The organism is Sorangium sp. So ce363, assembly GCF_051520435.1.
GTDB classification, from domain to species: domain Bacteria; phylum Myxococcota_A; class Polyangia; order Polyangiales; family Polyangiaceae; genus Sorangium; species Sorangium cellulosum_B.
Genome location: NZ_CP150333.1, coordinates 2,017,924 through 2,248,609, shown reverse-complemented (window position 1 = coordinate 2,248,609; position 230,686 = coordinate 2,017,924). Strand labels below are relative to the sequence as shown.

184 protein-coding genes and 4 pseudogenes (2 of these 188 running past the window's edge) are annotated in these 230,686 nt (G+C 71.6%); 66 read left to right on the top strand and 122 right to left on the bottom strand.

Annotation, left to right across the window (positions count from 1 at the left end):
* Nucleotides 1-811 carry the 3' portion of a PrsW family intramembrane metalloprotease gene (locus tag WMF12_RS08725; RefSeq protein ID WP_437869952.1) on the top strand. Its footprint begins 356 nt before the window's first position, so the window shows 811 of its 1,167 coding nt (coding positions 357-1,167); its start codon lies beyond the left edge, outside the window; its stop codon occupies nucleotides 809-811.
* A 156-nt stretch (nucleotides 812-967) separates the two neighbouring features.
* Here WMF12_RS08725 and dnaJ read toward each other — a convergent pair whose 3' ends face one another.
* The 24 genes from dnaJ to WMF12_RS08605 all read right to left on the bottom strand — a co-directional run bounded on the left by dnaJ (nucleotide 968) and on the right by WMF12_RS08605 (nucleotide 29,977).
* Nucleotides 968-2,053: a molecular chaperone DnaJ gene (gene dnaJ, locus WMF12_RS08720; protein ID WP_437869951.1), complete on the bottom strand. Its 1,086-nt coding sequence runs from the start codon at nucleotides 2,051-2,053 to the stop codon at nucleotides 968-970.
* Between the two features lie 151 nt (nucleotides 2,054-2,204).
* Nucleotides 2,205-3,473, bottom strand: coding sequence for a cell division protein FtsZ (ftsZ, locus tag WMF12_RS08715; protein WP_437745137.1), 1,269 nt, complete (start codon nucleotides 3,471-3,473; stop codon nucleotides 2,205-2,207).
* Nucleotides 3,474-3,718: 245 nt separating this feature from the next.
* Nucleotides 3,719-5,041: a cell division protein FtsA gene (gene ftsA, locus WMF12_RS08710; protein ID WP_437745136.1), complete on the bottom strand. Its 1,323-nt coding sequence runs from the start codon at nucleotides 5,039-5,041 to the stop codon at nucleotides 3,719-3,721.
* Nucleotides 5,042-5,170: 129 nt separating this feature from the next.
* Entirely contained in the window at nucleotides 5,171-6,202 is a 1,032-nt protein-coding gene (locus WMF12_RS08705) for an FtsQ-type POTRA domain-containing protein (RefSeq protein WP_437869946.1), read from the bottom strand.
* Complete coding sequence (gene murC, locus WMF12_RS08700) at nucleotides 6,199-7,608, bottom strand: UDP-N-acetylmuramate--L-alanine ligase (RefSeq protein WP_437716583.1); 1,410 nt, start codon at nucleotides 7,606-7,608, stop codon at nucleotides 6,199-6,201. Before murC ends, WMF12_RS08705 begins: the two co-directional genes overlap by 4 nt.
* Nucleotides 7,608-8,819 carry an undecaprenyldiphospho-muramoylpentapeptide beta-N-acetylglucosaminyltransferase gene (gene murG, locus WMF12_RS08695; protein WP_437869945.1) on the bottom strand — a complete coding sequence of 404 codons (1,212 nt, stop codon included), beginning with the start codon at nucleotides 8,817-8,819 and terminating at the stop codon, nucleotides 7,608-7,610. Before murG ends, murC begins: the two co-directional genes overlap by 1 nt.
* The gene (ftsW, locus tag WMF12_RS08690) at nucleotides 8,813-10,138 is read right to left on the bottom strand and encodes a putative lipid II flippase FtsW (RefSeq protein ID WP_437869944.1); all 1,326 of its coding nucleotides are present in this window, start codon (nucleotides 10,136-10,138) and stop codon (nucleotides 8,813-8,815) included. The genes murG and ftsW overlap by 7 nt, the downstream gene beginning before the upstream one ends.
* Complete coding sequence (gene murD / locus WMF12_RS08685) at nucleotides 10,135-11,505, bottom strand: UDP-N-acetylmuramoyl-L-alanine--D-glutamate ligase (protein WP_437869943.1); 1,371 nt, start codon at nucleotides 11,503-11,505, stop codon at nucleotides 10,135-10,137. Before murD ends, ftsW begins: the two co-directional genes overlap by 4 nt.
* 4 nt (nucleotides 11,506-11,509) lie before the next feature.
* Nucleotides 11,510-12,640, bottom strand: a complete 1,131-nt coding sequence (gene mraY / locus WMF12_RS08680; RefSeq protein ID WP_437745131.1) for a phospho-N-acetylmuramoyl-pentapeptide-transferase — start codon at nucleotides 12,638-12,640, stop codon at nucleotides 11,510-11,512.
* A complete protein-coding gene (locus WMF12_RS08675; RefSeq protein ID WP_437869942.1) occupies nucleotides 12,637-14,241 on the bottom strand; it encodes a UDP-N-acetylmuramoyl-L-alanyl-D-glutamate--2,6-diaminopimelate ligase in 1,605 nt (534 codons plus the stop codon). Before WMF12_RS08675 ends, mraY begins: the two co-directional genes overlap by 4 nt.
* The gene (locus tag WMF12_RS08670; protein WP_437869941.1) at nucleotides 14,238-16,325 is read right to left on the bottom strand and encodes a penicillin-binding protein; all 2,088 of its coding nucleotides are present in this window, start codon (nucleotides 16,323-16,325) and stop codon (nucleotides 14,238-14,240) included. Before WMF12_RS08670 ends, WMF12_RS08675 begins: the two co-directional genes overlap by 4 nt.
* A complete protein-coding gene (locus WMF12_RS08665) occupies nucleotides 16,322-16,675 on the bottom strand; it encodes a hypothetical protein (RefSeq protein ID WP_437745128.1) in 354 nt (117 codons plus the stop codon). Before WMF12_RS08665 ends, WMF12_RS08670 begins: the two co-directional genes overlap by 4 nt.
* Nucleotides 16,672-17,619 carry a 16S rRNA (cytosine(1402)-N(4))-methyltransferase RsmH gene (gene rsmH, locus WMF12_RS08660; protein ID WP_437869940.1) on the bottom strand — a complete coding sequence of 316 codons (948 nt, stop codon included), beginning with the start codon at nucleotides 17,617-17,619 and terminating at the stop codon, nucleotides 16,672-16,674. Before rsmH ends, WMF12_RS08665 begins: the two co-directional genes overlap by 4 nt.
* Nucleotides 17,616-18,074 carry a division/cell wall cluster transcriptional repressor MraZ gene (gene mraZ / locus WMF12_RS08655; RefSeq protein ID WP_012234291.1) on the bottom strand — a complete coding sequence of 153 codons (459 nt, stop codon included), beginning with the start codon at nucleotides 18,072-18,074 and terminating at the stop codon, nucleotides 17,616-17,618. The genes rsmH and mraZ overlap by 4 nt, the downstream gene beginning before the upstream one ends.
* A 509-nt stretch (nucleotides 18,075-18,583) precedes the next feature.
* Nucleotides 18,584-18,988 carry a cobalamin B12-binding domain-containing protein gene (locus WMF12_RS08650; RefSeq protein WP_012234290.1) on the bottom strand — a complete coding sequence of 135 codons (405 nt, stop codon included), beginning with the start codon at nucleotides 18,986-18,988 and terminating at the stop codon, nucleotides 18,584-18,586.
* A gap of 98 nt (nucleotides 18,989-19,086) precedes the next feature.
* A complete protein-coding gene (locus WMF12_RS08645) occupies nucleotides 19,087-21,228 on the bottom strand; it encodes a GYF domain-containing protein (protein ID WP_437869939.1) in 2,142 nt (713 codons plus the stop codon).
* Nucleotides 21,229-21,299: 71 nt separating this feature from the next.
* On the bottom strand, nucleotides 21,300-22,979 hold the full coding sequence (locus WMF12_RS08640) for a response regulator (protein WP_437869938.1): 1,680 nt from the start codon (nucleotides 22,977-22,979) through the stop codon (nucleotides 21,300-21,302).
* Between the two features lie 354 nt (nucleotides 22,980-23,333).
* On the bottom strand, nucleotides 23,334-24,491 hold the full coding sequence (tgt, locus tag WMF12_RS08635; RefSeq protein ID WP_437869937.1) for a tRNA guanosine(34) transglycosylase Tgt: 1,158 nt from the start codon (nucleotides 24,489-24,491) through the stop codon (nucleotides 23,334-23,336).
* On the bottom strand, nucleotides 24,488-25,612 hold the full coding sequence (gene queA, locus WMF12_RS08630; protein ID WP_437869936.1) for a tRNA preQ1(34) S-adenosylmethionine ribosyltransferase-isomerase QueA: 1,125 nt from the start codon (nucleotides 25,610-25,612) through the stop codon (nucleotides 24,488-24,490). Before queA ends, tgt begins: the two co-directional genes overlap by 4 nt.
* Before the next feature lie 9 nt (nucleotides 25,613-25,621).
* Nucleotides 25,622-26,029 (bottom strand): response regulator, encoded by a 408-nt coding sequence (locus WMF12_RS08625; protein WP_437745121.1) that lies wholly within the window; start codon nucleotides 26,027-26,029, stop codon nucleotides 25,622-25,624.
* Nucleotides 26,030-26,424: 395 nt separating this feature from the next.
* Nucleotides 26,425-27,780: a sigma-54-dependent transcriptional regulator gene (locus WMF12_RS08620; RefSeq protein ID WP_437869935.1), complete on the bottom strand. Its 1,356-nt coding sequence runs from the start codon at nucleotides 27,778-27,780 to the stop codon at nucleotides 26,425-26,427.
* A 210-nt stretch (nucleotides 27,781-27,990) separates the two neighbouring features.
* Nucleotides 27,991-28,461 (bottom strand): bacterioferritin, encoded by a 471-nt coding sequence (gene bfr, locus WMF12_RS08615; RefSeq protein WP_012234283.1) that lies wholly within the window; start codon nucleotides 28,459-28,461, stop codon nucleotides 27,991-27,993.
* A 199-nt stretch (nucleotides 28,462-28,660) separates the two neighbouring features.
* The gene (locus tag WMF12_RS08610) at nucleotides 28,661-28,873 is read right to left on the bottom strand and encodes a (2Fe-2S)-binding protein (protein ID WP_012234282.1); all 213 of its coding nucleotides are present in this window, start codon (nucleotides 28,871-28,873) and stop codon (nucleotides 28,661-28,663) included.
* A gap of 339 nt (nucleotides 28,874-29,212) precedes the next feature.
* Nucleotides 29,213-29,977: an SDR family oxidoreductase gene (locus WMF12_RS08605; RefSeq protein ID WP_437869934.1), complete on the bottom strand. Its 765-nt coding sequence runs from the start codon at nucleotides 29,975-29,977 to the stop codon at nucleotides 29,213-29,215.
* Between the two features lie 204 nt (nucleotides 29,978-30,181).
* On the opposite strand from WMF12_RS08605, the gene WMF12_RS08600 reads away from it, so the two are divergent.
* Nucleotides 30,182-30,601, top strand: a complete 420-nt coding sequence (locus WMF12_RS08600; RefSeq protein ID WP_437745119.1) for a hypothetical protein — start codon at nucleotides 30,182-30,184, stop codon at nucleotides 30,599-30,601.
* A gap of 36 nt (nucleotides 30,602-30,637) precedes the next feature.
* Here the strand turns inward: WMF12_RS08600 and WMF12_RS08595 are convergent, their stop codons facing one another.
* The 3 genes from WMF12_RS08595 to WMF12_RS08585 form a co-directional block, all read right to left on the bottom strand.
* A complete protein-coding gene (locus tag WMF12_RS08595) occupies nucleotides 30,638-31,306 on the bottom strand; it encodes a sigma-70 family RNA polymerase sigma factor (protein WP_437869933.1) in 669 nt (222 codons plus the stop codon).
* Between the two features lie 2 nt (nucleotides 31,307-31,308).
* Nucleotides 31,309-31,551: a hypothetical protein gene (locus tag WMF12_RS08590; protein WP_012234278.1), complete on the bottom strand. Its 243-nt coding sequence runs from the start codon at nucleotides 31,549-31,551 to the stop codon at nucleotides 31,309-31,311.
* A 65-nt stretch (nucleotides 31,552-31,616) separates the two neighbouring features.
* A complete protein-coding gene (locus WMF12_RS08585; protein ID WP_437869932.1) occupies nucleotides 31,617-32,111 on the bottom strand; it encodes a hypothetical protein in 495 nt (164 codons plus the stop codon).
* A gap of 232 nt (nucleotides 32,112-32,343) precedes the next feature.
* Here WMF12_RS08585 and ftsH point away from each other — a divergent pair, with 232 nt between their 5' ends.
* Entirely contained in the window at nucleotides 32,344-34,167 is a 1,824-nt protein-coding gene (gene ftsH, locus WMF12_RS08580; RefSeq protein ID WP_437869931.1) for an ATP-dependent zinc metalloprotease FtsH, read from the top strand.
* 9 nt (nucleotides 34,168-34,176) lie between these two features.
* Here ftsH and lepB read toward each other — a convergent pair whose 3' ends face one another.
* A complete protein-coding gene (gene lepB, locus WMF12_RS08575) occupies nucleotides 34,177-34,911 on the bottom strand; it encodes a signal peptidase I (protein ID WP_437869930.1) in 735 nt (244 codons plus the stop codon).
* Nucleotides 34,912-34,958: 47 nt separating this feature from the next.
* On the opposite strand from lepB, the gene WMF12_RS08570 reads away from it, so the two are divergent.
* The 3 genes from WMF12_RS08570 to WMF12_RS08560 all read left to right on the top strand — a co-directional run bounded on the left by WMF12_RS08570 (nucleotide 34,959) and on the right by WMF12_RS08560 (nucleotide 39,268).
* Nucleotides 34,959-35,804 (top strand): shikimate dehydrogenase, encoded by an 846-nt coding sequence (locus WMF12_RS08570; RefSeq protein ID WP_437869929.1) that lies wholly within the window; start codon nucleotides 34,959-34,961, stop codon nucleotides 35,802-35,804.
* Nucleotides 35,805-35,991: 187 nt separating this feature from the next.
* Nucleotides 35,992-37,035: an arginine N-succinyltransferase gene (locus tag WMF12_RS08565; RefSeq protein WP_437745113.1), complete on the top strand. Its 1,044-nt coding sequence runs from the start codon at nucleotides 35,992-35,994 to the stop codon at nucleotides 37,033-37,035.
* Between the two features lie 151 nt (nucleotides 37,036-37,186).
* Nucleotides 37,187-39,268, top strand: a complete 2,082-nt coding sequence (locus tag WMF12_RS08560) for an FAD-dependent oxidoreductase (RefSeq protein ID WP_437869928.1) — start codon at nucleotides 37,187-37,189, stop codon at nucleotides 39,266-39,268.
* On the opposite strand, the gene WMF12_RS08555 is transcribed toward WMF12_RS08560, so the two are convergent.
* From WMF12_RS08555 to WMF12_RS08525, 7 genes are all read right to left on the bottom strand, one after another.
* On the bottom strand, nucleotides 39,257-39,991 hold the full coding sequence (locus WMF12_RS08555) for an ABC transporter ATP-binding protein (protein ID WP_272101325.1): 735 nt from the start codon (nucleotides 39,989-39,991) through the stop codon (nucleotides 39,257-39,259). The two genes, WMF12_RS08560 and WMF12_RS08555, sit on opposite strands and share 12 nt — an antisense overlap.
* A gap of 7 nt (nucleotides 39,992-39,998) precedes the next feature.
* Complete coding sequence (locus tag WMF12_RS08550; protein ID WP_437869927.1) at nucleotides 39,999-42,161, bottom strand: FtsX-like permease family protein; 2,163 nt, start codon at nucleotides 42,159-42,161, stop codon at nucleotides 39,999-40,001.
* Entirely contained in the window at nucleotides 42,158-43,879 is a 1,722-nt protein-coding gene (gene lysS, locus WMF12_RS08545; protein ID WP_437869926.1) for a lysine--tRNA ligase, read from the bottom strand. Before lysS ends, WMF12_RS08550 begins: the two co-directional genes overlap by 4 nt.
* Nucleotides 43,876-45,019, bottom strand: a protein-coding gene (gene prfB, locus WMF12_RS08540) for a peptide chain release factor 2 (protein WP_437534213.1) whose coding sequence is annotated in 2 segments (ribosomal slippage) — nucleotides 43,876-44,949 and nucleotides 44,951-45,019 — 1,143 coding nt in all. Because the reading frame shifts where the segments join, the coding sequence is not laid out codon by codon here. The genes lysS and prfB overlap by 4 nt, the downstream gene beginning before the upstream one ends.
* Before the next feature lie 274 nt (nucleotides 45,020-45,293).
* Nucleotides 45,294-45,767, bottom strand: coding sequence for a hypothetical protein (locus WMF12_RS08535; RefSeq protein WP_437869925.1), 474 nt, complete (start codon nucleotides 45,765-45,767; stop codon nucleotides 45,294-45,296).
* A 260-nt stretch (nucleotides 45,768-46,027) separates the two neighbouring features.
* On the bottom strand, nucleotides 46,028-46,555 hold the full coding sequence (locus tag WMF12_RS08530) for a hypothetical protein (protein ID WP_437869924.1): 528 nt from the start codon (nucleotides 46,553-46,555) through the stop codon (nucleotides 46,028-46,030).
* Nucleotides 46,556-46,655: 100 nt separating this feature from the next.
* The gene (locus WMF12_RS08525; RefSeq protein ID WP_437869923.1) at nucleotides 46,656-48,368 is read right to left on the bottom strand and encodes a DUF885 domain-containing protein; all 1,713 of its coding nucleotides are present in this window, start codon (nucleotides 48,366-48,368) and stop codon (nucleotides 46,656-46,658) included.
* A gap of 115 nt (nucleotides 48,369-48,483) precedes the next feature.
* Between WMF12_RS08525 and WMF12_RS08520 the strand changes: the two genes are divergently transcribed.
* Nucleotides 48,484-49,638 carry a S1C family serine protease gene (locus tag WMF12_RS08520; RefSeq protein ID WP_437745106.1) on the top strand — a complete coding sequence of 385 codons (1,155 nt, stop codon included), beginning with the start codon at nucleotides 48,484-48,486 and terminating at the stop codon, nucleotides 49,636-49,638.
* Between the two features lie 73 nt (nucleotides 49,639-49,711).
* On the opposite strand, the gene WMF12_RS08515 is transcribed toward WMF12_RS08520, so the two are convergent.
* From WMF12_RS08515 to WMF12_RS08450, 14 genes are all read right to left on the bottom strand, one after another.
* The gene (locus tag WMF12_RS08515) at nucleotides 49,712-52,939 is read right to left on the bottom strand and encodes an efflux RND transporter permease subunit (protein WP_437869922.1); all 3,228 of its coding nucleotides are present in this window, start codon (nucleotides 52,937-52,939) and stop codon (nucleotides 49,712-49,714) included.
* Between the two features lie 44 nt (nucleotides 52,940-52,983).
* On the bottom strand, nucleotides 52,984-54,165 hold the full coding sequence (locus WMF12_RS08510) for an efflux RND transporter periplasmic adaptor subunit (protein ID WP_437869921.1): 1,182 nt from the start codon (nucleotides 54,163-54,165) through the stop codon (nucleotides 52,984-52,986).
* Nucleotides 54,166-54,719: 554 nt separating this feature from the next.
* Nucleotides 54,720-56,318 carry a glycoside hydrolase family 57 protein gene (locus WMF12_RS08505; RefSeq protein ID WP_437869920.1) on the bottom strand — a complete coding sequence of 533 codons (1,599 nt, stop codon included), beginning with the start codon at nucleotides 56,316-56,318 and terminating at the stop codon, nucleotides 54,720-54,722.
* A 263-nt stretch (nucleotides 56,319-56,581) separates the two neighbouring features.
* Complete coding sequence (gene hemC / locus WMF12_RS08500) at nucleotides 56,582-57,487, bottom strand: hydroxymethylbilane synthase (RefSeq protein ID WP_437869919.1); 906 nt, start codon at nucleotides 57,485-57,487, stop codon at nucleotides 56,582-56,584.
* Nucleotides 57,484-59,073, bottom strand: a complete 1,590-nt coding sequence (gene hemA / locus WMF12_RS08495; protein ID WP_437869918.1) for a glutamyl-tRNA reductase — start codon at nucleotides 59,071-59,073, stop codon at nucleotides 57,484-57,486. Before hemA ends, hemC begins: the two co-directional genes overlap by 4 nt.
* 5 nt (nucleotides 59,074-59,078) lie before the next feature.
* Nucleotides 59,079-59,990, bottom strand: coding sequence for a cytochrome C assembly family protein (locus WMF12_RS08490; protein WP_437869917.1), 912 nt, complete (start codon nucleotides 59,988-59,990; stop codon nucleotides 59,079-59,081).
* A gap of 211 nt (nucleotides 59,991-60,201) precedes the next feature.
* Nucleotides 60,202-60,603, bottom strand: coding sequence for a hypothetical protein (locus WMF12_RS08485; protein ID WP_012234257.1), 402 nt, complete (start codon nucleotides 60,601-60,603; stop codon nucleotides 60,202-60,204).
* Between the two features lie 161 nt (nucleotides 60,604-60,764).
* Nucleotides 60,765-61,583, bottom strand: coding sequence for a CDP-diacylglycerol--serine O-phosphatidyltransferase (gene pssA / locus WMF12_RS08480; protein WP_437869916.1), 819 nt, complete (start codon nucleotides 61,581-61,583; stop codon nucleotides 60,765-60,767).
* A 166-nt stretch (nucleotides 61,584-61,749) separates the two neighbouring features.
* A complete protein-coding gene (locus WMF12_RS08475) occupies nucleotides 61,750-65,286 on the bottom strand; it encodes a hypothetical protein (protein ID WP_437869915.1) in 3,537 nt (1,178 codons plus the stop codon).
* Nucleotides 65,283-66,455, bottom strand: coding sequence for a TolB family protein (locus WMF12_RS08470; protein WP_437869914.1), 1,173 nt, complete (start codon nucleotides 66,453-66,455; stop codon nucleotides 65,283-65,285). Before WMF12_RS08470 ends, WMF12_RS08475 begins: the two co-directional genes overlap by 4 nt.
* A gap of 221 nt (nucleotides 66,456-66,676) precedes the next feature.
* Nucleotides 66,677-67,318 (bottom strand): hypothetical protein, encoded by a 642-nt coding sequence (locus tag WMF12_RS08465; protein ID WP_437869913.1) that lies wholly within the window; start codon nucleotides 67,316-67,318, stop codon nucleotides 66,677-66,679.
* Between the two features lie 346 nt (nucleotides 67,319-67,664).
* Nucleotides 67,665-71,675, bottom strand: coding sequence for a protein kinase domain-containing protein (locus tag WMF12_RS08460; RefSeq protein ID WP_437869912.1), 4,011 nt, complete (start codon nucleotides 71,673-71,675; stop codon nucleotides 67,665-67,667).
* Nucleotides 71,676-71,867: 192 nt separating this feature from the next.
* A complete protein-coding gene (locus tag WMF12_RS08455; protein WP_437869911.1) occupies nucleotides 71,868-72,167 on the bottom strand; it encodes a hypothetical protein in 300 nt (99 codons plus the stop codon).
* 513 nt (nucleotides 72,168-72,680) lie between these two features.
* Nucleotides 72,681-73,301 (bottom strand): AAA family ATPase, encoded by a 621-nt coding sequence (locus tag WMF12_RS08450; RefSeq protein WP_437869910.1) that lies wholly within the window; start codon nucleotides 73,299-73,301, stop codon nucleotides 72,681-72,683.
* On the opposite strand from WMF12_RS08450, the gene WMF12_RS08445 reads away from it, so the two are divergent.
* The 9 genes from WMF12_RS08445 (at nucleotide 73,290) to WMF12_RS08405 (ending at nucleotide 88,080) form a co-directional block, all read left to right on the top strand.
* The gene (locus tag WMF12_RS08445) at nucleotides 73,290-77,561 is read left to right on the top strand and encodes a HEAT repeat domain-containing protein (RefSeq protein WP_437869909.1); all 4,272 of its coding nucleotides are present in this window, start codon (nucleotides 73,290-73,292) and stop codon (nucleotides 77,559-77,561) included. The genes WMF12_RS08450 and WMF12_RS08445 overlap by 12 nt on opposite strands.
* Nucleotides 77,558-78,148: a hypothetical protein gene (locus WMF12_RS08440; RefSeq protein ID WP_437869908.1), complete on the top strand. Its 591-nt coding sequence runs from the start codon at nucleotides 77,558-77,560 to the stop codon at nucleotides 78,146-78,148. Before WMF12_RS08445 ends, WMF12_RS08440 begins: the two co-directional genes overlap by 4 nt.
* Complete coding sequence (tsaD, locus tag WMF12_RS08435) at nucleotides 78,136-79,206, top strand: tRNA (adenosine(37)-N6)-threonylcarbamoyltransferase complex transferase subunit TsaD (RefSeq protein ID WP_437745091.1); 1,071 nt, start codon at nucleotides 78,136-78,138, stop codon at nucleotides 79,204-79,206. The genes WMF12_RS08440 and tsaD overlap by 13 nt, the downstream gene beginning before the upstream one ends.
* 285 nt (nucleotides 79,207-79,491) lie before the next feature.
* Entirely contained in the window at nucleotides 79,492-80,514 is a 1,023-nt protein-coding gene (locus tag WMF12_RS08430) for a hypothetical protein (RefSeq protein WP_437745090.1), read from the top strand.
* Entirely contained in the window at nucleotides 80,504-82,300 is a 1,797-nt protein-coding gene (locus tag WMF12_RS08425; RefSeq protein ID WP_437869907.1) for a hypothetical protein, read from the top strand. Before WMF12_RS08430 ends, WMF12_RS08425 begins: the two co-directional genes overlap by 11 nt.
* A gap of 11 nt (nucleotides 82,301-82,311) precedes the next feature.
* Nucleotides 82,312-83,352 (top strand): PEGA domain-containing protein, encoded by a 1,041-nt coding sequence (locus WMF12_RS08420; RefSeq protein WP_437869906.1) that lies wholly within the window; start codon nucleotides 82,312-82,314, stop codon nucleotides 83,350-83,352.
* Between the two features lie 31 nt (nucleotides 83,353-83,383).
* Nucleotides 83,384-85,018 carry a hypothetical protein gene (locus WMF12_RS08415; protein ID WP_437869905.1) on the top strand — a complete coding sequence of 545 codons (1,635 nt, stop codon included), beginning with the start codon at nucleotides 83,384-83,386 and terminating at the stop codon, nucleotides 85,016-85,018.
* 317 nt (nucleotides 85,019-85,335) lie between these two features.
* Nucleotides 85,336-86,367, top strand: a complete 1,032-nt coding sequence (locus WMF12_RS08410) for a PEGA domain-containing protein (RefSeq protein WP_437869904.1) — start codon at nucleotides 85,336-85,338, stop codon at nucleotides 86,365-86,367.
* A gap of 351 nt (nucleotides 86,368-86,718) precedes the next feature.
* Nucleotides 86,719-88,080, top strand: coding sequence for a hypothetical protein (locus tag WMF12_RS08405; RefSeq protein WP_437869903.1), 1,362 nt, complete (start codon nucleotides 86,719-86,721; stop codon nucleotides 88,078-88,080).
* A 437-nt stretch (nucleotides 88,081-88,517) separates the two neighbouring features.
* Here the strand turns inward: WMF12_RS08405 and WMF12_RS08400 are convergent, their stop codons facing one another.
* The 4 genes from WMF12_RS08400 to WMF12_RS08385 form a co-directional block, all read right to left on the bottom strand.
* A complete protein-coding gene (locus WMF12_RS08400; protein WP_437869902.1) occupies nucleotides 88,518-88,754 on the bottom strand; it encodes a hypothetical protein in 237 nt (78 codons plus the stop codon).
* 94 nt (nucleotides 88,755-88,848) lie between these two features.
* Nucleotides 88,849-90,771: a protein kinase domain-containing protein gene (locus WMF12_RS08395; RefSeq protein ID WP_437869901.1), complete on the bottom strand. Its 1,923-nt coding sequence runs from the start codon at nucleotides 90,769-90,771 to the stop codon at nucleotides 88,849-88,851.
* Nucleotides 90,772-90,776: 5 nt separating this feature from the next.
* The gene (locus tag WMF12_RS08390; RefSeq protein WP_437869900.1) at nucleotides 90,777-92,402 is read right to left on the bottom strand and encodes a protein kinase domain-containing protein; all 1,626 of its coding nucleotides are present in this window, start codon (nucleotides 92,400-92,402) and stop codon (nucleotides 90,777-90,779) included.
* A gap of 251 nt (nucleotides 92,403-92,653) precedes the next feature.
* Nucleotides 92,654-95,185 (bottom strand): protein kinase domain-containing protein, encoded by a 2,532-nt coding sequence (locus WMF12_RS08385; protein WP_437869899.1) that lies wholly within the window; start codon nucleotides 95,183-95,185, stop codon nucleotides 92,654-92,656.
* Nucleotides 95,186-95,542: 357 nt separating this feature from the next.
* Here WMF12_RS08385 and WMF12_RS08380 point away from each other — a divergent pair, with 357 nt between their 5' ends.
* Entirely contained in the window at nucleotides 95,543-95,908 is a 366-nt protein-coding gene (locus WMF12_RS08380; RefSeq protein ID WP_437869898.1) for a cupin domain-containing protein, read from the top strand.
* A 50-nt stretch (nucleotides 95,909-95,958) separates the two neighbouring features.
* Here the strand turns inward: WMF12_RS08380 and WMF12_RS08375 are convergent, their stop codons facing one another.
* The 8 genes from WMF12_RS08375 to WMF12_RS08340 all read right to left on the bottom strand — a co-directional run bounded on the left by WMF12_RS08375 (nucleotide 95,959) and on the right by WMF12_RS08340 (nucleotide 106,809).
* Nucleotides 95,959-98,610, bottom strand: a complete 2,652-nt coding sequence (locus WMF12_RS08375; protein ID WP_437869897.1) for a transglycosylase SLT domain-containing protein — start codon at nucleotides 98,608-98,610, stop codon at nucleotides 95,959-95,961.
* A 116-nt stretch (nucleotides 98,611-98,726) separates the two neighbouring features.
* On the bottom strand, nucleotides 98,727-99,809 hold the full coding sequence (gene cheB, locus WMF12_RS08370; protein ID WP_272101288.1) for a chemotaxis-specific protein-glutamate methyltransferase CheB: 1,083 nt from the start codon (nucleotides 99,807-99,809) through the stop codon (nucleotides 98,727-98,729).
* Between the two features lie 93 nt (nucleotides 99,810-99,902).
* The gene (locus tag WMF12_RS08365) at nucleotides 99,903-100,829 is read right to left on the bottom strand and encodes a CheR family methyltransferase (protein WP_437745075.1); all 927 of its coding nucleotides are present in this window, start codon (nucleotides 100,827-100,829) and stop codon (nucleotides 99,903-99,905) included.
* Nucleotides 100,826-102,943 carry a HEAT repeat domain-containing protein gene (locus WMF12_RS08360; RefSeq protein WP_437869896.1) on the bottom strand — a complete coding sequence of 706 codons (2,118 nt, stop codon included), beginning with the start codon at nucleotides 102,941-102,943 and terminating at the stop codon, nucleotides 100,826-100,828. Before WMF12_RS08360 ends, WMF12_RS08365 begins: the two co-directional genes overlap by 4 nt.
* Complete coding sequence (locus WMF12_RS08355) at nucleotides 102,940-103,431, bottom strand: chemotaxis protein CheW (protein WP_012234231.1); 492 nt, start codon at nucleotides 103,429-103,431, stop codon at nucleotides 102,940-102,942. The genes WMF12_RS08360 and WMF12_RS08355 overlap by 4 nt, the downstream gene beginning before the upstream one ends.
* Nucleotides 103,432-103,488: 57 nt before the next feature.
* A complete protein-coding gene (locus tag WMF12_RS08350; RefSeq protein WP_012234230.1) occupies nucleotides 103,489-104,025 on the bottom strand; it encodes a chemotaxis protein CheW in 537 nt (178 codons plus the stop codon).
* A complete protein-coding gene (locus tag WMF12_RS08345) occupies nucleotides 104,018-106,282 on the bottom strand; it encodes a chemotaxis protein CheA (protein ID WP_437869895.1) in 2,265 nt (754 codons plus the stop codon). The genes WMF12_RS08350 and WMF12_RS08345 overlap by 8 nt, the downstream gene beginning before the upstream one ends.
* Nucleotides 106,282-106,809 carry a response regulator gene (locus WMF12_RS08340; RefSeq protein ID WP_437745072.1) on the bottom strand — a complete coding sequence of 176 codons (528 nt, stop codon included), beginning with the start codon at nucleotides 106,807-106,809 and terminating at the stop codon, nucleotides 106,282-106,284. Before WMF12_RS08340 ends, WMF12_RS08345 begins: the two co-directional genes overlap by 1 nt.
* Nucleotides 106,810-107,122: 313 nt before the next feature.
* Between WMF12_RS08340 and WMF12_RS08335 the strand changes: the two genes are divergently transcribed.
* A complete protein-coding gene (locus WMF12_RS08335; protein WP_437869894.1) occupies nucleotides 107,123-108,229 on the top strand; it encodes a VWA domain-containing protein in 1,107 nt (368 codons plus the stop codon).
* A 164-nt stretch (nucleotides 108,230-108,393) separates the two neighbouring features.
* Here the strand turns inward: WMF12_RS08335 and WMF12_RS08330 are convergent, their stop codons facing one another.
* Nucleotides 108,394-109,248 carry a DMT family transporter gene (locus WMF12_RS08330; protein ID WP_437869893.1) on the bottom strand — a complete coding sequence of 285 codons (855 nt, stop codon included), beginning with the start codon at nucleotides 109,246-109,248 and terminating at the stop codon, nucleotides 108,394-108,396.
* A 70-nt stretch (nucleotides 109,249-109,318) separates the two neighbouring features.
* Between WMF12_RS08330 and WMF12_RS08325 the strand changes: the two genes are divergently transcribed.
* Both WMF12_RS08325 and WMF12_RS08320 read left to right on the top strand, forming a co-directional pair.
* On the top strand, nucleotides 109,319-112,147 hold the full coding sequence (locus WMF12_RS08325) for a CHAT domain-containing protein (RefSeq protein WP_437869892.1): 2,829 nt from the start codon (nucleotides 109,319-109,321) through the stop codon (nucleotides 112,145-112,147).
* Between the two features lie 45 nt (nucleotides 112,148-112,192).
* Complete coding sequence (locus WMF12_RS08320) at nucleotides 112,193-112,438, top strand: hypothetical protein (RefSeq protein WP_437869891.1); 246 nt, start codon at nucleotides 112,193-112,195, stop codon at nucleotides 112,436-112,438.
* Between the two features lie 5 nt (nucleotides 112,439-112,443).
* Here WMF12_RS08320 and WMF12_RS08315 read toward each other — a convergent pair whose 3' ends face one another.
* The gene (locus WMF12_RS08315; protein WP_437869890.1) at nucleotides 112,444-112,617 is read right to left on the bottom strand and encodes a hypothetical protein; all 174 of its coding nucleotides are present in this window, start codon (nucleotides 112,615-112,617) and stop codon (nucleotides 112,444-112,446) included.
* A gap of 247 nt (nucleotides 112,618-112,864) precedes the next feature.
* Here WMF12_RS08315 and WMF12_RS08310 point away from each other — a divergent pair, with 247 nt between their 5' ends.
* On the top strand, nucleotides 112,865-113,305 hold the full coding sequence (locus WMF12_RS08310) for a hypothetical protein (protein ID WP_437869889.1): 441 nt from the start codon (nucleotides 112,865-112,867) through the stop codon (nucleotides 113,303-113,305).
* 169 nt (nucleotides 113,306-113,474) lie between these two features.
* Here WMF12_RS08310 and WMF12_RS08305 read toward each other — a convergent pair whose 3' ends face one another.
* Both WMF12_RS08305 and WMF12_RS08300 read right to left on the bottom strand, forming a co-directional pair.
* A complete protein-coding gene (locus tag WMF12_RS08305) occupies nucleotides 113,475-114,116 on the bottom strand; it encodes a DNA alkylation repair protein (RefSeq protein ID WP_437869888.1) in 642 nt (213 codons plus the stop codon).
* A 38-nt stretch (nucleotides 114,117-114,154) separates the two neighbouring features.
* A complete protein-coding gene (locus WMF12_RS08300; protein ID WP_437869887.1) occupies nucleotides 114,155-114,316 on the bottom strand; it encodes a hypothetical protein in 162 nt (53 codons plus the stop codon).
* Nucleotides 114,317-115,544: 1,228 nt separating this feature from the next.
* Here WMF12_RS08300 and WMF12_RS08295 point away from each other — a divergent pair.
* A complete protein-coding gene (locus WMF12_RS08295; RefSeq protein WP_437869886.1) occupies nucleotides 115,545-116,483 on the top strand; it encodes a hypothetical protein in 939 nt (312 codons plus the stop codon).
* Nucleotides 116,484-116,603: 120 nt separating this feature from the next.
* On the opposite strand, the gene WMF12_RS08290 is transcribed toward WMF12_RS08295, so the two are convergent.
* The 9 genes from WMF12_RS08290 to WMF12_RS08250 all read right to left on the bottom strand — a co-directional run bounded on the left by WMF12_RS08290 (nucleotide 116,604) and on the right by WMF12_RS08250 (nucleotide 125,334).
* Nucleotides 116,604-116,897: a type II toxin-antitoxin system RelE/ParE family toxin gene (locus WMF12_RS08290; protein ID WP_437591766.1), complete on the bottom strand. Its 294-nt coding sequence runs from the start codon at nucleotides 116,895-116,897 to the stop codon at nucleotides 116,604-116,606.
* Nucleotides 116,894-117,109, bottom strand: a complete 216-nt coding sequence (locus tag WMF12_RS08285; RefSeq protein ID WP_437869885.1) for an addiction module protein — start codon at nucleotides 117,107-117,109, stop codon at nucleotides 116,894-116,896. The genes WMF12_RS08290 and WMF12_RS08285 overlap by 4 nt, the downstream gene beginning before the upstream one ends.
* Nucleotides 117,110-117,228: 119 nt before the next feature.
* Nucleotides 117,229-117,819 carry a Uma2 family endonuclease gene (locus WMF12_RS08280; protein WP_437869884.1) on the bottom strand — a complete coding sequence of 197 codons (591 nt, stop codon included), beginning with the start codon at nucleotides 117,817-117,819 and terminating at the stop codon, nucleotides 117,229-117,231.
* A 57-nt stretch (nucleotides 117,820-117,876) separates the two neighbouring features.
* On the bottom strand, nucleotides 117,877-118,497 hold the full coding sequence (locus tag WMF12_RS08275; RefSeq protein ID WP_437869883.1) for an RNA polymerase sigma factor: 621 nt from the start codon (nucleotides 118,495-118,497) through the stop codon (nucleotides 117,877-117,879).
* Nucleotides 118,479-119,111, bottom strand: coding sequence for a hypothetical protein (locus WMF12_RS08270; RefSeq protein ID WP_437869882.1), 633 nt, complete (start codon nucleotides 119,109-119,111; stop codon nucleotides 118,479-118,481). The genes WMF12_RS08275 and WMF12_RS08270 overlap by 19 nt, the downstream gene beginning before the upstream one ends.
* A 134-nt stretch (nucleotides 119,112-119,245) precedes the next feature.
* Nucleotides 119,246-119,377: a hypothetical protein gene (locus WMF12_RS08265; RefSeq protein WP_437869881.1), complete on the bottom strand. Its 132-nt coding sequence runs from the start codon at nucleotides 119,375-119,377 to the stop codon at nucleotides 119,246-119,248.
* Nucleotides 119,378-119,778: 401 nt separating this feature from the next.
* Complete coding sequence (locus WMF12_RS08260) at nucleotides 119,779-123,426, bottom strand: serine/threonine-protein kinase (protein ID WP_437869880.1); 3,648 nt, start codon at nucleotides 123,424-123,426, stop codon at nucleotides 119,779-119,781.
* Between the two features lie 96 nt (nucleotides 123,427-123,522).
* Complete coding sequence (locus WMF12_RS08255; protein WP_437869879.1) at nucleotides 123,523-124,620, bottom strand: hypothetical protein; 1,098 nt, start codon at nucleotides 124,618-124,620, stop codon at nucleotides 123,523-123,525.
* Between the two features lie 546 nt (nucleotides 124,621-125,166).
* On the bottom strand, nucleotides 125,167-125,334 hold the full coding sequence (locus WMF12_RS08250; protein WP_437869878.1) for a hypothetical protein: 168 nt from the start codon (nucleotides 125,332-125,334) through the stop codon (nucleotides 125,167-125,169).
* 476 nt (nucleotides 125,335-125,810) lie between these two features.
* Here WMF12_RS08250 and WMF12_RS08245 point away from each other — a divergent pair, with 476 nt between their 5' ends.
* Complete coding sequence (locus tag WMF12_RS08245; RefSeq protein WP_437869877.1) at nucleotides 125,811-126,086, top strand: hypothetical protein; 276 nt, start codon at nucleotides 125,811-125,813, stop codon at nucleotides 126,084-126,086.
* Between the two features lie 157 nt (nucleotides 126,087-126,243).
* On the opposite strand, the gene WMF12_RS08240 is transcribed toward WMF12_RS08245, so the two are convergent.
* Complete coding sequence (locus tag WMF12_RS08240) at nucleotides 126,244-129,705, bottom strand: nitric oxide synthase oxygenase (protein ID WP_437869876.1); 3,462 nt, start codon at nucleotides 129,703-129,705, stop codon at nucleotides 126,244-126,246.
* 677 nt (nucleotides 129,706-130,382) lie between these two features.
* Here WMF12_RS08240 and WMF12_RS08235 point away from each other — a divergent pair.
* A complete protein-coding gene (locus tag WMF12_RS08235) occupies nucleotides 130,383-131,168 on the top strand; it encodes a DUF5995 family protein (protein WP_437869875.1) in 786 nt (261 codons plus the stop codon).
* On the opposite strand, the gene rlmN is transcribed toward WMF12_RS08235, so the two are convergent.
* Both rlmN and WMF12_RS08225 read right to left on the bottom strand, forming a co-directional pair.
* Nucleotides 131,146-132,348, bottom strand: coding sequence for a 23S rRNA (adenine(2503)-C(2))-methyltransferase RlmN (rlmN, locus tag WMF12_RS08230; protein ID WP_437745051.1), 1,203 nt, complete (start codon nucleotides 132,346-132,348; stop codon nucleotides 131,146-131,148). The genes WMF12_RS08235 and rlmN overlap by 23 nt on opposite strands.
* A 9-nt stretch (nucleotides 132,349-132,357) precedes the next feature.
* Nucleotides 132,358-132,555, bottom strand: coding sequence for a hypothetical protein (locus WMF12_RS08225; RefSeq protein WP_437869874.1), 198 nt, complete (start codon nucleotides 132,553-132,555; stop codon nucleotides 132,358-132,360).
* Nucleotides 132,556-133,071: 516 nt separating this feature from the next.
* On the opposite strand from WMF12_RS08225, the gene WMF12_RS08220 reads away from it, so the two are divergent.
* A complete protein-coding gene (locus WMF12_RS08220) occupies nucleotides 133,072-134,766 on the top strand; it encodes a hypothetical protein (RefSeq protein ID WP_437869873.1) in 1,695 nt (564 codons plus the stop codon).
* Between the two features lie 48 nt (nucleotides 134,767-134,814).
* Complete coding sequence (locus WMF12_RS08215) at nucleotides 134,815-135,753, top strand: hypothetical protein (RefSeq protein WP_437869872.1); 939 nt, start codon at nucleotides 134,815-134,817, stop codon at nucleotides 135,751-135,753.
* A 51-nt stretch (nucleotides 135,754-135,804) separates the two neighbouring features.
* Here the strand turns inward: WMF12_RS08215 and WMF12_RS08210 are convergent, their stop codons facing one another.
* The gene (locus WMF12_RS08210; protein WP_437869871.1) at nucleotides 135,805-136,635 is read right to left on the bottom strand and encodes an alpha/beta hydrolase; all 831 of its coding nucleotides are present in this window, start codon (nucleotides 136,633-136,635) and stop codon (nucleotides 135,805-135,807) included.
* A 172-nt stretch (nucleotides 136,636-136,807) separates the two neighbouring features.
* Nucleotides 136,808-137,932, bottom strand: coding sequence for a CAP domain-containing protein (locus WMF12_RS08205; protein ID WP_437869870.1), 1,125 nt, complete (start codon nucleotides 137,930-137,932; stop codon nucleotides 136,808-136,810).
* Between the two features lie 853 nt (nucleotides 137,933-138,785).
* Here WMF12_RS08205 and WMF12_RS08200 point away from each other — a divergent pair.
* The 9 genes from WMF12_RS08200 to WMF12_RS08160 all read left to right on the top strand — a co-directional run bounded on the left by WMF12_RS08200 (nucleotide 138,786) and on the right by WMF12_RS08160 (nucleotide 147,343).
* Nucleotides 138,786-139,628, top strand: coding sequence for an SDR family oxidoreductase (locus WMF12_RS08200; RefSeq protein WP_437869869.1), 843 nt, complete (start codon nucleotides 138,786-138,788; stop codon nucleotides 139,626-139,628).
* A 10-nt stretch (nucleotides 139,629-139,638) separates the two neighbouring features.
* Nucleotides 139,639-139,971, top strand: coding sequence for a hypothetical protein (locus tag WMF12_RS08195; protein WP_437869868.1), 333 nt, complete (start codon nucleotides 139,639-139,641; stop codon nucleotides 139,969-139,971).
* The gene (gene mtnA / locus WMF12_RS08190) at nucleotides 139,972-141,117 is read left to right on the top strand and encodes an S-methyl-5-thioribose-1-phosphate isomerase (protein ID WP_437745041.1); all 1,146 of its coding nucleotides are present in this window, start codon (nucleotides 139,972-139,974) and stop codon (nucleotides 141,115-141,117) included.
* Nucleotides 141,118-141,166: 49 nt separating this feature from the next.
* Nucleotides 141,167-142,309 carry a lipoyl synthase gene (lipA, locus tag WMF12_RS08185; RefSeq protein ID WP_437869863.1) on the top strand — a complete coding sequence of 381 codons (1,143 nt, stop codon included), beginning with the start codon at nucleotides 141,167-141,169 and terminating at the stop codon, nucleotides 142,307-142,309.
* A gap of 266 nt (nucleotides 142,310-142,575) precedes the next feature.
* Nucleotides 142,576-143,145 carry a tellurite resistance TerB family protein gene (locus tag WMF12_RS08180; RefSeq protein WP_437869860.1) on the top strand — a complete coding sequence of 190 codons (570 nt, stop codon included), beginning with the start codon at nucleotides 142,576-142,578 and terminating at the stop codon, nucleotides 143,143-143,145.
* 203 nt (nucleotides 143,146-143,348) lie between these two features.
* Entirely contained in the window at nucleotides 143,349-144,539 is a 1,191-nt protein-coding gene (locus WMF12_RS08175) for a thiamine pyrophosphate-dependent dehydrogenase E1 component subunit alpha (protein ID WP_437745038.1), read from the top strand.
* Between the two features lie 153 nt (nucleotides 144,540-144,692).
* On the top strand, nucleotides 144,693-145,667 hold the full coding sequence (locus tag WMF12_RS08170) for an alpha-ketoacid dehydrogenase subunit beta (protein ID WP_437869858.1): 975 nt from the start codon (nucleotides 144,693-144,695) through the stop codon (nucleotides 145,665-145,667).
* Between the two features lie 3 nt (nucleotides 145,668-145,670).
* On the top strand, nucleotides 145,671-147,155 hold the full coding sequence (locus tag WMF12_RS08165; protein WP_437869856.1) for a dihydrolipoamide acetyltransferase family protein: 1,485 nt from the start codon (nucleotides 145,671-145,673) through the stop codon (nucleotides 147,153-147,155).
* Nucleotides 147,156-147,193: 38 nt separating this feature from the next.
* On the top strand, nucleotides 147,194-147,343 hold the full coding sequence (locus WMF12_RS08160; RefSeq protein WP_437869854.1) for a hypothetical protein: 150 nt from the start codon (nucleotides 147,194-147,196) through the stop codon (nucleotides 147,341-147,343).
* A gap of 363 nt (nucleotides 147,344-147,706) precedes the next feature.
* Here the strand turns inward: WMF12_RS08160 and WMF12_RS08155 are convergent, their stop codons facing one another.
* From WMF12_RS08155 to WMF12_RS08125, 7 genes and pseudogenes are all read right to left on the bottom strand, one after another.
* Nucleotides 147,707-148,447 (bottom strand): tetratricopeptide repeat protein, encoded by a 741-nt coding sequence (locus WMF12_RS08155; protein ID WP_437869853.1) that lies wholly within the window; start codon nucleotides 148,445-148,447, stop codon nucleotides 147,707-147,709.
* The gene (locus tag WMF12_RS08150; protein WP_437869852.1) at nucleotides 148,444-150,780 is read right to left on the bottom strand and encodes a 5'-nucleotidase C-terminal domain-containing protein; all 2,337 of its coding nucleotides are present in this window, start codon (nucleotides 150,778-150,780) and stop codon (nucleotides 148,444-148,446) included. The genes WMF12_RS08155 and WMF12_RS08150 overlap by 4 nt, the downstream gene beginning before the upstream one ends.
* Before the next feature lie 322 nt (nucleotides 150,781-151,102).
* Nucleotides 151,103-152,137, bottom strand: a complete 1,035-nt coding sequence (locus WMF12_RS08145) for a DUF2278 family protein (RefSeq protein WP_437869850.1) — start codon at nucleotides 152,135-152,137, stop codon at nucleotides 151,103-151,105.
* A gap of 527 nt (nucleotides 152,138-152,664) precedes the next feature.
* Nucleotides 152,665-153,048: pseudogene (locus WMF12_RS08140) on the bottom strand (amidohydrolase family protein); the annotation flags it as partial.
* A 57-nt stretch (nucleotides 153,049-153,105) separates the two neighbouring features.
* Entirely contained in the window at nucleotides 153,106-153,477 is a 372-nt protein-coding gene (locus WMF12_RS08135) for a VOC family protein (RefSeq protein WP_437869849.1), read from the bottom strand.
* Nucleotides 153,478-153,780: 303 nt separating this feature from the next.
* Nucleotides 153,781-154,368: an RICIN domain-containing protein gene (locus WMF12_RS08130; RefSeq protein ID WP_437869847.1), complete on the bottom strand. Its 588-nt coding sequence runs from the start codon at nucleotides 154,366-154,368 to the stop codon at nucleotides 153,781-153,783.
* Nucleotides 154,369-154,481: 113 nt separating this feature from the next.
* Nucleotides 154,482-155,420 (bottom strand): LysR substrate-binding domain-containing protein, encoded by a 939-nt coding sequence (locus WMF12_RS08125; RefSeq protein ID WP_437869846.1) that lies wholly within the window; start codon nucleotides 155,418-155,420, stop codon nucleotides 154,482-154,484.
* Nucleotides 155,421-155,593: 173 nt separating this feature from the next.
* Here WMF12_RS08125 and WMF12_RS08120 point away from each other — a divergent pair, with 173 nt between their 5' ends.
* The 3 genes from WMF12_RS08120 (at nucleotide 155,594) to WMF12_RS08110 (ending at nucleotide 160,147) form a co-directional block, all read left to right on the top strand.
* On the top strand, nucleotides 155,594-156,454 hold the full coding sequence (locus tag WMF12_RS08120; RefSeq protein ID WP_437869845.1) for an NAD(P)H-binding protein: 861 nt from the start codon (nucleotides 155,594-155,596) through the stop codon (nucleotides 156,452-156,454).
* Nucleotides 156,455-156,914: 460 nt separating this feature from the next.
* Nucleotides 156,915-158,297: a hypothetical protein gene (locus WMF12_RS08115; protein ID WP_437869843.1), complete on the top strand. Its 1,383-nt coding sequence runs from the start codon at nucleotides 156,915-156,917 to the stop codon at nucleotides 158,295-158,297.
* Nucleotides 158,294-160,147: a prolipoprotein diacylglyceryl transferase gene (locus WMF12_RS08110; protein ID WP_437869842.1), complete on the top strand. Its 1,854-nt coding sequence runs from the start codon at nucleotides 158,294-158,296 to the stop codon at nucleotides 160,145-160,147. The genes WMF12_RS08115 and WMF12_RS08110 overlap by 4 nt, the downstream gene beginning before the upstream one ends.
* 180 nt (nucleotides 160,148-160,327) lie before the next feature.
* Here WMF12_RS08110 and WMF12_RS08105 read toward each other — a convergent pair whose 3' ends face one another.
* The 6 genes from WMF12_RS08105 to WMF12_RS08080 all read right to left on the bottom strand — a co-directional run bounded on the left by WMF12_RS08105 (nucleotide 160,328) and on the right by WMF12_RS08080 (nucleotide 168,221).
* Nucleotides 160,328-160,912, bottom strand: coding sequence for an O-methyltransferase (locus tag WMF12_RS08105; protein WP_437869840.1), 585 nt, complete (start codon nucleotides 160,910-160,912; stop codon nucleotides 160,328-160,330).
* A 285-nt stretch (nucleotides 160,913-161,197) separates the two neighbouring features.
* Complete coding sequence (locus WMF12_RS08100; protein ID WP_437869839.1) at nucleotides 161,198-165,100, bottom strand: protein kinase domain-containing protein; 3,903 nt, start codon at nucleotides 165,098-165,100, stop codon at nucleotides 161,198-161,200.
* Nucleotides 165,101-165,163: 63 nt separating this feature from the next.
* Nucleotides 165,164-165,862, bottom strand: a complete 699-nt coding sequence (gene mtnC, locus WMF12_RS08095; RefSeq protein WP_437745020.1) for an acireductone synthase — start codon at nucleotides 165,860-165,862, stop codon at nucleotides 165,164-165,166.
* 2 nt (nucleotides 165,863-165,864) lie between these two features.
* Nucleotides 165,865-166,407, bottom strand: coding sequence for a 1,2-dihydroxy-3-keto-5-methylthiopentene dioxygenase (locus WMF12_RS08090; protein WP_437298604.1), 543 nt, complete (start codon nucleotides 166,405-166,407; stop codon nucleotides 165,865-165,867).
* Nucleotides 166,404-167,042: a methylthioribulose 1-phosphate dehydratase gene (locus WMF12_RS08085; protein WP_437869835.1), complete on the bottom strand. Its 639-nt coding sequence runs from the start codon at nucleotides 167,040-167,042 to the stop codon at nucleotides 166,404-166,406. The genes WMF12_RS08090 and WMF12_RS08085 overlap by 4 nt, the downstream gene beginning before the upstream one ends.
* A 102-nt stretch (nucleotides 167,043-167,144) precedes the next feature.
* The gene (locus tag WMF12_RS08080) at nucleotides 167,145-168,221 is read right to left on the bottom strand and encodes a glycosyltransferase family 2 protein (protein ID WP_437869833.1); all 1,077 of its coding nucleotides are present in this window, start codon (nucleotides 168,219-168,221) and stop codon (nucleotides 167,145-167,147) included.
* Nucleotides 168,222-168,625: 404 nt separating this feature from the next.
* Here WMF12_RS08080 and WMF12_RS08075 point away from each other — a divergent pair, with 404 nt between their 5' ends.
* Entirely contained in the window at nucleotides 168,626-170,254 is a 1,629-nt protein-coding gene (locus tag WMF12_RS08075; RefSeq protein ID WP_437869831.1) for an N-acyl-D-amino-acid deacylase family protein, read from the top strand.
* A 443-nt stretch (nucleotides 170,255-170,697) separates the two neighbouring features.
* Here WMF12_RS08075 and WMF12_RS08070 read toward each other — a convergent pair whose 3' ends face one another.
* Complete coding sequence (locus WMF12_RS08070; RefSeq protein WP_437586157.1) at nucleotides 170,698-171,141, bottom strand: hypothetical protein; 444 nt, start codon at nucleotides 171,139-171,141, stop codon at nucleotides 170,698-170,700.
* Nucleotides 171,142-171,452: 311 nt separating this feature from the next.
* Between WMF12_RS08070 and WMF12_RS08065 the strand changes: the two genes are divergently transcribed.
* Nucleotides 171,453-172,115 carry an IS66 family transposase gene (locus WMF12_RS08065; RefSeq protein WP_437869829.1) on the top strand — a complete coding sequence of 221 codons (663 nt, stop codon included), beginning with the start codon at nucleotides 171,453-171,455 and terminating at the stop codon, nucleotides 172,113-172,115.
* 86 nt (nucleotides 172,116-172,201) lie between these two features.
* Here WMF12_RS08065 and WMF12_RS08060 read toward each other — a convergent pair whose 3' ends face one another.
* Nucleotides 172,202-172,648 (bottom strand): YciI family protein, encoded by a 447-nt coding sequence (locus WMF12_RS08060; RefSeq protein WP_437745010.1) that lies wholly within the window; start codon nucleotides 172,646-172,648, stop codon nucleotides 172,202-172,204.
* A gap of 444 nt (nucleotides 172,649-173,092) precedes the next feature.
* Between WMF12_RS08060 and WMF12_RS08055 the strand changes: the two are divergent.
* Nucleotides 173,093-173,310, top strand: a pseudogene (locus WMF12_RS08055) (transposase); the annotation flags it as partial.
* A gap of 125 nt (nucleotides 173,311-173,435) precedes the next feature.
* Here the strand turns inward: WMF12_RS08055 and WMF12_RS08050 are convergent.
* A complete protein-coding gene (locus tag WMF12_RS08050; protein ID WP_437745009.1) occupies nucleotides 173,436-173,585 on the bottom strand; it encodes a hypothetical protein in 150 nt (49 codons plus the stop codon).
* Between the two features lie 756 nt (nucleotides 173,586-174,341).
* Between WMF12_RS08050 and WMF12_RS08045 the strand changes: the two genes are divergently transcribed.
* Nucleotides 174,342-174,722: a hypothetical protein gene (locus tag WMF12_RS08045; RefSeq protein ID WP_437869827.1), complete on the top strand. Its 381-nt coding sequence runs from the start codon at nucleotides 174,342-174,344 to the stop codon at nucleotides 174,720-174,722.
* Between the two features lie 568 nt (nucleotides 174,723-175,290).
* On the opposite strand, the gene WMF12_RS08040 is transcribed toward WMF12_RS08045, so the two are convergent.
* The 10 genes from WMF12_RS08040 to WMF12_RS07995 form a co-directional block, all read right to left on the bottom strand.
* Nucleotides 175,291-176,148 (bottom strand): class I SAM-dependent methyltransferase, encoded by an 858-nt coding sequence (locus WMF12_RS08040; protein ID WP_437869826.1) that lies wholly within the window; start codon nucleotides 176,146-176,148, stop codon nucleotides 175,291-175,293.
* Nucleotides 176,145-177,728, bottom strand: coding sequence for an aldehyde dehydrogenase family protein (locus WMF12_RS08035; protein WP_437869825.1), 1,584 nt, complete (start codon nucleotides 177,726-177,728; stop codon nucleotides 176,145-176,147). Before WMF12_RS08035 ends, WMF12_RS08040 begins: the two co-directional genes overlap by 4 nt.
* A 4-nt stretch (nucleotides 177,729-177,732) precedes the next feature.
* Entirely contained in the window at nucleotides 177,733-178,488 is a 756-nt protein-coding gene (locus WMF12_RS08030) for a hypothetical protein (RefSeq protein ID WP_437869824.1), read from the bottom strand.
* Nucleotides 178,489-178,618: 130 nt separating this feature from the next.
* Nucleotides 178,619-178,750 (bottom strand): hypothetical protein, encoded by a 132-nt coding sequence (locus WMF12_RS08025; protein WP_437869823.1) that lies wholly within the window; start codon nucleotides 178,748-178,750, stop codon nucleotides 178,619-178,621.
* An 84-nt stretch (nucleotides 178,751-178,834) separates the two neighbouring features.
* Nucleotides 178,835-179,602 (bottom strand): AraC family transcriptional regulator, encoded by a 768-nt coding sequence (locus tag WMF12_RS08020; protein WP_437869822.1) that lies wholly within the window; start codon nucleotides 179,600-179,602, stop codon nucleotides 178,835-178,837.
* Between the two features lie 114 nt (nucleotides 179,603-179,716).
* Nucleotides 179,717-180,556, bottom strand: a complete 840-nt coding sequence (locus WMF12_RS08015; RefSeq protein WP_437869821.1) for an RNA polymerase sigma factor — start codon at nucleotides 180,554-180,556, stop codon at nucleotides 179,717-179,719.
* Complete coding sequence (locus WMF12_RS08010; RefSeq protein WP_437869820.1) at nucleotides 180,553-181,455, bottom strand: haloalkane dehalogenase; 903 nt, start codon at nucleotides 181,453-181,455, stop codon at nucleotides 180,553-180,555. Before WMF12_RS08010 ends, WMF12_RS08015 begins: the two co-directional genes overlap by 4 nt.
* 723 nt (nucleotides 181,456-182,178) lie before the next feature.
* Nucleotides 182,179-182,544, bottom strand: coding sequence for a hypothetical protein (locus WMF12_RS08005; protein ID WP_437869819.1), 366 nt, complete (start codon nucleotides 182,542-182,544; stop codon nucleotides 182,179-182,181).
* 322 nt (nucleotides 182,545-182,866) lie between these two features.
* Complete coding sequence (locus tag WMF12_RS08000) at nucleotides 182,867-183,688, bottom strand: ATP-binding protein (RefSeq protein WP_437869817.1); 822 nt, start codon at nucleotides 183,686-183,688, stop codon at nucleotides 182,867-182,869.
* On the bottom strand, nucleotides 183,688-184,194 hold the full coding sequence (locus WMF12_RS07995; RefSeq protein ID WP_437869815.1) for a hypothetical protein: 507 nt from the start codon (nucleotides 184,192-184,194) through the stop codon (nucleotides 183,688-183,690). The genes WMF12_RS08000 and WMF12_RS07995 overlap by 1 nt, the downstream gene beginning before the upstream one ends.
* An 80-nt stretch (nucleotides 184,195-184,274) precedes the next feature.
* On the opposite strand from WMF12_RS07995, the gene WMF12_RS07990 reads away from it, so the two are divergent.
* Nucleotides 184,275-184,871, top strand: a complete 597-nt coding sequence (locus WMF12_RS07990; protein WP_437869814.1) for a glycosyltransferase — start codon at nucleotides 184,275-184,277, stop codon at nucleotides 184,869-184,871.
* A 168-nt stretch (nucleotides 184,872-185,039) separates the two neighbouring features.
* Here the strand turns inward: WMF12_RS07990 and WMF12_RS07985 are convergent, their stop codons facing one another.
* On the bottom strand, nucleotides 185,040-185,222 hold the full coding sequence (locus tag WMF12_RS07985; protein ID WP_437869813.1) for a hypothetical protein: 183 nt from the start codon (nucleotides 185,220-185,222) through the stop codon (nucleotides 185,040-185,042).
* On the opposite strand from WMF12_RS07985, the pseudogene WMF12_RS07980 reads away from it, so the two are divergent.
* Together WMF12_RS07980 and WMF12_RS07975 are read left to right on the top strand one after the other, a co-directional pair.
* A pseudogene (locus WMF12_RS07980) lies at nucleotides 185,221-185,457 on the top strand (transposase); the annotation flags it as partial. The gene WMF12_RS07985 and the pseudogene WMF12_RS07980 overlap by 2 nt on opposite strands.
* 186 nt (nucleotides 185,458-185,643) lie before the next feature.
* Complete coding sequence (locus WMF12_RS07975; RefSeq protein WP_437869812.1) at nucleotides 185,644-185,940, top strand: hypothetical protein; 297 nt, start codon at nucleotides 185,644-185,646, stop codon at nucleotides 185,938-185,940.
* Between the two features lie 290 nt (nucleotides 185,941-186,230).
* On the opposite strand, the pseudogene WMF12_RS07970 reads toward WMF12_RS07975, so the two are convergent.
* Together WMF12_RS07970 and WMF12_RS07965 are read right to left on the bottom strand one after the other, a co-directional pair.
* Nucleotides 186,231-186,545, bottom strand: a pseudogene (locus WMF12_RS07970) (carboxyl transferase domain-containing protein); the annotation flags it as partial.
* 28 nt (nucleotides 186,546-186,573) lie between these two features.
* Nucleotides 186,574-187,551: an NAD-dependent epimerase/dehydratase family protein gene (locus tag WMF12_RS07965; RefSeq protein WP_437869811.1), complete on the bottom strand. Its 978-nt coding sequence runs from the start codon at nucleotides 187,549-187,551 to the stop codon at nucleotides 186,574-186,576.
* 145 nt (nucleotides 187,552-187,696) lie between these two features.
* On the opposite strand from WMF12_RS07965, the gene WMF12_RS07960 reads away from it, so the two are divergent.
* Together WMF12_RS07960 and WMF12_RS07955 are read left to right on the top strand one after the other, a co-directional pair.
* Nucleotides 187,697-188,881: a transposase gene (locus WMF12_RS07960; RefSeq protein WP_437869810.1), complete on the top strand. Its 1,185-nt coding sequence runs from the start codon at nucleotides 187,697-187,699 to the stop codon at nucleotides 188,879-188,881.
* Between the two features lie 169 nt (nucleotides 188,882-189,050).
* Nucleotides 189,051-190,472 (top strand): AAA family ATPase, encoded by a 1,422-nt coding sequence (locus WMF12_RS07955; RefSeq protein ID WP_437869808.1) that lies wholly within the window; start codon nucleotides 189,051-189,053, stop codon nucleotides 190,470-190,472.
* 16 nt (nucleotides 190,473-190,488) lie between these two features.
* On the opposite strand, the gene WMF12_RS07950 is transcribed toward WMF12_RS07955, so the two are convergent.
* From WMF12_RS07950 to WMF12_RS07940, 3 genes are all read right to left on the bottom strand, one after another.
* On the bottom strand, nucleotides 190,489-190,755 hold the full coding sequence (locus WMF12_RS07950; protein ID WP_437869807.1) for a DUF6999 family protein: 267 nt from the start codon (nucleotides 190,753-190,755) through the stop codon (nucleotides 190,489-190,491).
* A gap of 466 nt (nucleotides 190,756-191,221) precedes the next feature.
* The gene (locus WMF12_RS07945) at nucleotides 191,222-192,457 is read right to left on the bottom strand and encodes an RCC1 domain-containing protein (protein WP_437869806.1); all 1,236 of its coding nucleotides are present in this window, start codon (nucleotides 192,455-192,457) and stop codon (nucleotides 191,222-191,224) included.
* A gap of 272 nt (nucleotides 192,458-192,729) precedes the next feature.
* Nucleotides 192,730-193,860, bottom strand: coding sequence for a hypothetical protein (locus tag WMF12_RS07940; protein WP_437869805.1), 1,131 nt, complete (start codon nucleotides 193,858-193,860; stop codon nucleotides 192,730-192,732).
* A gap of 294 nt (nucleotides 193,861-194,154) precedes the next feature.
* Here WMF12_RS07940 and WMF12_RS07935 point away from each other — a divergent pair, with 294 nt between their 5' ends.
* Complete coding sequence (locus tag WMF12_RS07935; RefSeq protein WP_437869804.1) at nucleotides 194,155-194,517, top strand: hypothetical protein; 363 nt, start codon at nucleotides 194,155-194,157, stop codon at nucleotides 194,515-194,517.
* Between the two features lie 14 nt (nucleotides 194,518-194,531).
* Nucleotides 194,532-194,909: a cupin domain-containing protein gene (locus WMF12_RS07930; RefSeq protein ID WP_437869803.1), complete on the top strand. Its 378-nt coding sequence runs from the start codon at nucleotides 194,532-194,534 to the stop codon at nucleotides 194,907-194,909.
* Nucleotides 194,910-195,075: 166 nt separating this feature from the next.
* Here WMF12_RS07930 and WMF12_RS07925 read toward each other — a convergent pair whose 3' ends face one another.
* The 4 genes from WMF12_RS07925 to WMF12_RS07910 form a co-directional block, all read right to left on the bottom strand.
* A complete protein-coding gene (locus WMF12_RS07925; protein WP_437869802.1) occupies nucleotides 195,076-195,417 on the bottom strand; it encodes an SCP2 sterol-binding domain-containing protein in 342 nt (113 codons plus the stop codon).
* Between the two features lie 102 nt (nucleotides 195,418-195,519).
* Nucleotides 195,520-196,113 (bottom strand): HdeD family acid-resistance protein, encoded by a 594-nt coding sequence (locus WMF12_RS07920; RefSeq protein ID WP_437869801.1) that lies wholly within the window; start codon nucleotides 196,111-196,113, stop codon nucleotides 195,520-195,522.
* Between the two features lie 180 nt (nucleotides 196,114-196,293).
* Nucleotides 196,294-197,031 (bottom strand): hypothetical protein, encoded by a 738-nt coding sequence (locus WMF12_RS07915; protein WP_437869800.1) that lies wholly within the window; start codon nucleotides 197,029-197,031, stop codon nucleotides 196,294-196,296.
* A gap of 326 nt (nucleotides 197,032-197,357) precedes the next feature.
* Entirely contained in the window at nucleotides 197,358-198,161 is an 804-nt protein-coding gene (locus WMF12_RS07910) for a helix-turn-helix transcriptional regulator (RefSeq protein ID WP_437869799.1), read from the bottom strand.
* Between the two features lie 54 nt (nucleotides 198,162-198,215).
* Here WMF12_RS07910 and WMF12_RS07905 point away from each other — a divergent pair, with 54 nt between their 5' ends.
* A complete protein-coding gene (locus tag WMF12_RS07905; protein ID WP_437869798.1) occupies nucleotides 198,216-199,118 on the top strand; it encodes an SDR family oxidoreductase in 903 nt (300 codons plus the stop codon).
* A gap of 184 nt (nucleotides 199,119-199,302) precedes the next feature.
* On the opposite strand, the gene WMF12_RS07900 is transcribed toward WMF12_RS07905, so the two are convergent.
* Entirely contained in the window at nucleotides 199,303-200,808 is a 1,506-nt protein-coding gene (locus WMF12_RS07900) for a trypsin-like peptidase domain-containing protein (RefSeq protein ID WP_437869796.1), read from the bottom strand.
* A 368-nt stretch (nucleotides 200,809-201,176) separates the two neighbouring features.
* Between WMF12_RS07900 and WMF12_RS07895 the strand changes: the two genes are divergently transcribed.
* The 3 genes from WMF12_RS07895 to WMF12_RS07885 all read left to right on the top strand — a co-directional run bounded on the left by WMF12_RS07895 (nucleotide 201,177) and on the right by WMF12_RS07885 (nucleotide 204,763).
* The gene (locus WMF12_RS07895) at nucleotides 201,177-201,758 is read left to right on the top strand and encodes an NADPH-dependent FMN reductase (protein ID WP_437744999.1); all 582 of its coding nucleotides are present in this window, start codon (nucleotides 201,177-201,179) and stop codon (nucleotides 201,756-201,758) included.
* 344 nt (nucleotides 201,759-202,102) lie between these two features.
* Nucleotides 202,103-202,687, top strand: a complete 585-nt coding sequence (locus WMF12_RS07890; protein WP_437869793.1) for a hypothetical protein — start codon at nucleotides 202,103-202,105, stop codon at nucleotides 202,685-202,687.
* A 939-nt stretch (nucleotides 202,688-203,626) separates the two neighbouring features.
* Nucleotides 203,627-204,763 carry an alpha/beta hydrolase family protein gene (locus WMF12_RS07885; protein WP_437869792.1) on the top strand — a complete coding sequence of 379 codons (1,137 nt, stop codon included), beginning with the start codon at nucleotides 203,627-203,629 and terminating at the stop codon, nucleotides 204,761-204,763.
* 161 nt (nucleotides 204,764-204,924) lie between these two features.
* Here the strand turns inward: WMF12_RS07885 and WMF12_RS07880 are convergent, their stop codons facing one another.
* Nucleotides 204,925-205,632, bottom strand: coding sequence for a spermidine synthase (locus tag WMF12_RS07880; protein ID WP_437869791.1), 708 nt, complete (start codon nucleotides 205,630-205,632; stop codon nucleotides 204,925-204,927).
* A gap of 156 nt (nucleotides 205,633-205,788) precedes the next feature.
* Here WMF12_RS07880 and WMF12_RS07875 point away from each other — a divergent pair, with 156 nt between their 5' ends.
* The 4 genes from WMF12_RS07875 (at nucleotide 205,789) to WMF12_RS07860 (ending at nucleotide 208,502) form a co-directional block, all read left to right on the top strand.
* Entirely contained in the window at nucleotides 205,789-206,451 is a 663-nt protein-coding gene (locus WMF12_RS07875; protein WP_437869790.1) for a glutathione S-transferase family protein, read from the top strand.
* A complete protein-coding gene (locus WMF12_RS07870; RefSeq protein ID WP_437744995.1) occupies nucleotides 206,441-207,430 on the top strand; it encodes an RNA polymerase subunit sigma-70 in 990 nt (329 codons plus the stop codon). The genes WMF12_RS07875 and WMF12_RS07870 overlap by 11 nt, the downstream gene beginning before the upstream one ends.
* Nucleotides 207,427-207,714 carry a hypothetical protein gene (locus WMF12_RS07865; RefSeq protein ID WP_437744994.1) on the top strand — a complete coding sequence of 96 codons (288 nt, stop codon included), beginning with the start codon at nucleotides 207,427-207,429 and terminating at the stop codon, nucleotides 207,712-207,714. The genes WMF12_RS07870 and WMF12_RS07865 overlap by 4 nt, the downstream gene beginning before the upstream one ends.
* Nucleotides 207,715-207,851: 137 nt before the next feature.
* Entirely contained in the window at nucleotides 207,852-208,502 is a 651-nt protein-coding gene (locus WMF12_RS07860; RefSeq protein WP_437869789.1) for a glutathione S-transferase family protein, read from the top strand.
* 153 nt (nucleotides 208,503-208,655) lie between these two features.
* On the opposite strand, the gene WMF12_RS07855 is transcribed toward WMF12_RS07860, so the two are convergent.
* Entirely contained in the window at nucleotides 208,656-209,399 is a 744-nt protein-coding gene (locus WMF12_RS07855; RefSeq protein ID WP_437869787.1) for a hypothetical protein, read from the bottom strand.
* 442 nt (nucleotides 209,400-209,841) lie between these two features.
* Between WMF12_RS07855 and WMF12_RS07850 the strand changes: the two genes are divergently transcribed.
* Together WMF12_RS07850 and WMF12_RS07845 are read left to right on the top strand one after the other, a co-directional pair.
* Complete coding sequence (locus tag WMF12_RS07850; RefSeq protein WP_437744991.1) at nucleotides 209,842-210,066, top strand: hypothetical protein; 225 nt, start codon at nucleotides 209,842-209,844, stop codon at nucleotides 210,064-210,066.
* 320 nt (nucleotides 210,067-210,386) lie between these two features.
* Nucleotides 210,387-212,192: a carbohydrate binding domain-containing protein gene (locus WMF12_RS07845; RefSeq protein WP_437744990.1), complete on the top strand. Its 1,806-nt coding sequence runs from the start codon at nucleotides 210,387-210,389 to the stop codon at nucleotides 212,190-212,192.
* Nucleotides 212,193-212,227: 35 nt separating this feature from the next.
* Here the strand turns inward: WMF12_RS07845 and WMF12_RS07840 are convergent, their stop codons facing one another.
* Nucleotides 212,228-213,739, bottom strand: a complete 1,512-nt coding sequence (locus WMF12_RS07840) for a serine/threonine-protein kinase (RefSeq protein WP_437869786.1) — start codon at nucleotides 213,737-213,739, stop codon at nucleotides 212,228-212,230.
* Entirely contained in the window at nucleotides 213,736-216,198 is a 2,463-nt protein-coding gene (locus WMF12_RS07835; RefSeq protein WP_437869785.1) for a FecR domain-containing protein, read from the bottom strand. The genes WMF12_RS07840 and WMF12_RS07835 overlap by 4 nt, the downstream gene beginning before the upstream one ends.
* A gap of 68 nt (nucleotides 216,199-216,266) precedes the next feature.
* Here WMF12_RS07835 and WMF12_RS07830 point away from each other — a divergent pair, with 68 nt between their 5' ends.
* The 5 genes from WMF12_RS07830 to WMF12_RS07810 all read left to right on the top strand — a co-directional run bounded on the left by WMF12_RS07830 (nucleotide 216,267) and on the right by WMF12_RS07810 (nucleotide 225,632).
* On the top strand, nucleotides 216,267-218,108 hold the full coding sequence (locus WMF12_RS07830) for an OmpA family protein (RefSeq protein ID WP_437869784.1): 1,842 nt from the start codon (nucleotides 216,267-216,269) through the stop codon (nucleotides 218,106-218,108).
* A gap of 24 nt (nucleotides 218,109-218,132) precedes the next feature.
* The gene (locus WMF12_RS07825) at nucleotides 218,133-219,920 is read left to right on the top strand and encodes an adenylate/guanylate cyclase domain-containing protein (RefSeq protein WP_437869783.1); all 1,788 of its coding nucleotides are present in this window, start codon (nucleotides 218,133-218,135) and stop codon (nucleotides 219,918-219,920) included.
* 1,007 nt (nucleotides 219,921-220,927) lie between these two features.
* Complete coding sequence (locus WMF12_RS07820) at nucleotides 220,928-222,418, top strand: DUF1592 domain-containing protein (protein WP_437869782.1); 1,491 nt, start codon at nucleotides 220,928-220,930, stop codon at nucleotides 222,416-222,418.
* A 15-nt stretch (nucleotides 222,419-222,433) separates the two neighbouring features.
* A complete protein-coding gene (locus WMF12_RS07815; RefSeq protein WP_437869781.1) occupies nucleotides 222,434-223,810 on the top strand; it encodes a DUF1552 domain-containing protein in 1,377 nt (458 codons plus the stop codon).
* A gap of 52 nt (nucleotides 223,811-223,862) precedes the next feature.
* Complete coding sequence (locus WMF12_RS07810) at nucleotides 223,863-225,632, top strand: glycoside hydrolase family 44 protein (protein ID WP_437869780.1); 1,770 nt, start codon at nucleotides 223,863-223,865, stop codon at nucleotides 225,630-225,632.
* Between the two features lie 128 nt (nucleotides 225,633-225,760).
* Here the strand turns inward: WMF12_RS07810 and WMF12_RS07805 are convergent, their stop codons facing one another.
* Entirely contained in the window at nucleotides 225,761-226,057 is a 297-nt protein-coding gene (locus tag WMF12_RS07805; RefSeq protein WP_437869779.1) for an amidase family protein, read from the bottom strand.
* 45 nt (nucleotides 226,058-226,102) lie between these two features.
* Between WMF12_RS07805 and WMF12_RS07800 the strand changes: the two genes are divergently transcribed.
* Nucleotides 226,103-227,020: a cation:proton antiporter domain-containing protein gene (locus WMF12_RS07800; RefSeq protein WP_437869778.1), complete on the top strand. Its 918-nt coding sequence runs from the start codon at nucleotides 226,103-226,105 to the stop codon at nucleotides 227,018-227,020.
* Nucleotides 227,021-227,088: 68 nt separating this feature from the next.
* Here the strand turns inward: WMF12_RS07800 and WMF12_RS07795 are convergent, their stop codons facing one another.
* Nucleotides 227,089-228,366 carry a serine hydrolase domain-containing protein gene (locus tag WMF12_RS07795; RefSeq protein ID WP_437869777.1) on the bottom strand — a complete coding sequence of 426 codons (1,278 nt, stop codon included), beginning with the start codon at nucleotides 228,364-228,366 and terminating at the stop codon, nucleotides 227,089-227,091.
* Between the two features lie 668 nt (nucleotides 228,367-229,034).
* On the opposite strand from WMF12_RS07795, the gene WMF12_RS07790 reads away from it, so the two are divergent.
* Nucleotides 229,035-230,686 carry the 5' end (the start) of a PAS domain-containing protein gene (locus WMF12_RS07790; protein ID WP_437869776.1) on the top strand. The gene runs 4,285 nt beyond the window's last position, so only the first 1,652 of its 5,937 coding nucleotides appear in the window; the start codon lies at nucleotides 229,035-229,037; its stop codon lies beyond the right edge, outside the window.

Here is a 230,686-nt window from a genome sequence, read left to right as displayed (position 1 = left end):
CGGGTTCGTGTCGGCCCACAACGCCGTGTACCTGTGGGGCCGGCCGCTGGAGCCGCTCGACATCGCGCGGGCCCTCCTCGCCGTGCCGGCGCACCTCTTCTTCGCCTCGCTCTGGGGCTACGCGCTGGGCCGCGAGCGCACGCGGCCGCTGGGCGGCCGTCGCTTCAACGCCGCGTGGCTCGGCGCGATGGTGCTCAACGGCGCCTACGACTACATCGTCTTTGCGTGCCGCCCGGTCGCGCTCGTCATCGCGGCGCCGGTGCTCCTCGGCACCGGCCTCGTGACCTTCCTCGCCGCCCGCGACCTGCTCCGCCGAGGCGCGTCGCCGCACAGCTCGCAGCGCAGGGAGCGCCGCTTCCTCCCCCGCATCGCTCCGCCGTCGCTCGGAACGTTGCGTGAGGCGCTCAGGCGCACCGAACGACCGGTGACGCTCACGTGGATCGCCTTCGGCGCGCTCGTCACGGTCGGGGTGATGACGACCGCGCTCGCGATCGCGATCGCGCTCGGCCATCGCTTCGGCGTCGACTTCGCGGCGGTGGACAGGGGCGACGCCTCGACCGCCGCGGCGGCGCCGCTCCTCTTGCTCGTCGCAGCGGCGATCGCCGCCTTCCCCTTGGCTGGTTATCTCGTCGCCCGGGCCTCGTCGACGGGCAGCGTCCTTGAGCCGGCCGCCTCGGCGGCGCTCGCCATCCTGGGCTCTCTGGTGCTGCTCGGCCTCGCGGCCCCCGTCGCCGTCGTGTTCGCGGCCGCGCTCGCCCCCATCGCCTTCAGCCTCGCATGCGCGGGCGCCTGGATCGGCACGACGCGCTGAGCACGGCGCACGCTCGCGCCTGGCGCTAGAAATCCTGCCAGTTCGGTGGGCGTCGGCTCTGCGATGAGCCCGCGCGACCCCGACCTCGTCGCCACGCAGCGCCGCCCCGCGCCGCTGCCGCCGCAGCGCTGGCCGGAGCTCGAGCGACCAGCAGACCTACGCGGTCGCCGCCTTCGCCGCCGGCTGGTGCTTGGCTACCTCGTCCTGGAACCTGCGGAGCAGCTCCTGCGCTGCGGGCGACAGGTTCCGCGGCACCTCGACCTGGATGACCACCTGGAGCGCTCCGCGGCCGCGACCATCGATCCGGGGCGCGCCCTTGCCCTTGACCGAGATCACCTCGCCGGGCTGCACGCCCGCCGGGACCTCGACGTCGACGACCGTGTCGTCCGGCAGGTCGATCTTGACCATGCTGCCGAGAGCCGCGTCGGCGAAGGAGATGGGCGCCCGCGTGATGAGGTCGAGCCCGTCGCGCTCGAAGCGCTCGTCCGCGGCGAGATCGACGTCGACGTACAGATCGCCGGGCGGCGCGCCCTGGGCGCCCGGCATGCCCTGGCCCGGCACCCTGAGCCGCTGGCCGCCGTCGATGCCGGCTGGGAAATTGACGACGACCTTCCGCGTCTTCTCGACCGCCCCGAACCCCTTGCAGGTGGCGCACGGCGTCTTGATGACCGAGCCCTCGCCCGAGCATTCAGGGCACGTCTGGGTGAACATCACGAACCCGCGCGAGGTCGAGACCTGCCCGGCGCCGCCGCACGTACCGCACGGCTTGCGTTTCGTCCCTGGCTTCGCCCCCGAGCCGGAGCAGTCGTCGCACGCCACCGGCGTCCGCAGGACGACCTCCCGCTTGCAGCCGAGCAAGGCGTCCCGCAGCGAGAGCCGCTGCTGAACCCGGATGTCCTGGCCGCGCGCGGGCCCGCGCCGCCGGCGCTGCCCGCCGCCGAAGCCGCCGAAGAACTCCGAGAAGATGTCCTGGAAGTGGGAGAAGATGTCGCCGTCGGCCGCGCCGCCGATCCCCTCGAGGCCGGCGTGCCCGAACTGGTCGTACCGCCTGCGCTTCTCCTCGTCGGAGAGGACCTGGTACGCCTCGGTGGCCTCTTTGAAGCGGGCCTCCGCCGACGCATCGCCGGGGTTCCGGTCCGGATGGTTCTTCAACGCAGCCTGACGATAGGCCTTGCGAATGTCGTCAGGCGTCGCGTCTCGCGCGAGGCCAAGAACTTCGTAGAAGTCGCGCTTTTCACTCATGAATCGTGGACCGCCGCGTCGATCCTGCCCGACAGCGGGCACAGGTGCCGGCAGACCATAAGTCGTCGTGCGCGCCTGTCAACGCGTAATACAGCGTGAACGCCCGCGGTGGCTGCGCGCCGGGACGTCTTCCGTGCAGGCTGCGGCGCTTCTACTGGCCCCGGCGCTGGAACGCGGGCGTGTCCCAGTCGGCGTCGAGCGGAGGGACGAAGCTCGCGCGGTCGCGCGGGCTGCCGCCTGCCGCCTGGACCTGCGGCGCGGGCCGACGGGTGGTCGGATACGCGACCTCCTCGTGCCGGTGCGGCTGGCGCTGCGTCATGGGCATGGGAGGAGCGCTCGGGGCGGAGCGGCCCGACATCGGCCCGGCCGCCGCGGCCAGCGACGCTCCGATGGAGTGCGCGGTGGCGCGCGGCTGCGCGGCGCTCGCGAGCTGCTGCGGGACCTCGGCGACGAGGTGGTCGAAGCCGGTCGCGATGACCGTCACCTTGATCATCTCGCCCATGTTCTCGTCGATCGTCGCGCCGAAGATGATGTTCGCGTCCTCGTGCGCCTGCTCCTGCACGAGCGTCGCGGCCTCCTCGATCTCGCGCATCCGCATGTCGGGGCCGCCGACGATGTTGATGAGCACGCCGGTCGCGCCCTCGACCGAGATGTCGTCGAGCAGCGGCGAGCTGACGGCCATCTCGGCGGCGAGGCGAGCGCGGCCCTGCCCCTTCGCGCAGCCGGTGCCCATGAGCGCGCGGCCCATGTTCGACATCACCGTCTTCACGTCCGCGAAGTCGACGTTCACGATCCCGTTCTGCGTGATGAGATCGCTGATGCCCTTGATCGCCTGATAGAGCACCTCGTCCGCCTTGCGGAACGCCTCGACGAACGAGAGGTCCTCGTCGCCCAGCGAGAGGAGCTTCTGGTTCGGGATCGTGATGAGCGTGTCGACGTGCTCCGCGAGCATCGCTAGGCCGAGCTCGGCGCGGCGCGAGCGCTGCTTGCCCTCGAAGAAGAACGGCTTCGTCACGACGCCGACGGTGAGGCAGCCCTCCTCGCGCGCGAGCTGCGCGATGACCGGCGCGGCGCCCGTGCCCGTGCCGCCGCCCATCCCCGCGGTGACGAACACCATGTCCGCGCCCTGGAGGCACTCCTTCACCCGCGTCACGTCCTCGAGCGCCGCCTTGCGGCCCTTCTCGGGATCGGCGCCCGCGCCGAGACCGCGCGTGACGCTCGCTCCGATGTGGAGCTTGGTCGGGGCGAGGCTCGATCCGAGCGCCTGGGCGTCGGTGTTGACGACGATGAACTCCACGCCCTCGAGGCCGAAGTTGATCATCGTGTTGACTGCATTGCCGCCAGAACCGCCACAACCGATGACCTTGATCCGGGCGTCGTACCCGGTGTGCTCGTCGGCAAACTCGATGGAGAAACTCATGAACTCCTCCCGGGGAAGTACAGCTAGCCGCTCGGCCCGGCGCCGACCCCTACGGAGGTCGAGCGGCGCGGAACCCTCAGTGCGCGAGGACGTCCTCGCTCCGGACGGCATTCGGAGGGGCGCCTCTTCCCCTTCGAACACCGCGCTTCAAACCCTCTTGACTTCGCGTTCAAGAGGGATCGCCAGTGCGCTATCGGATCCTCTCAAACCCAATTCTCTAACAACTTTCTCTTGCCACGTCATGCCTAGAATGCTGCTCGAAGCCAGTTCCAGAACCTCCCGCTCGACCTCTTTTCAATCGCCATTTCTTCGACGACATCTCGACGCGACTCGCGCTCGCGGAGCTTCTCGCGACGGATCTCCGCGCGCCCGGCGTGGCCGGCGTCGAGCGTCACCGGCGTGAGCGCGCGCGCCTGCGCGAGTGCGTTGGCGCCGTACTGAACGAGGCCCACGCCCGTCGCGTACTGCGGGCCGGCCACGAGCTGCGTGATGCCTCGCACGCCGACCGGCACGCCGAGGCGCACGGGCATCCCGAGGATCTCCTCGGCGAACTCTGTCATCCCTTCCATGAGGACGCCGCCGCCGGTGACCACCGCGCCGGCCGAGAGCTGCTCGAGCATCCCGGTGTCCTCGATCCGCTTGCGGATGACCGCGAAGATCTCCTCGACGCGCGGCTCGATGATGTCCGACAGGACGCGGCGCGCCGCCTTGCGCGGCATGTGCCCGCCGACGCCGGGGACCTCGATCTCCTCCTCGTCGCCCACCATTCGGCCCAGGGCGCAGCCGGCGTTGCGCTTGAGGCGCTCGGCCTCGCCCATCGGCGTGCGCAACCCGGCGGCGATGTCGGCCGTCACGTTGTTGCCGCCCGCCGGGATCACGCTGGCGTGCGCGATTCCGCCGTCCACGTAGAGGAGCAGGTCCGTCGTACCGCCGCCGATGTCGATGATGGCGACGCCGATCTCCTTCTCGTCCTCGGAGAGCACCGCCTCGGCGCTGGCGAGCGGCTCCAGTACCACGTCGGCCACGGTGAGGCCGCAGCGCTCCGCGCAGCGGACGACGTTCTGCACGCACGAGGTCGCGGCCGTGATCAGGTTCACCTTCACGCCGAGCCGGACGCCGCTCATCCCGACCGGGTCGCGGATGCCGTCCTGGTTGTCGACCGTGAACTCGCGCGGCAGGACGTGCAGGATCTGACGATCGGCGTCGACAGGGATGGCCCGCGCGCCCTCGAGGACGCGCTCGACGTCCAGACGCGTGACCTCGCCGCCGGAGACCGCGGCGACGCCGTCGGACTGCTGGCAGCGGATGTGGCTGCCCGCGACGCCGGCATACACGGTGCGGATCTCGACGCCCGCCATCGTCTGGGCGGCCTCGATCGCCTCGGCGATCGAGCGCACCGTCCAGTCGATGTTGCTCACCACGCCCTTCCGCAGGCCGCGGCACGGGACGTTGCCCACCCCGAGGATGGTGATCCCATCAGCGTCGATCTCGCCAACGACCGCCGAGACCTTGGTCGTCCCGATGTCGAGTCCGACGACGATCTCAGTAGTCTCCATCCGGCTCTTCATTGCGTGCACCACCTCATGCGGGGACGAGCCCCATGCGCGTGTAAGGCGGGCACGACGCTGCCATGAGCCAGCAGCACCGGCCAAGTTTTGCTCGGCGATCGCCGGCGCGGAGAGCGGGCCCGACGGCGCTCATCTCATCCTCACCACGACGCGCTCGGGGTGCGCGTCGTTGTCGAGGAAGATCACCGACGCGTTCGCCTTTCGCTGGGCGAGCTCGGTGAGCACCCGCGACGCCTGGGCGACCTTGTCCCGGTAGGGCGGCTGCCCGAGGTGGAGCGAGATCGCCTCCTTTCCGATGGTGACGACGATCGACCCGTCCCGCTCGACGTGGAGCTCCTGGGTCGGATAGCGGCGCGCGACGCCGGCGCGCTCCAGGTCCTCGACCACGTCGAGCAGGCGCCGGACCGCGATGACGACGCCGGGGCGATCCCGCGCCACCTGTTCGCCGGTGATCCCCGTGACGATCGGGAGGTCGACGGGGTCGTCGCCAGCGAGCTCCTTGAAGAGCTCGCCGTCGCGCGTCGCGAGGTAGAGATCGCCGCCGATCGCGACCAGGGCCTGCGCCTCCCGCTCGACGACGTCGACGTGGATCGTCGAGGGGAGCCTGCGCGTGACCGTCGCCTTCTCGATCCAGGGGTCGGTGGCGATCGAGGCGCCGGCGAGCTCGAGATCGAGCGTGAAGATGTTCTTGCCCACCTCGATGCCGCCGGAGCTGGCCACCTGCTCAGCGGTCCGGCGCTGGACGCCGTCGACGAGCACCGTGCGCACGGCGAAGCGAGGGCTCGACACGATGTAGCGGCGCGCGCCCCACGCGACGGCGGTCGAGGCGACGAGCACGACGGCGGCGCCCGCGAGCAGCTGCAGGGCGCGGAGGTGGCGCGCGATCGGCCGCGGGGAGCGCGCCGCCGAGGGCGCGCCCTCGGCGGCGCGCTCTCCGCGGTCGATCGCGCGCGGCGGGCGCACGGAAACGCTCGTCGCGGGCGGGGCCGGCGACTCGTGCGACGACGGGGTCGACGCGCGCACGCGCTCGTTCTTCGGCGGCACCGCCGCCACGGGCTCGGGCTTCGAGCCGCGCGAGGCCGCCCGGACCGGCGGCGCCGCGGGCACCGACGGCAGCGAGCGGCGGCGGTTCGGCGGGGGCGCGCTGGGACGCTCGGTCATGAGCTGCCCTCCTGCGGCGGCGACTTCGCCTCGAGCCGCGCCTTGAGCCCTCGCACGCACGCGTTCACGTCGCCCGCCCCGAGCGCGATGACGACGTCGCCGGGCCGGGCGATCTTCTCGAGGGCCTCCGGGAGGTCGGCCTTGTCGGCGATGAAGCGCGCGTCGTGGTGGCCATGCTCCCGGATCGACTGGACGAGGCGCTCCGCGGTGACGCCGGGGATCGGCGGCTCGCCCGCGGCGTAGATGTCCGTGACGAGCAGGACGTCGGCCTGGTTGAAGGCGCGCGTGAACTCGTCGAAGAGATCGCGCGTGCGGGTGTGCCGGTGCGGCTGGAAGGCCACGACGACGCGGTGATCCTCGCCGGGGAACGCCCGGCGGGCCGCGTCGATGGTGGCGCGGATCTCGGCCGGGTGGTGGCCGTAGTCGTCGATCATCGTGACGCCCCCGATCGACCCGACGACGGTGAAGCGGCGAGCGACGCCGCCGAACGTGGCCAGCGCCTGCTTGGTGACGTCGAGCGGCACCTCGAGCTCGTCCGCGACCGCGATGGTGGCGAGGCAGTTGAGGACGTTGTGCGCGCCCGGCATCTTCACCGTGAACCCGCCGAGCGGCTCCCCTCGGCGGTACGCGTTGAAGCTCGTCTCGAGGCCGCGGAACTGGATGCCGCGCGCCGAGTAGTCCGACTGCGGCGAGACGCCGTACGTGACGTGGCGGCGCGGGATGCGCGGGAGCAGATCCTGGACGTGCGGGTGGTCGAGGCAGAGCACGGCGAGCCCGTAGAACGGGACGCGCGCGGCGAACTCGACGAAGGCGTCCTTGATGCGCTCGTGCGTGCCGTAGTGATCGAGGTGCTCGGGGTCGATGTTGGTGACGACCGCGATCGTCGGGGTGAGCCGCAGGAACGATCCGTCGCTCTCGTCGGCCTCGGCGACGAGCAGGTCACCGGCGCCGAGCCGCGCGTTCGTGCCGAGCGCCGCCATCTTGCCGCCGACGACGACGGTGGGATCGAGGCCGGCGGCGCGCAGGACCGTGGCGACCAGGGAGGTCGTGGTGGTCTTGCCGTGCGAGCCCGCGATCGCGACGCCGTACTTCACGCGCATCAGCTCGGCGAGCATCTCCGCGCGCCCGATCACCGGGGTGCCGAGCGCGCGCGCCTCGGTGAGCTCGGGGTTCTCGGGGCGGATGGCGCTCGAGTACACGACGACATCGACGCCGCGGACGTTCTCCGCGCGGTGGCCGATGTCGATCCGGACGCCGAGCGACGTGAGCCGCCGCGTCGTCGAGCTCTCCTTGAGATCCGAGCCGGAGACCTCGAACTCGAGCGAGCGCAGGATCTCGGCGAGGCCGCTCATCCCGACGCCCCCGATGCCGACGAAATGGACGTGGCGAACGCGACCGCGGAACATCAGCCTGCCTCCTCCCAGCCGAGGCCAGCGCGGAGCGGCGCGGCCTGGTTCGTCACGGCGCCGCGCTGCGCCTCGCCAGCGCGCGCCGCGCGCCCTCCGAGGGTGGGGAAGCGCAGCGCGCGGTGGCGCGGAGCCCGCGCGAGCTCGAGCAGATCGGCGGCGACGCGCGCCGCGGCATCCCGCGTGGCGAGGGCCGCCGCCGCGTCCGCCATGCGGGCCCGGAGCGCCGGCGCGGCCGCGAGCCGGGCGATCTCGTCGGCGAGGCGCATCTCGGTGGCGTCGCCCTGGGCGATCGCGACCGCGGCGGAGGCCCGCTCGAGGGATTGCGCGTTCCTCAGCTGGTGGTTGTCGGCCGCGAAGGGGTACGGAATCAGGATTGATGGGCGCCCGACAGCGCAGAGCTCGGCGAGCGTCGACGCGCCCGCGCGGGCGATCACGACGTCGGCCGCGGCGAGCGCCTCCGCCACGTCGTCGATGAACGGGACGACGCGCGCGCGCCCTGCCAGGCCGAGCTCGGCGTAGAGCGAACGGACCGCGGCCTCGCGATCCCTGCCCGTCTGGTGCACCACCTCGAGGTCGACGCCGCGCTCGCGGCCTCGCGCGATCGCGCGAGGGACGACGTCGTTCAGCGCCAGCGCGCCCTGGCTGCCGCCGAGAACCAGCAGGCGGAGCGCGCCTTCGCGCGGCGCGTACGGGGCGCGGGCGAAGGCGCGCCGGAGGGGGACGCCGAAGAGGCGCACGGTGCTCGGGCGCAGCGCGCGCGCCGTCTCCGGGAAGGCGACGTACGCGCGATCGACGATGGGCGCGAGCAGCCGGTTCGACAGTCCGAGGACGCTGTTCGGCTCCAGGATCGCGACCGGAACGCCGAGCGAGCGGGCAGCGAGCGAGACCGGTCCGCCGGCGTACCCGCCGAGCGAGAGCGCCACGCGGGCGTCGAGCCGCTCGACGAGCCGCCTCGCCTCCGGGAGGACGCTGCCCGCGCGGGCAGCGCCGCGCACGAAGCCGGAGAGGCCGCCCCCGCGGAGCGGCAGGACGTGGAGCAGCTCGAGGTTGTCGCCGCGCTCGCCCATCACGCGCACCTCGATGCCGCGCGCGGTGCCGACGTAGACGACGCGCGCGTCGGGCGCCGCAGCGCGGACGGCGTCGCCCACGGCGATCATCGGGAAGACGTGGCCGCCGGTGCCGCCTCCGGCGATGAGCACGGTCACCATGCGCCGCCCTCCTCGGCCGACGCGGCGACCACGGCCGACGCGCTCGGCGCGTGCGGGACGGGCGAAGCGCCCGCCTCGCCGCGCTTCTCGGGGGCCACGACGGTCCGCGATCGGCTGATGCTGAGCAGGATGCCCGCGGCCGCGGCGTTCACGAGCAACGAGGAGCCGCCATAGCTGAGGAACGGCAACGTGAGCCCCTTCGTGGGGAGGATCGCCATCGCGACGGCGAGGTTCGTCATCGCCTGCACCCCGAAGAGCGTCGCGATGCCGAACGCCATGAAGCTGCCGTAGTCGTCGGCCGCCTCGAGGGCGATCTTCACGCCCCGCGAGACGATGACGAGGTATGCCGCGCACAGACCGACGATGCCGACGAAGCCGAGCTCTTCGCCGACGATCGCGGACACGAAATCGGTGTGCGCCTCCGGCAGGTAGAGCACCTGCAGCCCTCGCCCGAGGCCGAGGCCGAAGAGCCCGCCCGAGCCGAAGCTCATGACCGACTGGAACGGCTGGTAGGCGAGGTCCGCGCGGTTGTTGTCCATGTCGATCCACGCGAGGTAGCGCGCGTAGCGGTACCCGCTGAAGCGAACGAGCGCGGCGCCGGCGAACGCCAGCAGCATGGAGAACGCGGCGATGTACGGGACGCGCGCGCCCGCCACGAACAGCAGCGTGAAGGTCAGGAAGAGCAGCACGACCGCGCTTCCGAAGTCGGGCTGCTTGAGGCAGAGGAGCATCAAGAGCCCGACGACGAGGAGGTGCGGGAGGAAGCCGACCGAGAACGACTTGATGCGCTCGGCCTTCTTCGACAGCGAGTAGGCGAGCCAGAGCACGATCGCGAGCTTCGCCACCTCGGCCGGCTGCACGTGGACAGGGCCGAGCGAGATCCAGCGGTAGGCGTTGCCGGCCTTGTGGCCGAGCCCCGCCACGCAGGCGACGAGCATCCCGGTGACGGTGATGAGCACCGGGTACGTGAGGACCTTGAGGCGGCGGTGATCGATGCGGCTCGTGATCCACATCGTGGCGATCGAAAGGACCGCGTAGACCGCCTGACGCTTGAGGAAGAACTGCGCGTCCTTGTAGCGGACCGTCGCCTCGACGGCGCTGGCGCTGTAGACCATCACCACGCCGAAGCCGATGAGCGCCGTGACGACCGCCGCGAGGAGGGCGTCGACCGGGCCCGACGGGCTCGATCGCACCTTCCAGAAGGCCTCGGCGGCCGCCGCGATCCCGCCCGGCGCCGCCTTCTCCTGGTCGGGGGGACCGACGTGCCGGTTCTTGGGTGCGTCGGCGCGCGCGCCGAACGCGCTGCTCCACGACGTCACGACGCCACCTCCCCGGCGGCCCCGCCGCCAACTCCCTGGAGCTCGCGGACCGCGCGGACGAAGGCGTCGCCGCGGTCCTTGTAGTCGCGGAACATATCGAAGCTGGAGCACGCGGGGCTGAGCAGCACCGCGTCGCCCGGCCGGGCAAGGGAGCGCGCGGCGAGGACCGCCTCCGCCATCGAGCCCGCCCGCGCGATCGGCAGGACGCCGGCGGCCGCTGCGGCGATGCGGTCCGCGGCCTCGCCGAGGACGACGAGGGCGCGCCCCCGCTCGCGCAGCGCGGACACGAGCGGGGCGTAGTCGCCGAGCTTGTCGCGCCCGCCCGCGATCAGGACGGCCTTCGCCTCGATCAGGCCGGAGAGCGCGGCGACGGAGGCGCCGACGTTGGTCCCCTTCGAGTCGTCGTAATAGCGGACCCCGTCGACGTCCGCGACGAGCGCGGTCCGGTGCGCGAGCCCCTCGAAGCCCGAGAGCGCGTCGCCGATCGCCGCCGCGGGGGCGCCGAGCGCGGCGGCGAGCGCGACGGAGGCGCAGGCGTTCGCGAGGTTGTGCGCGCCCGCGAGCCGCACGCGATCCAGCGGGTAGCGGGCGCCGGCGACGCGATCGACGATCGCGCCCCCCGCGGCGCTCACGTCCGCGCGGGCGTCGCGCGCGCTGAACGTCACGACGCGGGCGCGCCCGCGCGCCGCCTGTCGGGCGACGAGCTCGTCGCCGAAGGGGACGACCGCCACGTCGTCGGGCGTCATGCGCTCGAACGGGTTGCCCTTCGCGTCGGCGTACGCCGCGAAGCTCGCGTAGCGATCGAGGTGATCGTCCGTGATGTTCAGCAGCGCGTGGGCGCGCGCGTGCAGCGTCGGCACGCGCTCCGCCTGGAAGCTCGAGATCTCGAGGACGAGCACGTCCCACGTCTGGTCGACGACCTCGGCGAGGGGGGTCCCGAAATTGCCGCCGACGAACGTGCGGAGGCCGGCCCGCTCGAGCATCGCGCCCGTGAGCGCCGTCGTCGTGCTCTTGCCGTTGGTCCCGCCGACGAGCACGACGGGCGCCGACACGAAGCGCGACGCGAGCTCGAGCTCGCCGATGACCTCGCGCCCGGAGCGAGCGACGGCGTCGAGCGCAGGGAACGACGGCACGCCCGGCGAGACGACCACGAGGTCGGCGCCGTCGAACAGCGCCGGATCGTGCCCTCCCGGCGCGAGGACGACGCCCTCGCCCTCGAGGGCCACGGCCGCGGCGGAGAGCCGCTCGCGCGGCGCGCCGTCGTTCGCGATCACGCGCGCGCCGCGCGCGTTCAGGAGGCGCGCGGCCGCGACGCCGCTCCGGCCGAGACCCACGACGATCACTGTTCGCCCGCGGACGTCCATCATGCCCTCACCGCAGCTTCATCGACGCCAGGGACACCAGCGCCAGGAGGATGGAGATGATCCAGAAGCGGACGATGATCTTGGGCTCCGCCCACCCCTTCTTCTCGTAGTGGTGGTGGATCGGCGCCATCAAGAAGACGCGCTTGCCGGTGAGCTTGAACGAGAGGACCTGCGTGATGACGCTGACCGTCTCGATGAAGAAGATCCCCCCGAGGATGATCGACAGGAGCTCGTTCTTGGTGAAGACGGCGAGCATCCCGAGCCCGCCTCCGAGGGCGAGCGACCCGACGTCCCCCATGAAGACCTGGGCGGGGTACGTGTTGTACCAGAGGAACCCGATCCCCGCGCCGATGACCGAGCCGCAGTACACCGACAGCTCGCCGGCCGACGCGATCGCCGGGATGTCGAGGTAGGCCGCGAGCGAGAAGCTCGCGATGGAGGCGCCGACGATGTACGCGAGGATGAGGTAGGTCCCCGCGTTGATGATCACCGGGCCGATCGCGAGGCCGTCGAGGCCGTCGGTGAGGTTCACGGCGTTCGACGTGGCAACCACGACGAAGACGGCGAACGGGATGTAGACGTAGAGCGGCAGCTCGATCGGGTACTTCGAGAACGCGACGAACGGGATCGCGAGCCGCGTCCTGATCTCCGCCCAGTCCGGCGGGAGCTTGGACGCGAGCAGGAACGTGTAGGCCACGGCCGCGCCGCCGATCAGCACCTGGCCGATGAGCTTGTAGCGCCCGGGCAGGCCCCCGCTGCTCCGCCGCTTGATCTTGAGGAAGTCGTCCAGGTAGCCGATGACGCCGTAGCCCGCGGTGACGGCCGTCGTCGCGAGGACGAAGGGGTTCCTGAGGTCGGCCCACAGCACGGTGGGGAGCAGCAGGGAGAGCAGGATGAGCGCGCCGCCCATCGTCGGCGTGCCCGCCTTGATCTTGTGCGTCTCCGGCCCCTCGGCGCGGACCACCTGCCCGATCTGCTTCCGCCGGAGCTCGCGGATGAACCACGGCGCGAGCACGAACGTCAGCACCATGGCGGTGATCGTCGCCATGATCGTGCGGAACGGGATGTAGCGGAGGACGTTGAGCCAGCTCAGCCAGCCGTAGTGGAACTTGAGCGGATAGAAGAGCTCGTAGATCACCCCGCACCTCCGTGCGACGGCCGCTCGTCAAGGGAGCGCGCGCGGCGCGCGGCGAGCGCGCGCCGCGCCTCGTCGCGATCGTCGAACGGCAGCGTGACGCCGCCGATGATCTGGTACGGCTCGTGGCCCTTGCCGGCGATGAGGACCACGTCCCCCGGCTCGGCGTCGAGCACCGCGCGCTCGATCGCGCGCGCTCGATCGAGCTCGACGACGACGCGCGCGCGCCCGGCGGCGAGCCCCGGCAGGATGGCGTCGGCGATCGCGCGCGGGTCCTCGCTCCGCGGGTTGTCGTTGGTGACGATGGCGACGTCGGCGGCGCGGCCGACCGCCTCGCCCATCTGCGGCCGCTTCAGCGGATCGCGGTCGCCGCCGCACCCGAAGACGCAGAGGACGCGCCCGCCGCCGAGGGCACGCACGCTCGCGAGCACGCGGGCGAGCGCGTCCGGCGTGTGCGCGTAGTCGACGAGCACGATCACATCGTCGGCGCCGGGGGTATCGCAGCGCTCCAGGCGGCCCGCGACCTGGATCGGAGACGAGAGCGCCGCGGCGGCGTCACCGACGTCGAACCCGAGCAGGTAGGCCACGGCGAGGGCGGCGAGCAGGTTCGACGCGTTGTGGGCGCCGAGCAGGTGGGAGCGGATGGTGACCTCGCCGACGGGCGTGCGGGCGCGGATGAACGTGCCGCTCGCGCTGTGCGCGAGCTCGACGGGGGCGATCTCCGCGGCGTCCGGGCCCACGCCCACCTCCGCCGAGTAGCGCGCGAGCGTCGCCGCCGTCGGGCGCGAGAGCCCGCCGGGGGCGAGCATCTCGACGAGCTGCCGCCCGAAGGGATCGTCGACGTTGATGACCGCGGCGCCGGGGCCGAGATCCACGAACAGGCGCGCCTTCGCCGCCGCGTACGCCTCCATCGTGCCGTGGTAGTCGAGGTGATCCTGCGTGAGGTTCGTGAAGACGGCGATCCGGAACCGGACCGCATCGACGCGCTTCGCCGCGAGCGCGATCGATGACACCTCCATCACGAGGTGCGTCGCGCCGCGGGCGACCATCGCGGCGGCGACGCGGGCGAGCTCGTCCGCCTCGGGGCTCGTGTGCGAGGCGTGGACATCGAGATCGCCGAAGCGGTAGCCGAGCGTCCCGACGATCCCGGCCTGACCGCCGCACCGATCGATGCAGGCCTGGACGAGGTGGGCCGTCGTCGTCTTGCCGTTCGTACCGGTGATGCCGACGACCTCGAGCGTGAAGGTCGGGTGTCCGTAGACCACGGCGGCGGCCTGAGCGAGCGCGAGCGGCACGTCGGGGACCTCGACGCGCGCGGCGCCGAGCGTGTCGGCCGCGCTCCCGCGGGCGACGATCACCGCCCGCGCGCCGCGCGCCACGGCCTCGGGGATGAAGCGCTCGCCGTGGTCGCGCGCGCCCGCGCGCGCGACGAAGATGTCCCCCTGCCTCACCTTGCGCGAGTCGAGGTGCACGCCCGTCACGACCATGTCCGCGGCGCCCGCCGGAGAGAGCGCGGCGCCCGGGATCTCGAGCAGCACGTCGCCGAGGCGGAGCGCGAGCTCGACCTCGGCCAGGCTGGCTTCCTTGTGATCGTGCTCCGTCATGTGGGGGGCTCGAAGATGAGCTTCAGGGGCGCTCCCTTGGGCAGCACGGTCCCGGGCGGAGGCTCCTGGCGCGCGAGCCGCCCCGTGCCCTCGACGCTCGGATCGAGCCCGAGCGCAGCGGCGCTCTTCACGGCCTCGCGCTGCGGCAGCCCCGTCAGATCGGGGACGCGCAGCTCCCCCGCCTTGAGCGGCGCGGACGGCGTGACCACCCCCGTCGAGATCGGCGCGGCCGCGGCGCGCGCCTCGCTCAGCACCTGATAGGTGCTCGCCGCGAGGTCCTCTCCGGACTGCTCGCTGATCTCCGACAGCTTCATCGGCACGCTCCCGCGCGGGGTAACGCCCAGGTAGCGCAGCGCCATCTCACCGATCCGACGGAAGACGGGCGCCGCGACCGAGCCGCCGGCGTACGTGCCGCCCATCGGCTCATCGAGCACCACCGCGATGGCGATCCGAGGCCGCTCGGCCGGGACGAACCCGACGAACGACGCCACGTAGTGGGTGTCGGTGTACTTGCCCGTCGCGGGATCGATCTTCTGCGCGGTGGCCGTCTTCCCCGCGACGCGGAACCCCGGGATCGCGGCCTCGACGCCGGTCCCGTCCCCCTCCGTCACCGCGACGAGCATCTCCGACATCATCCGCGCGATCGGCGCCGGCACCGCGTCGCGGCGCACGCGCGGCGACGGCTCCGACAGCGTGACGCCCGTGCCGTCGGTGACCCGCTTGATCAGGATCGGCTCGAGCAGCCGCCCGTGGTTGGCGACCGCCGCCGTGGCCATCGCCAGCTGGAGCGTGGTCACGCTGATCCCCTGCCCGAACGAGGCCGCCGCCGTCTCGACCTGGACCCACGGGCGGCCGCGCGGCCGCAGCACGCCCACGGACTCGCCCGGCAGCGGCACGCCGGTCAGGTCCCCGAAGCCGAACCGCCGGAAGCCCTCGTAGAGCCGCTGCTCGCCGAGCCCGAGCGCGATCTTCGCCGTGCCGATGTTGGACGACTGGGCGAGGATCTGCGGCACCGTCAGCCACTTGTGAATGTGCGTGTCGTGGATCACGACGTTGTCGATCGCCATGTTCCCCTCCTCGCAGTAGATGGTCGCGCTGGGGGAGACGCTCTTCGCCGCGATCGCGCTCGCGATGGCGAACACCTTCATCGTGGAGCCGGGCTCGAAGCGATCGACGACGCAGCGGTTGCGCCGGGACCCTGGATCGCTCTGCGAGTAGTCGTTCGGGTTGAAGCCCGGAGCGCTCGCCATGGCGAGGATCTCGCCGCTCTCCGGATCGACGACCACGATCGATCCGCCGAGCGCCTCGTAGGTCTTCATCGCCGCCTCGAGCTCGCGCTCGGCGGTGAACTGGATGCCCTTGTCGATCGTCAGGTGGACGTTGTGCCCGGCGAGCGCCTGCTCATCCTCGATCCCCTCCGAGAAGATGAGCCGGCCCGAGCGATCGCGGAGCCCGCGCACCTCGGACGCGTTGCCGCGGAGCTCGTGCTCCAGGCTGAGCTCGATCCCCTCCTTGCCCTCGCCGTCGGTGGCGACGAAGCCGAGCAGCGGGCCGGCGAGCTCGCGGTTCGGGTAGAAGCGGCGCCCCTCGCCCTCGATCACGAGCCCGCGCACCGGGTAGCGCTGCGTCCTGTCCCCGAGCGCGCGGACGTTCTCGACCTCCTGCTCGGAGATGCGGCGCTTGAGCCAGGCGAAGCGGCGCCGCCGGCCGAGCTTCTCCACGACCTCCTCGAGCGGCAGCGAGAGCGCCTGCGCGATGCGCTCCGCGTACTGCTGGATCCGCATCGGGACGTACTTCTCCTCGATGCCGCGGAGCATCTCGACCGCGTCCACGGAGACGCTGGGCACCTCCACGCTCTCCGCGAGCGGCGCGCCGTTCCGGTCGTAGATGGTGCCGCGCTTCGGCGTGATGTGGAGCCGCCGCTGGCGCTGCCGCTCGGCGAGGTCGTACCACGCGTCCCCGTCCTCGACCTCGATGCGGTAGGCGCCGGACACGACGCCGCCCAGGCCGAGCGCCATGAGGCCGCAGAGCAGCCCCATGCGGATGCGAATCCACCGCGCGCGCCGGGGATCGAGGTTCTTCACGGCTGCCCTCCGCTCGGCGGCGCGCGGCCGGGCTCCTCGCCTTCGGGCTCGCGCTCGCCGGGCGGCGCGGAGTAGCCCCGCACCGGGATCACGCGCTCGGGCGGGGGCGGCGTCATGCCGAGCAGCGAGCGGGCGACCATCTCCACGCGCTGCGGCGTCTCGTAGCTGGCCGCCTCGAGCGAGAGCACCCGCTTCACCTCGCGCAGCCGCGCCTGCTCGGCGCGCGCTCGCCCGAGCTTGTATCCCAGGTCGACCGTGCGCCCTCGCAGCGCGAGGTGCACGATGAACGCCGCCACCGTCGCGGCCACCGCGAGCGTCCACAAGATGAGGAACGGACGCTGCTGCGTCACGCGAGCGCCTCCGCCCCGCTTACGCGCCTCGCGGCGCGGAGCTTTGCGCTGCGGGCCCTCGGGTTGTCGGCGACCTCGTCGTCGCCCGCGGTCACCGGCTTCTTCGTCAGCGGCTCCCAGACCTCCGGCTCGCGCAGCGCGCGCTTGACGATGCGGTCCTCCAGCGAGTGGAACGAGATCACGGCGAGCACGCCGCCCGGCGCGATGATCCTGGGCGCCGCCTCGAGCAGCGCCTCGAGCTGGTCGAGCTCACCGTTCACCGCGATGCGCAGCGCCTGGAACGTGCGCGTCGCCGGATCGACGCCGCCGATGCGCGCCGGCCCGACGGCGCGCACCACGGCGCGCCGCAGGTCGAGCGTCGTCACGAGCTCGCCGCTGTCGGCCGCCTGCTTGATGCAGCGCGCGACCCGCCGGCTGCGGCGCTCCTCGCCGTAGCGGTAGATGAGGTCCGCGAGCTCCTCGTCGCTGAGCCGCTCGATGAGCTCGAGCGCCGTCTCGCCGCGGCTCGGGTCCATCCGCATGTCGAGCGGCCCCTCCGCGCGGAAGCTCATGCCGCGGGCCGGGTCGTCGAGCTGCATGGAGCTCACGCCGATGTCGGCGACGAGGCCGTCCACCTGCGGCACGCCGAGGGCCGCGAGGTGCCGCTCGATCTCGGAGAACTCGCCGTGAACGTAGGTCACCCGATCCCCCGCGCGGGCGAGCCGGGCGCGCGCGATGGCGAGGGCGCGCTCGTCGCGATCGATGCCGATGACCCGGGCGCCCGGCGTCTCGAGGATCGTCGCGGTGTGGCCGCCGGCGCCGAGGGTGGCGTCGACGTAGACGCCCTCGCTGCTCGGCGAGAGCGCGGCGAGCACCTCGCGGCCGAGGACGGAGACGTGCTGCTCGGCGCGCGGGCGCGGCGGCGGAGGAGGCAGGTGCATGGGGACTACATTGACGACGTTCATAGGCGGAACTGCTCCGCGATTGCGTTCTTGAAGCTCTGAAGCTCGACCTCGCTCATCTGCTGAGCGGCCTTCCACCGCTCCTGCGACCAGAGCTCGATCGTCTGGCCCATGCCCGCCCACAGCACGTCCTTCGTGAGGTCCGCGTGCTCGCGGAGAGACGGCGGGATGAGGATCCGGCCCTGCTTGTCAAGGTCACACTCGACGGCCGCGGACAGGTAACGGCGCCGGAAGGCGACCACGTTCGAATCGAATTGCGGAAGTGCTGCAATTTTCGCCTCCAGCTCTTCCCAGGCCTTCATCGGATACGCGTGCAGGCAGGGGTCGAAGAGGGCCGGGGTGATGACCATCCGCAGGTCGTTCGCGGCCGCGAGCACGTCGCGAAAGCGCGAAGGGAGGCTCGTGCGCCCCTTCGCGTCGATCGCGTGCTCGAAGTGACCGCGAAACATCGTGCTCATCGACCCCAGCTCCGGCTGGTCCGTCCCGCCGAGGGGTTGGCGACGCGTTGCTCCACCGGGCGCACGCCGCGTCGTGACATTCTCTGCCACTTCTTCCCACGAAGCTCCGCCACGCTACGGAGTGAGGTGCCGAGTGTCAACAGTTTGGGAGATTTCTGGACCTCATCCGCCACCTATGTAGGACATAAACCCTCAAGGTCATACCCCATAAAACAGCGCGATTTATCGACAAATGGCTCGCGGGAAGTGCCGTGGGAGGAAGTGGGGAGCCGCTCGGAGGTGGGCTGGAACGCGTCGGGCAGACGCTGGCAAGACGGAAAGCAAGCAAGACGGATCGCCGCCCTGAGCACGTCGATTCGCGGTCGGGCGAACGGGTGCGTAGCCGGGTTACCGGACGGGTTCAGCGAGCGTGTGGCTCTGGGGGAAACCGGGCGAGGGAGGCGCGCGGTGGGGAGAGTGGGGAGGCGCGCCGCGGTGGGGGAGAGTGGGGAGGCGCGCCGCGGCGGCGGTCAGCTGTGGGGGGTCACGTTGGTCTGGACCCACTCCACGATGCTCTTCAGGGTGGTCCCGGGGGTGAAGACGCCCTTCACGCCGGCGTTCTGGAGCCGCGCGATGTCCTCGTCCGGGATGATGCCCCCACCGAACACCACGATGTCCTCGGCCCCGCGGCTCCGGAGCGCTTCGATAACCGCGGGGAAGAGGGTGTTGTGCGCTCCGGACATGATCGACAGCCCCACCGCGTCGACGTCCTCCTGCACCGCGGCGGAGGCGATCATGTCGGGGGTCTGGTGCAGGCCCGTGTAGACCACCTCGAAGCCCGCATCGCGGAGTGCCCTGGCGACCACCTTGGCGCCGCGGTCGTGGCCGTCCAGGCCGGGCTTCGCCACGAGGATTCGGACTTTGCGCTCTGCCATGAGCGCGTCGATTACCGCCTGCCTGGGCAGACGTAAAGCGAAGCGCCCGATCGAGCGGCCTTCGCTCCGCGGGGGTGCATCCTTGCTGAGCAGCGGGCTTACTGCGCGGCGAAGACGAACGGAATCGTTACGGGGGTGGAACCCGAGGAAGGAGGGAACCGCCAGGACTTGATCCGGGAGGCGATGCAGCTCGACAGGCCGGGGTAATCCTTCTCCGATCCGCCGGCCGAGACGGACTGGACGGCGCCCGACGCGGCGATGACCACCGAAGCGGAGACCCTGGCGGTGCTGGCCGCGTTGCTGGCGCGCGCGTCGAGGGCGGGCTGCCAGCAGTGGCGGCGGACGCTGGGGCGGTTCGACTCGACGACGCCGGAGATCTCCCCTTGGGAAAGCGGGGTCAAACCGGCGCCGGCCCCCTGGCTGCCCGGCCCTGACGAGGGGCCGGGGACCCCAGCGCCGAACCCGGACCGGTCGAGCTGAGCAGAGGCCGATGGAGCGACCGGCTTGTCCGGCGGAGGGCGCTGGCTCGCGACGCCGCCCGCCTTGCCCGTCGAAGCGACATCTGGCCGGGCGGAAGCCGTCTCGGCCGGTGCAGGTGCGTCCGGCTCGACGGTCGGCGGCGGCGGCGGGGCCGCCGTGGGCAAATCGGCCGGCTGGCTCTGCGGCGGGGGGGCGGTCACGATCTGCACGGGCTGCGGCTTCGGGGAGAGCAGGACGAAAGCGGAGACGCCACCGAACGCCGCGGCCATGGCGATGAAGGCGTATGCGAGCGGGCTCATGCCCGATCTCCGCCTTGGCGCGACCGTCTCCACCAGGCTGCCAGGCGTGGCCACCAGAGGTGCGGGCTCCGCGGCGGAGAGGGCCCCTGCCGGCGCGGCGGACGAGCCCCCCGCGGTCAGCCTTCCGCCTGCTGGCGCCGTCGCAGAGCGCGCACCCCCAGCGGCCAGGCCACCCGTGGGCGCCGCCGCAGAGGGCGACCCGCCCGCGGCCAGGCCGCCGGCCCCGCGAGCGAGCTCGGTCGAGGCGGACGCGGCCAGCTCGGGTCCGGGCGCGAACGCGACGGGGGCCGTCCGATCGGCCGCGAAGGGATCGGCGAGCACCTCCACCGGCGCAGCGCCCGCGGCGTGGGTCCGCCCGGCGCCTGCCGGCGCTCCTGGCCATGCGGCCGGCGCGCTCGCTGCTGGCGCAACCGGGGTGACGCGCGTAACGGACGCAACGGACGTAGCCGACGCGACCGGCGCGGGCAGCGGGGCCGACACAGCGGGCGTCCCCGCCGCGGTGAAGGCGGCGACCGCCGGGGCCTGCTCGTTCAGGCCAGGAGGCTCCGGCTCGCGCGTTGCCGTGCGCGCGGGCGCGGCCCCCCCGAGCGCAGGGACCCTCGACGAGGAGGGCGCCTTCGCCGACGACGCCTGCAGCTGACCGACAGAGGAGCCCGTGGTGCTGATGCGGCGCGCGGGCGGGGACAGGCGGGTGGACTGAGCCTGCGTGACGATCTCGAGCAGCTCCGGGAAGTTCTTGAGGGGCTGCCACTCATCGAAGCCCTCGCGCCAGACGAGCGACTCGCCGTCCACCGCGCCGGCAAGCGCCTTGTCGCGAATGACCGAGAGCCGCACCGGGCCGAGCGGGACGCCGCCGACCCCGACGTACCAGTCCTCGCTCGCCGTGGCGCGCACGGCCGGCGCCTTCCCGAGCGGGCGGTCATTGGACATCGCGCGCGTGAACGCGCCGGCGGCCCCCGCCGGCGGCGTGGGCTCCGCCGCCCTGGCGGCAGGCGCAGGGGAACGAGCCGGCGCCGCGGGCGCCGGCTGGACAGCACGGGCTGCCGGGGAGGCCTGCGGTGCGGTCGCCGGACGCGGGCTCGACGCCGGTCCGGGGACGGCACGCGGCGCGACCGGAGGTCGAGGAGCGCCCGCCGGGCGCGGCAGGGCCTGGGATGCCGGCCGGGGCGGCGCAGGCGCGGCGCCGTGGCCCAGGGACGAAGCCAGCGGCGGCTTCAACGGGCTCGCCGCGCCCCCGTCCGCCGCCGGCGCCTCGTCGCTCGGAGGGGCGACGTGCGCATCGTCGCCCGCCTCGCGCGGCGGCTCGACCGGGAGAGCACGCGCCACGGAGCTCTCGGTGACGCTCGCGCTGACCTGGATGAGGTGCCCGCATCGCCGGCACTGCATCCGCACCATCTTGCCGGCGACCTTCTCGTCACCGATCTGGTACTTGGCCTTGCAGTTATCGCAGATGAATTTCATCCAAGGACGCGCCTGCCGGTGGAATGGCGCAGTCTACGACAGCTTGGCCCCAGACGACATGGGGTAGGCGGTCAGAGCAGCCCGAGCAAGTGCTCCTTGATCGATTGCCGCGTCGGGTCATCGGGGGCGACGCCCAGCGCACGCTCCCAGGTCTCGATGGCTTTGTTGCGGAACCCGGCCTTCTGATAGAGCACGGCGAGGTTCTTCAGCGCGGGGAAGTGCTTGCCGTTGATGTGCAGCGCCGTCTCCAGCTCCTGGATGGCGTCGTAGAGCTGCCCCTGCTTGCCGTAGAGCAGGCCGAGGTGGAAGTGCAGCCGGTACGCGAGCGGGTCGATCGCCGTGCCCTCGCGCAGGTGCCGCACGGCCTTGTCGAAATCGCCCGCGCGATACGCCGCGATCCCCGCGGCGAGGAGGCGCTCCGCCTCCGCCGAGATCCGGTCCTGATCGCCGCGGATCGAGCGCGCCTGGAGCGCGTTCTCCACGGCGGCGACGACGTCGGCGACGCGGAAGGGCTTCTCGATGTAGGCCTCCACGCCGTAGCTCGACTTCAGGTCCTCAGCGAACCGCCACCCGCGGTAGACGGCCGAGATCATGATGATCGGGATGTGGCCGTAGCGCTGGGTGCCCTTCATGCGGCGGGCGATGTCGAAGCCGTGCACCTCCGGCAGCATGGCGTCGAGGATCATCACGTCGGGCGGATTCTCCTTGACCATGCGCAGCGCGAGGAGCCCGCGATCGGCCTCCTCCACGCGGTACCCACGCTCCTCGAAGATGCGACGGAGCAGCTTCCGGATCTCCGGCTCGTCGTCGACGACCAGGATCGTCGTCTGATCGCCCTGCGGCGCCTTGCCTGCGCCCGGGAGCGACTCGACGACGGAGAGATCGCGGTCTGCGGTGCCGAAATCCGTGTCCGTGAGCTCGTCGGCCGCCGCCGCCCTCCGCATGGCGTCGTCGACGACGAGCGGCGGCCCCGCCGAGGAGAGGCGGGCCGGCGACGGGGCAGCAGGCGGGCTCGGATCGTCGGTGAGATCGGCGAAAGAGATCTCCGCGTCGTCGCGCGGGCGCTCCGGCGCGGGCCGCGGCGGCGGGGCGGCGCTGGGAGCAGGCGCCGCAGGGGCCTGGGCCACCGGGGCCTGGGCCACCGTCGCCGGGGGCACGGCGGACGCGGGCCGGCGCGGCGCGGGCTGCGCAGGGGCTGGCGGGGGCGCGGGCGGCGCCTCGGAGGCGGACGACGCCGTGGAGCCGAGCCCGGCCCGCTTCAGCACCTCGGGCGGGCACTTGGCGCCCACGTAGAACGGCTCGCCCTGCTCCTTCATGTCGTAGGCGGCCGCGATGGTCCGCACGAGGGGGCCCGCGAGCGCGATGTACGGGAAGACGCGCTTGCCGGTCACGAACTCGAGCTCGTCGATCACCTTCTTGTCGGCGGGCGCGGCCATGGCCACGAGGATGCGATCCTCGCGCACGAGCACGGGAAGGAGCTTGTGCTTGGCGGCGATCTCGCGGGGGAGGATGGAGAGGTCGCTCAGCTTGATGCAGACCTGGTTGAGATCGATGCCAGGAACCCCGCTCTGCTCGGAGAGGGCCTTCAGCGCAGCGACCTCGGAGACGGTGCCGCTCTCGATGAGGTTCGTGGCGAGGGGCACCCCCTTCGCGCGCGCGTCGAGGAGCGCCTGTTCGAGCTGGGGCTGGGTGACCGCCCGTTGCTGCAGGAGGATGCGTCCGAGCGGCTTCTTGTTGGCGTCTTGCGTCATTCCGCGGGCCGAGTTCGAAGGCTAATGGACGAGGAATGCGCGGGCAAGCACGCGACCCGCGCGCGAAGGCGGCCATCCGACCGACACGACCGGCTCGGGCTCGTGCGCCGGCGGCTCGGGCATACGGCCGGGTCGAGCGCGGCCAGGACGCCGCCCGATGCGCGCGGATCCGAGCGCGCGTCCCGACGCCAGAGGCGAGAGCTCACCATCCGCCCATGTTACTCCGGAACCCTCCGGGCAGCGCAGGCGATGCGCCGGCGGCGCGACGGCGCCCGCTGCGCCCGCTCCGCGAACGCATCGAAGAGGCCATGGCGACGATGTAGGGTCACTCCATTTACTCGGTCTTACTCGGGCTTACTCGGTCGCGCCCACCGTCTCGTTCGCGTCGTTTGCATTACCGGCGTCGCTCGCGCCGAGCCACTCGCGAGCGAACGCCGCGTACCTCCCCTCGGCGATCGCCGCGCGCGCTTCTCGCATCAGGCGGCCATAGAGGTGGAGGTTGTGCTCCGTCAGCAGGCGCAGCACCAGGATCTCGCCGGCCATGTAGAGGTGCCTCAGGTACGCGCGGCTGTATCCACCGGCGCAGGTCGGGCAAGCGCAGGTCGGATCGAGCGGCGAACGATCTTCTTTGTAGCGGGCCTGCTTGATGACGATCTTGCCGTGCTGCGTGAGCGCCTGCCCGTTCCGCGCGTTCCGGGTGGGGAGCACGCAGTCGAACATGTCGACCCCGGCGCCGATGGCGTGCACGAGGTCGAGCGGCGTCCCCACGCCCATGAGGTAGCGCGGGCGCGTCGGGTCGAGGTGCGGCCCGATCTGGGCGACGACCTCGTGCATCATCGCGATCGGCTCGCCCACGGAGAAGCCGCCCAGGGCGAGCCCGTCGAACGGCAAGGCGCCGAGCTCATCGGCGTGCGCCATGCGCAGCGCGACCGAGGTGCCGCCCTGCACGATGCCGAAGAGCGCCTGGCTCGGGCGCTTCGCGGCGAGGCAGCGCTTCCCCCAGCGCGTCGTCAGGCGACACGCCTCCTCGACCTCTGGGCGCGGCGCGCCCCCTGGCGGGCACACGTCGAGCTGCATCGCGATGTCGGCCCCGAGCAGCCCCTGCACCTCCATCGCGACCTCGGGCGTGAGCGCCTTGCGAGCGCCGTCGAGGTGCGATCGGAACACGAAGCCGTCCTCGACGAGGGTGCGCCGCTCGGCGAGCGAGAAGGCCTGGAAGCCCCCGGAGTCCGTGAGCATCGCGTGCGGCCAGCGGGTGAACGCGTGCAGACCGCCGAGCTGCGCGACGAGCTCGGGGCCAGGGCGGAGCCACAGGTGGTACGTGTTGCCGAGGACGATCCTCGCGCCGGTCGCGGCCACCTCGGCGGGGGTCAACGTCTTCACGCTGCCCTGGGTGCCGACGGGCATGAACGTCGGGGTCAGCACGTCGCCGTGCGGCGTGGAGAGCACGCCCGTCCGGGCATGCCCGTCCCTCGCGAGCTCGGAGAAGGAGAAACCAGGCGTCCGGCTCATGGCGCGTCCACCCCCCGGATCAGCATGGCGTCACCATACGAGTAGAAGCGGTAGCCGGCGTCGATCGCCGCGCGGTACGCGAGGAGCGTGCGCTCGCGGCCGGCGAAGGCGAACACCAGCGCGAGCAGCGTCGAGCGCGGCAGGTGGAAGTTGGTCAGCAGGGCGTCGACGACGCGGAACCGATAGCCCGGCTGGATGAGGAGGCGCGTCTCCCCGGACTGCGCCCGCACGAGGCCTGCGCGGGCCGGATCGGCGGCCGACTCCAGCGCGCGAACCACGGTGGTGCCGATCGCAATCACCGGCGCGCCGCGCTCGCGCGCCCCCGCGATCGCGCCCGCGGTCGCGTCCGGGATCGAGTAGACCTCCGCGTGCATCGGGTGCAGGTCGAGATCGTCGACCGTGACCGGCTGGAACGTGCCGAGGCCGACGTGCAGCGTGACGCTCGCGATCTCGACCCCGTTCGCGCGGAGCCGCTCGACGAGGCCGGGCGAGAGGTGGAGGCCCGCCGTGGGCGCGGCGACCGCTCCTGGGACCCGGGCGAAGATGGTCTGGTACCGCTCGCGATCGGACGCGTCGTCGCCGCGGCCGAGGTAGGGCGGGAGCGGGACGTGCCCGTACGCGTCGATCGCAGCGGCGACGGACAGCCCCGCGGGCGAGGAGAGCTGCACCGTGAGCACTCCGTCCTCGGCGCGCTCCAGCACCTCCGCGACCAGCGCGCCGTCGCGCTCGATATCGAGCACCGATCCCGGGCGTATCGGCTTGGAGGCGCGCCCCATCGCCCGCCAGCGCTCGGACCGCGGCGCGCTCTCCTGCGGCCCTCCGCCGAGATCCTCCGCGCCGGCCGGCGCCCCGTCCAGCCGGTGCAGCAGGAAGAGCTCGACCTGCCCGCCTGTGCCGCGCTTCCTCCCGAACAGACGAGCGGGGACGACCTTCGTGTCGTTGACGATGACGAGCGCGCCGCGCTCGATATACCGGTCGAGCTCGCGGATCGCCGCGTGCTCCACCTCGCCCGCTCTGCGGCCGCGATCGACCAGGAGGAGCCTCGCTCCGTCGCGCTCTTCGGGGGGCCGCGAAGCGATCAGCGCTTCAGGGAGTTCGTAGTCGAGCAGCTCGCAGCGCACGCCGCGCTACTAGCACGACGCGGGCGTGAGCACGTTCGTCTTGGCGCGGAGGAAGCGACAGATCTCGCCAACCTGGTAAGGCTTGGGGACGAAGGCCACCGCGCCGCAGTCGGCGCGCTCGACCTGGCGCGCGGAGAGGTGATACGCGCTGGAGAGCACGACCCGCACCCTCGGGAACGCATGCCGGATGTGCCGCGCGAGCTCGAGGCCGTTCAGGTCCGGCATCATCAGATCGATCATCGCCACATCGATCGGGGACGAGCCGAGGGTGAGCAGCGCATCCTGGAACGAGGCGGCGAACACGACCTCGAACCCCTCGACGCTTAGCCCTGCCGAAAGAGCGCGACGCTGGGAATTCTCACCGTCCACGATCAGCATGCGGGCCATTAAGCGTCCTCCTGCGGCGATCGCCGCCATCCAATACGCCTACCTGTCTAGCAATCACCGGGCCAAGTTCCCGAATCGACGCGTTGCGGTTGCCGACGCTAAAGTGAAACAGATGAGCACAGTCTACATCAGGCGCCTCATTGCACTAAGGCAAATCCCGACGCTGCATCATTGCAAAGATGCAATCTCGCGTGGGCTACCTCCCTCGATTTGCTGCTGAGTCAGGTGGTTTGCTCGGATCGAGCGGCCGCATCCATACGGCCCGAACGGAGGAATGCAGGCTGAGCTCGATGGGCAGCATGTCGCGGTGCCTAGGGAGCACGGCCCATCGAGCACGGTCCGCCTGAGGTCGCTGTGTCGCGTGGAAGCGAGCTGCTGAGCCCGGCCGGTGGGCGAAGGAAGGCGCTCGACAGACCGGCGCCGTTTCAGCCCGGGGGATACGTGATCGTCAGGCGGGTCATCTTGCGCCACAGCGTGGTCGCGCTGATCCCGAGCACCTCGGCGGCGCGCTCCCGGCTGCCGTCGCACTCCCGTAGCGCGGCCTCGATCGCCTGGCGCTCGGCGCAGTCGACGACGTCGGCGAGCAGCCTGCCGCCGGCTTCGGGCGCGCGCTTCGGCTGCATCGCGGCGGGCAGTACGTCGTCGACGCTGATGACGCCGCCGCCCGAGAGGGCCACCGCCTGCTCGACCATGTTCTCGAGCTCGCGGATGTTGCCGGGGAAATCGTACTGCGTCAGCGCCTCGATGACGCCGTCGGCGGCGCGGGCGCGACAGGTCATCTTGCGGTTGTACTTCTCCAGGAAGAACTCCCAGAGGATCGGGATGTCCTCACGACGTGAGCGGAGCGGCGGGAGCACGAAGCGCGCGACGTTCAGCCGGTAGTAGAGGTCCTGGCGGAACCGCTTCTCCGACACCGCGGTCAGGAGCTCCTGGTTCGTCGCGGCGATGATGCGCACGTCGACGTTGATGGGTTTGTTCTCGCCTACCCTGCGGATCTCGTTCTCCTGGATCGCGCGGAGCAGCTTCGCCTGGAAGGTGAGCGGGGTCTCGGCGATCTCGTCGAAGAAGAACGTGCCCCCGTCGGCCTCCTCGAACAGCCCTTTCCTCGCCGAGATCGCGCCCGTGAACGAGCCTCGCGCGTGGCCGAACAGCTCGCTCTCGAGGAGCGTCTCGCTGATGGCGGCGCAGTTGACCGGCACGAACGGGCGGTCGGCGCGCTTGCTGTTGGCGTGGATGGCCTTGGCGACGAGCTCCTTGCCGGTGCCGCTCTCGCCGGTGATGAGCACCGTCGCGTCGGTCGGCGCGACCTTGACGATCCGGCCGAGCACCTCGCGGACGGCCTGCGAGCGGCCGACGATGTTCTCGAACCGGTAGCGCTCCTTGAACTCGCTGGCGAGCAGCTGCACCTCGCCGGTGAGCTTCCGGTTCTGGATCGCGCGCTCGACCTTCACGAGGAGCTCCTGCTCCGAGAACGGCTTCTGGATGTAGTCGAACGCGCCGAGCCGCATCGCCTCCACCGCGCTCTCGATGGTGCCGTACGCGGTCATCACGATGACCTCCGTGTTCGCGTTCGACTCCTTCACCGCGCGCAGGACGCCGATCCCGTCGAAGCCGCCCATCCGGAGGTCGGTGAGCACGACGTCGTACGCCCCCTTGGCGCCCAGATCGGCGCCCTGGCTGCCGTCCGCGGCTTCATCGACCTCGTACCCGGCGCCACGCAGCATCATCGCGAGCGTGGTCCGCATGTTCCGCTGGTCATCGACGACAAGAATCTTCGACATGGATTTCCCCCGCCGCGCGCATCCTCCTCCGGGAAACGAGCGCGGCGCGACGATCACGACCGACGTGCCGCGCTGGCGCGTAAGCGCGCGAGCACGGTCGTCCGCGGCGCCTTGGACATGCGTCCAGAGCATCGTACGTCAAGCACGACCTCCGCCGCCAGAAGGTGCACGGGGGACGCTCCCTGCGCGAGGGACGACCCCCACCCTACCCTACTCGCGGATCTGCTGGGCGAGGTAGGCGGTCTCGCCGAGCTTCTCGATCAGCCCGATTTGTGTCTCGAGCCAGTCGATGTGCTCCTCCTCGGACTCGAGGATCTTGGCCAGGAGATCCTCGCTGGTGCGATCCCCCTTGTCGCGGCAGAGGGCGATCGCCGAGTTGAGCCGCTTGACCGCGTGGTACTCGAGATCGAGATCGCTCTTGAGCTGCTCCGGCACGCTCTGCCCGATGTGCAGGGTGTCCAGGCGCTGCAGGTTGGGCAGCCCATCGAGGAAGAGGATGCGCTCGATGATCGCATCGGCGTGCTTCATCTCGTCGATCGACTCGGCGCGCCCGTGCGCAGCGAGCGTGACGAAGCCCCAGTGCGAACACATCTTCGCGTGCAGAAAATACTGGTTGATCGCAACGAGCTCTCCGGCAAGCACCTCGTTCAACGCATCAACGACGTCTTTTGCACCCTTCATCGGACCCCTCTCGCGCTCATGCCTGTCGTGCGGACCCCGCCCCTGTTGGGCGGGGGGACGCTGGCTGGAACGCCAGCGCCCCGCACAAATGCGCGAGGTCCGTGGAGGTGCGCAAGAAGTTTCTAAGGAAATAGGTGCCACCGCCGTCGCTTCCGACGGAAACCAGGGCATCGAGGCTGTTGCCGGTCAATCCGGAGGATCAAGCTGCGCTGGAGACCGGCGCCATCACCAGGCGACGCGGCGTCGAGGCGCCATCGCGCTCGCCGACAAGCTCGGCGATCGTCGGCCGACAGGAGCCACACCGCGTACCGGCGCCCGTGCACTCCATGACCTGCGAAACAGAGCAGGCGCCCTCGCTCATCGCTTCACGAATCTCTCGATCACAGACGCCCATGCAGAGGCAGACGTACATGCAGACCCCCGGCTACGTAACGGGTGGGATTGATATTGAACATAGCTTTCAATATCGGAGCGTCAAGGGGAATGTCGCCTGGGCGGATCGCCGAGTTGGCTCGTGGTTCGAGATCCCCTTGGATCGAGCCAGCAGCGCTCGATCGAACGCGCCGAGCAGCGCTCGATCGAACGCGCCGAGCAGCGCTCGGTCGGTCGAGCGCCACAGGAGCGTCGGAGGAAGAGGGATCGGGCAGGGATGCAGCCGGTCAGAGCGGCGGAAGATGACGCCGCGCGAGCGCGGCCGGGAGGCGAGGCGCGAACGCACGCCCAGCGCGGAGCGGTCGGCCGCGTGACGGCGTCACATCGTGAGGCCGCCGTCGACGTCGATGCAGCGACCGTTGAAGTACTCGCACTCGATCACGAAGCGCACGGCCTGCCAGATGTCCTCGGGCACGCCGATGCGGCCCACAGGGATCATGGCGACCAAGGCGTCGCGCGCCTTCTGGTGCATGCCCTGCGTCATGGGCGTCTCGATCATGCCGGGCGCAACGGCGCCGACGCGGATGCCGAACGGCGCGAACTCGAGCGCCCAGGTCTTCGTGTTCGCCGCGAGCGCGCTCTTCGCAGCGGTGTAGCTCGACTGGCCCCGGTTGCCGTGGCGCGCGATGGAGCTGATGTTGACGATGACGCCCTTCTGCTCGGTCTCGATCATCTTCGCGACGACCTCGCGGACCATGAGCGTGGCCCCCGTCAGGTTGACGTCGATGACGGCCTGCCACTGCGCCGCGCTCAGCTTGACGACCGCGCCCGTCTGGCGGTCCTTCTTGACGAGCAGGCCGTCCCGCAGGATGCCCGCGTTGTTCACGAGGCCGTTCAGGCCGCCCATCGCCTCGTGCGCGAAGCGGACGAACGCCTCCACCTCGGCCTCCACCGCCACGTTGACCGTCCGCGCATGGACCTTGCCGGCGAGCCCCTTGCTCGCCTCGACGAGCGACGCGAGCCCCTCCTCGTTCATGTCGCCGGCGGCGACCTGGCCCCCGAGCTCCGCGAGCCGCAGCGCATAGTGGCGACCCAGCCCCTGGGCAGCACCTGTGACGACGAACTTCGTGTCCTCGAGTCGCATGATCGCACTCCTCCAGGGATCGCTCCCGATCACCGTGTCGAGCGCGCCGTCTACCACGACACCGCCTCGAGGCGGCGGACGACGTCGCAGCGCGCCACCAACGCCCGCAACCCCCGACTGGCCTGCAGGCCCGCGTAACAGCGCAACCCGGGCAACAGCGCGGTCGCCGCTTGCGCCGGGTGGCATCGATGTTATTCAGCGCCCATGAGGTCGATCGCGCTCGCCGCCGTGTGCGCCGGCATCCTGACGCTCGCGCCTGCATGTGACCGCGCCCCCCCGGTGCCCGAGACCTCCGATCCGACGGGCAAGGATCTGGTGATCGGCGCCGTGGTCGCAGCCGCCGAGCAGAGCGGAGGGATCCGCATCTACAAGATCGTCGAGGTGGAAGAGCTGCCCGCGCCGTTCGGGTCCGATCTGCACATGATCGCCTACGATCCGAAGGCGCAGAGCTTCGAGGAGGCCGCGGAGCTCCGTCGCAAGGGGAAGCTGACCGTCGCGAAGGACCACATGACGGTCCGGCTCGTGTATTTCCTGCCGCGCGACCACCGGGTGATCAGCAACGAGCCGGTCAGCGACGACGAGCGGGCCCCGTATCTCCGCTCGTTCCAGAGCCGGCAGCGCTGACCGGCATCCGCCGGCGGGCGGCGAGGCGCCCGCGCCTCAGCGCGCTGTGCGGAGCAGCTCACCCAGCCGCTCGATCGCCTGGCTGTGCAGCCGGCTCGCCCAGCTCTTGCTGATCCCGAGATCCTGCGCGATCTGATCGAAGCGTTCGTCGTCGAAGTAGTGGCGCTCCACGAGGGTGCGCTCGCGCTCCGGGAGCTCGCGCACGGCGTGACGCACGGCCTGCGCGAGCTCGGCGCGAGAGGCGCGCTCCTCCGGGTCGTCCGCGGCGTCGGGGACGGCGGCGACGTCCCCGTGACTCGAGAGCAGGCCGAGCGCCATCGCGGCCGCATGCCCGGCGAGCAGATCGCCGAGCCGCGCGGCGTAGGCCTCCTGCGTGGCAGGCGCGTCGGCGTCGTCGTCCGCCCCGCGTCCCTCGGCGAAGCGCGCCGACGCAGCGAGCGCGCTGGCCCGCGCGGCCGCGGAACGCCAGCGCGTCTCCCTCCGGACGCCGTCGAAGATGGCCCACCGGAGCTTCCGCTTGGCGTAGGCCTCGAAGGTGGATCGGCTCGGATCGTGCGTCCGCACGATCTCGAGCAGCGCCGGGTGCCCCAGCGCGACGAGGTCCTCCACCGGGATCCGGCGGCCCAGACGGCGCGCGATGCGCTTCGCGACCAGCTGAAGCAGGTCGAGCCCCTCGGCGAGGAGCCGGTCTTCCGGAGTGCGCACCGCTATCCCGCCTTGGCGCGCCCCGCTGCGCCGAGCACCCCGAACGCCCGCTCGCCGCTCTCGTCGACCTCGCGCGGATGCGCGCGCCGCAGGAGGCGGCTCGCCTCCTCGTCGTGCAGCAAGACCTCCACGAGCTGCTCGCGCATCCACGCGATCTCGTGCGCGGGCAGGCGCCCCACGTAAGGCGCCACGGCGGCGTCGACCTGAGCGGCGATCCAGGGGTCATCGAGGAGCGAAGCGTCCATGGGAGACGCCCATTATATCTCCGCCGAGCGCGCCGTCATCCGCCGCTCGCCGCGTCGCCGAGGCGTCATTGGGCCGGCGGGGGCGCGTTGAGGCAGGCCTCGAACGCCCTGACGGTCCGCGCGTCGAACGCGCACTTGAGCGACCTCGGATCCACGCTCTTGCCGACGTTCTGCTCGCACGACTGCGCGTACTGCTCCCCCAGCGTGGCCGCGACGGCGTCGATCTTCTTCTCGGTCTCGCCCCGCTGCTCCGCCGTGAGCTTGGCGCTGAGCGCCGCGACCTGCTCCGAGCGCGTGAGCACTGTGAGCCGCTTGCCCAGATCCACGCAGTCGCCATGCATGAGCGCGTAGTCGTCGGGCACCGAGTCGTCGCGACGCGGCGGCGCCGGCGCCGCGGCGCCGGGCTCCGCGTCTGCCTCCCGCACCTCGGCGCCCTGGGCGGCATCGCTCGCGGGCTCGGCCGCCGGCGCCCGCTCCTCCGGCCGCGCTGGCTCGGGCTGCTCGATCGTAGGCGGCGAGGCCCCTCCGCACCCGAGCAGCAACGTCGACAACGGACCCATGACCATGATCAAGAAAAGAGCTCTCCCCATGCAGCGAGGGTTGATCGGCTCGCGCCGGGCGTCCATGGCGCGCCGGGCGCGCTCGGCGCTGCGCGGCGGATCGAGCGACGCCTCGGCTTGTCGCGCTTGCCGCGAGGGTGCACGGGCCGCCTTGGCAGGCTCCGTGCAGGGCGCACCGTGACGACAGGTCGGCCTCGCCGGCCATGTCGCCTGTCCGTGCGGAGGCGGGAGCATGCGGTCGCTCTGGATTGTTCTCGTCCTGGTGCTCGGCTCGGCGTTGCTGCTTCAGGTGATGGCGGCGTCCGACGGCCGGATCCCCTACGCGCGCTTCCGCTCGCTCGCGGAGAGCGGAGAGCTCGCCGAGATCGAGATCCGGGATGACATGTACATCGGACGCGCGGTGCCCGGCCTGAGCGCGCGTGCGCCGCAGAGTTACCGCACGGGGCGCATCGAGCAGACCGAGAAGGATCTGCTCGCCGCTCTCGACCGGCGAGGGATCCCGTACACGCGCGTCGCGGACGAGCTGGGGCTGCCGCCGTACCTCTGGCTGCTGCTGCCGCTCGCCGGTCTGGCGGCGATGGGCCACCTCGTGTCGCGCCGTGCGGCGACGGCAGGGACGATCTCGGGCGCCGCGACCGCCTTCGGCAAGCACAAGGCGCGGCTCTACGAGGAGCGGGGCGCGATCGCGACGTTCCGCGATGTCGCCGGCAACGCCGAGGCGAAGACGGAGCTCGGCGAGATCGTCGACTTCCTCAAAGCGCCCGAGCGCTACGAGAAGCTCGGCGGGCGGATGCCCAGAGGGGTGCTCCTCGTGGGGCCGCCCGGCACGGGCAAGACGTTGCTCGCTCGGGCGATCGCGGGAGAGGCGAGCGTACCCTTCTTCAGCGCAAGCGGGTCGGAGTTCGTGGAGATGTTCGTCGGCGTCGGCGCCGCGCGCGTGCGCGACCTCTTCTCCCAGGCGCGCGAGAAGGGGCCCTGCCTCGTGTTCATCGACGAGCTCGATGCGGTCGGCAAGGTGCGCGGCCTCGGCGGGTCCGTCGGCGGCCACGACGAGCGGGAGCAGACGCTCAACCAGCTCCTGACCGAGATGGATGGGTTCGACGCGCACACGGCCATGGTCGTGATCGCCGCGACGAACCGCGCCGAGATCCTCGATCCGGCGCTGCTCAGGCCAGGGCGGTTCGACCGCCGGGTGCACATCGATCGGCCCGACCTCGCCGAACGGAAGGAGATCCTCGCGGTGCACGCGAGGAAGGTGGCGCTCGATCCCGGCGCGGATCTCGACGCCGTGGCCGCGCAGACCGCGGGGCTCGTCGGCGCCGACCTCGCGAACATCGTCAACGAGGCGGCGCTGCTCGCGGCGCGGCGCGGCGCGGAGGCGGTGGGACAGAGCGACCTGGAGGCGGCGATCGAGCGCGGGCTCGCCGGGCTCGAGCGCCGTGGCAGGCGGCTCGGAGCGCGCGAGAAGCTCGTCGTCGCCTACCACGAGGTGGGGCATGCGCTGACCGCCTCGCTGCTGCCGACGCAGGATCCGGTGCGCAAGGTGTCCATCGTGCCGCGGGGGCCGGGCGCGCTCGGGTACACGATCCAGCAGCCGCGCGAGGATCGTTACCTGTGGAGCCGGCAGGAGATCCTCGATCGGCTGGTCGTGCTGCTGGGCGGGCGCGTCGCCGAGGAGGAGGCCGTCGGAGACCTCTCGACCGGCGCGCAGGACGATCTGCTCAACGCGACCGAGCTCGCGCGTCGCATGGTCCGCGAGCTCGGGATGGGCCAGGGGGTCGGGCTCTCGGCGCTCGAGCCGCGCCGGCCGCTGTCGTTCCTCGGCGAAGCGCAGGGCGCGATGCCGTCCGGCGCAGGGCCGCGGGAGTGCAGCGACGCGACCGCGCGCGCGATCGACGCGGAGGTCGCGCGGATCCTCGCGGACGCGGAAGCGCGGGCGCGCGCTTTGATCCAGGGGCACCGGCCGACGCTCGAGCGCGTCGCCGCCCGGCTCTACGAGGTCGAGACCCTGAGCGGCGATGAGCTCAGGGAGATGGTGGCAAGCGGGGAAGCCTAGAGCAGCCGGTCAGTCGACGCTCCGCAGCGCGCGGGACAGATCGAAGCCCGCGGCGTCATGGTGATAGACGACGCGGAGCACGCGGCCGCGCAGCAGCTCCCTCGGCACCGCCCCCATCGCCCGGCTGTCGAGCGAGGCGGCGCGGTTGTCGCCCATCACGAAGAGGTGGTCCGGCGGGACGACGACCGGACCGAACGCGTCGAAGTCGGGCTCGCCGGCCGCGTGTGTGACCTCGCCGAGGTGCTCCACCCTCGTGCCGTCCCCGAGCTGCTCGAGGGCTTGCGCCGCACCGTCGACGTACAGCACGCCTTGCCGGAGCATCACCGTCTGGCCCGGGAGCGCGATCACCCGCTTGACGAGGAGGGTGGACCCGCCGCGCGGATCCGCGAAGAGCACCACGTCGCCGGCGCTCGGCCCGCTGCGCTCGAACAGGTAGTGTTCCGTGAGCGGGACGCGGAGCCCGTAGGCGACCTTGTCGACGAGGATGCGATCGCCCGGGGCGATCGTCGGCCACATCGAGCCGGTGGGCACGTGGTACTGGTCCGCGAGGGTCGAGCGACCCAGCGTGAGGATCGCGAGCGCCGCGAGGATCTTGAGGAGGCTCCGCCCGAGCGGCGCGACCGTCTGGTAGGCGCGCCGCGCGAGCGCGCGATCGGATCGAAGCATGAAAAGTCCGGCCTTGTCGGGCTGGAGGCACACCGCCGCGGCCTCCACCGCCGGCCGGGGAACGCTGGGCTCGCTCATCTCTGGCGGGGCTAGCATCCGCGCTCGAGACAAGCCAGCTTCGCTGCATGCACGGCTGCACTTCATCGACTGCACCACTCTCCCAAGCTCTGGGCCGCCTCACACTCTGCGGATCAATGTCGCGTCATCCGGTAACGACAGGGGCCGCCATGCACCTCGCCGGCTACCGCGCGCTGGGACTCGATTTTACCTATATCCCTTTTGCGGTGACCGATGTTGAAGGCGCGACGCGCGGGATGCGCGCGCTCGGGATCCGCGGCCTCGGCGTGTCGATGCCCTACAAGCAGGCGGTAATTCCATTGCTCGACGAGCTCGATCCCGTCGCCGAGCGGATCGGCGCGGTCAACACCATCGTGAACAACGACGGGCGCCTCAGGGGCTACAATACCGACTGGATCGGCGCGGTGCGGGCGCTCGAGGAGGTGACGCAGCTCGGGGGCGCGCGGGTGCTGCTCCTCGGCGCCGGCGGCGCGGCGCGCGCGGTCGCGTTCGGGCTCGCGGAGCGCGGCGCCAGCGTCACGGTGGCGAACCGCGATCTCGAGAAGGCGCGGCAGCTCGCGGCGGCGGTCGGCGGGGCGGCCGTGCCGCTCGACGCAGCGGCGCTCTCGCCCGACCACGGCGTCCTCGTGAACGCCACGTCGCTCGGCATGGCCGAGGTCGATCCGCGAAGCCCTGTCCCGGAAGAGGTATTGCGGGACGGTCTCCTGGTGATGGATATCGTGTACAAACCGATGATCACGGAGCTCGTGGCGTCGGCGCGTCGGCGCGGAGCGACCGCCGTTCACGGCGGGAGGATGCTCCTCCACCAGGCTGCAGAGCAGTTCCGGCTGTACACCGGGCGGGAGCCGCCGCTCGATGCCATGGACGAAGCGCTGCGCGCTCAGCTCGGCTGACGCGCGGAGCCGCCGCGCGACGCCACGGACGAAGCGTCGCGCGCTGAGCTCGGCTGACGCGCGCGACGTCCCGCGCCAGGCTCGCGCTGTCCGGCCGGCCAGGGCGAGCGGCGATCGCCGCTCTGCGCCGTGCGCACGGCCTCCGGAGCAATGGCCAAGGACGGGCGCCACGCGTAGGCTTCCGGCGATGGTCTCGTTCGAGATACGCGCAGCCGTGACCGGCGACGAGGAACAGCTCCTCTATGTCGCGCGCCACCTGAACTCGGTCAACCTGCCGAACAACCGTGACGCAATCCACGAGATCGTCGCCGAGAGCCACAAGAGCTTCAACGGGGCGATCCAGGATCCCCGCCTCCGCCAATACGTCTTCGTGCTCGTCGACCTGACGAAGGGCGACAAGGGCATGATCGTCGGGACGTCGATGATCATCGCGCAGCTCGGCCGGCGCGGCATCCCCTACATCTTCTTCGACGTGCTCGACGAGGAGAAGTACTCGGCCACGATCGACAAGCACTTCCATCATACCGTGCTGCGCATCGGCTACTCGTACAACGGCCCCACGGAGATCGGCGGGCTCGTGCTCATGCCGGAGTACCGGCAAGGGCCCGAGCGGCTCGGCACGATGATCTCCTATGTTCGCTTCCTCTACATGGCCGCGCGATCCGCGCTGTTCCAGGACGAGATCCTCGCGGAGCTGATGCCCCCCCTCGAGCCGGACGGGACAAGCCACCTCTGGGAAGCGCTCGGGCGCAAGTTCACCGACATGAGCTATGCCGACGCGGATCTCCTCTCCAAGAAGAACAAGGAGTTCATCAAGGGGCTCTTCCCGGAGGGGACCATCTACGCCTCGCTGCTGCCCGAGGACGCGCAGCGCGTGATCGGGAAGGTAGGGGCGCAGACCCGGGGGGTGGAGAAGCTGCTCCGCCGCGTCGGCTTCCGCTATGCCCACAGGGTCGATCCGTTCGACGGAGGGCCGCACTTCACCGCCCGCATGGACGAAATCTCGCTCGTGCGCGATACGCGCCGGGCGAAGGCGGGCCGCCCGTTCACCCCGAGCCCGTCGGATCCGAAGGGCATCCTCGCGATCGAGCGCCCAGACGCCCCTTACTTTCGCGCGGTCGCCGCGAGCCTCCGCGATGAGGGAGAGCTCGGCATGGCGATCGCCGAGGACGCCTGGAAGCACCTCGAGCTCCAGCCTCGCTCGCCGATCTGGGTCCTGCCGATGCCGTGACAGGGCGCCTGCGCTCCACGTCCAGCGCGCGCAAGAGCAACGGATCAGCCCGCCTGCGCGCCACGTCCACCAGCGGATCAGGTCGCCTTGCATCGCGACGATTCTGTTGCTACAGAATTAACAGAAGTTTTCACGAGCGGTTCGGAGGACCATGACCCTTGGATTGGACCTCGATTTCGGGCGCTTGCCCGCGCTGGAGCGGAGAGAACGCTGGCCCGGGACACCGGGGGAGGATGCCGGCGCGGAGAGGGCCCCCGAGGCAAACGGCGGCGCGGAGCCCAGGCTCTCTGGGCGGGAGATGCGTATCGCCGCCGCGCTCGCCGAGGCGGCGATGCCGCCCGGCCGCTTCCTCGACGGCGCGGGCGCCGCGACCGCCAGCCGACTCGCGGCCTGGCTCGGCTCGATCCCGCCGCACCTGGCGCAGGGGGTGCGCGCGGCGCTGTGGGCGATAGAGCTCGCTCCCCTTCCGTTCCGGCTCAGGCCGCTGTCGGCGCTGCCGCTCGAGGAGCGGATGGCGGTGCTCCGCGGCTTCGAGCAGAGCCGGGCGCGGACGCTGCGTTCGCTGCTCCGCGCCGCGCTCACGCCGCTCAGGTTCGTCCACTACGACCGGCCCGAGATGTTCAAGCACGTCGGCTGCCGCTACGAGCTGCCCACGGTGCGCGACGAGGCGCCGCGCTGGCTCGCGCAGGTGACCGACGGGCGCGAGGTCGAGGAGGACCTGGAGCTCGAGTGCGAGGTCCTCGTGATCGGCACCGGCGCCGGCGGAGCGGCCGCGGCCTACGAGCTCGCGTCGCGCGGACACGCGGTGCTCATGCTCGAGGAGGGCGACTTCCACCGCCGCTCGAGCTTCACCGGACGGCCTGCGCGCGCCTACCGGGAGATGTACCGCGACCACGGGCTCGACATGACGCTCGGCAACGTGAATATCCCGGTGTTCGCGGGGCGCGCCGTCGGAGGGAGCACCGTGATCAACTCCGGTACTTGCTACCGGGCTCCGGAGAGCACCTTCGCGTCGTGGCGAGACGGCATGGGGCTCCCTGCGGAGTTCTCGTCCGGCGGGCTCTCTCCTTATTACGAGCGCGTCGAGCGCATGCTCCAGGTCGCCCCCGCCGACCCGCTGCACCTCGGGGCGATCGGGCCGATCGTCCGGCGCGGGGCGGAGCGGCTCGGGCTGCGGCACGGGCCGCTCCAGCGCAACGCGCCGGACTGCGATGGGCAGGGGATCTGCTGCTTCGGCTGCCCAACGGGGGCCAAGCGCTCGACCGACGTGAGCTATGTGCCCGAGGCGCTGAAGCGGGGCGCGCAGCTCATCACGGCGGCGCGGGTCAGGACGATCGATATCGTGGCGGGCCGCGCGCGGGGGGCGACTGCCGTGCTCGGGGGGGACACGAGGGCCGGAGGCCACGGCGGCCGCGCGGCGAGCGGCGCAGGGCGGGGGCCGCGGCTCGTGGTCAGGGCGGAGGCCGTCGTCGTGGCCGGCGGCGCGCTGATGACGCCGCTGCTCCTGCGCCGGAGCGGAGCGTGCCTGTCGAGCGGCGCGCTGGGAAAGAACCTTTCGATCCACCCGGCGTCGAAGGTGATGGCCCTCTTCGATGAGCGGATCGATCAGTGGCAAGGCATCCCGCAGGGCTACCAGATCGACCACTTCGCCGATGAAGGGCTGATGTTCGAGGGAGGCTCGCTCCCGTTCGACGTCGCCGCGCTGGCCGTGCCCTGGACGGGACATCGCTACACGGAGCTGATGGAGCGGTATCCGCACCTCGCGACGTTCGGGTTCATGATCAAGGACACGAGCCGCGGCGAGGTGAGGCCCGGGATCGGCGGCACGCCGCTCGTGCTCTACACGATGAACCGGGAGGACGTCGCCAAGATGCAGCGCGGGGTCGAGCTGCTCTGCGAGGTGTTCCTGGCCGCGGGGGCGCGGCGCGTCCTGCCGCTCGTCGCCGGCTGCGACGAGGTGAACGGCCCCGCGGACCTGGAGCGGCTGAAGGCGCGGCAGATCAAGGCCGGGGACCTCGACGTGGCCGCGTTCCACCCGCTCGGGACGTGCCGTATCGGGGTGGATCCGCGGTCATCGTGCCTCGGGCCGGACCACCAGGCGCACGACGTCGCCGGGCTCTACGTGTGTGATGGAAGCGCGATCCCCTCGTCGCTCGGCGTGAACCCGCAGATGACCATCATGGCCATGTCGCTGCGCGCGGCCGAGCTCCTGAGCGAGCGGCTATCCGGCTGAGCCGTCGCGGTACCCGAGGGCCGCGGCGCGCTCGCTGCCGATGCGATCGCTCTCGATCGTCCCGTCGCGCATGGTCACCACGCGCGGCATCGACTCGGCGAAGCTGAGGTTGTGCGTCACCACCACGATCGTGGTGCCGTGCTTGCGGTTCATCTCGAAGAACAGCTGGTGGATCGAGTCGCTCGTCGCGGTGTCGAGGTTCCCGGTCGGCTCGTCGGCGAGGAGGAGCTTCGGCGACAGGACGAGCGCCCGCGCCAGGGCCACGCGCTGCTGCTCGCCGCCCGACAGCTCTCCCGGCCGGTGCGTCGCGCGCGCCGCGAGCCCGACCTCGGCGAGCAGCGAGCGCGCGAGCGGCTCCATCTCGCGGCGCGTCTTCCCCTGGATGAGGCCCGGCATCATCACGTTCTCGACCGCGTTGAACTCGGGGAGCAGGTGGTGGAACTGGAAGACGAAGCCGATCGTCCGGTTCCGGATCGCCGCGAGCCGCGAGCCCGGGAGGCCGGTGAGCTCGTCGTTGCCGAGGCGGATACGGCCGCTCGTCGGGAGGTCCAGCGTGCCGATGCAGTGGAGGAACGTGCTCTTGCCGGCGCCCGAGGGGCCCACGAACGCCACGACCTCGCCCTGGTTGATGACGATGTCGATGCCGCAGAGCACGTGGAGCTCGCGGCCCATGTGAACGAACGTCTTGCGGAGGTCTTCGACGACGACGAGCGGAGTGGACATGGAGTGATTACTCGTAGCGGAGCCCGTCGACCGGAGAGAGCCTCGAGGCAGCGCGGGCCGGGTAGATGGTGGCGATGGTGCAGATGAGCATCGACGCGACCGCGACCATCGCGTAGTCGGAGAGGTTCACGTTCACGGGCAACCGGTCGATGTAATAGACGTCCGGATCGAGCCGGACACCGAACCAGTACAGGCCCGTGCAGACCGCGAGCGCGGTGCCGACACCGTAGATCGTGCCGATGGCGCCGATGATCACGCCCTCGAGCATGAACACGCGCATCACCGCGTTGTCCGAGGCGCCCAGCGCCTTCAGGACGGCGATCTCCTTGCCCTTCTCGGTCACCATGAGGAGCAGCGTGCAGACGATGCAGAAGCTCGCGACCGCGATGGCGATGGACAGGATGATGAACGTCGCGATCTTCTCCAGCTTGAGCGCGCTGAAGAGGTTTTTGTTCATCTCCATCCAGTCGCGGACGCGGAGCTGCGGCGGCGGCTTGCCTCCCTCCGGCGCCTCGTCGAGCGCGGCGCTCGCGGCGACGGCCGCCTCCACGGCCGGGCGGACCTCCTGCACCCGCTCGGGATCCGGGACCCGGATGTCGATGTGGGTGATCTTGTCGTCGAGGCTGAAGAACTTCTGCGCCTCTTCCATCAAGACGTACGCGTGCGTGACGTCGTACTCGTACATGCCGCTATAGAAAATCGCCGCGACGCGGAACTTGCGGGAGCGCGGCATCACGCCGGTGGGGCCGAGCTCGCCCATCGGCGACAGGAGGGTCACCTCGTCCCCGACGAGCACGTGGAGCGATTTCGCGAGCTCGCGGCCGATGATGACGCCCGGGTACACGCGCGTCTGCTGCTTCAGGTAGTCACGCACCGACGGGTCGACGTCCGTGGGCTGGCGGAAGTCCGGCCCCTTGAAGTACGGCTCCCCGCCCGGACCTCGACCGATGATCTCCTCGGGAGGCAGGCCCGTCAGCTTCTCGGGCTCGCGCAGGTAGTCGAAGCTGCCGACCTCGATGTTCTTGGCGAGGTCGATGACCTGCCCGATGGTGTCCGGATCGATGCCGCGGACGAGCGCGCCCGCGGTGTTCGAGGCGCTGGAGCCCATCGCCTCGCCGGCCGCGACCGGGGTCGCGGCGCCTCCGTAGGGCGCGAGCGCGACGCGCACCTGGGTGAGCTTGTCGTCCCAGTTGCCGAAGCCGCCAGGGCGGGAGGCGTCGACGACCATGTGCGCGTTGTTGCCGAGGATCTTGCGCTTCAGGTCGGCGCCGAAGCCGCCCATGATGCTCGTCACCGAGCACAGGGCGCACGAGCTGACCGCGACACCGGCCATCGACAGGACCGAGATGACCGTGAGAAAGCCGCTCTTCGAGGCGCGCACGTGGCGCGCGGCCACGTGGGGCACGAAGCTCCGGCGCTCGAGCGCGTCGAGGGCGATCGGCAGGAGCGCCGACAGCACGAAGAACAGGAAGACGACGCTCGAGACGAGCGCGGTGAAACGGATGATCTGATCCGTGGGATTGAACGACGCGCCCTTCCCGACGGGCATCCTGGCCGTGAGCGTCGCGGTGACGCCGAACGCCACGCCCACGAGCGCGCCCCACCACCAGCCGAGCGCGCGATAGAGCCCCTTGCGGACAGGGCGGCTCCCGGCGACCAGATAGCCCGCGCCCGCGCCGAACAGGATGCCTCCAAGGATCCACCTGAAGGTCGGCTGGATGGGCAGGACCGCGACCCAGAGGACGACGATCGCGAGCGCGGCGAGCAGGGACATCGCGCCGAGCACGCGGAGCCCCACGCGGGCCTTGGACCCCCACCTGCCGGAGAGCCACCGGGCGTTGTCCGCACCCGTCCTGGCCCGAAACAGCCGAAGGGCCCCGGCCACGACCAGCGCGGCGACGAGCGGGGCGATCCTCTCCGTATTGCTCGCGAAGAAGGCGCCGATGAGCGCGAGGCCCTTCGCGCGCCCGCTGGACGCGACGAGCGTGAGCGCGAGCAGGCTGGCGCCCGTGAGAGCGACCACGACCCCGACGCGCACGACGCCGGGACGCCGCGGCTCCAGCTCGCCCTTCTTGTCGAAGCGGGTGTAGCCCCGCCAGGCGAGCAGGACGATGCCCAGAGCGACGGCGGCGAGGAGCGCGGCCTGCAACGACCTGGAGAGCTCGATCACGCGTCGGTCTCGGGACGGAGGAGCGGGAACAGGATGACGTCGCGGATGGAGGTCGCGCCGGTGAGGAGCATCGTCAGGCGATCGACACCCATGCCGAAGCCCGCCGTCGGCGGGAGGCCGTGCTCCAAGGCGCGGACGTAGTCGGCGTCGTAATCCATCGTCTCCTCCTCGCCCCGCGACTTCTTCTCGACCTGCGCGCGGAAGCGCGCGTCCTGGTCCTCGGGGTCGTTGAGCTCGCTGAAGGCGTTGCAGAGCTCGCGGCCGTCGATGAAGAGCTCGAAGCGGTCGACCAGCGAAGGATCGCTGTCCTTCTTGCGCGCGAGCGGGGAGACCTCGAAGGGATAGTCGATGATGAAGACAGGGACGCTCTTGTCGCCCGCCTCCGTGCGGTAGTCCCTCGTGAGGAACGGCTCGACCACGTACTCGTAGGCGCAGAAGACGAGCTCGCCAGGCGACTCGCACTTCTTCGCGCCCGCGCGGAAGTTCGTCCAGTCGATCTCGCGCCCGCTCGCCTTCGCCGCCTTCGCCCACTCCTTGATCGGGGCGTCGTCCGCGGCGACGCGCTGCGGGACGTCGGCCGGCAGGCCCGACTTCGACAGGGCGCGGGCGATCCCCTCGGCCATGGGGACGCGCTCGAAGCGCTCGAGCGAGTACGTGCGCTGCGCGGCCCAGGCCGCGTGCTCGGCCGGGAGCCGCTCGGCGAGGCGGGCGTCGACGTGGCGGAGCATCGCCTCGGTGGCGTCCATCAGCGTCTCGTACGTCGCGTACGCCTGGTAGTACTCGAGCATCGTGAACTCGGGGTTGTGCCGCGTCGACAGCCCCTCGTTCCGGTAGCAGCGCGCGATCTCGTAGACGCGCTCGAAGCCGCCGACAACGAGCCGCTTCAGGAAGAGCTCCGGCGCGATGCGCATGAAGAGCCCGAGGTCGAGCGCGTTGTGGTGGGTCTTGAACGGCTTCGCGGCCGCGCCGCCGACGAGCGTGTGCATCGTCGGGGTCTCGACCTCGAGGAAGCCGCGGGTGTCGAGGAACTCGCGCAGCGCGGCGACGATCGCGGTGCGGGCGCGGAAGACCCCCGCGACGTGCGGGTTGGCCACGAGATCGACGTACCGCATGCGGTAGCGCGACTCGACGTCCTTGAAGCTCGTCTTGGTCGGCAGCGGGCGGTAGGCCTTCGTGAGCAGCCGGAGACGCTCGGCGCGGATCGAGAGCTCGCCCTTCTGCGTCGCCATCGCGACGCCGCGGGCCTCGACGAAATCGCCGAGGTCGACGTCCTCCAGCCGCTCGAAATCGGCGAGGCTCCCCTGCTCGCAGTAGAGCTGGAGCTCGCCGGTTCGGTCGCGCAGCCGGACGAAGGTGACGCCGCCGAACGAGCGCACGAAGAGGACCCGGCCCGCGACGCGGAACGGGACCGGCTCGACGCGCGCCGGATCGTAGCGATCCGCCGCGGAGGAGGCGGATCGCTCGGGCGCCGCGCCCTCGGGCCTCGGCTCGGCCGCGGCCCGCGCCCCGTCGAAGCGGGCGCGGACGGCCGCGAGCTCGACGAGCGGCTCGCCCTCCGTGACGTCGTTGGCGAACGGGTTGTCGCCGCGGGCGCGGAGGCGGGCCGCCTTCGCCTTGCGGGTGGCGATCAGCGTCTCCTCGGCGCGCGCGGCCTCGGCGGCCTCCTTCACGAGCCGCTCGGTCTTCTTGTCATTCGGTCTGTCTTTTTGCTGGCTCACGGAGCGTCGTCCTCCGCGACGGAGCCGCCCTTCCTGAGCGAACCGCCGGCCGCGGCGAGCAAGTAGGCCTCGATGAAGCCCTCGAGATCGCCGTCGAGGACGGCGTCCACGTCGGTGGCCTCGGTGGAGGTGCGCACGTCCTTGACGAGCCGGTAGGGCGCGAGGACGTAGTTCCTGATCTGGCTGCCGAAGTTGATAGCGCTCTTTGCGGCGTTGTAGGCCTGGACCTCGGCATCCCGCTTCTGGAGCTCCATCTCGTACAGCTTCGCCTTGAGGACCTTCATCGCCATCGCGCGGTTCTGGTGCTGGCTGCGCTCGGCGCGGCACACGATGTTGAGGCCGGTCGGGAGGTGCCGCAGGCGAACGGCGGTCTCGACCTTGTTCACGTTCTGCCCGCCCTTGCCGCCGGCGCGCATCGTCGTGATCTCGATGTCCTTCTCGTTGACCTGGATGTTGATCTCGTCGTCGCTGTCCGGGGTGACCTCGACGGCGGCGAACGCGGTCTGGCGCGTGTGATCGGCGTTGAACGGGCTCATCCGCACGAGGCGGTGGACCCCGGCCTCGGAGCGCAGATAGCCGTAGGCGGCGTCGCCGCTCACCGTGAGGGTGACGGCGTCGATGCCGGCCTCGTCGCCGTCCTGGTAATCGATGATCTCCGTCTTGTACCCGCGGCGCTCGCAGAAGCGCAGGTACATGCGGAGGAGCATGGACGCCCAGTCCTTCGCGTCGGTGCCGCCGGCGCCCGGGTGGATGCTGACGATGGCGTTGCCGCGGTCGGCGGGGCCGGACAGCATGCGATCGAGCTCGACCTTGCGCAGGCGCCCGGCGATGGCGTCGGCCTGCGCGTCGGCGTCGGCGATGACGCCCTCGTCGCCCTCGGCAGCGCCGAGCTCGAGGTACTCCGCGAGATCCTCGATCTCGCGGCCGAGCCGCTGCGCCACCTCGAGCTTCGACTCGACCTGGGCGCGCTTGCGGAGGACGGCTTGGGCCTTTTCCTGATCGTTCCAGAACCCCGACGACAGCGTCGTCTGGGTCAGATCCTGGAGCATCCGTTCGAGCTTGGGGACGTCAAAGATGCCCCCTTAGCGCCTCAAAGCGCCGTTTGATGTCGAGGACTTTCTCGCGGGTCTCGGAGAGCATGGCCGGGGATCTATTCGATCTGGGCGGCGATCGCCAGGAGAGACGCCAGGCGAGACCACCGCGCGCGGGCGGACCGAGGCGGCTCCACGCCGGCCCCACGTCGGCTCCGCGTCGGGCGCGCCGGCGACGCGCTCGTCAACGCGGCGCGCAGGCGGGAGAGGGTGCGGCGGATGACCCGGCGCCGCGGATTCCTTGGCCGTGGACCGCGTCACGACCGCCGGGCGCCCCGAGGCCGCGCGAGCTCCGAGCTTCCCGTCCAGCGGGACAAGGCGCCTCAACCAGGAGTCGGCGCAGGGACGGATTCCCGGACGGCGCGGCGGATCCTGAACCACAACCGCTGAGCGCTCCGCGCTCGCCTTGGGTTCCGCAGGGCATCCCTGATGGCCCTGATGGAGACCGCGGGAGGCGGCGCCTCGCTGCTCAGCGCGGCGTCGAGGTAGCGGCCCAGGAACTCCGTCAAGGCGACGGCGGTGACCGCATTGGAGAAGAGACCGGCGACCGGGACGAGGCCGAGCGTGAAGTTGGCGAAGAGCCTTACGGCCGCTCCACCCCAGATGATCTTGCTCACCTGCAGCCACGGAGCCCTGCGGAGCGGCGCGCCCCGGCGCCGGGTCAGCGACACGGAGAAGGAGTAATGAATGGGAACCACGATCAACTCATCTGCGCCGGGAATGGGCTGAGTGACGAAGCTGATCACTGCAGTGATGGCAGAATACTTGTTGGTCAGCCGGCGGATCGTCGGTTCCATGGGTCGTATATACGGCGTGGAGCCGGCCGCCGGGAGGCCGAGACAAGCATGTTGACGAGGGCGCGGCCCGCGCAGCCGAGGGCGGATCACGCTCGGCCTGGACGAAGCATGGGAGTCTCCGCGCTCGTCGGTGTCCTGGGGGACCTGGAGATCTTTGCAGGACAGGGAGAGGGAGATCTCCAAAGCACGTTGAAGCGCCCCGCGGATTGGACCCCGGCATGGGAAAGACCATTTCCCGCGGCCCTCGCGAGGCGCCGGCGCTACGGATCGAGCCCTTCCCTGCACGCGACCCGGAGCTCACCGAGCGCGGCGACGAGCGCGCCGCGCTCGCCCTGCCACGTCGGCGACGGGTCCTCGGCGTCACGCCGGCGGATGTGCTCGCGGGCCTCGTCCCAGAGCGGACGCGGCGGCACGAGCGGCGGCACCCGCGCGCGCACCGCGTCCGTCAGGCGCAGCACGCGCTCGACGCGGGACAGCGCCTCGCCGAGCGGCACCTCGCCCGCCTTGCAGCGCCGGAGCAGGCCGCACTCGTAGCTGCTGCACACGGAGAAGCGCATCTCGTAGACGGTGCACTTCCTGTCGAGGTGGCAGGGGCACGGCAGGCTGAAGGCGTCGTGGTACCGATTGCAAGCGAGCGGCAGGCGCAGCTTCTCGGCCCGCGGGAGCTCGTGCTCCTCGAGCGGCGCGACGTCGAAGAGCAGCCCCGTGCAGCAGAGGCCGCACGCGGTGCAGAGGTCCGAGCCGTCCGGCCGCGCCTCGGGGGCTTCGTTCGCTGGGGGAGCGCTCACCCGCGTCGATTGGCACGCGCGTGGCCGCGCGTCGAGGCGCGAAGCGGTCGGGCGACGCGCGGCCACGCGCGTGTCTGACGAGCGCGTGTCTGACGCGCGCTCAGTGCGCGGCGTCGTCGAGCACGATCTCGCGCAGGTGGTCGAGCCCGACGGACCCGGAGCCGATCACCCTGGCGTGAAACGCCTTCAGATCGAAGGCCTCGCCGTGGCGGCGCCGCAGCGTGTCGCGCAGCTCCAGGACGACGCGCTCGCCGACCTTGTAGGAGATCGCCTGCCCCGGCCAGCCCAGGTAGCGCGTCGCCTCGCTGTGCGCGTGATCCAGCGGGAGGAAGGCCCGGCGCTGGAGGTACTCGACGGCGATCTCGTAGCGCCAGGGCTCGCCGGCGTGGAGCGGCGCGTCCCGGGGGATCGGCAGCTCCAGGTGCATGCCGATGTCGAGGACGACGCGGTAGGCGCGCGTCAGCTTGCCCGCGAGCATCCCGAGCACGTAATCGGGGCGCTCGAAATAGCCGAGCTCGTACATGAGCTGCTCGGCGTAGAGGGCCCACCCCTCGGCGTGGCCGGAGTTCGTCACCAGGAAGCGGTGGAGTCGGCTCAGCCGGTCATCGAGGTGCACCTGGAGCGCGCACTGCAGGTGATGGCCAGGAAAGCCCTCGTGGTACGCCGTGGTGATCTCCTCGTAGAGCGGGAACGCCTGCTTCGTGCCGGGCGCATACCAGACGGTGCCGGGCCGCTTGAAGCCGTCGCTCGGGGGCACGTAGTAGGCGCCGAGCGCGCCGCCCGGCGGAGCGAGCTTCACCTCGATGTGACGGATGGGCGCCGGGATGTCGAAATGGACGCCGTCGAGATCGGCGAGCGCCTTTCGCTGGCGCTCGGACATGATGCGGAGGAACTCGTCGGCGCCCTGCGCGCACCGGGCGGGGTCGGTCATGAGCAGATCGATCACCTCGGACAGCGACGCGCCGGGGAGGATCTCGGCGGCGAGGCGCGCCATCTGGGCCTCGATGGCGTGCACCTCGGACCACCCCCAGGCGTACGTCTCGATCGGGTCGATGCTCGCGCCGAGGAAGCGGCGCGAGAGGCGCAGGTAGCGCTCCTCTCCCACGGCGTCCGCGGCGCGCGCGCTCGGCAGGTACGTCTGCTCCAGGTAGCCGGCGAGCGCGCCGAACGCGGCGCGCGCCCGCTCGACGCCGTCGACGACGCGTGCGCGGCCGGCGCCCGCGCCGCAACCCGACGCCTCGTGAGCGGCCGGCAGCGTGAGGAAGAACGACGCGTCGCCCGCCTGGTAGCGCGCCTGCTCGATCACGGCGAACACCTGGCGACGCGCGACGACCTGGCCCGTCCGGCGCCCCTCCTCGAGCGAAGCGCGGTAGCTGTCGCACGCGCGCGGCAGGCCCTCCAGACGCGACGCGATGGCCTCCCAGCCGGCGGCGCTGTGGACATCCATGAGGTCGAAGACCATCCGGAGGTGCTGGAACGCCGACTCGATGTTGTTGAGATCGCGCAGGTGCTCGCCGTGACGGAAATCGTCGAGCCGCTCGTCCAGGTGATCCGCCATGACACGGCGTGCGAGGCGACCCCACCGCGCCTCCGCCCCGGAGCGCGGCGGCGGCAGCGAGCGGAGCCGCTCCTGGAAGGACGCGACCGTGGAGGCCCAGGACGCGGCGCCGCTCGGGCTCCAGTCGTTCCAGGCGCCTTCGTCGCAGGGGATGCCCGCGAGGGTGGCATGGGCAGGACAGCGGGCAGCGAAGGCTTCGACGAACTCGTCGCTGAGGGCGAAGATAGGATCACGCGCGTCGTGGTCTTGGCTCACCGCGACAGCATATGCGGCCACGACCGGTTTTTCTCCGGGCGCGCGAGACGATCCGTCGGGTCTTCGTTACGCTTGCTGGAGGGAGGTCGCTCACGCGGCGGCCTCGGGGAGCGACATGAACCACCGCAGCCTGCCAGGCGAGCTCCATGACGACGACCGGCCCTCCTGCGCCGCTCCTCCATCGCGCCCCCGACCCCCGCAGCGGCGCGCCTGGCCGCGCGTCTCGGCGCTCGTCGCCGCGGCGGCGATCGCGGCGCTCGGCTGCACCGCGAGCTCGGCAAGCCAGCCGGCGATCTCCGCGTCACAGCCCGCGGCGATGACGCCAGCGCAGATCGCGGCGCGCGCCATGCCGGCGGTCGTCACGATCCGCGGCGACGGCTCGCTCGGGGCGGGCTTCCTCGTCCGCGAGGACGGCTGGATCGCGACGAATTTCCACGTCGTCGCCGGGATGCCGGACCTCAAGGTGGTCCTCTCCGATCAGAGCGAGCACCCGGTGCTCGAGGTGCTCGCGTTCGACGAGGCTCGAGATCTCGCGATCGTCCGGATCCACGCGCCTCGGAGGCTCCCGCTGCTCTCCCTCGGCAACAGCGGCGCGGTCCGCCCCGGCGATCCGGTCGTCGCGATCGGCCATCCGCTCGGCCTCGCGGACACCGTGTCGAACGGCCTCGTGAGCGCGGTCCGCGTCGTGGATCCGGAGCTGACGCTGCTGCAGATCTCCGCGCCGATCGCGCCAGGCTCCTCGGGCGGCCCGCTGTTCAACGAGCACGGCGAGGTGATCGGCGTCGCCGCGGCGGTCTCGACGCAGGGGCAGAACCTCAACTTCGGCGTGCCCGCCGACTACCTCAAGCGGCTGCTCGTGCGCCCCGATCCCGTCCCGCTCTCGACGTTCGCGGCCGAGACGGCCGACGAAGAGCAAGGGCTGCCGGCGGTCAAGCGATCGGTGCCTCACCACGCGCTCGCGATCCTCCGCGGCTGCACCGAGGGTGACCTGCTCGTGCTGGCGCGCACGATGGACGGCGCGATCCAGGTCGGCTCGCCCCTCTACAACCAGGGGGATTTCGCGTCCTGTTATCACGTCTACGCGGGCGCCTCGCTCGACATGGAGCGCCGGCTCGGCCCCGCGTGCAGGGGCCCGAGGAACGCGCTCGTCGAGGGACGGCGCAAGGCGGCTGGCCTCGACGACGAGGCCGCCCAGGCCTGGGCGATGCGCGACGCGTTCGACGGGCTGCTCGAGGTGATCCTGCGCAAGGTCCACGGCGAAGCGCAGTGAGCGGCGCCTCGCCGCGGTAGCGAAGGGGGCCGGGCGCGGCGCGCCGCGGCCCCGGAGCGCGGTCGGGGTGCTGCTAGTCGAGCTGCGCCGGCGCCGGCCGGCCCGCGTCGTGCGCGACGGCGGCGCGCGCCGCGGCGCCGCGGTGCCCCGCCGCGACGACCCCATCCCCCGCCGGAGCGACGCCGCCCTCCCCCGCCCCGCGCGGCTCGCCCTGGTCGTCGCTGCCCCGCATGAAGGGCAGGATCCGCTTGAGCCACGAGGAGACGTCGTCGAACAGCGAGTAGGCGACCGGGGTCGCGAGCAGCGTCAGGAGGAGCGCCAGCGTCTGCCCGCCGATGATCACGAAGCCGGTCGCGCGGTTCGTGCCCGAGCCCGCGCCGCTCGAGACGACGAGCGGGATCATGCCGGCGACGAACGCGAGCGTGGTCATCAGGATCGGCCGGAGCCTGTCGCGGTTCGCCTCCAGGATGGCCTGCGCCCGCGGCAAGCCGTGCTCGCGCAGCTTGATCGTGTGATCGATCTGGAGGATCGAGTTCTTCTTCACGACGCCGAACAGCACGACGATGCCGAGCAGCGAGAAGATGTTGAGCGACTGCCGGAAGATGATGACCGCGATGAACGCGAACGGCACCGTCAGCGGCAGCGACAGGAGGATCGTGATCGGGTGCAGCCACGACTCGAACTGCGCCGCGAGCACGAGGTACATGAAGACCAGCGACAGGAGGAGGGCGACGAGGAAGCTCTTCATCATCTTGACGAGCTCCTTCGACGCGCCGACGGGGCCAGCGGAGTAGCCGGACGCGAGGTTCATCTGCGCCACGGCCTTGTCGAGCTCCTGGATGACCGTCTGCTGCGAGTAGCCCGCCTCGAGGTTCGCCGTCAGCATGACCTGCCGCTGCCGGTTGTACCGCTCGATGCGCGACGGGCCCGTCCCCTCGGCGAACGACACCACGTTGTCGAGCGTCACGGCGCCGAGCTTGGTCGACGGCACCGTGATCTTCGCGAGGCCTTCCTTGTCGGAGCGGAAGCTCGGCAGCGCGCGCGCGCGCACCTCGTACTGCTCCCCGCCTTCGTTGTAGGTCGACACCTTGTACCCGCCGACCAGGAGCCGCAGGGTGCTGGCCACGTCGCCGACCTGAACGCCGAGATCGGCGGCCTTCTTGCGGTCGATGACCACGCGGATCTCCGGCTTGCCCACGAGCAGCGAGGTGTCCGGATCGACGACGCCCGGGATCGCCTTGAGCTTCTGCAGCAGCACGTCGGAGTACTGGCCGATCTTCTGGAGGTCGGGGCCTTGCACCTGGTAGGCGATCTGGGTGTTCTGGCCGCCGGAGAAGGCGGGCACTGGGCCGATGTTTGCCCGGAGCTTCTCCGCGTCGAACTTGGGCTGGAGCTCGCGCCGGGCGCGATCGATGAGGTCCTGCTGCGACAGCGCGCGCTGCTCCGCCGGGTTGAGCTTCACGTAGATGGTGGCCATGTTCGGCGTCTTCTGCGGATCGTCGCCGATCGTCGTCAGCGTGTACGAGACGCCGGGGAGCTTCTCGATGTCCGACGCGAGCCGCGTGGCGATGACGCGCGTCCCGTCGAGGCTCACGCCCTCGGGCGCGCGCATGCTGACCTGGAACTGCGACTCGTCCTCGATCGGGAGGAAGTTGAACTTGGCCATGCCCCCCAGCACCGGGATCGAGAACAGCGCCAGGAGCGAGGCGAGCACGATCACCCAGCGGTGCGCCATCGACCAGCGGAGGATCGCCATGTAGCCGCGCTCGATCGGCCCGTAGAAGCGCGACTCCTTGGAGCTACTGGCGTCGTGCTTCTCCGGCTTCTTCAGCCATCGCGCGGACAGCATGGGCGTCAGCGTGAAGCTCACGATCAGCGAGACCAGGATCGAGAACGCCATGGTGAGGCCGAACGAGTTCAGGAAGCGGCCGACGATGCCGCTCATGAACGCGACGGGGAGGAACACGGCGACCAGCGAGAGCGTCGTCGCGAGCACCGCGGGCCCGATCTCCTTCGTGCCCTGGAGCGCCGCCTCCCACGGGCTCGCGCCCTTCTCCTCGATCCAGCGGTAGCAGTTCTCGAGGACGACGATCGCGTCGTCGATCACGATGCCGACCGCCAGCGTCAGCGCGAGGAGCGTGATCCCGTTGAGCGTGAAGCCCGCCACCTTCATCAGGGCGAACGTGGAGATGATGCTCGTCGGGATGGCGATCGCCGAGATGATCGTGCTGCGGGCGTTCGCGAGGAAGAGCGCGACGATGATCGCGGCGAGCAGCGCGCCGAGCACGAGGTGCTCCTTGACGGCGTGGACCGAGTTCTTGATGAACTCCGACTGATCGCGGGCGATGGCGATGCTGTACCCCTCGGGGAGGCGCTTCTCCACCTCGCTGATCCGCGCCTTCAGCCCGTCGATGACCTCGACGGTGTTCGTCCCGCTCTGCTTGCGGATGCTGAGGAGCACGGCAGGATCGAGGCCGCGGAAGCCGGCGGACTCCGGCTCCGCCATGCCGTCCTGGACCTCCGCGACGTCGCCGAGCCGCACGGAGTAGCCGTCGCGGTTCGCGAGGACGATGTCCGCCATCTGCTGGACCGACTGCACGCGGCCGCGCGTCCGCAGGGTGAGCGCCCTGCCCCCTTGCTCGATCCGGCCGGCCGGGATCTCGACGTTCTGGCTCGCGAGCGCCTGGGCCACCACGCCGCCGGTCAGGGAGTACTTCTCGAGCTTCTCCGGATCGATCCAGATGTTGATCTGCCGGCTCCGGCCGCCGATGAGCAGCACCTGTCCGACACCGGCGAGCGACTCCAGCTCGCGCCGGAGCGTCTTGTCGGCGAACTCCGTCACCGAGCGGACGTCCGCCTTCGGAGACGAGACGGCGAGCGTGAGGATCGGCGCGGCATCCGGATCGAGCTTGCCGACCACCGGCGGATCGATCCCTTCCGGCAGATCGGCGAGGATGCCTTCGACCTTGTCGCGCACCTCCTGCGCGGCGACGTCGACGTCCTTCTCGAGCTGGAAGGAGATCATGACCTGGCTGAGCCCCTCGACCGAGGCCGAGCGCAGCTCATCGATGCCGCTGATCGTATTGACCGCCGACTCGATCTTGTCGGAGAGCTCCGTCTCGACCTCCTCGGGCGCTGCGCCGGGGAGGACGGTCGTCACGACGATGAACGGGAACTCGACCTTGGGAAACCGGTCCACGCCGAGGCCGAAGTAGGAGAACGCCCCGAGCACCGTCAGGAGCAGGACGATCACCGAGGCGAAAACCGGCCTACGGATGCAGATTGCCGCGAGCCATTGCATGGTCGCTACCTTTCTTCAGTAATGGGGCGCGCGGTGCGCTCGGCTCACTGCGCCGCCGCGACCTCGATGCCGTCCGCCAGCTCGCTCACCTTGTCGATCGCGACCTCATCCCCCTCGGCGAGCGGACCGACGACCTCGACGAGGCCATCGATCTTGCGGCCGGGCTTGACGAGCCGCTCCGTCACGCGATCGCCCGACTTCACGAACACGCGCGCGCTCGTCCCGGAGGTGCCGACCGCCGACTCGGGGACGAGGATCGCCGTTCTTGACTCGCCGGTCAGCGCCAGCTGCCCCTGCGCGAAGAGGCCGGGGCGGAGCTTGCCCTCGCTGTTGTCGAACTCGGCCTCCACGGGCAGGGTGCGCGACGAGGCCTTCAGGCTCGCGCCGATCCGCTTCACGACGCCCGGGAACAGGCGATCGGGGAAGGAGGCGACCGAGACGCTGACCGGCTTGCCCACCTCGATGTGCGCGATGTCCGCCTCGGGCACGTCGATGCGCAGCCGCAGCGGGTTGTCGCGGACCACGACCGCCACGACGCGGCCCGGGCTGGCGTACTCGCCGACGCTGATCCGCTTCTCGGCGATCGCGCCGTCGAAGGGCGCCCGCACCGTCGTGTCGGACACCGCCTTCGAGGCGAGCCCCGCCTGCGCCTGCGCGGACGTGAGCGCCGCGACGGTCGCGCGGATGCCGTTGACCGCGGCCTCGTACTGCGCGGTCGCGTTCTGGGCCTGCGTGCGCGCCGCGTCCCAGGTCGACTGGGGGACGGCGCCCTGGTCGTAGAGCTGCTTCACGCGCTCGGCCTCGGACTTCGCGAGCTCCATGCTCTGCTTCGCGGCCCGGACCTCCGGCACCTGGTCGGGATCGATGCCCTTCGGCGACGCGCCGTCCTGCAGCGCGAGCTTGGCCCGCGCCTGCGCGACGGCCGCGGACGCGGCTTGCGACTGGAGCGCGACGTTGCGCGCGTCGAGCACGACGAGCGGATCGCCCTTCTTGACCCGTGAGCCCACGTCGACCGCGACGCTCACGACCAAGCCGCCGATCTGCGTCGCCGCCTCGCTCGTCTCGTCGGCGACCAGGGTGCCGCTGACGTCCAGCGTCTGCGCGAGCGGGCGCGCGGTCACCTTCCCGAAGTGCACCGCGGGCTTCTGGCGTGGCGCCGCGGTGTCGCGCGCCGGCGACGGCTGCGCGTCCGCCTCGGGGCGGCGACAGCCGGTCAACGTGGGCACCGCGAGCGCAGCGAGCAGCGCCGCGACGACGGCGGCGCGGGAGTGATTCGATGCGGCGCTACGAGCGCCGAGAGCCCATCGAGCGAAACGGCGCTCGGGTCCGCAAGGAGGATGTGTCATGGGGAGTCCGCCCGGTTCTTTGCCAGCGCCTGCCGGTGCGGTCCAGGAGCAAAGCTGGCGGGCAACACACTAGGGTGCTGACCGGCCGGTCATCAAGGGGGTGTTCCGGACAAGGTCTCCGTCCCTCTCGCACTTCATGCCGCCATGACCGCGAAAAACGTGCTGGGAGATGTGCGCCGGGTCGCGCGGCCGGCGGCCGGCGATGAAACGGGCGGGTGAATCGCGGGTCACCCTCCCGAAAAGAGGCGCCGAGGGCACCGCCGCGGGGCGCACACGCCCTCCCACCGAGTCGACCGCCGTGGCGAGGACGGTCGGCGATCATGCGAAGTACCTTCGCACAATATTTTAACACAATTTAATTCTTCTTTACCGGAAAGAGATCTGCCCCTGGAGCGCGGGAGATCCGGAGGCGAGCGGCGCGGAGGAACGCCGGCTCAGCGCCACGGGTCGAAGGCGCCTCGGAGCACAGGGCCCGAGAGCTCGGCGAGGAAAGGGTCGAGCGCGCAAAGCGCGTCGAGCCACGCCACGTCGGAGGGCGAAGTCGTGGGCTGCTGGGCCAGGTACGCGAGGCGGCGGGCGCGGGTCGCGTGGGCGTGGGCGCGCGCCTCCGCATAGGAAGCCATCTCCCCGGCCGACATCATGAAGGCCCAGTCGCTCGATTGAAGGAGGAGGAGCTCGCGGATCGCCTGGTCCAGCGCGCGGCCGGGCAGGCCGCCCGCGTGGCGGCAACTCAAGAGCGCGCCCAGCACGGCGCGCTCGGCGTGGTGCGCGTGGCGCCACAGGGAGGACGCGCTCGGGCCCGTCCAGAATGCGCCGAACCCGCCTTCGCCCCACGTCGAGGCGGCAGGCTCCACGACCTCGACGGGCGGATGGCGCTCCAGGTACGCGCCGAGCGCGATCGGAACGGCGCGATCCGAGGCCGCGAGGCGGCGCAGGGCGTGCTCGAGGAACTCGGGCCCTTCGAGCCACCAGTGGCCGAAGAGCTCGGCGTCGTAGGGGGCCACCAGGATGGGCGGGGCGTTCACGCCGCGGATCGACGCGAGCGCGGCCTCGCGGCGGGCCACGAAGTCCGCGGCGTGCGCGCGCGCCTGCGCGGAGGCGCGGGCCGGGTCGTACGGCGCCTTGTCGGGGCCGGGCCCGGTCACGCGATGGAGCTTGAGGCCGGTCATGAGCCGGGTGCCGTCGGGACCGACCTCCCCTTCGAGCTCGCGCTCGGGCAGGTCGAGCCCGACGTCGCGGTAGAACTCGCGATAAACCGGGTGACCCGGATAGCCGGCGTCGCGCGACCAGACCTCGCGCGCGCTGTCGCGATCGCGCCCGAAGCACGCGAGGCCGGCAGGCGAGAGCACCGGGACGGACGCGCCGGCGGACGCAGGCGGCGCGGCGAGCGTGAGCGCGTGGGCGTCGAGCACGGTGAAGCGGACGCCCGCCGCCGCGAGATCGGCGTCGAGGCCGGGCGCGTAAGCACACTCGGGCAGCCAGAGGCCGCGAGGCTCGGGCGCGCCGGTGAAGGCCGCGAAGGCGCGGCGGCCGAGCCGCAGCTGCGCCCGGATCGACGCCGGCGTGGCGAGCAGTCCCGGCAGGTACGCGTGCGTCGCGGCCGTGGTGAGGAGCTCGACGCGGCCCGCCCCGGCGTGGCGCACCAGGGCGCCCGGGACATCGCCGCCGAGCGCCTCCCACGAGCTCGCCGCGTCCGCGAGCCGCGCGCGGTAGAGCGCGGCGGCCCCGGCGAAGCCGCTCCCGGCGAAGCGGGCTTCGACCCGGGCCGCCAGCGCGGTGAGCCGGCGGAGGTGGTCCTCGAACCGGCGAAGGAGCAGCTCGTCGCGCAGCATCGCGAGGAGCGACGGCGAGACGGAGAGGGTCAGCGGGGCGACGACGCGGTCGGCGGCGAGGCGATCGAGGACCCCGAGCAGGGGGAGATAACACTCCCAGAGCGCCTCGAAGAACCAGCGCTCCTCCAGGGAGCGGACGTGCTCGGGGTGACGCACGTACGGCAGGTGAGCGTGGAGGACGAGGGCGACGTAGCCCGGCATGGAACGCTGGAGGCGGGAAACCGCCGGTGGGCTGTCGTCTCGCACGGTCGCGCCCGCGCGGGAAGCGCGCGGCGAACGCGCCGGTCATGGGCGGCGGCGCGCAAGGCGCGGGCCGACGGGCTCCGCCTGGAGGCGCTTGCGCGCCGAGCGCTGGCGATCACATCGCCAGGGGACCGTTCATCCCGGCATGGTGCGGAGATCCCTTATCAATTCCATTCTAGAAATGTTCCGGACGTGGCAGCCTTCCAGTCGAGTTACACGCATCAACCCTTCTTGAGCTCCGCCCCGAGGTCCGCTCCGAGGCGCTCGGCTTCGTGCGTGTTTCCGGGCCACGACAGGCGCCTTTCCGCCCTTCGCAACCGGGAGCCGTCGGGCTCGGCGAGGAGCGCCCGAAGCCACAGCGCGTCGCCGTCCCGCACCGCATAGGCGGCCACCGGCGTCCGGCAACTGCCTTCCACCGCGGCCATCACGGCTCGCTCGGCAGAGACGCAGATCGTGGTCTCGGCGTCCGCGAGCGTCGCCAGGACGCCACGCACGCTGTCGTCCGCCGTGCGGCACTCGATGCCGAGCGCGCCCTGTCCGATCGCGGGCAACGACACCTCGGGCGACAGCACCTCCGTGGCGCGGCCTTCGAGGCCGAGCCGCTTCAGGCCGGCGAGCGCCAGCACCACGGCGTCGAACACGCCGTCGAACACCTTGCGGAGCCGGGTGTCGACGTTGCCACGGACCGGCTCGATCACGAGATCCGGGCGCACCTCGCGCAGCGCGACCGCCCGGCGGAGGCTCGAGGTCCCGACCCGGGCGCCCGCCGGCAGCTCCGCGAGCAAAGCGCCGCTCCGGGTGACGAGCGCGTCGCGAGGGTCCTCCCGCGCGGGGATGCAGGCGAGGCACAGCGCCGGGGCGATCTCGGCGGGGACGTCCTTGATCGAGTGGACCGCGAAGTCGGCGCGCCGGTCCAGGAGCGCCTCTTCGAGCTCCTTGATGAACAGCCCTTTGCCGCCGATGTCCTGGAGCGAGCGATCCTGCGTCTTGTCGCCCGAGGTCACCACCTCGAGCTCGCGCAGGGAGAGATCGGGCACCGCCGCTTCGAGGGAACGAGCGAAGGCGCGGGACTGGGCGAGGGCGAGCGCCGAGCGGCGCGTGGCGAGGGTGAGCTCCGTGGGCATCACGCTCCCTTTAACCCAGCTGCGCTCACGGCCGCGGCTGGATTCGCGACGGCCATGACGCCCGCCTCGGCGGGGCGCCCGCCGGGCTGCCGCGCGTAAACGCCGTTGTCCTCTGCAGCCTGGTGGCGCGGATCGGCGTGCCGGGGCGAGGCACCGCCTCGAGCGCCGGAGGCGGGAGGCGCTGCCCCGCGGGCGGAGCGAGGCGTGGGAGGCCCGTCCACCGCGCCGCGCATCTCCCCCTCGGCGAGCGCCGAGGCGGCGGCGTTCTCGGACGGCGCGCCGTCGATGTCGAACAGCTCCTGGAGCGAGTCGACGTGCTCGGCGACGCGGGGATCGCCGGCCATCGCGCGGAGTCGGGTGGTGGGCACGTGGAGCAGCTTGTTCGTGGCGGCGTCGATCATCATCGCGAGGGCCTGGCGCTCGGCCACGCCGAGGTGCCGGAGCTTGCCAGAGAGGCTGCGCTCGACCTCGGCCGCGAGGATGGATCGCGTGCGGGCTCGCAAGCCGACGATCGTGGGCGTCAGGGCGCGCTCGAGCGTCCACGCCTCGAAGGCCTGCGCCTCGTCCGCGACGATCGCCTCGGCCCGCGCCGCCTCGGCGGCGCGCCCCTCGACGGACTGCGCCACGATCTGCGAGAGGTCGTCGACATCGTAGAGGTACACGCTGTCGAGCTTGTTGACGGCGGGGTCGATGTCACGCGGGACCGCGATGTCGATGAGAAACAGGCTCCTGCCCTTCCTGGCCTTGCGGGCTCGGCGGACGAGGTCGGGCGTGACCACGTAATTGGGGCTCGAGGTCGACGAGATCACGATGTCGGCGTCGATGACGGAGCGCTCGAGGTCGGCCCAGGGGCGAGGCTCGCCGCCGACCTCGCGGGCGAGCGCGGCGGCGCGGTCCGGGCTCCGGTTGACCACGATGAGGCGGGTGCCGGCGCGGACGAGGAGCTTCGAGGCGGCCTCGGCCATGTCGCCGGCGCCGATGAGCAGCGCCGTGTGACCGGCGAGATCGGCGAAGATCTGGCGGGCGAGATCGATGGCGACGCTGGAGACCGAGACCTGCCCGGCGCCTATCGCCGTCTCCGTGCGCACGCGCTTGCCGACCTTGATGGCGCGGTGAGCCGCGCGGCCGAGCCGGGCGCCGAGGGTCTTCGCCCCGCGGGCCACCTCGATGGCCTCCTTCATCTGTCCGAGGATCTGCGGCTCGCCGACGACCATCGAGTCGAGCGACGCGGCGACGCGGAAGAGGTGGAGGACGGCATCGCTCCCGACGCGGCCTGCGAGGTGGCCCCGGACGGCGTCTCCGCCGAGGCCGACGAGGGTCGCGACGGCGGCGCGCAGCGCCTCGTTGTCGCGCGAGAGCTCCTCGTCGGACGGCGGTGGAGCGCTCCCGGGGCGGGACGGCGCGGGCGCCTGCTGCCGGGGTGAGGCGTAGATCTCGACGCGGTTGCAGGTGGAGAGGACGAGCGCCTCACCGATGGCAGGGTGGGCCGTGAGGCGCGCGAGCACCTCGGGCAGCCGATCCCGCCCGATCGCGAGCCGCTCGCGCACCTCGATGGGCGCGGTCTTGTGGGAGAGCCCGACGAAGATCACCTGCGCTAGCCTCCGAGCCCCGCGGCGGGACGGACGAGATAGATGATGAGCACCGCCCCGGCGCAGGCGAGCCCCGCGATGGTGCCGTACGCCGCGCGGCGGCCGCGCCAGCCAGCGGCGGCGCGCAAGAGCAGCACGAGCGCGATGAGCAGCCATGTGGCGTAGCCGAAGATGGCGCGCATCACCTCCTCGGCGTTGCCCATCTCGAGCTGGTGCGCCCAGTACGTCCCCGTGACGATGCCGAGCGTCAGCAAGGGGAAGCCGGCGCTCAGGAAGCGATGGATGGCGCGGTCGAGCGTGTCGAGCGCCGGGAGGTTGCCCATGCGCTCGAGATGCCGCTTCCGCTTGAGCCGCTTCTCCTGGACGAGGTAGAGCGCCGCGGAGGCGCCGGCGAGCAGAAAGAGGGCGATCCCGAGCAGGTTCGCCATGACATGCGCCGCGATGAACAGCGGGCTGAGCTTCGGCTCGGGGTGCGGCTTTCCGAGGAAGAACGTGCCGAGCAGGAAAGCGAGCCCGAGCGGGCCGATGAGGAGCCCGAGCGCGTCGATGCGAAAGCGAGGGCGGGCGACGAGGTAAACGGCGATCGCGAGGAGGGACGCGACCGAGAGCATGAAATGAACGGAGTGCACCGGGCAGACCCGCGCGACGAAGCTGGCGAGCGTGACGTAGGTCGCGTGCCCGAGGGCGCCCAGGCCGAGCAGCAAGGGCGCGTGCCGCGAGGCGGAGGCGGCGACCGCAGCGCTCGGCCGAGCGCCGGGGTCGTGGACGCGCGCCCCCGCGCCGAAGAGGCCCGCGAGGTCGCCCGTGGAGGGGAGCCGGGCGCGGCTGCGGGCGACGTCGAGGAAGAAGAGCGCGCTGGCAGCGCTGTAGAACAGCAGGGCGAGCGCGAAGCTGATCCCGGAGATGACCTCGGGCATGGCCCCGTTATAGCCTGCCTCACCGGGGATGGCCCGCCGGCCGCAGAGGCGGGAGCGTACTCTCGTAGGCCGAGGCCTGACAGCGCGGATGCGCCGGGAGAGGCGGGCGCGAGAGACCGTATCGGCAGCGCCTCGCCACCGCGGGTGTGGCGCGCCGGCGGGGGCGCCGAGGCAACCGGGCGCGGCGCCCAAGCAACCGGGCGCGGCGCCGCTACATCTTGCTGGTGAGGAACGCGGCCAGGAGCTCTTCGTCGCTCGTCGGGCTGCTGCTGGTCGCGGTCCCCGCCGGGGCGGCCTTGCGGTGCTCGGCGAACGTGCCCACCGGGGCGCCGATGAACCCCGGGATCACGTCGTAGGCGTTGTCGCCGATGATCATGGACCCCTCGAGGATCTCCGCCCCGAGCTCCCGCAGGAACGCCCGCGTCTTGACCCTGCCGAGGACCTCGTGGATGTCCGCCGAGCCCGTCACCTCGCGGAGCACGCGGATCGCCTCGATGATCTTGTAGCGGCGGCCCTCGGTCTTGATCAGAAGCTCGTCGTTGTTCAGATCGACGCGGTCGCTCGCGATCCAGTCGTCGAGCGCGGCCTGCGGAAAGAACACGCGGTTCTTCATCGCACGCAGTCTACTCAAAAATGAGCCGGAGCGGTTGGGTCGCGATGCCGGCCACCAGGGGTGAGCCCGAGCCGACGCGCATCAGGCCGCAGGCGCTTCAGGCCGCAGGCGCTTCAGGCCGCAGGCGCTTCAGGCCGCAGGCGCTTCAGGCCGCAGGCGCTTCAGGCCGCAGGGGGTAGCGTGGGCGGAGGCACCGAGTCCCGACGCAGGCCGCGGAGCCGCGCAGGCAGGTGCCAGAGCGACTCGAAGATCCCGAGCAGCACGTAGAAGCCGAGCAACCACACGAGCACGAACGCGGGCTGCAGCTGCGTCGAGATCACCGCGCTCGACCCGACAGCGAACGCCACGAAGAGCACCGTCCGGACGTTGAGCCGGAGATCCTTGAAAGAGCGGAACCGGATGGTCGAGACCATCAGCAGCGACAGGATCGTCGTGGTGGCGAGGATCGCCGACGCGTAGCGCTCGCCGCCGATCTCGCCGGCGGCCGCGTGGTTCGCGACCACGATCGAGACGAGGATGCCCGCCGCGCCCGGGATCGGGAGGCCGACGATGTACTTCGAAGGCTTCGTGGGCTTGCCCGCCTCACCCATGGAGAGGACGTTGAAGCGCGCCAGCCGGACCGCGCCGCAGGCCGTGAAGATGAACGACACGAGCAGCCCCGCGAGATCGAAGCGGTGCAGCGTCCACTGATACACGAGCATCGACGGCGCCACGCCGAACGAGACGATATCGGCCAGCGAGTCGATCTGCAGGCCGAAGGCGCTCTGGGTCTTCGTCATCCGCGCGACACGCCCGTCGAGGGTGTCGAAGAACATCGCGAAGACGATCAGCAGCGCGGCGCGGTAGAAATCATCTTCCGAGTGCGCGGTCGCGGAGCGCCGGATGGAATCGAAGCCACAGAAGATCGATGAGAGCGTGATCAGGTTCGGAAGCAGGAACAGCGTCTTCCTGAGCTCGAACCGCCGTCGCTTCCGGATCATGCCGCCTCCCGTTTAGGCAGGCCAGGCTATCGCCGCAGGGACCGCGAACGCAAGCGCCGAAGCGCACACGCGAGTCGCTAGAAGGTTACCGCGAGCCAGGATCCGGGATCGTTTCATCTCACCGTCAGCTTCGTTTCATTCGTCGTTTTTGTTTTTCCGCCGTCGCTCAACGCGCGGGCTGCGCCATGCCCGGCTCACTCCATACCGCCTCCGGGACCTCCGCGCCGGGATCGAAGCGGCACACCATCGGGCGGAGCTCGACGGCCGGGCCGCTCGATCCGCCCACAGCGACCGCCGAGCCCGCCGCGGCCCGGAACAACCAAGCCTGGGCGAGATCGCCGGGGATGATCGCAGAGCGGGGCGCCCGTCCGATCGCTCGTGCCTCCCAGCCCGCAACACACGGCGCGGCAGGCGTACCGTGGAGCACCGCGGTGGAGGTCAGGAGCACCGTGACCTCGGGCGGGCTGGAGGGGCCAGCGGCGTCCACGACGAGCACGGGGTGGCGTGTGCCCGGGAACAAGGCCGTGCTGCCGAGGAAGAGCGGCGCCTCCTGGCGCGCGGTCGCCGCGCGTTCGGCGGCAGAGCACGGGCGCGGCGCGTCTCCGAGGTCGAACGGCGTCGGCAGCGGCTGAGCGGGGCCGAGCGTGCCATCCCCGCGGAACGGCTGGAAGATCGACCACGCTGCCGCGTGCCCGGGATGGGCGACCAGCGTCGCCACGCCGATCGACCGTCCTGCGTAGGTCCAGTCGGTGTGCACGATCCGATCGCGGTCCGCCGGCGGAGCGACCGAGACGGCATCGATCACCCACGCGGCGCCCGGGCCCGGCGCGGCGGACGCGCCGGCAGGAGGCGCCGGGCGGTGGGCGAGCAGCATCCCGATCATCGGGCCGTTCGACGCCTGCCGGACCATCCCCACGCCGACGGGCTGACCGTCCGCCAGGACCGCATCGGCGCGCACGTCGAGGCTGCCGTGAAGGCCCGACGCGGGCCAGGAAGGGAAGTCGAAGCGCTGGAGCTTCCCCGGCGGCTCGTAGAAGAACGTGAGCGCCGACTGAGCGCTGTCGGAGTGCGGCCTGATGAAGAGCCCGCGCAGCGAGACCGACAGGAGCGCGGGATCGAAGAAGTCGTCGGGGGGCGGCGCGCGGCGCGAGGCCGCGCCTCCCGGGCCGGCCTGCGGCCGGGCGCCCGCGCGCGGCTTTCGCGCGGCGTCGGGGACGACCTTCACGTCGCCGAGCTCGAACGGGCCGGCGTCGGGGATCGTGCCGCGGCCCGAGGTGCCATCCATCCAGTTCTCCCAGGCGACCTCGACGTTGCGCATCGGGGCCCCCGGCGCCGCCGCGCCGCCTGGGATCCGCAGGCGCGCCACGGCGTAGCCCTCCATCTGGGAGGTGACGTTGGTCGCGACCCGCGCTCGCCCGAGCCCCGCCGGCACCGCGGGCAGCAGCGATCGCGTGACGACCCGCGCCTCCCCGGCGCCGGACTCGGGGAGCATCGCGGAGACGACGTCGACGGCGCCGCTCGGGGCGCGCGTGAGCAACGACCACACCGACCGGCCGCGCAAGAGCTCGTCGCCGTCGGGCAGGCCGAGGCCGCTCGAGTCGACATGGTCGACGCGCGTCCACTTCGAGGACGGCAGCGTCTCGCAGACGATGGGCGTGCGCGCGGAAGGCTGCGCGCGCGGGGCCGGCTCCGGCGCGCGCGGCAGCGCGCCGTCGGCCTGGCCGCCCCAGCCGACGCGGGTCGCCACGTCGCCGAAGAGGCAGCCGCTGGCGCCGCATGTGATGGCGAGCTGGGCCTCGGAGACCTCGCGCGAGAGCGCCGGCATCTCCGGGAGCTCCGCCCAGCTCACGCCGCCGTCGAGCGACTCCCAGAGCGCCGCGACGTCATCGCCGCTGTCTCGCGCGCGCGACGCGAGCGCGAGCACGCGCCGCCCGAAGCCGGCGAGCGCCGCGCTCTCCGCCGGCGGGGTCGTCGCCGTGAGCACCCGGCCGTCCTCGTCGGCGGTCAGGTACGTGAGCGAGCCGCGCTCCGAGAGCAGCAGGCCGACGGCGCCGTCTTCCGCCGGGCGCAGCGCGCTCTCCTCGACGACGTCGAACCCCTCCGGCGAGGGACCGTCGCCCGGCCCGCCCTCCTCGTCCTCGTCCTCGGCGCCGTCAGCCTGCGGGGCGGGCAGCGCGGCGGTCGCGTCGAGCGGCCGCGGCGCGAAGGTCTCGCCCCCGTCGTGCGAGACGAACAGCGCGAGGCGCTCGTCCTTGCCGCGGAAGCCGAGGAAATACGCGGAGCGCCCGTCCGCCGAGAACGCGGGCAGCACGGCGGGCGCGCCGAGCGTGGGGGCCGCCGCGAGGGCGACCGCGGCGCGATCCTCGTCGTGGGCGCCGTCGTGGGACAGGAGGAGCGGCGCGGTCGGCTTGCAGCTGTCCGCGCCGTCGCTCGGCTTGCAGACGCCGGTCAGGAGCGCCGCGCCATCGGGCGCCACCGCGACGCCGACCTGGTCGATGTCCGGCGTCTCCAGCGTGGCGGCCGGCGACCACGCGCCGCCGCCATCGTCGCTGCGGAGCACCCGCGCCACGACGCGATCGCCGTCCGGCTCGGCGCACACCGCGACGACGCGCCGGCCGTTCGCGCCGAGCTTGATGCTCCCGCAGTCGCCCGTGCCCGGCATGGCCGCCTCCTTGAGCGGCCCCTCGATGGGGCCGCTCGCGAGGAGCCACGGCGCGCCGGCGTCTTCCGGGCGGACCGCCTCGACGTAGCGATCGCCGCTCATCGCCGCCCGCCCGATCGAGACGGCGGAGGCGGACGGGGCGCGCGGGGTCGTCACGTCGAGCTCGACGTCGGCCCGGGGGAGCGTCGCCGCGCTGCGGGAGAACGCGGGCGTGCGCCGTGGATCCCAGGTCGCCGACGCGAGGAGCCCCTCGGCGAGGAGCTCGCCCCCGAGGGCGCCGACCCGCGAGAGGCCCATCGTCGGGAGCGGCGCGCGCGACCAGGTGCCCCCGCCGTCCTCGCTGGCGAACAGCGCCTCCGGCAACGCGAGCACGAGCGCGCGGCCGCCGTCGGCCATGGCGACGCCAAAGGCGCGCGACGGGGCCCCGCCCTGCCCCGCGGCGCCGTCGAGCAGCACCGGCTTCCATCCGAGCTCCTCGCGCCACCGGAGCACGCCGCCGCCCCAGGTCACCCCGATCAGCGAGCCGCCGGCGCCCGCGACCTGCAGGAGCGGCTCGGGCGGAGAGAGCGCCCGCGTGAGCTGGCCGAGCGGCGAGGAGGCCTCGTAGATGGCGCCGCTCGCGCCGACGAACATCCAGGAGGCCGGCGAGCGCCGCACGATCGCGGTGAGCTCCTCCGGCGCAGGCGAGGCGCTCGTCCTGCCCTGGCCGGCGCAGCGCGCGGCCTGCGCAGCGGGCCCGGCGGCGCTCGGCGGCGGCGTGGACGTCCGTGGATCGGGCGTCACCGTCCATCGCTGCCCTCCCTGGGCGACGACGACGCAGCCGGCGCCGGCGAACGGCGCCCACGCGACCGCGGCGTCGGGCGCCGCCGGATGGTAGCTCCAGCGCGCGGGCGAGGTGTAGGCCGCGCCGGCGGCGTCCGTCGACAGGAGGGTGGCCTCGGCAGGGCGGGGCGGCTGCGCCGGGGCGCCCGAGCAGCCCGCGAGCGCGCACGCCGACGCGAGCGCGAGCGGCGCGCGGGTCCGCGACGGCGGCGCGGTCATTCGACCCAGCGGGCGACGAACAGGTTGGTCTCGCCAGGCTTCGCGCCGTGCCGGTTCGAGGCGAAGACGACGTGCTCGCCGGTCGGAGAGAACATGGGGAAGCTGTCGAAGCCCTCGTAGAAGGTCACGCGCTCGACGGGCGGCACGCCGTCCGCCGCCGGGGGCGCGTCGGAGTCGACAAGGTAGAGGTCGAAGTTGGGCATGCCCCGGGCGCCCTGGGGGGTGCTGAAATCGGAGGCAAAGAGGATCCGCCGCGAGTCCGGGAGGAAGTAGGGCGCGAAGTTGGCGCGGCCGTTCCTCGTCACCGGGCGCGGGTTCTGCCCGTCGGCGCCCGCGACGAAGATCTCGAGCGCGCTGGGGCGCACGAGCCCCTTGGCGAGCAACGCGCGGTAGTCGTCGAGCGCCGGTCCGGTGGGGCGGCTCGCCCGCCAGACCAGCTTGGTCGCGTCGGGGGAGAAGAAGGCGCCGCCGTCGTAGCCGGGCGTGCTCGTGATGCGCTTGACGTCCGAACCGTCGAGCTTCGCGGTGTAGAGGTCGATGTCCCCGTCGCGCGTGCTCGTGAACACGAGGCGCGAGCCGTCGAACGCGACGGTCGCCTCGGCGTCGTAGCCCTTGCCCTGGATGAGCGGGCGGAGATCCGAGCCGTCGGCGCTCGCGGTGTAGATGTCGAACTCGTCGAGCGGCCAGACGTACCCCTGCGAGTGGTCGGGCTTCGGGGGGCACGCCTCGCCGGCGGCGTGCGTGGAGGCGAAGAGGACGCGCGCCTGGGCAGAGGCCGCGGGCGCGGGGAAGAGGAAGTAGCCGCAGGTGGTCTTGCCCTGGCCGTTCGAGACCCGGCGGACCTCGCCGCTCTCCAGATCCAGGATGTACTGCTGGTCGCACTTGTTCTCGTCGCGGGTCGACTGGAACACGAGCTTCCTGCCGTCGGGCGACCAGTAGGCCTCGGCGTTCTCGCCGCCGAAGGTGAGCTGCCGGAGCTCGGCGAAGTGCTTCTCGCGCGGATCGGCGGCGACGCTCTTGCCGGCGCGAATGCGGAAGGGAAGCCACTCGGGCTTCGCCGTGGTCGTCGCCTCCGGGATCTGGCCGAGCGGCTCCTTCGGTCGGGGTTCCGAGGAGGCGCAGGCGGCGAGCAGCAGGCAGGCGAGCAGGGCGGGCAGCCTTCGTTTCATGGCGGCGCGACCATAGTACGAAAGCGGCGAGCCGTCGCGGGGAGGCGTCCGCAGCGGGTCAGCCCGAGGCGAGGCGCGCGGCGAACCGGGCGGCGGCGCAGGTCAGGGGCCGACTCGGCTGCTGCTGCCGGAAAATCACGCGCTGGCGAACGCTCCTGAGAGGAGCCCGTGGCCGTCGCGCTTGCCACTGACGAGGCGCACGCGACGGAAACCCGGACCCGCTACTCCCGGAAGACGGTCACCGTCGTCGGCGTCGTATGGCCACCGCCAACGCAGTTCGGGAAGCTGCCGTCCGACGTCGGAGCGCCGCAGATGGCGTCGCAGTCGCCGAGGACGTCGACGATGCAGCCCTGCGTGTCGACGCCCGTCCCGCCGCACACGCGGCTGATGAGCGTCGAGCCGGGCGACTTGCACGCGAACCGGCGCTGCTCCGGCGCGAAGAGGTCGCCGAAATAGGCCGCCTCCCGCCGAGGGAAGGCATCCCGCTCCGCTTGATCCGAGTCAAGGGCCTTGTGCTTGCCACGCATCGAGATGGGCACGCTTTGCCCGACATCGTTGATTCTGGCCAGCATGCAGGCCGAGACCCAGCCTTGGCAGTGAGCGTTGCACTTCCCATGAGCTCGGCCCCACTCGAGCGCAAGACCGATGCTCCCCCCGAAGGTATAGGTCTCGCCGTCCAGGGAGACCTGCACGGATTGCCCCTCCGGGAGCGCGCAGCTCGCCACGTACGTCAAGAACTCGCGAGCCAGAGGATCGCGCAGCGCGCTCATGACATCGCCGCTGCTCGCGATCGCGTCGGTCGTCAGCGGGTTGCCCGTGAGCGCTTCCGTAGCGAGCGTGTCTGTCGCGAACGCACTCTCCACGAGCGCGGTCTTTGTGAACGCGTTCCGCGTCCACGCCTCTTGCGCCACCGTGCCAAGGTCATCCTCCAGGGGGTCAGCCTCACCGACACAGGCCCCTAGACAGATGCCCCACAGACCCAGGAACAAGATTGCGAGTTTGAAACGGTACTGCATAGCCCCCTCCCCACAAATGAAACACGCATCAGGAGTTTCCTCAACGACTTTTCCGGAGGAACCCTAAAAAATCCGCTCCTGCGATAACGTCGTGAGAACGGCGAGGAAACGGTCGTTCAGGCGCGCGCGTGGGCAGCGCACGGCTCCTGGAAGAGCCGCGAGCAGGGAATCCCACGTGTGGCGAAGCGCAAGTTCATGGAGCGTCTCGGTCGCCGAGCCATTGCGCCGCGAGCGCAAGCGTCTCGCCGTTGTCGAGCGCAGACAGAAACTGTTCCCGGTAGCGAGGATTCGAGATCTGCCCGGCACGGGACATCACGCTCTGGCGCGCCCGCGCGATCGCGGCGAGCGCCTCGGCCTGCCGGCCGATCGCGAAGAGCGACTCGGCCCGGACGAGCCGGATCAGCGACTCCCCCTCCTCGACCGCGCCGAGCGACTCCAGAAGGGAGAGCGCCTCGCCGGAGAGCGCGAGCGCCTCCTCGGCGTGGCCCTTCCGGAGCAGGACCCGCGCGGAGAGGGCCCACGCCGCTGCGCGCAGCGGCGGCGCGCTCTGCAGGAGCTCCGCGGCCGCGCGGGCCTCGGCCTCGGCTGTGCCGAGGTCGCCGGCGAGCAGCGCCGCCCTCCCCAGGTACGCGCGGGCGATCCCCTCGGCCCTCGGATCGCCCAGCCGCTGGGACGTCGCGATCGCCTCCTCCTCGATCCGCCGGGCCTCGTCGAGATTGCCGCGGGCGATCATCACGTTGCCCAGGTTGCTGCGGGCAAACGCGGCCAGATCCGTGAGCTCCATCTGCTCCGCCGCGCGGAGCGCCGCGCGCAGCGCGGCCTCGGCTCCCTCGTAGTCCCCGAGCTCCATGGTGATGGCACCCAGGTTCACCCGCAGCGAGCACGCGTTGCGGCGATCGCCGCTCCGCTCGAACACCGCGAGCGCCGCCTCGATGCCGTCAAGGCAGGCGCCGAGATCGCCGGAGGTCATGGTGCGGAGGGCGCGCGCCTCGTAGAGCCGGGCGAGCACCTCGACGTCGAGCGGCCGCTCCTCTTCCCCGCTGCGCTCGAGGGCCTCGATGATCCCGTCCGCCACCGCGTAGCGGCCGCCTAAGGCGAGCCAGTTGGCCCCCTCGACGAGGCAGACGTCGCTCCCGGTCAGCGCGCCCTCGCGGGGCGATACGCCCCGCGCCGTCGCCACCCAGGACTCCACGCGATCGAAGGCCCCCTGCTTGCCAGCGGCCGTGACCACCCAGGTCACGGCGGAGTACCAGGACGGCGAGCCCGGCTCGAACAGCGCGACGGCCTCGAGCGCGCGCTGCTCTGCCACGGCGAAATCGCCACGCCACACGCGGGCCTCCGCGTCGACAAGGAGCAGCCCGCCCGCCTCTGCCCCGGTCGCGCCGCACGCGAGGCCGCGCTCGGCGTGGCGGATCGCGGCGAGGAGATCGTTGCCGCGCAGCGCCTGCTCCGCCGCGCGCCGGTACCACGCCGCCGCGCGCCCCGGCTCGGCGCCGCGCTCGAAGTGCTCCGCGAGCTCCGCCGCGTCGCCCTTCCCCTCCCCTTCGAGCCACTCGGCCGCCAACCGGTGGCCGAGCCGCCGGTCGTACTCCGTCAGCGCCCCGTACGCCGCCTCCCGCACAAGGCCGTGCCGGAAGCTGTACTCGGGATTGTCCGCGCCCGCCTCGATCGGAAGGCGGGGCTCGCGCGCCGCGGCCCGGCCCGCCGGCGAGGCATCGCGCTCGGGCCCGTCGCCGGGCCTCCCGCGCGCGGACGACGTGGAGGAGAGGCCTTGGCCGTGCGCGCCGCCCCGGCCAGGCTGCCGCCTCGGGGCGATCACCTCGCGCTCGACGAGCTCGGCGAGCCAGACCGCCACCTCGGCGTCGGCGCCGCCGAGCAGCGCGGCGACGCCGGCGGGCCGGAAGCTCTGGCCGAAGACGCTCGCCGCCCGGAGGACACGCCGCGCCTCGGGATCGAGCGCCTCGAGCCGCGCCTGCACCATCGCCAGCACCGTCTCCGGCAGCGCGGCCCCTCGCCCCTCGGCGGCAGCGCGGATCTGCTCTTCCAGGAAGAAGGCGTTGCCGTCGGCCCGCTCGACCAGCGTGCCGATCATCTCCTCGGTGACGACGCCGCCGAGCGCCTGGCGCGCGAGCCGCTCGCTGGCGCGGCGCGAGAGCCCCGTGAGCTCGATCTCCTGGACGCCGCGGCCGGCCCACAGCTTCGGGAACATCTCGCGCACCTCGGGCCGGCCGAGCGCCAGCACCATGAGAGGCGCGTCGCGCAGGTTGCGGAGGGCGCTGTTGATCATGCCGACCGTGGGCAGGTCGCCCCAGTGCATGTCCTCGAGGACGAGCAGCACCGGCTGCGCCGCGCACTCGGCGCGCAGGAACTCCTCCCACGCGAGGTGCAGCTGATCGCCCATGAGCACGGAGCTCCGCCGCGCTGCCCTGAGCGCCTCGCTGGCCTCGTCCGGGAAGGGCGTCCCCACGAGCTCGCCGAGGAAGGGCGCGACGTGGGCGCCGCGCTCGCCGTGACGACCGACGCGCTCGCGGATCTTGCGCTGCACCGCCGCGGCCGGCGCGCCGTCGGCGACGCCGAGCGCGCGGCGGAGCACCTGCGCCAGGAGGCCGAAGGCAGAGCCGGCGCTCATGGGGTCGCCGCGCGCGATCCAGACCGCCATGGGCTCGTCCCGCGCTCGGAGGCGCCGGAGCAGCTCGACGCGCAAGCGCGACTTGCCCATGCCGGCGGGGGCCGTCACCAGCACCGCGGACGGGGTCTGCTCCTCGATGCACTGGACGAACGTCGCCTCCAGGAGCGACAGCTCGCGGTCACGGCCCACGCACGGCGTCGGCTTGCCGAGGAGGCGCGGCACCGCCTCGAGGTCGTCGCACTCGCCGCGCAAGAGATGGCCCGCGTGATCCGACCCGAGATCGAACCGCGCGCCGAGCAGGCCGGCCGTGACCTCGTCGACGCGGACCACGCCGAGCCGCGCCTCGTCGCCGGCGAGCAGCGCGGCGGCCTGATCGATGAGCTTGCCGATGGGAGATCGGGCGGTGATCTCGGCGCGCCCCGAGACGAGCGCGACGGGCGCGCCGCCGAGCAGCACCTGCATCGCGAGCGCGCACCGCGCCCCCCGGGCGGCGAGGTCGGTCGGCGCGACGAGGCCGGACAGCACCACGACGGGAGAGCGCGCCTCGATGATCTCGAGGCGGCCCTGGTGGCGCTCGGCCAGGGCGCTGAGCGCGCGCACGCGGAGCGCGTCCTCGCCCTCGGACCGGGTAGCGTCGCTGTCGAGCGCGCCGTCGCGGGCGAGGAGGAGGCAGATCATCCGGCGCTCGCCGGTCGTCAGCTCGGGCGTCGGGCCGCCGATGGGCAGGGGGAGGCCGCGCCGCGAGGCTGGCGCGAGATCGCCGAGCGACCCGAGCTCGGCGGCCACGGCCGCGCCGTCGCGGGGACGGTCGCGCGGGGCCTTGGCGAGCATGCGCGTCACGAGGTCGTCGAGCGCGGCCGGGACCTCGCCGCGGAGCTCCCGGAGCCGCGGCGGATCCTCGAGGAGGACCTTCACGAGCACCGAGAGGCCGTCGTTGCCGACGAACGGGGGCCGGCCGGTGAGGCAGCGGTAGAGGATGCAGCCGAGGGCGAAGACGTCGGCGCGGGCGTCGATGGCGACCTCGCCGCGCGCCTGCTCGGGGGCCATGTAGCCGGGGGTGCCGAGCATCACGCCGGGCATGGTGAGCTCCTGGCCGGCGTCCGCGACGCGCACGACGCCGAAGTCGAGGAGGGTGACCTCGTCGACGGAGCCGCCGACGAGCAGGAGGTTGCTCGGCTTGAGGTCGCGGTGGACGATGCCGAGCCGGTGGAGGGCGCCGAGCGTGGAGGCGACGCGCACGCCCAGCGAGAGGCTCTCGGGGACGGTGAGCGGCTCGCGGAGCAAGCGCTCGGCGAGCGTCTCGCCGGAGAGCCACTGCATGGCGAGGTAGAGCTCGCCGCCCTCGGTCGTGCCGTGGGCGACGTACCCGACGACCCCGGGGTGGCGGAGCGCGGCGAGCGCGTGAGCCTCCCGGCGGAAGCGGTGCGACTCCTGCGGGCCCGTGCGCTGGAGGATCTTCAGCGCGACCGGCTCGCCCGTGAGCCGATCGCGGGCGCGGAAGATCTGCGCCATGCCGCCGGAGGTCGCGTGCCCTTCGATCTCGAAGCGGTCGGCGACGATGTCACCAGCGCGCATCAGCGGTACCCCCGAGACGACTCAGAGAGCCGCAGCGCTCGCCTGTGGGGTGCTTCGGACGAGCTCATCGCAGCGACCGAGGATATCCAGAACTGCAGCGCTCCCCGTCAGCAAATTGTGCTGTAAGCAAGGCAACGTCAGGGACCGCAGCGCGGTGAGCTCGCGGCGAGGGCGGATCCGAGGTTGTGCGCCTCACCACATACGAACAACGATGTACTCCACGTCTGCCCGAGTCGATTGGCCCGGCGCGTGTCCGTCCTTGGCGCCGAGTACCTCATCGATCAGCCTCACCCAGGCGCGCTTTCCGTCGAAGACCGCGACCAGCTCATGCACGGGGGCGGCGCCGGCGGCGACCAGCTCGACCGCGTAACGGCGATTGCGGACTTGCCGCGCCGCGGCGAGGAGCGCCTGCTCCGGGGTCTCGCCTCGCTGTGGCACCTTGAGCTCCAGCACGACGCCTGGACGGCCCGGCGCGAGCGGTCGCACGAGCATGTCCTCGCGGCCGAGGCCGGACTCGCGGTTCGAGCGAACGTCGTAATCGCCCTCGAGCTCACGAGGAGGCCAAGGATGAAGCCGTGATAGAGCTTCTCCGGCTCCCGGCCGGCGGGGTCCTGATAGGACATCACCGTGACGAGCAGCCGCTCGATCAGCGCCTCGAGCGCCGGGGCGTCGCCGCCGAGCAGCGCGCGGATCAGCGCCTCGGCGTGCCTCCGCTCGGGGAGCCCGCGCCGGAGCCAGGAGCGGAAGAGATCGCGGTGCGCGACGCGGACCTCGAGGTTGGGAGTGGCGAGCGAGGCGGTGACCTCGCCGAGCTCCTCCCGCACCGCCGTGGTCGGCTGCGCTGCGGAGACGCTGTCGGACCACGCTTGATCCAGGACACTGGCGACCTCGACCTCGGTGAAGCCAAAGCACGTTGCATAGCGGCGGTCGCTCAGGATCGACGACACGATGACGTTGTTCAGGCCGGAGAAGAGGTTCTCCCGGGAGACCCGCAGCACGCCCCCTTCAAGAGAGAGGTTGTCCTTGAAAGCAACAGAGAAGAAGTTCCGGGAGAACAGCGTCACCTCGTCGATAAAGCCGTTCAAGTAACCGGACTGGATGGGGGTGTCCTACCCGTCGATCAGGATGATCACCTTGCGGCAGTGATGGCGCGCGACGTAATCGGACAGCTCTCTCGTCGCGTTCCCCGAGAAAATACGCGAGGGTGGAGATGTTCAGTGTCTTTCCGAAGCGGCGCGACCGCGGGAACAGGACGACCTGCGCAGGATCGGCGAGGAGCTGGCCTATCAAGGGCGTCTTGTCGACATATCCTGTCCTGCGCCGCGCGACGGAGCTCGCGAAAATCGGACTGGCCGCCGGCTGGGACGAAGGGCATGGCGACTCGCCGCGCGCGGGGGCTATCGCTCGACGTGATGGGGTCGACGCTACCAGGGCGCGCGGGGGACTGTCCCCGGCCGCCCCCGGCGCGTCAAGGGCCCGGCCGGAATTGGAAAGTCGTCTGCTGAGCTCAGCGGCCTCGCATGTCCCGCATCCGCGCCGCCCCGATCGCGCCCGTTCCCGGCGCCGCCGCTGCTCCGCGTGGCCCGCCGCGCACCGTCGGTCTACCCTACCCAGGTGCGATCCCACGTTCTGGCCGGCTGCCTCGCGGTCCTGATCCCCGCGGCCGCGACGCTCGCGATCCCGCACGCCGAGGCCGCGGATTTCGATCCGTCCGGCCGCGGCAAGCGGCCCAGGCCGAAGGCCCCGAAGCCCGGCGGCAGCAAGCCTGGCCCCGCCGCGCGGCCGCAGCCCGCGAAGCCGCCGCAGGCGAAGCCGGAGCCGGCCGAGACCGGCGACGGGAAGCGGGGCGGCCCGTCGAGCGACGCGCTGATCGCGCGCTACACGGCCATCGTCATGAGCCAGCCGAGCGCGCCCTTCCCCCTCCAGCGCCTCGCCCAGCTCTACCGCGAGCGCGACGGGAACCTGAAGAAGCTCGTCGAGGAGTTCGAGCGCCGCGCCGCGCAGCCGGGGGCCGACGCCTGGGCCTCGAAGGTCGTGCTCGCCGGCGTCTACAAGCAGGACGGGCGCTACGACGACGCCATCAAGACCTACGAGGCCGCCATCGCGGACCGGCCCGGGGACCCGGCGGCGATGATGGCGCTCGCCCAGCTCGAGGCGGATCGCGGCGACAAGGCCCGCGCGCGCGCGCACTACGAGAAGGCGCTGCCGCTGCTCAAGGTCCCCGCGGACGTCGAGCAGACCCGGCGCACGCTGCTCGCGCTCTGCCTCGACCTCTCCGACTTCGAGGCGGCCAAGGCGCAGCACGACGCGCTCGTGAAGAACGCGCAGGGCTCGCTCTTCGTGAAGGCCGAGCTCGGGCGCGAGCTCTCCGCGCGCGGGCACCACGCGCGCGCCGAGGCCGAGTTCCGCGAGCTCGTGAAGGCCGCGGCCGGCGACAACCGGGCGCTCGCGCCGGCGCTGCGCGATCTCGGGCAGGCGCTCGCCAAGCAGAAGAAGATGGACGAGGCGCTCGCCGTGCTGAAGCGGGCGCTCGCCATCGCCGGCAGCGCCGCCGGGGTGCGGGCCGAGATCCTGCTCATCATGACCGACGCGTTCCGCGCCGAGGGCAAGCTCGCGGAGCTCATCGCGATCCTCGAGGCCGAGAAGGGGCAGGACTTCCAGCGGCTCGCGACGCTGGGCGCCCTGTACGAGGAGACCGGCGACGTCGACAAGGCGATCGGGATCTACAGGAGGGCGCTCGCGCTCGACGGCAAGCACATCGACACGCGGCTCCGGCTCGTCCACCTGCTCCAGACCGCCGGCGAGCTCGACGCCGCGATCCGCGAGTACGAGCTCCTGATCAAGGCGGCCCCGGGCAACGCGGACTTCGTCTTCGAGCTGTGCGAGACGCTCATCCAGCGGGGCGACCGGCCCAAGGCGCTCGCGCTGCTCACCCAGCTCGAGGGGCGCGTCGCGGACGAGGCCGAGACGCTCGCGGCCGTCGCCGATTTCTACGAGCGGGTGGAGGAGAAGGACCGGGCCCTCAAGGTGCTCCAGCGGCTCGCCGGGGCCGCGGGCGGCGATCCGAGCCACCTCGTCGACCTGGGCGACCGGTACTTCCAGGCCGGCGACAAGAAGAAGGCGCTGGAGACGTGGGCGCGCATCAAGCAGGTCGTGCCGAGCCGGGCGCGCGCCGCGGCCACGCTCGGGGAGGTGTACCTCGACCACGACATGGTGGCGGAGGCGCTCGCCGCGCTCCGGGAGGCGGCGCAGCTCGAGCCCGCGAACAGCCGCTACAAGAAGGCGCTCGCGATCGCGCTGGAGCGCACCGCGAGCGCGCTCGGCAACGCGGGGCCGCGCTACACGGAGGCGCGCGAGCTCTGGGAGCAGCTGCTCGCCGGGGCGGGCAACGACAAGCTGCTCGCGCGCGAGGCGCGCACCCACATCGTCAGCCTCTGGTCGCTCACCCACGAGCTGCCGAGCCGCGTCGCGCCGCTCGCCGCGCGCTTCAACGCGACCCCGCCCGACCTGGAGGCGGGGCGGCTGCTCGCGGAGGTGCAGCGCAAGCTGCACAGGCTGCCCGACGCCGAGGCCACGCTCCGGAGGCTGGTCCAGGCCGCGCCGGGCGACGAGGACTCGCTCCTCGCGCTGGAGCGCGTGCTCGTGCTCCAGCAGAACCTCCTCGGCGCGATCGACGTGCTGGGCAAGCTCGTCGAGGTGAACCCGAAGCGGGCCCGCGAGTTCTACCAGCGCATGGCGCAGTACGCCGCGGAGCTGTACCGCGACGACGACGCGATCCGGTACGCCGCGCGGGCCGTCGAGCTGTCGCCCGAGGACGCGAGCGGCCACCAGAAGCTCGGCGACATGTACCGCCGGCGGCAGGACTTCCCGCGCGCAATCGCCGAGTACCGGCAGGCGCTCGCGAAGAACGATCGGCTGTTCCCCGTGTACTTCGACCTCGCCGAGCTGCTGCTCACCGCGGGTCAGGCCGAGGAGGCCGACCGGCTCTTCCGCCGGGTGGTGAGGGCGTCGAACGACGAGGAGCTCGTCGCGCGCGCGGCGCGGATGTCGATGCAGGTGAACCTCGGCAGGGGCTCGCTCGAGGTGCTCGAGCGCGAGCTCCTGCCGGTCGCGGTCGGCAACCCGCAGAAGCCGCTCTACCGGCGGCTGCTCGTGGAGCTCTACGGCGCGATGACCTTCCCGCTGATGCAGAAGGTCCGCGGCGAGGGCCGCGCGGCGAGCGCGGCGGCGCGCGCGGAGCTCGCGAAGATCGGCGCACGCGCGGTGAAGCCGCTGCTCGACGCGCTCGCGGACGAGAAGGAGTCGCAGCAGAAGGTCGCGATCGAGGTGCTGGCCTACGTCGAGAACAAGGGCGCCGGGCCGGCGCTCTACAACTTCGCGGTCGGCCAGGCCGACAAGGGCCTGCGCGCCCGCGCGATGATCGCGTGCGGCGCGCTGCGCGACCCGGCCATGCTGGAGCGCTACGAGCAGATGCTCGCGCCGCGCGACGCGGCGGCGAGCGTGCTGCCGAACGACGCGGTCGCGGTCGCCGCGACCTGGGGCGTGGCGCGGCTCGCGGCGGGCGGCGGGCGGCCGGCGGCCAAGGCGGTGGCGCTGCTCGCGCGGCTCCTGTCGTCGCCGGCGCCGGAGGTGCGGGCGCTCGCGGCGGTCGGCCTCGGGCTGACGCACGACCGGAAGCACGCCGCGGCGCTGTCCGCGGTCGCGAGGGCGCCCGAGGCCGGCTCCGTGCCGCGCGCCGCCGCGGTCCGCGCGCTGGGCGAGCTCGCGGGCGGCGGCGAGGGGCCCGCGCTGTTCATGTCGCTCGCCGACTCGAGCGAGCCGGAGCTCCGCCGCGCGGCGCTGATCACGCTCGCGCGGCTCGGCGGCGGCGGCGGCGCGGGACCCGGGGGCGGCGGCGCCGGCGAGGCCGAGGCGGTCGCCGCGGGCGGGGCCGCCCAGGCGATCGCGGCCGGCGCGTTCTCGTCGGACGAGGGGCTGCGCGCCGCCGCGGTGTCGGCGGCGGTCGCGCTCACGCGGCGCGCGTACCCGCGCACGCGCGAGCCGCTGCCGGTGCCGGACGGCGCGCTGACGGTGAAGGGCGTGCTCGCGGGGCTCGACCCCGATCCGCCCGGCCCGGAGGATCGCGCGGCCGCGCTCGTGGCGCTCGGCCCGGCGCTGCAGAAGGCCGCGGTCGCCGCGGTCGCGACGTCGCCCGAGCGGGCCCTGGTCGTCGCGGACGCGATCCTGTCGCGCGGCGCGGCCGTGTCGGGCGGGGCAGGCGGCGATCGCGGCGCCGGCGGGGGCGTCGCGGCGCTCGGGCTCGCGCCGTTCACGGACGGGCGCGCGGCGCTCGCCCCGGAGCCGAGGCGGCAGGTGGAGGCCGCCGTGGAGGGGATCGCGGCGGCGGTCGTGAGCGGGTTCGTGGCGCTCGTGCGGCACCCGGCGATCGAGGTGCGCACGCGCGCGGTCGAGCTGCTCGCGACCCGGCCCGAGCCGGAGGCGCAGGCCGCGGTGGTCGACGCGCTCGGCGATCCCGAGGAGAGCGTGCGGCGCGCGGCGCTCGCGGCGCTCGGCGCGGTCCGGCACGGGCCGACGATCGCGGCCGTCTCGGAGCTCCTGCGGACCTCGTCGAGCTGGCCGCTGCGCGTGCGCGCGGCGGAGGCGCTGGGTCGGCTCGGCGCGCCGGGCGGGGGCGCGGGCGGCGGCAGGCCCAGTCAGGTGGCCGAGACGCTCGGCGAGGCGGCCCGCGCCGACGCGTACGCCCTGGTGCGCGAGGCGGCGGCCCGCGCCCTCGCCTCCGCGGACCGCGCGGCGGCGGCGCCGGTGCTCCGGCAGCTCGCGGCGAGCGATCCCGAGCCGCGCGTCCGCCAGACCGCGGCCGAGCTGATGCGGAGCGCCGCGCCTTGAGCCGCGCCGCTCCGCCCGGGCCGCGGCGCCGCGCGCTGCGGCTCGCGCCGCTCGCCCTCGCCGGCGCGATGAGCGCCGGCGGGGCGGCCGGCTGCGACGACCTGAGCCGGTTCTCCACGGCCGACGGGGAGGCGTACTGCGGCGCGATCACGCTGGGCGGCGCGTTCCGCGCCGGCCTGAGCCCGCGGGTGCAGATGCGGCTCACGCTCGACGCGGACGCGCTCGACGGGCCGGAGCCGCCTGGCGCGCTGTGGACCTACGAGGCGCCCGACGGGGCCACGTCCGAGCGGCGCCTCCTCGACGGCGCGCCGCTGCGGCCGATCGGCGCGCTCGCCCACGACCCGCTGTCGCGGCTGGAGTTCGGGGAGGGCCGGGAGCGCAACGCGATCTACGCGGTCGACGCGTCGGAGCCGGAGGCGGAGCCGCTGGTCGCGGTGCTGTCGCTGCGCACGGACGCGTCGGTCGAGGTCCGCCTGCTCCGGCCTGGCCGGGCGCCGCTCGCGTCGGGCGAGGCAGAGGCGGCGGGGCAGCGGCAGGTGTTTGGCAATTTCAGGCTGACGCGGCGGGCAGGGACATGCGGGTTCTAGGGATCGAGACATCGTGTGATGAGACGGCGGCGGCGGTGGTCACCGAGGGAGGCGACGTCCTCTCCGACGTCGTGCGCAGCCAGGTGGCGCTGCACGCGCCTTACGGGGGCGTCGTGCCCGAGGTCGCAGCGCGCGACCACGCGCGCGCGGTGGTCCCGGTGGTGCGCGAGGCGCTCTCGCGCGCGGGCGTCTCGGCGGCGGATCTCGACGGCGTCGCGGTGACGTCGCGGCCGGGGCTCGCCGGGGCGCTGCTCGTCGGCCTGCAGGCCGCGAAGGGGCTCGCGTGGGCCGCGGGCAAGCCGCTCGTGGGCGTCGATCACCTCGTGGGGCACCTGCTCGCGGTGTTCCTGCGGCGGGGCGGCGCGCCGCTCTCCGACGAGCGCGAGCGGCCGTCGTTCCCGTACGTGGCGCTGCTCGCCTCGGGCGGGCACACGGCCATCTACCGGGTGGATGGCCCGGCGATCGGCGCGATCCGGGAGCTCGGCGCGACGCGCGACGACGCGGCGGGCGAGGCGTTCGACAAGGTGGCGAAGCTGCTCGGCCTCGGCTATCCGGGCGGGCCGGTGGTCGATCGGCTCGCGGCCGGGGGCGACGCGGCGGCCGCGGCGGACGCGGTGCCGGCGCTGATGGCGCGCAAGGAGTCGCTGGAGTTCAGCTTCTCCGGCATCAAGAGCTCGGTCGCGCGGCATGTGGCGAAGCGGGGGCGGCCGGAGGGGCAGGCGCTCCGCGACCTGTGCGCGGCGTTCCAGGGGGCCGTGGTCGACGCGCTCGTGCAGAAGACCGTGCGGGCCGCGCGGGCCGAGGGGATCGGGCGGGTGGTCCTCGGCGGTGGGGTCGCGGCGAACCAGGGGCTCCGCGCGAAGATGGCCGCGGCGTGCGAGCGGCGGGGCCTCGCGCTGTTCGTGCCGCCGCTCGCGAGCTGCACGGACAACGGGGCGATGATCGCGTATGCGGGCGCGCTGCGGCTCGCGGCCGGGGAGCGGGACACGCTGGATCTCGCGCCGGAGACGAGGACGGCGCTGCCGCGGGTGACCCGCAAGGGCGGTGGCGCGAGGTGATCGGGACAGGCCGGTAGCGGGAGCGGCGCGAGGGCGCGGAGGACGCGGATCCTGTGTGTGTGGGGACATGGCGTCCGGTGGCGTCCGGTGGCGGACGGTGGCGGACGATGGCGAACGGTGAAGTGATGGCTCGTGCTGGGGATTACCTCGGACTTGTACGCTGCGGCGAGCCGTGGTCTGATGCGTTCTCAGGATTCAGGCCGGTCCGCGCTTGCCGTTCTTCCGGCCGCGCGGGACAGGACAGGGTGGGATAGCCCGCCCGGCGGGGCGCGAGGATTGTAAGCCATGCAGCAGGTTGTTCTACCGATAGTGCTCGGGTTGATTGCGGTGGCGTGCGGCGCAGGCGCCGTGTTCCTGTTGATGCAGGCCACGCAGCTGAAGCGGAAGCTTCAGGACGCGAACCAGCACATCGAGGCGCTCCGGCAGGCCAAGGGCCAGCTGGATCAGCTGCGGGCGCAGTACGGGCAGATCCAGCAGGCGCTCGAGATCGCGAGGAGCGACGATCGCCAGAAGGTCGACTGGCTCGACGCCCAGCAGAAGGAGATCGACTGGTACAAGAGCGAGCTCGAGAGCCGGCCGAAGATCACGCAGAAGCGGTACAAGATCCTGACGCTCGGCATCAAGTGGACCGGCAAGACGTCGCTCACGCTCAAGTGGGCGAATCCTCTCGTGGATCTGGGCACGCTGCAGGGGACGAAGATCGAGCGTTACGAGCGGACCGTCAGCCACGTTCTCACGAAAGAGGTGTTGACGGAGCACGTGTTCGAGGTCGGCGACTGGGGCGGCGAGCACATCGTGGACGCGCAGCAGGAGCTCATCATGGAGGAGGTCCATGGGCTCTTGATGGTCGTGGATCTGGCGGGCAAGGACGGGCAGAAGGTCGAGCCGTCGCGGATCCAGGAGCAGCTCCGGGAGTTTCAGCCGCAGTCGCTGCAGTTCTTCTTCAGCCCGAAGACGCTGGCCTCGTGCAAGGCGGTTGTGCTCTTCATCAACAAGTCCGATGTTCTGTCCGGGACGCCGGCCGAGGTGGAGCGGGAGGCGCGCGGGTATTACAAGACGCTCATCGACAGCCTGGAGCGGTACAAGAACAACATCGACATTCGCGTGCTCGTCGGGTCGGCGAGCTACGGGCACAGCACGCATCACCTGTTCTCGCACTTCGTGGAGAAGATCCTCCCGAAGAACGCGTATGATCCGCAGCTCCTGCAGCGGATGAAGCAGGACATCAGCGGTCATTCGGCGTTGTCGCGGACCGCGGCGCTCCCTGCCCCGCCGGTGCCGCAGCAGGTCAGGCCCAATGTACGGTAGCGAGGGCGCTTCGGGGTATGTGATCCCGCGGTACCGCGCGCCGGCGGACGCGGCGTGGTATCACGTGCTGCACGGGAACATCCCGGGGCACCAGATCGACTTCATGTACTGCCCGGAGGTGCCGCAAGGGCCCCTCACGACGACGCAGTTCAGCCACCTGGCGCGGCTGATGAAGTACATCGAGCCTGCGACGGGGGCGACGCACGCGTTCGCGATTGGCAATCTGTCGAGGGATGACACGCAGCACGAGCCTGGCCACGGGGCGGTGGGGCTCATCTTCGGCTTTCGGATCGGCGGGGCGGTCGACCATGCCGGGCGGGGGAACCCGCCGTTCGCGCACGGGATCGTCGCGGTGGATCGGGACCTCGGGTATGCGACGCTGCTGGAGGCGTCGGCGACGTTTTACCGGCACGTGATGAACGCGACGGAGCTGAACTCGTCGGCGGGCATGTTCTACCGCGAGTACGTGAGTGCGGTGCGGGAGGCGCCGGAGCGGGTGGCGCACGTGCTGGAGCGGTATGTCGAGGAGTTCGGCGATCTGCCGTATCTCCGGCGGAGCGGCGCGACGTGGGACTGGGTGGCCGACGAGGGGGCGCAGCCGAAGCGGGTGGTGATCGTCCACAAGCCGGATGAGCCCTTCGGGTCGATCGCGCTCGCGGCGGCGAAGATCGCGACGGTGCTGTACCGGTCAAACATCAAGTGGACGTCAATCACGAGCGGGCGGGAGGCGGATATCCCGGGCGGGGTATCGGTGCGGTTCGTGCGGGAGCGGGACGTCACGATGGAGGATCGGCACGGGGTGCTGATCCGGATCGAGGAGGTCTCGGAGGACGAGGGGGAGATCGCGCGGGGGATGTTCGGGGCCCGGCCGCTGGCCGAGGTGGAGGAGAAGCCGCAGTTCGGCGGCGGATGGCGCGAGCGGTTTGCGGCGCAGCAGGGCGGGACGGGGCCGGTGGGCGTGGCGGGCGCGATGCCGGGGGTGGCGCTGCAGGAGCGGCGGGCGCCGGGGTCGATGCCGCCGTCGCAGAAGGGCGTGGGGGCGGGGCCGGCGGGGCCGGCGTCGCAGCAGGTTGGGCCGAAGGGGACGCTGGTCATCGATTCGGAGAAGCTGCTGGGGAGCGCGGCGCTGGCGGCGGGGGTCGAGGCCGGAGGCACGGGGCCCGTGCGGATGGGCCAGGCGGGCCCGGGGAATGCCGTGCCGGCGCAGGCGGCGAGCGGCGGGGCCGGGCGAGTGGCGAGCGGCGGGGCGTGGAGCGCGCCGGCGGGGCCGATGCCGCCGGTGCCGAGCGTCGGGGGGGAGGAGCGCGACGAGATCCCGGTCATCGTGGAGAAGCCGGCGTCGTCGCGGACGTGGATCTGGGCCGTCGCGGGGCTCGGCTTCGTGGCCGTGGCGGGCATGGTCGCGGTGCTGGTATCGCAGGGGACGCCCGGGGGTGGGACGGCGACGCCGGAAGCGACGGGGCCGGGCGTGGCGGCGCCCGCGGGGAGCGCGGCGGCGCCGGGGTTGAGTGCCGAGGCCGGCTCGGCGGCGACGGGGTCGCCCTCCACGACCGCGCTGCCATCGCCGTGGGCGCCGCCGGATGCGACGGCGAAGCCGCAGGCGGGGCAAGAGCAGCCGCAGGAGAGTGAGCCTCAGTCGAAGACGCAGCCGTCATCGGGGCGGAACAGGAACACCAAGGTAGGTGGGGCCGCGACCGGGCGCTTTGAACCGAAGCCCAGAGGGGGTAAGGTGCCGCCGTCGCGCACCTCCGAGCCGCCTCTCCCCGAAGGGAAGCCAGACTTCTGATGACTCCGACGATGAAGAAGCGTCCGCTGCTGTGGTGTTGGAGCGTGGCCGTGGCGTTGACGGCGCAGGCGGCGAGCGCGCAGCAGCCGGCCACCCCCGCCGCCGCCGGCGAGACCGACGCGCTGACGGACAAGGCGCGGCAGCTTTACGAAGAGGGGAGACAGGCCGCAGCGGCAGGGAAATGGGCCGATGCGCATGCGTCGTTCCTCGCAGCGTGGGCCATCAAGCCGCATTATCAGATCGCGTCGAATCTGGGCGTGACCTGCCTGAAACTGGGCAGGAATCGTGAGGCCGCGGAGTACCTGACACGGTATCTCCGCGAGGCGCCTGCCACGAAGGTGAAGGAGCGGCAGAGCGCGGAGGGGTCGCTGAAAGAGGCGCTCGCGAAGATCGCGTCCGTCACGGTGCAGGTCGCGCCGGCAGGGGCGGAGGTGACCGTCGACGGGGCGGTCGTGGGCAAGGCGCCACTTCTGGATCCGGTGTTTCTCGATCCAGGGAAGCATGAGATCGGCGCGAAGCTCGAGGGCCACGCGCCTGCCATGCGGCCGATTGCAACAGTGGCGGGGAGCACGGAGACGGTGGTGCTGAAGCTTGAGCGCACGCCATCCGCCCCGTTCGAAGGCAGCGTCGGCACGCCGATTCCTCCGATGTCAGAGGCGCCGCGCAACAAGGTGCGGACGACGGTGCTTCTGGGCGGTGGGATCGCGGCCGGCGCTGGCGTAGCGGCGGGCGTGGTGCTCACGGTGCTGGCCAACGGGCGGGCGGGTGACGCCGAGACGCTGAGGCAAGAATTGATCAGGGACGGCGACGGGTCCGCGCTCTGCCCTGACATCAACCCGCCCAAATGCGCAGAGCTGAAGGACACCGTCTTCGCCAAGGTGGATCTCACGAACTCAGCGTTCTGGAGCTTCGTGGCGGGCGGAGCTATCGGGGTTGGGACGCTTGTTTATGGGCTCGTGACGATGAGGCCGGCCGCGTCACCTCCGATCGTACAGGTGGTACCGTTCGTGGGAACGGAGGCCTCCGGGCTCGTCGTCCGTGGGGAATTTTGAGCTGACGCGCGTGGAAGGGAGCAGGTTCAAAATGCGTCATCGTGCCCGTCTCGCTTCTGTGCTCTTTCTGGCGGTAGCAGCCATGGGCGCCGAGGCGGTCGGATGCGTGTCCCGCTACGATCCAGCCGAGGGTTGCGAAGGCCCTGCTTGCACCGCGGGAGGTGGTGCGGGTGGCCAACCCGACCCGACGAAGAACTGTGATCTCACCGACAAGAGCTTGCCTCCGGACGGGTCATGTGGGGTCTTCGTGAGGTCGAGCGCGGCCGGCGGTGGGGACGGCAGCAAAGAGCGGCCGTTCCAGAGCTTCACCGAGGCAGCCGCGAAGAGCCCGAAGCGGGTCTATGCGTGCGGTGAGACGGGAGAGACGTATGCCGAGACCACCGGCGTGATCTTCGCCGACGGAGTGAAGATCTACGGCGGCTTTGAGGCCTGCGACGGAGCCTGGACGTGGTCCACCGAGGCGCGGGCGACGCTCCAGGGACCGGCTGACGCCGTTGCCCTCACGCTGAACGGCGGCAACAGCCGGCTCGAGAACGTCGACGTCGTCGCCGCGAACGCCAGCGCCGCGGACGCCGACGCCCCGGGGAGGTCGTCGATCGCGCTGCTGGCGAACGGCGGGACGGTCGCCCTCGTCAATGGCAGGATCGAGGCTGGCAATGCCACGAACGGAGCGCAGGCTGGCGCCATCGCGCGCGATCCGATGCTCGACGGCATCGGCGGCGATCCGGGCCTGGCGGTATGCAGCCCAGGAGCGACGCACGATGGCCCAGCGGGTCCAGTCACACGGTGTGCGGATGGGCAATCCGAAGGAGGAAAAGGGGGCGATGGCGGTACCGTGATGGGTACGGTTGCAAGCCCCGTGCTGTCCGACGCCGGCGACGGCACGTCCGGTAAGCCGGCCCCATCTGGGTCGGCCCCAAAAGGAGCAGGCGGCACCCGAGAAACGGCTGACCAGATATGCACCAACGGCGAGGATGGCTCCCCCGGTGAGCCTGGTGAGCCAGCCGGTCCTTCCGAAGGCCTGGGCACCATCGATGCGAATGGCTACACCGGTGCGCTCGCACTGCGAGGTGGCACAGGCAGGCCCGGTCAAGGCGGGGGCGGCGGCGGTGGCGCCAGGGGAACTGCGGCGGCGTGTGAGGGCAGCCCAACCAAGCTTCTGCTGCCCGGCGCGAGCGGCGGCGCAGGCGGCAGCGGGGGTTGTGGGGGTCAAGGCGGCCACGCGGGGCATCCCGGGGGCTCCAGCATCGCGTTGGTTGTTATCGACGCCACGATCTCCCTCGACGGAGTAAGCCTGGTTTCTGGCAACGCTGGGGATGGTGGGCCCGGAGGCGATGGCCAGCTCGGTGGAAACGGAAGTTCAGGCGGCGACCCCGGAGCCCGGGCAGGCGATGCTGAGGATAGTTGCGCGGGTGGGCGCGGTGGCCGGGGCGGCAAGGGGGGTCCCGGCGGTGGTGGTCATGGCGGTCACTCTCTCGGCGTCGCCTTTCGGGGTGGAGAGCTCCGGGGAATCAGCAACGCCTCCTTCACCCTCGGCCAGGAGGGCACAGGCGCGCCGGGAGTAGGCACCGCCCCGAACAATGGAGCGAAGGGCGCCGATGGCCTCGCCGCCCAATGCTGGAATTTCGCAGAGAATGAGGATTGCTCGACGACATCGGAGCCGTGATCCGTATCCTTGAATGCGTCGTAACGCAGCACCCGGGGGGGTCTGAAGAAAATCGAAGGGAGGGGAGCAGCGGTCTCCGGTACTCCGGAAGGGCTCTTCTCCATCCAGGAAGCCCCAGGCCCAAGCCCGTTGCCATGCAGAAACGGCAGCAGGGCGGCATGCTGCGGAGCTGCTGCACCGTCACGCCCTGTGTGAAACGGGCCGACAAAAGCTTCCGTCACCACGCAGAAGAGGTACGGTTCGAGCTCCAGGGTGAGTAAAGTACCGCTGTACCCATCTTCCGAACCGCGGCACCCTGAAGCACCGCCGGACTCATCATGACGACGAACCGCCCGCTGCTGTGGACCTTGAGCGTAGCCATCGCCTTGCTGGCACCTGTCGCCGGTGCACAGCAAGCGGCCCCTCGAGCCGAGGCGCAGGAGAGCGACGCGCTGACGGACAAGGCGCGCCAGCTCTTCGAAGACGGGGTGAAGGCGGCCCAGGCGGGGAAGTGGGCCGATGCGCACGCGGCGTTCCTCGCGGCGTGGGGACTCAAGCCGCACTACCAGATCGCCTCGAACCTGGGCGTGGCCTGCCTCCGCGTGGGCAAGCCCCGCGACGCGGCCGAGTACCTCACGCTCTACCTCCGCGAGGCCCCTGCGACGAAGGTCCAGGAGCGGCAGCGCGCGGAGGCGTCGCTGCAGGAGGCGCGGGCGCAGGTCGCGGCCGTCACGGTCCGCGTCGCGCCGGACGGGGCCGAGGTGACGGTCGACGGCGCCAGCGTCGGGCGAGCGCCGCTCGCGGATCCCGTGTTCCTCGATCCGGGCCGGCATGAGGTTGGCGCGAAGCTCGACGGGTACGTGCCGCAGGCGCAGCCGGTCGAGGCGACCGCGGGCGGGACGGCGGCGGTGGTCCTCGAGCTGCAGCGCCTCCCGGCGCCCGACGCGGATCGCGCCGGCGCTCTACGGAGCGTCTCGCCAGCGCCTGGGACGTCGCGGGGCGGCGGGCGGACGGCGGTGCTCGTCGGGGGTGGCATCGCGACCGGCGTTGGCGCCGCGGCAGGCGTGCTCTTCACGGTGCTCGCGAACAACAGCGCCGGAGAGGCCGAGACGCAGAAGACTACGCTGCTCGCCAGCGGTCGGAACCCATGTACAACCCCGCCCGCACCAGCGGCGTGCGCACAGCAGGGCCAGGCGCTCGACGAGAGCACGCTGTACAGCAATGTGGCGTTCTGGAGCTTCGCGGGGGCTGGAACGGTCGGCCTCGGAACGCTGCTCTATGCCATTGTAGGCGGCCCTGAGGCCCGCGTGCAGGTGACGCCCACGGTGGGAATCAACGACGTGGGGCTCTCGGTGGGGGGCGCGTTCTGACGACGGTGATCCCAAGACAATGGAGAATGGCTGATGCCTCGGACTGCTCGTACCGCTGCGCTGCTCGTGCTTGGAACGACGACCGCCAGCCTCGATCTGGCTGGCTGCTTCCCGTTCTCGCGTCACGACGATTGCGAGCACAAGCCCATGTACTGTGAAGCGAATCAGGGTGGAGCAGGGGGAGCGGGTGGCGTGGGCGTCGGGGGGACCGGCGGCGCAGGAGGGAGCGGAGGCGCAGCGGGGACCGGGGGTGCAGGGGGGACCGGGGGTGCAGGGGGAGGGCCGCCGCCGGTGGTGTGCGTGCCCAGCGAAGGGCAGGGCTGGACCGCGGACGAGAGCTGCGGCGTGTTCGTGTCCGCCACGGCGAGCGACGGCGGCGACGGGACGCCCGAGGCGCCGGTGAAGACGCTCGCGGAGGCCATCCAGCTCGCCGCACAGCAGCAGGACGAGAACGCGCGGCGCGTGTACGCCTGCGCCGAAAGGTTTGAGGAGACGCTCACGGTGACTGCGGGCGTAACCCTCTTTGGTGGGCTCGATTGCGGCGCGAACTGGCAGTGGGGGGACGGGAGGAAGACCACCCTGACGGCGTCGCCCGGGGCCGTGCCGCTGACGATGAACGCTGTGGACGAGACGGTACGCCTGGAGGATCTTCATGTCCTTGCTCCATCGATCGATCCGAACGATGCGGGGACCTCCGCCATCGCAGCGATCGCCGATCACGGCAAGGTCAACCTGGTTCGGTGCACTCTCGAGGCCGGCCATGCGGCGCCCGGGGCCCCGGGGGTAGCCCCTCCTCCGCAGCGCGAATCAGGCTCCGACGGCAGCCCCGGGACTGCAGCATGCTTTGCGGACGCGGTGACGACCGAAGCGCCGCTGCCCAATGATTGCGGCACAACAGATCCCTCCGACGACTCGACCGGCGGGCGGGGCGGGAACAGCTACGAAGATCGCGGGGGCTCCGGCACGAGCGGTTCTCCCGGCGAGGAGAGCAATGACAACGCCGGCAAATACAGTGCTATGAACGGGACGTGCAGCGACGGCCGGAGGGGTAGAGACGGTGACCCGGGCGACCCAGGCACAGGGGCACGCGGCATCGGCCAGCTCTCGATCACCGGCTACGCCGGTGTACCCGGCCGTGATGGCCAAAGCGGGAAGACCGCCCAGGGCGGCGGGGGTGGCGCCGGCTCCCGCGGGAACACCGAATGCCCTGGTAATGCCGACGGCGGCGCCACCGGCGGCAACGGCGGCGCAGGCGGCTGCGGCGGTGCAGGCGGCAAGGGCGGCTCTCCAGGTGGGTCCAGCATCGCTCTGATCAGCCTCAACGCAGAGCTCTCGTTCCATGATGTCCGCCTGATCGCCGGCAAGGGCGGCAACGGCGGCGACGGCAACGTCGGCCAGACCGGCGGATCGGGTGGGTCCGGCGGGACAGGCGGGACGGGTTCGGGCGCTTCTATGGTGCGCGATGCCTGTGCCGGCGGCAGGGGAGGCCAGGGAGGCACCGGCGGCCGGGGCGGCGGCGGGCAGGGCGGCCATTCCCTCGGCATCGCCTTCCTGGGCACGCCGGACACCTCCCCGTCACTTGACGGCACCATGGTTCTACTCGGCACGCCTGGCGCCGGTGGCGCAGGCAGCGACGTCGAGCAGGACGGCGATGCGGGGCAAGCCAGCACGATGTTGGACTTCTCGACTCCGCAGCGCGCTCCGGCGCCGTGAGGTCCTGCCGCCATCTCCGCCTCGGTCTGCCCCTCGCCTCCGCGGATCTCCGACGGGTCTCGGGGACATCGCGCATCGATCTACCGAAGTCCACCCTCGCTCCAGCGACATGCGATATCGATCTTCTGCTGTCTCGCATCGGTTTCTGGCGGCGGCACGTTGGCTTTTCGAAACCCCGCATCGATTTTCGAAGCTCGGCACCCTTTGTCGACTTCCCCAGCGCAGGCGCCTCGCCCGGCGATGCGCCACGTGCAGCAGGCGCCGTGGGGTGCGGCGCCACCCCCATCCACCGAGTCCTCCCGCCACATCGTGCGCGATCCGCACCGCCAGCGGCACATCCAGCCGCCGCCTCGCCTCGAGCAGCGCCGCCTCGCTCTCCCCGACGAGCAGCTCCATGATCAGGCACGGCTCGCCGCTCTCGGTGCGAGCCACATCGATCACGTCGACGATGTTGCGGTGCTGAAGCGCGCCGCACGGCTGCGCCTCGCGCAGGAGCCGCTTCCGCAGCGAGGGATCCCGGTCGGGCGATCACCTTGAGCGCCACGCCCCGTGGCCTCGTTGGTCGCGGCCCAGACGACCCCCATCGTCCCCTGCCCGATCTTGCGGTGCAAGCGGTACATGCTGGCGAGCAGCATGCCCGGAAGCCGCTTGTACGCCTCGATCGGCCCCGACATAGGCCCCCGGTAGGTCCCGCCGCCTGCGCAGGCCTGCCATTGCGCTCGCGCGGCCGGAACGACCGAAGCCTGGCTCCCCCGCGCGCAACACCGCTCAGGGAGCGTAGGGATCCCTCTTCTTCGCCTGGTCCCGTAGGCAGTTCGTCCGCATGAACCCTGTCTTGCCCGCGCACGGATCTGCGGGTTGCCGCCGGACCGCAGGTGGCTGTGCAGGCCGCGACGATGCGGGCGCAGGCTGTGCCGGAGGCTGGATCCTGGGCTGCGCCGCAACGACCGACCGCGCCGACGCGGGCGCCGCAGCAGAAGGCGACGCCGCGACCACCGACGCCACCGCCGGCGGATTCGGCGCCTCCACCGCAGGCTGACCCTGCGCCGCCAACGCCGGCTCCACGCCTGCCGGCCCCGCGTCCGGCGCAATGTTCGCCCCGCCGGCATCCGCGGGCTCATCCACCCTGGGCGGCTCAGCCGCCACCGAAGCCTGAGGCGCAGCGGTCGCCGGCGGAGGCGGCGGGTCCGGCGGCCTTGCCGCGCTCGTTGCGGCGCTCTCGATCCCGGCCTCCGGCAGCGCCTCGATCCCGGCTGCGCTCTCCGTGGGCGCTGACGAGCGCAACGCGACGAAGAGCGCTGCGCCCACCAGGCCAGCCGCGCCGGCGGCGAGCGCCGCGATAGCCGGGCCTGGAAGGCGCTTCCAGCCTGCCTGCCGCCGCGGCGGCGTCCGCGGCGCCTGCAGAGGCACCGGCGTTGCGCGCGCTGCCCAGGGCGACGGCTGCGCGCCTCGGGCTGCCTCCGGGCCCGGCACGAGCGGCGCGGTCGTCGATTTCCCCGGCTCACCGTGGCCCCATGCGGGCGACGCGCCCAGCGCCGCCTCGGCGCTCGCCATGGCCTCCGGCTCGAGCCTCTGGGTCAGCTCGGCGTTCCACTCCCGCTCCGGCGCCCCGCTCGCCATCGGCGACACCGGCGCCCCGCTCGCCATCGGCGACACCGGCGCCCCGCTCGCCATCGGCGACACCGGCGCCCCGCTCGCCGTCGGCGACACCGGCGCCCCGCTCGCCATCGGCGACACCGGCGCTCCTGCCGGCGCCGCGCCGGGAAACGCGGGCGCCTCCATCGCCGCCACCTGCCCGCCGCCCCCACCCCCGAAGCTCGCCCTCGCGCCCGCGCCCGCCGCCGTGTACCCCTCGAGGAGGTCCGCCACCTCCGCCGCCGACCCGATCCGCTCGTCCCGGTGGCGCGCCATGCACCGCGCCACGAGCTCCACGAGCCCCGGGTCCACCCGCCGCACGTACCGGGAGATCTTCGGTATCTCGCCCGTCAGGATGCCGGTGAAGACCGCCCTCGCGTCCCCCTGGAACGGCCGCATGCCCGTCAGCATCTCGAACAGCACCACGCCGAGCGACCAGATATCGGCTCGGTGGTCGACGTTCGGCTCGGCCCTCACCTGCTCCGGGCTCATGTAGAGCGGCGATCCCACCGCGCCGCCCGTCGCCGTGCGGATGCCGTCATTCACGGCGAGGTTCTTCGCGACCCCGAAATCGAGCACCTTCACCACCGGCTCGTCCGCGTCGGCCTCACGGTGCAGGAAGATGTTCGCCGGCTTCAGATCGCGGTGGACGATGTGCAGCGCGTGCACCGCCGCGAGCCCCCTCGCCACGTCTCGCCCGATCGACGCCGCCACGTCCGCGTCGAGCCGCCGCCTGCGCACGAGCAGGTCCGCGAGCGTCTCTCCGGTGAGCAGCTGCATCACCAGGAAGGGCTCGCCGAACTCGGTCTCCCCCATGTCATACATGTCGATGACGTTGCGGTGCCGCAGCGCCCCGCCATTGCGCCCTTCACGCTGCAGCCGCCTCCGGAGCTCGGGATCCGGGCGGTGAATCAGCTTCAACGCCACCTCACGCGAGGTGGACAGGTTGAGCGCCGCCCACACGACGCCCATGGATCCCTCTCCCAGCCGCCGCACCAGCTTGTACTTCTCGGCGATCACCAGGCCGGCAGCGATCTGCGTGAAGGAGGTGGACATCGAGCTCAGCAGGGTGGGTCGAGGCGCGTCGCCGCGGCGGGCGAGGTCGCTTTACCTAGCGCAAACGAGAGGGCGACGCGGAAGGTAGCACGCTCTCCGCCGGGGTCCCTCGGGCGCTCCACCTCGCTGCGCCGCAAGAGATACCCCGCGGCCATGCCGATCCCCAGGAGGAGCGCCGCCGCGACCACGGCCATCGCGATCCACACGACAGGCGAGCGGGCGGGCGCAGGAAGCGGCCTCTTCGGCTCGGGGAGCGGATCGAGCGGCACCGTGCCGCCGTGCGACAGCGCCTGTCCGAGGGGAGCGGCCGGACGCGCCGGCGACGCGCTGGACGCGCTGGCCTCTGATCGATAGGCGGCCGCCTGCTCCGGTGACATCTTGATCGTCCCGCGGTCCCCCAGCAGAGGATTGCTCGCCATCCGCTCCCGATGCCCCGGTGCCGCCGCCCCGCCCGCCGCCGGCTGCCCCGACCACGCGCCCGCCGCCGGCTGCCCCGGCCACGCGCCCGCCGCCGGCTGCCCCGGCCACGCGCCCGCCGTCGGCTGCTGCGGCGCCGCGACCGCCCCGCGCGGCCCTGACACCGGCGTGTTCGGGTGTCCCTGCGGGGCCTGCAGATGCGCCACGGACGCCGGGAGCGGCGTCCCGGTCGCCGGCGTCGGCGACCGCCCGGGAGCGGCCCCACCCCACGACCCTCGCCCGAGCTGCTGCGGGATCTCGTGCCGCAGCTCCGGCGACGACCCCGGCCTCGAGGGCACGCGCTGCGGCGCCGACGGCGTGACGAACGGCTCGAGCGCCGCCGCGACATCGGCCGCCGAGCGCGGTCGCTTCTCGCGATCGCGCTGGAGACACTGCGTCACCAGGGCATCGAGGCCGGGATCGATCTGCCAGACAGACTGGGACACCGCCGGGATGTCGCCGTGCAGCACGTTTCTCAGGAGCTCATGCGCCTTGCCCTGGATCGGCCGCCTGCTCGTGAGCATCTCGAACATCACCACGCCGAGCGCCCAGAGGTCCGCGCGCGTGTCGATATCGCTCTGCGCCCGCACCTGCTCAGGGCTCATGTACGCCGGCGAGCCGATGAGGATGCCTGTCGCGGTCTTCACCTGTTGAGGACCCGCGAGGAACTTGCTCACGCCGAAGTCGAGTATCTTGACGATGGCGTCGCCCTCGCCAGGCTCGGTGTGGAGAAAGATGTTGGACGGCTTCAGGTCGCGGTGGATGATGCCCCGCTCGTGCGCGGCGGAGAGGCCGCGGGCGATGTCCCGAGCGATGCGCGAGGCATCGTGGATCTCCAGCTTGCGCTTGCGCTTGAGCAAGGACGAGAGCGTCTCGCCGGAGAGCAGCGGCATGACGAGGAACGGATCGCCGTTCTCCGACTCTGCAGCATCGTAGATATCGACGATGTTCCGGTGGCTCACGGCGCCGCAAGCGCGCGCCTCCCGCAGCAGCCGGACGCGGAGCTCCGGGTCGGGCCGCACCAGCAGCTTGAGCGCGACCTCTCGAGAGGTAGCCTCGTTGTGCGCTGCCCAGACGACGCCCATCGCCCCTTCGCCGATCCGCCGAAGAAGGCGGTATTTGCCGCAAATGAGCGCACCTGGCGGCGGCGCGGCAGGAGCCGAAGGGGACTGCATGGGGTGGTCTCGCTGGAGGACGGACGTGGCAGCAGGTCGACGGTGCTTGGAAGAAGTGTCGCAGGTGAGGCAGCGCACCGTCAAGAAAAGCTGCCGGCCGGGCTCGCAGAGCGCGAAGCCGGCTCCGGCGCTTCCGGTGTGGGCACGCGCTCAGCGCACGTGATCGTCGCCACGTCGTCGCTGCCCAGGAATCGCGGCGTTACCGTGGCGTCATTTCGGGAGGGGCGCCCCGAGCCGCGGAGAGGCCGAGTCTATTTCTTGAGCTTCGCCTCGCACTGCTTCTTCGCCAAGAACCTGAGATGAGCGCACGAGGCCGCGGATGGGGCAGGAGCAGCCTTCGCGGGCTGCGATGTCGCGGGAGGCGCCCCGAGCGTCGAGCTGCCCGGCTTCGCGCCGCTCGCCGTCCCCGGCGCCGTGCCCGCGCCGCCGCCTGGCGCCGACGCGCCGGCCGCGCTGCTCGTCGGAAGGGCGCTCGGCGCCGAGGGCACGGCCGGCGCCAGCGCCGAGGAGCCCGGCGGCGCCAGCGCCGAGGAGCCCGGCGGTGCCTCCGCGGATGGCGCCGAGGAGCCCGGCGGTGCCTCCGCGGATGGCGCCGAGGGTTCCTGCGCTGGGAGCTCCTCGTTCCGCGACGGCGCTCCCCCGCGCTCCGGCGCGGCGACCGTGTCTCCTCCGGCGCGGTCCAACGACGGCATCGCGCTCCCGGACACTTCCGGCGCGGCCGACGATGTCTCCGGCGACCTCAGCGAGATGAGCATCCCCACGAGGATCAGCGACAGCGCAGCAGCCACGATCGCGAGCGTCGCGGCCGTACGCTTGCGCCTCGGTTCGCCGCCGTGCGGGGCCCGCTCCTGAGCGTCCTGGGCCTGGTGCACCCCGACCTGATGGACCGACGGGTGGTTCGAGACGAGCGGGGTCGTCGACGAGCTCCCGGCCTGGCGCGGCGCGCCCGTTGCCGTGGTCGCGCCCGACCTGGAGTCCGAGGCGCTCGCGCCCGCTTCCGGGCCGAGCCTCGCGGCCGGTGCCGAGCTCCAGCTCGACGGCGCCGCGAGGCCTCCGGCCGGCAGCGCGCCAGCAGGGCCGAGGCCACCTGGCCCCGCCCCTGCCTCGGGCATCGGCGGCGCGTTCATGCGCACCGTCATCGCCCAGGAGCCCTGCTGCGGCGCCGCCACGGGCGCAGGCTGCACCGGAGCGGCTTGCGCCGCGCTCGCCTGGGACGGCTCCGGCGCTGCAAACGCCGCCACCGACGACGACGGGGGCCGAGGCGCAGCGGCGGCAGGCCCCGCCGCCGGATAGGTCCCCGACCCGGCGCGCGGCCCCGCGGCCCCGGCCGCATCCGCGTTCCGCCGCGTGAGGGGCAAGGTCGCCACGTCCTCGTCCCGCAGCGCGCGCACCACGGACGCCGCGGCCAGGTGCTGGCCCGAGCTGCCCGGACGCCGAGGAACCGCGCCCGCCGCATGGCCGGCGCCCGACGCTGGCCCCCCATCCGCCGCGCGGCTCATGCCCGACGCTGGCCCCGCAGCCCCCTGCCCCGGCCCCAGCGACCTGTGCGCCTCAGGCGACTCCTGCACCGGCACCGGGGCCCGCGGCCCCCCACCGAGCAGCGCCAGCGGCAGCGCTCCCGCGCCCCCCTCGACGCTCCCCGACCGGTTCACCACCGACACGGGTTGCGCCACTGACGCAGGCTGCGCCGCGAGCGCCGACCCGGGGTGCGCCACCGACGCAGGCTGCGCCGCGAGCGCCAACCCAGGTTGCGCCACCGACGCAGGCTGCGCCGCAAGCGCCAACCCAGGTTGCGCCGCAAGCGCCACCGTGCCGCCTTGCGACTCCTCCCAGCCGCCGTCCACATCCTCGTCCGGGAGCGCCCCCCGCCCCTCCGGCGACGACTGCCGCAGCGCCGCGTCCCTGCCCGGACCCACGCCGCGCTCCGCGTACCGATCGAGCAGCGCAGCGACCTCCGCCGCAGAGCTGATCCGGTCCGCGCGATCCCTGCGCATGCAGCGGGCGATCAGGTCGACGAGCCCCTGGTCCACCCGCCTCAGGTACTTGGACACGGTGGGGATCTCGCCCGTCAAGATCCCCATGAACACCGCCTGCGCGTCCCCCTGGAACGGGCGCATGCCCGTCAGCATCTCGAACAACACGACGCCGAGCGCCCAGATGTCGGCCCGGTGATCGACGTTCGGCTCGGCCCTCACCTGCTCCGGGCTCATGTAGAGCGGCGACCCGACCGCGCCGCCCTGCACCGTATGCAGGCCGTCGTTGACCGAGAGGTTCTTGGCGACCCCGAAATCGAGCACCTTCACCACCGGCTCGTCCATGTCCGGCTCGCGGTGCAGGAAGATGTTCGCCGGCTTCAGATCGCGGTGGATGATGTGCATCGCGTGCGCCGCCGCGAGCCCCCTCGCCACGTCTCGCCCGATCGACGCCGCCACGGGCGGGTCGAGCCGGCGCCGCCGCGCGAGCAGCTCGGCCACGGTCTCCCCCGTGAGCAGCTGCATCACCAGGAACGGCTCCCCGGCTTCGGTCTCCCCCATGTCGTAGATGTCGATGACGTTCCGGTGCCGCAGCGCCCCGCAGTTGCGCGCCTCGCGCTGCAGCCGCAGCCGGAACTCGGTCTCGGGCCGGTGGATCAGCTTCAGCGCCACCTCGCGGGCCGTCGCCACGTTCACCGCCGCCCAGACCACGCCCATCGCCCCCTCGCCGATCTGGCGCAGGAGCCGGTACTTCCTGTCGATCAGCACACCGGACGCGAGCAATGTCGAGCTCTTCGGCGAGGGCATCATCGGCTTTCCGGAAGCGCGACGCGCCCCGCCGTCACGGAGCGCGCACGGACGGCCGCGACCAGCAGAGCGATGCGAGCCACGGCGCACCCACGACGCCCCCGCCGCCCAGCGCTCACGCCGCGCGAGCCGTCAACCACCTGCGCCCGCGCGACATGACATCCGGTCCCCAGGTCCACGGGACAGCCTCCTGTGCGGGCATCCTACAGCAGATCTCCCTGGCGCGATACGTTCCCTGCAAGGACGAACGCACGAAGAAAACCGACGAGGAAAGAGGGAGAAGCCCGATTCGCTCCAGCCAGGCGCGGACCCACGCTCGTCGCCAACCGGCAAATCACTCGTGGGGAAAGCGAGGCGCACATGAGCGACACAACCGTCATGAAGGTCTCCTCCGGCCGCTCTCCGACAGGCCAGATGGGACAAAAATACCTGGCCTCCGGGATCCAGGTGTCGATGCGGCTCTGGGAACGCGAGCCGCCAGGCGACGCCAAACAGCCGACCGCGCGGGATTACGAGACCGTAGGGTTCGTCATCGCTGGACGGGCCGAGCTGCTCATCGAGGGGCAAATGGTGCGCCTCGAGCCGGGCGACTCCTGGACGGTCCCCAAGGGGGCGTCGCACTCTTACAAGATCATCGAACCGTTCACCGCCGTGGAGGCGACGAGCCCGCCAGCCGGCGTCCACGGGCGGGACGAGACCGGGGCGACGCCCTCTGGCAAGACCTGAGACCACGAGGCGGGGGTCTCGCCCCCTGGAAGCCCGAGCTCACCCGGACCTCACAGCGCGGTGCCAGCGCCAGACGCGGGCTTCTCCTTGTCCTGCGCCCCCTTGGCGCGCCCCGCCGGCTGCGGCTCGGCGGCGCCACGCCCCGCGGACTTCTTGTCGTCCGCTCCACCCGCCGCCGGCTTCTTCTCGCCCTCGGCGGCCTTCTTCTCCTCCGGCCTCGCTCCGGCCAGGTCGCCCGCGCCCGACGCCCCCGCGCCGCCGGGCTTCCCCTCGCCCGCGCCCGACGCCCCCGCGCCGCCGGGCTTCCCCTCGCCCGCGCCCGCCTCGACGGGCGCCACGGGCGTCAGCAGCACCGCCGGCTTCACCGGCTCGGCCGCCGCCTTGTCGCCGTCGTCCACCGCGCCCGCGGCCTGAGCCGACGCCACGCGGACCTCATCCTCGCGCGGCTCGACCGGCGCCGGGTCGTCCGGTCGCGAGGTCGGCACGTACACCACCAGCCGATCCCCGGCCATCAGCGGGCTCCGCCGCGAGCGCTGGTTGATCCGCTCCAGGCTGCCGACGCTGAGGCCGTACCGGCTCGCGATCTTGCTGAACGAATCCCCCTCTCGCACCGCGATCTCGATGCGCTTCCGCCCCTTCAGCCCCTCGAAGTGCGCGAAGAACTCCTCCGAGCCGACCTCGATGACGCGCGCGCCGCCCTCGTCGAGCAAGAACACGCCGTCGTGGCGCTGCGACCTCGGGACGAACAGCTGGAGCGTCATCCCCTCATGGAGCGACGCCCCAGGCGCCAGCGTGTTCCAGCGGCAGATCTCGTCGGGCGTCACCGAGAGCACCGCCGCCAGATCCCGCAGCGCATCGCCCGCGACCACCCGATAGAACACCCGCCGGCGCCCCTCGTAGGAGAAGCGCTGCGCCGGGACCACCACGACCGGCTTCCCCTCGGACGACAGCGGCGCGCCGCTCGCGAGCAGGTGCTCGGCCGCCGCCGCCCCGACGCCCTCCGCCGCCGGGACGAACAGCAGCGCCCCGGGACGCACCGGCTCGCCAGCCCGCAGGCCGTTCAACGTCTGCAGCGTCCACCGCGTCGTCCCCCGGAACGTCGCGATGTCGTCGAGCGACTCGCCCCAGCGGACCAGGTAACGCTCGAGCTTCGGCTCGCGCTCCAGGAGCTTCGGCATCGACTTCGCCGCGCGCGCCCCCGCGCCCGCGGGCACCCGGACCTCCCAGCGCGCCTGCTCCTTCGCGTCCACCGGCGACGGCGGCGTGCGCTTCGCCACGAGCTGCGGGTTGAGCGCCTCGATCTCCGGCGCCGCCGCGCCCGAGGCCGCCGCCACCGCCTGCAGCGACACCCCGGAGCCCAGCGAGATCTTGTCGAACGTCACCGCCGGATCGAGCTCCACGTCATCGCAGCCGAACACCGCTGGGTTCCGCGCCACGATCGCGATCGCGAGGATCTTCGGTACATAGAGCGCCGTCTCGAGCGGCATCCCCGCCTCGAGCCGCGACAGCTCCCAGAAGTCGTTCGTGTTGTACTTCCGGATCGACGCGAGCAGCCCCCCGTACCCCATGTTGTACGCCGCGAACGCGAGCTCCCAGCCGCCGAAACGCCGCCGCAGATCCGAGAGGTACCGCGCCGCTGCCAAGGTGGATCGCTCTGGATCCAGGCGCTCGTCGACCCAGCGGTCGACGGTGAGGCCATAGATGCGCGCGCCCTCCGGCATGAACTGCCAGAGGCCTGCCGCGCCGGCCGGGGAGTGGATGGTCGGGTCGAAGCCGCTCTCGACGAGCGAGAGCCAGAGGAGATCCTCCGGCAGCCCCTGCTCGCGGAGGACGCGGCGGATGGCGGCGCCGTAACGGCCGCTCTTCTTGATCCACGTGACCACGGCGGAGCGGCCGCGCGGGTCGTCCTTGTAGTACTCGAGGTAGCGCACCACCCGGCCGTCCCAGCGGACCGGGATCTCGGGCAGCTCGAGCTGACGCAGCCAGGAGATGTCGCGGGTCTCCTCCGCTTCCGCCAGCGGGGCGGGCAGGCCCGCGGGCGGCAGGCCGGAGACCTCGAGGCGCGGCTCGCCCGCGCCGAGCAGGAGCGTGCCGTCGACCGGCCACGCGGGCCCGGCGCTCGGGGCCACGCCGGGAAACAGCGCCAGGTCGATCGCGCGCAGCGTGCGGAGCTCGGGCGACTCGCCTGTGCTCGCCCCCGCCGGTGTCGCTGTGCCGGCGATGACCCGCCGCGCCGCCTCGTCCGGCGCGCCCGGCTCCCCCGGCTTGCGCGTGTTCTTCGCCGCGCCCTTCTTCGACGGCTTCGATCGCGCAGCGGCCTTCGCCGGCGCCTTGGCCGCGCTCTTCGCGCCGCCCTTCCCGCCAGACACGGCCGCCACCCTGACCGGCGCCGGCTTCTCCGCCTTGCCCTCGGCCGGCCCGTCCTTCTTCGCGTCGGCCTTCGCCGGCTCCGCCTTCGCGGGCTCAGCTTTCGCCGGTTCAGCCTTCGCCGGCTCCGCCTTCGCCGGCTCCGCCTTCGCGGGCTCCGCCTTCGCGGGCTCAGCCTTCGCGGGCTCCGCCTTCGCCGGCTCCGCCTTCACCGGCTCCGCCTTGGCCGCGTCGGCCTTCGCCGGCTCCGCCTTCGGCGCACCGGCCGCAGGCCCCGCTACCTCCGAAGGAGGCGCCGCAAGGCCGTCGAAAGCGACGCCCGAGAGGGCGGCCAACCAGCCAAGACATACAAGCCTGCGTGCGGCGCGTCGGATCCGCATGTCAGGGACCGACCTGTCTCACGATGCGCCCGAGGGGTCAACTTTGGCTGCCCGCTGGAACCCAGCTCACCTCAGGAGAGCAGCGCGATGAAGTCGCCGATCGCGGTGAAGGGCAGGCTCTCGTTCACGACGCCGGCCCGCACCGCAGCCCCGGGCATGCCGTAGACCACCGCCGAGTCCTCGCTCTCGGCCACCACCGTGCCCCCGGCCGCGCGGACCGCCCGCGCGCCGTTCACCCCGTCGTCGCCCATCCCCGTCAGGATGATGCCCACCGCGCGGCTGCCGCCCACCTGCGCCACGCTCCGGAACAGCCGGTCCGCGCTCGGAACGTACCGGTCCCCAGGCGCCGGCGCCCCCACCCGGATCCGGATGTCGCCGCTCAGCCCGACCCCGCTGCCCGGCGTCACCGCGATCTCCATGCACATCCTACCCGGGCACACATACGCCTTGCGGGCCACCACCTGCTCGCCGTTCTGCGCCTCGACCACCCGGAGGCCGCCCTTCCGATCGAGCCGCTCCGCGAACGTGCGGGTGAACTTGTCCGGCATGTGCTGCGCGATGAAGATCGCGCCGGGGAAACGATCCGGGATCCGGTTGAAGATCTCGAGGAGCGCCGTGGGCCCGCCCGTCGACGAGCCGACCGCCACGAGGTGGCGCAGCGAGACGCCGAGCCGCGACGACTCCTGCACCGCGCGCGGCGACGCAGGCTGCGCCGCCCGCGCCGGGGCCGGCGCGGCCGGCATCGGAGAGCGGGGGCGGAGGTAGCGCACCAGCAGGACCTTCTGGATGATCTCCCGCCGGATCTGCGCGTCCGCCGTGAACTGCCGGTCCGGCTTCGCCACGAAGTCGACGGCGCCCAGCTCGAGCGCCTTGAAGACGTTCTCCTTGTGGCTGTAGCTCGAGACGATGATGACGGGCGTCGGCTGCCTCGCCATCAGGATGCGGAGGAAGGTGAAGCCGTCCATGCGCGGCATCTCGAGATCCAGCGTGATCGCGTCCGGCCGGAGCTGCGCGGCTTGACGGAGCGCGTCGTCGCCGTCACCGGCCTTGCCCACGACCTCGATCTCGTCGCTTCCGCTCAAGATCTCGGCGATGTTGCGCCGGTTGTACGCGGAGTCGTCGACGACGAGCACGCGCAGGGGAGCGAATGTCATGAGCGCAAAACCTTCCGCCGGAGGTTCATTCTACCCCACCCGGAGCGCCATGGGACCAACCGTCGCCTGCGCAGCCTCGACTTCGTCGGCGCCTCATCCGCCCTCCTCCCCGCCGCCCCGCTCCGGGCCGCCCCGATCGGGCGAGATCTCCGGGATCCCCAGACGCAGCGTGGCCGCCGGCTTGCGGTACACGAGATCCTCCCGAAGGTGCACGAGCTCGAACGCGGTCGTGACGTTCAGGAGCGACTCGGAGTGGCCCAGCAGGAGGAACCCGCCGGACGAGAGGCGCTCGTAGAAGATGTCGATCACGCGGCGCCGCGACTCCTCGTCCAGATAGATGAGGACGTTGCGGCAAAAGATGACGTCCACGCGCCCGATCACCGCCGCCCGCGACGAGTCGAGCAGGTTCAGGTGGCCGAACTGGCAGAGCGCCCGCAGCTCGTCCACAACGTGGAACCCGTCCGGGCGCTCCACGAAGTAGCGCCGCTTGAGCTCGGGCGGCGTCGCGCGGAACGACGAGGCGCCGTACACCCCCCTGCGCGCCGCGATCACGCAGCGGCGGGAGATGTCGCTGCCGAAGATGCGGACCTCGCGGCGCTCCGCGGCGCCGGACTCCCGCGCGGCGATCGCGATCGAGTAGACCTCCTCGCCCGTCGAGCAGCCCGCGCTCCAGATGGACAGCCGGCCCTTGGCGCCCCCCGCCTTGACGATCATGGGCACGAGCTCGGTCATGAGCGCGCGCAGCTGGTAGTCCTCGCGGAAGAAATACGTCTCGTTGACCGTGATGAGCTCGAGCGCCTCGTCGAGCTCGGCGCGCCCGCGGCTGTGGAAGCGCAGGTACTCGTAATACTGCGCGAACGACGAGAGCCCGAGCTCGACCACCCGCTCGCGCAGCCGGCGCTCCATCGACGTGCGCGCCTCGGGCCCGAAGTGGAGCCCGCAGTGCTTGTTGAACAGGTCACGCAGCCTCTGGAACTCGTCAGGCAAGAGGCGGATCTCGTCGTCCCGCCGCCGGTTCACAGCACCTTCCCCGACGGCGGCCCGCCGGTCATCCCCGAGGGGGACGCCGGGGCCTCACCGCCGTCGATCGCCACGGGCGCGCTCGGCCGCTCCGCGGCGTCGCTCCAGGGAGGATCCGAGCGGAACGGCGCGCCCCCCTGCGCCGCGGCCGCGATGAGATCGGGCTCCCCCGACGCGCGCACCAGCCCGAGCAGCTCGCGCGCGCGCGCCCGCTCGTCGCTCGCGCGGTCCGAGAGCGACGCGTACAGGCGGCCCAGCGCGCGCGCCGCGGCGAGCCGGACCTCGCGCTCCTCGTCGGCCAGGGAGAGGCTCAGCACGTCGAGCGCAGAGACGCCCGCCGCCGCCGCGATCGCGGTCACGGCCGCGCGGCGCGCGCGCACGTCCCCCGCCGACGCGGCGCTCGTGAGGAACGCGATCTCCTCCGGCTCCGCGTCGCCGAGCGCCTCGATCACGATCGCCGCCGCGAGCTGGGTGTCCTCCGCCAGCGCGAGCCCGCGCGCGAGCTCGCGCGCCGTCTCGGGGTAGCGCTCCGTGAGCCCCGCGAGCGCGCTCTCCGCCGCGCGCGCCACCGGCAGCGAGATCGCGCGCGTCTGCGACACGATGAGCGGGAAGTCGACCGCGGCCCCGATCTTCGCGAGCCCGTAGAGCGCGCTGGTCGCCACGAGCGTCGAGGGGCTCCGGACCGACCGCCGCACCGCGCCGAGCAGCTCGGCGAGCGTCGCGTCGATGTCGGGCCGCTCGCCGTCCAGCGCGCCCTCGCGCCCGCCCTGCTCCGCGATCGCCACGGCGCCGTCGAGGAGCGCGGCCGTCGCGTCGTCGACGCCCTCCCAGAGATCCGGGTCGGGATCGATGTGGCGCTCGAGGTAGGACAGCACCGAGGGCAGCGCCTCCGCGCCGAGCAGCCCCAGCGCGCGCTGCGCCGTCTCGACGAGCGCGGGCTCGATCATGGCCTGCACCGCGGCGTCGGCCGCGCCCGGGGCGCGCGCCATCGCCGCGAGCAAGAGCGCCTGGGCGCGCCCGCTCACCGGATCCGCGCCGAGGCCGCGCCACGACGGGGGCTCCGCGCCGCCCGAGCCCGGCGCGCCGGCGGCGGCCTGCACGAGGCGGGCGCCCACCTCGGGCGGCGCCGCCCGGAGCGCGTCCACCGCGTGCGACGCGAGCGGCCCCTCGGCGAGCCGCGCGAGCGCCCGGACGAGCTGCGCGAACGCGCCGCCCCGCGCCGTCGCGAGCGCCGCGCAGAGCGCCCGCGGCGCCTCCGGGCTCTCCGCGAGCGCCGCGGCGACCAGCGCCGCCGGCCGGAGGATCGGGTCGTCGATGAGCGACGAGAGCACCCGCCACGGCACCGGCGCCTCGAGCCCGTTCAGCCCGTTCAGCGAGGTCAGGCGCACGAAGCGATCCCGATCGGCGAGCCGCTCGTACAGGATGTCCGTCACCCGCTCGCGCGCGATGAGCCCCATCCCGGCGATCGCCTCGATCGCGCTCTGCCGCAGGTTGTCGTCCTGCTCGGCGAGCGCCGCGTAGAGCGGGTCGAGCGCCGCCGGGTCGCGCGTGCGGCCGAGCGCGTCGACGACGAGCTTGCGCTCGTCCCCCGCGAGCGCGCCGAGCGCGTCGACGAGCGCCGGCGTGGCGTCTCGGCCGCAGTAGCCGAGCACCTCGATGGCCGCGTTCCTGAGGCCGACGTCCTCGCTCTTCTGAAGCGCGTCGAGGAGCGCCGCGACGAGGAGCTGCGGGGCGGACGGCCGCTCGCCCTCCGCGCCGGCGCCGGGTGAGGCCGGCCGCTCCCCCTCGACGGCCTGCGCCGGCGCGGAGGCCGGCGCGGCCTGGATCAGCCGGTGGCAGGCGTAGGTCGCCTCCTTGCGGACGCGCCAGTCGGGATCGCCGAGCGCGCGGAGCAGCAGCGGCAACGCCTCGACGACGTCGGCCCTGCCGAGCCGCGCGGCCGCCTGGCGGCGCTCCTCGGCGTCGTCCGCGGAGAGCGCCGCGGCGATGACCGCGATCGGCATCGGCGTGCTCCGCACGCTGGGCGAGATGGACTCGGGCTCGGCCGGCCAGGAGCCCGCGTCGCCCGCGCGCGGGCCCTCGAACGGACCCAGATCGTCGAACGCGCGGCTCACGGGGCCTCCAGGAGGGCGCCCGACGCGGCGAGCGCGAGGGCGAGCTCGATGAAGCGCCCGACGTCGAGCACGAAGATCATCCGCTCGTCGTGGGTCGTCACCCCCGTGATGCCGCGCAGATCGCTGCTGCCGCCCACCGGCGGCGTCGGCCGGTAATCGCCGCTCGTCCCGAAGACCTCCGTCACCGCGTCGACCACGAGCCCCACCGTATGCGTCCCCACGTCGACAAGGATCCACTTGGTGCTGCGGGTCGGATCGACCGGAGGCAGCCCGAAGCGCACGCGGAGCTCGATGACCGGCACCACCTCGCCGCGGTGGTTCGCGACGCCGGCGACCTCGGGGGGCGTGTGCGGCAGCGTGGTCACCTCGAGCGGATTCACGATTTCGCGGACCCGCGTGATGTCGATCGCGTAGTGGACGTCGCCGACCACAAAGCCGACGAGGCTCTTCTGCGGGTCGGGACGGCTGCGCTCTCCAGTCAACGGCATCTGAGCCTCCGAGCGCCCGGGCTCTACGAGCCGCCCGGGCGCGGACGAAATCGTCCGTTAGGACGCGAGTATGGCCTGCAGGTCGAGCAGGATGATGACGCGCGGCTGCGCCTCGCCCTGGGTGCCATCCGACGCGCTCGCCCCGTGCATGGGCCGGGCGATGCCGGCGATGTAGCCCGCCACGTCCCCCCCGAGCGCCGTCGCGGCGTGCTCGATCTCGGCGTCGGCGAGCCGGTAGACCTGCTGGACCTCGTCGACGAAGAGGCCGAGCGTCTCGCCGTTCGCCGCGTCGACGAGCAGGATGCGCGCCCGCCGCTGCGCCGCGCTCTCGTGCAGCCGCATCCGCCGCCGCAGATCGATGACGGTGACGAGCTGCCCGCGCACGCTGACGATGCCCATCGTCGAGTCCGGCGCGCGCGGCACCGGGGTGAGCGGGGGCGGCTTCAGGATCTCGCGCACGAGCGAGACGGGCGCGGCGTAGGTGTCGCCCGCGAGCGTGAACGCGAGGTACTCGGTCCGCGGGCCGCTCGCCTGCGCGCGCGAGTTCCGCTTCGAGACCGGTATCCGGGCGGGCCTTCGGGTGAGGTTAGCCATGGGTGCTCCGCGGATCGTTGCGCTGCCGGTCCCCGCCGTGGAGGATCTCCTCGATGAGCGCGGGGGCGTCGAGGACGAGCGCGATGCGCTGGTCGCCGAGCTCGGTGGCGCCGGAGAAGCCGCGCACCGAGGAGAGCGACGGGCCGAGCGCCTTGATCACGACGTCCTGCTGCCCGATGAGCGTGCTCACGACGAGGCCCAGCCTGCGCGCGCCGACCGACGCGACGACGATGTACTTGCGCTTGCTGCCCCCCTGGAGCCCGAGCGTCGCGCGGCCGCCGTCGCCCCGGCGCCCGCCGCCCACCGCGGCGCGCGCCGCCGAGCCGCCGCGCGCGCCGCCGAGCAGGCCGGCGATGCGCGCGCTGAGCTCCTCCTCCTCGTTCAGGCCGAAGAGCCGCGCCAGGTAGCAGAGCTGGAGCGTGCTGTTGCGCAGCGTGATCATCTCGCGGCCGTCGATCTGGCGCACCGTGGCCTCGTCGAGCGCGACCGCCTCCTGCACGTTGGTCAGCGGGATCGCGAACAGCCGGTCGGCGACCCGGACGATGAGCGCGCTGATGATCGCGAGCGTGATCGGCAGCGTGACCGTCATCTTGGTGCCGATGCCGGGCTCGCTGTGCACGTCGATGACGCCGCCGAGCTTGCTGATGTTCGTCTTCACGACGTCCATCCCGACGCCGCGCCCCGAGATCTCGCTGACGTCGGTCTTGGTCGAGATGCCCGGCTGGAAGATGAGGTTCAGCACCTCGCGGTAGCTCGTCGTCCGCGCGTCCTCCTGGGTCATGACGCCGCGGCGCAGGGCGGCGTCGAGCAGCTTGTCGACGTCGATGCCCTTGCCGTCGTCCTCGATCTCGATGACGACGTGGTTGCCCTTCTGGAAGGCGTTCAGCGCGATCGTGCCGACCGCCGGCTTGCCCACCGCCTCGCGCATGCTCTTCGACTCGATGCCGTGGTCGATGGCGTTGCGCATCATGTGCATGAGCGGGTCGCTGAGCTCCTCGACGATGAGCTTGTCGACCTCGGTCTCGGCGCCCGTGATGACGAGGTTCACGAGCTTGTCGGCGTCGCGGCTGATCTGGCGGACGACGCGCGCGAGCTTGTCGAAGACCTGCCCGAGCGGGACCATCCGGACCTCGAGGATGCCCGCCTGCATCTGGGCGAGGTGCCGGTCGAACGTCCGCTGGAGCCTGTGGAGATCGAGGGAGAGCTCGCGCTCGGTGGGCGCCGCGCGGAGCCGCTCGACGAGGCGGCCGAGCGCGGAGCGGACGAGGGCGAGCTCGCCGACGATGTTCATCAGCCGGTCGAGCTTGTGGATGTCGACCCGCACCGTCTGCGCGACGGAGCGGATGGAGCTGAGCTCCCCCTTGCGGTTGCCGCGCGCGCTCGACGGCGGGCTCGCCGCCGACATCGAGCCGGTCAGGTCGACGGCCCGCGACACGCCGGTCGGCGCGCCGCCCCGGAGCGCCGCGGACATCGACGGCATGCCCGGCGGGGCGACCCGGCCGTGGCCGTTGTTGTTGCGCCGGGGGATCTCCTCGACGGCGGCGCCGGCCTGGTGCAGCGCGCGCTGGAGCTCCTCGAGCGGCGCGCGCGAGGCCATCAGGATGTCGAGCTCGATCGAGTCCTGGTCCGCGCCCGCGCCGGTCGGCAGGTAGGTGATGATCTCGCCGTACGGCTTCGCGGTGATCTTCAGGTCGTCGAGGGCCTGATCGATCGTGGCGAGGTGGAACTGCACGCGGAGCCGGAACAGGGTCATCCCGCTCGCGATGTTCGTGCGCAGCCGGTGCTCTTCGTACTCGGTGAGCACGGAGAGCAGCCCCGGATCGAGATCGTAGTTGTCGTCGGGGAGGCCGGCCGCGCTCGGGCCTGCGTCCTGGTGCAGCTGGCGCAGGAGGTCGTCGACCTCGGGCATCGGCGCGTCGCGCCCGTCCTTCTCGTTCTGGAGGATGCGCCCGTAGAGCTCGACGCTGCGGAACAGGAGGTCGAGGACCGACGCGCTGATCTCGATGCGCCCGAGGCGGAGGTTGTCGAGCAGCTCCTCGAGCTCGTGCGAGAGGGTGGCCATCCGGGTCGCGCCGAAGAGCCCGGCGAGCCCCTTCAGGGTGTGCACGGCGCGGAAGACGTCGTTGATGACGTCGGGGTCGACCTTGTTGGTCCGCACCGCCTCGTCGAGCGCGAGGAGGTCGCGCCCGAGCCCCTCGACGATCTCCTGCGCTTCCGAGAAGAACTCTTCGCGCGCCCGATCGCCGCTCTCGACCATCAGCCGCCGCCTCCCTCGCCGGAGCCGGGCTGCTTGGCGCGGGCCGCGGGCTCCTCCGCGCGCGGGGAGGCAGCGGAAGCGCGATCGTCGACGCCGGCGGCGCCGTCAGCGGACGGCGAGGCGCCGGCCTGCGGCGCCTCGGCCCGCGCGTCGAGGCTCGCGACCACCGCGTCGCGCAGGGCCTCGGGCGTGAACGGCTTCGGGAGGAAGCGGTCGGCGCCGAGGCGGAGCCCGCGCTGGATGTCGCGTTCGGTCGCCTGCGTGGAGATGATGAGGATCGCGACGTGCCGGTAGCGGTCGCTCTGCCGGACGAAGCGGATCACCTCGAGCCCGTTGATGTCGGGCATGTTGATGTCGGTGATCACGAGGTCGAACGCGCCGCGCGGCAGGAGCCGGAGCGCGTCGAAGCCGTTCACGGCCTCCACGATGTCGACGTCGCCCGCGAGCCCAAGCACGCGGTCCTCCAGCGTCGAGCGGATGTACGCTCGCATTGCCGGCGAGTCCTCGACGATCAGGATGCGTGCCATGCGGCGACAGGGTAACGGAAATCGGCCCGGGGAGACCAACTCGCTGAGCGCCCGGAGGCGACGCGCGCGGTCTTCGAGGCGCGCGGGCCTATGTACGGCGGTCTCCCTCCCGGAGTAAACCAGCGCGAGCGCCTCCCTGCACGATCGGCGAGGCGGCCGCGCGGGCGGCGCGGCCAGCGCCTCGGTGTGGGGTGCCGCCCTCCCCGCCGGCGCGGCCGCGCGGCCGTGCCCGCCCGGCGGGGCGGCCGCGGGGAGGGGGCCGCCTGCGGCAGCGAATTGACATCGCGGCGTCCGATGCGCGCTAATCGCGCGCGTGAAAATCCTCCTTTGTTCTCCAGCGTTCCGGATCCTGCTCGCCGCCCTGTTCGCTCTGTCGAGCGTGGCGTGCGGCGGCGGGCTGCGGGTGACCCGGATCAACTCCGCCCAGAAGAAGCCGAACAACGTCTGGGTGTTCTTCAGCGTCGACGCCGGCGAGGACGAGCCGGTGGGCGGCCTCACGGCCGAGGACTTCGAGATCTACGAGGACGGCGAGATCGTCTCGAAGTTCGAGAGCAAGCAGACCATCCAGAACCCCGAGGTCGCGGCGGTCATGTACACGATGCTGCTCGTCGACATGAGCGGCAGCATCACCGAGGCGGGTCAGGCCGACGCCCTCGTCGACGCCGCGCAGTCGTTCAGCGATCGGGTGGGCAAGAGCCAGAAGGTCGGCGTCTACGCGTTCGACGGCGAGGTAAAGATCCACTCGGTGGTGCCGTTCACCGAGGCGCAGGGCTCGGTCGAGGGCGGGCTCGAGGGGCTCCGGAGCTACAAGCCGAAGGACCCGTCGACGAACCTCCACGGCGGCGTGGTGGAGGGCATCCGGGAGCTCAAGAAGCAGCTCGACAAGGACCGGCGCCCCCTCAAGTTCGGCACGCTCGTCGTCTTCTCGGACGGCACCGATCGCGCGAACCGCGTGAGCCGGGAGGACATGCTGAACGAGCTCAAGAAGGAAGACTACGAGAACTACCAGATCTTCGTCGTCGGCGTCGGCGCCGAGATCGAGAAGGCGCGGCTCGACGAGATCGGGCGCGACGGGACCGAGCTCGCGGCGGACCAGGCGAAGGTCAAGGAGTCGTTCGACAAGATCGCGGCGAAGATCGAGGCGCACATGAAGCGCTTCTACCTGCTCTCGTACTGCACGCCGGCGCGCGCGGGGGAGCACGAGGTGGAGATCAAGGCGATCCGGAAGGATCCGTCGGCCTCGGGGTCGCTCGCGTGGAAGTTCAACGCCGACGGGTTCGGGCCGCCGCCGGAGTGCGATCCCAACACCCCGCCGTCGTTCGAGCTGAAGGCGACCGTGCCCGCGGACGACGACGGCGGCGGAGCGGGCGGGAAGGCGAGCTTCAAGGCGAACGCCAACGTGAAGGTCGAGGCGAAGTGAGGTGCGCCGCGGCCGCGCGAGGCGGCCGCGACGCCGTTCCAGCGGCTCGCCGCGCCCCGCGGCGGGCCTGATCCAGCCAAACTCGAGCCTCCTCCCTCCCGTCGACGTTCACGCGTCGGCGTTCACGCCTCGATGTTCACGCGTCGGCGTTCACGCCTCGACGTTCATCCTCCTCTGCTCGGCGCCGGCGCCTGCTGCGGCGTGGCGCGCGCTGCCATCAGGACCCGCCAGGCGGTGGCGCCGAGAAGGACGGTGCCGCCCACGGTCGACCAGATCCCGGGGCGCTCCCCGACGAGGAGGAGCGCCCAGACGGGGTTGAGCACCGGCTCCAGGAGCACCAGCAGCGAGGCCTCGACGGCCGGCGTGTGGCGCATGCCGCGGCTGAACAGGGCGGTCGCCACGCCGATCTGCACCGCGCCGAGGAACACGAGGAGCCCGAGGTCGACGAGCCCCGGGCGGGCCGCGCCGCCCAGGGCCATCGGCAGCGCGCCGAGCCACGCGAGGACGTTGCCCCAGACGAGCACCGCGGGGTTGTCGTCCGGAGCGGCGCGGAACCTCATGATGCACAGCGCGAACGCGAGCCCGGAGAGGAGCGCCAGGGCGTTGCCGAGGAGCTGCCCCGCCGAGAGCTGATCCAGAAAGAAGAGCGCGAGGCCCAGGATGAAGATGGGGGCCGCGACCCTCTCGCCGCGCGAGGGCCGCTCGCCCAGCAGCCAGGGGCTGAGCAAGAGGACGTACACGGGCGAGGTGGACTGCAGGAAGATCGCGTTCGCCGCCGTCGTCAGCTTGGTGGCCTGCACGAACAGCACCATGACGGCGGCGTAGATCGCCGCGACGCCGAGCGTGCGCCACGAGGGGAGGCGGCGCGCGCCCGGCATGGCCAGGCCCAGCGCCAGCGCCGCGATGAACGCGCGGGCCGAGGCGACCTGCCACCCGTCGAGGGAGATCAGCTTGATGGCCGCGCCTCCGGTGGACCAGAGGACCGCGGCGGCGAGGATCATCAGTCGAGAGCGGAGCATGGGCGACGAGGGCGGCGAGCCTAGCCGAACGGTCGACGAGGCGCGCAGGGGCAGATTACGCTGCTCCGCGATGCCACCCCGCCGCCCCGAGCGCGCCGACCGCGACATCGATCCTCGCTCCCGCCGCTCGGAGGAACGCGCCTCGCCCAGGTCGCCGACGTCGCGCGGCGCACGCCGCCGCGGGCGGCTCCTCTCGCTCGCCGTGGCGGCGCTCGTCTCGGCGGCCCGGCCCGCGCCGCTCGCGGCGCAGCCGAGCCCCGCCGAGCAGGCGAGCGAGGACCTCTCCGCGGCCCACGAGCGCTGGAGAGCGGCCGTCGAGAGAGACGATCTGGCCGAGGGCGCCGCCCTCGCCGACAGGTACTTTGCGCTGCTGGAGGGCACCTCCGGGCTCGACAACGAGCTCGCGCATTTCTACCTCGGCTACGGCGACTACGCGCGCGCCGAGGCGCTGCTGGTGCGGGGGCTGACGCGCGAGCAGCCCTCCTTCAACGACGAAGGGATGCTCTATGCCCGGCTCGCCAACGTCTACCTGGACCTCGGGGACCTCCAGAGCGCCGAGGAGCTCCTGAAGCGAGCCCAGCCGCTCCTCCAGGGCTGGGGCGAGTTCTATGCCGTCGACTCGCTCGCGCGGCTGTACCTGGAGCGACGCGCGCTGCGCTCCTTCGCGGAGGCGCTCGACAGGATGCGCGTGATCCTCAGGGAGGCCACCGGCGGCTCGGGGTGGGCCTACGCGATCCCGGATCTGCGCGCCGCGCAGCTCTCCTTGCGGCGCGGGCAGGTCGAGGAGGCCGAGCGGCGCCTCCTCGACCTGCGCCCGCGGCTCGAGCCCGCGCTCCCGGCGCAGAGCGCGGTGCGCGCCGATCTGCTGGAGGAGCTCGGCGTGCTCTTCACCCGCAAAGGCGATCCCGCGGCGGAGGCGCTGCTCCTCCAGGCGCTGGTGATCCGCGAGCGGGTCTTCGCGCCGGATCACCCGGCCATCGTCCGCGCGCTGGGGCACCTCGCGAACCTGTACGTCGCGCAGGGCCGGACCGCCGTCGCCGTGCGGACGCGCGAGCGGGCCGCCGGCCTCCAGGACCGGAGCGCCCGGGCCAACCTGGCGAGGGGCTCCGAGCGGCAGAAGCGCCTCTACATGGGCCTCGTCCAGCGCGACACCGACGCGACCCTCTCGCTGCACCTCCAGGATGCCCCGCGCGACCAGGCTGCGGCGCGGCTCGCCCTGCGGTCGATCCTCCGGCGCAAGGGGCTCGCGCTCGACGCCATCGCCGAGAGCTTCGCGTCGCTGCGGCAGAGCCTCGACGCCGAGGGCCGGGCGCTCCTCGGCGCCCTCACGCAGCTCGACGCGAAGCTGTCCACCGCGATCACGCGCGGCCCGATCGACGTCCCCGCCGAGGAGCACCAGCGCGAGGTGCAGCAGCTCGAGGCCGAGCGCCAGCGGCTCGAGTTCCAGCTCGCCGCGCGGACGCGCGCCGCGCGCCCGGCGGACGCGAAGCAGCCGCCGATCACCGTCGAGGGCGTGCAGGCGGCGATCCCCGACGGGGCGGCGCTCGTCGAGATCGTCCAGTACCGTCCCCATGACCCGTTCGGGCCGCCGGTGAGGCCCACGTGGGGCAAGCCTCGCTACGCGGCCTATGTCGTCGGGCGGCGCGGGGGCGTCACGGGGGTGGATCTCGGCGACGCCGCCGCCATCGACGCGGCGGCCGCGGAGCTCTCGCGGGACCTCTCGAACCCGGAGCGAGACCCCCGGGAGCGCGCGCGCCACCTCGACGCGCTCGTGATGCAGCCGATCCGGGGCGCCCTCGGCCCCGCGCGCTGGCTCCTCCTCAGCCCGGACGGCGCGCTGAACCTCGTGCCGTTCTCCGCGCTCGTCGACGAGGAGGGCGGCTATCTCATCGACCGCGCCTCCTTCACCTACCTGACCAGCGGGCGAGATCTGCTGCGCGCCGCGGGCGCCGTGGCGCCGCAGGCCGGAGCGCCACGTGGAAGCGTGCTGGTCATCGCCGACCCCGCGTTCGGCAGCCTCTCGGAGCTCGCGCCGGACGACGACGCCACGCGCGGGCTGCGCTCCGCCGAGCTGGCCGGGGCGCGCTTCCCGCCCCTGCCGGGCACGGAGCGCGAGGCGGAGGCGGTGCGGAGCGCGCTGGCCAGCACGACGGTCCTGACCGGCCCGTCGGCCACCGAGGAGGCCCTCAAGCGGGCGCAGCGTCCGCGCGTGCTGCACATCGCGACGCACGGCTTCTTCCTCCCGGACCAGGGCTCCCCGGGCGAGCCGGCGAACACCCGCGGCGCCGAGATCGAGGGCCACGCTTTTCGCGAGAACCCGCTCCTGCGCTCGGGCCTGGCGCTGGCCGGGGCCAACGCGCGGCGGAGCAGCTCGGACGAGGACGACGGCATCCTGACCGCGCTCGAGATCTCCTCGCTGGACCTCCACGGGACCCAGCTCGTGGTGCTCTCGGCCTGCGAGACCGGCCTCGGCGAGGTGCCGCGCGGCGACGGGGTCTACGGGCTCCGCCGCGCGCTGCTGCTCGCCGGGGCGGAGACGCAGGTGATGAGCCTGTGGAAGGTCGGCGACATGGCGACGCGGGATCTCATGACGTCGTACTACGCGGCGCTCGCGCGCGGCGGAGGGCGCAGCGAGGCGTTGCGGTCGGCGCAGCTCGAGATCCGGCGTGAGCGCCCGCACCCGCACGCGTGGGCCGGCTTCATCACCTCCGGCGAGGGCGCCGCGCTCGACGGCAGGCGGGTCGCGCCGACCTTCCCGCGTGCGGCGCCGGGCCCGCGCGGGTGCGCCTGCGCGGCCGGCGAGGGCGGCCCGAGCGCTCCGCCCGCGCTCGCCGCGCTCGCCGCGGCGCTCGTCCTGGTCGCGCGGAAGCGCTGGCCCCGCAGGGCTGGGAATTGGTAGACGTCGACGCCGGAGCCCACCCATCGCGGGCTCGTGGAGGTCTGCATGCGTCGATCGGCGATCGTTCTGGTGCTCCCCGCCCTGACCTGGGTGCTCTCTGCCTGCGGAGGCGCGCAGGCGCCCGAGCAGCCCGCCGCCAAGGAAGGCGAGGCCGAGATCTGCCCCACGGGCGATCCCAGCGTGCAGCCGTGCCCGGCGGGCTGCGTGTGGGACGAGAAGGTCCAGAAGTGCAACAAGGACCGCGGCATCATCGTGCACTACAACCCGGGCACGACGGCCCCCAAGCCGTGAAGTGATCACCCCCCGTCGAGCCACGCCGCCATCTCCGGCAGGAGGCCCCGCAACAGGCCGATGACGCGCGGGCTCGACGCGCGCACCTCCCCGACGAGCCGCCGGCGCTCCGCCTCGAGCCTGGCGAGGACTTTCGCCGCGCTCGGCGAGGCCCGCCACTTCGGTGTGCCGCGCCACACTTCCTCGCGCTGCGATCCGGCTTCCTTTACCTACGCGCTCAAGCCGCCTTGACGGAGGCGACCCGTCGCTCTCTTCTTCTGCTGTGTCAGCGAGATCTTCCACGAGAGTGCATGTATGCAAGAACCGATGACCCGGGGCTCTCTGATACTCAATGCAGCAGCCTACTCGGACGTGCTGTGTGACGAGGCTGGGGTCCGCCGGGTTCGTCACGGGCTCTCTCAGGAGCTCAGGAGGGCGCTGGCCACCATGTCCAGCACGGCGTGGTACCCTCGCGCCTACTACGTCGAGGTGCTGCGCGGCATCGTCCAGGTCCACAACGAGCCATCGCAGAGCTACCTGGACGTCGTGAGGTGCGGCCGGACTGTCTTCGAGAAGGAAGCGAACACCTTGATGAAGCTGCTTCTCAGGGTGATGAACGCTCGGCTCTTCCTCCGGAAGTTCCCCGACTTCTGGGCGCAGGATATGGTCGGCGGGACGCTGCGGGTGGATTGCTCGCAGATCGATCGGAACGAGGCGACGCTGCTCGTGACCGAGGTCGCAGGGTTCGAGCACCTCGGACCGCTGTGCGCCGGTTTCGCCGGCCGTGCGCTGGAGCAGGTGACCGGCAAGCAGGTCGACGCGTCCCAGACTGGCTGGTCGTTCGACCAGCCAGACGCTGATGAGGTCACGTTGCGCTTCTCGTGGTGAGCGCCCCGACGCGCCGGCGTGAGCGAGCGGTGACTGCCAGGCTGAGGAGGCGACAACCTCCCTGAAAGTTACGAATCTGGGAATGCTTAGTTGCCCCGCCGGTCAGGTGCAGCGCCTGGTTCGGCGTGGCTGCCTGGCTGGCCCACGATGCTATTTGTCCCTTTCGGTGTCATTCACGCTTGGCCACTTCGATTCTGATAAACTCGGGCAGGTATGACGGCGTACAGTTCCTGGCGACATGGTCGTCCTTGTAGAGCCCTAATGCTTCCCCGAGCTTGATACATCTGGATCGAAATTCAGGCTCGTGAACACCAATCTGGCAAGCGCAGAAGTTCATTGCCCATTGAACCACGGGCTCAGCATCAGCCATATCGCTTTCCAGGGAGTCAAGCAGCTCTGCACTATTACCGGGAGGAGCTTGCCCGACCCAGCGCAAGCGCGCTTGGTGATACCAGAACCAGCGACGCAGAACCGGGGAAGGACTCTTCTCCCACGTCGCGATAAGGGAGACCAGTTTCTTGTCTTTGGCGAGCTGGTTTGCCAACAGCCAGTCAGCCAATTGGCTGCTTTCTTCCGCGTCATGCCGAAGCACATCCGATGCAAGCCGATCGATGACGTTTTCCGTGAGGAGCTTCTTATCGAAGATGAGGGTCGCGAGTAGACGAGGGTAGTATTCGCCCGTTGACCAAAGCTCCATTGCCAGGTCGTGGTCTTTCTTAATCTCTTTGCCACGCGTTCGCAGGTCGCCCAACATCACGTTTCCGTTCGTGATCTCGGCGACAAGTTTCTTTGCTTTTGCCGATAAACCCATTTGTCTGCATCTCCTCTATTCGCCGAACGCCCTGGCAATCAGCCCGCGCGTGCGCCGCCGAGCGGAGCCCATCCGTTCCCGAACACCAGGTTGCACATCTTCGTGGCGTCGTCGTTGACGAGCATCTTGCCGGCCGTGAGTCGCCGGTCGCATGCCTGGATGATGTAGTCCCGGCTGCCCATCGAGAGGATCAGCGTCATCTCGAATCCGCTTTTCTGATCTGGCGCATCCGCCCACCGTAGCACGTGGAACGTAGAGGATCCAAAGGGGTTCCTGCGGCGTTCCTGCGGCCAAGTACCATTCTGCCCCACGTGCCCGTTGACGTAATGCCGACACCCGGGAGAGGAGCCCCCTTGAACAGCGCGTCGTGGGGCGTGGTCGTCACAGCGCCCACCATGCCCGCGGTCGGGTCGCGTCGCTACGGAGATCGACAGGCTCCACCCCGTGCCGGCCGCCAACGAGCGGCACCGCATCGCTGCACATTCATGGCGGCTCCCGGGGTTCGGTCATCTCGGGTCGACGCCCGCCCAACGTCGCAATCAGCTGTGATGCGCGACATATCTACGCATTTCCCCATGTAGGCCGCGAACCATGGCACCCTATCTCCATATTCCCGAGGATACGTCGCGGCTCGTCATGGCCTATCTCCATGATCCCGCAGATAGGCTGTGACCTTCCGCGACCTATCCCCGTCATCCCGCAGATCGGCCGCCGCTGCGTAACTACGTATTCCCGTTGCCAGGTCTCGGACGGCGACGGCGTGTCGTCGCGCAAGATTCGCGCCGACGGCCGGGTACCCCGGGCGACCAGAGCCCGGTCGACCGTGGCGCGGCGGCACGAGAAGGAGCTCGCGGCTGGTCGCGGCGAGGTCGACCTGCCCCCACGCTCTTCTCCCAGGGCCGACGGTGGCCACGCGGATCCCCCTCGCCGGCCGCCTCGCCGCCCGCTCCCTCCCCCGCCGGCGGAGATGGCCGCGATGATCCGCGCCGAGCAGAGCACCTCCGGGAAGGCGCTCGCGGCGCTCCCCGCCGGGGCGGCGGCGCGCCGCCGCGGGACGACACCACGGGGCTCGCGTCGAACCTGGAGCACCGGCCCTCCGGGCCTCCGCGCTCTTCACCGAACGCGGCGAGCTCCTGCAGGGCGGCCGGATCGGCGCCGGACACGAAGAGCGACATCACGACGTCGAGCCGGAGGTCCGCGCCGTCCGCGTGGACCGCGACGGCGGCGAGCGCCGCAGGCGGGCCCCTGTCGCACGGGCATGACACCCGGCGTCGCGCCTGCGTGACAGCGTCACGACGTTGTTCCACGTTGCCCACGTCGCTCGCTCCTGACGGGCTGAAATCCGGGCGATCCGCGCCGTGCGCGCACAGGTACGGCCAATGCACTGCTCGGAATGCGCAGGGGACCTCACCAGAAATGGAGGCGAGTATGTTGAACGATAGGCGCGTTCCGGGTGTTTTCGTCGCAGCTACGCTGCTCGCGGCAGGCTGCGCGGTCGAGGCGGGCGATACGGGGCAGGTCTCGGAGGAGGCGTCCGCGAGCCAGGCCTCGCACGGTTTCGGGCGGGAAACGCCCGAGGAGAGCGCCGGCAACCAGCCCGCTCGGGCCATCGAGAGGATCGAGAGCAAGGTGCTGAATCGATTCGTGGTGCCGCGTGTCGGGACGGTATCGCTGATCGACGAGGATCCGAGCAGCGCGGCGCCCCAGATCGGCGTCCTGGTCGTCTCTTCGCCCGAGGACGACAAGCTCATGCCGCTCGTCCACGAAGACGGGACCGAGATCACGCCGCTCGAGTACCTGCTGAGCGCCGACGCCTCGGCCGACGTCGCGCCGCGGCTCTTCGAGCAGCACGTCTCGATCACCGGCGGGACACGGATGCTCTCCGTGGTCTACGACGCGGGGCCGGAGGTGACCGCCGGTAACTGCGCAGCGGCGTCGTGGCAGAGCTACTTCGACAATGAGGCGCTCTCGTTCGGCGGCGTGGACGATTCCGAGCACCTCCCGAGCATGACCACGTCGTTGCCGAGCTGGACGGCGAGCGGCTACCTGGGCAAATACTCGCGCATCGTCGCGGGGGCGTGCTTCGTCAGCCAGGGCGACGGCAACGACGACCTGACGGTGAAGATGGAAAGGCGCGTCGGCGGAAGCTGGCAGACCGTGAGTGGAACGCAGGTCACGCTCAATACGACGATCAACGGCGGCAAGGATCGCTATCTTTACCTGAGCGGCTCGTATTGTTATGACCACGAACGCCGCATCACCGTCGCGGGGCGCCCCCCGGGTGGCATCTACGCGCCGGACAAGTTCCACCTCTCGGGCGCGTGGGGAGGGCAGGCGAACGGCTGCTGGATCGAGTCAGGCGGCTGACGCGCGCCCGCCCCTGCGCCTTCCCGCGCGACGAACCACCGCGCGACCCCCTCCAGAGCGCGCCTCGTGGAGCACAGAACGCTATTTCATCGGATGGGTGGTTGCCATTCCGGAATTCGCTCACGCTCGGCGCTTCCACTCGCGAGGATGTCGGCGGCCGTGAATCACTCCAACAACCACGATGGCGGCGGGCAGGATCCGGTAAAAGACCGCGTACGGGAAACGCTCGACGAGCACGCGCCGGACGTCTCGGTACAGCGGCGGGTACGCGAGCGGTGCGCTCCGAATGCGTTGGATGGCGTCGTCCAGCTCTCGCCGGAAGACGGCGCCAAGCCCAGACCGCTGCTCCTCGTACCAGCGGAAGGTCTCGAGGGCTTCAGCGCGAGCTTCGGCGAGGAAGACAACGCGGCTCACGGCTCGTCGGTGGTCATCTCGGCACGGACGTCCTCCCACGGGACACCGACGGGGCCTTCGAGATCGAGGCGATCAAGGCGGCGGTCAAGCTCAGCGCGGAGCTCGGAGCTCAGAGGCAGGTCGTCCGAAGAAAGGCTTCGCCAGAGGTCATCGATCAGATCCAGCTTCTCGTCTGCGGTGAGCTTGGAGAGATCGAGCGCGGGCTTGCCCATGGGCGTATCCTGCACCCGAAGGGCCGGCAACGCCAGCGCACGCGAGCCTGCGGTATCATGCCGCATCAACCATCCGCCGGGCGATGGATTCCCGGCTCCGTGACGGACAAGGGGATCCCTTAGCTCGCCCAGAGCACCGAGAGATCGAGCTCGACGGCGTCGAATGGCGCGACGCGGACGCGGGCGGCGTCGCGGTGGACGACCGCGGGCCCCCAGCGGCGATCCGCGCCGAGCACGTACACCTCCAGCGTCCGCTGGATGGGGTCGACCAGCCACGCGTGCCGCACGCCCTCGCGCGCGTAGATCGGCATCTTCTCGTCGCGGTCGACGTCCTCGGTGGAGGCGCTCAGGACCTCGCAGATCCAGCCCGGGGCGAGCGCGAAGTACGCCGTCTCGGGCAGCTCGGGCATGCGCTCGCGGCGCCAGCCGGCGATGTCCGGCACGAGCGCGTCGATCTCACCAGGCGCGTGCGGGTCGGGGAAGTGCAGCTCGGGCTCGTCCAGGATCCACCAGCCGCCGGGGCCCCCTCGCCCGCGCTGGAAGGCGCCGTGCAGGTCGGCCCCCAGCGACGACGCGGCGTTCGCATGTCGCGGCGCCGGCCGGGGCGTAACGCGGAGCACGCCCCCGATGAGCTCTGCCACCTTGTGCGGCGGGACGGCCTCGAGGTCGGCGTACGTCGCGCGGCGCTGCTTCTCGGCGGACTGGCCCACGACGGAAGCCTGCCCGTGGGCGGGCGGCGGGGCAAGGCGTTCAGGTCCGCCCGTCGCTCACCCTCGCCGCGGCCGCAGCGCCCTGATCAGCGCATCGATCCCGCGGGAGCGCCACCTGTAAGCCGTGCTGACCGGCGCGTCTTGCTGCTCGGCCACGTCCTCGATCGACATCTCGAAGATGTCGTGGGCAACGATCACGTCGCCCTCGTGCACGGGTAGCTGGTGCAGCGCCTCGAGGAAGGCAAGGCGCCGCTCCTCGCGCTCGAGGGCCTGATCAGGAGTCGGTGCCTCGTGCTCGGCGCTCGGTGGGGTCGCGACGATCTCCTCGCGTTGCACCCGGGCACTTTCGAGGTGATGGCGGACGCGGTGATAGGCCAGCGCCCGTATCCAGACACGAAGCGCCTCTGCGGGCTGCACGTCCGGGTCGGGGCGGTAGCGGTCCTCTTCGCTGGCCTCCCACGCGGCGAGGAGCACGTCTTGCGCGAGGTCTTTGACGTCCTCGCGTGTCACCCGGCGACCTCGGAGGTAGCGCGCGACGAGGGCGCTGACGACGCCTGCTTGCGCGACAAGCTCGGCAGACGTGAGGCGCCTTGGTGCAAAGCGCCGGTTGCGGATGATGAAGATGGCAGCAAACGCGATGAGCTGCCCGAACGTCAGGACTACAAGGTCCGGCGCCATATGGCCACTCCCTCGACTGGCACGAGCGAGATGTAGAGCGCGATCAGGATCGACCGCGCGAGGTCCCAGGCGCTGAAGATGCCCATACGGAACGGGCCCACCAGCATGAGTGTCTCGGCAATGACGATGAACCCGGCGGCGAGGTGCTGTGTCTTGCCCCGCTCATCTCCCAGGAACCACAGGAGCAGGCAGCCGACGGACGTGCAGAGCGCGGCGAGCTCGAGGGCGAGGTAGGCCTTGCCGAGGAGCTCACCTCGGAAGGTGGGGTAGCCGGCAGCCAGGACCGCGACCGCCACGACGTAGACCGCGAGCACGCCCCACGGTCGCCGCCGGCCGAAGACGAACACCGCGAGCGCCGCCACCCCGGCCATCCAGCCGACGAAGAGGGCGACCTCGCCGTGGAAGGCGATGCGAGCCCAGCCGGTGAACGGCGCGCCGGCGACCTCGGCGCGCGCGGGCGCGAGGACGCCCAGCCGGATCACTCGCCTCACAACGTCGGATGCGAGCCCGTACCCGAGGAGCAGCGCGATCGGACGGTGCTCGGGGCGATGCCGCGCGACGACGCAGGCGAGCACGGTCGCGAGGGCCGACAGCGCGTAAAGCGCCGGGATCATGGCGCCCCTCTCGGCGCATCGTCAGGTGAGGTGAGCGGCACGCGCCGACGGTATGCAGCGCTCGTGGATCGGCCAAAAAAGCGAGGCTCCGAAGAGGGAGCCCCCGACGTGTGGGGTCGCCGCGGAGGCGCCTGCTACCTGCGCCTGCGGGGAGATGGCCATCGCCGCACCGCTGTCGGGAACAGGACGCCCCCGAGGCTGAACACGGCCAGGAAGTACTTCAGGAAGTGACTCACGAAACCGGGATCCGGAGGCTCGATCGGCATGGCCGGAAGGCTACCAGCGCCGGCTCGTGGACGTCGTCCGCTTTCTTGGCCCGGCGAGTCGACCTGTGGCACGCGCGTGCGCGCGCGATGAGCCCGTGCAGGGTCAAGAGGAAAGTCGCGCCCGAGCGCCGCCCTCGCCGCACGAGCGCCTCGACGTCGCTGCAGGACGAGCAGCGCGCGGGAGGCTACCAGGGCTTCCGGCCGGCGGGTGTCGATTTCGTGAGAGAAGATCCGTGGCATCCGTAAGTGGCATAGGCGCGTCACGCGGCGAGCGCCGCCGGAGCTTCGTTCTCCGTCTGCTTTGGCGCCCTGGTGTGCTCGCGCTCCGGCGCTTTCTCGTCCGCCTTTGCGTCGTCACACGCCTTCTCGAGCCGGCCATGACGCCCGAGGCGGCGACGTGATCACCCCTCGTCGAGCCACGCCGCCATCTCCGGCAGGAGGCCCCGCAGGAGGCCGATGACGCGCGGGCTCGACGCGCGCACCTCCCCGACGAGCCGCCGGCGCTCCGCCTCGAGCTTGCCGAGCTGCGCGCGGCGCAGCGCCGCCCAGAGGCGCGCGCCGGCGGCGATGCTGTCGTCGCCGTGCTCCTCGGCCACGCGCCGGGCCTCCACCGCGTCCTCGAGGGCGTCCCCCACCCGCTCCAGCTCCCAGTGAATCTCGGCGCGCCGGAGCAGCGTCAGCGCGTGGTATCGGTCCCCCCGCGCCCGCTGGAGCTGCTCGGCCTGATCCGCGCTCTCCAGCGCGGCGGCGGGCCGGCCCGCCCGCGTGAGCGCCGCCGCCAGGAGCGAGAGCGCCGCCGCGCGGAGCGCGGGGTCCCCGTCCTGCGCCGCGAGCTCCGCGGTCCGCCGCGCGACCTCCGCCGCCTCGGCGGCGCGCCCCTCGCGCATCAGGAAGGCCGAGAGGTTCTGCAGGAGCAGCCGGAGCTGGCCCCGCATCCCCTGCTGCTCGGCCTCGGCGACGAGCCTGCGCAGCCGGTCGATCGCCACGCCGGTCCGCCCGAGCTCGGCCTCGAGCACCGCGAGATCGCCGCCGATGTGGACCCTGTGCCACGCCGAGGCCAGCGGCGCCGCGATGGCGAGCGCGCGCTGGAGATCGCGCTCCAGCAGCTCGTGATCGCGGCGGTTCTGCGCGTAGTTCAGCTCGCACCGGAGCACGCGGGCCGCGAGCTCGGCCGCGGGGCCCGCGCCCGCCGCGAGCTCCACCGCCTCACCCGCGAGCTCCATCGCGCGATCCCCGGCGGCGACCCCCGCGAGCGCCATCCGCGCCTCGCAGCGGAGCGCGGCCTCACCGAGCGCGTCCGCGTCGGCGAGCAGCCCCGGATCATCGGCCCCCGCCTCGCTGAGCCCGCGCGCCACCTCGAGCCGGTGGATGCGCCGGCGCACGTCGAGCGGTCCGCCGCGCGCCACGACGGCGTGCTCCGAGAGGCGCGCGAGCCGCTGGCTCGCCTCCTCGAGCTTCCGCCCCTGGATGAGCGCCCGGACCGCGTCGATCTCGAGGCCGGCGCGCGCCTCGGGATCCGCCGCGAGCGCGGCCAGCCGATCCGCGAACGCCGCCGCCTCCTCGAAGAGCCCCGCGGCGGCCGCCTCGGCCATCGCGCGGCCGAGCCAGCGGCGCGCCTCGGCCACCGCGCCGAGCCGCTCGTAGCCCGCGCCGAGGAGCCCAGCGTCCACGCGCCCCTGCGCGCCCTCCGCGAGCGCGTCGAGCAGCGCCCGGTGCAGCCGCTGGAACCACGGCCGCCGCTGCGTCAGGTGGAGCGCCGCCTGCCGCAGCATCTCCTGCGGGAAGCTGTACTCCTGCGCGTCGCCGGAGGCCGTCAGCACGCCCGACCCGCCGAGCGCCTCGAGCGCCGCCTCGGCGCGCTCGTCGTCCCCCACGACGCGCAGGAGCACGTCGACGCCGAGCCCGCCGCCGCAGAGCGCCACCGCGGCGAGGGTCCGCAGGGCGCTGCGCTCGGCGGCGCTGTCGGCGGCGAACGAGGCCACCCGCGCCTCGAGCAGATCGGCCACGCCGGGGACCTCCCCCCGCAGGGCCCGGTCGTCCGCGGCGCAGAGGGTCCCGTCGCGGAGCGCCAGGGCGCCGCCCTCGTGCCACGCCATGAGCGCGTGCACGATGTAGAAGGGCACGCCTCCGGACGTCGCGACCACGGCCCGCTCCAGCGCGGGCGCGAGCGGGGCGGCGAGCGCCGCGGCCCCGCCCTGCGTGGCCTCTGGATGCAGGCCGCGGCCCACCGCCTGCGCGAGCTCGGCGGCGGCTTCAGGGTCGAGCGGCGCGAGGCCGAGGTAGGTCACCCCGGGACACACCCGCGCCCGCACCTCGCCCAGCAGGGCGCGCAGGGGCGCCGGCCGGCTCGGCTCGTTGCGCGCCGCCGCCATCACGAGCAGCCGGCCCTGCGCCTCCGCGGCGGCGCGCCGCAGGAGCAGCTTGATCAGCTCCAGCGTCGCCGCGTCGGCCCACTGCAGATCGTCGACGAGGAGCAGCAGCGGCTCGCGGGCGCTCGCCCGCAGCAGCGCGTCCTCGATGGCCTCGACCGTGTGCGCGACCTCGTCCGCGGAGGGGAGCAGCGCCGGAGACAGCGCCCGCTCCAGCGCCGCGGGGAGCGCGCGGAGCTCGGGGAGGTCGCTCTCGCCGAGCTCCTCGGCGGCGCGGCGCAGCGGATAGAACGGGCTCCGCCGCTCGGGCAGGCACCGGAGCCGGACGACGTGGCGCAGGTCCCATCCGGTGCGCTCGACCGCCGCATCGAGCAGCCGGCTGCGCCCGATCCCCTGGTGGCCGCCCACCACGATCCCGCGCACGCGGCCCTCCTGCGCGGCCTGCGCAGCGCGCGCGATCGCGTCGAGCTCGGCTCGCCGCCCCAGGAGCGGCGGCCGGCCGTCGGGCGGCGGCCGCGCGGGGCGGTCCTCGGGCGGCGGCCGCGCGGGGCGGTCCTCGGGCGGCGGCCGTGCGGACCGATCGGACCCGCGAACCGGCGGCTGCGACCCTTCCTTGCTCCCTGGCGGGGCGAGCTCGGGATCGAGCGCGGCGAGGATGCGATCGAGCTCGCGCGCGACCTGATCGGCGTGCCGCGGGCGGCCCTGAGGATCCAGGGCGATCAGCGTTGTTGTGAGGCGAGAGAGGAGGCCGGTCGCCGTCGTCGGGTCGGGCACGAGCGCCTCGAGCGGGGGAGCCGGTCGCCGCGGCACGAGGAGCCAGTGCGCGGGCTCCCCGCTGCGCTGCTCGAGCTCGGCGGGGAGGCTGCCGGTCCTCAGGCGGAAGATCAGGACGCCGAGCGCGTAGAGATCGCTGGCGGGCGTGGCGGACTGGCCGACGGCACACTCTGGAGCGATGTAGCCGGGCGTGCCCGCGAGCACGGAGCCCAGCTCCCGGACGCCGCCGGCGACCGCGGGCACGCTCAAGGTCATGGTCGCGCCCGCCGGCTCCTCGGCCAGCACCGTGCCGGAGTAACCGTCGACCGCCACGGTGGGCGGCGGCCCGGTGGGGGCGGCGAGCCCCCGCTCGACCCAGCTCCGCGCGTTTCCCCCGGAGATCCCGAAATCGATCAGCTTGTAGACGCCCGACCCGCGGACGACGTTGGCGGGCTTGACGTCCCGATGGACGAGCCCGGCGGTGTGCACCGCGGAGAGCGCCCAGGCGACGGCGGACGCCGCTTCGATGACGGCGCGCTCGGGGAGGCGGCCTGCCTCGCGAGAGAGCTCATCGAGGCTCGTGCCGGCCACATACTCCATCACGAGGCCGACCACGCCGAGGGCGTCGTCGCGCTGGAACGAATAGAACCGCACGACGTTCGGGTGCTCGACCCGGCAGAGCGCCTGCGCTTCGTCGAGAATCGTGTCTCGCCACGCGGCGGTCGCGTCGGGGGAGCCCGCGAGCTGCTCAGGCACGAAGAAGAGCTTGATGGCGACGTCGCGGAGCTTCCTGCCTTCGTAGACCTCCTCGGCCAGCCAGACCGGCGCGAACCCGCCGCTACCGAGCTGCCGGACGAGCCGGAAGGGACCGAGGCGGGCGCCCTGCCCGAGCGGGGCTCCGGAGGGATTCGGCGACGAACTGGTCATCCGCCGCCGAGCATATCCTAGCCACCCCGGCGCTCCCGCAGGAACCGGTCGCTCGCGCTCTACCTCGTCCGCTCGTGCGTTCCTGCGCGGGCGCCGTCAGGGCACGATCTCGCGGACGCTGCCCTTCTTGTACAGGAGCCCGTTGGTGCCAACCCCGTCGCTCCGGAAATAGACGCTGATGTTGGGCTTGCCGGTCTCCGACCCCGCTCGGGTCCGCGCCCGCGTGAGCCTCATTGCGGGATCGATGCCCGGCTTACAGGGCTGGCGGCCCACGCCGAAGTCGGTCCCCTTGTCGACGTGCTCGTGGATCTTCACCCAGGTGCCTCCGCGCGCGCCGTCGGTCTTGTCGATCCAGAGCTCCTGCTTCACATCGCCGCTCGGCAGGTCGTAGACGAGGTGCTTGTACCCGATCCATACATTCTTCGGCATGCCGCCTTCCCAGTACCTCTTGCTGAGGATGGCCGCGGAGGCGGGGTGATTAATCTCCTTCTCGAAATCGATCTTCCCGTCGTAGCGCATGCGGGCGGCGATCCCGCGCGTGTCGCATTTGTTGACGTCCTCGTCGCCGATCGTGCCGTGGTTGGTGCGCGCCACGGCGACGAGGCCGCCCCAGGCTGTCCCGTCGTCGGCCACCCGCTGGAAATACATCGTCACCTCGACGTCGCGCCATTGGTCGGCGAGCGCGGGGTCGTGCACGTACATCCGCGGGACGCGGCCGCTGATCTTGAGAATGCCCCGGCCGTCGGTGCGATAGGACGCATCGCCGTGGTCGGCGTCGAACCAGGCATCGCGCGGGTCGATCCCCGAAAAGGTGCGCGCGACGCCGTTGTCCCAGGTCGAGAACCACGCTTTGCCCGAAGGCAGCGTGGGCCGCAGCATCGCTATCCCGAACCTGTCGCGCTGTCCCTCCTCTCCTCCCCCGGCGCCGGCCGAGCTGGACGCCGCTGCGCTGCTCGATGATGCGGACGACGCCGCCGCGCCGCCGCGGCCCCCGCAGCCGAGGCCGTCGCTGCCGGGGCCGTCGCTGTCGAAGCCGTCGTTGCCGAGGGCGTTGCCGCCCCCCCCTCCGCCGCCGCCGGATTGGCTTCCTGACGCAGGTGCGTGTTCGTCTCCGCAACCGGCGCTGCTCAAGCCGACGGCAGCCGACGTGACCCAAATCGCAATCTTCAATAAGGCTCTCACGCCGACCTGCATAACATGATCTCAACGACTCTGCGAAGCCATTGATTGCGAGATATCGACTGCAACGTGCCTAACAGGCGCTTTACGGAACAGCCCGGTTGTTTCGAGAATTGCACATTTCATCGTGCTTCGAGCGGCAGCCGCTCGACGAGTTCGCCCGCTGGGTATCACAACACCGGCCGCTTGAATGGGTGCTGGCATGCTAAAGTACCTGCCCATATTCGACGAATATCCATGAGGAGTTCCTGCGGAGGTTCGCGAGGACCGACGACCCGGAGATCGACGCGCGGCAGCGACGGCTCCTCGAGGTCCTGCTCGCGGCCAATCCTCGGATGAGGCAGCGGCTGGCCGACGAGGGTCGCCTCGACGGCCGCCTCGACGAGGCACGCGCAGCCCTTCGCCGCGCGCTGTCACACTGGCAGATCCCGCTCGCCTCGGAGGACGAGGCGCGCATCGAGGCGTGCGCCGACCTCGCGACCTCGGAGCGGTGGCTCGGTCAGGGGCTCGCGGCGTCCAGCACACAGCAGGCCCTCCGCAGAGCGCCGCGGCCGGTGCTCCTCAGCACCCGAACGGCCGCGGCAGCATCAGCGGCCCTTCCGGAAAGGCCCCTCGCACCATGAGCCGCGCCGCGCCCGCGCCGCCCATGGCATCGTCGCCGTCCACGAAGACGTGCGGCTCCGCCGTCCCCGCCATGCCGAGCGCGTCCGGGCAGGCGAAGAGCTCCACGCGCCGCACCGGCGCCGGCGGCGCCGAGCGCGCGCGCTCGATCGATGACCTGCGCCAGGCTGGGAAACACCGTGTCCATGAGCGCGATGAGCTGCGCGCGAAGGCCAGGCTCCGACCAGGATCTGCGCGATGTCTTCATTCCCTGCCCCGTCTAGCCATCTTCGCATATCACATCCCAGCGCACTGGACGCGCCATCAGCGTGCGCCGCCCGCATGCCAGAGCAGGAGCAGGCCGACATTCCTGGAAGACGCAGAGAGCTCGATCCATGGCGACATAGAGAATCAGCGCTTCGAGAGAACAGAAAGACCAGCGCTCCGGCTCTCCACTCCCCTCTGCAACCGCGATGCCTCTGCGGCTCGAACGCTCTGGCTCAGTCTCGAGGCCCCAGTTCCAGCAGGATTGCGCCTCCGGAGCGCGCGCCCTAGACAATCCTCAACTGCATCGCTCTGCGGGGCGGTGTGTCAAGGGGGGAACCGTGAAAAGTACGCTCGTCGCGCTGATCCTCGGCGCGCTCTCGCTGTCCGCCGTGCTGTCCAGCAGCGATGTGGTGCAAGCCCAGGACAGGGCTCGTCCGCCACGCGGCTCCTATCTCAAGACGTGCAGGAACGTCCGGACGGAGCGAGGCACGCTGTTCGCCCGCTGCGAGGATCGGAGGGGCAACTTCCACAATACACGGATGGTAGACTGGAGGAGGTGCAGAGGAGACATCGAGAACGACAACGGCCGTCTCCGCTGCGCCTCCCGCCGCTGACGCGCGCCGCGGCCGCGCAGGGCGCCCTTCGCGAGGTGGGCTCCCTCAGCGACGAGAAAGCGGGGCCCCCGCCGGGATCCGCCCTTCCTCAACGGCCACGACGTACGGCGGGTACCAGACCAGGTTCCGGCGTCCGCTCGTGGATGCGCCTTCGCCGCTACCCCTTCCGCTCCTTCCACGGATCGTCCTGATACAGGTAGTTCGGCTTCAGGATCTTGTTCTCCATGTTGGTGTGAAACACCGCCATGGTCGAGGCCGACATCGGGGGGACGATCCACGTCCAGTCCGCATACACCGGGCGCTCGCACTGCCGCTCCTGCTGCTCGAACTTCTTGAAGTACTCCGAGAGCGTGTGGTGGTCCATCATCCGCACCTTGGCCTGCCGGAACGAGTGCAGCACCGCGACGTTCAGCTCGACCAGCGCGGCGTCCTGCCACAGCGTGTCGCTGCGCGTCCGGTCCAGCCCGAGGCGATCCGCGATGAGCGGCAGCTGGTCGTACCGCGTCACGTCGCTCAGGTTGCGCGCGCCGATCTCGGTGCCCATGTAAAAGCCGTTGAACGGCGCCGCCGTGTACTGGATCCCGCCGAGATCGAGGGCCAGGTTGGAGACCGCCGGCAGCGCGTGCCACCTCAACCCGAGCTCGGCGAACCACGCATACCGCGGGTGCTCGATCGGCACCTCGAGCACCTTCTCCCGCGGCAGCTCGAACCACCTCGGCCGGCCGTCGCCGATCTGGATGATCAGCGGCAGCAGATCGAAGCGCGTCCGCTCCCCGCCTGGCCAGCCCAGCGCGAGCGCCTGGTCCGTCAGCTCCACGTTCCCCGGATCGCCGAGGACGCCGCCCTCCGGGAGCCGGTAGCCCGCATAGCGGACCAGCTGGCCGTTCCAGATGCGGATCCGCGGCTCACCCGGCCTGAACACCGTCATGGTCGCCCGGATGTCGCCCCCGTTCGTCGCCAGATCGAGGTGCTCCACCAGCGCCTGGAAGATCTCCTCCTCCGTCTTCAGGTGGCGCAGATCGCGCACGTGGAGCGTCGACCAGAAGAAGCGCCCGATGCAGCGCGAGCTGTTGCGCCACGCGAGCCGGGCGCCATAGGCGAGCTCGTCGGGCAGGTGCGTGTACGTCCCGTGCTTCTCCAGGCTCGCCCGCACCTCCTGCCAGCGCTCTTCCACCGCCGAGGGCACCCCGAGCTCCGCGTAGCACTGGCGCAGGAACGCCTCGGCCTCGGTCGGCACCGCCTCGGGCGCGGTGGGGGTCACGTGAAACGACCCGTGCTCGACCGGACACACCCCGCCGGCCGCCCGCGCCACGCCGGCGCGCCGGAGCGGCGTCGGGCGGACCTCGCCGGCGGTGTCGACGTTCGAGCTGAACAGCTCCCGCTGGATGGCGTCCGGCGGCCAGCCCACCGCGCGCAGGTGCTCCTGCGCGTCGCGCATGAAGGCATCGGGACCACACACGAGCGCCTGCGATCCCGGCCGGTAAGGATACAGCTCGGCCACCTGCTCCCTGGACAGCCGACCCTCCGCCTTCGTCGCGCGCAAGCGGAACGCGACGCCGGGCGTACGGCCGGCGATCGCGCGCAGATCCTCCTCGAAATAGGCGAAATCCGCGGCGCGCGACGCCGACCAGTCGAGGAGGAAGGCCCGCGCGTCGGGGCGGCCGGCCCTGCCGTCGAGCGCCCGCAGCATCGCCATCGCCGGCGTGACGCCGATCCCGCCCGCGAGGAACACCACCCGCTCCACGGGCGGCGCCGGAAGGACGAAGCTGCCCTTCGGCGCCGACGCGCGCAGCAGCGAGGCCGCGGCGCGCTCGCACAGCCACCGCGAGAACACCCCGAGTTCCTCGCGCTTCACCGTGATCTCGTAGTCGCCGCCGGCGCGCGCCGGCGCCGAGAGCGTGTACGCGCGCGCCACCCAGCGCCGATCGAGGTAGCCCTGCACGAGGACGTGCTGCCCGGGCACCGACGCCGCCGGCGCGCCGCCGACCGGCGAGAGCGTGATCTGGAAGATCCCGGGGGAGAGCTCCCGCGCGGCCTTCACCTCGGCCTGCTGGAGGCTCGATCCGCCGAACATCTCGGCGACCGCCGGGGCGCAGCCGCCGCAGATCTGGCCCGCCCGCGTCCGCTCCGACAGCTCGGCGGGCGTCGCGCACCCGGCCTCGATGAGGCTCGTGATCTGCCAGCGCTTGACCCCGGCGCAGTTGCACACGACCTCGTTCGGCTCGAACAGCGCCGCGGGCTGGTCGATCTTCAGCTCGCCGAGCTCCCGGAACGTCGTGAGCTGCCAGCCGGGCAGCGGGCCGCGCGCCATGAGCAGCCGCATCGCCGAGGGGAGGTCGTTCCATTCCCCCTCGACGTGCAGCCCCGTGAGCTGCCCGCTCGACAGGAGCAGCGCGCGTCGCTTGTCGCGATCCCCGCACGGCACCCACCGGAGGCTCTCCATGGGCGCGTCGAGCCACCGCGCCGAGACGCCGCTCCCGTCGAGCGCGCGGGAGAGCGACAGGATGCGGCCGCCGCCGTCGACGATCTTCGAGATCGCGGCCTCCTTGCCGGCCAGGGCGCCCATCGCGGCGCTGCTCTCGACGACCCCCTCGCGCCGGGAGAGCAGCCCCTGCCCGGGCAGGAGGTGGACGTTGACGAAATCGAGCGCGTGCCGCTCGGCCCAGGCATCGACGCTCGCGGGCGGCAGCTCGAGCCAGGCCTCGTCGGACCCGCGGACGTCCGCGGGGATCCCCTCCCTGGCCAGGCTCGCCCAGCCCTCGATCAGCGCCTCGGCCGCCGCCTTCCGCAGGCCCGTCTGGACGAGCGCCGCCGCAGCCTGATCGGCCGGCGTGTCCACGTACCGGAGCTCGAACGGGTCCTCGCGCAGCAGCTGCTGGACCAGGTTGTCGAGCCGCCCCCGCAGCCCGGCGGTGAACTCCTCGAAGTCGACGGTCCCGTCCCCGGTCGTGTCCGCGGCCAGGAGCAGCGCCTTCGCCTCGTCGGCCCGCATCCCGAGGCCGGTGAGGTACGGCAGGAGCTCATCCTCGCTGAGCTTGCGGTCGTGGTCGCGATCGATCTCCTCGAACCGGCGCCAGGCGAAGCGCTCGCTCGTCAGGCCGGCGCGGAGGCCGCGGGAGAGCGCGGCCGCCACCTCGGCGCCCGAGGCGGCGGGGCCGCACACGACGGGCGCCGGCGCGCCGGGCTGCTCCAGCGCGCGGATCGCCCTGCGGGCCACGTCCGCGGGCGCCACCCAGGGCAACGCGCCGCCGCCCAGCGGCAGCGGCAGCGTGCGACGGAGCCGGATGTCCTCGCGCCAGAGGTTGAGCGCGCTCAGCAGAGGTCCGTGCCAGACCGTGGTCACCGCCTGGCCGGAGGCGCGCAGGGACGCCTCGGCGTCGCGGATCTGCTGCCCCACCCGGCTCGAGGGAGGGAAGTACGGCGCCACCCAGAGGAGGTGCGACGCGCCCACCTCCCTCGCCGACGCGAGGAAGGTCCGCGCGGCCACGAGCGGATAGGCGAGATCCGCGGTGCCCATCACGAGCGCGATGGCCGGCCCCGCGGGCTCGATCGGCAGCGACTGGAGGAAGGAGGCGAGGTCGTTTCTGGGCTCGGAACAGACGATCTTGAGGAAGCTCATGGTGCTCGGCAGGGGCATCCGCGGAGGAGCGCAACCGCCCTCGCCGCCGCCAGGCGGCGTCGAGGGCCGCGCGCAGGCGCGGAGCGCTCCGCGCCAGGATACGGCGCATCACCCGGCCGGCCGAAACCCGAAAACGCCCGCCCGACGCAGCACACACCGGCGCCCCAGGTCACCAAGGTGCGCGGACGTCGGGGGATCCCGCATTTTGCCTGGAGGGGACCCGTCCGCGCGTCACAAACTGCCTCATGGGGCACTTTGGTACCCGACCTGCGCTCGCACCGTGTCGGGGACACGACGCTGACGAGGCCACCGCGCGACGGTCCGCCGCAGGTAGCCGCGTGGCGTCACCGAGACCTCGCGCGCTCGCCCGGATGTACGGGCGAGCGATCTCCGTTGGATTCGCAGGAAATCCGATGTGAAGGGAGATCTGGCGAACGAGCATGCCGGCGGTGATCACGCACGATCGAGCTCCGCTGTACATGCCCTCGTACATCTCGTGGCTGTGTACGACTGCGGACCGGACATACGGGCACGATCCTTGAATTCGCTCGCTCAGCGCAGCCATGAAGACCCTTACTTCGGATCGACCCCTGGTGAGGAGCGAGCAGACGCGGTCATTGGCTGCGTCCCGTCCCGCGGCGTCCACCGCGCGTCATCCCGTCCTGAAGGGCGTGACGATGGCGCCGGCGAACGTCTCCGAGGCGCTGATCGCGCTGGAGACCGTCGCCGCGCGGCTGCGCGAGAGGAACGACCCGCGGGCGGTGTTCCCCGACGTCTACGCCGTGATCACGCGCCGCGTGAAAGAGGCGATCGATGGCTCGGATGGCTGGTTCCTCGAGCCGGCGTGGATCTCGCGCCTGGCGGGGATCTTCTGCGAGTACTACCTGACGGCCCTCGCGGCGTCGCTGGACGGGCGGTCGACGGGCGTCGAGGCGTGGGACGTCGCGTTCCAGTGCTCCAGCGCGGGCGGGGCGGCGGCGGCGGTGCACGGGCTGCTCGGCATCAACGCGCACATCAACTACGACCTGGCCCTCGGGCTCTACCGGAACATCGTCCAGCACGGCGCGGCGCAGGACGCCCGGCTTCTCGACCGCTACCGTCACGACCACGACCTTGTGAATGAAATTCTCGCGGCGGCGATGCCGGAAATCTTCGCAATCCTGCGCGCTCGTTATGGCTGCCCGCTCGCCCGGATCGCGACCTTCAGCCGGGACGTGGAGCGCGCCATCTCGAGCGTCGTGATGTTTCTGCTGAGGCGCTGGCGCGACCGGGTATGGACCGACCTGCTCTCCTTGCTCGCGACGCTCGGGCACACCGGCGAGACGGGCAAGCGCGCGGTGCTCGCCCGGATGGACCAGCGTTCGGGGAAGATCGCCCGTACGTTCGCGGCGGGCCATGGGGCGCTCCGCGTCGGGGCCCCGCTCGCCCGCGGCGCCGCCCTCACGCTGGCTCTGGCTGCCTGACGCGGGCCATCCCCGCGAGCTGACCGCAGGCGCCGCCCACGTCGCGCCCCCGCGGCCGTCGCACCAGCGTCGTCACGCCATGGCCGGAAAGCCGCGCCACGAAGGCGTCGAGCCGCGCGGCGGACGGCGGGCGCAGCGCCGGATCCGGGCCGGGGTTGCAGGGGATGACGTTCACCCTGCACCGGAGCCCGGCGACGTAGGCCGCGAGCAGATCCGCGTCCTCCGGGGCGTCGTTGAAGCGATCGAAGAGCACGTACTCGAAGAGCACGCGCCGCCCCTGCGGCAACGCCCGCGCGATCGCCTCCTTCAGCGCCGCCATCGAGAAGCGCGCGTTCACGGGCATGATCGCCTGCCTGCGGGCGTCGTCCGGGGCGTTGAGGCTGACGGCGAGCTCCGCCCGCGCCTCGCGGAAGAACGGCTCGATCTTGTCCGCCACCCCGACGGTGCTCACGGTGACGTGCGACGGCGCGAACCGGAAGGCCCGCGGATCGGTGAGCAGCCGGATGGCCTTCAGCACCTCGCCGAGGTTATCGAACGGCTCGCCCATCCCCATGAAGACGAGGTTCCTGAGGGGCGCGCCGCCGCGCTCGGCCGCGAGCGCCCGGGCGATCCGGACCTGATCGACGATCTCGCCGGCGGCGAGCTGGCGTTCGAGCCCGAGCCGCCCCGTCTCGCAGAACGAGCAGGCCCGGGCGCAGCCGACCTGGCTCGAGACGCAGAGCGTGGTGCGGGCGGGCCCCGGGATCAGCACCGACTCGATGAGCGCGCCGTCGCGCGCGCGCAGGACGAGCCGGAGCGTGTCGTCCTGCGCCGGCGCCCGCTCGGCGATCTCGAGCGACGGCGCCGGATCGAGCGCGAGCAGCGCCTCGTGCGCCCAGGCCCCCACGCCCAGGGCGGCGAGCGCGCGCGCGTCCCAGGCCGGCGCAGGCACCGGCGCGCCCGGCTCGGCGCCGAAGGCGTGGCGCACCACCTTGCCGGAGACCGCGCGCGCCGCCGACGCCGTGCCGCCGGCCCGGCGGAGCAGCTCCGCGAGCGAGGCCGCGTCGTGGTCGGCGAGCCGCGCGCTCCAACGTGGGACACGCGCGCTCCTCCGGATCAGAGGGCGCCCTGCGACCTGCGCCGGCGGGTCGCCGGCGCGCAGGGGCGACGCCATCTCTTCGGGGATCTCCGGAACGCGCATGCGCACCCGCTAGCACGCCAGCCGCGGCGCCGCGCGGCCCAGCGACACCGCGCCCGGCGCGGCCGCCTCACCCGGACGGCCGCCGGATGGACAGCTCGCCGGGCGCTCCGGCCGGCCGAGCCCCGGCGCCCGCGCGTCCGCCGGATGGACGCTCGCCGGGCGCTCCGGCCGAGCCCCGGCGCCCGCTGCCTCCCCCACCCAGGTCATCGCGAGCTTGTCAATCGCATGTCGATCGCCACCCGAAAGACAAGCGAGAACTCGCCCGGCGCCCCCCATCCGACACGAAACCTGGGCGCCGTCTGGGGCCATCAGGTGGCCAATCTGTGGACAAGCATGTGGACTGTCAAACCGGGCTCGGGAACGTGATTTTTGGGTTGCAGATTGGTTCCGAAGGAGGGAGTTTAGCGCCCGGAAGTTGGGAGGCGCGCCGGGCCACGGAGCGCCAGAAATCGCAGCAAAATCGGTTGCATCGGTGTGGGCGGCGCGTCCATGCCCGGGCTGGCTTCGGCTGGCGCCGGGGCTTGGAGGGGCTGCCGCCCCGCGATCAGCGCGGGACGGGCAACTGAGTTGCCAGGGTCCCACGGGGTTTCCACAACCTGGGAACAACCTGTGGATTATTTGTCCCTCCTGCGCGTGGCGTATTCCAGAATCGGGTGAGCGGGGTTCCCGTCCCCAAGCTTTTCTGGCGCTCGCGGACACACCGGTGGGCTACGTTGCGCGCCGATGTCCGCACGCCACGGCCCTGTTTCCTGCGCGCCGCGCGCGTCCCTCGCGATCGCGGGGAGCCTCGCCGGGTGGCTCGCTGCGGGCGCCGCGGCCGCGCAGGCTCCGCCGCGGAACGCGCAGGCGGAGGCGGCCCTGAAGGAGGCGATGGGGACCGACTACCTCGAGACGCGGTTCGCCCAGGCGGAGCGCAAGCTCCGGGCCGCGCTGGACGCCTGCGGCGAGTCGGGCTGCTCGCCCGCGGTCAAGGCGAGGCTGCTGGTCGCGCTGGGCACCGTGCTCGCTCAGAGCAGAAAGGGGCTAGAGGACGCGTGGGGCGCCTTCGCGGACGCCCTCCGCGTCGATCCCTCGGCGAAGCTTGACCCGGATCTGACGACCCCGGAGGTCTCCTCCGCGTTCGAGCAGGCGCGCGCGGCCACCGGCGCCGGGGCGACCGGGTCGCCCGCGGCGGCTGGAACGGGCGGAGCGCCCGCGGCGGCCGGCGCGACCGGGGCACCCGCGGCGCCCGGCGCGGCGGAAGCGCAGCTCCAGATCGCGCCGATGCCCGAGCAGCGCGTCCGCACGCCCGTCCCGCTCCATGCCGAGGTCCCCGCCGAGCTGCTGCCCAGCGTGAAGCAGGTGACCGTCTGGTACCTGGCGCCCGGGGAGCGCGAGGTCCGCTCCCTCGTCATGAAGAAGCTGCGGGGCCAGGGGTTCGGCATCAACGTGCCCTGCGCCGCAGTGGGAAGGACGGGAAAGCTCCTCTATCACGTCGCGGCCGTCGACGAGGACGGCGCGATCCTCGCGAGCGCGGGCTCGCGCGACGCCCCGCTGGTCACGCAGATCAGGGAAAGCATCAGCTCGGCGCCGCCCCGCTGGCCCGGCCACGCTCCGCCGGCGGAGTGCGCGGCCCCGGAGCAGGAGCGCCCGCGGCAGTGCCTCGACGACCGGCAGTGCGACCGCGGGCTCGCCTGTGTCGGCGGCGCGTGCGTCACGCGAGCCGCCGCGGAGGCTGCGCCGGACGTCCCGAGGAGCTGGGTCACCCTCACCTTTTCACCCGACGTCGCGCTGCTCTCCGGCCGGGACGTGTGCACCGTCGCGTCGCAGCGGAGCGACCATTTCGTGTGCCTGCGCGGCGACGGGACCCGGTACGACGGCACGCCGACGCCGGACGTCGCGAACGACGTGAACCTCGGCTTCGCGCTCGCGACGTTGCGGGTGGCGATCGCCTACGATCGGCTGGTCCTCGACAACCTCACGGTCGGCGGCCGCGTCGGCTTCGCGGCCGGCGGCACGACGGAGGGCGGCGCCTCGTTCCTGCCGCTCCACCTCGAGGCGCGCGCGCAGTACTTCCTCGGCGCGCGGCCCTTCGAGCAGCTCGGCGCGCGCCCGTTCGTGCTCGCCGCGGCCGGGGTCGCGCAGGTCGACACCGAGGTCGACGTGGAGGTCCTCGAGGACGCGACCGCTTGCGGGGCCGACCTTGCCGACAGGACGAGCCCTTGCACGAGGCCGGGAGCGAGCGGCAGAGTCGAGGCTCGGCGACAGACGCTCACCGCGACCCGGCAAGCGGGCCAGGGGTTCGCGTCGGTCGGCGCGGGCGTTGCGTATGCGCCGATCGAGGCCCTCTCGCTGAACCTCGCGCTCCGCGCGAGCCTCACCTTTCCTGCCGTGACCACCGTCCTCTCCCCGGAGGTCGGTCTTTCCCTGGGGTTCTGAATGGCTGACACCTCGGATATGCGCCGGGGGGCGACTCCCCCGGGCGCCTTGCGCAACCCGAAAATCGATGCGGCGATCGAGCGCGCCGTGCAGAGCGGCGACCCGGCCGAGCTGCTCGCGCTGCTCGATCGGAGCTCCGGGCTGCCCGCCCGGCGCGGCGGGGTGCGCGCGCCAGGCCCCGACCTCGGGCCGAACGCCCCCTTGCCGCGCGTGAACCTGGATCTCGCGCGGGCGGTCGGCGCGGCGATCGCGGACCGCGGCGCGCTGGCCGAGCGGCTCGTGCGGGCGCTCTCCGCGACCGCCGAGGAGTACGCGCTCATCGTGGCGGCGCAGGCGCTCGCGTCGCTCGCGGTGAAGGGCGCCACGCCGGCGGGCGGAGCGGGGCAGGCGCCGCGCGCGGGCGGCGCGCGCCGCGGGAAGGGCGGGCTCGATCCGCTCGAGGCGCTCGAGGAGCTGGCCGAGGACCCGCGGCGCGTCGTGCGCGACGGGGTGGTGGCGGCGCTCCGCGCCGTCATCGCGGCGCGCGGCGACGCGGTTGTCGGCGAGCTCTCGTCCTGGACCGACGGCTACCTGCAGGCGTACGTCGCGCTCGAGGCGCTCGCCGAGCGCACGCTGCTCGCCAGCCTCTCGGCAGGCGCGGAGGTGGTCGAGCGCCTCGAGGAGGCGTTCGTGCTGTCGGATCGCTCCCCGCGCGCGGACGAGCGGCTGCAGGGCCTGCGCCTCCTCCGGCAGGGGATGCCCGCGCAGATCGCGGCCCTCGCCGGCCGCTTCCCCGAGGTCGTGCGCTGGCTCGAGGAGAAGACGCGGGCGGAGCGCCCCGAGTCGCGCGACGTCGTGGCGAACGCGATCGCCGCGCTCCGCAAGGCGTCGTTCTCGGATGCGGAGGTCGACCGCCTGTCCGCGGCGCTCGGCGCGACCGCCCCGATACCGCGCTACGCGGCGCGCATCGTCCAGGGGACGCGCAAGCGGAGCAAGGGGCGGCGGTAGGGGACGGTCGGGCCTGGGCCGCCGGTGTGAAGAGCGCCGAAGCGCAGCAGATCAGGCGGCCTGCTGCGACCCCTCCGGCGCTCCGACGCCGCCCTGCGGCTCCCTGGCGTCCCCGCTGAACAGGAATTGCAGCGCCCCCGGGGCGCGCCGGCGCCACGCGTCCTCGGAGTGGGTCCCGTCCTCGTCCAGGCAGAACAGCAGGTTGTCCTCCCTGTAGCCCTGCTGGCGAAGTTGCTCGACCAGCCGCGCGGCGTCGCGCAGCACCGAACCCCCGTCCTCCTGAGCGCCGGCGTCGACGTACAGCCTCGAGCTCGCCGGGACGGCCAGAGACTCGAGGACGTCGAAGATCTTGCGCTCGGCGAGCCAGAGCGACGGCGACATGCAGAGCGCGGCCCCGAACACGTCGGGGCAACGCCAATGAGCATAGAGCGCCGCGAGGCCCCCCATGGAAGAACCGCCGATCGCCGTGCTGGCCGGGTCGCGCCTCACCGCGAAGCGCTCCTGTACGGCCGGCACGATCTCGGAGGTGAGCCAGCCCAGATACTCGGCGAGCTTCCCTTCGCTTCCGTCGCCCGGGAACGGCGACAGCTCCGTCAACCGCTCGGGCCCGCCGTGATCGATCCCCACCAGGACCGGCGCTTCGAGACCTCGATTTGCGAGATCATGGACGGCCTCGTGAAGGTGCCACCCTCCGCTGTAGGAGGGGTCGTCGTGAAAGACGTTCTGCCCATCGAACAGGAAGAGCACAGGCGATGGCCGCCCGTCACGCGCTCCCTCGTCGGGCAGGTAGACACGCACGTTGCGCTCCCCGTGGAAGCCGGGAATTCGGTACGGACCAAGGAGATAGATGACATGTGTTTTCGCGGAGGTCTGCTGTTCCACCGTCCCGGTGTGAAGCAATCACCAGGCCGCCACTCGGCCGCTGCTCTCCGGCTGCGGAGCGCGGCGCGGCCCGGGCCATCTCGGCTCCCGGGTCGCGCCGCCCCGCCATGGCAGAACGCCTCACGCGTGACACGCTGCTGCGAGCAGGCGGCCGCCGCCGCGGGTGCCTGGCCTAATTGCAGCTCGCCTCGGAGCTGCCGCCGAACACCGTGGTCCAGTAGGACCCGTAGGTCCCGCCTCCGGTCGCCCGCCCGATGCCGATGACCTTGTAGGCGGAGCCGAGCATGTTCTTGTTGTGGCCGTCCGAGTTCTTCCACTGCGTGAACGTCGCCTGGGCCGTCGAGTTGCCAGCGGCGATGTTCTCGGCCATGGCGGTGCCCCCGCAGCCGAGCTCGTAGCAGGCGTTGCACATGCGGGTCCAGGGCGTCCGGCCGTCGAGGCTCGTGTGCGAGAAGTAGTTCTGATCGCGCATGTCCTCGCTGTGCCCCTGAGCAGCGCGGTTCATCGAGGTGCAGCCCGAGAGCGCCCCGAGGCCGTTCTGCGCGCGATACTGGTTGATGATGGTGAGGAACGCCTGCTCCTCGGTGTCGAGCGGAGTCGTGCTGGGCCCGGCGCCGCTGCACACCTGGCATGCGCCGCAGTCGCTCGAGCAGCTCGAGCAGTCCTCGCCCGCGCCGCAAACCCCATTGCCGCAGACCTCACCGCTCGTCGAGCCGCCCGCGCCTCCGGTGCTGCTCGTCGAGCCTCCCGCGCCTCCGGTGCTGCTCGTCGAGCCTCCCGCGCCACCCGCGCCTCCGGTGCCGCTCGTCGCGCCACCCGCACCACCCGCGCCTCCCGCGCCTCCGGTGCCGCTCGTCGAGCCGCCCGCGCCGCTGCCCGGCGCGGGGCCGCACGCCGCCTGCACGTAGAGCCGCTTCGCGGTCCTCCTGCACGGATCACCGGAGAAGGTCGCGTTGCTCGCCCGCACGGCGCAGCTCGCCTTTCCGAGGCACGCGCGCTCCACGACGGCCTTCGACGTCGGCGCGTTGCACGAGGTGGCCGCGTAGCCGCCGCAGACGCCGCGCGGCCTGCCATAACTCGCGAACTGGATCGCCGTGATGACCTCGCCGGCAGGACAGGAGAGCTCCACATCCGAGCCCTCCGACGCGGTATCGCAGACCGCCCCCGCGAGCGGCGAGGACTGGTCCTCCGACAGCTCCGCCGACGGCTCCTCGTCGACCTCGGTCGAGGCGAGGCAGCCGACTGCAGAACAGCCAGCGACGAAGGCGAGGACAAGCGTCCTGTGCAAAGCGCTCATATGCATGCTCCTTGGTTCTCTGGGCCCGTCCGAGCTCGGCCCGCCCCTGCGTCGCGGCTCGCGCCAGCACGTACGCCGGGGCACACGACACCTCGACGGGCCACCCCAGTACAGCGTTGTTCAGGGGGCGGAGTAGCGCACAGCGCGATCCCACGCAGCGCAGCGCCTCCCTTCGATTCGCTCACACCACGGTGTCACCTGACCGCTGGCATGTCCAGATACGAAACACTCTGGCACGCATGATTTGCCGCCGGATCGCTGGATCTTTTCAAGACCCATGAAACCGAGCTCCCCGGAGCTCGACGACACAGGATTTCTTCACGCAAAGACGGTGTGAGACATGGAGCCAACAGGACACAACATCTCCCCTGGTCCGAAGGGTGGGTGTCCGTGTCCGACAACAGACCGCGATCAGAAGCCCGTGGGGGCGACGACACCCTGCGAGCCTCCGCCTCCGCCCGCCGTGGATCCCGCGTCGACGCGCGCCGCGGGGAGCCACAGGCCGCATGTCGGCAGCAGGTCAATCGAACGCCCATGAAATTCCGCGCGACTCCCCCGCTCCTCGCCGCACCGCCACGCCGCTCGCCTGAGGGCCCTCGCCCGCTCACGTCCGCGGCAGAGCTCGTCCCTGCGTCACGCGCGGGGTGGTGGTGGATGTGGCCTCCCGCCGTACGCGCGCGCCCTCTCATCCGCGCGGCAGGCCGGCTGCCGCGCTCGTGGAAAGGTGGAAAGGCGCCCCGACGGCCTGACGGCCTGACGCCCCGATGACAGCGCGGCGACCCCGCAGCACGGCCGCTCGACTGCGAACCGCGAGGCCGCACCCGCGGCGGCTCCTGTGCTATGACCGCCGACCATGCGCCTCAAGGACCGCGTTGTCTTCATCACAGGAGCTTCCCGCGGGATCGGACGGGTCGTCGCCCTCGCCTGCGCGCGAGAAGGCGCGGATATCGTCGTCGCCGCGAAGACGGAGGTCGCCGAGAACCCGCGCCTCCCGGGCACGATCCACGACGTCGCCCGCGAGGTCGAGCAGCTCGGCCGCCGCGCGCTGCCCATCAAGCTCGATGTCCGCGACGACGAGGCCTGCAGGGGCGCCGTCGCCACGGCCGTCGAGCGCCTCGGGCGCATCGACGCGCTCATCAACAACGCGGGCGCGCTCTGGTGGGCCGACGTCGTGGACACACCCATGAAGAAGTTCGACCTCATCATGGGCATCAACGTGCGCGCGTCGTTCGCCCTCTCGCAGGCCGTCCTCCCCCAGATGATCGCGCAAAAATACGGCCACATCATCATGATGTCGCCCCCCGTCGACGCCGAGGCCTGCGCCCACCACGGGGCCTATGCGGTCTCCAAATTCGGCATGACGATGATCGCCGACGCCATCGCCGGCGAGTACGCGGAGCACAACATCACGGCCCACGCCCTCTGGCCCGCGACGGCGATCGAGAGCTTCGCCACGATCAACTTCGGCCTCGGCGGCCCGGAGCTCTGGCGCAAGGCGGATATCCTCGCCGACGCGACGCTCGCGCTGCTCTCGCGCGAGCCGTCGGCACGGCGCGGCAAGGCGTGGATCGACGAGGCCCTGCTCCGTGAGGAGGGCGTCACCGATTTCTCGAAGTACCAGTGCGTGCCCGGCGTGGAGCCGCCGCACTTCCCCTTCACCGCGATCCCCAAGGCGACGACCACCAAACACCGATGAGGCGCGACCCGTGACCCGCGAGGACGACAAGAAGACGCGCCCCGCCGCCGGCGGCGGCATCGATCCCGGGCCAGAGCTCGCCGCGGTCTTCGACGACCTGGAGACGCTGCTCAAGAACGGCGACGTGATCGAGGCGCTCACGGCGCGCGGGATCAACGCGAGCCTCGCGCTGCTCGCCGCCGACGCGCTCCGCGCCTACCTCGCGGGCCGCAAGGCCGACGCGGCGGAGGACTTCGCGACCGTCGCGGAGGAGATCCGCGGCCGGCTCGCCGCGAGCGCCGAGGCGCAGGGGCCGGACGACGGATCGCCAGGGGAGCCGTCACGTTCGAACGGGAGGCGCTGAATGGGCACGAGCTTCGAAGCAGAGCAGACACCGAGGCCAGGCGATGGCGTGCGGCCGGCGCCGCCCTGGGAGCCGGCCGCGGCCCTCTCCGGCGCCGACTACTCGGCCGTCGAGCTGGCGCAGGGCGACGACCGCGTGTTCCTCCTCGAGCAGCGCGAGCTGCCCGAGCGCGAGCGCTACCTCACCGTGACCGACTCCGCCGGCGTCGCCGAGGCCATCCGGACCATGGCGGTCCGCGGCGCCCCGGCCATCGGCATCGCCGCCGCGTACGGGATGGCGCTCGCCGCGCGCGCCGCCCGCGACGAGGGCGCCTCCAGCTACGTCGCCGCCATGCGGGCGGCGGGGGAGCACCTCGCCTCGGCCCGGCCCACCGCCGTGAACCTCGGGTGGGCGGTGCGGCGCGCGATCGCCGCGGCCCTGCAGAACGCCGGGCGCCGCGGCGAGGAGCGCGCGCGGGAGCTCGCCGAGCTCGCCCGCGAGATCCACCGGGAAGACGTCGCCGCCTGCCACCAGATGGGCCGCGCCGGCGCCGCGCGCCTGCCGGAGTCGGGCACGGTCCTCACCCACTGCAACGCGGGCGCGCTCGCGACCGGCGGCTACGGCACGGCGCTCGGCGTGATCCGCGCCGCCATCGAGGAGGGCAAGGCGCTCCGCGTGCTTGCGTGCGAGACCCGCCCGTACCTCCAGGGCGCCCGCCTCACCGCCTGGGAGCTCCAGCGGGACGGCATCCCCGTCGAGGTGATCTCCGACTCGATGGCCGCGTGGTTCATGCAAAAGGGCGAGATCGGCGCCGTCGTCGTCGGGGCCGACCGCATCGCGCGGAACGGCGACGTCGCGAACAAGATCGGGACCTACGGCCTCGCCTGCCTCGCGCGCCACCACGGCATCCCGTTCTACGTGGCCGCCCCGTGGAGCACGATCGACCTCGCCACCGACAGCGGCGCGTCGATCCCGATCGAGGAGCGGAGCCGCGACGAGCTCGCCGTCGTCGGCGGCCGCCGCGTCGTCCCGCCCGGCGTGCCCGTCCGGCACCCGGCCTTCGACGTCACCCCCGCGGAGCTCGTCACGGCCGTCTTCACCGAGCGCGGCAAGCTGACGACGCGCGAGATCAGCCGCTCCGTGCCGCCCGCGCCGCCGTCCGGCTAGCGCACCTCCCCCTCGCGCTCCCCCGCCGCATGGGCTAAGGACACCCCTGATGGCGCAGTTCTCGCCCAAACCTGAATGGCTCAAGGTCCGCGCTCCCGGGGGTGACACGTACCACCACCTCAAGGAGACGTTCCGCAAGCTCGATCTCCACACGGTCTGCGAGGAGGCGCGCTGCCCGAACGTCGGCGAGTGCTGGCGCGAGGGGACCGCGACGGTGATGCTCCTCGGCGACGTGTGCACGCGCGGCTGCCGCTTCTGCGCGGTCACGACGGGCGATCCCCGCGGCGCGGTCGACGTGCGCGAGCCGGAGCACGTGGCCCGCGCCATCGCCCGGCTCTCGCTCCAGTACGTCGTGATGACGATGGTCAACCGCGACGACCTGCTCGACGGCGGCGCCGAGCACGTCGCCCGCACGGTGAGCCGCCTGCACGCGCTCCGGCCCGACCTGCTCATCGAGACGCTGGTCGGCGACTTCCAGGGCCACATGAGCGCCGTCGACATGGTGGTCGACGCCGGGCCCGACGTCTTCGCCCACAACGTCGAGGTCGTCCGCCGCATCACGCGCGTCATCCGCGACGTCCGGTCGAGCTACGACCAGTCGCTCGCCGTGCTCCGGCGCGCGAAGGAGCGCCAGCGGCGCCTCGCCGCCGACGCCGCGGAGGCCGGCGCTCCCGCGCCGCGGCGGCTCACCAAGAGCTCGGTCATGGTCGGCATCGGCGAGACCGACGACGAGGTCCTGGAGGCGCTCCGCGACCTGCGCGAGGCCGGGGTCGACATCGTGACGATCGGCCAGTACCTCCGCCCCTCCTCGAAGCACGCGCCCGTGCAGCGCTTCGTCGAGCCCGAGACGTTCGCCGCGTTCGAGCGCGCGGCGCTCGAGATGGGCTTCCTCTACGCCGCCAGCGCGCCGCTCGTTCGGTCGAGCTACAAGGCGGCCGAGGTCTTCGTCCGCAGCCTGATGGACCGAGGCGGCGCGGCGCTGCCCTCCGGCGCCTCCCCGGCCGGCGAGGATCCCGCAGGCGCGGCGGCCATCGAGGCGCTCCTCGAGGAGCGCCTCGCCGTGGCGCGCCGCGAGGCCGCCCGCCTCACCGCAGAGCTCGATCCGGACGAGCCCCGTCCGCTCGACGGCCCGACGGCCGCGTCGGCCAGCGCCGCGCGGCTCGTCCCTGCAGCCTCCCTCGTCCGCCGCTAGAGCGGCGCCCACCCGCTTCGGAGACGGGCCCATCTCGACGTTTTCGGTGCTCGGCGCACTGGAGTGCGCCTGTGCGCCGAAAACGCCGATCTGGGCCCGTCTCCTGTGCGGGTGAGCACCGCTCTGGGACGGGCGGGGCGGGTTGAATGAGAGGCTGAACGCATTCACCGCGGGGACCGCAGCCCCGGGGCTGGCAGGCGCAAGCGCCTTGACGCTTCCCGGCGTTTGGCCGAGCGTATTGGACGGCAGGAGGGTCCAACACCACGATGTCCGCTCCCATCAACAGGCGCCTCGGCGGCATCGCTCCCGGCGCCTCGCGCCTCGGCTCGGAGACGCCCCGCGTGCGCGTGGCGTCGATCCTGGCCCAGGCCGCGAGGGCCTACAGCGCGCGCCCTCCCATCGAAGACATCACGATGCCCACCGGCTTCGATCCCGCCGCGGTGGCGCTCTTCGAGACGATCATCGAGGCCGCGTTCCTCGTCGCGAACGCCGACGGCCACTTCGACGACGAGGAGCGCGGGCGCTTCCAGGCGATCGTCGCCGGCGCCTGCCAGAACCTCGTCCACGAGAAGCAGCTCGAGGCGCTCCTCGCGGATCTCGGCGAGATGCTGGCCGAGGACGGGCTGGAGAAGCGCATCAGCATGGTCGCCCGCACGATCGCGCGGACCGAGCACCAGCGTGAGGTGCTCCGCGTGGCGGCCTCCATGGCGCACGCCTCCGGCGGCGTGAGCGCGCAGGAGCACGGCGTGCTCGAGCAGCTCGCGCGCGGCTTCAAGCTCGACGTGGCCGCCGTCGACGAGGCCCTCGCGCAGGCAGCCGAGCCCGTGAACGTCTAGCGTGGACATCCGCGCCGCCGCGTACGGCGGGAGACGCGCATCAGGGCGCGCGCGGGTTCGAGCTCGCCGCGGCGAGTCAAACCCCGAGCGCGATCGCTGCGACGAGTCAACGTCACCTCAACGTCACGCGTAAAGCGAATGAGCGTACGCCGCGTCTGGGCACTGGTCTCGGGCAGCGCCTTTGGTTAGTGTCCCGCGAACCGATGAGCACCGCGACGTACTCCACCGACCGCCCGCCGAACGTCTCAGGGGCAAGCCTCGAGCCGCAGGCTGCCGTCGCGCGGCACCCGCTCGATACGTGTGCCGACGACGTGATCAAGGTCCTGCGCGACGACGGCTCGCTCGACCCCGCGCACGATCCGAAGCTCGAGCCATCGGAGGTGATCGCCCTCTACAAGGCCATGATGCGCACGCGCCTGCTCGACGAGCGGCTCGTGGCGCTGCAGCGCCAGGGGCGCATCGGGTTCCACATCGGCTCGCTGGGTGAGGAGGCTGCGGTCCTCGGCAGCGTGTCCGCGACGCGGCCCCAGGACTGGGTGTTCCCGTGCTACCGCGAGTTCGGCGCGGCGCTCTGGCGAGGGCTGCCGCTCCAGCGGTACATCGACAACATGTTCGGCAACGCGAACGACACGGTGAAGGGGCGGCAGATGCCGGACCACTACACCTACCGCGAGGGCCACTTCGGCTCGGTGAGCTCGCCCATCGGCACGCAGATCACCCAGGCCGTGGGCTTCGCGTGGGCCGCCAAGCTGAAGCGCGACGAGCTCGTCACGCTGGCCTACTTCGGCGACGGCGCGACGAGCTCGTCGGATTTCCACAGCGGCCTGAACTTCGCTGGCGTGTTCAAGGTGCCGGTCATCTTCCTCTGCCGGAACAACGGCTGGGCGATCAGCGTGCCGACCGAGCGCCAGACGTCGAGCAACACGTTTGCGAGCAAGGGCGTCGCCTACGGCGTCCCCGGGGTGCGGGTCGACGGCAACGACGTGTTCGCCGTCGTGAAGGTGACGCGCGACGCGATCGCGCGCGCCTCGCGCGGCGAGGGCGCGACGCTCATCGAGGCGATGACGTACCGCCTGTCGGGCCATTCGACGAGCGACGACCCGAAGGCGTACCGCCCCGACGCGTGGCTCGACCCGTGGCGCCGGCTCGATCCGATCGCGCGGCTCCGGCGGCACGTCGAGCGCACCCAGGGCTGGACGGAGGCGCAGGATCGCGAGATCGAGGCGGCGGTCGACGCGGAGGTCAAGGCCTGCATCGCGGTCTCGGAGAAGGTCCCGCCGCCGCCGCTCGACTCGATGTTCGAGGACGTCTATGCGGAGCCGCCCTGGCACCTCGTGGAGCAGCGGGAGCAGCTCAAGGCGGGCCCGAGGCCCAAGGGCCACGGCGGCCACTAGGCCGCGCGGACGGCGGCGTCGGCGTGGCGGCTCGCCGGACGGCGGCGCGGCGGGGGTGGCGCCGCTGCCCGCGATCGGCGGGGACCCTCGGGGGGCCGGGGCGCCGGTGAGGTTGTACCCCCACCTGTTGGCCGAGAGACGGAGACGAAGAGCATGCCTCAGATGAACATGGTCCAGGCGATCAACGACGCGCTACGCCACGAGATGCGGCGGGACGCGCGGGTCGTCGTGCTCGGCGAGGATGTCGGCAAGGTCGGCGGCGTGTTCCGCGTGACCCAGGGCCTGTTCGACGAGTTCGGGGACGACCGGGTGATCGACACGCCGCTCTCGGAGAACGGGATCGTGGGGACGGCCATCGGGATGGCGCTCTACGGGCTCGTGCCGATCCCGGAGATCCAGTTCGCCGATTTCATCTATCCCGCGTACGACCAGATCGTGTCCGAGCTGGCGAAGTACCGCTACCGCTCGGGGGGAGAGTACCCGTCCAAGCTGGTCATCCGGACGCCGTTCGGCGGCGGCATCCGCGGCGGGCACTACCACTCGCAGTCGCCCGAGGCGCAGTTCGTCCACGTGGCGGGCCTGAAGGTCGTGTGCCCGTCGAACCCGGCCGACGCGAAGGGGCTCTTGCTCTCGTCGATCCGGGACCCGGATCCGGTGCTGTTCTTCGAGCCGAAGCGCATCTACCGCGCCGCGAAGGGCGACGTCCCCGAGGGCGAGTACACGGTCCCGCTCGGCCAGGCGAAGGTGGTCCGGCCGGGCTGGCACGTGACGCTCGTGGTCTGGGGCGCGATGCTCTACGAGGCGCTCGACGCGGCGAACCAGGCGGCCGCTCAGGGCGTCGAGTGCGAGGTGATCGACCTGCGCACGCTGTGGCCGCTCGATATCGACACGGTGATCGAGTCGGTGAAGCGGACGGGCCGGTTCATCGTGGTGCACGAGGCGCCGAAGACCTGCGGCCTCGGGGGCGAGCTCGTCGCGCTGGTCAACGAGAAGGCGTTCCTCCACCTGGAGGCGCCGCCGCTCCGGGTCACGGGCTTCGACACCCCGTTCCCGTACACCCTCGAGAACGAGTATCTCCCTCTGTCCCATCGTATCCTTCCGGCGATCCTGGAGACGGCGAGGTACTGACGCATGGGCAAGTACGAGTTCAGGCTTCCGGACATCGGCGAGGGCGTCACCGAGGGCGAGATCGTGACCTGGCTGGTGTCGCCGGGCGACATGGTCGCCGAGGACCAGCCGATGGTCGAGGTGATGACCGACAAGGCGACGGTGACGATCACGTCGCCGCGCACGGGCCGGATCGTGGAGACGCGGGGCAAGGTGGGCGGGGTCGTCCCGGTCCACTCGGTGCTCGTCGTGTTCGACCTCGACGACCGGCCCGCGGCGGCGCCGCCGCCCGCGTCGGGGGCGGGGGTGCGAAAGGACGCCGCGAAGGCCGGCCCGGCGGAGCCTCCCGCGGCGGCGGCCGCGAAGTCCGGGGCTGCGGAGCCCGCGGCGACGGCGGTCGGCGACATCCGGGAGGACCTCCCGGGGATGAACCTGGTGGCGCCGGCGCGGTCGGCGTGGGCGAACGGCAGCATCGGCGCGGGCGCGCGCACGGCGGCCTACTTCAACGAGAAGCCGCTCGCGACGCCCGCGACGCGCAAGCTGGCGCGCGACCTCGGGGTCGACCTGCGGCGCGTGCCGCCGACCGGCCCGGCGGGCCGCGTGACGAAGGACGACGTGCGGGCGCTCGAGGCGCCCGAGGAGGCGGCCCCGGCGCTGCCCGAGGCGGCGCCCAGGCGGGCGGCCCCGGCGCTGCCCGAGGCGGCGCCGAGGCCGGCGGCGGCGGGGCCCGGCCAGCTGGACGAGGAGCCGGGGCACGGGGCGGCGCGGCCCGAGGGGGAGCGCGGACGGGGGTTGCCCTCGGCGCCGGGCGACGAGCGCATCCCGCTGCGGGGCGTGCGCAAGCGGATCTTCGAGGCGATGTCGCGGTCGAAGCACACGGCGGCGCACTTCACCTTCGTCGAGGAGTGCGACGTCTCCGCGCTGAAGGAGCGCCGCGCGCGCCTGCGGCCGCTGGCCGAGAAGGCGGGCGTCAAGCTGACCTTCCTGCCCTTCTTCGTGAAGGCCGTCGTCGCGGCGCTGAAGAAGCACCCGACGTTGAACAGCGCCTTCGACGAGGCCGCGCAGGAGATCGTCGTCAAGAAGAGCTATCATATCGGCATCGCGTCCGCGACCGAGGCCGGGCTCATCGTGCCTGTCGTGCGCGACGCGGATCGCCGGAGCGTGCTGGAGATCGCGCAGGAGATCGCGCGGCTCGGCGAGGACACGAAGTCGGGGCGGGTGAAGCCGGAGGATCTCGGCGGCTCGACGTTCACGATCACGTCGCTCGGCCAGCAAGGGGGGCTGTTCGCGACGCCGATACTGAACTTCCCCGAGGTCGCGATCCTCGGGATCCACCAGATGAAGCAGAAGCCGGTGGTGCGCGACGGGCAGATCGTGATCGGCGAGGTGATGCTGGTGTCGCTGTCGTTCGACCACCGGATCATCGATGGTCACGTGGGGGCGGCGTTCGCGTACGAGATCATCGGGTACCTGGAGGATCCGGATCGGCTGTTCCTGGAGATGAGCTGAGCGGCTGCTGCGCGCAGCGGCGGCCGCGCGCGGCAGCGATGCGCTCATGCCTTAACGATCACGAGCTCGACGCCGGCGGGCGCCCGTGCACCTACCGCTATCTCCGCGTCGATCTCGGCGCTGCGCTGGACAAGGAAGCGTTCAGCGAGCGCGTCATCGCCCCTGTCGGCGCCTGGCTCGCTCGGTGAGCGAGAGCCTCGGACGAGCGCGCCCCGCCCGGGCGTGGGCTGTCGGGCGCGGGCTCGCGATGCTCCGGCGGGGCTTGGTCGCAACGCTGGAACGCTGTTCATGTTGAGGACCCGAGAGAAAACAACAGGGAGACGGGGAGGCGGGGAGGCGGAGAGGAAGAGAGAGAATTCTTGGTGTCTCTCGATGAACAATCTGCTGTTTCTCGGGATTTCAACCTGACAGCTCGGCGACGGCGGCTCTTGCCCTGCATGGGGAGCGGCACGCCCGTCGACGCCGCGCTGCCGGGACCCGTCGGCGATGACCAGCCGGCGAAGGTCGTCTCAGAGCACCTCCATGGTGACGCCTCCTCGGGGACCTGCCGCCTACGGAGGAGCCTGGCGGTGCTGGATGGCGTGCTCGGCCTCCATCGTGTACCGGCGGCTCTCGGCCTCGTCGGGTTCGAGCCCCAGCTCACCATAGCGATAGGCCATCGCCAGCGCCTGGAGCGCCGCAGGGTGCTCCCGCTCGCCGGCGCTCTCGTAGAGCTCCACGGCTCTTCTGTCGTTCCTCGGCACGCCGGCGCCCGCGCGATACGCATTGGCGAGCAGGAACATCGCGTCCGGCGACCCTCCGCGCGCCGCGATCTCGAACCAGCGCGCAGCCTCCGCAGGGTCCGCCGTCACGCCATCGCCGTTCTGGCTCATCACGCCGAGGAAATACGCGGCGCTCGGGTGCTGGGAGGGGGCGGCCCGCAGCAGCCAGGCGCGGGCGCGCGCCGCGTCCCTGGGGATCGACGGAAGCCCCTTCAGGTAGATCCTTCCGAGCGAGACCTGTGCCTCGACGTCTCCCTGCTCGGCCGCCCGCGCGAGTGAATCCATCCCGGCGAGGACCTCCCCGGGATCCGCGAGCGTGAGCAGGCGAAAACCGAGCGCCCGCGCCTCCATACCGCTCGGGGGCGGCGCCCCGGGGCGCGACGGCGGCGAGGGCGCCGCGGCGGCCGTGGGGCGGTCCGCCTCGGGACGATCGCCCTCGCGCAGCCCTCCAAGGGACAGGGCGGCGGCGCCGCCGAGCACGAGGACGCCGCCGACAAGCACAGCGAGCCGCACGGGACGCGGGGCGCTCACCGGCTCAGGTCGATGGAGTAAACCGAGAGCATCTTGCCGCTGCCGTCATCCTGCGCGACGAGCGAGAGGTTGGTCAGCCCGGCGGCCTCCGCCTTCGGGAGCGCGTTCTGCGCCGAGGTGAAGGTCACGGGGCCCATCGTCGTGACCCGGGCGAAGCGCCAGCTGCGGGCAGAGCCGTTCTGGGCCCGCGTGAGGCTCTCGACCTTCTTGATGTACGTGATGAGCACGTCGCGGTTCGTGTCCGGCGCGGCGTAGATCGTCTTCGAGCCGTCGAGGCCAGGGAAGCTGCCGCCGCCGCTCGCGCGGTAGTTGTTCGTGGCCACGATGAACTCCGCGGCCAGATCCATGGGCTCGCCGTTCCACTGGAGGTTCTTGATCCGACCGCTGGCCTTCGTCCCCGCGGGCGGGAGCGGCTGGGTCACGTCGATCTCGTACGTGATCCTGCTGTCCGTGAACATGTCGAAGTTGTATCCGGGCATCGCGCTGTTGATGAGCGGCTGCGGCTCCGTCTTGCTCGGATCGATCGGATTGAAGCGCGTCGCGGCCCTCTCCAGCCAGTCGAGGATGTCCGCGCCGGTGACCTTCACCGCCTGGACCGTGTTCGCGTACAGGTAGAGATCGGCCGCGTTGTTGATTGCGATGCTCCCCGCCGGCACGTCAGTGTAGTCGTTGCCACCCTGAAAGCCGGACTTGAACGGCGCGCTCACCGAGAGCACGGGGAGCGACGCGTACTGGGGCAGGTTCTCCTCGATGTAGCGGGCGACGTAGTCGGCCTGGGCCTGGTTCACGATCTGGATCGCGCTGGCGTCCCCCACGTCGGCGAACATCGACGACATCGCGAAATCGCTCGTGCCGATGGGCGTCTTGACGTAGGCCACCGTCGCCTGGTGCTCGGCGTCGAGCAGCGGCGCGAAGGAAGCGTCGGCCGCGACGAGGACCTTCGTCTTGTCCGGCTGCGCGTCGCAGAGCGTCGCGAACGCGCAGGACGCCCCCGTGCGCCAGCGCTCCATCGCATCACACGCCTCAGGGAGCCCGCCTTTGCAGGTCGTGGCGATCGGCCGGGCCTCGACGACCGTCTTCGCCTTGTCGACCGTCCAGCCCTCGCCGTCGTGGGTGAGCCCCAGCTTGATGACACCGAGGTGCTGGCCCCAGAAATTCGCCATGACGGCGGGGACGCCGCCGACCGTGCCTGCGTCCTTGTCGACCTCCGGCAGGCTGAACTGCGCCACGGTGCTGCTCGGGTTGGGGAAGATCTGGTGCGAGTGGCCCATGAGCATCGCGTCGATGCCGGGCACCTGGGCGAGGTGCCACGCCTGGTTCTCGAGGGTGGGCGTATACGGCGAGTCGTCGAGGCCGCCGTGGACGATGGCGACGACCAGCTCGGCCCCTCTGGAGCGGAGATCGTCCACCAGCGGGGCCGCGACCTCCTTCACCCCCTTCGTGAAGACCTTGCCCTCGAGCCATTTCTTGTCCCAGCTCAGGATCGTCGGCGGCGTGACGTCGATGAAACCGACCTTGACCGTGCTCTCGATGGCGCCGCCGCCCGGCGCCGTCGCGGTGAGGGTCTTCTCGACGAGGACGGTCTTCGGGAAGAGCGTCTCGTTCGTCTTCAGGCTGAAGACGTTGGAGTTCACCAGCGGGAACCGAGGGCCCTCGCAGTCCGCCGACGCAGCGAGATCGAGCCCGTCGACGTCGAACGGGGTGTGGGTCACCTGCGAGAGAAAGGCGAGGCCGAAGTTGAATTCGTGATTGCCGATCCCGCCGACGTCGAACCCGAGGTGGTTCATGGCCTTGTACATGGCCAGCGTCTCGCCGCACGCGATCGGCTCGACGAGCGCTTGATAGTCGGCGAGGACGGTGCCCTGGATCGTGTCGCCGTTATCGATCAGGAGAGTGTTCGAGAACTCGTCTCGCGCCTGGTTGATCAGGGTCGCGGTGCGCTCGAGGCCAATCGATGGCTCAGCGACCAGCTTGAAGTAATCGAAGCCGAGGATGTTGGTATGGAGATCGGTGGTCTCGAGCAGCGCGAGGTCGGCCGTGGCTCCGCTCGGTGTCGCGGGCGCTCCTCCCGAGCCGCCGCCCCCCTGCTCGCCGCCTCCCGAGCCGCCGCCCCCCTGCTCGCCGCCTCCCGAGCCGCCGCCCCCCTGCTCGCCGCCTCCCGACCCGCCGCCCCCCTGCTCGCCGCCTCCCGACCCGCCGCCCCCCTGCTCGCCGCCTCCCGACCCGCCTCCGCCGTTGCCGCCTGAGCCTGAGGAACTGGAGGAGGAGCTGGAGCTGGAGGTCGATGAGCCCGTGCCGCCCTGGTCATCGCCGCACGCGGTCAGCGCGGTCATGGCCAGAATCAGCGAGGAAACCGACGCTATCCGTCCGACTCGCCCTGTCATCGTGAACACCTTTCCGAGCGCCGCTTCGGCCGATGCCTCTCCGCGCGCAACCAGCCATATCGAGTCGAGGCGGTCGAGTTTTCGCACCGATGCACGCCCGGATCAAGGGCTACGATGAGCTGCTCGGCATGTCAACAGCACCGGAGAGGCGATGCGGCGGAAGAACGCTTGAACGGCGCGCCCTCCGCCCTCCGCGCGCCGCTGCGTCAATCCGATGGACGGCTGGTAACAGTCTCGTTAACGCTCGCCACGCGCGAACGACCGCGTGGCATCAAAACACGATCGTCCAACCGGGATTGCTCACTTGCTGCTTCGTATAGGACACGCCGTCGACCTTCAGCCCTTCCGCGTTGAGCAGCGTGATGAGCCCGCCCTTGTTGGAGAGGACCATCGGAGCCTGGACGACGACCGTCGTCAGCCCACCTGGCTGAAGCTCTCCGGTGAGCGCCATCTTCGATTTGGCCTTGTCGCACAGCGACCAGCCAGCGAGGTTGATCTTCCGGTTCGACGTATTCACCAGTGTAACCGTCTCCCGTTCGGGTGTGCGCGCGTCGTTCACGAGGGCGGCGACGATCCGCACGATCCCGTCGGGCTGCTCTACCGTGGGGAGCCCACCGCCTCCACCTGCCACGTCCGACGGCGGTCCGGATACCGGGATGTCGAGCGTGTGCCCTGTCTGGTCATCGGTGTGCCACGCCTGCGTCTGAAACTTCAGGAAGATCGCGACCCACTGGTCCCCACGCGGGAAGTGGATGAGGAGGCCGCCGTCCTGCCAGACACCGTCGTCCTTCTTGAAGCGGGCGTCGTTGCCCTGGTTCATGTGGATGTCGTGGATGCCGTTACCGGGCAGGAAGCCGAAGATCTTGTCCTTCTTCCCGTTCTCCGGGCCCCAGCGCTCCCCGAAGGCGTACAGGAGCGCCGCCTCGTCGGCCATCGCCCGCTGCACGTAGTGATCGAGCTTCTCGTTGAGGTCGTTGTCAGGGCCTGGGGCGGAGAATGGCAACGGAACGAACTCCGTCCGGTCCACGAGATTCCCCCGGATGAAGTCGAGCCCGAGCCCGCCTGGCTTGCTCTCCAGCGGATGAAAGCCCGGCTTCAGCTCGTGGAGCCCTTGAAGCAGCGGGTGCGCGAAATGTGACTTGACGACATACTCGACCTGGGAGCCGTCCTGCGACTGCACATTCACCGCGATGCGATAGTCTATCGTGTCGTCCACGACGTGGATCTGGTAGTGCGGGTTCGCTCCCGACGCGAAACGCCGATCGATCACTGTCCCCTTCAATACGCCATAGCTCTTCAGCGGCATGTTGCCTCCCGCATCCATCGGCTGAGCACGGCCGGTGCCCGCCTGTGAGATTGTATCAAACCCTACTTCATTGGTTCGAATGGTGATGGATCATCCGGCATGCGCTCCCCCTTGGGGCCGGTGACCGACGGGTGTTGATATGGAACGCGCGATGGTGCGTTCTACACCATGTGAAGCCGTCTTTTTTTTGGAGTCAAGACTGAACTGGCCGTGGACTCGGAAATTTCGCCGCCCTGCCATGCAATGGTCTATTTGCGGGAAGCTAGCGGAAAGCCAGGGAGCCGACGCCGGAACCTCGTCGTCTCTTGAGCGGCCGGCGCCGAGCCGAGGTGCACGCTCCTTACAGGCACATCAAATTCATCATCGATTCGCTCGCGCAAGGCGCGCTTCGGGCGGTGCGCGATCACCGGGTCGGTTTCGGCCGCGACGGATCTCGCCGAGGCCGTGTCCGAGGTCGGCCGGACCGCTATCGGCGCGGTTCGCCTTCGGGGTCGACCCTCAATCGTCTCGTGGCCGGAGGGAGCCCGTTATCCGTGGTACTCGCGCAGCGCCGTGCCCCGGGCGCGGTCCAGCATGGCGAACGCGCGGCGCTCCGCCTCCCAGAGGATTCGCTCCTCGTCGAGCGTGAGGAGCTCGTGGTCCTTCATGACGAGCCGGCCCGCGATGATCGAGTGGCGAATGTCGCTGGACCTCGCCGAATACACGAGGTTGCCGACCAGGCTATTGCGAGGCCGGAGGTGAGGGCGGCGGGAATCGAAGAGGATCACGTCGGCCGAGGCGCCCGGGGCGATGACGCCGCTCGCCTCGAAGCCCAGGGCCCGCGCGCCGTTCCGCGAGGCCAGGCGGAGCACGGTGTCGCCGGGGAGGGCCTCGGCGTCGCGGAGGTGGGCCTTCTGCAACAGGCCCGCGAGCTGGGCCTCTTCGGCGCTGCGCGGGCCGACTGCGGAAGACGGGCCGGCGGGTGGAGCTCAGCGCACCATGGTGAAGAAGTTGAGCTTGTTGCCGTCCAGGTCGCGGAAATATCCCCCGTAGAAGCTCTGTCCGCGCGGCCCCGGCGCGCCCTCGTCCTTGCCGCCCAGCTCCAGGGCCTTGCTGTGGAGCGCGTCCACCTTGGCCGGGCTATCGACGACGAGCGCGACCATCACCCCGTTGCCGACCGTGGCCGGCTGGTGGTCAAAGGGCAGGGCGACGGCGAGCGCGGGCGCGTTCGGCTTCACCGCCCAGATGATCAACCGCTCGAGCTGCAAGAGCCGCGTCGCGCCCAGCCCGCCCAGCAAGGCGTCGTAGAAACGAGCGGCGCGCTCCAGATCGTTCGTGCCCAGCGTGACATATCCGATCATCGATCTCTCCGTTCATTGGAATGGTTCGTCATCGTTGGCCCGCCGTGCTCCTCCGCGCTCCAGTGACCGGAGCGGGTCTCGCTTCCAGGCGACCCACGACACTGCTCGCGGGCCGCTCTGGCCGGTGGAAAAGCCCGATCTCCCACGACCACGTTTGGACGGAGACGTCCCGGCCTGGACGCAAACGTAAGAGCACCACGAGCGTATCCTGGTTGAGGCGGGGTGGGAAGGCGTGCCCGGGGGCCAGGGCGGCAGGGGAACGGCCGGCCAGGGAGAGGCGGATGTGGCCAGGGCACGCGCGCCTCAGCGCGGGAGGAAGAGCTGCTCGGGGAGCGCGGTGTTGCAGGGCTCCTGAACGATTTGCGCATACCCCGCGGCGCTGGCATCCTCGACGCTCAGGCACTTCTGGCTGTTCACGTTCATGATCGACCGATAAGCGCCCACCGGCCGCAGGACGAACTTCTGGTTGGGGTTGCCCGTGCAGGTGAGATCCCTTGGAGCACCTGGGTGTGCATGACGGAGAGCGGCACCTTGCCGTTGAACGAGCTCGGCGCGGAATAGACGGTTTGATACGTCGGCTGGAGGGTCGAGACCGCCAGGAACGGCAGCCATGTCGGCGATCACCGCGCCCGTTCGGCGATGGAGGTCGCTGCGCTCGGCGGCGCCGGAGCGGAGCGAGTCCAGGGCGCCCTGCGCCGACGTCGCCTGGAGCTCACCGGCGAGGTGATGGAGGACGGGCGTCCTGTCCGCGGAGATCGGGGTCAGGGCGATGAACCCGGTACGCGCGGCGGGCGCCTCGGACGTCGACGAAATGTCATCGAGCGGCTCGACGTCGGGGCTCCCGCAACCTGTTTGCACCACGGCGAGGGCGAGCGTCGAGATCGAGAACACCAGGCCGACTCTGGAACGGGATCATGGCTTCCTCCCTTGCGGCTTCCTTCGCCCAGGCGAGCGATCGCGCCGTCAGGTCGAGCTACGGCCGACATCGGCATCGGTTTCGCAACCTACTCGCGGCGGCTGCGCCCAGCGCGCGCCGGATCGGTCGCCGGCAGCTCCCCGAGGAGGTGGTCGATGCAGGTCCGGACGGCGGCCGTCAGGGCGCGATGCGCGCGATAGAGGAGGCTGACGCCGCCGGCCTCGGCCTCGTAGCCCTTGAGGACGCGGACGAGGCGCTTCGCGGCCACGTCCTCGGCGCAGAACACCTCCGGAAGCATCGCGATGCCGATGCCCGCGAGCGTCGCGCGGTAGGCGGCGGAGGACTCGCTTACATAGAAGCGGGGCTCGAAGGCGACGCGTCGCCTCCGGCGCCCCTGCCCGAGCGTCCACGTGGCCATTCCGTCCGTCGCGTGCACCGCGATGCAATCGTGACGCGCGAGGTCCTCGATCCGTTGGGGAACGCCCCGCGCCTCGAGGTAACGCGGGCTCGCATACAGCAGCTTCCGCGTCGCCCGCCAGAGCTCTCGCGCCACGAAGTCGGTGGTGTCTTCCACGTGGCCCGGGACGATCGCGATGTCGAAGCCCCCGGCGAGCAGGTCGACCCGCCGTGAATCGATCTCGAGGTCGACCGACACGCGGGGGTGCTTCGCGAGATAGGTGCAGACGACGCTCGCCACCGCGGCGCCGAGGGTGATCGGCGCCACGATCCGCACGCGTCCGCGCGGCTCACTCTGGAGCTCGCGGACGAGATGCGTGCCTTGCGTGAGGTCGTCGATCGCCCGTTCGGCGTGGCCGAAGTACGCGCGCCCGGCCTCGGTCAGGTCCAGCCGCCGCGTGGTTCGCTCGAGGAGCCGGACACCGAGCGCGGACTCGAGCCGCGCGATGCGCCGGCTCACCGTGGAGACCGGCACGCCGCGCTCGCGGGCTGCGGCCGAGAAGCTGCGCGTCCGGACGACGCGCACGAGGAGCGCGGCGTCGTTCAGATCCAGATCGATTCGTGCGTCCACGGCAACAGTCCCTTCCCTCCAGGCACACTAATGCGCTCCGGCGGCCGCCGCTAGGCTCGACGACGTGAAGAAGCCCATCGTCACCGGGCCACGCGGGGCACGGAGCGCCGCGCCCGCGTGATCCCTGGGATGACCGCGCAGGGTCGCTGCGCCGAACGCAGGAGGAGGTTGTCATGATCATCGTCACTGGAGCCAACGGTCACCTCGGCCGAGCCATCATGGAGCGGCTCCTTCAGCGCGTGCCCGCCGCTCGGCTCGGCGTCAGCGTCCGCGACCCGGAGCAGGCCAGCGCGCTCGCCGAGCGCGGCGTCCGCGTGCGCCGGGGGGCCTTCGACGACGCCGCGAGCCTGCGCCACGCCTTCGAGGGCGCCTCGCATGTCCTGATCGTCTCCATCAACAGCGCAGGCGAGACCGCGGTGCGCCAGCATGAAGCCGCGCTCGAGGCGGCTCGCGCGGCGGGCGCCCGCCGCGTCCTCTACACGAGCCACATGGGCTCGAGCCCGGCGTCCCGCTTCGCGCCCATGCGCGACCACGCGGCCACCGAGGCCTCGCTGCAAAGGTCGGGGGTCGCTTTCACCTCGCTCCGCAACGGGTTCTATGCGGCGTCCGCGCTCATGCTCCTCGAGCGGGCGCTCGAGACGGGCAAGCTCCTCGCGCCAGAAGACGGCCCGGTCTCGTGGACAGAGCACGGCGACCTGGCCGACGCGGCGGTGATCGCGCTGACCGACGAGGCGCGCCTCGACGGGGTGACACCGCCGCTCACCGCCTCCGCGGCCCTCGATCTCGCGGACATCGCGGCGATCGCCTCGGAGCTCACCGGGCGCTCGATCGCGCGGGTGACCGTCAGCGATCACGCGTTCAGGGCAGAGATGGTGTCTCACGGCGCCCCTGAACACCGGGCGGACCTCTTCCTGGGCATGTTCGCGGCGAGCCGAGAGCGCGAGTTCGCCGCGGTGGATCCGACCCTGGAGCGCCTGCTCGGCCGAGCGCCGATGTCCATGCGTCACTACCTGACGGCGCGCCTGTCACGCTGAGGCACGGGGGCGCAATCCAGCGGGGCGCTCACGACCGCAATGGGTCCGGCGGATTCGACTCGGCACCTTCGCCCACGTCAACGTCGCGCGCCGTGGGACACGATGGTGTCTTCACCCTCATTCCGGATGCGCACGGTCCTCTCCCACAGCCCCCGGCGCGAGCAAGTGGTCCAGGCGACATTACGCCCGTGCGGTGAATGAACCGGCGGGCCGAGCGCGGCCGGTCGCATCTGGCCGAGCGCTGAGGCCCCTTCCTGCGGGGCGGACGCCATGGCGGCTGCACCGAGCACCGGCTCGCACACAGGGCTCCATCGCTCACCGGTGAATTACGGCGATCTTCGTGGGGAGATCTTTTGGTACTGTGGTCGCAGGCGCCTCGCAGGCCTGATGCGCGCTCGCTCGGTCGAGCAGCGCGCACCGTGTCGGGCTTCGCGCGCCTGGTGGGGTTCGAGGGAGGGGCATGCGAACAATGGCTTTCATCGAGAGAGCGATCCTCCGTGCTGTCGCGTTGCTGGCGCTCCCGGCGCTCGGCGCGTGCGGCGCGGAGACACCGCCGTACGACGACCTGCCGCTGCGCGACGCGCTGAGCGCCGCGCCGGAGGTCCTCGCTACCTTGCCGGAAGAGGTCCTGCGCGACGTGGCGGTGCGGCTGGAGGAGGCGCACGGCGAGCAAGGAGACGAGACGGCGATCGACGGCGCGGAGATCGCGAGCGTCCCCGCGCTGCTCCGCAGCGCGGACGCGTCGCGGGACGCGGTGGGGAAGGACGCGATCGTCCTCGGCGCGATCGAGCCGTCCGAGGAGGGGTTCGTGCTCCGCTCCCTCGCGGCGGGACACGTGTCCGAAGGGCCGCTCGATCGACCCGCCCTCGCGGGTCAGCCGGCGTCGCCGGAGACCGCGCCGCTGGAGGACGCGGCGCTCGGCGGCCGGGCGGGCGAGATCCTGGCGGAGCTCGCGCGGCGCGCGGACGCGCAGGACCTCGTCCGCGTCACCGGCCTGCCCGCGGGCGTCATCGCCCAGGATCACACGGTGTACGTCAACGCCGCGTGGCTCGTCGCGCTGAGCGCCCTCTCGCCCGAGGACGCGCCCGCGCTCCCCACCCCCTCGGGCGGCGCCGCGATGCCCGCGTGGCCCCGGAGCGAGCCGCGATCCGTGCGCTTCAACCCCTATCACCTCCCCTCGTCCGTCGCGGAGTGCGCCGCCGAGGTGCGGGACGTATGCACCTGCGCCGTGGCCGGGCAGTGCGAGCACGACCGCACCGACCCGGCGTTCGCGGACGCCCAGGCGGAGTGTTCCTGGGTCAACGCCGGGGCGCTGAACGCCGAGGCGCTCTGCGTCCTCGCGCTGCTGAGCATCAACGGGGTGAAGGAGTGCGTCCTGTCCGCGGGCAGCGGCGCGTGCGCCGCGCTGCCGATCGCTGGGCGCGACGGCGCGCTGGCGTTCGCCGGGGACGAGGGCTGCATGGCCCTGCTCGACCGCTGCCTCCAGTACGGCAGCCCGACGGTCCCGGCCGTCACCCCGAGCGCGCCGAGCGGCACGTCGAGCAGCGACGGCTGCGGCAGCTGCGGCGGCTGCGACAGCTGCAACGAGGACGTCGCGGGTTGCAACCAGAACTGCAGCGATTGCAACCAGAACTGCCACGACTGCAACCAGAACTGCCGCGACTGCGACCAGAACTGCAAGGACGGCGATCCATCCACCGGCAGCAACTCGAGCTGCAAGCTGAGCGCCGGCCGGCGCGATCCCGGAGGAGGCCTCCCGGGCGCGCCCGTGCCCCTCGGCGCCGCGTTCTGGCTGCTCCTGCCCGCGGGTTACATGCTGCTGCACATCCGGAGGCGGCCGTGAACCGGGCGGTGATGCTCTGGCTCGAGCGCCACGGCCTGCCGCCGTGGCTCGCGCCGACCTACACCATGATGGTCGCCCTCGCGGGGCTCCTCGGGGCGGCGGCGTTCTTCTGGCTCGTTCGCCGGGATCGGGGGGATGTGGCCGTGGAGGGCCGGGCGCTCCTCTCGGGCTACGTCGGCGCGCTCCTGGGCGGCTACGTCTTCGAGGCGCTGCGCGCCGCGCCCGAGGCGCTGGCGAGGGGCTCGTGGGGTCCGATGCTCCACGCCGGCCGCGCGGCCTACGGGGGCCTCATCGCCGGCGTCGCCGTGGCCTGCCTGGTCCTCTACCGCCGCGGCGCGGCCGTGCTCCCGTTCCTCGACCGGCTCGTGCCCGGGCTCGGGCTCACCTACGCCTGCGTGCGCACCGGGTGCTTCCTCGCGGGGTGCGACTACGGCCGCGTCACCGGGGGCGCGCTGGGCGTCCGGTTCCCGGCCGGCAGCCCCGCGGCGGCGGACCACACGGCGGCCGGCTGGGTGCCCCTCGGCGCGCCGAGCCTGCCCGTGCACCCCACGCAGCTCTACGAGGCGGCGCTCGGGGCGACGGCGAGCGCGCTCGCCGCCCTCTGGCTCGTCCGGGGGCACCGGGACGGGCGCGCGTTCGGGACATGGCTCGCGCTCTACGCGGCGGGCCGGTTCTTCATCGAGCTCCTCCGCGGGGACGCCGGGCGCGGCGTGTACGGGGGCCTCAGCACCGGCCAGCTCGTCTCGCTGGCGCTCCTGCTGGGGCTCGCGGCGGCCGTCGTGCTGGCGCGCCGGGCTCGCAGCGCGCGGCGCGCCGCCGCCGTGGCGCCCGCGCTGGTGGCGCTCGCCTCGCTGAGCCTCGCCGCGGGCGAGGCCGCGGCCCAGCCGGCTCGCCCCGCGCCGCCCGCGCCAGCAAGGCCCGAGGCAGCGACGCCCGCGGCCGCGAGTTCCGCGCCGGCTCCGGCGCCTGCTCAGAGGCCGTCGCCGGCACCAGCGCCCCACCCGTACGCGCCGCCCCCCGCGGGCGGGCCCCCCGCGCCCTACCCCTACCCGCCGCCCTCGGGCGGGTATCCCGCACCCTACCCCTACCCGCCGCCGCCCGCGGGCGGGTATCCTGCGCCCTACCCCTACCCGCCGCCCGCGGGCGGGTACCCCGCGCCCTACCCCTATCCGCCGCCCTCTGGCGGGTACCCCGCGCCCTACCCCTATCCGCCGCCGCCCGCAGGTGGCCCTCCCCCGGCCTACCCCTACTACCCGCCGCCGGCGGGCGGATACCCCGCGTCCCCCCCTCCCTCGCCCGCGGCTGCCGCACAGCCGCAGAGGCGCACCCCGGATACGTCTCCGGGGCCCGCCGCGGAGCGACCCGCGACGGGTCATCAGGCGGAGGCCAACGCGCGGCGGATGGCGCTCTCGCTCGGGATCTCCGGCTACTTCGTGCCGGGGCGCTTCACGGTGAAGGACGGGATGTCCGTGGATCTCGACGTCCTCGCGCGCCTCCGCCTGAGCGAGACGCGCCGCTTCGAGGTCGGCCTCGAGCTCCGGACCGTCTCGACCACCGACGTCAACCAGCTCGCAGTCGGCGCGCCGCTCCGGCTCGTGATGGGGGTCGGATCGCACGTCGAGATGTCGGTCGGGATCACGCCGGGCTACCACCGCATCTTCTTCGACTCCCCCTACTTCGAGAGCGTGGGCGCCTTCGGCGCTCGCTTCGGGTGGGGGATCCAGCTCCCGATCACCTCGCACCTGTTCCTCGGCTTCTCTCCGCTGAGCTTCCTCGTGCTCGCCTCGGACGACGTGGACGCGCTCGTGGCGTACGAGCCCGGGCTCTGGGCCGGCGCAGGATTGCTGTGACCGCCGTCGCTGGAGCTGCCGGCAGCGCCTCGCGGGAGGCCCCGTCGTTCAGCGGAGGGACCGCCACCACGCTGAAGGCGAGAGGCCCTTCGGTCGCTTGAGCTTCTCGTCGAGCGCGGCGACGAGCCCGAGCTCGTCGTCGGCCCCCATGGCACGTCGCCTTGCGCGCGCGGCCGTTCTCTATGCGCGACAGATCCTGGTCGCGATGATGAGCCCTGACGACCAGCAGAGCTTGGTCAGCACGAGATCCTGGCGTCGCTCGAGAGCGGCGATCAGCTCTGCCACCTTGGGAGCGTGGTCATCAGGCCAGTTGGGCTGAGGGAGCATGTCATCGATGACATAGAGCCCGCCGGGCTTGATCAGGCTCAGCGCCTCGTCGAGGGCGTAGTACTTGCCCGGCCATGTATCGGCAAAAACGAGCTCGAATTGCTGACCCAGGGCGGAGCGCAAGAAGGCTTCGCCATCCATGTTCTTGAGCGTGAGGCGGGGGTCGTCTCCGAGGTGCTGGCACGCCACGGCCTGGACCTTCTCGTCGTGCTCCACGGAGACGAGCGTAGAAATGGCGTTCATGCCATCGAGGATCCAGCACGTCGAGATGCCCGTGCCGGTCCCGAGCTCGAGGAAAGCGCCGGATTTGGCCGCGGCGAGCGTACGCAGCATCGAGCCCGTCTGCCTGTCACTCGCCATGGCAAACCCGATCTCCGCGGTGGCCCGCTCGATCCCCTCGAGCACAGCAGGCGGTCTCAAATTCTCCAGATCCTTCATGACCCGATCCCTCTTCACGCGGCCAACCGCGCGCGACTGTACAGCACCTCGATCTGGCGGCCCCCCTGGAAAGAGCCAGCGGTGGAGGGCGTGCTGCGCGGGGGGGCGGCGGGGCAGGCCCCCACAAACCCCGAGCGCCGGCCCGCAGCGCAGCCGGTCGCCCCCCGATCTCGCCTCCCGCACAGCGGGCAATAGCCCCCCAAAAGGCGCGAGTTTGTGGGACAGCCCCGCCGCCCCCCCGCGCAGCACGCCCTCCACCGCTGGCTCCGCTGCAGCCGTCCGAGCTCACTCCCCGAGCAACGACCGCGCGAGCGTCAGAGTCCGTGCGTTCGCGGATACGTTCTCGAGAAAGCTCCTCCGGAACGCAGGCTCCTCGATCCTGGCCGCGCGAGCGAGCAGCGCCGCGCGCTCCTCTCGGAGGACCGCGCGCGCCGCCTCCGCGTCGCCCTTCGCGTGCAGCGCCTCGGCGTACAGCGCAGGGATCACCTCCTGCCGCATCAGGAAGACCGTGCCGGCCTGCCGCTGGAGCGCGAGCGCCTCGCCGGCCATCGCGCAGGCCTCCTCCGTCCGCCCTTGCCGCAGCCGGATCTCGGCGAACAACGAGAGATGCACGGCCCCGGCGAAGGGCGCCATCACCGCCGGATCCCCCGCCGCGCAGAGCTCCTCCTCCGCCTGGGCGAGATCGCCGAGGAGCAGCCGCCCCTCGGCGAGGAGCTGCCACGGGATCACGCTCCGGCTGCGATGGCCGCGCGCGAGCATGTGCTGGAGCAGGCTGCTGGACATCTCCACCGCCTCGGTGAGCCTGCGCCGCTCGAGGAGCGAGACGATCCGGCACGTCACCGAGGTCGTGAACACGTAGTCGAGCAGGCCCTCTGTCGCGAGCACGCGATCGAGGCACCCATCGGCGGCGGCCATGTCGCCGAGCCTCGTGTAATCGATCGCCACCAGCATCCACGCCCAGGCGACGAACAGCCCGCTGCCGAGGGACTCGGCGCGCCGCGCGGCGGCGAGGTTCGCCTGGAGCGCTCCCCACAGGTCCCGCGCCGCATGGCAGCGCCAGAAGCCGCGGGTGAGCTCGATCCAGAGGGCCGCATGGAGATCGCCCTCGACCGCCGGCGCGATGACGTGCTCGAGCCGGCGCACGATCCGCTCCGCCAGCGCCGTCCTCCCGTCCCAGAGCAGGCTGAAGACGATCCGGGTCGCGAGCTCCGGGCTCAGGACGTCGACGGGGAGCTCCTCGACCAGGAGGCGCGGGATCAGCACCTCCACGGCCCGCCGGTCGTCGCAGAGCGCGACGCAGTACATCGCGCCGCTCAGGGCACGCCAGGAAGCGAGGCTCCCGGGCGCGGCGAGCTCGAGCGCCTGGAGCGCGCTCGCGTGGGCGCGCGCGGCGTCGTCGGTCCAGATGAGGGCGTTCATCCGGAGCAGGTGGAGCTCGGCCAGCCGCTCGCCCTCGGCCCCGCAAGCGATCCCCTTCTCCACCCGCGCGAGCGCCGCCTGCACGTCCGCCCCGTGGAGCGCCAGGGTGGCGGCGCGCAGGTAGAACCCCCCCGCGCGCGGCCCATCCCCGCCCCGCGCGAAGTGCTCGGCCAGCACCATCGGATCCTGCTCGCCGGCCGAGAGCAGCCACTCCCCGGCGAGCCTGTGCCCGACCGCCCGGTCGCGCTCGGTGAGCATCGCGTAAGCCCCCTCCCGCAGGAGCGCGTGACGGAACGCGATCTCCTCCTGTCCCGCGAGGCGCGAACTCGGGCGGCGCTCGAGGATCTCGCGATCGAAGAGCTCCGCCCAGGCGTCCGCGTCGCTCGGCCCCGACGCCAGGGTGCGCGCGCCGAGGAGCGCGCTCACGCCGCCGATCCACGACACGTCCCCGAAGACGCTCGCCGCCCGGAGCAGCCGCCGCACCTCGGGATCGAGCGCCGCGAGGCGCGCCTCGACCATGCCCAGCACCGTCTCCGGCAACGCGCCGCCGCGCCCCTCGGCCACGGCCCGGACGAGCTCCTCCAGGTAGAAGGCGTTTCCCGCGGCCCGATCCACGATCGCCGCCACGGTCCCCGGCGCGACCGACGCGCCCAGCGCGCCGCGCACGAGCTGCTCGGCGGCCCGCGCGGACAGCTCGCGCAGCCGGATCTGCGTGAGCCCTCGCTCGATCCAGAGCCGGGGGAAGAGCTCGTGGACCTCGGGCCTCGCGAACGCGAGCACCGCATAGGGGCGCTCGCAGAGGGCCCGCAACGCGTGATCGAAAATTTTCACCGAAGGCGCATCTCCCCAGTGCAGATCCTCGAGGACGACGAGCATGGGCCGCGCGCTCGTCACGGCGCGCGCGTAGTCCAGGTAGGCCTCCTGGATCCGGTCGGCCATGTGCGCCGGGTCCTGCCGCGCGGCCCGCACCATCGGCCCGCCGTCGGCGAGAGGAACGCCGAGCAGCTCGCCGAGGAAGCAGGCCACGCGCTGCTGCTGCTCCCCCGCGAACAGCTGGCCCACGGCCCGCGCGAGCTTCTCCCGCTGCGCCTCGGGGGCCTCGCCGGCCGCGATCCCGAGCGCGCCCCGGAGCGACCCGGCGAGCATCGCGAACGCGGAGCCCGCGCCGATGGAGTCCCCGCTGCCGACGCCCAGCACGAGCTCGGGATGGCGCGGCCGCAGCGCCTGGACCAGCTCGTGACGCAGGCGCGATTTGCCCACCCCCGCGGCCGCGGTCACGAGCGCCACCGCGGCGCGCGGCTCGGTGAAGCTCTCCTCGACGAGATCGAGCAGGCTGCGCAGCTCCCGAGCGCGCCCGACATAGGGGCTCGGCTTGCCCAGCAGCCTGCGCGCGCCGTCGGCGACCTCGCGCTCCGCCTCCACCCAGGAGAGCCCGTCCTGCTCCGCGACCTCGAAGCGCGCGTCGAGCAGGGCCCGCGTCACGGCGTCGACCGCGACGCGGAGGCGGCCCGGGCGGCCCCGGGCGGCCGCGTCGTCGAGCAGCGCGGCCGCCCTGTCCAGGACCTCGCCGAGCAGCGATCGTCCCGTCGACTCGCCGCGCCCCGTCACCAGCACGACGTTGGCGCCGGGGACCGACGCGCGGATCCGCAGCGCGCAGCGGGCCGCGATCGCCGCCTGGTCGGTCGCGCTGCCCGCGCCCGCCCCCGCCGCGAGGATCGCCACGACCGCCCCGCTGGCCAGCTCCTGCACGACCGCGCCGAGGGGCGAGGTCTCGTGCCGGACGGCGGCGACCGCGCTCCGCTGCGCTCGACCGGCGGGCACGATCTCCGTCGACGCCGGCGCGCTGACGTCCGCCGGCCCGACGGCCACGATCGAGCAGAGCCACACCTCCGCGGCGGTCACGAGCTCGACGGCGGCCAGGCTGGAGCGAGCGCCGCCCGCCGACGAGGCGCCGAGCGCGTCGAGGCAGCGCACCACGGCCGCGCCGTCGGCCGGGCGCCCCTCCGGGCGCTTGGCCAGCATCTGCGCCAGGAGCTCGTCGAGCGCCTGCGGCACCTCGGGCCGCAGTGCGCTCGCCCGCGGCGGCTCCTCCTGGAGGAGCTTGGTCAGGATGGTCATGAAGTGCCGCCCGTGAAACGCCGGACGACCCGTCAGGCACTCGAAGAGCACGCACCCGAGCGAGAAGACGTCCGCGCGCGCGTCGAGCTGCGCGCGCTCCCCGCTGGCCTGCTCGGGGGCCATGTAGCCGATGGTGCCCACGAGGGCCCCCGTCCGCGTCAGCCGCGCCGAGGCGCCCGAGAGCCAGGCGATGCCGAAGTCGAGCACCTTCACCCGGTCGGCGGCCCCGCCCGGAAGGAACAGGTTGCTCGGCTTGATGTCGCGGTGGACGATCCCGCGCGCGTGCGCCGCGCCGAGCGCATCCGCCACCGCGCGCACGAGCGCGACGCTCTCCTCCACGTCCAGCGGTCGCCGCGACAGCCGGATTGAGAGGCTCTCTCCGGCGAGCCACTCCATCGCCAGATAAGGCTCCCCGGTGGGCGCCACCCCGTGCGTCACGTAACGCACGACGTGCGGGTGATCGAGCGTGGCGAGCGCCCGCGCCTCGTGACCGAAGCGCGCCGCTGCCTGCGCGTCGAGATCGCCGAGCAGCTTCACGGCGACGACATCGCCGCTCGCGCGATCCACGGTCCGGTAGACAGTGCCCATCCCTCCCGTTCCCGCGAGCTCGATCACCTCGAACCGGCCGGCGAGCAGTCTGCCGTGAAGCATGCGCGCCAAGGATGTCAGCGCGGTCACTCACGCGCCAAGCGGAACGAGCCGCCGCCGGGCGAGCTACGGCGCGATGTCGTCGAAGCGCTCCGCGACGGCGTGGCGGCTCTCCGCGTCCCGCGCCGTCCCCGGCCTGAGCAGCTGCACCGTGCGCATGCCGGCGGCCGCCGCGGCGTCGAGCTCGGCCACGATGTCGGACAGGAACAGCACCTCTCCCGGCTGCAGCCCGAGCGCCTCCGCGATCCGCTGGTAAGCGCCCGCCTCTCGCTTCGGCCCGGTCGTCGTATCGAAGAACGCCGTGAACAGGCCGGTGAGATCGCCGGCCGTCGTGTGCCGGAAGAGGAGCTGCTGCGCCTCGACGGACCCGGAGCTGAACACGGCCAGCGTCACCCCGAGGTCTCGCCATCTCCGCAGCGCCGGCTCCACGTCCGCATACACGTGGCTCCGGAGCCCCCCCGACTCGTAGGCGCTGCGCCAGATCTTGCCCTGGAGCGCCTTCAGCGTCGTCTCCTTGCGATCCTGGTCGATCCACGCGAGCAGCGCCGCCGCGAGCTCGCCGTCGCTCACCGCCTGCTCGCCCTCGCCCCGCTCGCGCGCGACCGCGCGCCGGGCGGCCTCGACCTCCGGGCCCCCGGCGTGCGCCGCGACGTACGCGGCCAGATCCCGGCGCGCCACGGAGAACAGCGTGTCGTGCACGAAGCGCACGTCGGTCGTCGTCCCCTCGATGTCGACGAGCACCGCGCGCGCAGAGAGCGCCGCCACGCTCACGCCTCGAGCCGCGGGAAGCGCGATGCGATGTCCGACCCGGTGTGCTCGGCGACCCACCCCTTCGGGTCGGAGAACCACCGGATGCAGGTGAACGAGGGCTCCGGCCCCATGTCGAACCAGTGCCGCGTCCCGGCCGGTACGCTGATGAGATCGCCCTTCTCGACGAGGAACGAGAGCACGCGCTCGCCGTGATGAATGCAGAACAGCCCTCGCCCCTCGACGAAGAAGCGCGCCTCATCCTCGGTGTGGATGTGCTCGTCCAGGAACTTCCGCCTGAGCTCGGCGTGGTTGGGGGTGCCCGGCGACACCGACACGACGTCCGCCGTCACGAACCCGCACGCCTCGGAGAGCTGCTTCACCGGCCCCGCGTACGCCTCGAGCACCCGCTCCTGCGCCGTGCCCGGCGGCAGCGGGCGCTCGGCGGACCAGCGCTCGAAGCGGATCTGCGCCTCTGCGGCGACGCGGGCGATGTCCTCGAGCGTCGTGTATTCGTCGGCCCTCGTCGGGTCGCTCTCCCGGTAAACCCGCAATCGGCTCATGATAGCCCTCCTTCCAGCAGCGCGCAGTCCAGCATGAACTCGATCGCCTCGATGTGGCGGATGGTGCTCGCGATGTCCGAGCCCCATGTGTACAGGCCGTGACCTGCGATGAGGTAGCCGTACACGGGCGGATGCGCCGACATGAACGCATCGACGTCCTCCGCCAGCTTCCGGATGTCCTGCGTGTTGACGAAGACCGGGAGGAGCACCGTGGCGGAGTGCGTCGTCATCCCGGAGAGCGCCTTCGCCACCTCGTAGCCCGAGAGGGTCACGTACCCCTCCTGCGCGCACCGGCGCGACAGCACCGTCGCCGCCCGCGAGTGGGTGTGCGCGACGGCGCCGATCTCGCTGGAGTGCCGGTAAAGCTGGCAGTGCAGCGCCGTCTCGGCCGACGGGCGGGCCGGCGAGGGCCCGGTCAGGCGGCCGTCCGCATTGACGACGACGATGTCCGACACGCCGAGCGCGCCCTTGGGCCGCCCGGACGCCGTGATCGCAAGGGTGCCGTCGCCGAGCCGGGCGGAGAAATTGCCGCTCGTGGCCGGCGTCCAGCCGCGCTCATGGCAAAAGCGGGACAGCTCGATGAGCTCGGCCGCGGCCGAGGAGAACGATGCAAACGGCGTCCCGCGTACGCTCACGGCGCAAACATACCAAAGCGAACGCGGGCGATCAACGCGCCGCGCCGCCGCTCGATCCGCGTCCGAGCCGCTGAACCCGGGGATCACCCGCGCTGCTCGCGCTCACGGCGCCGGAAGGCGCTCGGCCTCGCGCCGGCCAGCGCCGTCCCGCGCGCCGCGGAGCAGGCCGGCCCAGAACCCGAGCCCGTGCGCGGCGTGCACCGCGGGGAAGATGGCGCAGAGCAGGGGGAAATCGCGCGGCGAGGCGCGCCGCGCGAGCCGGAGCGACTCAGCGATCACGAGCGCGGCATAGGCGAGCGAGGCGAGCGCCAGCGCCGGGCGGACCGCCGGCGCGAGCGCTGACGCGAGCGCGAGCCACGCTCCGGCCGTCACCATGCAGAACGGCAGCGCCGGCCGGAGCGACAGGAACCTGCGGCGGCACATCAGCGTGCGCGCGCGCCCCTTGCCATACGCGAAATACTGCCGGACGAGCGCGGCGAACGACGACCGCGGGTAGTAATAAGCGACGATCTCCCGGGACAGGTAGACCGCGCCGCCAGCCTCGATGATGCGCTGGTTCAGCTCGGCGTCCTCGTTGGTGACGGCGGCCGGGTCGTAGAGGCCGGCGATCTCGAACGCCTCGCGCCGGAAAGCCCCGTTGAACACCGACTCGACGAACCCCTCGCGCGACGGGTCCCGGTACGCCGAGCCGCCCACGCCGAGGGGGCTCGAGAGCGCGGCGCAGAGCGCCCGCTGAAAGCCGTTCCGGTGGCGCGGCCGCGCCGCGCCGCCCGCGTTGAGGGCGCCGGTCCTCCGGAGCGCCGCGACCGACGCAGCCACGTAGTCGCCGGCGTAGTCGGCGTGGGCGTCCATCCGGACGATCACCTCACCTCGCGCCCGGCGAATGCCGATGTTCATCGCGGCGGCCTGGATCCGGTCGGGGTTGTGGAGGAGCGTCACCCGTGGATCCTCCGCCGCGACGCGGCCGACGAGCTCCCGTGTGCTGTCGGTCGAGCCGCCGTCGACCACGAAGATCTCGAGGAGCTCTGGAGGATAACGCTGCTCGAGGGCGCAGCGGAGGACGTCCTCGATGTAGCGCTCCTCGTTGTAACAGGGAATGACGATGCTGCACCGCGGCCGCTCGGCGAGCGGGCGCAGAGAGAGACGCCCGCCTCGAGGCGCGCTCGCTGTTCGATCCATGGACTCCCCCGGTCTCTCGCGGGTCGAGTCGACCCGCAGCAGGACTGCGACAGCCGCGGATACAATCGCGGGGCCAGGCGATCTCGCGCGGTCGCCCGGAGCGAACTGCACTGCGCGACGCGGCCTGGACCCGGCCGGGGCAGGCCGCTGGGCTCGGGCTGCACACCGGCGGGCTCATGCGAGGGGCGCGCGGCGCGAGCGCGACCGGACGAGCGCCCGGGCTCATGCTGGCAGGGCAGCGGCTCGAAGCGCGCGGCCGCCGGGGCGCGAGCGCCACGGAGCCCGGATCGGGGGGCGCGCGGCCCGCGCGGAGCTCATGCTCCGCTCCACGGCCATGCCCCGGTCCGGTGGGCTTTCCACGGTTCCGCGTTGTCCGCGAACGAGCTTCTCGAGGAGGCGTGCAGATGGACTTCGATCTCGTCATCTCGCGGGGAACGATCCTCGATGGCAGCGGCCAGCCTCGCTACGTGGCGGACCTGGGGATCCAGAAGGGCAAGGTCGCCGCGATCGCCGGGCCAGGGGCGCTCGCGGGAGGGCGGACGCTCGACGCCAGCGGGCTCGCCGTCGCGCCCGGCTTCATCGACATCCACTCGCACGTCGACTGGCTGCTCGCGCTGCCCGACCACGAGGACGTCCTCGCGCCGATGGTCGCCCAGGGCATCACGACCGTGGTCGCGGGCAATTGCGGTCATTCCCCTGCCCCGGTCACCGAGGCGTCGATTCCGCTGGTGGAGCACTCCGCGGAGATCCTGAAGGACGGAGCGCTCGCCTACCGGTGGCGCTCGATGGGTGAGCTGCTGAGCGCCCTCGAGGCCGGCGGGCTGCTCGTCAATGCGGCGCTCCTGGTCGGCCACGGCACGCTCCGCCAGGCCGTCATGGGCAACAGCGCCGCTCCCCCGAGCCCGGAGCAGATGGACGCGCTCTGCGCGCTCGCGCGCGCGTCGCTCCGCGAGGGCGCGTTCGGGCTCTCCGCCGGGCTGGCCTACACGCCCGGGGTCTTCGCGCGAAGGCACGAGCTCCTGACGCTGCTCCGGGCGGTGGCCGACGAAGGGGGCGTGTTCACGGTCCACGGCCGGGCCTACACGTGGATATCGCCGTTCTACAGGCCGCTGCTCCTCGGCCCGCCGCACAACCTCCGCTCCGTCCGCGAGCTGCTCGGCCTGGCCGAGGAGAGCGGCGCGAAGATCCAGCTCTCGCACCAGATCTTCATCGGCCGGCGGACGTGGCCCACGGTGCCCTGGGTGCTCCGCGCGATCGAGCGGGCCGTGGACAGAGGGGTCGACGCCGCCTTCGACGCGTTCCCCTACACGGTCGGCAACACCACGGTGAACGCCCTCTTCCCCGCCTGGGTGCTCGACGGCTTCCGCGCCCGCATCGACGACCCGGCCGTCCTCCGCCGGCTCCGGCGGGAGTTCGCGATGTTCCGGCGGCTCCTCGGGCTCTCGTATGCCGACATCCGGCTGCTCTGGGGCGGAGCGCCGGAGCTCGCGGCGCTGGAGGGGCTCGATTTCGAGGCGATCGCGGGGCGCCTCGGCGGGAGCGAGTTCGACGCCTACGTGCACGTCGCCCGCGTGAGCGACGGCAAGGCGCGCGTCCTCCTGAACACGTACTCGGGCGTCGATGCGCACGACGAGCCGCTCCGGGCCGTGCTCTCGCACCCGCTCTGCGCGTTCGAGACCGACGCGATCCTCACCCGGCGCGGCCAGCACAACCCGGCGTCGTTCGGCACGTTCCCGCGGGTGCTCGGCCACTACAGCCGCGACGTCGGCCTGTTCCGGCTCGAGGAGGCCGTGCGCCGGATGACCTCGCTGCCCGCCGAGCGGATCGGGCTCCGCGACGTGGGGCGCATCTTGCCCGGGCACTGGGCGGATCTCGTCGTCTTCGATCCGGCCACGGTGGCGGACAACACGACGCCGCGGCGGGCCGACGCGCCGCCGACGGGGATCCGCGCCGTCCTGATCACCGGCGAGGTGGTGGCGCAGGACGGCGCGCTGACGAGCAAGACCCGGCAGGGGCGCCTCCTGCGCAGGTAGGCGGGGCGGCCATACCCTTCGTTGACGCTCAGGGACGTTCGGTTCCGACCGCTTCAACAGGATCGCGCCGGAGCGCGAGATGAGCGATGGCTCCATCGTTCCGCATGTCAGAAATCCCGCCAGAAAAAACGACCGATGACGAGCGGCCGCCGGAAACAGTAGCAATTTTTATGGTTTCCGTCTATTTCGACGCTGAGGGCGGCTCCGGTGTGGCCGAGCGGGGCGCCCTCCGCCGCAGGGCGATGGCGCAGCGCCAGGCAGCTCATCCGGAGGCGGGGACAAGGGGCGTCACATCCGCCCGCACGGACGGCAAAAGCTGCCCGAGCATCTTCCTGCCGAGCGCATTGAGCTGTCGCCGCCGGAGCCTTTCACCTTTCACGCTCGACTTCGAGACCCACCCATCCGCTACGTTTGCATCTCCGCCGGCGGCGTGCCCGGCGGTTTCACTGCTCGACGCCCTCAAGCGTGTGGCAGCCATTGCACGAGAAGTCGCCGGTGTTGGTCATCGGGTCGTACGCGGCGATCTGCAGCACATCGGCCATCCGAGGCATGACCGTCTCGAACATCCATGTGCCCCACCGCTCGATCTCCGGATCCTTCACGTACTCGGCGAACGCCTCCTCGGTGGCGGGGAGCGGGGGGAGGTCGGGGCTCGGCATCGCGAAGGTCCCGTCGGCCGCGCCGCTGCCGTGACAGGTCACGCACGTCATTCCCTCGAACTTCGCGTCGAACGCGACGAAGGTCTCCTTCATCTCCGGCAGGACGACATCCTCCATGAACGCGAAGCGCTGATCGAAGCTCATGTCCTCCCACGCGACGGGCGCGTCGTCCTCCTCACCCCCACATGCAGCGACGATCAGGCACATCGCGATCAAGACGCGCTTCATGACCATATTCCTTCTCCCTTCGTGACAGCTCGTGCAGCGTCTCATCCGGCGGCTCGAACCGCTCTTCCCGGTCGCGGCGGCGACGAAGAGCGCATGCCCCGAGCGCCGCCGCCGTCCCCGGCGACAGCCGGCGTCATGATCGCGACCGGCTGTACCCCATAGACCCCGCTGCCCGAGGAAACTCATCGCTGAAAAAAACGCGGGGGAGAAAAATCGAACGCCCATCGGCCCAGACCGCTATTATGTAATTTGGAACACAAAAAAAACCACGGCCATCGCGGCCGGCGGCCTCAGTCCTCCGTAAGCGCTGCATGAAGCGCCGTCTCTCCCCAGCCGCCACGTCCAGCGCATGCGTCGAGGCCGCGCGCAAAGAGGCCTTCGACACGGCCTTCTGCCTCTCTACCGACGCCACCGGGGTCTCCGTCCAGCCTCGGCCTATCCAGGAGCGCAAGGACAAGAAGCCTGGACCGTGCCGCAAAGGACACTTCTTCGTCGTCCTCGCGGACAAGGATCACGTCTTTTGCGAGTACCAGCCCAAGCACACCAGCGCTGCGGTCTGCGAGATGTTCCGCGGCTTCTCGGGGTACATCCAAGCCGACGCCCACGCACTCTACGACGCCCTGTTCCGCGGCACGTCCCCAAGGGGCGCTCGTGCCGACGAGGGACGTGGACCGCCGCCGACCGAGGTCGGATGCTGGTCGTATTGCCGCACCAACAGCTCGCTCCGCGCCCAGGGAGGCATCGACCCGTTCCGGGTCACGTCGCGGATCCGGTTCGCCAAGGACACGACCGTCGCCGACTCCTCGAGCGGAAGGGCGCGATGCCGCCCGCGACATGGCAACCCACGCACGTCTGCCGGACGATGGGGTAGACCTCCCGGTAATACGTCGGCGCGCCGGTTTCTCCCGGGGTCTCTGTCGGTCGTGGTCGGGCCGGGTTGGCCATTGATGACCGGAGATGCCGCGCGGGGCTGAAAGTGACGCCTGGCCACCCTTTCCGCGGGACCGCGCGCTGAATCGACAGACACGTGGCCAATGACGCCGGCGCTTCGTCGCCCGGCCTACTGCGCCCTCGAGAAGGACACGCTCCACGTCGGCGCCACCTCGGCGATGATCTCCCTGAACCGCGGCGGGATGTCCGAGAGCTCCGTCATCTGGTGGATCGTGAGCACCTCGGCGCTCCCGAGCCCGACGGGGCAGCGCAGCGCCCAGGCGATCGCCTCTTCCTTCGAGCCCACCTCGATCAGGTAGAAGCCGCCGACGAGCTCCTTCGACTCCGCGAAGGGCCCGTCGAGCAGGACGCGCTTCCCCCCCGAAATCCCGACGCGCGCGCGCGCCCCGGCGGGATTGAGGCCCTCGGACGCGACCAGCACGCCGGCCTTCTGCATGTCTTCGTTGTATTTCATGTATGCGGCGAACAGCGCCTCGTCCGGGGGCGCATCCGCCGCTGCCTGTGCGTCGTGCTTCGCGTCGTCGGTCGCCGGTGCCGCGGTGATCATGAATCGCATCGTCGAGTTTCCTTCCGGTTCGAAGAGGAGCGCCCCGGCGGCGTCGACCGCCCGGCCCCTGTCTCCACCGTCACGACGAACGGGCGACCACGCGATCGACACGCGGGGCGATCTTTTTTTTGAATAACACCTAAGGCTTCGTAATCACGAGGTTTTCTTCTGGCGGGCGGAGCTGGACGGTGGGCCCGGACGGGGAGCTCGCCGTCCCGGGGCCGGCAGGGCGGCCCCGGCTGCTCTCCGGGGTCGCCACGGGCCGGGGAGCGGGGCCGGCCAGGCCCGCGATTTTTCCGGAGGCGACCGATGATTCCTGACGCCCGCGGGGGGTCTATGTTCAGCCACACGCTCTTCCCGATCTACGTCGCCGCGTTCCTCTGGGGAGGGCTCGGGCTGCGCGACCGCCGGGTGCGCGCGCTGCTTTCGGCGACGCCGCCCTCCGACCGATGAAAGCGCAAAAACAGCTGGCAGCTCGCCGAGGCGGCCGGCGACCCGACGCCGTACGCGCTGCAGCACCTGCTCGGTCGTGCGCGCTGGGATGCAGACGCCGTGCTCGATGACCCGCGCGCCTGCGTCGTCGAGCATCTCGGCCATCGCACGGGCGTGCTGGCGCTCGACGAGACGGGCTTTTGAAGAGGGGCACGCGGTCGGCCGGCGTACAGCGGCAGTAGCTCTGCCTGCTTATCCTATCCTGAAATTATAAACTCAACGTCTGCTCGTCCGCTACGTCCTCCCGCCACTTTCGTTCGGTCAACGTGGGCGAGGTGCGCTGCGGCGTTTGGTCCCAGCTTGCTCACCCCTCCGGCGCCACCGGCAACCCGAGCAGCCGACCGATCGCCTCGTGAAGGACCCGCGTCGCCACCTCATCTTCGAGGGCGACGGCGCGGCTCAGGGTGCTGGCGAGCGAGGCGACCACCGCAGCCCGACGCGACGGATCGGTCACGGCGAGCTCCCCAGGCCCGGGGCTTGGCCCTTGGCCCCGCGTTGGGCCCATGCCTCCCGAGGCGGTGCGATCCGTCGTCACGCCCTCCCTGAATCCCCGGGAAAGCGACGGATCGCGACGGTTCGCCCCCGCGGAATCGTCCCGCCAGAGAAACCGGTCGATGACGAGCGGTCGCCGGAATCAGTAGCAATTTTGATAGTTTCCGCCTGTCTCCCTGCCGAGGGCGGCTCCGGTGTGGCCCAACGGGGCGCCCTGCGCCGCCGCGTCGCCCGCTGTGAAGGGCCGCGGCATCACACGGTCCCACCGCACAGCCACGCTGCACGCGCTGGTTGACATAGAACACCTTCCGCCATCCGCTCCCCTCCTGGGGGTGCCTGTGGTGGCACCGAACGGCATGATAAGAATCGCAACGGCTCGCTTGACGATAAGCGCAAGCGGAACGGAGTACTCGTTCGGACGCTTTAAATACACCCAATGAGCCGTGGAGTGTCGGAGCGGAGCAGTCATGGCTCCTATCAGCACGCTTCAGGTTTATCTCATGTCACGTATGCGGAACAAGGAGGGTGTCGCAGGAGGTCTGAGGCGTTTAGGCGTCGATGAGTCGGCGTTCGAGCGGGCAAGGAGATGCTGGCGCGCGCACGCCTGGATCATGAAGACCCAGGCATGGCGGACGAGTGCCATGCCGACGTGTATCGTCGGTTCCTTGGAGCGCCGCAGCGCGTCGAGCCGGCGCCGAGAAGCCAGGCGCCGAATGCCATGAAGATGTTCTACTCTCTCCCCGTGTGGCCAGATCTGGAGCTGGAGCTCAGCATGAGCAACGAGCACACCCTCCGTGGGATCCGCTTCGTTCGCGCGGGTGAGCCCAAGGCGCGCCGGCTGCGGCTCGAGGAGGTTATACCCTGGAGGGTGGTCGAGAACGATATCGCATGCAATTGCAGCGAGGCGGTCGTGGTGGATGGGTTTGGAACATGGACCGATTACTGCTGCACCTTGCTCGAGCCCGGGAGCCCAGAGTATCTCTGGGCCTTCGACTACGGTCTCCTGCAGGAGGTAATTCCCTGGAAGGACCTGAACCTGGACAAGGAGGAAGCCGCCTACCCTAGCCTGGAGAGCGTCCTCGGCCTCGGGCGGCCATAGACGCCGCGGTAGGGCAAGTTCGTCCCTGTGGTGGCGGTCACCTGTACGCGGAGCGACGGCTGACGCAGACGCGACCGCTCGATCGGGGCCATCCTTCGCGGCGAAGGTGCCGCGGTGGCCAACAGCTGAATCGAACCCAGGTTGCTGCTTTCCCCGAGGCACGGAAGGTGAGGAAGCCCGCACCGGCCGGGACGGCCCGCCCGAGGTCGAGCTCGACCCCGGGTGTCGGTGAGCATCGCGTCCCGCGTCGGGCCGGTGAAGAAGCCGGGTTACGTGATGGTCGGTGTTCACCCTTCACCGCCGGCATCCCCGCCGATCTGGGCCGCGCTCGCCGGCGCGGGGGCGCCCGACGGCGCGGAGCCAGGCGACCGCGCCAATCGCGACGGCGGCCAGCGGGGCGCTCCATCCTGGGCCTCCGGCGGCCGGCGGCGCCGCGCTGCAGCGGACCAGCTGGTCGTCGGCGCACTCGGGCGAGAACCCGTGCGCGCCTCCGCTTCTGCCTGCTCCCGCGCGCGCCGCGAGCCGGGGGCCTTCCGGGGGCTGCCCGCGCGGCGGCCGGTCACCGCTGCTACCGTACGGCGTCGCCGCCGCTCCGCGCGGGCGCGAGCTCCGCGATGACGAACAGTTCGAGCAGCGGCGGCGCGATGCCAGCCCGGACCGCAAGGTCGCGCGCCGTGTGCGCGGCGCGGAGCTCGAAGCCCTCCGACGACACGAGCGCGCGCAGGTGCTCGAGGTCGTCGAGTCCCCGGCGCAGCATCGAGCGGAGCGCGCGCTTGCGCAGCCATGCCTCCCCAGGCACCCCGGCGTCGCGCGCCGGCGTGGCCGCGGCGCCGTCGCGCAGGTAGAAGTCCATGAGCACCACGCACGAGCTCAGGCGGCTCGCCACGCGGCGCACCTGCCGCAGCAGCCCGCGCAGCGCGGGCTCGTCGAGGTAGCCGGTCAGCCCCTCGGAGACGACCGCCGTGCGGCGGTCGCGCAGCGCCGCGCCGAGCGCCTCGCCGAGGTCGGCCTCGCGCAGGTCCGCCGCGACGAGGACGAGCTCGCCGCGCGGCTGTGCGGGCTCGAGCAGACGCCGCTTCGCGTCGATCACGGCGGCCTGGTCGACCTCGATGTACACGACCGGACGAGCCCTTGCCCACTCCGCCCCGCGCGGCGACAGCCCCGCGGCGAGCTCGATCACCTGCTCGGGGGCGATCTCATCGAGCAGCGCGCCGAGGCCGAGGTGGCGCGCGGCGAGCAGGAGGCTCGTGACGCTGTGGTCGCCGCGCAGGCCGAGCATGCTCCCGCCCCAGCGCGCGGCCTGGTGGAGGACGCGCCCCCTCAGGGTGTCGAAGCGCGCTGCGCCCGGGACGCCCAGCGACGCCCACACCGCGGCGGTGAAATAGGCGCTCCAGGCGAGCGCCGCGTTCTCTCGCGCTCCGCTCAAGAGCGCTCCTCCCCGGAGCGCGACGCCGCGAGCCACCGCCTGGCCGCGCCACGGACCATCTGGCCCGCCGACGAGAGCCGCTCGAGCTTCGGTCCTCTGCCCAGCGAGCGCACCATCCCGCGCGCCAGATCGAAGAATGCGCGGTCGTAGGGGAACCACCAGAGCTCGCGCGGCGCGGTGTTCTCGTCGACCGCGAGCAGCCGCGGCCTCGTCATCGCCTGCACGACCGCCGGGCCGTTCTGCACGCCGTAGCCCGAGATCCCGCGCCCGGTCCACACGGCTTGCGGCGCCGCGGCCGTGAACATGTGGTTGTTGACCGTCGCCACCCCGACCCGGAGCTCTCGCGCGAGCGCCGCGCCCCGCGCGACGTCGCGCGTCCACACGCTCCCCGTGAGGCCGTAGGCGCTCTCGTTGGCCGCGCGGATCGCCGCGTCCGCGTCCGGAACGGCGACGACGGGGATCACGGGCCCGAAGGTCTCCTCGCGCAGCAGGTCGAGCGACGGGTCGACGCCGGTGAGCACCGTCGGAAGGTAGCAGTTGCCACGCCGCGCACCGCCGCAGCGCACCTGCGCCCCGGCCGCGACCGCCTGGCTGACGTGCGCCTCGACGCGCGAGAGCTGCGCCGGCGTGGCCATCGGCCCGATCTCGACCGTGCCCGGCGCGGTGCCGTCGTCGCCCACGCGGAGCCGCTCGGCGACGGCGACGAGGCGCCCGACGAACGCGTCGAAGACCTCGGACTCGACGTAGACGCGCTCGACCCCCGCGCAGCTCTGCCCGGCGTTGACGAAGCCGGCCCAGGCGATCCCGTGCGCTGCCCGATCGAGATCCGCGTCGCGGAGCACGACGGCCGCGTCCTTGCCGCCGAGCTCGATCTGCGCCGGGATCAGGCGCTCCGCCGCGGCGCGCGCCACCACCCGCGCGCCCACGACGCCGCCGACGAAGACGATCTGGTCGACCTCCTCGACGAGCGCCGCGCCGGCCTCTGCGCCGCCCTGCACGAGGCCGAGCAGCGCCTCGGGCAGCGCGTCCGACAGGGCGCCGACGAGCGCCGCGCTGGTCCGGGCGGCGTGCTCGGACGGCTTGAGCACAACGGCGTTGCCCGCGAGGAGCGCCGGGACGAGGTTGTGCACCGGGATGGAGACCGGGTAGTTCCACGGCATGATGAGGCCGACCACCCCGTGCGGTAGGCGCTCGACCCGCGCCTTCTTCCGCGGGAACATCACCGGGTTGAACGCGACGTCCTCGGCCGGGAGGAAGTCCTCGGCGCGCGTCGTGTAGTAGCGAAAGACCTCGGGGGTCGAGCCGAGATCGACCCCGTACGCGTCGGCCATCGGCTTGCCCAGCTCGCGATGGAGCTCCGCCGCGATCTCGTCGGCCTTCCCCATCAAGCAGCGCCCGGCCTCGGCGAGGAGGCGCGCCCGCTCCGCGATCGGCCGCGCTGCCCACGCCGCCTGCGCCTGCCGGGCGCGGCGGACCACGTCCCGGATCCCGTCGGCCGTCGTCACCCGCACGGGACACAGCGGGGCGCCGTCCAGCGGTGAGGCGCCGTGAATCCACCCATCGTGGATGATCTCGCCCATGGGACTACGCAGCTTGCCCGCTGAGAAGCGCGGGCATCAGGCGACGGCAGCCCGGCATCCCCGACTCCTGGATGTGCGCGGCGAGCGCCTTCCGGAAGGAGCCGCGGGGCAGCGGCTTGTGGCGATCGAGCGCCCGGAGCAGCGGCACGACCGTGGCGAGCACGCCCGCCGTGTGCCACCAGTAGCGCGCGGTCGCGCGCAGGTGCGCGGACCGGCTCGACCGGGCGAAGAAGCCCTCGAGGTAGGCGAGGTCGTACGCGGTGTGCGCCTCCTCGTCGCTGGCGAGGCGCCGGAACACCGGATCGAGCGGAGGGTACGACAGGCGCGGCGCGGCGACCTTGTAGAAGGCGCTCATCACCACCTCGAAGGCGAGGCAATCGACGGCGAACTCGAGCACGCCGTGCGGGACGGCGACCTTGCGGAGCATCATCTTCATCAGCCAGCCCGGCAGGCGCGCGCGCTTAACCACGTCGGGGTAGGCGCGGCTGAAATCGAGGAGCGCCTTGCACCAGAGGTTGGCGTGCATTTGCTCGTCCTTGAGGTGCCGGATACCGTGCGCGAAGAACGACTCGAGATAGCCGAGATCGTCGCGCTCCCGCGCCAGGTCGAGCGCCGGGAGGACGGGGAGGACGCCGAGCGCTGCCGATTCGACGATCGCAAACCATGTGATCAGGAGACACGTGGCGTCCGCTTCGGCCTCGCTCTCGAACGCGAACGACATCGGCTCACGGATCGAGACGGTCTCTTCGGCAGCTCCCATTTCCGGATCGTCGCTTTCCCTCTTCGTCGAAGAGAGCATCGGAGTTGAGCTGCCCGCAAGGTACTCGACCAACCATCCTGCCGCAAGCCAACTTGCCGGAGGACATGCGCCGGCCGTCGTCGACATAGCTTCACCGCGAGCGCTGGCGCTCCATGCGCAGCGCTTTGGACACCGCGCGCCGCTCGCACGCCGTCATGGCGCCGGGCTGAACAAGCGCCGCCGCCCGCTCCAGCAGCACCCGGTCCATCTCGTGCGCGACCATCCGCTCCCGGGACGCTTGCGGCGCGCCCCACGAGAGCGCGGGCGTGGAGGCACCCAGGCAGCCGCTCCCGGCGGTTGACGCCGTTCAGCCGGACGCACTCTTCACGCCACGGTGGTGCGATGAAAGCTCGCCATCGTCGCAGAACGTCGTGAACGAGCCGCCTGCAGGCGGAGAAGGGAGCAAGATGCCCCCTCTCATCGGCGTCGCGAGCACCGCCCGCGGGAGGACGATGGCATCGTGGGGCGCTCGAAATCGAATCGGACAAGCGAAGATCCGGGTGTATGCCTCGATCTCAGCGCAGCGCGCGTGACGGAATTGGATCGCGGAAGGAGACCACGGTGTGGCGGCGAGCGTGCGGAAGCGAAGGACGATGGTCGCGAAGCCGAACTCGGTCGCGACCCGGTGCGGGGCCGCGCCCGGTACGTGCTCCCGAACAATCCGGGCCTCCTTCTCGTCGACCTGGAGGACATGGCGCACGGCCGTGCTGATGACGGCGAAGTGCCGCGAGAACCTCTGTAAGGCGTCACCCACCGTGTCGCTCGACGCGACGACGTAGTCCATCACATCCCAGTGTCCGATCGTGAGCGCCTCCGCGGCGCGGAGCCCGACGCCCGGATCGCCGGCCCTCTCGACGCCGCCGTCCCAGAGCGCGATCCACCGGCCATAGGAGAGTCGGAAGTCCGGGTTGCGCAGCTCCTCCGGCGCGAGCCCGTGCACTCGGGCGAGCGCGCCAGCGTCGAGCCCAACGGCCTCTGCGGCTCCGAGCACGCTCCGCAACGCCTTCACGCCGACGCTCAGCGTGCGCTCACCTCCCGGCTTGACGAGCGGGTCGATCCCCGGACGAGAGCTCACGGGGCAAGGCCTGCGCGACACTGCCGAAGATTGCACGGCCTGTGAGCGACATCAAATGCTCTTGCCCGCGCTGCCCGCGTCCACGTCAGTCACATCAGCCCACGTCAGCCGTCTTCACGCATCGAAGATCCTGCTCCCGCGACCGATCGCGATCATGGACCGCACCCGCGCGGCGAGGTCCTCAGGGGAGGTGAATGCGGGCTGCGCGCGGTAGAGCTCAAGCGAGCGGCGCACGGCGCGGATCTCGCCGAGGGCCTGCAGCGCCTCGAGAGAGGTCCGCTCCGTGGGCTTCGCGTGACGCAGGCCGCGCGGGTTCAGACGCCCGAGCGCGACGTTGTGGTTCACCTGGAACGCACAGCGACACGAATTCGCCGGATTCGCGACGCCGCAGTGCTTCGACACGAACGCGTCGAGCGCCGCGCGCGCACGGGAGAGTCGTTTGCGGAAGGCAGCTTCGGTGATGCCGAGCGCGTAGGCCGCGTCGGCCGACTCGAGCTCGCAGATGCCGCCGAGCACGAAGGCGATGCGCAGCGGCCTGTCGAGCGCCTGGAGCATCGCCTGGGTGCAACCGAGGAATACCTCTTCCTCGAGCAGACGCGCCTCGGCGCTCTCGAGCGCCTCCGCGCCGATGGCGTTCGGCGCCTTGGCGAGATCCTCGTCGACGAGCTGCTCGAAGGTCAGGCGGCGGTACGTCGCGCGTGCGCGGAGGAGGTGTCGGCACGCGACGCGGTACGCCCACGTCGAGATCGAGCTCTCGCCCCGGAACGTGGAGAGCTTTGTCACGATGAGGATGAGGATTTCCTGCGTCGCGTCACGCGCGTTCTCGGGGTGGCCGAGGAACCTGCGCGCGAGGCAGAACAGCGTATCCTGCAGGCCTCGCACGAGCGCTTCGAGCGCCTCTCGGTCGCCCGCGCGGGCGCGGATCGCCAGCGCGTCGAGAGCCGCCTCGCTCATGACGCCACCGGTTGCGCGCGCGTCGGCGGAGCGAGGGTATCGAGCCAGCCTGCGAGCGCGTCGGCGATCTCCATCGGCGAGTCCTCCTGAGGATAGTGCAGACCGCGCACCGTGACCTCCCGCTGGTTCGGGAACCTGCGACAGATTTCGCGGAGCTCCCCCGTGAGGATGCGGCCCGGCTCCGCGTTCACGAACAGCTTGGGCACGCTCGATGCCGTGAGCCACGCGACGTAGGCGTCGGCGAGCGCGCAGATCGCCTTCGGCTCTCCGTCGAAGGGCAGCAGTCGCGGCCACGAGAGCGTCGGCCGCCGCTCCTCGCCCGGCACGAGGAACGGGCGCCGGTACTCGGCGCGCTCTTCGTCCGAGAGCGGACGCAGCATGCTGCCCTCGGAGATGACCCGCTCCAGAAAGACATTCTGCTCGAGGACGAGCTCCTCGCCCGCATCCGAGCGGATCGCCTCGAAGAACTCCCTCGCGGCCGCGGGCCACTTCCCGAGCGGCATCGATCCGACGATCGCCTCCATGTATGCGACGCCGCGCACGCGGTCCGGATGCCGCCGAGCCCAGTCGAAGCCGAGCGCCGACCCCCAGTCGTGCACGACGAGCACGACGGGCTCCGCAGGCACGACCGCGTCGAACCAGGCGTCGAGGAACCTCGCATGCGTGGCGTACCCGTAGGCTTGCCTGCCCGTCTCCGGCAGCTTGTCCGAGTCGCCCATTCCGATGAGGTCCGGCGCGAGGCAGCGACGCCGCGCCGAGGTCGGCCCAAGGATGTTCCGCCACAGGTACGACGACGTCGGGTTCCCGTGGAGGAACACCACCGGCTCGCCCATCCCCTGGTCGACATAGGCCATCTCGTGGCCCTCGATGCAAACTCTCTTCTTCGAGCTCGTACCCATAGGTTCCCGTCCTTCCCGGCCGTACGCACGCGGCATCCAGCCTGTCTCTCCGGTTCGAGACGGGGAACCCTGTCCGTGTGACCGGAAATCGTCCTCCTCGCAGCGAAGGGCGGAACCTGCTGCGGACGCGCGGCCGGCGAGGCGACGCGCGAGGTCGGCGTGTCGAATTTCGGTTCACACCCGCGCCGGCGCGGGTCTGCCTCGGGGAACGCCGGCGAAGGGCCGGCCTCACCCGAGGAGTGGAGCCATGACTCGCATCGATCCGAGAACACACCGGTGGACCAGGGCGGCGCGGACCCTGACGGCGCTGGGCGGCGTGCTGGCGGCGCGGCGGTGCCGCCCAGCGCGCGCGCCGAGATCCTCGCCTACGACGAGCACGACGGCGAGGCGGGGGAGAAGGAAGCCCGAACGTTTCGGAGATGTCAAGCCCCACCTTTGGGACCTGTCCTGGATTGACAGAACATTCTTCTATGCAATCCGGTCCTCCTGGAAAAACGACGCTATATCAATAGTTTATCTATGCATCGAAGGCGCCGCCTTCACTCCACAGCCTGCGGGAGCTCGTCCAAAACGGCCCGGCTTCGCCCCCGGCAGGGCGATGCAGAGCCCTCAGCCGCGCGGCGTGCCGGCGCACGTCGTCCTCACAGCGGCCTGCGCTTTCTGGGTCGACTCGCGGCTCAGGCACGATGCCTCACTCTGCGCACGTGGGCCCGTCGGACCAGCTCAGCCCGTCGGTGGGATCGCGCGCTCGGCACGCTCCTCGAAGGGGCGATCCTCGAGAAATCTTCGCTTCCTCAGCCAGAGAACTGCGCGCTCGCGTACCCTTCGAACCATCCACGCGAGCGCCTCCGCGGAAGGCGCAAGGGTGTCTCGAAACGACATCTGCCCGACCTTGTTCTTCAAGAAGACGCCATCCGAAACAAGCGCGTGATAGTGTAAACTCAAATTGAGGCGGGCGTGCGCGAGGAACGATTCGAGATTCTCTCGAACCAGCCCATGAAGGACCGTCTCCTCGGGGCGATGGGGCGCGTATCCCGCCGGAAGCTTCGCCCACGGCGCAAGATGCACTGTGCCACGTCGCAGGGTCATGGGGCCACCCCGTCGCAGGGTCATGGGGCCAGGGGGAGACGACGTGATCGGCCTCGACCATGCCCGAGACCGCTAAGCGTGTCGAGATCCCCGGAGCCGGGCGCGCAGCGACGGGCGACGTCTCTCTTTTCGCAGGGTCATGGGGCCACCCAGCCCCAAGTAGATCCCGAGCAGGGTCCGCGACGCTCAGGATCAGGAAGGTCCACCCCGCCCCTGGCGACACCCGCGGTCCCGTCGACGAGGGTGGGCGAGGCACGCCGATCGGAGCGAGGGGGTCAGAGGAGCGGCCCCGGGATCGACGTCCTCGCCGGGGCCGCAGCGGTCATCGCCGCCTGCCGCGTGGATGGGTGGGCGGCTTGCTGCGCGCGGGCACTGGCGCGGCCGTGTTGGTCTCGTCGAGCTTCGGCTTGAGTCGCGGTCTGTACGACTCCCCCTCGATGATGAAGTCGAACGCCGCGTTCTTGAACCGATCGACGGCGCTCTGCGCGAGCAGCACGTCGTCGAACATCGCGAGCCACTCAGCCGTATCGCGATTGCTCGTGACGATCATCGAGGCGTTGCCTGTGCGTTCGAGGAAGAGCTGGTACACGTCGCGGCTCTCTTCCTTGTTCATCGCCTCGAGCGCGAAGTCGTCGAGGATGAGCAGGTCGACGGTCGTGAGCGCGACCATCTCGGCGTCGCGTGAGTTGTCGAGCCTGCTCTGGCGCAGCCTGCGGAGCATCGCGTCGGCGCGCAGGAAACGCACGCTGTAGCCGTGCTGGCACGCGAGGTGTCCGAACGCGTTCGCGAGGTAGGTCTTGCCCACGCCGACGGAGCCGAGGATGACGATGTGCTTGTGCTCTTCGAGGAAGCGTAGGCTCGTGAACCCACCGAGCAGACGCCTGTCGAAGCTGACCTTCGCGGTCTTGTCCCAGAGCTCCAGGCGCATGGTGGGATCGAGCCCGGCGTCGCGTACGCGGTTGTCCGTCGCGCTCGCCTCGCGGCGCGCGATCTCGTCGGTGAGCAGCATGAGCAACAGCTCCTCGTGTCCCATCGACTGCTTCTCGGCGAGCAGGAGGCGCTCGCGCAGCGTCGCCGCGATGCGGCCGAGGCGAAGGCGCTTGAGCGCCGTGATGAGCGCAGGGTCGACTTCGCTCGAGCTCATCACGCTTCCTCCTTGGTCGCGGCAGCCGCCGGCATGCGCGTGGCGAAGTGCTCCGTGCTGCGCGCGAACCGCGGCGCGGGCAGCGCAACGACCGTGCGCTCGCCCGTGGACGGTGACGCCGGCGTCTTCGCCGCCTCGAGCATGCGCGCCACGCGCTGCACGTCGACGACATCGAACGCGAGCGCGCTCTGGCAGATCGCCTCGACACGGCCGTTGCCGAACTTCTTGCACAGACGCAGCAGCGCGTAGACCAGTCGCATGCGCGTCCAGGGCAATGGCACGGCGAGCAGTCGCTCGGCGTAGATCCCGACATTCACTCCGCACTTCTTCGCGCTCGCGATGAGCGAGGCGACGTCGCGCACCGCCGCGACGTCCTTGCCCATGGGGTAGTCGCTCGGATCGGTGGAGCGCTTGCCCGGCGCGACGCGCGCGTGCACCTTCACGAGCTCCGTGCCGGCGTAGATCCTCACCGACGCGCGGTCGGCGCGGACGCGCACCATCGGCATCAACGACGGTGCTCAATAACACCCCACGCGCGCGGTGTTGCCGAAGCCACGCCGAGGGTTGTCCGGGCCTTGGTCCGGGGTTGACCACGCAGGCTTCGACGCCCCGCACGGTCCAGCCCGGCACGGTCCTCGTGAGCACCACGACCACGGGCAAGGACGGCGGCCTGCTCCGGCGCGTGCTCCTGGCGGTGGCGCCGATGGGGATCCCCATCCTCGCCACGGCCGCCAGCGCGGAGGACGTGCCCACCGGCCTCGGAGAGCACGTCCGGATCGAGCGGTATCTGCCGCACGAGGAGGTGTTCCCCAGGATGGCGGCGGCGATCACGCACGGCGGCTGGGGCACCATCGGGCGCGCGCTGGAGCACGGGGTCCCGATGCTGATCATCCCGCTCTTCGGCGACCAGCACATCAACGCCGCGCAGGCGGAGCGCGGCGGGTTCGCCCATCGCCTGCCCCTCGCCGAGGCGACGCCGGAGGCGATCCGGGCGCGGCTCCGGGCGCTGCTCGCGGACGGGGCCTCGCGCGAGCGCGCGCAGGCCGCCGCCGCGGAGATACGACGGCTCAAGTCCGACGCGGTCGCCCCGAGGGCGCTCGAGCGGCTGGCCGCCCGCTCCCCCCACCGCGAGAGGGCGCGCCACGCGCCGCCGCCGCCGGGCCAGGCGCTGGAGCGAGCGTGACGCGACGCCGGACCGAACGAGGCGGAGCACGCATGGCGGCGGAGGCGGTCATCGGAGGACGGGGGCGTGGGCGCGTGCGCGAGAAGCGCGAGGGCCGGCCCGAGCTCGCGGAGCAGGGCGCCCCCCTGCAGGCCAGGCGGGCCGTGGGTGAGGCGGCTCGGGCGAGCGCTACCGCGTCGGCGCGGGCGCGCCGTCCTGGATCCACTGGCGGAGGGTCGCGAGCTCAGCGCTCGTCAGGGTCGGCTTGCCGTCCGCGGCCTGCGGCATGACGCCCGTGTTGCACATCGCGGAGGCGGAGGGCCTGCACCCCGCGTTCGCGGCCGTCCCTGCGACCTTGAGGTAGAGCCGCATCGCAGCGGATGACGGCGGTCGACGATCCGCGCGCGAGAGGCTCGTGCGGTACTGCTCCCGCCCGGCCTTCGCACTCGATCGAATCGAGCTCCTGCCCGATGGGCGTATAGCGTACTTGCTGAAGACACCTCGGCGGGGACGCACTCACCGCGTCATGAGCCCAATGGAGTTCATGGCTCGGCTCGCGGCTTTGATTCCTCCGCCGAAGATCCCGCTTGTGAGATACCATGGCGTGTTCGCGCCTCGCTCGTCGTGGCGCTCTCTCGTGACACCCAAGCCTCCGGCCCGCGCCGCGAAGTCTGAGCCGTGCGCGGGGCACGCGCCTCTGCCCGCCGCGCCCGCGCCCGCATCGCCCGCGCCCGCGTCGCCGTGCGCTCCGCCGGCGCTCTCAGCGAGGTCGCTCGCGCATGCCGAGCCCACGGTGCGAGTTGAGTCGACCCTGATCTCGGTCTTGCACTGGGGGCGGCTGCTCGAAGGGGAGTTGTTCGCAACGTCGCGCTACGTCGAGTGGGCCGTGCTCATGAAGCGTTCGTTCGGCTTCGATGCGCTCCGCTGCCCGAGATGCGAACGGAGGATGCGCGTGCTTTCCACGATCGCCGACTCAGCGGTGGTGCGCCGCATCCTCGATCATCTGAACTTGCCCTCGCAGCCCCGAACGGCAGCACCCGCGCGCGATCCAACGTGGGAACCGATGGCGTTCGGGTTCGACGCGGCGTAGGTGGGCACCCGGCCCGAGCCCGTCATGGCGAACGCACGTCGCGGTCGTCGAGCCAGAGCTGCACCCAATGCACGGCGCGCGGGCCCTGCGACGGGGCGAGCGGGTGTTTGATGCGCGATAGACGGCTCGCCCGGCGCCGTTCCCGCGGGGCTCGACACGGGCGAGAGCTCTATAGTTTCCTATCCGCTCCTATCCGCTCCTATCCGCTCACGACGCTCGCGGTCCCACCCTTTAGGTTTGCTGCGCTACACTTCCTCGCGCTGCGATCCGGCTTCTTTTACCTACGCGCCGAGCAGCGGCAGCCCCTCACTGGGCGCGCGCTCGATCGCGGCGACCAGCCGGTCGGCGGACGCGCGGCCGATCGAGCCGGCGAGGAACGCGAACTCGCCCATCACGACGGCGACGCGCCGCCCGTGCATCCGGCCCTCGCCGGTCAGCACGGACTCGTCGCAGCCGCTCTTCTCCTGGGCTGCGGCGAGCTCCGCGGCGTACTCCGGTGAGACGTCGGTGCGGACGGGGGCGACGTCCCAGGACGTCCACGATCCCTCGTCGAGGACGAGGTCGATCAGCTCGGCGGCCGACAGGCGGGAGGGGCTCGGGCTCATGTCGCGACGTTAGTCGAGGCCGGGTCGGTCAGCTCCGGGTGGCCACCAGCACCTCGGCCTCGCGCTCCCGGGTCATCCCCGTGACGACGGCGTCCGGCGTCGCCCGCAGCCACTCGAGGGTGTCGCGGGCGGTGTCCGCGACCGGTCGCAGGGTCAGTCCGGCGGCGTACGACGGGGCGGGGTCGTGTGCGGCCATGCCGTCGTAGAGCGGACGGGGCAGCCACAGCGGCAGCGAGCCCGGGCCCGCCCACGGCTCGACGCCCTGCTCCTCCAGGAGCTCCTGCGGCACCCAAGTCAGCTCCGGCGTCGCGCCGACGCCGGCAGCCACCCGGGCGAGCAGCTCGCCCGCGGGCAGCACCTCGCCGACGCCGTCGTAGTCGCCGGTCGTCCGCTGCTTGGCGCAGGTCACGATCCACGCCGCCAGGTCGCGGACGTCGATCACCTGCAGCCGGTCGTCCGGGCTGCCGCCGGCCAGTGCCTCGCCGCCGCCGGCGAACCGTGCGGGCCAGTACGTGAACCGGCCGGTCGGGTCCTCCGGCCCGACGATGAGCCCGGGCCGGATGATCGTCGCCGACGCGGCGCCCGCGCGCACGGTCTGCTCGCACGCGACCTTCATCCGACCGTACGCCTCCGGGCTCGAGCTCGGGTCGACGTCCTCGGTCAGCGGCTCGCGCAGCGGCGACGTGGCGGGCGTGCCGAACGGCTCGTGAGGGTCCGGGTAGACGTTGACGGTCGACACGAAGACCCAGTGCGCGTCGGGGAAGGCGTCCACGGCGGCATGCACCCACGACGGCACCCGGGCGACGTCGACGACCGCGTCGTACGCCGTGGCCGCGAGGTCGGCGGGCACCGGCTCGGAGCGGTCCCAACGCACGAGCGCCGCGCCCTCGGGCACTGACCCGGAGGTGCCACGGTTGGCGCACGTGACGTCGTGGCCGCGGGCGACGGCCTCCGCCGCGACCGCCTTGGACAGGAACATCGAACCGCCCAGCACCAGGATCTTCACGACGGCAACGCTGTCGCGAAACCCCTGTCGGGGCAAGCGATTCAGCCCACAGCAGAGGTCACGACGCGAGCTCGGGCGTGGTCTCGCCGAGCAGCCGTTTGAGCTGCGTGCGCTTGCGGCCAAAAGGTCTGACGTCCTCGCGGCGATGGAGCGCATCTTCGCGGAGGAGATCGCCCGCGTGACCACGCGGCTCGCGAGCATCGCGGGCGCACGGACGGGCTCGGTCGGGTTCCCTCAGAGATTCGGCTCGAGCTTGAACGTTCACGTCCATTTTCACACGCTGGCAATCGACGGCGTTTTCGAGAAGACCGCCATGGGCGTGCGCTTCCACGATGCGCCGCCGCCTTCAAAGGACGATGTCAGCGAGGTGGCGCGACGGGTGCGCGAGCGTGCGCTTCTTTGGCTACGGCGCCGCGGCTACCTCGACGAGCGCGCGGCCGAGGAGCGCAGCAACGAGACCATCGAGCCCTCCGCGCTCGATGCGTGTACCCAGCTCGTACTCGCAGGTGGAGCGTATCTTGCGCGGCCTTTCGAGCACAAGGACAGTCCCGACGCGGCTTTCGAGCGCCGAGAGCGACGCTTCTCCGCGGCGTGCGACGGGTTCGACGTGCATTGCGCGGTGCGCATCGCAGCGGATGACGGCGGTCGACGATCCGCGCGCGAGAGGCTCGTGCGGTACTGCTCCCGCCCGGCCTTCGCACTCGATCGAATCGAGCTCCTGCCCGATGGGCGTATAGCGTACTTGCTGAAGACACCTCGGCGGGGACGCACTCACCGCGTCATGAGTCCAATGGAGTTCATGGCCCGGCTCGCGGCTTTGATTCCTCCGCCGAAGATCCCGCTTGTGAGATACCATGGCGTGTTCGCGCCTCGCTCGTCGTGGCGCTCTCTCGTGACACCCAAGCCTCCGGCCCGCGCCGCGAAGTCTGAGCCGTGCGCGGGGCACGCGCCTCTGCCCGCCGCGCCCGCGCCCGCATCGCCGTGCGCTCCGCCGGCGCTCTCAGCGAGGTCGCTCGCGCATGCCGAGCCCACGGTGCGAGTTGAGCCGACCCTGATCTCGGTCTTGCACTGGGGGCGGCTGCTCGAAGGGGAGTTGTTCGCAACGTCGCGCTACGTCGAGTGGGCGGTGCTCATGAAGCGTTCGTTCGGCTTCGATGCGCTCCGCTGCTCGAGATGCGAACGGAGGATGCGCGTGCTTTCCACGATCACCGACTCAGCGGTGGTGCGCCGCATCCTCGATCATCTGAACTTGCCCTCGCAGCCCCGAACGGCAGCACCCGCGCGCGATCCAACGTGGGAACCGATGGCGTTCGGGTTCGACGCGGCGTAGGTGGGCACGACGCCGCCCCGTCGCCGCGACGCTGAGGTTTACGTCCGGAGTATGCGAAGTTGGCCGGAACGATGCCAAGGGGGCGTTCTGGAACGGCGGCGTTCAAGGAACGGAACATTGAGTTCACTCATTCGTGTGAGATTGTCCACCCCACGCTGGCGACAAGACCATGGATAACGACAAGCCCCAAACCCCCACGCCTTCCCTCACGGATCTGATGGGCGCGATGGCGGCGGCCCAGGCCGCGCAGGAGCCGTTCTTCCTCGGCCGCCTCCGCGGGCACTTCGGCGCCGACCCCCGCACCCTCCCCGTTGTCGCCGAGGAGTTCCCGGCCTCGGACCACCCGAACTTCCAGCTCGCAATCGATACCCACCTCCGCGACGGCGGGTTCACCTCCGAGCTGCTCGGCGTCTCCGGCGGCGACATGTTCCGGGGGGTGAGCCTTCCCGATCTCCTCTCGCCGCCCCCGGCGATGCCCGGGATCGGCGGACCGCCGCCCTCGCAGGGGCCCGTGCAGTACCGCAACGTCCACCTCGACGCGGAGCGCCTCATCGCCTGCGTCGTCGGCGGCCTCTATCTCTTCGCCCGCGGGGGCGACCGCTTCGCGCTCCTGGTGCGCGGCCCCAGCGACGCCGGGTTCCGGCGCAGCCAGCTCACCGTCGAGCTGATGGCGGGGGACAACGAGCGCGCCCAGCGCCTCCTCGCCGAGCTCCGCGTCCTGATGCGCCGGCTCAACGTCTACCGCAGCCGCGTCGTCACCCTGAGCGAGACCACGGACGGCTTCTCGGCCGCGACCAAGATCGAGCTCCAGAGCCTCCCGCGGATCGAGCGCGACGCGCTCATCCTGCCCGCGGCGCTGCTCGCGCGGCTCGAGCGGTCGACCATCGGCTTCTCCCGGCACAGAGAGATCCTGCTCAGCTCGGGGCGACACCTGAAGCGCGGGCTGCTCCTCTACGGGCCCCCGGGCACCGGCAAGACCCTGACCGCGATGTACCTGGCGGGCCAGATGCGGGAGCGCACCACCCTGCTCGTCACCGGGCTCGGGGTGAAGCTCCTCAAGGAGGCCTGCGCGATGGCGCGGTCGCTCCAGCCCTCGCTCGTGGTGCTCGAGGACGTCGATATCATCGCCCAAGACCGCGAGAGCGCGGACACGAGCTGCCGCTCACCGCTGCTCTTCGATCTCCTGAACCAGATGGACGGCCTCGCGGAGGACACCGACGTGATCTTCGTCTTGACCACCAACCGCCCGCAGGCCCTGGAGCCGGCGCTGGCGGCGCGGCCAGGGCGGATCGATCTCGCCGTGGAGATCCCGCTGCCGGACGCCGACTGCCGGCGGCAGCTGCTCGCGCTCTACGGGCGCGGCCTCTCGCTCAAGGGCGACGACCTCGCGCCGCTCATCGCGCGGACCGACGGGGTGAGCGCGGCGTTCATCCGCGAGCTCCTGAGGCGGGCGGCGCTGTTCGCGGCCGACGCGGGGCGCGGCACGGCGGTCGACGAGGAGCACCTCAAGGAGGCGCTGCACGAGCTGCTCGTCGACGGGGGGCCGCTCACCCGGAGCCTCCTCGGCGCTCACGCTCACCGCCCCTCGTGAGCACGTGATCACGTGATCACCGTTTGCCCCGGACCGCCTCTCTCTTCGCCTCTGCCTTCAGCTTCCTCAGGTGTCCGTGCAAGGTCTCGGAGTCGAGGCCGTGCAGCGTCAACCGAGAGCCGACCTCGAGCGTCGATCTGGACACCATGGGGTGATGGTTGTGCACCAGGGCGACAGGCAGCGGGTCGTTCATGATCTTGCCGACGTAGAGCGCGATGATCTCATCGAGCTGCAGCGAGTTGCTCGCCCGCTCCGCACCTGTCCTATCCGGGCGCCTCGTCAATGCGGCTTGCTACCGTCGGCGCGACCTTTCTCTCCCCTCCGGTGCTGGCACCAGGCCGAGCAGCCGACCGATCGCCTCGTGAACGATCCGCGCCGCCTCCTCATCCCCAAGGACGACGGCGCGGTTCAGGGTGCCGGCGAGCGAGGCAACCACGACGGCCCGAGGCGACGCGTCGGCCGACGCGAGCTTCCCAGGATCGAGGCTCGCCGGTTGGGCCCGGGTTGGGCCCACCCCCACCGACGGGCTGCGATCCGTCGTCAGGCCTCCCTGAAATCCCGGGCAAAGCACCGGATCGCGACGGTTCGCCCCCGCGCAAGAGTCCCGCCAGGTCTCCGGACCGTCGTCTTGGCGCGGGCTCTCGACGGCCGCGACCAGGTACGCCGGGCGCTGCTCCGAGGCGAGGCGCGCGCGCTCGGGCTCCAGCGCGGCGACGGTGTCCGGACGACCCCGTACAAGAGCGCCGAGGCTACAGCCCGAACACGTAGACATCTCTGTTGCTCGTGGGCCAGCAGGCGATCTCGCCGCTCGCGAGGGCGGCGCAGGCTTCCTTGTAGCCGGCAGTGACGTGAACGGCCTCCGGGATGTCGATCGCCTCCAGTGTCATCCTCGCGGAGAACCGCCAGCAGACGACCCTGCCGCCCTGCCGGAGCGCGCAGTACCGGGAGTACCCGGCGCTCACCTGGATCGCATCGTCGAGCCCGGGCACCTCGACCGGCTCGGCGTGCGAGGAGGAGCCATCGCTGCCCCAGCAGACGACCTTGCCCGTCGCGAGGCGGGCGCAGTCGTTGGACCAGCCGGCCGCGATCTCGACGGCGCCCTCGACGCCCTCGACGCGCACGGCCGTGTCCGTCGTCTCACCGGTGGTGAGCCGTCCCCAGCACACCACCTCTCCGGTGCCCCGCAGCGCGCAAGTGTGCATGTAGCTCGCCCCAACCTGCACCGCGTCGTCGACACCGGTGACCGTGACCGGGACCGGCGCCTCCATCCGCCCGGCGCCCTCGACGCCGAGCAACGGCGAGAAGGGGTCGCCCCAGCAGATGACGTTGCCCGAGCCGAGGACGCCGCAGGCATACTCGAAACCCACGGAGAGCTGGACGACCCCCTCGAGCTCCGGAAGCACGACGGGCACCTCGCTGATCTCCTCTTCGGGAATGCTGCGCAGCAAGAGCGGCCCGTTGATGTCCGAACCCTGGCAGGAGACGCGCCCGTCAGCGTGGAGGAAGCACATGTGCATGGGATGGTTAGACGCAGCGACGACGTCGCCGAGGCCCGGACGCTCAACCGGGCCGGCCAGGCGCTCCTGCCGGAGGACTCCGCGCCACCAGCAGAAGACCTTTCCGGAGGCGGTGATGGCGCAGTTCGGAGCGCCCTCCGCGATGCGCACGGCGCACTCTGCGGCAGCGCAGGAGGGAGCCGGCGCCGGGCCGGTCGATGTGCTGGTCGAGCCGGTCGAGGGAGCGTCCTCGCCGCCGGCACCGGCGCCGCCGGTCCCCGTGACGGCAGCACCGCCGCCGCTCCCCGCGCCGGCAGCACCGCCGCCGCTCCCCGCGACGGCAGCACCGCCGCCGCTCCCCGCGACGGCAGCACCGCCGCCGCTGCCACCCGAGGTGCCGTGCGGGGCGATCTCGACGTAGCCGCAGGCGGCAAGGGCGGCGGGGAGAGCGACGGCATAGAGGAAAGGAGCGACAATGGATCGGGGCATGAGGTCCTCCGTTCGGCGGGCGCTTTCGCCGTACGGAGGAACTATGGGAGCGGGCGGCGGGGGCGCTCCTTAAACAGATCTTAAAGCGATGCCGGTCAGCCAGCTTGGGCGACGCGGTGGTGACGCAGGACGGCGCGCTGACGAGCAAGACCCGGCAGGGACGCCTCCTGCGCAGGTAGACGGCGCGGCGGTGCCCTTCGCTCACCAGGCGCGTTGAGCGAACGCCCGCGCAGTTACGCAGCCCCGCGCGCAACGGCGCGCCACGCCCCGGGTCAGGGGCACGTCGCCGAGTCGTCGTTGTTGATCACGGACGCTCGTGGAACGCCGGTCCGCTCACGGAGATCTTCCGCTTCACAGGTGGGGAGCTTCGGGTTCGTCGTGATCTCGAGACCGTAGTGGATCCGCTCGAGCGAAGAGAGTCCATCGAGGCTGCTGAGCTCCCGGTTGTTCGAGATGGTGAGATTTTGCTCGATCGCCCGGAGCGCAGAAAGTCCATCGATGGACGTGAGGACGTCGTTGCTCCCGATGGTGAGATCTTGGTAGACAGTCTCGAGCGCCGAGAGCCCCTCGAGGCTCTCGAGCTTCGCGTTGCCGACGAGGAGGAGGTTGGCGAGCTGACTCACGCCTTCGAGGCCCTGCAAGTTCTTGAGAGCCGGGTTGGACTTGAGCGCCACTGCGCCCGTGCCGGTCAGGTTGCGCAGCCCGGCGAGGCTCGCCAGGACGGGGTTGTTCTCGATCTGGATGCCATGGCGCACCGTCGTCAGACTCTCGAGTCCGCCCAGGTCAGCGAGGCGGAGGTTCGAATGGATGTTCAATGAGCCATCCACCGCCTTCAGGCCTTGAAGCCCCGTCATGCTCGCGAGCGTATCGTTGTTCACGATCGTCAACCCCGCCGCGATGGACTCGAGCCGCTCGAGCCCCTCGAGCGTGGGCAGATTACGCGTGTACCGGATGGTGATCGTGCCCGTGACGCGCCGCAGACAGCCAAGGCGGTGCAGCCGGTTCACCCCTTCGCTGAGCGTCAGGTCCCCCTGGACCTCCGAGATGAGCGGCAACTCGTCGACGTCGACCTGGTACTTCAAATCGAGCGAGCTCGAGATGGGCCGCGCCGTGGTGCAATCCAGCTCCGCGGGCGCCCCCGCGCTCCCGCCGGCTCCATCCGGAGCCCCGCCGCTCGTGCTGCCCGCGTCCATGCCGCCCGAGCTCGCTGACGCGCCGCCGTCGCTCGACCCAGCCGATCCGAACAGGCCACCCGTGCCGGAGCCGTTGCCCGTGGCTCCGCCCGCGCCACTTCCTCCAACACCTCCTCCTGACGCCGTGTTCCCGGCCTCCCCGGAGCCGTCGACCTCGGAGGAGCTTCCCCCTTCCCTGTCGCCCGCGACGCCTGGATCGTCAAGAAGCACCCTACCGCAAGCCAATGGGCCTCCTGCTGCGACGAGCCCTGCCGCCGCAATCGGCGCCCAACACCAAACCCGCCTGCTACGCACCGGCATGACCGAACCTCCGCCACCCAGTATATGCTCAGGCGATGCCCTGGGGTGAGGGTTGGCGCCCGGCGAAGCCGCGCGGCTCGAGTCCACACCGTCACGCGCGCCGAAGTTTGCGCCGCCATTGACGGAAATGTGCCATGAGCGCGAAGCGCCGGAGCACCGGGCCCCCGCGGCGCATTCATGGCTCGGGCGCGCGACAAGCCCGTCATGATTCGACGGGATCGTTCTCCGGTGCCTGGCAGTGCAGGTGAAGCTCTTTCACATGCGCGGCGCGTGCTCACGCGCCGATCGTTCACCGACACGCGCCTCCTCCGCGACGGCACGCCGCGTGCTCGCGACGAGGTGATGCGCTGGGCAGCGTTCCTCAACGCCGATATGCACAGGGCCTTCAAGCCGATCTTCACGCCGCGTCGGTTCCTCGCTGCCCTCAAGCTTCTCCGCTTCAGCGAACGCATGCGCGCCGAGCCGGCCGCGCAGAAGGCGCTCGCGATCGACGAGTCTCCCTTACCGACCACGAGGATCCCATGCTCCAGAATCTCCGTTTCGCCTCTCGCACTTCGCGGTTCGTGAAGAGCGCCGCCACCATGGCGACCGTCGCGGTGGGCCTGCTCGCCCACCCCGCTGTCGCCGCGCCCGAGCCGGTCGTCACGCAGCTCCTGATGAAGGAGCTCGCGAACATCCCCGGCAAGGAGGTGATGATGCTCCTCGTCGACTACCCCCCCGGCGGCGCCGATCCGGTGCACCGTCACGACGCCCACGGCTTCATCTATGTCCTCGAGGGCTCGATCGTGATGGGCGTGAAAGGCGGCAAGGAGGTGACGCTGACCCCTGGCCAGACCTTCTACGAGGGGCCCAACGACATCCACACCGTCGGCCGGAACGCGAGCACCAAGAGGCCCGCGAAGTTCCTGGTCGTGCTCGTGAAGAACCGGGGCGTGGCCCCGTTGCTGCCCGTCCAATGATGCATCTCGTGAACGCACGACGACGGGCGGGCAGGTGCTCGCAGGAAGAGGGGACGACGCTGCCTGCGCGGATTTTGCGAATTGCCGCGCAGATCGCTGACGACGAACGTGCCGCCGTCCAGAATGCTCACTTGCCGTTCCATGGGCCCCCTCCGATGACGGTGGCTCAGCGCGTCGCTTCCGGAGCCTGTTGATCTCCCGGAGAGAAGACGCTCTGAAACATCTGGGCGACGCCCAGGTCTCCTCGCACGCCGACGCGGCCCTGCATGATCGCCGTGATCAAGTTCTGTTCACCGCGAAAGATCCGCAGAAAATCGTCGAGCGAGCACGAGAGCTGGCAGTCCTCGATCGCGCCTTCGGGCGCGATTCCGAAGGACCTGTCGGCGATCTCCACGACGACGCGCTCGTCGTCGCTGAGCTGCACGGCGCACACCTTCCGTGTTCCTCGCAGGCGAGCGTCGTAGCGTCCTGCCGCGAGATCCTGGATGAGCTTTCTTGCTTGCGACATGACCAAAGAGTGTGTCCCGTTTGCCAACCTGGCCTTCGCGCTCGCCGCGCTCCCCACTCCGAGCAAGGGTGTGCCCATTTGCACGGCGCGGAGGTCGCCTCTTCACGGTCGCGTGTGGAGCACGCGAGCGCCGCCCAGCGCGATCAGGATCATCGACATACCGCCGGTCAGGAGGCTGATTCCGACGAGCAAGCCGAGCACCCTCACGGCCGTGGTGACGCCGCCCGTGATGATCAGCATCCCGAGCCCCAGCGCCAGGATGCCGTCGAACACGAGCCATCCCGAGCCCCGCAGCCCGCGGTGCTGATAGGCGCGGATGAGCTTGAGCGCGCCCTCGGAGACGAAGTACGCCGCGGCGATCACCATCAGCGCGAGCTTGCCGGTCATCGGGGCGACCACAAGGAGGAGCCCGAACGCCACCTGCACCAGGGCGCTCACGAGCTCCCAGCTGGCGCCGGCCCAGCCGCGGCTCTGGATGGCGTGACAGCCCTCGGCCACGCCGGCGAGCACGATCAACCAGCCGAGGGCGATGGCGGTGACCCGGGAGGCGACGAAGGGCGTGACGAACGCGAGCACCCCGAGCACCATCGAGGCCACGCCGATCGCGAGGAACCAACCGCGGTTCTCCCGCACGGTGTGAAAGTCGACCTGCGCAAAGCGAAGCGACCTCGGGGACTCTCCGAGCGGAGCAACCATGGGAGACCTCTCTGGTTCGTGGAGCACGCGTGTCCCGTCGGTCCCCCGCCGCGCGAGGACGAGGTGGCCGGGACCGCGTCCGCCTCGGGCATCGTCCATGCCAGTGCGCCGGCGAGAACATTGTGCCTGGCGCTCGTGGGAGGCTTCACGGCCGAGGGCGGCCAGCAGCGCACCGCCTGATCAGCGGGCGGCGGCCTTCGCGGCCCTGGTGCTCGGGCTGGTCGCCTGCCGGACCTCGCGCCGCTGGAGCTTCGAGCCCTGCTTCGCGCGATTGGCGCTCTTGCGCGTCGACTTGCGCGACGGGCGGTCCTGCGCCGAGTCTTCGAGCGTCGCGGTGGCCTTCCGTGTCCTCCGCATCGTGTTACGCCGCGCCGTCGAGCCGCCGCCCGCCTTCCGGTCGGTCGCGCTCTGCCCCGGAGCGGCCGTGTCGACGGGAACGTCACGCCGCGACTTCTCGGGCCGCTCCAGCGCGCGCTCGAGGTTCTCCTTGCTGCGCCCCACGCGCCGCCCGATGAAGCTGCCCTCGGGTGATGGATGACCGAGCCGCGCCGGAGCCGCCGCGCTGCGCTTCGCCGCGCGCGCCGTCGGCTTCGGGCCGCGCGCTGGCGCGCGTGACGCGGCGCGCGGCGCGCGCTCGAGGGCGCTCTGCACGGCCCGTACGATCCCCGGGACGGCTCTGTCGATCGTCTCGCGCGGCTCTTGACCTCGCATCTGGTAGACGACGCTCGGGTGCCCGCTCAGGACGACCTTCACGTCGCACGCGACGTCGACGCCGCCGCGAGGCCCGTTCACATCCGTGAAGCGCACCGTGAGCCGCTCGATGTCGGGCGCGAACCGCCCGAGCTTCGCCCCGAGGGTCTGGCGCACGTGCGCCCTCGTCGCCTCGTCGACGCCCACGCCGAAGGTCCGTACCGCCAACGGGGTCCGCTCCGTCGGTGTGCGCCCGGCGCGCGCCCGGACCGGTCGTGGCACGGTGGAAGGGAACTGCGGACGTCGCCCGGTGGATGGTCGCCCCATGCGCGCAACATCGAGACCGGCCCCCCGTCGTCAAGCGTCGCGGCCACCGGCGAGATCGCGTTCCTGTTCCACCCGCCGCACCTCGGTCGGCTGCCAATCCCCGCCCGTCCGGTCATCCACGCGTCCGCCATCGGCGTCGGAGCCGCTTGCCAGCGGCTCGTCAATGCGAGTGACAACCCGTGCAAAACAGGGCCGTCTTCACCGGCGGGTCGTTGTTCGGATCGTCGTCAGGTTCCGGACCGTTGGACCAGCTGCGCGATGGCGCGCGCGCTTGCCTCGTTCGCGGGTGAGAACACGAGCATCGAGAGGCCGTCGCTGCCTTCGACGTGGAACACCGACGACTCGAGCACGATCTCGCCGACATCGGGACGGACGAGCCGCTTCTGGAACCCGGCGTGCGACCGGATCTCACCTTCGTCCCACAGGCGGCGAAAGTCGGCGCTCGTCTCCATCAATTCGTCGATCAGCGCCGTCGCCTCGTCAGATTGGCCGGCACGCGCGATGTCGACGCGAAACGACGCGAGACAGGTACGGCGAACGTCGTCGACGTCATGCACCTTGTTCTCTGAACCCGGCTGGAAGACCCGGCGCAGCAAGTTGCGGTCGCGCTCCGGCACCGCCGCGTAATCGCCGAGCACCGCGGCCGCCGCGCGATTCCACGCGACGAGCTGGAACGTCGGCGTCTTCACGAACGCGGGGATGGAGAGGTTGTCGAGCACGAGCTGGAGGGGCGGCGTGACCGCGACGGGCAGCGCGGGCTTGCGCGGCGGCGGACGGCCGCGCGCGAGCAGGAACAGCATCTCGCGATTCGCGCCGTCGAGCTCGAGGGCGCGGGCGAGGCGTTCGAGCACGTCGTCCGACGGCACGCCGCCGCGACCTTGTTCGAGCCACGTGTACCAGGTGACGCTCACGCCGGCCCGGGCGGCGACCTCCTCGCGGCGCAATCCGGGAGTGCGTCGGCGCGCGGTGGTCGCGGGATGGACGCGCCCGCGGCGGTCGCGCAGGAACGTGGGGAGGGTGGTAGCCGCCATACCAGTATAGGCGCCCGTCTTTTCGGACGAGCTGTCCGAACGTACGGTCCTCGCATGACCAAGTCAATGCGAGTGTTCGTCACCGGCGCGACTGGCTGGATCGGTACGGCGGTGCTGAAGGAGCTGCGCCGGGCCGGCCACAGCGTCCTCGGCATGGCGCACAGCGATGCGGGCGCCGACAAGTTGAATGCGCAGGGCGTGGAGGTTTATCGCGGCGACATCAGGGATCCGAGATGCCTCGTCGAGGGCGTCCGCGCGACCGACGCGACGATTCACCTGGCGTTCCACGTCGACTTCTCGGACTTCCCGAAGATTTACCAGATCGATCGCGACGCGATCAGCGCGATGCTCGACGCGATGGCGGGCACGAACAAGGCGTTCGTCGGCACGAACGGCACGCTGGTGGTCTCGAAGCCCGGCAAGGTCGCGTTCGAGGCGGACGAGTCGCCGGCGAGCTCGCCGTTCGCGGTCCGGTTGCAGGCCGAACGTCTCGTGGTCGATGCTGCGAAGCGCGGAGTGCGTGGCAGCGTCATCCGGCTGGCTCCGACGGTGCACGGCGCTGGTGACAAGGGCTTCATCGCAATGCTGATCAAGCTGGCTCGCGAGAAGAAGACCGCTGGTTACGTCGACGATGGCAACCATCACTGGCCCGCGGTGCATCGCGACGATGCGGCGCGGTTGTACCGGCTCGCCGTCGAGAGCGCACCGCCGGGATCCGTGTTGCACGGCACCGCCGAGGAAGGCATCACGATGCGGGCGATCGCGGAGACGATCGGCAAAGGCACCGGTGTGCCGACGAAGAGCGTGCCGGCCGCTGAGGCAGGCGCTCACTTCGGATGGATGTCGATGGCCGTCGGGCTCGATAACCGGACCTCGAGCGAGGCGACGCGTGCGCTGCTCGGCTGGAAGCCGGAGCAACCGGGCCTCGTCGACGACATGCGCGCTCACTACTTCTGATCTACCATGCAGCCATCAACGGCCTGTTCGTACCTGCCGTTCTTCATCATCGGCCGCTATGAGCAGAGGCGTCCCGCGTCGTGGAGCAGCGACGCATCGAGCGGCCAAGGGCCCTGAAGCGCAGGGCGCCGCCGCCCTGAGCTACCTCCCGCGTCCAGCAGGCGGGTCGGACGAGGAGCCGCGGTCAGTGGGCGGGCGGGATGAAGAGGCCCGGGCAGGGCTCGTCGCCGAAGACCCTGGAGCCGAGCCGGTACATCGTGATCTTCGGGTTCGGCGCCCAGTTCCAGCTGCCCCCGGCGTGGGAGTAATCGTTCGACTGGTTGAACGCCTGCCAGCTCGACGCGTGGAACGCGACGTTGAACCGGTCGGTGGAGGACGAGGGATCGACCGAGAGGAACGGGAGGCGCACGTCGAGGTAATGCGTCGCGCCCGCGCAGCCGCCGCCGGGCACCTCGTGGAAGCTCATCTCGAGCTCGCTCGAGCAACCCCAGCACGTCGCCTCGAGCGAGCCGGGCGGCTCCTGGCTGAAGTAGTACCGCACGGTCGAGCCCGCGAGGTACACGCTCTCGCTTCCCGTGTTGCGCACCTGGATCCCGGGCGTCACCCAGCTCGGCTGCGGCGCGTGGGAGTCGTACAGCACCTCCAGCTGGCAGTCCGCCGGGCACGACGTGGTGCTCTCGCCGCTGCTGCAGACGCCGTCGCCGCAGGAGCAGTCGCTCGCGCACGAGGCCGGGCTCTCGAGCGGGCCGCAGGCGCCGTCGCCGCAGGAGCACAGGTCCGAGGCCGTGCGCTCGCACATGGCCTGGATGGCCCGGAAGGCATAGGTCACGTCCTCGCCGCGGCACGCGTCGTCGGCGCAGGTGAACGGACGCACGCAGTCGCCGTCCTGCACGAAGTCGCGCTCGCCGCGCACCAGGATGCCCACCAGCTCCTTCGTGTTCAGGTCGAACACCCCGGACCCGGAGTTGCCCACGAACGTGTCCAGGTTGCCGACGAAGAAGTCGAGGCTCGGCGCGTTGCTCCGGACCGCGGCCCCGTCGGCCAGCTTGAGCGGCAACCCGCGGGGGAAGCCGTGCACGACGAGCGGCGTGCCGATGGCCAGGGGATCGCTCGACACACGCACCGCGGCGGGCGTCCGCCCCACGACCGGCCGATCGAGCCGCACGACCGTGTAGTCCGCTCCCCGCCGGTCCTGGTAATAGCTGACGAAATCCACGCAGCTGTAGACGTCATCGCTGGTGATCTGGCCGAGCTGGCCGGACGGCGTCATCGCATAATCGAAGACGAAGCGGCTGCTATTGCAGTTGTTGATGCAGTGCGCGGCCGTGAGCACCAGGTCGTCGTCGATCAGCGTTCCGCTGCAGTCGGCGAGCGCCGGCTGGGACGCGAAGCGCTCGTCGAGGCACACGCCGTCGCGCCCCGCCCACGTGGGCCCGGCGATCTGGATGTCGTTCGGGTCCGAGTCGTCGACGGCCGACGCGGGGATGAGCGCCACGGTGAAGTCGAGCGCCCGCGCGGCCCAGGCGGGATCCGCGTACGTGAAGGGCTCCTCGCGGTCATCCTGGCCATAGATGACCTCGGAGCGGGCCTCGCCGGCGGCCTCCTCCCCGGCAGGCGCGGGCGCCGCGCACCCCGCGGCGGCCCCCACGGACAACAAGCCAGCAGCAATGATGAAGTGGTTCGCTCTCATGACAAGCTCCCAAGTGTTCGAGGCAGAGCGAGGATCACCGGGCGGGCCCGATGACGACGTGTCAATGCCTGGCCGGCGTCGAGCAAGGTTCTGACGCCCGACAAGCAAGGACCTCCGAGTGGCACGCTCGTCCTGTTCTCAGCGAGGGGGATCTACTTCCTCGTGAGGCGCGCACCAATTCATATGCGCCATGGACCTCATGCACACGCTGCATCGAGCCGGCGCGGCCCGGGGCGCGAGCGCCCGCGGGGGCGCGCCCCTGACGACGGATTGACCATTGTCCAATGGATTGGCGCCGCCTCCAGCAGGCGGACATCCCGGATTTACCCTCGTCGCATCGGGAGAACGTCCTCCTGGGGAGCACCACCATGAAGGTAGCCATCTTGACCGGCAGCGTGAGGAGCGGGAGACAGTCGCACAAGATCGCCCATCACCTGGAGCGGAAGCTCCGGGAGCGGGGCGCCGAGGCCGATCGGATCGATCTGGCGGAGACGCCGTTGCCCATCCTGGAGGACCGGTCGGGTCGCCCCCCGCAGCTCCAGGCGACGGTTCAGGGTCTGAGCGCGCGCCTCCGCGGGGCGGACGCGCTCGTGTTCGTGACGCCGGAATACCACGGGAGCTTCTCGGGCGTGCTCAAGAACGCCCTCGACCATTTCTGGGAGGAGTTCAGCAAGAAGCCGATCGGCGTGGTCGCGGTCTCCGCGGGGAAGCTCGGGGGCATCAACGCCTCGACGCAGCTCCAGCACGTGATCCTGAGCCTGGGAGCATTCCCCCTGCCCCTCAAGCTGCTCGTCCCGGAGGTCCAGAGCGTCTTTGACGAGTCGCTCCAGCTCAGGAGCGAGCAGGTCGCGAAGGCGGCCGACAGGTTCCTCGACGAGTACCTGTGGTTCGCTCAGGCCATCGTCCAGGCGAAGCAGGCCGGCGAGATCTCCCGGCCCCTGGTCGCATGAGGCCCCGCGCCTAAGATCGTCCTCGCCGCCAGCAGCTGCGCGCCAGGCGCGCTCCCCCGATCCGGGGCCGACGAGGTGGGCGCGAGGGTCGACGGGTCGTCCTCCTACATCGACCTCCACGTCCGCGCCGACGACAGGAGCGCGAACGGGCGTGCGGGCAAACGGGCGAGCGACCTGGAAGAATAACGGCCGGACGAGGCCAAGCGTGAAGCTCACGAACACCGCTTGGCTCTCCGGCGAGGCAGCCAGGGCTCCAGCTCTCGGGAGCAGGGCGTCTTGCGGTGTGGCGCGATGTTCGATATCGTCGGTCGTCGGCGGAAGGAGCGCCTCAACCACCATCGGATATGGCTCAATACGTTTCTCCTCATCCCGGGCTCGAGGGCCCCGGGGTCACCTTCGCGTCGGTCGCCGCGGCTCTCGGGGCGCACGGAGACATCGGGAAGAAGGTGCTCTCGACGCTGGGCGCGTCTGACCTGGTCGCGGGCGAGTGGTACCCTCTCCAGCTGCTCCTCGACATGCTGAAGGGCGTGGCCCGGGCGACCGGGGACCATACGCTGCTCGCCATCGGGAAGGCGATCGTGGATCACGCCGTGTGGCCGGCCATGCCGCCGACCATGGTGGATGCCCTCCAGATCATCGACGTGGCATACCACATGAATCACAGGCTCGACGGAGAGGTGATGTTCGATCCGGCCACCGGCGTCATGCGGGAGGGGATCGGCCACTATCGCTGTCATCCGGAGAAGCACCAGATCATCATGGTCTGCGATACGCCTTATCCCTCGGAGCTCGATCGTGGGATCCTGCTCGGCACGGCGCGGCGAGCGGCGTCGCGCGGGGTCAGGCCGCGCGTCGACGTCGTGCTCGACGAGTCCCGCCCGTCGCGGAAGCGCGGCGCCGACTCCTGTACCTACCGCGTCACCTGGTGAACCGGCGCTGCCGCCCTTCTCCTGCTGGACGCCACCGGCGGGACGAGCAGGAGGCGTCTCCTTCGGGGCTCCGCGCGCGGCGCGCAGCCGGCAGCAGAGCCTCCGCCTCGTCGCGTCGCCTCGTTGGCCGGGCGCGGTCGACCTCGAGACCTCCGGCGGGCAGGAAGCCCAAGCGCCTTTGTGGATGTCAAGAGATTTTAGCCTCTCCAGCCTCCAGCGCATTCCGTTCCATCCCATATTTGTGAACGTACACACACGCGGCCATGGCCACGTCGCCTCAGGGCCGGCCGAGCGGACCAGCGAAGATCGCGATCCGGCGCCCACCCCTCCGGACGCGGCGCTCCGAACGAGCCCTGACTCGACGCGGCGCTCCGAAGGAGGCCCGCCAGCCTCGTCCTCCCGCGGGATCGAGGACAGCCGCGGGCCGGTCGATTGGAATTGACATCGGGAATGTGAGCGTTCACTTTCCTCCTCGAGGGGCCTCCTTTTGCTTTGACGATCGACGGCGTGCCGCCAGGGTCCGTGGGGCGCCTGAAGACCCGTGTCCACGTGCCCCGTCAGCACCGCGGGAGGATGGCAAGGTCAGATAGACATCGAATGTTCCACGACACCGGCCGATGGCGTGCACGACCTTCGCCTGCGTTCGCGGGGAACCGGTCCGATCGGCTGTTCAACCTGGACCATTTCGACTTCAAGCTGGGTATTCTGCCGTCGGCTCAGGCAGCCCTGCGCTCGCCCCGCGTCGTGATTGCATATCGCGACCCCGCCCGGCCGGCGCCGGGCCGGGTTCTGCCGCATCCGAGCTGCGACAAAGATTTATAGCGTGGGTCGAGTCGAGGGCGACGCCTCGGGGGCACACCAGGCCACCAGCGACTCGAATCGCGGAGAGACGCGAGTGGAGTCCATTTCTTCGATCGCTCGAGGTAATACGGTGTCGTTATGAGAAACAAATCGAGTTTGGCTTTCACCTTGGCCGCGCTGGGCATGATCGTCGGCGCTTGCAGCGGCTCCAATGGCGACGGCGACGTTGAGGGGAGCGGCGGAGCCCCGGCGGGCGCAGGAGGGAGCGTGAGCGGCTCGGGCGGCGAGCAGGCGAGCACCACCGGAGGGCCTCTGCCTACGGGCTCGGGCAGCTCGCAGAGCACGGCCGGAGGGTCTGACCCCTCCGGCTCGGGCGCGGGCGGAGGAGCGCCTGCCGGCGGCGGGGAGATGGCGGGCGGGAACGGAGGCTCGGGCGGCGACGGCGGAGGCTTTACCGGCACGTGCACCGAGTCACGACCTGTCGGTGGAAACCGGTCGGGGAGCGGCCCTCACAAGGTGGTCGTCGAGACGAATTCAGACCCGGGCATCAACCAGGGCACCATCTTTCGTCCGGAGGATCTCGGTGGGAACGCCAAGTATCCGATCTTCGTCTGGGGGCAGGGCGCATGTTCGCGAGACGGGCTCGCCGCTGAAGCGGCCATGGCCGAGATTGCCTCGCATGGCTACTTCGTGGTGGCGGACGGGACGCCGGGAGGCAAGGAGCCCAACCGCGAGCTCGGGGGCGGCGGCGACGTGCTGCTCGCCTACGTCGACTGGGTGATCGCCGAGAACGAGAAGCCTTGCAGCGCCTACTACCGGAAGATCGAGACCACGAAGGTCGCCGCGAACGGCTTCTCCTGCGGCGGCTTGATGGCGGCGGGGACCGCCGCAGATCCCAGAATGACGACCTGGGGACACACGAGCAGCGGCTCTTTCTCGGTGAATCGGGCATTCTATGAATCGATTCACACACCCGTATTGATCGTCACCGGCACCGCGGATAGCCTGGGCGCGAACGAGAACGGCGCGAGAGATTTCGAGAACATCGCCGCCTTGGGTGATATCCCGGTCATGATGTTCGCCAAGGTCGGCGCGGACCATGGGGGCGATCTGTGGGCTCGCAACGGCGGCGAGTTCACTCAGGTCAACCTGGCGTGGCTCAACTGGTGGCTCAAGGGCGACGAATCGGCCACCGGCAAGGGCATGCTCGTCGGCGCGAGCTGCCGCTTCTGCACCGACAGGACCTGGAACGTCTCTTCCGCCAATCTGCCCTAGAACAACGATCACGTTGAAACCCGGAGAATTTTCACAGGGAGGCGGGGAGGCGGGGAGGAAGAAAAAAAAGAACTTCTCCCTCTTGCCGTCTCTCGCTCCCCGCCTCCCCGCCTCCCTGTGAAGTTCCTGTTTTTTTCTCGCGTTTCAACCCGTTTGTCGCTCTAGGGGTACGTGCCGAACGCCCACCATTCGGTCGCCATGTTGTCGTCGGTGATGATCGGGTCATCCTGCGTCCGCAGCAGGATCGACTCCCGGCCTTCCCAGGTGGGCCCGCCGCGCCAGTCCTGTTCTTTCAGCAGATCGAGCTGCGCGGCGCTGCTCCCCGCGGGCAGCACGGGACGGCCGTCGATACGCCAGGCGTCGAGCTTCCTCTCGAAGCGTGCGCGGTCGATGGCAATCGGACCGTCGCTCGCGATCAGCATGTTCTGGTAGCGGAGGGCGTGGGGGAATACGGTCGCCCCGGTCTTCTGAGCCGCGGTGGACATGGTGGTGTTGTAGTAGAGCGCACCACCCAGCTTCAAGTGCCGGCGGGACAGATCCATCATCTCCCGGGAGAGCAACATCGAGGCATACGAGCGCCAGTACACGATCGTGTTCTCGACGATGACGTCGAAGCGCCGCGAGGTCCGCCCCAGGTAGCGCCGGCCATCGTCGATGAGGAGCTCCACCTTTGGGTTGTCCAGCGCGCTCGCGACGACGGGCGCGCGCCGCGCCGCCTCGACGAACCCGGGGTTGATCTCGACCACGGTGAGGTGCTCGACGTCGGGGTCGTTCGCCAGTACCTGAAGCCAGGAGCCGGACCCGAGGCCGATCATGAGGATGTCGCGCGGCCGGGGATGGAACGCGGACACCAGATAGGCCCGCAGCACCCGGTTCTCGTCCTTTTCAGGCAGCGGGCTGACGTTGGTGATGCCCTCGTAGGATCCGCCGCTGCTGGAGCAGGTGGACGCGCTCCTGGCCGGACTGGGCGCCGTTGAAAAAACTTCGCGGCCCCCGAACAGTTTCGGCCTCGGCGGCAGTCTTGGATGGGAGAGGCCAAGATTACCATGAAACTGTACGATTTCGCGTTTTCTCCCAATTGCCGCAAGGTCCGCGCCGTCGCCTACGAGCTCGGCGTCTCGTTCGAGCCGGTCCACGTCGACCTGTTTCAACGAGCTTCCCGCGCGCCCGAATTTCTCGAGCTGAACCCGAACGGGCGCGTCCCGGTGCTGGTGGACGACGATCTGGTGCTCTGGGAGTCGACCGCCATCATGCGTTACCTGACCGCAAAATGTGGCGGCGACCTGGTGCCGGCCACGGCGCGGGCCCAGGCCGAGCTGGATCGCTGGCTGGCCTGGCAGCTCGCGCACCTCGGACCGGCCATGACCGCGGTCGCGTTCGAGCGCATCGTGAAGCGCCTGACCGGCCAGGGTGCGCCCAACGAGGCGGTCATCGCCACCAGCAGCGCCGACTTCGCGCACCTCAGCAAGGTGCTCGACGCGGCGCTGTCCGGGCGCGACTACCTGGCCGGATCGCTCTCGCTCGCCGATTTCGCGCTCGCGTCGCACTACAGCCTGGCGCCCCTGTGCGGGCTTTCGCTGGCCGAGTTTCCGCACCTCGAGTCGTGGCTCACGCGCGTGCTCGGCCGCGATAGCATGCGCCGCGCCCTCGCCGACGCCCAAGCCGCCATGACGCCCCATGCCGCCTAAAGACGACGCCACGTTCTTGCAATCGGTCGAGCCCCTGCGCGGCGCGATCCGCCTGCATTGCTACCGCATGCTCGGCTCCGCGCACGACGGCGACGACGTGGTGCAGGAGACCTGGCTGCGCGCCTGGCGCGCCAAGGATTCGTTGGAGGACGAGGCGCTGGTCAAGCCGTGGCTCTACCGCATCGCGACCAACGTCTGCCTGGACGAGCTGAAGCGCCGGCCGCGGCGCTTGTTTCCGACGGACGCGTTCCCCGCGACGGAGGACGCCAAGCCGCCGCTGCCGCGCGTCGAAGAGCCCGTCTGGCTGGAGCCGATGCCCAGCGCCTGGCTGGAAGGCGTCGAGGAGCGCGACCCCCAAGCGCGCTACGCGCTCAAGGAGAGCGTCGCCCTGGCCTTCGTGGCGGCGCTACAATGCCTGTCCCCACTGCAGCGGGCGACGCTGCTGCTGCGCGACGTGGTCGGACTGTCGGCGGCGGAGACGGCGCAAGCGCTCGCTACGAGCGTGGAGGCCGCGAACAGCGCCTTGTTCCGCGCCCGCAGCGCGATCGGCAGCAAGCTCGGCGGGGCGGAGCCGGTCGACATCGCGACGACCACGCAAGTGGATCTGCGTTTGCTCGAACAGTACGTGCGCGCCTTCGAGGAGGCGAACTTGGACGCCTTGGTCGCGTTGTTCCACGAAGAGATGCGCACCACCATGCCGCCGGCGCCAACCTGGGTCTCCGGGCGCGCCGCCAACGAGCGCTTCTACCGGCGGATGTTCGGCAGCATCGTCCCTCGGCAATTCCTGCACTTGCGCATCGCCGCGAACGGACAACCGGCGTTGGCCTTCTATCGTCCCCGGGCCGCTGGCGCGCCACACACCCTGTCAGCGATTCAGCTCGTCACCACGCGCGACGGCGCGATCGCGACCGTCGACCATTTCATGCTGCCCGAGGTGTACCCGCTGTTCGGCGTGCCGTCGGAGCTGCCCACCTCATGAGCGAGTCCATGCTGCCAAGCAACAAAATCACGGCAATTTACGGCGCGGCCGGCGCCAGCGGCGCCGCGTCCGCCAAGGAAGGCGCACGGCTATTCCTGACGGGGCGAGAGCTCGCGCCAGTCCAGGCCCTGGCCGACGAGATCGTCGAGAATCTGCCAATGTTGCGCGCGCCTCGCGTTGTGCTCGTCGGACATGAAGCAGAAGGGGATGCGATCTGTGCGAGGGTAGGCCGCGCAAAGCCATTCCGACCTGTCAAGAATTTTCTGCCAACGGCCGGCGGTTGACACAACGTACAAAAGTACGATCCACTGATCCGCCTATAGAAACCAACAGATCCAACGAGTTCACTCGGCCGTGTAATACTGCTCACACCACGTTGAGGATTATTCCCAGCCGACCGAACCAGGAAAGGCTTGCTGCGATGAGCGAACTGACCATCTGGACCTACGACTGGGTGCCTGAAGGCCCTCGTGGTTTTGTGCGTGATCTGAGGCTGAGATGGGCGTGTGAGGAAGCCGACCTCATCTACGTGGTCAAGACAATCCCATTCGATGGTCGCGAGACCAATCATCTCGCGCGCCAGCCATTTGGCCAAGCTCCGTTCCTGAACGACGGAGAGCTGGAGATATTCGAAAGTGGTGCGGGGCTGCTGCATCTGGCCCGGAAGAGCGGCAAGCTGATGCCGCCCGATCCGGCCGGAGAAGCGGAGACATTGCAATGGACGATCGCCGCGCTCAACTCGATCGAGATGGTCACCGTACCGTGGTGGTTTCTGAAAATGTGCGGCGATGAGGACAATCAACTTGCCGGATGGATGGGCAAGCGCCTCGACCAGCTCGAAAAGATACTGAGCGAGCGAGAGTGGCTCGCGGCCGGCCGCTTCACCGTCGCAGACCTGCTGATGGCGGATGTGCTACGGGTCCCGCAGGTCCGCTCTTTCGGCGATCGGCCGGCGACCGAGGCTTATGTAACCCGTGTGACGGATCGCCCCTCATTCAAGAAAGCCCAGGCCGACCAGATTGGCCTTTTCAAAGCGGCCGACGAGAAGAGAACAGAAAAAGGGGCAAACTGACGAGCGGCTTGGCCTCTGTCATTCGCGCACCGCGCTCGAGCCGCTCGCGCTCGATCGTGTGAACGAGCTGATCCCCCGGGTCGCCGCGTCCCCGACCGGCGACAGAGCGCGGAGTCGGCGAAGGTGCCAAGGAAAGCGGCGCGGCGAGGGTGACTAGCGCCCCCGGCGCACCACCCGCGCGATCTTGCGAGACAGCGCGTCCGGCGCGACCGGATAACGCGCCACGTCCGCGGCGCCCGCCGCCACGAGCGCGTTCATCCGGTCCGAGGAGAGCCCGGACGCGCACACGACGGCGCGCACGCCGGGCGCCGCGCGGCCGAGCGCCGCGAGCGGCGCGCACGCGCCCTCCACGTCGGCGCCGGGGTCGATCACCGCCACGCCGAGCCCCGCATCGAGCAGCGCGGCGGCGTCCGGCACCTCGGCGAGGTGGATCCCCTGCGCGTCGAGCCCGATCTCGCACGCCTCGCTGAGCCCCTGGCCCGCCGGCGCGAGCCGGAGCAGCGCGACCGTACGCTCCGGCACGGACGCGAGTTGCGCGGTCTCGCCGTCCGGCCAGGCCTCCGCCCGCTCCGCCCGGCCGCCGAGCGGCGCGTCCGCCTTGCGCGCGGGCAGCCGCCGCGCCTCGGCCTCCCGCGACATCGCCTCGTCGAGCCGCGACCGCGCCGCCGCGGCGCTCTCCGGGCGCTTCTCGGGCAGCTTCGCCAGCAGATCCAGCCGGAGCCGCTCCAGGAGCGGCGGGACCGGCGGAGCCCCCGGCGGCCGGCGCAGCGGCGGCGGGATCGAGAACATGTGCATCGCCATGAGCTCCACCGCAGGGAGACCGACGAACGGCGGCGTTCCCTGCAACAGCGCCGTCAGGATGCAGCCGCACGCGTACAGATCGGTGCTCGGGCCCACCGCGAGCGAGCGGCACTGCTCCGGCTTGAGGTCGCGGTGGACGATGCCGCTCGCGCGACGCCCGGAGCAGCGCGCCGAGCGACTGCCCCTTGAGCAGCTCCATCACGAGGTAGATCGAGCCGTCGCCGCCGTCCTCGTCGCCCCCGAGGTCGAGCACCTTGACCACGTTCCGGTGCACGCCACCGAGGGTAACTGTCCCGGATGCACGAAGAGGGCGAGGAAGTCGATGACTTCGTTCATCGCGCCGCGCGGGCCGTGAACGCGAGTTGACAGATGTCCAATCGAGGCCCTCGCAGCGCCCCCGACGAGCCTGTCACACGCTCGGCGCAAACGGGCCTCTCTTTACAACTCTTCACAATTGAACTCAGGATTCAGACGATGAATTTTTGTTCGCCAGAGCTTGACGGCCGCGCTCGCATCGAACACTTTTCCGCCTGCATCGATGCTGGCGCTGCTTGGATCGCTCGCCACCGGCTTCGGGGCGCGGCTCGATCTGGGCCGCGTCTGGCGGGAAGTATTGCTTAGGAGCATACATTCGAGCTGCGAGGCGCTCTCGCGTCAGTGCGACCAGGAAGAGCAGGAGTACCTGCGGCTGTATCCGCCCATTGCGTCCACAATCGTCAACTCGAGCCCGATGCAGCCGCCTTACGTGTCGACTTCGCCCTAGAAGGGCCGGCCGCTCAGCGGCGGAGGCCGAGGCTCCGCCCGCGGGGTGAGCGCGCGTGATGGCCGGCGTGAAGCGAAGGCGCGCGGGGCTTGAGGGCTCGGCGGCGTGGTCTTTCCGTCATCAGCACGAGAGGGAGGCGCGCTCGGGAGGGTTCGGCTTGAAGGATCGGGCTTGTTTACTTTTATCCCCGTCGGTGCGACGCGGCGATTGACGGATGTAGTGATGGAGAGGATCGACGCAGCTTGGAGTCGCGATGCACGCTTCCCGTGCGCGCGAGCCCTGAGCCTACGCTTCCTCGTTTCGAAGAAGAAGGTTGGTTCATGATGTTGGTTTCCAAGAAGATTAAGTTTAGAAGCCTCGCTGGCGTGCTCGCTAGCTGTGTCGGTCTGGTCGCCGCTCAGGCGTCGGCAGGCGTGGTCGTGGGTAAGCCCACCCCGCACGGCAACACTGCGTACCCCGAAGCCGGGACAACCATGGCGCGGGCAGGAACCTTCACGCTGGTCGGCGCGCTCCAAGAGCACGTGAAGATCAGCGGCGAGGCAGAGCCCACGTTCCCCAGCACGATGCAGGGCGCCGTCTACTTGATGAACGGGACGAGCGCCACGCCCGCGCGCGTTTACCAGTTCCCGGGGGTCGTCCAGCACAACCTCCAGGCCGGGAGCCAGCTCGCCATCTCGAATCGCTTCCTTGCGTTCGCGACGCGAGGCTCGAACGCCGCCAACTCTCCGCATGCGAACTCCGTGTTCATCGCCCGGAACAGCAACGGCTCATGGGCGGAGTGTCCCCTGGTCAGCGGTCAGCGAAACTGCAACGGCGCGGTGCGCGAGAACGGACAGAACATCAGCCACGCGCTCACTCGCATCCCGCTCACCTACCCCGCGCTCAACAGCTTCAAAGACATCGCGCTCGCCCTGTCCGACGACTACCTCGTGATCGGCTACAAGCGACACAGCGTGCTCGAGATCTACCGCTACAACACCTCGAACGACACGTGGGTCCTCGAGCTCTCGCTCGACGAGCCGGACGAGCGCTTCACCGGCGCCGCGGTCGCGATCGACGGCGACCTTGTCGCGGTCGGATCGCCGTGGTCCGAGGGTGGCACCGCCGGGGCCGAGCTCGGCTCGGTCCGCATCTTCCGCAGGAATGCCAGCAACAGCACCTGGAGCGCCGTGGCCAACACGAACGGCTATTTCTCGACCGGCGCCTTCGGGCGAAGTCTCGCCATGGCTTCCGGGAACTTGGCTGTCACGTCCGGCGCGACATTCCTCGTCAACGTCGTCATGCCGCAGCAGCACCTCTCGTTTTACCGGGTGGCGGCCGACGGTGCGATCTCTGCGCACCAGTCTCTGGAGACTGCCTACCCGCACGTGCACCTGGCGCTTCACGGCGACACGTTGGCCAGTACGGTCAGCAGTGGAGACGAGGGCCTTTCGCTCTACAAGCGCGATGCCGCGTCGGGGCAGTGGGCCTACGAGACCGGCCTGATTCGCGACTTCTACAAGAGCGTCAACAGCTCCAACAGCGGGTACGGCGGCATCGATCCCATCGGCCTCGTAGGTGATGACCTGGTGCTCGGCTGGCGCGCCTTTTCGGGCCTGCTGGGCGGCGTGATCCACGAGAAGGCCAGCCTGATCGACGCTTGCCGAGATCCTCTCAACCTCGTGACGAATTGTTCTTTCGATAATGTGACCAACACCACGCTCGCCGGAAACCAGAGCAGCAGCGGCTGGCAGCTCCTCAACTGGAACGGCGCCTCGGCGTGGGCGGACTGGAGCGGCCGCCAGATGCGCATCAACGTGCAGCAGCCCGGCTCCGACATGTGGCACATCCAGGCTCGGACCACGGTCAACTTGCCGCAGGCGGGAAGCTACCTGCTGACATTCCGCGCCAAGGCGGACGACGTGCGCACGTTCGTGGTGAACCTGGGACGCAACGGCAACGGCGACAACAACTGGGCGAGCTACGGTCGCGTGACCGCGGCGGCGGGCCCCGAATGGGTCATCTACTCGTTCGAGCTCCCGAACGTCCCGCAGGACTCCGCGGCGCTCCTCGACTTCAACATCGGCAACGCAGGAACCGCGGCCGTCACCGTGGATAGCGTGAAGCTCGTTCGTCTGACGCAGTAAACGCGTCGCGCAAGTCGCAGAAGAGGGGCTTGGCGCTAGCGCCCCCGGCGCACGACCCGCGCGATCTTGCGAGACAGCGCGTCCGGCGCGACCGGATAACGCGCCACGTCCGCGGCGCCCGCCGCGACGAGCGCGTTCATCCGGTCCGAGGAGAGCCCGGACGCGCACACGACGGCGCGTACGCCGGGCGCCGCGCGGCCGAGCGCCGCGAGCAGCGCGCACGCGGCCTCCACGTCGGCGCCGGCGTCGATCACCACCACGCCGAGCCCCGACTCGAGCAGCGCGGCGACGTCCGGCACCTCGGCGAGGTGGATCCCCTGCGCGTCGAGCCCGATCTCGCACGCCTCGCTGAGCCCCTGGCCCGCCGGCGCGAGCCGCAGCAACGCGACGGCGCGCTCCGGCGCGGGCGCGAGCTGCGCGGTCTCGCCGTCCGGCCAGGCCTGCGCGCGCTCCATCCGGTCACCGAGCGGCACGCCCACCTTGCGCTCGGGCAGCCGCCGCGCCTCGGCCTCCCGCGACATCGCCTCGTCGAGCCGCGACCGCGCCGCCGCCGCGCTCTCCGGGCGCTTCTCCGGGAGCTTCGCCAGCAGATCCAGCCGGAGCCGCTCCAGGAGCGGCGGGACCGGCGGAGCCCCCGGCGGCCGGCGCAGCGGCGGGGGGATCGAGAACATGTGCATCGCCATGAGCTCCACCGCAGGGAGACCGACGAACGGCGGCGTTCCCTGCAACAGCGCCGTCAGGATGCAGCCGCACGCGTACAGATCGGTGCTCGGGCCCACCGCGAGCGAGCGGCACTGCTCCGGGCTCATGTACTCCGGCGTGCCCGCGACCATGTCCTTCGAGGTGAGCGTCGGCCCGGCGTCGAGCGGGTCGTCGATGTGCGCCAGGCCGAAGTCGACGACCTTGGCGACGCGCTCGCCGTCCTGCTCGGCGAGCAGCACGTTCTCCGGCTTGAGGTCGCGGTGGACGATGCCGCTCGCGTGCGCGGCGCCCACGCCGTCGAGGATGTCCGCGAACAGGGCCGCGACCTCCGCGAGCGGCAGCAGCTCGCGCGACGCCCGGAGCAGCGCGCCGAGCGACTGCCCCTTGAGCAGCTCCATCACCAGGTAGATCTGCCCGTCGCCGCCGTCCTCGTCGCCCCCGAGGTCGAGCACCTTGACCACGTTCCGGTGCACGAGCCGCGACGCGGCGCGCGCCTCGCGGAAGAACCTCCGCCGGCTCTCCGGGAGGATCGCGACGTGCGGGTGCATCGTCTTCACCGCGACCGGAACGCCGAGGAGCACGTGCTCCGCCTCGTAGACCTCCCCCATCCCGCCCGCGCCGAGCAGCCGCACGAGGTTGTACTTCCCGCCGAGGACCCGCCCGGCGCGCGCCCGGTGCGGCGCGCCCGCACCGGGCTCATCCGAGAGGAGCGTCTCCGCGGCCGCGAAGCGGTCGGCGCGCGCTCGAGGCGCGGGCGCCCGCCCGTCCGGCGCCCGCTGGCCCTTCAGCACGGTGCGGTCGGGGTCCCCGTCCGGCGGCGGGCGCTCGCCGTCGCCCGCGCTCACGGCGACGCCTCGCGGAAGCCCACCGCGATCTGCGCCGTCACCGGGCCCTCGCCCTCGTCGCGCCACGGGCTCACCCGCACCGACAGCGCCCCGAAGAGCGCGCCGCCCGCCTCCACGCCCGCCGACAGCCCGCCGAGCACGTCGTCCGCCCTGACCTCCCGGTAGACGATGTGCAGATCCAGCGCGCCGTGCAGCCGCAGCCACGGCGCCGGATCCGCCGTCGCCCCCGCCAGCAGGAAGCCCTGCACGGCGGGCGTGGCCGGCTCGCCGTCCGCCGCCGCGCCCTCGCTCCCCGCCGCGCCGTCGCCCGCCCCCACCGCCGCGCCGTCGCCCGAGGCGCGGATGCGGGCCCCGACATCGGTTACCCACGTGAGCCGGCCCGCGGCGCCGCCGAGCGCGATCCCGGGCTCGATGCGGAGCGGCGGGCTCCCGTCGGCCATGGGCACCCCCAGGCGGAGCGTGGGGCCGAGCTCGAGCTCCGAGCGCCCGAGGCGCAGGACGCGCGCGCGCGCGCCGAACCAGCCGGTGCTGCCCGCGCCCGCGCCATCCCCCGCACCGGCCGGGTTCGAGCGGAGCGCGACGTCGAGGCCCAGCGGGCCGATCGCGCCGCTCGCGCGCACCTGCCCCGCGGCGACCCAGCCGCCCCCGGAGCGCGCCGCGGCCGCGCCGACGGCGGCGACCGAGGGCGGCGTCGGCGCGAGCCAGAGCCCGTCGGCCACCCCGGACATCGGCAGGAGCGGGAGGTACGCGCCCAGCACGGGCGCGGCCGGGGGCGCAGGCGGAGGCGCGGCGCGCGGCGCCTCGGGCGCGGCGGGCAGCTCGGCGTCGCTCGTCCCGATCACGCCGCCGCGGCCGTCGGCGACGTCGAGCCGGACGCGCAGCGGCTCGCCGGGGCGCAGCGCCTCCCGGGGCAGCGGGATCCGCGCCGTCAGGGCGCCGCCGCGATCGCCGCCGGCGAGCGCGACGGAGCGCACCCCCCCCGGCAGGTGGGCGAAGAGCCGCGGCGCCACCCGCCGCGCGACGTCGACCCCGGCGAGCCCTTCGAGCTCGACCCGGGCCTCGATCGCCGGCCCGCCCGGCCCGCCCGGCCCGCCCGCCGCCGCGCGCGAGGCCGAGACCACCGCGCCCACCTTCGTGTACCGGACCGGGAGCGACGTCGCCGCGCCGGGAACCGCGCTGCCGCGCTCGCGCAGCCGGAGCGCGCGCGGGGCGCGCTGGAGCAGATCGATGCGCTCGGGGACGGGGCCGAACGGGCCGTCGTCGAGCGAGAGCTCGAGCGCGGGAGACGGCGTGAGCTCGATGATCCCGTACGGGTTCGCGGTGATCTCCTGCGCCGCCGGGACGACGCCCCCGGCGGCCCGCGCGGCGACGAGGTGGAACCTGCGCACCGCGCCCACCCCCAGGTACTCCTCGCGATCGACGACCCGGACCCGGAGGAAATAGGCGCCTGCCGGCATCTTCTCCGCGCGGAACGACAGCACGTCCGGCTTCACCTCCTCGCGGGCGATGAGATCGTTGAACTCCGGGTCGCGCGCGATCTCGACGCGGTAGCCGGCCGCGGCCGGCGCCGGCTTCCACGACGCCGACAGGACGCCGAGCCCCTCCGGGGCGAGCGCGATCTGCGCGGCGTCCGCGGTCGTCCATTCGACCGGCGCCGGCAGCGGGCGCGGGCGCGCGGGCGGCGCTCTGCCCACGAACCGGGTGCCGTGGTCCTTCGGGACCACGACGGAGAGGCCGCCCGACGTGACGCCCGCCTTGCCGTCGAACACCGCGACCGTCGTCCGCTCCCCGCGCCGCTGCACCACCGTGTCCCGCGACGACGCGCTCACGCGGCCGCCCCCGCTCGCGGCGACCTCGACCGACTGGCCCCGCAGCGCGGCGAGCGCGGCCTTCACCTCGCCGTCCGCGAGCTCGACGGCCGCGGGCGGCGTCTTCGATACCCGCGCTCGGCTCGCCGTGCCGTAGATGACGACGAGCGTATTCGGCGCGAGGAGCACCCGAGTCCGATCCACAAACTCGATATCTGCCCTCCCCTCATCCAGCGTGTTCACGCTCGAGTTCGTGAGCAGGGGCATCCCCTGAGCCGCGGGCGACCAGGCGCCGCCGGCCGGGCGCGCGCGCACGTCCGGGTGCATCGACCGGAGCTTCGCGTCGGGGATCGACGTCACCTCGGCCGGGAGGACCAGCGTGAGCCCCTCGGCGAGCGTCGTGCCCGGGCCGCACGCGACGCGGTTGTACCGCTGGATCAGCCCTGCATGCTTGGACGAGCCGTAGAGGACCGCCGCGATGTCGTCGCAGGTCTCTCCCGCCTGCACGCCCCATTGAATGACCGCCTCCGGATATCCGGGCGTCGGCTCTCCGGCGCTCGACACGCCGACGTATCCAACGTGGATCGCAGCGTGGGTGGCGCAGCCGAGGAGCACCGCGATAGCGACGGACTGGCCATTTGACGGTGCCACGGCAGCGGCACGCTACCGGATCGAGATCGGCGTTGCAAGGGACCAGGCAATAGGATACGAGCAGACCGATGGCGTATTGGTCGGCGCGCGTCATCGCGCCCCTCCTGGCCTCCCCGCTGCTCGTCGCAGCGGCCACGGCTTCCATGCCGGCCGCAGCGCAGGAGGCCACAGCGCTCGACAGGCTCGCTCCCGCGCCCGCGGGCGACGGGCTATCCACTGTCCCTTCTGCCGGCGTATCGGGGGAGCTCCGGCCCGCGGTCGGACTTCTGTTCTCCTATTCTCATCAACCCCTCAGCCTGCGCGGGACTGCGCCTGCCGGATCGGTAACGTGGGTGGGCCGGCAGGCGATCCTCCACGCGCTCGCGAGCGTCGAGCTCCTGCGCCGGATCAAGCTCGATCTCGACGCGCCGTTCGTGCTGGACCAGGGCGGCGCGTCCGGCGCGCTCGGGAGCATCCGCGTCACGGCGCCCGCCGGCGGCGCCACGCTCGGCGATCTCCAGGCGGGAGGGAGGGTGACGCTCCTGCCCCAGGAGGGGCTCCGGCCGGCGGCGGCGCTCGGGCTCTCCGTCTGGTTGCCGACGGGAGACGAGGCGGCGTTCGCCGGCGCGGGCGCCGTGCGCTACGCGCCGCGGGTGATCGTGGGGGCCGAGCACCCGGGCTTCCGCTGGTCGGCCTCGGCGGGGGGCCGGTTCCAGAAGGCCTCGGCGGACAGCCTGACGGGCAGCGAGGTCCTCTTCTCCGCGGGCGCGGGCGTCCGCAAAGGCCCGCTGCAGCTCGGGTCGGAGCTCTCCGTCTGGGCCGCCGCCGGCGAGGGGTCGGCGCTCGAGGTCCCGGGCCGCGCGGGGGCCGAGCTCCTGCTCACGGCGCGCTGGTCGCTCGGCCCCCTCACGCTCGACGCGGGCGCGGGCCCTGGCTTCGGGCGGCTGCCCGGCACACCGAAGGCGCGCTTCTTCGCGGGGATAGGCATCGCCGCCGACGTCGTTCCGTCGGCGCTCCCTGCCGCCGCCCCCTCGGCCTTCGCCGGGACGTCCACCGGGACGAAGGGCGCTCGCGGCGCGGCGCGGGCCGCGCCTCCGGCCGCCGACTTCGACGGGGACTCGGTCCCCGACGCGGAGGACGCCTGCCCCCGGGTCATCGGCGAGGCGCGCCCGCCGGCCGCGGCGGCGGGCGCCCGACCGGCGTTCCGCCGCGGCTGCCCGCCGGACCGGGACGACGACGGGATCTACGATGTCGACGATCGCTGCCCGGACGTGCCGGGGGTCAGCAGCGCGGCCGCCGACGCGGGACCGGGCGGGGCGGGGTCTGGGGTCACGTCGGAGGCACCTGCGCGTGCGGGGTCCCAACCCACGTCCGCAGCACCGGCGAGCGCGGGGTCCCAACCTGCGTCGAAGCACGGGTGCCCCGCGGACACGGACGGCGACGGCATCCCCAACGCCGCGGACGCCTGCCCCTACGAGCGCGGCAAGCCGAGCGAGGATCGCGCGACGCACGGCTGCCCGTTCGCGGTGCGCATCGAGGGCTCGCAGATCGTGATCCTGCAGCAGGTCCAGTTCCGGACGGGCCGGGCCGAGATCGAGCCGGAGAGCTTCGAGCTGCTCTCCGAGGTCGCGGCCGTCCTCGAGGAGCACCCCGAGATCGCCCGGGTCGCGGTCGACGGCCACACGGACAACCAGGGCGCCGCCCAGGCGAACCTGAGCCTCTCGCAGCGCCGCGCGCTCGCCGTCGTCGCGTGGCTGACCGCGCACGGCATCGACGCCCGCCGCCTCGAAGCGCGCGGCTTCGGCGCGCGCCGCCCCCTCGCCGACAACCGCACCCGAGACGGCCGGGCCAGGAACCGCAGGGTGGAGTTCCAGATCCGCAAGCGCACCGACGAGGGCGCGGCCGGCTGGAAAGACGGTCCTCTTGAGTGACGCATCGCCCGCGGAGGCCTCCACGTGAGGGAATTCTCGCTCAAGACGAAGGCGATCGCGCTCTTCACGGCGATGGCGCTCGTCCCCGTCGCTGTCGCCGTGACGCTCCTCATCGACGTGAACCGGCGCGCCGTGCGGACCTCCGAGGAGAGACTGCAGACGGCGATCCTCTCCGAGGTGGCCTCGGCCTCGATCCAGCTCATCCGGGACGTCGAGAGCGATGCCGTCGCGGCGGCGGCCATCTTCGGCCACGCCGCGGGCGGCGCCATCCGGGACGAGGACGCTGTCGCGTCGGTGCGCGCCCTCGTCGCGACGCGCGGGCTCGTCGACGCGGTGCGGCTCGAGGTGCCCGACGCGGGGATCAGCACCTTGATCCGCAAGGCGTCGTCCGACGCGGACGTCCCCGCCGCGCCGGCAGCGCTGCGCCAGCTCGCTGACGAGCGCGGTGTCGGCTTCGGCGTGATCGGGCCGGCGCGCGGCCTCCTCGTCGCCCGCGTGCGGCCCGCCGGGGACGCGGGCGCCGGCGCCGCGGCGCCGCCTCCCCCGGGCGGCCCGGCCGGCTACGTGGTCGCCGAGGTGCCGCTCGACATGCTCGGGCTCAACCTCGAGGTGATCGCCGGGCGCCGCCTCGGGAGCCGCGCGGTGCGCCTGCTCATCGCGGGTCACGACCGCCAGGCGATCGCGGCGTTCGGGGTGCCGGGCGTCGCGCCGGGCAGCGATGTCTCGTCCTTGCCGATCTGGCGCAACCTCCCCTCGGGCGCGGGGTTGAACGACAGGATCGGCGTGCTCGCGCCGCACGACGAGGGCGGCCAGCGGATGATCGGCGCCATCGAGACGGTGCCCGACCTCGGCTGGGCGGTCGCGATCTGGCGCCCCGAGCCGGAGGCCTTCGCCGCGCTCGACGAGATGCGGCGCCGCGGCCTCGCCGTCGCCGCGGGCGCGCTCGTCCTCGCGCTCGCCCTCGCGCTCGTCACCGCCCGCCACGTGACGCGCCCGATCCTCCACCTCGTCGCGCAGGCGCGGCTCATCGGCGCCCGGCGCTGGCGCGAGATCGCGCTCGGCGACGCGCTGCGGGGGCGGCGCGACGAGATCGGCGAGCTCACGACCTCCCTCGGCCGCATGGCCCAGGACCTCGAGCAGGGCGAGGCGGACATCGCCCGGGAGGCCAAGCTTCGCGGCGATCTCGGCCGGTTCATGGACAGGGCCGTCGTCGACGCGATCGTGCGGGGCGAGCACCCGCTCGCCCTCGGCGGCAAGCGGGCGGCCGTGTCGGTGCTCTTCGCCGACGTCGTCGGCTTCACGCCGCTCGCCGAGTCGCGCGACGCCGAGCGGATGGTCGCCCTCCTCAACGAGCTCTTCTCGATGCTCACCGAGATCGTGTTCCGGCACGGGGGCACGGTCGACAAGTTCATCGGCGACTGTGTCATGGCCGTCTGGGGCGCCCCGATCGCGCAGGAGGATCACGCGCGCCGCGCGCTCGCGGCCGCGGAGGACATGATGCGCTTCCTCGAGACGGCGAACGAGGAGTGGCGCGAGCGGTACGACGTCGAGGTCCGCCTCGGCGTGGGCGTGAACTCCGGAGAGGCCATCGTCGGCAACATCGGCTCCGACAAGCGGATGGAGTACACCGTGATAGGCGACGTGGTGAACGTGGCCTCGCGGCTCGAGGCGATCGCGGCGCCGAACCAGGTGCTGGTCTCCGAGGCGACCCGGAACCTCGCCGGCGACGCCTTCCCGCTGCGCGCGCTGGGCGAGCGCAACCTGACGGGGCGAAAGACGACCACGGCCGTATACGCGCTCGATCCGGACTGAAGGGGGCACAGCGCGCCCGCGCCCGCGTCCGTCAACGCGTGGTGGGGAGTTCCCCCGCCCTGCCGGAACGATGGCCCCGCCGAGGCCCCATGGGACGCCGAGATTTCTGTTGGTGTTTTATGACGTCTTGGCGGCTCAAAAAAGCCCCGCCTTCAGCCAAAGTACCCACACCATCGGTGTTACCCGAGCTCGTTCGGTCGCGCTCAGGGCCCTGAACGCGCTTGGTTGACGCCGATGCCCCCTCCGTCGAGCGCACCAGCGGAGGGGATGTCGCTCATCCGGACACTCGAACGACGTGCACATCCCATTCAGGTCGAAGCAAAAAGATACCGTTTCGCCAATTTGTGAACGTTCACAAATCCGGCGCAGGCGCACCTCGCGCGATCGCGGCGGCCGGCGCCCGCCCTCTTGACGCAGCGATCCGGAGGAGCTCGCCAGCCCTGCCCTCCCTCGGCCTCGCGGAGTTGCGCGGACCGGTCGATTGGCGTTGACCTCGGCCATGTGATCGTTCACATTTGGCTCAAGGGGTATCCTTTTGCTTCGCGCATGAGCGGGTCGCCCTGCGCGCCGCGCCCTTCGTCATCCAATCGAGTTCTTGTCGATTCTGGAGCTCCGTTCGCCCGACCGCCGCGAGAGCGATGGCCGAGCGATGGTGCTTGGTGTTCTTACCGAGGGTGAGCCACCGGAGGACACCACAGACCTCGTCGATTCGACGGGGGTCGAGAAATCCTCGGTACGGTCCGCCGGGTCACCCCGTCGCATCATCGGAGAGCAAGATGAAGAAGCCGTCCTGGCACGAGCTCCGTTTCTCGAGAGAAGTCGCCGCCGTTTGCGCGCTCGCATTCGCTGCCGCGTGCACGGGCGCGCTGGGTGACACGACGGAGGGCGCTGGGTCATCCTCTGTCGGCGGCGACGGATCACCGACGGACTCGGATGTCGACGGCGACGGATCACCGACGGGCTCGGACCCGCCGCCGTTCCAACCCGCGGCCGGGATGCTGCGCCGTTTGACGAGAACGCAGTTCCGCAACGCCGTGCGCGACATGTTGGGCGTCGAGGTCGATATCCACCAGCTCGACGCCGACAGCTGGAACGGGAACTTTGCGGTCGTCGGCGCCGCGACCGTCGTGACCTCGGAGCGAGGCGTCGAGCAGTACCACGCGGCCATCGAGGGCGCCGTCGACGCGGTGTTCTCGGATCCCGCGAGGCGAGACCAGTTCATCGGCTGCGCGCCCAGCGGCGCGGAGGACGACGCTTGCGTGCGTGGCTTCATCGAGGCGCTGGGGCTTCGCGCGTGGCGCCGCCCGCTCGAGGCCGCCGAGGTCGACCGGCTCGCGGCCGTCGCCACGAAGGCCGCGGCCGAGCTCGAGAGCGCCGTCGAGGGGGCCCGCTGGGCGACGGTGGCCCTCTTCACGTCTCCGAACTTCCTGTATCGCCCGGAGCTCGGCGCTCCGAGCGCCGACGGGTCGCTTCGCTTGACGGGCTACGAGATGGCGTCCCGGCTCGCGTTCCTTGTGTGGAACAGCCTGCCAGACCAGGAGCTGCTCGACCAGGCCGCGAGCGGGGCGCTCGGAACGGTGGAGGGGATCCGCGCGGCGGCGACGCGGCTGCTCGAGGCGCCCGCCGGGCGCGAGGCGGTCGGCGCCTTCGCCGAGGAGTACATGCGGCTCGATCGGATCAGCACGCAGGCAAAAGACACGGCGCTCTTTCCTGAGTATAGCCCCGCGCTGCGAGCGGCGATGGTCCGCGACATGCGAGGCACCTGGGAGGTCCTCGCGTTCGACGATCGAACGAGCGCGCTCGACCTGTTCTCGACCACGAAGGTCGTCGTCAACACCGAGCTCGCCCAGCTCTACGGTCTCGAAACGGCCGGCCTCGGCTCGGACGCCTTCGAGGTCCGCTCGTTGCCCGCGGACGGCCCGCGCATCGGGATCCTCAGCAAAGCGGGCTTCCTCTCGCAGTTCGCGAACCAGAAGGAGGGCTCTCCCACCTTGCGCGGCAAGTTCATGCGTGACGCCCTCATGTGCACGCCCATCCCGCCGCCCCCCGGCGACGTCGCCCTCGAGCTCCCGGAGCCGCCTGCGGACAAGCCCCTCACGAAGCGTCAGCGCCTGGAGATCCACCGGACCGAGCCGGCCTGCGCCGGCTGCCATTCGTACATGGACCCGCTGGGCCTGCCGCTCGAGACCTTCGACGCGATCGGCCGCTTCCGCACGACCGACCACGGCCTGCCGATCGACCCGAGCGGCGAGTTCGACGGGGTGCCGGTCGCCGACGCGCGCGCGCTCGGCGTGACCCTCAGCTCGGACGCCTCGGTCGCGGAGTGCCTCGTCCGCAAGTACTACACGTATGCAGCGGGTCACGAGGAGAGAGACGTGGACGAGCGCGTGCTGGACGCGCTGACCGCCTCGTTCGAAGGGTCGGGCTACAAGCTGCGCGAGCTGGTCCTCGACGTCGTGACCAACGACGCTTTCTCGTCCGTCGCTCCCCAACCCTGATCGCAGGTACCCCCAATGACGAACAAAGCTTTGAGCCGACGAACTGTTCTCCGGGGCATGCTGGCGACGGGCGCCGCCGTCACCATCCCGCTCCCCTTGCTGGAGATCATGCTGAACGAGAGCGGCACGGCGCACGCGCAGACGAAGACGCCGGTGTCGCCGCTCTACGTCACGTGGTTCTTCGGGAACGGCACGCTGCCCGGTCGCTGGAAGCCGACGCGCACGGGCTCCGGTCAGGCCTGGGACCTCAGCCCCGAGCTCGAGCCCCTCGCGGATCTCAAGTCGTATCTCACGGTGATCAGCGGCCTCGAGAACAAGCTGGTGGTCTCCGGCTCAGAGCACCCCACGGGGTCGGCGGGGGCCACGACCGGCGCGCCGCTCAGCGGGAACGCCGTGCGGGCCGCGTCCATCGATCAGGTCGTCGCGAACGCCATCTCGGAGGGGGCGCCGTACCGCTCGCTCGAGGTGGGGGTGACGCCGGCGACGCCGAACGGCGCTCCGGACTCGCTGCATACGGTCTCGCACAGGGGGCCGAACGCGCGCAACAACCCGGAGTTCGATCCAAAGGCCGTGTTCAATCGATTGTTCATGAACGGCCTGCCCGAGCCCAGCGACGACGGCGCGGAGCAGGCCGCGAAGCTCGCGAACGTCCGGAAGAGCGTGCTCGACTCCGTCCTGCAGGACGGCGCGAGCCTGAAGCAGCGGCTCGGGGCGGCCGACAGGCATCGTATCGAGGAGCACCTCGAGTCGATCCGCGCCATCGAGCAGCGCCTCGAGACCATGCCGTCCGGCGGCGGCCCGACGTCGGCGTGCAAGAGCCCGACGGCCCCCACCGCCGGCAAGGATGCGCAGAGCGAGGCCCCCCCTGCGGTGAACACCGCCATGGTCGAGCTCTCGGCGCTCGCGCTCGCCTGCGAGCGGACGCGCGTGCTCTCGTTCATGTTCTCGCTGCCCGCCGCGCACGTCTACTACCGGCACCTCGCGCAGGACATGAACGACGACTTTCACGACACCATCTGCCACGGAGATGCCGGGGATCAATCGAGCCAGCCTCGCGTCGACAAGGGCGTGATGTACACGATGCGCTGCCTGAACGAGTTCTTGACGAAGCTCAAGAACACGCCGCACGGCAGCTCCAACCTGCTCGACAGCTCGCTCGTGTACGTCACGTCCGACACCGCGTGGGGTAAAGTGCACACGAGGACGGAATGGCCGGTGCTCTTCGCCGGGAAAGCCGGAGGGCGGCTGCGCGGCGACGAGCACCGCAACTTCCCCGGCGACAACCTGAGCAAGGCGCTCCTGACGGTCGCCCAGATCATGGGCTTGCCGATCAAGGAGATCGGCCTCGACGCGGGGCGGGTCACGTCGCCGCTCGCGGGCATCCAGGTCTGACCGCGCCAGCACGCGCCGCGATCCCGCGGAGGGATGGAATACCATGCACCGCATGCTTTCTCGACATGTTCCCTTCTTGCACGCCACGCTGATCCTCCTCTCATCTGCCGCCTTCCTCGCCTGCGGCGACGACGCCGACACCTCCTCTGCTGGCAGCGGCGGCGCCGGCGCTTCCGGCGGCGGCACCAGCGCGGCCAGCAGCGGCGCCGGCGCTTCTGGCGGCGGCACAGGCACGGCCAGCAGCGGTCAGGGCGGGTCCGGCGGCCATCCTCCGGCGAACCTCGTCGAGCCCGGCGATCCCGGGCCGGGTGATGTCACCTTCACCGTGCGCGCCGATCGGGATGTGCGCCCCATCAGCCGGCTCATCTATGGCGCCAACTGGGCCGAAGACCTGGACGGCGAGCAGCGCGGCACCACCGTCGTGCGCATGGGCGGCAACCGCATGACCGCGTACAACTGGGAGAACAACGCCTCCAACGCCGGCTCGGACTACATGCACCAGAACGACGCGCACCTCGTCGGGAACAGCCCGAACGGCGATGTCCCCGGGGAGGCGGTGCGCATGCACGCCGAGGGCGCGCTGGCGCACGGCGCCGCCTTCATCGCGACCATCCCCATCTGCGGCTATGTCGCGGCGGACAAGGACGGCGGCGGCGACGTCGAGCAGACGCAGAATTACCTCGAGACCCGCTTTCACCCGACGATTGCGCGCAAGGGCGCTCCCTTCTCCTCGTCGCCCGATCTCGACGACAACGCCGTGTACCAGGACGAGTTCGTCGCCTGGATGAAGCAGGCCTTCCCCGACGCCTTCGAAGGCGACGTCGCGAGCGTCCTGTTCTCGCTCGACAACGAGCCCGACCTCTGGAATCACAGCCACGAACGCATCCACCCGGAGCCGGTGCGCTACGCCGAGCTCGTCGACAAGAACATCGAGTTCGCTTCCGCGATCAAGGACGTCGCGCCGAGCGCGCTCGTCACCGGCTTCGTCTCCTACGGGTATTCAGGTTATGTCAGCCTCCAGGGCGCGCCCGACGCGGACGGCAACTTCATCGAGTACTGGCTCGACGCCATGGAGGCCGCCGAGATGAGCGAGGGGCGCCGCCTGGTCGACGTGCTCGACCTGCACTGGTACACGGAGATCTACGCGAACGGCGAGCGCCTCACGGGCTCAGACGCCTCCCCCGAGTCGGTCGAGGCCCGCGTCCAGGCACCGCGCTCGCTCTGGGACCCGACCTTCGTCGAGGACAGCTGGATCGCGAACGACGTCGTGAACGGCCCGATCACGCTCATCCCCTGGCTCCAGGGCCTCATCGACGCCCATTACCCGGGCACCGCCCTCGGCATCACCGAGTACAATTACGGCGGCGGCAACCACATCTCCGGCGCGATCGCGCAGGCCGACGCCCTCGGCGTCTTCGGCCGCGAGGGCGTGTTCCTCGCGACGATCTGGGATCCCGGCGAAGAGGTCTCGATGCTCCGGGCCGGCGTGCGCGCGTTCACGAGCTACGACGGGCAGGGCGCGCGCTTCGGCGATACGTCCGTCCGCGCCGAGACGAGCGACGTCGCCAAGGCCACCGTGTACGCGAGCATCGACGAGGCCGATCCGAGCCGAATGGTCCTCGTCGCCATCAACAAGACCGCTGCCCCGCTCACGGCCGCGGTGACCCTCGCCGCCCACGAGAGCTACACGGCCATCGACGCGTGGCAACTCACGTCCACCAAGGCCGATCTCGTGCCTGCGGATCCCATTGCGCCGCGCGCCACGAACGCCTTCACCTACGCGATGCCGGCCCACAGCGTGTCGGTGCTGGTCCCCCGGTAGTCGCGTCCCCCCTCGTCCGGAGCGTCGCCGAGATAAGCCCCGTCGAGAAATGCGGAAACCCGACACGGGTTGGGCTGGGGCCCGCGGAGGCCCCCCGGACCGACAAGGCAGAACGGACCGAGCTCCCGTCAGATCATCGGCGCTCGGTAGCCGCCGAGCTCCCGCTCGATGTGACCGGCCAGGGCGAGGACGACATCCTCGCGGAAGGGGCGGCCGATGATCTGGACGCCGACCGGCGTTCCTCGCGACGAGGTGCCCGCGCGCACGACGACCGCCGGCCACCCTGTCATGTTGTAAGCGAAGGAGTAGCTGAATCCTGCGTAGACCCCGTGCTCGACCCACGCATCGTGGGGTAACGTCTCGAGGACACACGGCGGGCAGACGATGGCGTCGACATCCTTCATGAAGCCGAGCATCTCAACCATCGGGTCCTCAAGCTGCCGACCACGATCGGGTTGATGCTGATCGCGATGACGACGTCCCTCGTCATGGTGGCCATCGGAGAGCTGTTTCCGGAGGTGGAGGCCGAGGCGAAGGAGCACCTCCATGGCATCGACTTCAACAAGACGTTGATGCAGGGGATGCTCGGTTTTCTCCTGTTTGCCGCCGCGTTGCACGTCAACCTGGCGGATCTGAAGAAGCAGCGGGTCGTCATCGGCGTCCTGGCCACCGGGGGTGTGCTCATGTCCACCGTGCTGGTGGGCGGCATGACCTACGCCCTGATGACGCTGATGGGCGTGCACATCCGGCCGGTCTACTGCTTGCTCTTCGGCGCGCTCATCTCCCCCACCGATCCCATCGCGGTGCTCGGGGTCCTCAAGCACGTGGGGGCGCCCAAGGAGCTCGAGATGAAGATAGCCGGAGAGTCGCTCTTCAACGACGGCGTGGCGGTGGTGGCGTTCATCGGGCTCCTCGAGATCGCGTCGGGGACGTCGGGCCTCGATCTGCAGCGGCTCTCGCTGCTGTTCGTCCAGGAGGCGATCGGCGGCGTGCTGTACGGCCTCGAGCTCTTGATCATCGCCTTCGACGCCCAGTCGCTGCTCGCAGGGCTCCTCGCGTTTCCGGTCGTGCTGCTCGCGCGGTTCATCGCGGTCGCGCTGCCGGTGAGCCTCATGAAGAGGCGCAGGGTCTTCACCCCGGGGGCGATCCGCATCCTCACTTGGGGCGGCCTGCGCGGCGGCGTTTCGGTGGCCCTCGCGCTCTCCATCCCCGGAAAGCTCGCGGACGGCACGCTCGTTCTGGAGCGCGAGATGGTGCTGGCCATCACCTATGTCGTGGTGGTCGTCTCCATCGTGGTGCAGGGCCTGACCATCGGCCCATTGCTGCGCCGGACGCTCGCCGCCGCCGCCGTCGAGCCGGAGGAGCCGCTCCCCGTGGAAGCCGCCTGAACGACCTGGAGAAGTGGCGTTCGCCCGAGATCCTCGCCTGTCGCGGCGCCGCTCGCCCGCGACGGCGCTCAGCGGTGCACGGCGTTGATGATGCCGTCGAAGAACTCGGTGCAACCGACGTTGTCGAGCATGCGGTTCCAGCCGAGCTCGTCGAACGGCTGCGGCAGCCCGTGGTTGGTCAGGAGGACGCCGATGATCTCGAGATCCGGATCGACCCACATGAACGTGCCGGCGCCGCCCGCCTTGCCGAAGGCGCGCGGCGACAGGCGCATGCCGCCGTTCGAGAAGCGCCGCGTCCGCATCTCCCACCCGAGGCCCTTCGGGGCGAGGAGCAGGTTGTTGATGGGCGACGTGTCGGTCTCCGCCTCCGTCACGTAGGGCGTGTTGTTCTTCTTCATCTGCCGGACCAGATCGGGCCGCAGGACCTCGGCGCCGCCATAGGCGCCGCCGTTCAAGATCATCTGGCAGAAGACGGCGACATCGAGCGCGGTGGTGAACACGCCGTCACAGCCGGCGATGCCGCCCAGCGCGAAGTCCTGCTCGTCCTGCACCTGCCCCCGCACGAGGCAGCCCCGGCGGGCGGAGTACCCCGTGGCCGCGACGCGCTCGACGAGCTCCGGGGGCGGGTTGTACATCGTGTCGCTCATGCCGAGAGGACGCCAGACGCACTCTCTCGCGATGGCGTCGAGATCATCCCCCGCGGCGGCCTCGATCATGCGGCCGAGGAGGCGGTAGGTGAGATCGCTGTACAGCGCCGATCTGCCCGTCGCGTATTCGAGCGGCGTCTCGGCCATGATGCACCAGGCCGTCTCGACGTCCTCATCCAAGCACTGGTTGTCCAGCGGCAGACCGGACGAGTAACGGAGCATGTCGTAGATGGTGACGGCCGCCTTTCCGTTGGCGGCGAACTCCGGCAGGTACCTGGCGACCGGCGCGTCCAGCCGAATCACGCGCTCCTGCACGAGCGCGAGGGCCGCCGCCGCGGTCGAGAGCACCTTGCTCATCGACTGGACGTCGAAGATCGTGTCGAGCGTCACCGGCTCGTCGGCGCCGGCGACCTTGCTGCCGAAGGCCCGGTGACCCACGATGACCCCGCGCCGCGCGACCAGCGCGGTGGCGCCGGGAAACAGGGCGTCATTCACGCGGCGCTGGATCCGCGCGAAGACGTCCTCCAGCCGCTCCGAGCTCATGCTCACGTCCTCGGGCCGCCCCGCGGTGAGCGTCGTCGAGCAGGCGCCTCTCCATGGGTCCGAACCGAGCGCGGGCGCCGCGGCGGCCACCGAGGCGAACTGGGTCATCCCTTGCAAGAACATCCTGCGGTTGACCGCTCGTCGTTGATCGATCATGGCTCTTCCCAACCTTGCTTTCGTGAAGAACGAATCCTTCCACGGCGTTTGCCCCCCCGGTTGGCCGGAGGCGCGTTCAGCGTGGGCGTCTGGCGTGAAGGCTCGCAATTTGTACGCCAGCGTGACCTGCCGTCTCCTCTTCGAGCTGCACCGCCAAAAAGAGCTGCTACCTGGCCGCTGGTTCCAGCTGAGAGGTCCGGCGCGTCCCCTTCAATGGAGTTGGCACGACTGGAATGGAAGCGCAATCGATTGCGGGATGACGCAAGCAGATGACATCCTGGACGACCGTGGACGACCGCGGACGAATGAACGCGCTGTTCCCGAGGGGTCACGGGCCCTCGTGGCCTGACGTCTCCCCCGCTTCCTCTCCCGTCGTCTCTCCCCCCATCACTCGCGCTCTCGCGCGCCAGCGGACGATACGGGGAGGGTTCTGCTCAAGGCCGAGCTCGGCAGACAGCGTCCGACGGCGCTGCGATCGACGCGGCTCGCCCTGACCGGCCGTCACGCCGCAGCCGACGCGCCGAGTCGATCATAGGACGCCTGGACCGCCGCGGCGCCGACCGCTCACCGCTGGTACCGATCCTGCCTGCCGATCGGCAGCGCAGCGCAGGCGCTTTCGAGCGCAGCCGCGCCCCGGAGGCGTGTGTCACGCCCAGCACGCCAGAGCCATGCAGACAGCGACCGAATACCTCGCGGAGGCCGTGCTGGACGAAGGACCGGATTTCGCGCTCTACCGGGCGCGCGAGCCGGCGGGGCGGAGCGTCCTCGTCAAGGCCCTGAAGGTCGCTCACCCCTCGACGGCCGAGTACGAGGCGCTGCGGCGCGAGCTGGAGGCGACCCGGCTGGTCGGCTGCGACGTGGCCATGGAAGCGGCGCGGATCTGCACGTTCCATGGCCAGCCCGCGCTCGTGATCCAGGACGACGGAGCGACGCCGCTCGCCCGCCTCATGGGCACCCCGATGGCTCTCGGCCGGTTCCTGAGGCTCTCCACCGGCATCGCCGGGGCGCTGGCGACGATCCACGGGCGGCAGATCGTCCACCTCGGCCTCACCCCGCACCGCGTGATGCTCCTGCCCGGCGACGCCATCAAGCTGACCGGGTTCAGCCCCTGGTCGCTCTCGCCGGGCCGGTGTAGCCCCCGATCGGCCCGTCCGTCCCCCTGCACCTGGCCGTACCTGTCGCTCGAGCAGGGCGGGCGCCTCGGCGTCGCGATCGATCACCGGTCGGACCTCTACTCCCTCGGGGTGATCCTGTTCGAGCTCCTCACCGGACGGCTGCCGTTCGCCGCGAACGATCTGCTGGGATGGCTCTACTGCCACGCCGCGGTCGTCCCCCCGTCGCCTCTCGTGTCCGTGCCCGGGCTGCCCTCGACCGTCGCCGAGCTCGTCCTGAAGCTGCTCGCGAAGCTCCCCGAGGACAGGTACCAGAGCGCCGCCGGCCTCCAGCACGATCTCGTCCGGTGCCGGGAGGCGCTCCGGACGGAGGGGCGGATCGCGCCGTTCCAGCCGGGTCTCGCCGACGTGCCGCCGCCTCTGCGGCTGACCCCCGGGCTCTACGGCCGCGCCGGCGAGGTCGCGCGGCTGGAGGGCGCGGTGGCGCGCGTCGGGCGCGATGGCCGGACGGAGCTCGTCCTGATCTCGGGCCCGCCGGGCGTGGGCAAGACGCGCCTGGTCCATCACCTGGGCGAGTCGGTCCGCGCGCCCGCGGCGCGCTTCACCGGCGGCAGGTGCGAGGTGGCCCCGCGCCATGCCCCGTGCGAGGCGCTCCTCGCGGCGCTGGACGGCGCGCTCGTCCAGGCCCTCGAAGAGGGCGAAGCGTCGCGCGCGGAGCTGCAGCGCGGCCTCGCGAGGACGCTGGGCGCGAACGCGTCGCTGCTGGCCGGCATGCTCCCGGCGCTCGCCCGGATCCTCGGCCAGCAGAGCCCGCCGCCCGAGATCCCGCCCCCCGAGGCCGAGGCGCGGTTCCTGCTGGCGCTCAGCCAGCTCCTCGGCGCGCTCGCGCGGCCGGGGAAGCCGCTCATCGTCTTCCTCGACGATCTCCAGTGGACGGACGCCGAGACGCTGAAGGTCGTCGAGCGCTGGGCGACCGACCCCGGCGTCCGCGACACGCTGATCCTCGGCGCGTACCGGAGCAACGAGGTCTCCGATTCCCACGCGGTGCGCCGGATGATCCGCCGGCTCCGCGCGCAGGACGTCGCCGTGACCGAGATCGCGATCGCCCCGCTGTCCGCCGACGCGGTGACCTCGTGGGTGGCCGACTCGCTGCGCGCCCCCCGGGAGGAGGTCGCCCCGCTCGCGGCGAGCCTCCACGAGAAGACAGG

Excerpts from the sequence above, each read along its gene's own strand:
- dnaJ (WP_437869951.1), bottom strand. The coding sequence starts at position 2,053 with ATGAGTGAAAAGCGCGACTTCTACGAAGTTCTTGGCCTCGCGCGAGAC.
- ftsZ (WP_437745137.1), bottom strand. The coding sequence starts at position 3,473 with ATGAGTTTCTCCATCGAGTTTGCCGACGAGCACACCGGGTACGACGCC.
- ftsA (WP_437745136.1), bottom strand. The coding sequence starts at position 5,041 with ATGAAGAGCCGGATGGAGACTACTGAGATCGTCGTCGGACTCGACATC.
- WMF12_RS08705 (WP_437869946.1), bottom strand. The coding sequence starts at position 6,202 with ATGACCGAGCGTCCCAGCGCGCCCCCGCCGAACCGCCGCCGCTCGCTG.
- murC (WP_437716583.1), bottom strand. The coding sequence starts at position 7,608 with ATGTTCCGCGGTCGCGTTCGCCACGTCCATTTCGTCGGCATCGGGGGC.
- murG (WP_437869945.1), bottom strand. The coding sequence starts at position 8,819 with ATGGTGACCGTGCTCATCGCCGGAGGCGGCACCGGCGGCCACGTCTTC.
- murD (WP_437869943.1), bottom strand. The coding sequence starts at position 11,505 with ATGATGGACGTCCGCGGGCGAACAGTGATCGTCGTGGGTCTCGGCCGG.
- WMF12_RS08675 (WP_437869942.1), bottom strand. The coding sequence starts at position 14,241 with ATGACGGAGCACGATCACAAGGAAGCCAGCCTGGCCGAGGTCGAGCTC.
- rsmH (WP_437869940.1), bottom strand. The coding sequence starts at position 17,619 with ATGAACGTCGTCAATGTAGTCCCCATGCACCTGCCTCCTCCGCCGCCG.
- mraZ (WP_012234291.1), bottom strand. The coding sequence starts at position 18,074 with ATGAGCACGATGTTTCGCGGTCACTTCGAGCACGCGATCGACGCGAAG.
- WMF12_RS08650 (WP_012234290.1), bottom strand. The coding sequence starts at position 18,988 with ATGGCAGAGCGCAAAGTCCGAATCCTCGTGGCGAAGCCCGGCCTGGAC.
- WMF12_RS08645 (WP_437869939.1), bottom strand. The coding sequence starts at position 21,228 with ATGAAATTCATCTGCGATAACTGCAAGGCCAAGTACCAGATCGGTGAC.
- WMF12_RS08640 (WP_437869938.1), bottom strand. The coding sequence starts at position 22,979 with ATGACGCAAGACGCCAACAAGAAGCCGCTCGGACGCATCCTCCTGCAG.
- tgt (WP_437869937.1), bottom strand. The coding sequence starts at position 24,491 with ATGAGCCGGACGCCTGGTTTCTCCTTCTCCGAGCTCGCGAGGGACGGG.
- WMF12_RS08625 (WP_437745121.1), bottom strand. The coding sequence starts at position 26,029 with ATGGCGGCGATCGCCGCAGGAGGACGCTTAATGGCCCGCATGCTGATC.
- WMF12_RS08620 (WP_437869935.1), bottom strand. The coding sequence starts at position 27,780 with ATGTCGAAGATTCTTGTCGTCGATGACCAGCGGAACATGCGGACCACG.
- bfr (WP_012234283.1), bottom strand. The coding sequence starts at position 28,461 with ATGAAGGGTGCAAAAGACGTCGTTGATGCGTTGAACGAGGTGCTTGCC.
- WMF12_RS08610 (WP_012234282.1), bottom strand. The coding sequence starts at position 28,873 with ATGTACGTCTGCCTCTGCATGGGCGTCTGTGATCGAGAGATTCGTGAA.
- WMF12_RS08605 (WP_437869934.1), bottom strand. The coding sequence starts at position 29,977 with ATGCGACTCGAGGACACGAAGTTCGTCGTCACAGGTGCTGCCCAGGGG.
- WMF12_RS08600 (WP_437745119.1), top strand. The coding sequence starts at position 30,182 with ATGAGGTCGATCGCGCTCGCCGCCGTGTGCGCCGGCATCCTGACGCTC.
- WMF12_RS08590 (WP_012234278.1), bottom strand. The coding sequence starts at position 31,551 with ATGGACGCTTCGCTCCTCGATGACCCCTGGATCGCCGCTCAGGTCGAC.
- WMF12_RS08585 (WP_437869932.1), bottom strand. The coding sequence starts at position 32,111 with ATGGGTCCGTTGTCGACGTTGCTGCTCGGGTGCGGAGGGGCCTCGCCG.
- ftsH (WP_437869931.1), top strand. The coding sequence starts at position 32,344 with ATGCGGTCGCTCTGGATTGTTCTCGTCCTGGTGCTCGGCTCGGCGTTG.
- lepB (WP_437869930.1), bottom strand. The coding sequence starts at position 34,911 with ATGAGCGAGCCCAGCGTTCCCCGGCCGGCGGTGGAGGCCGCGGCGGTG.
- WMF12_RS08570 (WP_437869929.1), top strand. The coding sequence starts at position 34,959 with ATGCACGGCTGCACTTCATCGACTGCACCACTCTCCCAAGCTCTGGGC.
- WMF12_RS08565 (WP_437745113.1), top strand. The coding sequence starts at position 35,992 with ATGGTCTCGTTCGAGATACGCGCAGCCGTGACCGGCGACGAGGAACAG.
- WMF12_RS08560 (WP_437869928.1), top strand. The coding sequence starts at position 37,187 with ATGACCCTTGGATTGGACCTCGATTTCGGGCGCTTGCCCGCGCTGGAG.
- WMF12_RS08555 (WP_272101325.1), bottom strand. The coding sequence starts at position 39,991 with ATGTCCACTCCGCTCGTCGTCGTCGAAGACCTCCGCAAGACGTTCGTT.
- WMF12_RS08535 (WP_437869925.1), bottom strand. The coding sequence starts at position 45,767 with ATGGAACCGACGATCCGCCGGCTGACCAACAAGTATTCTGCCATCACT.
- WMF12_RS08520 (WP_437745106.1), top strand. The coding sequence starts at position 48,484 with ATGAACCACCGCAGCCTGCCAGGCGAGCTCCATGACGACGACCGGCCC.
- WMF12_RS08515 (WP_437869922.1), bottom strand. The coding sequence starts at position 52,939 with ATGCAATGGCTCGCGGCAATCTGCATCCGTAGGCCGGTTTTCGCCTCG.
- WMF12_RS08505 (WP_437869920.1), bottom strand. The coding sequence starts at position 56,318 with ATGCCGGGCTACGTCGCCCTCGTCCTCCACGCTCACCTGCCGTACGTG.
- WMF12_RS08490 (WP_437869917.1), bottom strand. The coding sequence starts at position 59,990 with ATGCCCGAGGTCATCTCCGGGATCAGCTTCGCGCTCGCCCTGCTGTTC.
- WMF12_RS08485 (WP_012234257.1), bottom strand. The coding sequence starts at position 60,603 with ATGAAGAACCGCGTGTTCTTTCCGCAGGCCGCGCTCGACGACTGGATC.
- pssA (WP_437869916.1), bottom strand. The coding sequence starts at position 61,583 with ATGATCCGGAAGCGACGGCGGTTCGAGCTCAGGAAGACGCTGTTCCTG.
- WMF12_RS08475 (WP_437869915.1), bottom strand. The coding sequence starts at position 65,286 with ATGACCGCGCCGCCGTCGCGGACCCGCGCGCCGCTCGCGCTCGCGTCG.
- WMF12_RS08470 (WP_437869914.1), bottom strand. The coding sequence starts at position 66,455 with ATGAAACGAAGGCTGCCCGCCCTGCTCGCCTGCCTGCTGCTCGCCGCC.
- WMF12_RS08460 (WP_437869912.1), bottom strand. The coding sequence starts at position 71,675 with ATGCGCGCTGGTGACATCGTCGCCGACCGCTTCGAGATCGAAGGGCAC.
- WMF12_RS08455 (WP_437869911.1), bottom strand. The coding sequence starts at position 72,167 with ATGCTCGTGCGACCGCTCGCGCCGGGCCGTCCAGGCGTCGTGCTGGAG.
- tsaD (WP_437745091.1), top strand. The coding sequence starts at position 78,136 with ATGCGGGTTCTAGGGATCGAGACATCGTGTGATGAGACGGCGGCGGCG.
- WMF12_RS08430 (WP_437745090.1), top strand. The coding sequence starts at position 79,492 with ATGCAGCAGGTTGTTCTACCGATAGTGCTCGGGTTGATTGCGGTGGCG.
- WMF12_RS08425 (WP_437869907.1), top strand. The coding sequence starts at position 80,504 with ATGTACGGTAGCGAGGGCGCTTCGGGGTATGTGATCCCGCGGTACCGC.
- WMF12_RS08420 (WP_437869906.1), top strand. The coding sequence starts at position 82,312 with ATGAAGAAGCGTCCGCTGCTGTGGTGTTGGAGCGTGGCCGTGGCGTTG.
- WMF12_RS08415 (WP_437869905.1), top strand. The coding sequence starts at position 83,384 with ATGCGTCATCGTGCCCGTCTCGCTTCTGTGCTCTTTCTGGCGGTAGCA.
- WMF12_RS08410 (WP_437869904.1), top strand. The coding sequence starts at position 85,336 with ATGACGACGAACCGCCCGCTGCTGTGGACCTTGAGCGTAGCCATCGCC.
- WMF12_RS08400 (WP_437869902.1), bottom strand. The coding sequence starts at position 88,754 with ATGTCGGGGCCGATCGAGGCGTACAAGCGGCTTCCGGGCATGCTGCTC.
- WMF12_RS08395 (WP_437869901.1), bottom strand. The coding sequence starts at position 90,771 with ATGTCCACCTCCTTCACGCAGATCGCTGCCGGCCTGGTGATCGCCGAG.
- WMF12_RS08390 (WP_437869900.1), bottom strand. The coding sequence starts at position 92,402 with ATGCAGTCCCCTTCGGCTCCTGCCGCGCCGCCGCCAGGTGCGCTCATT.
- WMF12_RS08385 (WP_437869899.1), bottom strand. The coding sequence starts at position 95,185 with ATGATGCCCTCGCCGAAGAGCTCGACATTGCTCGCGTCCGGTGTGCTG.
- WMF12_RS08380 (WP_437869898.1), top strand. The coding sequence starts at position 95,543 with ATGAGCGACACAACCGTCATGAAGGTCTCCTCCGGCCGCTCTCCGACA.
- cheB (WP_272101288.1), bottom strand. The coding sequence starts at position 99,809 with ATGACATTCGCTCCCCTGCGCGTGCTCGTCGTCGACGACTCCGCGTAC.
- WMF12_RS08355 (WP_012234231.1), bottom strand. The coding sequence starts at position 103,431 with ATGCCGTTGACTGGAGAGCGCAGCCGTCCCGACCCGCAGAAGAGCCTC.
- WMF12_RS08350 (WP_012234230.1), bottom strand. The coding sequence starts at position 104,025 with ATGGCTAACCTCACCCGAAGGCCCGCCCGGATACCGGTCTCGAAGCGG.
- WMF12_RS08345 (WP_437869895.1), bottom strand. The coding sequence starts at position 106,282 with ATGGTCGAGAGCGGCGATCGGGCGCGCGAAGAGTTCTTCTCGGAAGCG.
- WMF12_RS08340 (WP_437745072.1), bottom strand. The coding sequence starts at position 106,809 with ATGGCACGCATCCTGATCGTCGAGGACTCGCCGGCAATGCGAGCGTAC.
- WMF12_RS08330 (WP_437869893.1), bottom strand. The coding sequence starts at position 109,248 with ATGCTCCGCTCTCGACTGATGATCCTCGCCGCCGCGGTCCTCTGGTCC.
- WMF12_RS08325 (WP_437869892.1), top strand. The coding sequence starts at position 109,319 with ATGCCACCCCGCCGCCCCGAGCGCGCCGACCGCGACATCGATCCTCGC.
- WMF12_RS08320 (WP_437869891.1), top strand. The coding sequence starts at position 112,193 with ATGCGTCGATCGGCGATCGTTCTGGTGCTCCCCGCCCTGACCTGGGTG.
- WMF12_RS08310 (WP_437869889.1), top strand. The coding sequence starts at position 112,865 with ATGTCCAGCACGGCGTGGTACCCTCGCGCCTACTACGTCGAGGTGCTG.
- WMF12_RS08305 (WP_437869888.1), bottom strand. The coding sequence starts at position 114,116 with ATGGGTTTATCGGCAAAAGCAAAGAAACTTGTCGCCGAGATCACGAAC.
- WMF12_RS08300 (WP_437869887.1), bottom strand. The coding sequence starts at position 114,316 with ATGACGCTGATCCTCTCGATGGGCAGCCGGGACTACATCATCCAGGCA.
- WMF12_RS08295 (WP_437869886.1), top strand. The coding sequence starts at position 115,545 with ATGTTGAACGATAGGCGCGTTCCGGGTGTTTTCGTCGCAGCTACGCTG.
- WMF12_RS08285 (WP_437869885.1), bottom strand. The coding sequence starts at position 117,109 with ATGGGCAAGCCCGCGCTCGATCTCTCCAAGCTCACCGCAGACGAGAAG.
- WMF12_RS08275 (WP_437869883.1), bottom strand. The coding sequence starts at position 118,497 with ATGGCGCCGGACCTTGTAGTCCTGACGTTCGGGCAGCTCATCGCGTTT.
- WMF12_RS08270 (WP_437869882.1), bottom strand. The coding sequence starts at position 119,111 with ATGATCCCGGCGCTTTACGCGCTGTCGGCCCTCGCGACCGTGCTCGCC.
- WMF12_RS08265 (WP_437869881.1), bottom strand. The coding sequence starts at position 119,377 with ATGCCGATCGAGCCTCCGGATCCCGGTTTCGTGAGTCACTTCCTGAAG.
- WMF12_RS08260 (WP_437869880.1), bottom strand. The coding sequence starts at position 123,426 with ATGACCAGTTCGTCGCCGAATCCCTCCGGAGCCCCGCTCGGGCAGGGC.
- WMF12_RS08255 (WP_437869879.1), bottom strand. The coding sequence starts at position 124,620 with ATGCAGGTCGGCGTGAGAGCCTTATTGAAGATTGCGATTTGGGTCACG.
- WMF12_RS08240 (WP_437869876.1), bottom strand. The coding sequence starts at position 129,705 with ATGAGCTTCCTCAAGATCGTCTGTTCCGAGCCCAGAAACGACCTCGCC.
- WMF12_RS08235 (WP_437869875.1), top strand. The coding sequence starts at position 130,383 with ATGGCGCCGGCGAACGTCTCCGAGGCGCTGATCGCGCTGGAGACCGTC.
- rlmN (WP_437745051.1), bottom strand. The coding sequence starts at position 132,348 with ATGCGCGTTCCGGAGATCCCCGAAGAGATGGCGTCGCCCCTGCGCGCC.
- WMF12_RS08225 (WP_437869874.1), bottom strand. The coding sequence starts at position 132,555 with ATGACCTGGGTGGGGGAGGCAGCGGGCGCCGGGGCTCGGCCGGAGCGC.
- WMF12_RS08220 (WP_437869873.1), top strand. The coding sequence starts at position 133,072 with ATGTCCGCACGCCACGGCCCTGTTTCCTGCGCGCCGCGCGCGTCCCTC.
- WMF12_RS08205 (WP_437869870.1), bottom strand. The coding sequence starts at position 137,932 with ATGAGCGCTTTGCACAGGACGCTTGTCCTCGCCTTCGTCGCTGGCTGT.
- WMF12_RS08200 (WP_437869869.1), top strand. The coding sequence starts at position 138,786 with ATGCGCCTCAAGGACCGCGTTGTCTTCATCACAGGAGCTTCCCGCGGG.
- mtnA (WP_437745041.1), top strand. The coding sequence starts at position 139,972 with ATGGGCACGAGCTTCGAAGCAGAGCAGACACCGAGGCCAGGCGATGGC.
- lipA (WP_437869863.1), top strand. The coding sequence starts at position 141,167 with ATGGCGCAGTTCTCGCCCAAACCTGAATGGCTCAAGGTCCGCGCTCCC.
- WMF12_RS08180 (WP_437869860.1), top strand. The coding sequence starts at position 142,576 with ATGTCCGCTCCCATCAACAGGCGCCTCGGCGGCATCGCTCCCGGCGCC.
- WMF12_RS08175 (WP_437745038.1), top strand. The coding sequence starts at position 143,349 with ATGAGCACCGCGACGTACTCCACCGACCGCCCGCCGAACGTCTCAGGG.
- WMF12_RS08170 (WP_437869858.1), top strand. The coding sequence starts at position 144,693 with ATGCCTCAGATGAACATGGTCCAGGCGATCAACGACGCGCTACGCCAC.
- WMF12_RS08165 (WP_437869856.1), top strand. The coding sequence starts at position 145,671 with ATGGGCAAGTACGAGTTCAGGCTTCCGGACATCGGCGAGGGCGTCACC.
- WMF12_RS08160 (WP_437869854.1), top strand. The coding sequence starts at position 147,194 with ATGCGCTCATGCCTTAACGATCACGAGCTCGACGCCGGCGGGCGCCCG.
- WMF12_RS08150 (WP_437869852.1), bottom strand. The coding sequence starts at position 150,780 with ATGACCGCGCTGACCGCGTGCGGCGATGACCAGGGCGGCACGGGCTCA.
- WMF12_RS08145 (WP_437869850.1), bottom strand. The coding sequence starts at position 152,137 with ATGCCGCTGAAGAGCTATGGCGTATTGAAGGGGACAGTGATCGATCGG.
- WMF12_RS08135 (WP_437869849.1), bottom strand. The coding sequence starts at position 153,477 with ATGATCGGATATGTCACGCTGGGCACGAACGATCTGGAGCGCGCCGCT.
- WMF12_RS08120 (WP_437869845.1), top strand. The coding sequence starts at position 155,594 with ATGATCATCGTCACTGGAGCCAACGGTCACCTCGGCCGAGCCATCATG.
- WMF12_RS08115 (WP_437869843.1), top strand. The coding sequence starts at position 156,915 with ATGCGAACAATGGCTTTCATCGAGAGAGCGATCCTCCGTGCTGTCGCG.
- WMF12_RS08105 (WP_437869840.1), bottom strand. The coding sequence starts at position 160,912 with ATGAAGGATCTGGAGAATTTGAGACCGCCTGCTGTGCTCGAGGGGATC.
- WMF12_RS08100 (WP_437869839.1), bottom strand. The coding sequence starts at position 165,100 with ATGCTTCACGGCAGACTGCTCGCCGGCCGGTTCGAGGTGATCGAGCTC.
- WMF12_RS08090 (WP_437298604.1), bottom strand. The coding sequence starts at position 166,407 with ATGAGCCGATTGCGGGTTTACCGGGAGAGCGACCCGACGAGGGCCGAC.
- WMF12_RS08080 (WP_437869833.1), bottom strand. The coding sequence starts at position 168,221 with ATGGATCGAACAGCGAGCGCGCCTCGAGGCGGGCGTCTCTCTCTGCGC.
- WMF12_RS08075 (WP_437869831.1), top strand. The coding sequence starts at position 168,626 with ATGGACTTCGATCTCGTCATCTCGCGGGGAACGATCCTCGATGGCAGC.
- WMF12_RS08070 (WP_437586157.1), bottom strand. The coding sequence starts at position 171,141 with ATGAAGCGCGTCTTGATCGCGATGTGCCTGATCGTCGCTGCATGTGGG.
- WMF12_RS08065 (WP_437869829.1), top strand. The coding sequence starts at position 171,453 with ATGAAGCGCCGTCTCTCCCCAGCCGCCACGTCCAGCGCATGCGTCGAG.
- WMF12_RS08060 (WP_437745010.1), bottom strand. The coding sequence starts at position 172,648 with ATGCGATTCATGATCACCGCGGCACCGGCGACCGACGACGCGAAGCAC.
- WMF12_RS08045 (WP_437869827.1), top strand. The coding sequence starts at position 174,342 with ATGAAGATGTTCTACTCTCTCCCCGTGTGGCCAGATCTGGAGCTGGAG.
- WMF12_RS08035 (WP_437869825.1), bottom strand. The coding sequence starts at position 177,728 with ATGGGCGAGATCATCCACGATGGGTGGATTCACGGCGCCTCACCGCTG.
- WMF12_RS08030 (WP_437869824.1), bottom strand. The coding sequence starts at position 178,488 with ATGGGAGCTGCCGAAGAGACCGTCTCGATCCGTGAGCCGATGTCGTTC.
- WMF12_RS08025 (WP_437869823.1), bottom strand. The coding sequence starts at position 178,750 with ATGGTCGCGCACGAGATGGACCGGGTGCTGCTGGAGCGGGCGGCGGCG.
- WMF12_RS08015 (WP_437869821.1), bottom strand. The coding sequence starts at position 180,556 with ATGAGCGAGGCGGCTCTCGACGCGCTGGCGATCCGCGCCCGCGCGGGC.
- WMF12_RS08010 (WP_437869820.1), bottom strand. The coding sequence starts at position 181,455 with ATGGGTACGAGCTCGAAGAAGAGAGTTTGCATCGAGGGCCACGAGATG.
- WMF12_RS08005 (WP_437869819.1), bottom strand. The coding sequence starts at position 182,544 with ATGACCCTGCGACGTGGCACAGTGCATCTTGCGCCGTGGGCGAAGCTT.
- WMF12_RS08000 (WP_437869817.1), bottom strand. The coding sequence starts at position 183,688 with ATGAGCTCGAGCGAAGTCGACCCTGCGCTCATCACGGCGCTCAAGCGC.
- WMF12_RS07995 (WP_437869815.1), bottom strand. The coding sequence starts at position 184,194 with ATGCCGATGGTGCGCGTCCGCGCCGACCGCGCGTCGGTGAGGATCTAC.
- WMF12_RS07985 (WP_437869813.1), bottom strand. The coding sequence starts at position 185,222 with ATGCGGCTCTACCTCAAGGTCGCAGGGACGGCCGCGAACGCGGGGTGC.
- WMF12_RS07960 (WP_437869810.1), top strand. The coding sequence starts at position 187,697 with ATGGAGCGCATCTTCGCGGAGGAGATCGCCCGCGTGACCACGCGGCTC.
- WMF12_RS07955 (WP_437869808.1), top strand. The coding sequence starts at position 189,051 with ATGGATAACGACAAGCCCCAAACCCCCACGCCTTCCCTCACGGATCTG.
- WMF12_RS07945 (WP_437869806.1), bottom strand. The coding sequence starts at position 192,457 with ATGCCCCGATCCATTGTCGCTCCTTTCCTCTATGCCGTCGCTCTCCCC.
- WMF12_RS07935 (WP_437869804.1), top strand. The coding sequence starts at position 194,155 with ATGATTCGACGGGATCGTTCTCCGGTGCCTGGCAGTGCAGGTGAAGCT.
- WMF12_RS07930 (WP_437869803.1), top strand. The coding sequence starts at position 194,532 with ATGGCGACCGTCGCGGTGGGCCTGCTCGCCCACCCCGCTGTCGCCGCG.
- WMF12_RS07925 (WP_437869802.1), bottom strand. The coding sequence starts at position 195,417 with ATGTCGCAAGCAAGAAAGCTCATCCAGGATCTCGCGGCAGGACGCTAC.
- WMF12_RS07920 (WP_437869801.1), bottom strand. The coding sequence starts at position 196,113 with ATGGTTGCTCCGCTCGGAGAGTCCCCGAGGTCGCTTCGCTTTGCGCAG.
- WMF12_RS07910 (WP_437869799.1), bottom strand. The coding sequence starts at position 198,161 with ATGGCGGCTACCACCCTCCCCACGTTCCTGCGCGACCGCCGCGGGCGC.
- WMF12_RS07905 (WP_437869798.1), top strand. The coding sequence starts at position 198,216 with ATGACCAAGTCAATGCGAGTGTTCGTCACCGGCGCGACTGGCTGGATC.
- WMF12_RS07900 (WP_437869796.1), bottom strand. The coding sequence starts at position 200,808 with ATGAGAGCGAACCACTTCATCATTGCTGCTGGCTTGTTGTCCGTGGGG.
- WMF12_RS07895 (WP_437744999.1), top strand. The coding sequence starts at position 201,177 with ATGAAGGTAGCCATCTTGACCGGCAGCGTGAGGAGCGGGAGACAGTCG.
- WMF12_RS07890 (WP_437869793.1), top strand. The coding sequence starts at position 202,103 with ATGGCTCAATACGTTTCTCCTCATCCCGGGCTCGAGGGCCCCGGGGTC.
- WMF12_RS07885 (WP_437869792.1), top strand. The coding sequence starts at position 203,627 with ATGAGAAACAAATCGAGTTTGGCTTTCACCTTGGCCGCGCTGGGCATG.
- WMF12_RS07875 (WP_437869790.1), top strand. The coding sequence starts at position 205,789 with ATGGGAGAGGCCAAGATTACCATGAAACTGTACGATTTCGCGTTTTCT.
- WMF12_RS07870 (WP_437744995.1), top strand. The coding sequence starts at position 206,441 with ATGCCGCCTAAAGACGACGCCACGTTCTTGCAATCGGTCGAGCCCCTG.
- WMF12_RS07865 (WP_437744994.1), top strand. The coding sequence starts at position 207,427 with ATGAGCGAGTCCATGCTGCCAAGCAACAAAATCACGGCAATTTACGGC.
- WMF12_RS07860 (WP_437869789.1), top strand. The coding sequence starts at position 207,852 with ATGAGCGAACTGACCATCTGGACCTACGACTGGGTGCCTGAAGGCCCT.
- WMF12_RS07850 (WP_437744991.1), top strand. The coding sequence starts at position 209,842 with ATGCTGGCGCTGCTTGGATCGCTCGCCACCGGCTTCGGGGCGCGGCTC.
- WMF12_RS07845 (WP_437744990.1), top strand. The coding sequence starts at position 210,387 with ATGATGTTGGTTTCCAAGAAGATTAAGTTTAGAAGCCTCGCTGGCGTG.
- WMF12_RS07830 (WP_437869784.1), top strand. The coding sequence starts at position 216,267 with ATGGCGTATTGGTCGGCGCGCGTCATCGCGCCCCTCCTGGCCTCCCCG.
- WMF12_RS07815 (WP_437869781.1), top strand. The coding sequence starts at position 222,434 with ATGACGAACAAAGCTTTGAGCCGACGAACTGTTCTCCGGGGCATGCTG.
- WMF12_RS07810 (WP_437869780.1), top strand. The coding sequence starts at position 223,863 with ATGCTTTCTCGACATGTTCCCTTCTTGCACGCCACGCTGATCCTCCTC.
- WMF12_RS07805 (WP_437869779.1), bottom strand. The coding sequence starts at position 226,057 with ATGGTTGAGATGCTCGGCTTCATGAAGGATGTCGACGCCATCGTCTGC.
- WMF12_RS07800 (WP_437869778.1), top strand. The coding sequence starts at position 226,103 with ATGACGACGTCCCTCGTCATGGTGGCCATCGGAGAGCTGTTTCCGGAG.
- WMF12_RS07795 (WP_437869777.1), bottom strand. The coding sequence starts at position 228,366 with ATGATCGATCAACGACGAGCGGTCAACCGCAGGATGTTCTTGCAAGGG.